Here is a 230,686-nt window from a genome sequence, read left to right as displayed (position 1 = left end):
GTTCGATGCCGTGTCCGCGACCGAAGAATGCGCCAGGCTCATGTTCCGTCTCCCTGATTTGCCGGAGCTATTGACCTTTGTCCGGTGCTGACCTTACTCTACTTTCCAGTTGATATATCAGTTCAAAGTCAACTGACCTTCCAGAAAGGCGAACCATGACCGTGGACACCGCACACCTCACCGAGGTGGCAGCAGCGAACCCGACGCTGACTCATTCGCTCGCCGATCTCGACCCCGCCGTGCACCGGGCGATCGCGGCCGAGCTCGAGCGACAGCAGGGCACCCTGGAAATGATTGCCAGCGAGAACTTCGCCCCGCTCGCGGTGATGCAGGCGCAGGGGTCGGTGCTGACGAACAAGTACGCCGAGGGCTACCCCGGACGCCGCTACTACGGCGGGTGCGAGCACGTCGACGTCATCGAGCAGCTCGCCATCGACCGCCTCACCGACCTGTTCGGCGCGAAGTTCGCCAACGTGCAACCGCACTCCGGGGCGCAGGCCAACGCCGCCGCGATGTCGGCACTGCTGAAGCCCGGCGACGGCATCCTCGGCCTGGACCTCGCGCACGGCGGTCACCTCACCCACGGGATGAAGCTGAACTTCTCCGGCAAGCTCTACGACGTCGCCGCGTACCACGTCCGCGAGGACGATCATCTCGTGGACATGGACGAGGTGGAGCGTCTCGCGCGTGAGCACCGCCCGAAGCTGATCCTGGCCGGCTGGTCCGCCTATCCCCGCCAGCTCGATTTCGCCGCGTTCCGGCGCATCGCCGACGAGGTCGGCGCGTACCTCATGGTCGACATGGCGCACTTCGCCGGACTCGTCGCCGCCGGACTGCACCCCTCCCCCGTCCCGCACGCCCACGTGGTCACGTCGACGACGCACAAGACGCTCGGCGGTCCGCGCGGCGGCGTCATCCTCACCAACGACGAGGCACTGGCCAAGAAGTTCAACTCCTCGGTGTTCCCCGGACAGCAGGGCGGCCCGCTCGAGCACGTCATCGCCGGCAAGGCCGTCTCGTTCAAGCTCGCCGCCGAGCCCGAGTTCCGGGAGCGCCAGGAACGCACGCTCGCCGGCGCGAAGATTCTCGCCGACCGGCTGCTGCAGCCCGACTCCCGCGCGGCGGGGATCAGCGTCGTGTCCGGCGGCACCGACGTGCACCTGGTGCTGGTGGATCTGCGCGAATCCGAGCTCGACGGCAAGCAGGCCGAGGACCGGTTGCACCGCGTGGGTATCACGGTGAACCGCAACGCCGTACCGTTCGACCCGCGCCCGCCGATGGTCAGCTCCGGGGTGCGGATCGGCACCCCCGCGCTCGCCACCCGCGGTTTCGACCTGGACGCGTTCACCGAGGTCGCCGACATCATCAGCTACGCGCTGCGACCGGCCACCGACGAGGCCGGACTCGACGAGCTCCGCGGCCGCGTCGACGCCCTCGCGCTGCGCTTCCCGCTGTACCCCGACCTCACGGAGGCAAACTGATGAGTGCCACCCAGCCACCCGGCGCCCACCTGCCCGACCACCCCGACTTCCTGTGGCGCAACCCGGAACCGAAGAAGTCGTACGACGTCGTGATCGTCGGCGGCGGCGGGCACGGCCTCGCCACCGCGCACTATCTCGCCAAGAACCACGGCATCACCAACGTCGCGGTTCTGGAGAAGGGCTGGCTCGCGGGCGGCAACATGGCCCGCAACACCACGCTGATCCGGTCGAACTACCTGTGGGACGAGAGCGCCAAGATCTACGAGCACGCCCTGAAGCTGTGGGAGGGTCTCGAGGACGACCTCGACTACCCGATCCTGTTCAGCCAGCGCGGCGTCCTGAACCTCGCGCACAGCCTGCAGGACGTCCGCGACAGCGTCCGCCGCGTCGAGGCCAACAAGCTCAACGGCATCGACGCCGAGTGGGTCGGACCCGACGAGGTCAAGAAGCTGTGCCCGCTGGTGAACATCTCGAGCGACATCCGCTACCCGGTGATGGGCGCGACGTATCAGCCGCGCGCCGGCATCGCCAAGCACGACTACGTGGCCTGGGGATTCGCGCGCCGCGCCGACGAGGCGGGCATCGACATCATCCAGAACTGTGAGGTCACCGGGTTCGTCACCGACGGCAACAAGGTCACCGGGGTGCGCACCACCCGCGGCGACATCGCGACCGGTCAGGTCGCGCTGTGCGCGGCCGGGCACACCTCGACGCTCACCGACATGCTCGGCATCCGCACCCCCGTGCAGAGCCACCCGCTGCAGGCGCTGGTCTCGGAACTGCTCGAGCCCGTGCACCCGACCATCGTGATGTCCAACGCCATCCACGTGTACGTCTCGCAGGCGCACAAGGGTGAACTGGTGATGGGCGCGGGTGTCGACTCCTACAACGGGTACGGCCAGCGCGGCGCGTTCCACATCATCGAGCGCCAGATGGCGGCCGCGGTGGAGTTGTTCCCCGTCTTCGCCCGCGCGCATCTGCTGCGCACCTGGGGCGGCATCGTCGACGTGTGCCCCGACGCCTCCCCGATCGTCGGACGCACCCCGTACGACAACGTGTACCTCAACTGTGGTTGGGGCACCGGCGGATTCAAGGCCACCCCCGGGTTGGGCTGGTGTATGGCGGACACCATCGCGAACGACGAACCGCACGAGTTCATCGCGCCGTTCAGCCTCGACCGGTTCGTCACCGGCGCCCTCGTCGACGAGCACGGCGCCGCCGCCGTCGCGCACTGAAGGTCAGGAGCCACAATGCAACTCATCGAATGCCCGTGGTGCGGGTCCCGTGAGGAAACCGAGTTCCACTACGGCGGCGAAGCCCACGTCGTCTATCCGGAAGACCCCGAATCGCTGACCGACGAGCAGTGGGCGCACTTCGTGTTCTTCCGCGCGAACCCGAAAGGTCTCTTCGCGGAACGGTGGAACCACAGCGCCGGCTGCCGGCGCTGGTTCAACGCCGTACGCGACACCGCCACCTACCGATTCCACAGCGTCTACCGCTTGGACGAGCAGAAGCCGACGATATCGTGAACGCACCCTTCCGCACCCGCCAGGGCGGTCGCCTCGACCGCGACACCTCCTACACCTTCACGTTCGACGGCCGGGAACTGACCGGTCACCCCGGTGACACGCTGGGCTCGGCCCTGCTCGCGAACGGCGTCCACCAGATCACCACCAGCATCAAACTCGGCCGGGCCCGCGGCATCACCGCGGCGTGGGCGGAGGACACCGGCGGTCTCGTGCAGATCGAGGAGCCGTTCCCCGAGCCGATGCTGCTCGCCACCACCATCGAGTTGTTCGACGGCCTCGTCGCCCGCGGCATCCCCGGTCAGGGACGGCTCGCCGAGATCCCCGATTCGGCGAAGTACGACGCCAAGCACGTCCACACCGACCTCCTCGTCGCCGGCGCCGGACCGGCCGGTCTCGCCGCCGCGCTCACGGCGGCCCGGGCGGGTGCGCGGGTGGTGCTCGTCGACGAGCAGAGCGAAGCCGGCGGCGACCTCCTCGGCAGCACCGACCTCATCGACGGCGCACCCGCCCTCGAGTGGGTCGCGGCCGCGGTCGCCGAACTGGACACGTACCCGGATGTGCTGCATCTGCAGCGCACCACCGCATTCGGCAACTACGACGACGGCTTCGTCCTCGCCCTGCAGCGCCGCACCGACCATCTCGGTGTCGAGGCCCCCGCGGCGCTGAGCCGCCAGCGCGTCTGGCGTATCCGCGCCCGGCACATCCTCGTCGCCGCCGGAGCGCACGAGCGGCCCGTCGTCTTCACCGACAACGACCGACCAGGCATCATGCTCGCGCACGGCGCCCGCACCTTCCTGCACCGCTACGGCGTCAAGGTGGGTGAGCAGGCCGTCGTGTTCACCACCAACGACAGTGCCTACGAAGCCGCGATCGACCTGCACGACGCCGGCGTCCGCATCAACGCGATCGTCGAGGCCCGCGACGAGGCACCCGCCCGCTGGCAGCGTGAATGCGACACGCGCGGCATCACCATCCGTACCGGCTCGGTGGTATCCGGCACCCGCGGCAACGGCCGGATCAGCCACGCCGTCGTGTCGCACCGCACGGACACCGATCACCGGTTCCGCGTCCCCCTCGCCTGCGACGTCCTGCTCGTCAGCGGCGGCTGGAATCCGGCCGTGCACCTGTTCTCCCAGGCCCGCGGCAAGCTCCGCTACGACGAGAACCTCGGTGCCTTCGTGCCCGGCGAGGACCTCGACGGAGTCTCCGTCGCCGGGTCCGCGAACGGTGTGTTCGACCTGGACGGGTGCCTGCGCGACGGCCAGACCGCCGGTCAGTCGATCATGCGCGACCTCGGCTTCACCGTTCCCGAGCGCACGATCGACCCCGAACCTGCACCCGCGATCGAACAGTCCACTCCGCTGGTCCTCTGGCGGGTGCGGGACGTCGCCGGCGAGGACACCCAGTTCGTCGACGTGCAGCGCGACGCGACGGTCGCCGACCTCGCCCGCGCCGTCGGTGCCGGGATGACGTCGATGGAGCACATCAAGCGTTACACCACCATCGGCACCGCACACGACCAGGGCAAGACGTCCGGGGTGATCTCCTCCGGCATCACGGCCGAACTGCTGGGCAGGCCGATCGAGACGCTGGGCACCACCACGTTCCGGCCGCCCTACACCCCGGTCGCGTTCGCCGCCCTCGCCGGCCGCAGCCGCGGCGCCCTCTTCGACCCCGAACGGGTGACGGCGCTGCACGATTGGCACGTCGGCCGCGGCGCGGTGTTCGAGGACGTCGGCCAGTGGAAGCGTCCCCGCTACTACCCCCTGCCCGGGGAGGACATGGACGCCGCGGTGCTGCGCGAATGCGCTGCCGTGCGCCGCAGCATCGGCATCCTCGACGGCTCCACCCTCGGCAAGATCGACGTCCAGGGTCCCGACGCCGGTGTGCTGCTCGACATGATCTACACGAACATGATGAGCACCCTGAAGGTCGGCATGGTCCGCTACGGCGTCATGTGCGGCGTCGACGGCATGGTCATCGACGACGGCACCGTGATGCGCCTGGCCGACGACCGCTTCCAGGTCTTCACGACCACCGGTGGCGCCGCGAAGATCCTCGACTGGATGGAGGAGTGGCTGCAGACCGAATGGCCGCACCTGTCGGTACGGCTCACCTCGGTCACCGAACAGTGGGCCACGTTCCCCGTCGTCGGACCGCGCTCGCGCGACGTCATCGGTGAGGTCTTCCCCGACCTCGACGTCACCAACGACGCGTTCCCGTTCATGGCGTGGCGCGATACCACCCTCGGCGGCGTCCACGTCCGGGTCGCCCGGATCAGCTTCTCCGGCGAACTCGCGTTCGAGGTCAACGTCGACGGCTGGCACGCACCCGCGGTCTGGGCGCGCCTGATCGCCGCGGGCGAGAAGTACGACATCACCCCGTACGGCACCGAGACCATGCACGTCCTGCGCGCCGAGAAGGGTTACCCGATCATCGGTCAGGACACCGACGGCACGGTCACCCCGCAGGACCTCGGGATGAGCTGGGCCGTGTCGAAGAAGAAGCGCGACTTCATCGGGAAACGCTCCTTCACCCGGGAGGAGAACCAGAACCCGCTGCGCAAGCAGTTCGTCGGACTGCTCCCGCTCGACAAGCAGACCGTGCTGCCCGAGGGCGCGCAGATCATCGAAGAGATCGCCGACGGGATCCTGCCGCCTCCGCCGGTGCCGATGCTCGGGCACGTCACCTCGAGCTACCTCAGCGCCGAACTGGGCCGCCCGTTCGGGCTCGCCCTCGTCAAGGGCGGCCGCGCCCGGCTCGGCGACACCCTGCACGTCCCGGTGGACGGAAACCTGGTCGCCGTCGAGGTCACCAGTTCCGTCCTCGTCGATCCCGAAGGAGCACGTCGCGATGGCTGACACCCTCGTCCCCCTCAGCCCCCTGCACGGCTGGGACCAGAAATTCTCTGCACTCCCCGAGTCGGTGAGCGTCGCCGAGGAACCGTTCGTCGCGATGGTCGACCTGTGGGTCGACCCGGCCGGACCGGGAGTCGGCGCCGCCGCGACGGTCCTCGGGTTCGACCTCCCCACCGCGGCGTCGACGTCGGCGGGCACCGACGCGATGACCGCCGTCTGGCTCGGTCCCGAGGAGTGGCTGATCACCACCAGGGCACAGTCGGCGCCCGCTCTCGAGTCGGACCTGCGGGCGGCGGTGACACCCCACGGCGGAGCCGCGATCGACGTCTCCGGACAGCGAACCACCCTGCGGCTGCGCGGCACTCACGCCCGCGACGTCCTCGAGAAGGGTTGCTCACTGGATCTGCATCCGAGGGTGTTCGTCCGCGGCACTGCGGTGCAGACCATGCTCGGCCTCGCGGGCGTGATCCTGATCGCGCTCGACGACGAGGGAGCCGATTACCGGATCCTCGTGCGGTCGTCGTTCGCCCGGTATCTCGCGGAGTGGCTGATCGACGCCGCCGAGGAGTTCGGCGTCGACCCCGTGTAAAGCGACAGCGTCGGTCCGGGTGGACGGCATGGTGCCGTCCTCCGGACCGATTCCCCTTCCGAAAGGAGGTGCGCCGGATGGTTCCGTTCCCGACGCTCATCGCGACCGGCCACGGCCGACTGCTCGACGCTCTGTCACGCGACGTTCCCCTAATCTGCGGAATCGTCAACGTGACCCCGGATTCGTTCTCCGACGGTGGTCGATACCTCGACACCGCCGCCGCGGTCGAGCACGCCCTGTCCCTGGTCGCGGAGGGCGCCGACCTCCTCGATGTCGGAGGCGAATCGACCCGTCCCGGATCCCGACCGCCGTCCGTCGCGGACGAGATCGCGCGCGTGATTCCCGTCGTCCAGGAACTCGCCGAGCTCACCTCGGTCCCGATCTCGGTCGACACCTCGAGACCGGACGTCATGCGCGCGGCGGTCGCCGCCGGCGCGTCGATGATCAACGACGTTCGTGCCCTCCGGCTTCCGGGTGCGCTGCGCGCCGCCGCCGACCTGAACGTGCCCGTGTGCCTGATGCACATGCGCGGCGAGCCCGAGACGATGCAGAAATCGCCGGAGTACGGCGACGTCGTGTCCGAGGTGCGCGGGTTCCTCGTCGACCGTGTCGGTGCCTGCCGGGGCGCGGGAATTCCCCTCGAGCACATCATGGTCGACCCGGGCTTCGGATTCGGCAAGACCCTCGCCCACAACCTCACCCTGTTGTCCGAGCTCCGGCAGATCACGGATCTCGGTGTTCCCGTGATGGCCGGACTGTCCCGGAAGGGCATGCTCGGCACGATCACCGGCCGCGGCGTCGACCACCGTCAGGCCGCCTCGGTGGCCGCAGCCCTGATTGCCGCGCAGAACGGGGCCGCCCTCCTCCGGGTGCACGACGTGTCCGCGACCGTGGACGCGGTGTCCGTGCTCCGTTCACTCGTATATCGTGGTGCCGCCAGCCCCAGCCACGCGTCGAATCGAGCCTCCGCCCCGTGAACGCCTCCGTGTCCGCCGCCGGTGTCGCGACGATCGATGCCGCTGGGGTCCAGCCGATCGATACAGGTGAGGCGCAGCTGCTCGGTACGGGTGCTCAGCTGATGGAGACGATGTATCACGATCCGCGGACCGGTCTGCGGCACGCGGAGCGTCATCTCCGACGCCTGGCCCGTTCCGCAGCCGTGCTCGGGTACGAGTTCCGGGAACGGGACCTCCGGCGCCACCTCGCGCAGCGGCTGGCGGGTATCGGCGAGGCCCGGGTCCGCGTGCGCCTGCACCGTGCCGGCGGTGTGGACGTCGATGTCTTCGGGCCGCCGGTCGCGCCGGCCTCGGTGTCTCTCGTGCTCGACGACGAGCCCGTCGACTCCCGGGACGTCCTCCTCGGACACAAGACGACGTTGCGCGAGCGATACGACCGCAGGCGACACCGCCATCCCGGGGCCGACGACGTCGTGCTGGTCAACGAACTCGGGCACGTCACCGAGACCACGATCGCGAATCTCGCCGCCCGGTTCGACGGCGTCTGGTGGACACCACCGTTGTCGTCGGGGTGCCTGCCGGGTGTCGAGCGGTCCTGGCAGCTCGACCGTGGGCTGATGCGCGAACGCATTCTCACGCCGGGCGATCTCCTGGCCGCCGAGGCGCTCGCCGTGACGAGCTCACTCAAAGGTGTGCTGCCCGCGACCCTCCGGCCGTAGCCCCCTAGTTTCCGGACGATTCCAGACCACCTCTTGACCCACCCCCGCACCTGACCTACTGTTATGACTCATACTGATATATCACTGTCAGACCTGTTGGATCACACGCGCGACTCCGCGACCACAACGCCCGACTGTCAAAGGACAAGGCATGAGAGCTGGAAAGATTCCCTCGGATCGACGGTTCACGGCCACACACAGCTGGCTGGCCCTCGCACCGGGACAGAGCTTCTCCGACTACCCGCTCCGGGCCGGGGTCACGGACACGGCACTCGACGAAATCGAGGTGGTCGGGCTGGAACTTCCGGCAGTGCGCAGCACGATCGAGGCCGGCGCCCCCTGCGCGCTCGTGTGGACTTCCGCGCGGACCGTCGTCACCGTGTACGCGCCGATCAGCGGACTCGTCACGATGACGAATACCGACGCCCTCGAGGATCCGCGACTCGTCGCCGACGACCCGTTCCACCGCGGCTGGCTGTTCGCCGTCCTCCCGTCGCCGACGTCGTCCGCCTACGGACTCCTCACCCCCGCGCAATACGCCAACGAACTCAGTGAGGCGGTGTAATCCCATGACCATCAGCGTGTTCGACCTGTTCTCCGTCGGCGTCGGCCCCTCGAGTTCGCACACCGTCGGACCGATGCGCGCCGCCGCGCGGTTCGTCTCCGACCTCCGCGCCCTCGACGCCCTGCCCGAGGTAGCGGACATCCGTGTCGACCTGTACGGCTCGCTCGCCGCCACGGGAGCGGGCCACGGAACGATGTCCGCGGTGCTGCTCGGACTCGAGGGGTACTTTCCCGAGAAGATCGAGACCGAGGAGATGGAACGACGCCTCGAGGAGATGCGCAGTACCCGGCACATCAGGGTCGGCGGATCGCACGAGGTCGCGCTCGCCGAGGACGAGATCGTCCTCCATCCGCTGACCATCCTGCCGCTGCACCCGAACGGGATGAGGATCACCGCATCCACAGCCGCCGGCGTCGAGATCCACAGCGAAACCTACTTTTCGATCGGCGGCGGCTTCGTCGTCACCGAAGCGGAGAGTGCACAGCCGCCGCGCACCGCCACCGGCGGACTGTCGTTCGGGTCCGCCAAGGAACTCCTCGACGTCGCGGCCCGCCACGGCTACGCCATCAGTGACGTGATGCTCCAATTCGAACGCGAAACGCGGTCGACCGTGGAAATCTACGAACGGCTCCTCCATATCCGCGACGTCATGGTGGAATGCGAGAGGCGCGGGATCGCGCGCGACGGGATCCTTCCCGGCGCTCTGCGCGTGCGCCGCCGCGCACGGGACTGGTACCTCCGCCTGGATCAGGAAGACCCGCACCGTGATCCCGCATTCGCCGAGGACTGGGTCAACCTCGTCGCGCTGGCCGTCAACGAGGAGAACGCATCCGGCGGCCGGATCGTCACCGCCCCGACCAACGGGGCCGCGGGCATCATCCCCGCGGTGCTGCACTACGCCGTTCACTACACCCCGGCCGGGAAGTCGGATCCCGACGACACCGCGATCCGCTTCCTCCTCGCCGCCGGCGCCGTCGGCTCGCTGTACAAGGAACGCGCGTCGATCTCCGGAGCCGAGGTCGGCTGCCAAGGTGAGGTGGGTTCCGCGGCGTCCATGGCCGCTGCCGGGCTCGCCGAGATCCTCGGCGGCACAACGGAACAGGTGGAGAATGCCGCGGAGATCGCGATGGAGCACAGCCTCGGCCTCACGTGCGATCCCATCGAAGGGCTGGTGCAGATTCCGTGCATCGAACGGAACGCGATCTCGGCGGGCAAGGCCATCAACGCTGCTCGCATGGCCCTACGCGGCGACGGCACCCACCGCGTCAGCCTCGACCAGGTGATCGAGACGATGCGCTCGACCGGCGCCGACATGCTGTCGAAGTACAAGGAAACGTCGACCGGCGGTCTGGCCGTCAACGTCCCGGTCAACTACGTCGAGTGCTGACATGATCACCGACGAACTCCGCCTTCTCCCCGCCCGCGCCGCGCACTTCATCCGCCGGCACCCGGTTCCGGAGCGCGACGACTACGCGCCCGAGACCCGGCTGTCGGTGCTCGACGTGCTCGTGCACTGTGCACCCGTCCGCGGCGACGCGTTCGTGGCCTTCCAGTTGCTGAGCCGACGCGAGCTGCCGGGCTCGTACCTTCTCCACGCCGACGTCGTGGACGACGCGCTGTCCGTCCTCGACACGTTCGCCGTCACCGAGCACGAATGCGAGCAGAGCTTCGGCCCGAACTGGCAGGACGTGGTGCGACACGCCGTGGAAGCGGCGGCCCTCCTGCACGGGCACTTCGGAGCACTGACGCGGACGACAAGCGTCGTCGACAGCCGCCGGCGGCTCGGCGCCTGGGCCTGCGCACGCGACGCGGCCTGGGAAGCGGGCCGGATCAAATCCTGGTACCGCGCCCAGGACGCCGCGTGGGAACGGCACTTCATGGACGAGGCGACAGTGCGCGAGGACGAGCAACTGTGCGCGGACATCGCGACCGCGGTGCGCGACGCGGCGGCAGCGCACGCCGTGTCGGATCTCGTCGGGCGGCACGATTTCACCAGCGCGCACTTCGAGACCCTGCTCGCCCCGTGGCGGACGGCCGCCGCACACCTGCTCCCGCGAGGCGATTACTGCGCGGCATCGAGCACGGTGTCGACGAACGTCCGCGGCAGGTCGGGGTGACCGTTCTCCCGCAGCACCGACAGCGCCGCAACGACGTTCGAGCCGCCGTCGGGTAGGAACCGGATCAGCCCGTGCCGGGCGCACTCCACCGCCGCCGGCAGCAGCATCGCCTGCGCCTCGTCGCGACGTCCGGCAGCCCACAGGCACGACACGAGCAACCGGCCCGCCTGCAGGCGGGCCCGGTGCCGCCCGGTCCCGTCGAGTTGCCGAACCCAGTCGTTCGCCCATTCGCACGCGAGATCCGCGGCCGCCGGATCGCCCTGCGCCGCGAGCAACGTGATGGCCGCCTCTTCCTCGAGTTGCGCCGTCGCCTGGTCGAGCCCGTTCGCCGGGGTGCGCCGGGTCTCGCGTGTGACGGCCACGAACCCGGGTGCCGGGGGCAGCCCGATCCGCACCCGCTCGTTGTCGACGGCGGCCCGCAGCCGGGGCAGGGAGAACGTCTCGGCGGTCCGCACCCCCTCGTCGAGTTGTCGTGCCGCAGCGTCGCGATCGCCGCGCACCGCCATGATCCGCGCCCTGAGGCAGTAGTGCCGGATCATGAAATCCGGTGCGCCACCGAGCGCAGCGGCGTCGAACGTCTCGTTGAGCAGCTCGTCCGCTTCGTCGACCCGGCCCTGCTCGTAGTGGACCTCGGCGAGAAGCGTACGAGTGAGCCGCGCATGCTGCGACTGCGTGTTCTCCGCCTCCCGGACCAGCTGGAACGCCTTGCGGTACAGCTCCATCGCACCGCCGACGTCGAGCTGCTCGAACTTCGCGAGTCCGGCGAAACAGTACCCGTACGCGACGGAGTACGGTCCGGTGTTCAGCCGGTGATACGGGGCCGCCCAGCTCTGCCTGCGGTAGGCGTCCTCGAACCGGAATTCGCACGTGTCCACGAACGTTTCGATGAGAGCGGCCATCGACACCACGAAGGGGTGGTACTCCGTGGGATGGTCGAGGCATTCGGTGACGAGCTCCCGCACACCCTCGATGCGGTCGGCGGTCGCCTCGATGTCGCCCTGCAGGACATCCGCTTCCACCCGGAGCTGGGCGGCGCGACGCTCGGGCATCTCGCCGCTGTCGATCTGCTCGAGCGCGCGGGTTCGGGCGGCTTGCGCGAGTTCGAGTCGCTGGAGTTCGCAGTTCGCCCATCCGATGGTGAGCTGCAGCCGTGGGCTGGCGGCCACCAGGTCGGCGGGCAGTTTCCCGATCAGGCAGAGCAGCGTCGACATCTGCGACCGATCGAGGAGGTAGAGGTCGTCCTCCTCGAGCAGTTCCACCGCTTTCTGCGGTTCACCGGCAGCGAGGATGTGGTCGACGGCCTCGCCCAGCAGGTGCCGCTCCCGGAACCAGTCGTACGCCCGGCGGTGCAGGTCGGTGATGCGCCCGGGGTGGTCCCGTTCGAGACGCTGATGGAGGATCTGCGCGAACAGGTGGTGATAGCGATACCACTGTCGGTCGTCCCCCGTCCTCCCGAGGAACAGGTCGCGGGCGGCGACCTGTTCGAGTTTCGCTTGCCCGTCCTGCACGCCGCCCAGCGCCGACGCCAGGTCGCCGCACACCTTGTCGGGGACCGACGTGGCGAGCATGAAGTCGAGCATGTCGGGTTCGAGGGCGTCGAGCACGTTCTCGGCGAGGTACTCGCCGATCGCGTCGGTCCCCGTCCGGAGCTGTTCGATCAGGTTCTCCGGACTTCCCGCTTCGCGCAACGACAACGAGGCCAGCTGCAGTGCAGCGATCCACCCGTCGGTCGATTCCCGGAGTTGTTCGATCTCGGTGTCCTTCAACGGAACCTGCACCCGGTCCGACAGGAAGTTCTGCGATTCGCCGAAATCGAAACACAGGTCTTCGGACGCTATTTCGTTGAGTTCGTCGAGCACCCGCATCCGGCTCAGCGGCAACCCGGACCGGCTCCTGCTCGCCACGACGATCTTCAGGTGGTGGCAGCCGTTGTCGAGCAGGAACTTCATGGCGTCGATCGGCCCGGAGCCGGTGATGCGATGCCAGTCGTCGATCACGACGACGAGGGCGTCCTCGCTGTCGTGAAGCCGGTTGATCAGCGACGTCAGGACGAACCGTTCGACCGCGTCCCCGTGCTCCTCCAGGGACTGCCCCAGATCGGTGACGACCTCCGGGCGTACCCGCCTGATCGCCTCGACGAGGTGGGCGAGGAACCACACCACGTTGTTGTCGTCGCGGTCCACGGTCAGCCACGCGACCGCAGTCCCGGCGTCGACCAGGTCGTCGCGCCACTGGGCGACCAGACTGCTCTTGCCGAACCCGGCCGGCGCGTGGACGAGCGTCAGCCTGCGGTCCCGGCCCGCGCGCAGTACGGCGAGGAGCCGGCGTCGCGGCACGAGCTGCCGGGTGGTGGTGGGTGGGCGGAACTTCGTCACCGGCGCGGGCGGGGTCGGCGGCGTCCGCACGTTGTACGGGAGCCCGGGGCCGCGGGACCGGGGGGACTCGCCGGCATGATCGTGCGGCTGCTCGGGTGCCCGCTGAATCGGGATGTACATGTCGTCGACGGCCACACCGTTGCGTCGCTCGACCGCCCGGAGCTCGTTGCCGAAGTCGGCGGCGCCGCCCGGCCTGTCCTCGACCGCGCGGGCCATGGCATGTTCGACGGCACTGCACACGTCGTCGGGGATTCCGGCGTCCCGCAGGTCGGGGACCGCCTGTGTGGAGATCCGCAGGAACTGACCGACCACCTGTTCACCGCTCCGGCGCTCGTACGCGGCATGACCGGTCAACGCGCAGAACAGGGTGGACCCGAGACTGTAGACGTCCGACTCGACCGTCGGTGGCCGGCCTTCGAGCACCTCGGGCGCGGTGAACGCCGGGGAGCCGGTGATCGAGCCTGCCGTCGTCTCGAATCCGCCGGAGACGCGGGCGATGCCGAAGTCGGTCAATTGCGGTTCGTCGTATTCGGTGAGCAGGATGTTCGCGGGTTTGACGTCGCGGTGGAGCATCCCACCGCGATGCGCGGTCTCGAGGGCGCCGGAGATCTTGATCCCGAGCCGCAACACCTCCTGCCAGCCGAGAGGACCCGACCGACGGATCTGCGCATCGAGGGAACCGAACGAGTGGTAGGGCATGACGAGGAACGGCCGCCTGCTCCGGGTGACACCGACCTGGTAGACGGCCACGATGTTCGGGTGCCCGGACGTCCGGCCCATCGCCCGTTGCTCCCGCACGAACCTCGTTACGTTGTCGGGATCGAGGTTCGACGTCAGGACTTTGACGGCCACCGTGCGGTCGAGGTCTTCCTGCAGGCAGCGGTACACGACCCCGAACCCGCCGCGGCCGATCTCCACGGCATCGTCGAACCCCGCCGCGGCCAGCTCGGTCGTGATCTCCGGCTGGCGCTGGGTTGCCCACGGATCGTCGTTCGCCATCGGCCTGCACCACCTCTGACACGCTCAACCCAGAATAGTCCGCGGGGTCCACCCGACGAGCGGATGCGCTGCGGTCAGTCGCGGGTCGCGGCGGGTGCCCCCAGCCGTGCCGACACCCGCCTGCCGGATTCGGCGACCGTCCGCCCGAGCGACTCGAGCATGGACTCCGGGACCCGGAACCGTGGCGCGGACAGCATCACGGCCGCGACGAGGACGCCGCGGTGGTCGCGGACCGGCGCCGAGATGCCGACCTCCTCGATCGACGTCCGGCCGTCGTTGACGGCGTATCCGCGGTCGTGGGTGTCGCTCAACTCGTCGAAGTACTCACCCCGCGAGTCCTGCTCCTCGGGTCCGACGAGCAGGCGGCGGTCGAAGAGCCGCTCGATCTCCGCCCGCGGCATCTCGGACAGGAACACCTGGACGGACGAACTCGCATACGTGTCGTAGCGGGTGCCCACAGCGGCGGTGTGCTTGACCTGTTTGGGACTGGGAATCTGTTCGACGACGACGGATTCGTGTCCGTTCCACACCATGAGCGCGCTGGTCTCGCCGGTGCGGCGGGTGAGTTCCTCCAGTTCCGGCTGCGCGACGCGGCGCACGTCGAGGTTGGCCAGCAGCGGCCCGGCGAGCGCGATGAGACCGAGACCGAGCCGGTAGCGTCCGGTGCCCTCGTCACGCTCGACGTAGCCGGCCTTCTCGAGGGTGGCGAGCATCCGGGAAACGCTGCTCTTGTGCAGGTCGACCTTGCGCGCGATCTCGGTGACACCGAGCACCGGTTCGGCGATCGAGAAGGATTCGAGCACCCGCAGTCCGTTGAGGAGGACCGACGGGGACGGCTTCGCGTCACCGTCGTGCTCGCCCGGTCCGTTGTCCGCGAGTCGATCGACGTCGTCCACACTCATGATCGTTGCGCTCCTTCGGTTTCTGCCTACACCACCGCCGACCCTGCCACACCCGAGGCAGGGTCGGCATACCGGTCAGACGCCGAGGATGTTGTGCTCGGGTCCGAACGGGAACCGGGTGATGTTCTCCGCGCTGTCGTCGCCGACGACCAGGATGTCGTGTTCGCGGTAGCCACCGGCGCCCGGCATTCCCACCGGAACCATGATCATCGGCTCCATCGACACCACCATGCCGGGTTCGAGGACCGTGTCGATGTCTTCGCGCAGTTCGAGTCCCGCCTCGCGTCCGTAGTAGTGCGAGAGCACGCCGAAGGAATGTCCGTACCCGAATGTGCGGTTCGGCAGCAGCCCCTCGGCCTCGTAGATCTCGTTCAGCTCGGCCGCGATGTCCTTGCAGACCGCGCCCGGCTTGATCAGCTCGAGCCCGCGGCGATGCACCGCGACGTTGATCTCCCACAGCCGCAGGTGCTCGGCCGACGGCTCGCCGTAGAACAGGGTGCGTTCGAGGGCCGTGTAGTAGCCGGCGATCATCGGGAAACAGTTCAGCGACAGGATGTCTCCGCGTTCGACGCGGCGGCTGGTGGCCCAGTTGTGGGCACCGTCGGTATTGATGCCCGATTGGAACCACACCCACGTGTCGCGCAGTTCGGCGTGCGGGAAGGTGGCCGCGATCTCCCGGATCATCGCGTTCGAACCGGCGATCGCCACCTCGAATTCGGGGACGCCCTCGGTGATCGCCGCACGGATGGCCTCGCCGCCGAGGTCACCGATCCGCGCGCCGTGCTTGATCAGTTCGATCTCCTCGGGAGACTTGATCATGCGCTGGCGCATCGTGGCCTTCGCGACGTCGGTGAACGTCATCCCGGGCAGGACCGCGGCGATCCGGGCCCGTACGTCGGGGGTCAGGTGGTCGTCCTCGACACCGAGGGTGCCGCGTGAGATGCCCTGCTTCGCCAGGACCTGCTGCACGGCGAACTCGAAGTTGTCGCGGCGCCAGTCCGTGTAGACGACGTTCTCGCCGAACGACCGCCGCCAGGGCATCCCGGCATCGATGTTGGCGGACACGGTGGTCGAGCCGTCCTGGGTGACGACCAGTGCGTACGGCCGCCCGAACGCCGTGTACAGGAAGTCGGAGTAGTAGTTGATGTTGTGGTAGCTGGTGAAGAGCACGGCATCGAACCCGTTGTCCGCCATGTGCTTACGCAGGGCGACGAGCCTGCGGTCCATTTCCACCGGGGAGAACGTGGGAACGACCTTCTCGCCGTTCGGGATGCTCTTGATGCGCTCCAAGTTCATGATGTTCCTTTCGAGTTGCCGGCGGCATCGTGTGATGCCGCATTTCTGTGGGAGGTACGGGTGGTCAGGTGTCGGCCAGGGGGCGACGGGAGGTTTCCCGGGCCATGAGCATCGCGCCCATTGCGACGAGGGCCGCGGCGACGAGATACCAGGCGGGCGCGAGCTTGCTGCCGGTGAGCTCGATCAAGAGCGTGGCGACGAACGGTGCGGTGCCGCCGAACAGTGCATTGGCGGTGTTGAAGCTGAACGCGAAGCCGCTGTAGCGGACCTGGGTCGGGAAGATCTCGGCCAGGAAGGTCGGGAGCGTGCCGTCGTTCATGGTGAGGAACGCGCACAGCACGATCTGGATGAGGACGATACCGACGATTCCGACGGCGCCGAGCACGCTGAACAGCGGGACGGTGAACACCGCGAAGCAGATGGACGCGGCGATGAGAACTCGTTTGCGGCCGAAGCGGTCCGAGAGCGCACCCATCCCGAAGATGAACACGATGTAGCAGGCGAGAGCGATCGACGCGGCGATGAACGAGGCCGTGTGGCCGACGTTCAACACCTCCGACAGGTACGTCGGCATGTAGCTGAGGATCAGGTAGAAGCCGACCGCGTTGAGGCAGGTGACCCCGAACGCGATGACGATCGCACGCCGATGGTGGGTGAACAGGATGGACAGCGGCGCGTTGGACTCCACCTTCCGTTCCATTTCCTGGAACTTCGGGGTGTCCTCGAGCTTCAGCCGAATGTAGCGGCCGATCAAACCCATCGGCGCCGCGAGCAGGAACGGCAACCGCCATCCCCAGCCCTCGAGCTGGTCCGTCGACAGCACCGCGGTCAGCAGTGCCGCGATCAACGATCCGAACAGCAGTCCGGCGGCCGTGGATGCGGGCACGACGCTCGTGAACAGTCCGCGCCTGCGGTCCGGGGCGTACTCGGCGAGGAACGCCGAGGCGCCCGCGTACTCGCCGGCGGCGGAGAATCCCTGCACCATGCGGACGAGCAGCAGCAGGACCGGTGCGAGGTATCCGATCTGATCGAAGCCGGGGATCAGTCCGATGCAGAACGTCGACGCCGACATGATGAGGATCGATAGTGACAACGCCGTGCGACGTCCGATCTTGTCGCCGAAGTGCCCCCAGACGAGTCCGCCGATCGGGCGGATGACGAACGAGATGGCGAAGACGGCGAACGTGGCCAGCAGGCCCGTCGTCGGCTCGGTCTCGGGGAAGAAGACCACCGCGATAACCGTTGCGAGATAACCGTATACGGCGTAGTCGAACCATTCGACGAAGTTGCCGACGAAGCTCGCCGTGATGACCCGCCGGAGAACTCGGGGCGAGGGGTTCACCGCGCCGTCCTCGTCCGATTGCGGCGGGGCTGAGGGGGAATTGAGGTTTTGGGCCATGCCCACTCCTTCTCGGGGCGTCGACTCTTGCCGACTGCGACGAATAGCGTGCGTTGCGTTCATTGCAACTGCGATTCGTTCAACGACCATATTGTGCCCGGCGTCACATGTCAACGGTCGTCGGGGTCTTGCGCGTGAACCGCGGTTGCAACGAATGAACCAGAACTGAGACCGCAGTAAACACGGACAGCCGCAGGTCGCGCTACCCCGATCTACCATTCCCGACGATGTTCACTGGAATGCAACACCGTTGCAACAGTCGAGGCCCGAAGTGGATTGCGTTATCACCCGCGCACGTCAGAGCGCGGTCGTGTCGACCACACCGCCGAGGTAGAGGCGGGTCGCGAGGTGCACGGCAGCGAGCCGCGGCGAACCCGTCGGATCCTCGCCGAGCAGGGCGAAGATCTGATCGAGCCGCTGATACAGCGTCTGGCGCTGCACGTGCAGTCGGGCCGCCGCCTCGGTCTTGCTGCACCCGCACTGCAGGTAGACGTCCAGCGTGTCGATCAGACGGCGAGCACGTTCCGGACCGACCGCGAGAAGCGGTCCGAGAAGTTCCAGGACGAACGACGTCAGCAGGGCCGGATCGCCGATCCGCCGGCCGAGACGCTCGAGAGCCAGTTCCGCCGCGTCCACCACGGTGCCGGCGATGCCCAGATCGGCCGCGAGATCGAGCGCGAACCGCGCCTCCGCCAGCGTGCCGGGGAGTCCGAGCAGACCGATGACAACCGGCCCCACCGCCACCCGGGCCAACTCCGCCCGAGCGGTCGCGCGCAGCGACTCGACCAGGGCCGCGCAGGAACCGACCCGGTCGTCGGACCGGAGCACGACGATCGCGTGCAACTCGTCGCCGGCGACAGACGACACCGTTCCGGCCGCGTACCGGTGCAGCGCCGCATCGATGGCGGCGAGAGAAACGGGACCGTCGACCGCACGCCCGACGACCCCGACGTACGACGCCCCGTCGACCATCCCCGCCGCACGCGCAGCCGCCACGAGACGCTCCGGGGCAGGATTCGGCTGGCAGACGATCCGCAGCAAGGCCTGCGCCGCCCGGACCGCGGCCGAGGGAGGAAAGGATCGCAGAAGCGAGATCGCGAGCGCTGTCGGCGCCCGCTCGACGATCGCCTCCGCGGTGACGTGATCCGCCGGGTCGTCCGGAGACACCAGGAGCGTCGCCACACCGACACCCTGGACGAACACCGGCACGGCGAACACGCCCGAACCGGCGGCAGGGGCGGTCATCTCGTCCCCGAGGGCCGCGATCACGTCGCCGGTCGCGTCGAGCAGGGTCACGTCGCCGGGCAGGAGTCGCGCGAGCACCTCGAGCAACTCGTCGGGACCGCCACCGCGGGCCAACTCCTCGGACAACGCGTGAGCGACCGCGTCACCACGACGCAGTCGCTGCACCGATTCGTTGACCAGCAGGCCGTTGATCGCCTCGGCGACCTCGACGAACGGAACGACCCCACGCAGTTCGACGACCGGCAGACCTACCTCCGTCGCCTCCTCGACCAGTTCCGCCGGAATCTGCGGCAATTGCGGACCGGTCTCGACGGCCACTCCGGCGACACGGCGGGCCGACAATTCCCGCACGTACCGTCGCAGTCCGGCCGGGTCGGCAGACGCGAGCGCGAAACCTCCGGTCAGCAGCAACTCGCCGCCGCGAAGGAGATGCGCGATGTCGATGACCTCACTCGAATGCACCCAGCGCACCGGCTGGGTCAGCAGGTCGGCTCCGGCTCGAACGACCGGGCGTCCGGCGGCGAAGCTCGGGTGGGCGAGAACGTCGGCTAACGACAGCGACATGACATTCCGTTCGTTGACGGCCCGAATTTATTGGCAAAGTGTAAATGGTGTGATGCGGGTCACGCACCGCATGATGGGAACTCCACCTGACATGGCCTCACAAAGGAGTCCGATGGTCACCGACACTCCCGCCGACAGTCCCCACGTCCACGACTTCGAAGAAGTACTGCAACCCATCCCCGAGGAAGCACGCACGACGCGCGTGTCCGGCCAGTTCTGGATCTGGGCGGGCGCCAATATCGCTCCCATCAACTGGGTTCTCGGCGCCCTCGGCATCGGCCTCGGGCTCGGCCTCCGCGACACCCTCATCGTTCTGGTCGCCGGAAACGTCGTCGGCATGGCACTTTTCGGCGTATTCGTTCTCATCGGCCAGCGCACCGGGGTCACCGGCATGGTGTTGTCGCGGGCCGCGTTCGGCCGGCGCGGCGCCTACCTCCCGGCCGCGATCCAGGCCTGCCTCGCGGTCGGGTGGTGCGCGGTGAACACCTGGATCGTCCTGGACCTGGTCATGGCGCTGCTCGGCAAACTCGACCTCGTCGACCCGCACGAACGGAACCTGGCAGCGAAGATTCTCGTCGGAGCAGTCATCATGACGATCCAGGTCACCATTGCATGGTTCGGCTACCGCGTCATCGCCGCGTTCGAGCGCTGGACGGTTCCGCCGACGCTGGCGGTGCTCGTGCTGATGTCCGTCGTCGCCTGGTTCCACCTCGACATCGACTGGTCCTACGCCGGGCCCCCCGGTGAAGTCCTGCACGGCGGCGCCCGGATCGCGGCGATGTCCACGGTGATGACCGTGATCGGAATCGGCTGGGGAATCACGTGGTTCACCTACGCCTGCGACTACTCACGGTTCGTGAGCACGACCGTGTCCCGGCGCAAACTGTACCTGACCAGCACTCTCGGTCAGTTCGTCCCGGTGGTGTGGCTCGGCGTGCTCGGCGCCAGCCTCGCCACGACCAACGGTGCCGTGGACCCTGGCGAGTTGATCGTGTCGAACTTCGGCGCACTGGCCATGCCGGTGCTCTTCCTAGTGATTCACGGGCCGATCGCCACCAACATCCTCAACATCTACACGTTCTCGGTCGCCGCACAGGCCCTCGACATCAGGGTGCACCGTCGGAGGCTCAACCTGCTGGTCGGCATGTTCGCCCTGGTCGTGGTCATCTTCTTCATCTTCCAATCGAGTCTGGCCACCGTGCTCGAGACCTGGCTGGCGGCAATCGTGGCCTGGATCGCGAGCTGGGCAGGCATCATGCTCGTCCACTACTTCCGGGTCGAGAAACGACACATCGACGCTCGACGACTGTTCGAGCCGATCGGATCTCGCCGACTGCCCGACGTCAACTGGACCACGATGGGATGCTTCGTCGCCGGAATCGCGGCGACGTGGCTGTTCATGTACGGCGCCACCAGCCTCACTCAGGGTTTCGCGGCACGAGCGCTCGGCGGGCTCGACCTGTCCTGGCTGGCCGGCGGCGGAGTTGCCGCCGCCCTCTACGCAGTCCTCGGACCCCGCGCGCACCGCCCGTACCGGATCACCGGCCAACCGCCGACACCATCTGCCGCGACCACCGACTCCCCCGACGTCCTCACCGGCAACTGATCCCTCCCGACACCCCCAGGAGCACACCGTGAACAACGACTTCACCTGGCCGCAGGGCCGCACCGCAGCCGCCGCCTTCACCTTCGATGTCGACGCCGAATCCTGCGTCCTCGCCCACGATCCCACGTCGGTGAACCGTATGTCGCTGATGAGTCACCAGTCGTACGGGCCCCGGGTCGGCGTCCCCCGCATTCTGCGACTACTCGAACGCCAGGGCGTCCGCGCGACATTCTTCGTGCCCGGATTCACTGCCGAGTGCTACCCCGACACCGTCCGCGCCATCATCGACGGCGGCCACGAGGTGGGGCACCACGGCTATCTGCACGAACCCATGAAAGGCCTCGACGCAGCGACCGAGGCCCGCTACCTCGACCGGGGGCTCGACGCGCTCGAGGAGGTCGCGGGCATCCGCCCCGTCGGATATCGCGCACCCTGGTGGGAAATGAACTGGCACACACCCGAGCTGCTCGCCGAACGCGGGTTCGTCTACGACTCGAGCCTGCTCGACGGCGACAAGCCCTACCTGATGGCGACGAGCCCGGAGGCGGAACGCACGCTGATCGAGATTCCCGTCGACTGGGCACTCGACGACTGGGAGCAATACGCGTTCTACCCCGGCGTCACCGGCAGCGGCGTCATCGAAAGCCCCGCCAAGGTGCTGGAGATGTGGACCCTCGAAGCGGAGGCCCACCACGCCGAAGGCGGGTGCTTCGTCCTCACCAACCACCCATTCCTCTCCGGAAGACCCTCCAAGGCAGCCGCATTGGAACGACTCATCGAAAACGTCAAAGCAATGGACGGGATGTGGGTGACCACCCTCGGCGACATCGCGGCACACGCCCAGCGCGTCTGCACCGAGCCCTTCGTGCACACCCGATTCGAGATTCCCACCTTCCTCGACGTGCAGATCCGGCGGAGTGCGCCCGCCCCTGCCACGGTCGGTTCCGAACGGTGAGGGATCCTCAGTCGTCGACCGTCACCCCGTACTCGGTGGCGAGCGTCGCGAGATCGTATTCGTACCCCTGACCCACCGCCCGGAGACGCCACCGCCCGGCGCGTCGATAGATCTCGGCGAAATGCATCGTCCGTTCCGTCGTGCCGGCGTCCAGTACGAACGATGCGATTGTGTGGTCCGGAGCGTCCACGGTCACCGAGATCGGACCGAGTTCACCGAAGGTCCGATCGCCGCCGATCGCCGCCGATACGGACACGCACTGGTAGTCGGAGTGCAGGGCAGCCAATTCGATCCGCACGCCTTGCTCGCTGCTGCCGTCGCAGGATAGTTCCACGGTGCCGTCCGAACTCGTCGGCGAGTTGTAGAAGAGAAAGTCGTCGTCGCAGCCGACCCGGCCGTCTTCGCCGAGAAGAAGAGCAACCACATCCACGTCGAACGCATCGTCCTCGGTGTGGGCGCGCCAAGACGCGTTGACCGTGAGCGATGCCGTCTGTGGTGGCAGGTCGATCACCTCTCCGCGAGCGAGCAACGGCGCAACCCATTGGGACGGCGGCCGGATCGGCTCGAGGGGCGCCACCCGCTCGGGTGGTACCGCCGGTTCGAGTGCGGAGTTCACATCGGCGGCGGTGAGCAGCGGCAGCTGTCGGGCCGACACTCGGTCCATGCGGGGATCGAGTTCGCCACCGTCGAGAACGAGGACATCGGTGACTCCCGCGGAGAGGTTGACCGACGGCTTGGCGCCCAGTTGCACGATGCGGGAGCGCATCAGAACGGAGTCCGAATGCGAGCCACCGACGATCAGCACTCTTCTGCCGTGCCAAGGCTTGGTGGGAGCGATCGTTGTCGCAGGTCGAGGCTGCTGAACTTCGGAGGGTGCCGCGGCCGCCTTCGGCTCACCCGGTGTCACGTGCAGCAACATCTCGCCGAGCTGCCGCTCGGTCAGGACAGGAATCCCGTCAGCCACCGCGCGGCGCACCTTCGCACTCGACGAGTGCGGGTCGTTGCAGACGACGACACTCGTCTGACGGCTGACCGAATTCATGACGTCCAGGCCGGCGTCGGTCAGACGTGCGGCGAGTGCAAGACGGGGAACATCCATGCTGCCGCTGATGACCAGTTTCATGCCCTGGACCAGTCCTACCCCCGGATCCAGCCGACCCGGATTCCGCCACGGAGACTCCACGCGCGGAACCCGATCGGGGTACACCGCTCGCCGATCGGCGCAGCCGACGACCGGCAGAGGAAGTCTGAGTGACTCGGCCAGCGAGGCGCTGTGCGCGAAGACCTCCGTCAGCACGAGGGCGTCGTCGTAGGCGTCGTGAGCCCGGTTCTGACGAACCTTCCAGTGAGCGGCCAGAGTGGACAACTTGTGGTTGGGGACGTCGATCTCGAGGCGGCGGGACAGGGCAAGGGTGCAGAGCCTCTGCCGTGTCGGCATCGTCATCCCTGCCCGTCGCACCTCGGCGTCGAGGAAGCCGTAATCGAATGACGCGTTGTGCGCGACCAGGGTCCGACCGTCGAGAAGCTCGAGCAGATCTTTCGCGACCTCTTCGAAACGAGGAGCCCCCGCCAGACGCTGCGCCGTGAGATTGTGGATATGGACCGGTCCCGGGTCGCAGCCCGGGTTGAGTAGCGTCACCAATTCGCGCTCCACCGAACCGTCTTCACGCAACGCCAACGCCGCGACGCTGAGCACTCTGTGCGTGGACGAACGCAGACCGGAGGTCTCGACGTCCACGACTACCCAGCGGTGTCCCGTCGGCAATCGCACCGGCCGGGTCATGGTCGAGGAGGCAGATGACAGCACAGAGCGACTATAGAGCCCGGTTCTCGTCGTTCTGATCGACGACACGGAAATCTTCGGCACATATCGTGCCCGATCTGAATTCCTCGGTAGTTTTTTGTTCAAGTACAGGTCGAGGGTTGTGTCATTCGAGTGAATGACACAGAGGATCATTGCGCCTCAACAGCTTTCGAATTGGCTACTATTCTCGTCACACCGAATGGATCGCCCGTCGTGGCATTTCCCGACCATTCCGTGGAAGCCCTACCCCACCCCTGAACGAGGTAAGCATGAAAGCTCGACGGTTAATTCTCGGCGTCCTCGGATGTGCCGCCATTTCTATGGCGGCCGCGCCCTCCGCGCAGGCGGCGACGATCTTCGATTTCCTTCCCCCGGAGATTGCGTCCCTGATTCCCAGCGGTTCGGCCGACGCCGTGAACCCCCTCCTGCCGCCCGCGCCCGCCGCCCCGGCAGCACCGGCACCCGCACCGCAGGTCGCCCCGGCGCCCCAGGCAGCCCCCACACCGCAGGCGGCTCCGGCACCCCCGGCACCCGCACCGCGGACGGGATACAAGAACTGCACCGAGGCCCGCAATGCCGGCGTGACGCCGATCTACCGCGGCCAGGACGGTTACGCTCCGCACCTCGACCGCGACAACGACGGCATCGCCTGCGAGTAATCGGTCACCGGCGCTCCGCGCCCGCACACGCACCTCTTGTGTGTGGACGCACCCCGTTTCGGGCCCGAGAACGGGTGCGCCTGCCGAGAAGGGGTGCGAAGGTATTTCTGCCCGCGCCCGCCGCGCCCGCCGCTCCGGCAGCACCGCCGCGCCGTGCCCGCACACGCACCCCTTCTGTGCCCACGCACCCCGTTTCGGGCCCGAGAACGGGTGCGTCTGCAGAGAAGGGGTGCGTGTGCGTCCCGCGACGCCTCATCCGACGTGCAGGTGTCGCCATTCCCCGTGCGGCGCAGGGCGCTCGGCACTAAGTTCGGCGATGACGGTTGAGGTTCTACGCGAGGGGGCAGTCCCGCATGAGCAGGACACATTTCAGGGCTCTGACACTGGGCGCGGTCGCGCTGGCCGGGGGTGCCGCACTCACCGCGGGCGCCGCAACGGCCGCGGCGGACGTCCTCACCGAGATCAACGGCTGCAGAATTGTGGCGAATCCGAATCCCGACGATCGCACGACGTGCCCCGGCGCCGATCTGAGTGCCGCGAATCTGGCCGGCCTGAACCTGAGCTTCGCCGACCTGTCGGGGGCGAACATGAAACGGGCGAATCTCACCGGCACCAACTTCGCTGCCGCGAATCTGTCGTACGCCGATCTGAGCGACGCGAACATCACCGGCACGAACTTCACGGATTCGCAGCGCAACGCGGTGATCTTGTACAGCACGGACATCGACATCTTCGGCACGATCGTCGGGGACATGAACATCACGACCGAGCCCGAATGGTCCACCGAGGCCCACGAGCGCGCACTCGCGTCGGTCGTCCCGGTGACACCGACACCGGCACCGCCCGCTCCGGCGCCGTAGCCCACTCCTGACCCATTCACCCGGGCCGCGCACTGCGCGGCCCGGGTTTTTCATGCCCACACCCCTTGACATTAGATACCACCACTATCCATTATTAGATAGTATCGGTATCCAACATTGGGAGGCATCCGATGACGACGATCGAACCCGCCCGTTCGACGCACCACTACGACGGAGAACTGGTGGTCTTCCTGATCGGGATGACCATCAACCGACCCTGGCGACCGGACCTCTGGCTGCCCACCTTCCTCGCCATGCCGAGGATGCTGCGCGAACTGTCCGAGGACCCGGATTCAGGCCTGATGGGCTACCGCCTGACGTTCGAGGGGCGCGGCCCGACAGTGATCCAGTACTGGAACTCCGTCGACAAGCTGTACGCCTACGCCAGTGACAGCCGAGCGACGCATCGTCCGGCCTGGGCCGCATTCAACCGGCGGGCCCGCAAGGCACCCGGTGCGGTCGGCGTCTGGCACGAGACCTATCCGGTGGACCGCGCCGAGTCGATCTACGTCGGCACGCCGGCGATGGGCCTCGCTCGTGCCACCGCACGTGTGTCCGTCGCGCAGAAGTTCAGCCGCGCCCGAGACCGGCTGTCCCGCAGCACCACCACCCACGAACAGTGATCGATTCAGGAGAAGGACCATGGAACCCTTGATCGCCCTCGTTGCCGTCACTCTGGCACTCCTCGTCGCGGGCGCGGCTGGTGTGCGCCGGCTGCGGCCGTGGCCCGTCGCCCTGCGGGGCGGCCTCGCGGCCATGTTCACCCTGACCGGCATGGCCCACTTCGTCGGGATGCGTGCGGAACTCGTTGCCATGGTCCCGCCGTCGCTGCCGAATCCCGGGCTGCTGGTGACCGTGACCGGTCTACTCGAACTGGCCGGCGCCGCGGGGCTGCTGATACGACGCATTGCGCCGTGGGCGGCGGGCTGCCTCACCGCCCTGCTCATCGTGATGTTCCCGGCGAACGTGTACGCCGCCGTGGAGGGACTCTCGACGGGACCGTTCGAAGCCCTGATCCCCCGGACACTCCTGCAGGTCGTCTTCGTGTCGGCAACGCTGGCGGTCGTGATCGCTTACCGGCGGAGCCGGGCTACGGAATCGCCCTCCGGAGCCCACTCGCCCGCAGCACCCGGCGTTGCACTCCCGCCCGCACTGCATCCTCGGAACCGATGATCCGCACGTGCTGCCGTGCCCGGGTGATCGCGGTGTACAGCAATTCGCGAGTCAGCAGCGACGACGCCTCGCCGGGAAGTACCACGGACACCGTGTCGTACTGGCTGCCCTGACTGCGGTGAATCGTCATCGCGTACACCGTCTGCACGGCGGACAGATGCGTCGGGTGCAACAGGAACGGTTCGCTGCCGCGCACGAAGGCGGCGACGAGTTCGTCGTCGTCGCGGCGCACGATCACCCCGGTGTCGCCGTTGTAGATCTTCGTTTCGTGATCATTGGCAGTCACCATCAGCGGCTGGCCCGGATACCAACGATCCGGGTTCAGCCGCTGCCCCGTCGCCTCCCCTATCCACTCCATCGCCTGCCGCGCCCACCGCTGCACGCCGTACGGACCTTCCCGGTGCGCGCACAACAGCCGGTGCTCCTCCGAATACCGAAGGGCAGCAAAGGCATCGCCGGATTCCGCGGACCCGGTGACCGCGGCAGCCGTCCCCACCACGTCCGCCCGCAGTGCGTCCAGGTCTTCCGGACCGTGGAACGACACCTCGGGGGCACCGCTCGACAGGATCTTCATGACCTCGTCCGGTTCGCCGTTCCGCACCGCGACAGCCAGTTGAGCGATGCCGCCGCCGAACCGACGCCCGCGGCTGAGCCGGACCACACCGCCTCGCACTCTGTCCCGTTCTCCCGCACTCAAGGCGGCCTCGAGCGGGTCGTCGGCGGCCTCGAGGTCGTCGCCGACGATCCTGGTGAGCACCGGATTCTCGGTTCCCGTCACCGGCCGGGCCACGAGATCGGCCAGGACCGCGCCCGCGTCGACGGACGTCAGCTGATCGGGGTCGCCGACGAGCACCAGCCGAGTGTCCGGGCGGACCGCTTCGAGGAGCCGGCACATCATCGTCAGCGACACCATCGACGTCTCGTCGACCACGATCGCGTCGTAGGGCAGGTGATTGTTCGCGTTGTAGCGGAACCGGCTGCCGCGTCCGCGCTGCCAGCCCAGCAGCCGATGCAGCGTCATCGCAGTCAGGTCGGACGGCAACCCGAGTGCGTCGGACTGCTCGCGGACCGACTCCTGCAATCGCGCCGCTGCCTTCCCGGTGGGTGCGGCGAGCGCGATACGCAGCCCCGGCCCGGGCTGTCTGATCAGCAGCGCCAGCACCCGGGCGACAGTGTGCGTCTTACCTGTTCCGGGTCCGCCGACCACCACCGACGTCCACTGTGTGGCGGCGACCGCGGCGGCGATCCGCTGCCGATCCGGCGACGGAGACGGCGCCCCGTGGTCGTGCTGGTCGCGGAACAACACGTCCAGCCCCTCCCGCAGCGACTGCTCGTCGACGAGGGGATACCCGACGGCGCGCTGGTCGAGTACCCGCCGGATGGTCGCTTCCTGCCGGAAGTACCGGTCGAGGTAGAGCAGCCCGCCCTCGGCGGTGTCGACGAGCCGCAGCGGTCGCAGCGGTCCGGCCGAACCGCCCGTGACCAGCGGACTCCGCCGCAGTGCCTCGACGACGGTGCCGTCGTCCGGCCAGGGCAGCGCGTCGAGATCGACTTCGGACTCCTCGTCGACGGTCACTTCGCGGATCCGCGTGAGGTCGAGGCACACCGAACCGGACCGCACCGCGCGCACCGCCAGCGCGGTCGCCAGGACGACGTCTTCCGAGGATTCGCCGCCGAGCGCCGACAACCGCAACGCGACGTGCACGTCCGCGGCGGCCAGCACACCGGCCTCGTTGAAGACCCGCAGCATCCCCTTGCCGCGCTGCGCCACCTGCACCTCGGTCATCGGGTCCCCCCGTGCTCGGAGGCCGACCCGGACAGCAGATCGGACAGCTCGGCGATCAGTGCGGCGGGCGGCGCCCAGTCGAAGACTCCACAGCCCGGTGGGGTGTCGGGGCCGACCATTCCGCGAACGAACAGATACTGGACACCACCGAGGTGCACCGCGGGATCGTAGTCCGGCTGCCGCCAGCGCAGGTAGCGGTGCAACGCAACGGAATACAGCAACGCCTGCAGCGGATAGTGCGCCCGCAGCATTTCGGCGGCCATCCTCTCGCTGGTGTAGTGCGCGGTGGTCAGGTCGCCCTGCGCGAGGCGATTGGTCTTGTAGTCGACCACGACGTACCGCGGTCCGGGCAGTCGCAGCACGGCGTCGATGCTGCCGGTGAGGTATCCGCGCAGCGGGGTCGGTTCGAGTGTCTGCACGGCATCGGCGTACGACCGCAACGAATCGTCGACGGGAAGGTGACTGCGCAGCAGCCTGCCGATTCCGTCGAGCATCACGGTGAGCGACGGTGTGTCGCCGCCGGCGAGCGGCAGTTCGAAGTCGAGTTCCGCCAGCAGGTCTGCGGGGGCGATGTCGGCGAGTGTCGGCTCGGGCCCCGCGCCGAGCGGAGTGCGCAGCACGGGCACGAGCGCCGTCGCCAGCTGGGCGGGGTCGATGTCCGACAGGGTCGACGCGATCACGTCGCGGCAGCACCGCAGGACTTCTGCATCCAGGTCGGGTGCCGCGGTGTCGACGATCTCGAAGACGGCGTGCACGAGCGTGCCGAACGCCGCGCCGCCGGGCAGTTCGTTCATCGTCGACGGCACCCCCGCAGTGAGGTCGGCCGGCGCGTGCAATGGAGGTTCGGCCGGTTCGTCCGTCTTCTCCTCGACCTCGGCCTCGCTGCCCACCGCGGGCGCGTCGTGCGCGGACGCGGTCAACGCCGAATACGACGTGCGACGCCAGCGCGTGTCGAGCAGCCGCCGGAAGCGAGCGGCTTCGAGGTCTCCGCTGGGCTCACGCTGCGGTGTCCATCCGACCCGAACGATCGGGTCGGAACCCACCGCCTCGACGGTCACCGTCTCGGGTGCCGCCGTACCCCACGCGGACAACCGTTCCGCGACAACCGGATCCTCGGGAACGGTGACCTTCTGCGGGACCTCCCGCTGCCCGGGCTGCCGCCCCAGGATCATCCGGTGCAGCGGTGCGCCCGCCGTCGTGAACGCCGGCGCCCACCACACCACGAGCCCGCACATCGCCCGGGTCAGCGCGACGTACAGCAGCCGCAACTCCTCCCCCGCCTCTTCGGCGTCGTGCCGGTTCCGGCGGTCCGCGTAGCCGGGGCTGCCGGGACCACCGACGTCGAGGATGCGTCGCCCGTCGTCGTCGTGCAGCAGCAGTTTGCTCGGTTTCGAGATCTTGGCGGCGTCCCAGGCGTACGGCAGGTAGACGAGCGGGAATTCGAGGCCCTTGCTGGCGTGAACGGTCGCGATCTGCACCGCCGCGGCGTCACTGTCGAGGCGTCGACTGCGATCCACCCCGCCCGAGGACGGATCCTTCATGCGCTCGGTGAGCCAGCGGGTGACGGCCGTCAGACCGAGCGACTGCTCGACGGCGGCACTGTTGAGCAACTGCGCCACGTGCCGGAGATCGGTCAGCGCCCGCTCGCCCGCCGCCACCCGAAGCAGTCGCGCCTCCAGCGCGCCGACCGCGGACAGTCGTTCGAACAGCGCCGCGAAACCGGACAGCGCGAACACCGCGCCGAGTTCCCGGAGTTGCCCGCCCACCTCGGCAACGATGTCGTCACCTCGGGCGTCGAGTTCCTCGGCCGTATGTCCGAGCAGCGGGGTGAGCGCGGCCAGCCGCACCCGGTCGGAACGGTGCGGTTGCTCGATGGCCTGCAGGATCCACAGCCAGTGCTGCGCCGCCGGAGTCGTGAAGACGCTGGCGCCGCCGGCGAGCACGGACGGCACACCCGCCCGGTCGAGGGCGTCGTGGACCAGCGTGATCTGCGCGTTGGTGCGGACCAGGACGGCGATGTCGCCGGGTTCGACGAGTCGGATGCTCCCCCCGACGTCGAGTGTCGCGCCGCCGTCGAGGAGGGCGACGATGTCGGCGGCGAGATCTGCCGCGATCCGCTTCCGGAGCGGCCCCACCGCGGGGTATCCCGACTTGTTGATCGGCCCGGCGCCGGTCCTCGGCAGATACCGCAGCCGCAGCGGCACGGCCCCCGTCAGACGCGACTTCGGTCTCGCACCGTCGACGCGGTGCACCACGATCTCGGGATGCCCGAGCGCCGCGCCGCCGTGCAGATATTCGAGGCCGTCGAGGAGTTCCTGATCGCTGCGCCAGTTGGTGGTCAACTCCTGGTGACGGTCGGCGGACCGCACCGCGTCCAGATAGCTGAGCACCTCCGCACCGCGGAACGCGTAGATGGCCTGCTTCGGATCGCCGACGAGCACCAGCGTTCCGCTGCCGTGGAATGTTCGGCGCAGAATGTCCCATTGCAGCGGGTCGGTGTCCTGGAACTCGTCGACGAGCACGACGCCGTAGCGGTCGCGGACCCGCCGGCAGGCCGCCGCACCGTGCTCGGGATCGCTGAGGACACGATGGAGGAGCATCGGGAGATCGTCGAAGTCACGCAGACCCACCGCGCGTTTGCGCCGCTCGACTTCGGCGCGCACCGCCTCGGCGAACGCCACCCGATCCCCGGCAGGGGTGCCCCGCGCATCTTCCGGGGCGAGCACGGCCTGCGGGTCGAAGATGGCGGCCCGGGCGGCCGCGGTGGCCTCCGCCGGAGTGAACGGCGCGACCTCGACGCGACTGTAGGCCCGCAGGTACAGGTCGGCGATCACCTCCGTCGTGAGGTCGTCGGCGGCCTCGACCAGCACCGCGTCGGGGTCGCGCTCGCCCGCGATGCCGAGCCCGTCGAGCATGCGCTGACAGAAGCTGTGGGTGGTCACGATGGTGGCGGCGTCGAAGTCCGACAGGGCTTGCAGCAGGCGCCTGCGCCGCAACGTCACCTCCTCGGGGTCGGCCTCCGCGAGATGCCGGATCACGTGATCCGCGCTCAGTCGCGCCGCCGCGGGATCGGCCAATGCGGCTGCGGCGGAACCGAATCGCTCACGGGTGCGCTCACGCAGCTCCTGCGTCGCCGCCCGGCTGAACGTCACCAGCAACAGCTGCGACAGGTCCACGCCCCCCTCGGCGACGAATCGGGCGGCCAGGCCGACGATCGCGTACGTCTTGCCGGTACCGGCGCTCGCCTCGAGCACAGTCGTACCCTCCGGCAGCGGACCGAGGAGGTCGAAGCCGCGCGCGCCGGTCACGGCTGCGCCAACGTCTCGGCGGCGAGCAGCGGCGCCCACAGTTGCCGGGCGTAATTCTCGATGGTCACCGTGTCGCCGAGTACGTCGATGCCCGGTGAGGACCCGTACACGTACGTGATGTGCCGGTCGCGTGAGTCACCGAAATCACTGCTCCATTCCTTCCGGGCCGCCGCGATCGCGTCCTCCATGCTGCTGCCGCCGTGGCGTCGTTCGGCATACGCCGCCGACGCGCCCGTGGCGATCGGCAACGGCGCGTGCAACCCCAGATCGCGCAGTTCGACGAGCCGCACCAACTCCTCCGCTGCGTTCTCGGGTGCGGTGAGGGTCGAGCGCCACGCCGGACGGCTGTACGCGCCGCGGCCGGTCGTGACGGCAGTCCACTCGGTCTCGTTGTCGGACGCCGCGACGGCCAGCAACTGCACCCAGGCGGTGAGGCGCTGTTTCGGCCCCAACTTCGAATACGTGGTGCTCGCGATCACCGATCCGTGCACACCGCCGACGGTCCCGGTGAGGCGCCGTCCGGAGCCGAGATCGACATCGACGTCCACGGTCTCCGCCCGGCCGACGTGCACGGACCCGCTGACGGCGACGAGCGACTCGACCGCGTGCTCGATTCCACCGAGCACCGACTCCCCCAACTTGAACGGCGGCAACGTCCCTCGGCGCCACTCCGCGGCGCGGAAGTCGGCCAGTTCGACTCCCGCCAGCCTCGCGACGAGCATCCTCTGGCCGAGATCCCACCGGGCCAGCGGATCGGGCGACACCTCCAGTGCGTCGGCGAGGTCCTCGTCCACGTCGGGGACCCGCAACCCGAGCCGTTGCCGCAGAAACGCCTGCGTCGGGTGCACCAGGAACGCGATGAGGTCGGCGAGATCGACGTCCTCGCGCTGCGGCGGCACCAACGGCGCCGGCAGGAATGCGGGCTCGGGTTCGGGCGGGTGCTGCGCCGCGCGGGCACCGGCCAGCGCCGCACGGTCGAAACTGAACGGGTGCTCGGGCCGGAAGTTGCGTGCATCGAACGGCTGCAACGGATGCCGGGTCACGATGCCGGGGAGGGCATCGCTCCCGACGGTGGCCGCCACCGCGTCGAGCAGCTCGGACAGCGGGATCGCCGGCGGTCGCGCCATACCGGTGACGGGGTCGGCGCCCGTGTAGAACAGCAGGAGTTTCTCACTCGCCGACATCACGGCGTCGAGCAGCAACTGCCGATCCTCGCTGCGCGGATCACGTTCACCGAGAAGGGGATTACGGGCCAGAACATCGTCGCCGTCCACGCTCACCCCGCGTGGGAACACCTCGTCGTCGAGACCGAGGAGAACGACAACGCGGTGCGGCACCGACCGCATCGGCACCATGGTGCACACCGTCAGCTCGCCCGTGCGGAAGTTCGCGCGGGTGGGACGGCCCGCGAGCCGGGTGGCCAGCATGGCGCGCACGTCCGACAGTCGCAGGAGCGCGTCGCCGCCGTGTTCCATCGCCGCCCCGAGTTCTCTTCGCGCCTGCGCGAGTTGCCACGTGTCGGCGGCGCTGACGTCGACGAGGAGGTCGAGCGCCCGGGTCAGCGCGCTCGACCACTCTGCGACCGACTGCGGCCCGCCGAGCCCGCGCAGCGCGACGTCGAGCCGGTCGACGAATTCGGCCAGCCGCCCGGTGAGGTCGATGTCGTTGCTGTCGACGTCGTCGAGCGGAAGCGCCAAGGCGAGCCATTCGCCCTCCGACTCGTCGGCCGCGGCGCCGAGCAGGATGCGGTCGAGCGCGGTGGTGAACGTGTTCTGCGGGAAGTCGCCGAGACCGAACGACGCGCGCTGCCGCGGCCCGATTCCCCAGCGGGCGCCCGTCGCGGTCGCCCACTCCCGGACCCGTTCGAGGTCGTCGTCGCCGAACCGGAACCGCCTGCGCACCGGCGCGGCCGCCGACAGGTCCAGGACCTGACTCGCCGTCACCCTCGCGTCGGCGAGTTCGAGGAGAGTCGACACCACGGCGAGAACCGGATTGGTCTGGTGCAGGGCACGATCGGCGAGCCGGACCCGCAGACGATGGCCGGGATGCCCGAGCACGTCCTGCCCGAACGCGGCCCGGATCAGCGGGGCGTACGACTCGACGTCGGGGCACATGACGAGCACGTCGCGCGGCTCGAGAGTCGGATCGTCCTCGAAGAGATGCAGGAGGCATTCGCGCAGCACCTCCACCTGGCGGGCCGGTCCGTGGCACGCGTGGACCTGGACGGACGCGTCGGCAGTGCACTCGGCGAGCGCGGGCGCCCGGTCGTCCCGGACATCCGCCTGCAGGCACCCCAGCAGCGAGTCGCGGGGTGCGGGTCCCTCGTGGTGGATGTCGTCGACGTCGAGACGGGTCAGCCTCGACTCGAGTTCGCGAACGTCCCGCGCCAGGCTCGACAGCAGCGGGTGCGCGACGGACAGTGCGGTGTGGTCGTCCGCCCGTGCGAGGACGCCCTCCGTCGTCGACAGCGACGACCACATGGCGGGACTCGGATGCGGAAGCCACAGGTGCACATCACGATTGACGGCGAGGGCGGCGAGGACGGCGATCTGATCGGTCGCGAGGCGCGTCGGGCCGAACAGCGACAGTCGGGCGGGGAGTTCGACGAGATCCGGTTCCGCGCGCAGCCGGGCGCAGGCGGAGTCGAGGCGCTCGGCGGGAGCGGGACTGCCGACCCGCTCCCGCAGCCGTCGCCACAGTTCGGCCTGCCAGAGAAGGTCGTCGTCGAGGGGACCGCCCGCACCGTCGGTGTCGCGACCGCCGGCCCAGTCGACCAGCATCGCCGGCCGCTGTGCGGCGTAACTCCGGAACAGATCGGTGAGGTGTGACGCGGTGGCGTAGCGCCGGCCCGGCCGGTGATCGTCCGGGTCGCGGTCCGGGAGGCCGTGCCCGAGATGCTTCGCGAGGACGGCACACCAGGGCTCACCGAGGCAGTCGTCGACGACGCCGAGCAACGCCCACAGCACCCGGGACGGATTCCACGGGTCGTCGTCGGCGGACACTCCGGTGGCGGCGGCGAGGCACTCGTCGACGAGCCGGGCCGGTGACGGGAAGTCGATGTTCGCGGCGACGCCGTCGCCGACGCCGGGCCGGGAACCGAGCGCGGTCGAGAGTCGCTGGGTGAGCCAGCGCTCCACCCCCTTCGCCGGGACAGCCACGACCTCCCGGCCGAACGGATCGGACAGCGGGGTCGCGAGCACGTCGCCGAGAGCCGACGCGAGAGTGGTGGAACGCTCGGCGCGATGCAGTACGAGCACGTGGCCTCCCTTCGCTCCCCAACTCCGGTCGGCTCAGACTTACCACAACCCACCGACTCGGGACGCCCACTCCGCAGGTGAGTGGCAAAGTGTGCCGGGGCACGCTTTGCCACTCACGTCAGCGGCCGGGGCGCGCCTGGGTGAGATGCGGGACCCAGCCGTGGGTGGGCCACTTCTTCAGACCGACCTTGGCGGGGACGATCCGCTTGTTCACGAACTGGCTCTCCAGTTCGGTGTCGGGCTCGCCCGTGAACCGCCACAGCGCCGCGTCGCCCGGTCGTGCGACCGACGACCAGGACTTGGCACGGTAGGCGGCACGAACGATGTTGTCCGCGAACACGATCACCGGGATGTCGTCGGTATTGCGGACGGCCGCGCCTGCCGCCCACGCGCCACGGGAGAGTTCGTACACCTCATCCGGCGTCACGCCGCGCCGGGACGTGGCGGGCACCTCGAGGACGACGCAGGGGGTCGGCAGGTTCGGGACGGGTTCTGCTGCGTACTGCAACACGAGGTCGTCGACGGGCACCGCACGATGCTCGCCCGCGCCGCCGGCGAGATTGCTGAGCACCGCACCCTCGTTCAGCCCCAGTGCTCCCACGACTCCATCGCGCACCGCGTCGGCGACGCCGCCGCTGTCGGCGATCCGATGCGCGACGACGTAGTGCTCGACCTCGTGGCCGGAGTCGTAGATCTCGCGGATGCGGGCAATCGTCGCGGCCTTCACCTCGGCGCTGTCGGACTCCGGATCCTCGAGCGTCTTCCGGTGCTCGTTTTCCGCCAACGCCTCCCACACGTAGCCGTACACCCGGGTGCCGCGTCCGGCACCGACGTAGAACACCGACCGGTTGCGGGGGTCGAGAAGGGCATAGACGTAGGTGCCGAGTTCTTCGCCCACCCGCTTCGGGAACGGCTGCGGCGCGTGGCGGGTCTGATACACCTCTTTCAGAATCAGGCGCAGCGCCGCCAATTTCAGCGCGACGGGGACACCGCCGTCGATGCCGTCGAAGAGTGCGGTGGCCGCGCCCTGCACCGATGAGAAGGTATGCCCGATGTGCCGTTCCAGCGACTTCGTGACGTCCGCGAACTGCGCGAACCGCACCCGGGGGTCGGGTGCGGCGTTGTCCAGGTCGTTGGACGCGAGGAAAGTCTGGACCTCGGAATTGTCGAGCCAGCGAGAAGTGATGTCGATCGGGATCGTCCAGACGGTAGCCATGCCCCTACCGTAAGGGAAAACCTCGGTGAAGAACTCGCACGACGAAGGCTCGAGGAGATTCGAACCCTTTCGACGTCCTACCGAGTGCGGGAGGATGGAGTGGTACCCATTCCGACGCAGGTTGGGAGAACATTCATGACAGCGCCCAGCTACTCCACCCGCACGGCCGTCGACATCGCTGTCGGCATCCTCATCGCCTACCGCGGATGCTCCGAGAACGACGCGTTCACCGAACTCGCGGAGACGTCCCGGCGACACAAGGTCGCCCTCGCGCGCACCGCCCGCGCACTGATCGCGTTCATCCAGACCCATCACCACGACCTTCCCGCGTCCGACGTCACCGCTGCCGCACTGGAGTGGAGCCATGCCACTCCGTACCGTGGCGCGTTCGGTACGGCGGCCTGAATTCGGTCGAAGTCTGAGAATTCTCTGGCTTCGACGGCGCGACGCTGCCCAAACCTTCAGACTCGATGTGAGACCGAACGACCAGCGCACCGAGATACGAAGAGGTAACTGAGTTGACGATCCGCAAAATCACGGTTGCTGCGGTAGCGATCGCCGCAGCCCTCACGATGTCCGCTTGTGGTTCCGACGAGCCGTCCGGGCCGAGCGCGACCACCACGTCCACGACCACCGCGGCGGCCGAGACCACCGCCGAACTCGAATTGCCGACCGCGGCCGACCTCAACGCCCTGCTGGCGAAGGGCCTCGACCCGGCCACTCCTCTCGAGGAGAAGATCGCCATGGTGGAGGGTTCGGAGCAGGATCCGAACCTGTTCAATCAGGTCGCTGCCGCCGCCCAGCAGGCGGGTGCGCAGGTTCAGGTGCTGGACCCGGTGATCGACAACGGCGACGGCAGCGCCAGCGCGCAGCTGCAGCTGACGATCAACGGCCAGGTGCAGCAGAACACCCTGCCCGCCATCTTCGTGCCCGGCGAGAACGGGACTTGGAAATTGTCGAAGGCCACGGCGTGTTCCATCGTGGCGATCGCGCAGCTGACGTCACCGGCCTGCCCGCCCGCCTGATCCGGGCTTCCGCGTCACGCGCCTTCCAGGGCCTCCCCGATCTCCTGGACGGCGCGGTTGTGCTGATCGGTGATGAGGATGTGTCCTGCCGCAATGGTCAGGGCGACCGGCCATTCGATGATCTCGACGGCGGCGAGCAAGCCGATCGCCGCGAAGAATGCCAGTTGCTCGGGACGCGGCAGCGGCACCCTGCCGAGGACAGGTAGCTGCACCGCGAAGCTGCGGGCCTCCCGCACCCGCTGGACGGCGTCGCTCTGCGACTCCGCCTCCGACGTTCGTTGGGCCATCGTTCGTCTCCCTTGTCCGTGCCGTTTCCCGGTCAGCCACCTTGACCGGGGACCGTGTCAGGCGTGCTGAGTTCCGTCGCCCAGACCGCTGCCGGTGTCTTCTCCGCCGCCGGGGACCCGGTGACCGGGGTGGTCACCCGCGTACTCACCCCACCGCTGCGGGAGGTGTACGCGGTGCTGCTGAGGGCGGGCGTCATCGAGATCGTCGACTGATCGCCCGCAATCTTTTCGAGCAGCCCCGGTGCGAATGCCGCCGCCGCGGTCGCCGCACCCGCGCATCCCAGCGCCTGGGCCCACCCGACCGGTCCGAGCGGGGTGCAGCCGAGGAGCTGACTGACACCGGGAGTACTGACCATCACGGTGAGTGCGGCCAGTGAACCGCCCGCGGTGAGCACCACGAGTGGGCTCCGCGAATCGATCAGTGTCTGACCCAGCTGGGTGCCGACCAGGGCCACCAGCCCCACCGTCGACGCCCGGCGTTGCCGGCCCGTCACGCTGGCCAGCGCCCACGCCGTCGTCGCGCCTGCCGCGGTGGCGGCGCCGCGGATCGCGACGGTCCGCCACAACGCAGCACTGTCCGGGCCGCGGCCCTCTCCCCGGGCCTGTTCGTTGGGCGGACTCACCGCGAGCGCGGCCGCGGGCAGGGCGTCGGTGAGCACGTTCACCAGCAGCAGCTGACGCGCCGTGAGCGGCGACCGTCCGGCGATCGCGCTGCCGATCAGGGCGAACGCCACCTCCCCGGCGTTCCCGCCCAGCAGCACCGACACTCCCGCCTGTACCCGCCGCCACAACTGACGGCCCTCGTCGAGGGCGTCGAGCAGCGCGTCGACGCGGCCGTCGAGGAGCACCACGTCCGCGGCGCTGCGGGCCGGGTCGCTGCCACGCGAGCTGACACCGATCCCCACGCTGGCCACCCGGATCGCGGCGGCATCGTTGGCGCCGTCGCCGACCATCGCGCAGACGTGCCCGACCCGTTCGAGGGTCTGCACGATCTGCACCTTGTTCTCGGGCGACATCCGGGCAAAGACGACGCACTTCTCGACGGCGTTCTCCTGCCCCCGGTGCGACAGGGTGTCCCAGTCGGTCCCGCTGATCACCTGCTCGGACGACACGGCCAGTCCCAGCTCGCGCGTGATGGCGGTGGCCGTGACGGGATGGTCGCCGGTGATCAGCCGGACCCCGACCTGTCGCCGTTCCAGCTCCGGCAGCAGTCCGGCCGCTTCGGGGCGCGGGGTGTCGGCCAGCCCGAGCAGTCCGACGAGGTGCAGCCCGCTGCCGCAGAGATCGTCGAGTACCGCGGCGTCGTCGGCTGCGCGCCGCGCCTGGAATGACGTGACGGTCCGGCGGGCTACGGCGATGACGCGCAACCCGTCGGCAGCCATACCGAGAACGGTGTCGTGCACGGCGTCCGCGTCGATTCCGGTGCACGCCGAAACCACGACTTCCGGTGCACCCTTCAACGACAGGTGCGTCCCCGACAGCGCGGCCGAGTAGGGCCGGCCGGAGCGGAACGGAAGAAAGCTGCTCCGGTCGTCCTCCTGCGGAAGCAGGTCCACTGCCGCGTCGGCGATCGCGACGTCGGTGGCGTGCGCGGCCGGGCTGCCGTCGGGGGTCACGGCACTCCGGCCGGCGCACGCGAGGACGTCCTCTCGTGCGAACCCCGGTTCGGGGACGGTGGTGACGACCCGCAGGCGGTTCTCGCTCAGGGTGCCCGTCTTGTCGAAGCACACCACGTCGACGCGGCCGAGCGCCTCGACGGAGCGGGGCGCTCGCACCAGCGCATCGGACCTCGTCAGTCTGCGTGCGGCGGCCTGCTGCGCGAGTGTCGCGACGAGCGGCAGACCCTCGGGAACCGCCGCCACCGCGACCGCGACACCGCTCGTGACCGCCTGCCGCAGCCCGGTGCCGCGCAGGAACCCCACGGCAGTGACCAGGGCGCCACCGCCGACGCTGACGGGCAGCACCCGGTCGGTGAGGCTTCTGAGCTGCGCCTGCAGACCCACGTGCGACGCAGTCGCGGGAGTGAGCGCGCCCGCGCGTCCCGCTTCCGTTGCGTCGCCCACCGCGGTGACGATCGCCGCGGCCGTGCCGGTGAGGATCGTGGTGCCCGCGAACACCATGCAGGCGCGTTCGCCGAGCGGTGCGCCCGGCGTCGGCGACGTCTGCTTGCTCACCGGCAGCGATTCCCCGGTGAGCGAGGACTCGTCGACCTCGACGCCCGATGCGTCGACCAGCCGGCCGTCGGCGGGCACCACCTCGCCGGGGCCGATCTCGATCACGTCGCCCGGCCGCAACCGCGACGCCTCCACCCGTTCGGTCACCCGGCGCTCCGGGGGCCCGGCGACGCGGTGCGCGGGCGGGTCGCCCGCCGCCAGCAACCGGTTCAGCAGACGCTCCGCGTGCAGGCGCTGCACGGCCGACAGCGCGGCGTTGCCCGCCAGCACCGACCCCACGAGCACCGCGTCGATCGGCGACCCCAGCAGGGCGCTCGCCGCCGATCCGGTGGCGAGGACGGGGGTCAGCGGATCCGACAGTTCCGTGCGCATCGCCCGGCCGAAATCCCAGGCCAGCCCGACCGGCCACGCCGTGAGCCGCCCGATCGCCTCGACCGGGGTCAGCACCAGATTCACCGCGCGACGACGGGACACCGCGGCATCCTCGTCGTCGCGCGCGGGCAGCAGACGGCGCACGTCGGTCACCGGCATCTCGTGCCAGGCGTGAACCGGGGCGGCGGGTGGAACCTCCGCCCGCAGCACACCGCGGGCGAGGGAATGCCCCGTCCACAATCCTGCCGCCGCGCCGACCGTGACGGGTCCGGGTCCGCGGCCACGCACTCCCGGCAGCATGACGAGCGCACCCAGCATCGACGCCGCCGTCGCGATCTCGACGCCGCGCCGGCTCGCCGTCCGCGCGTCCGGTAAGGACCGCAGCACCCGCCAGACTCCGACGAGGTCGTCGACCAGCAGGTCCGCACACCACGGCGGCGGGGCGTCGCCGACGAGGACACCGATACCGACGTCGGCGGACGACAGGGCGTGCGGCGCGCGGCCGGCGATCACCGCGACCGTCGCGCCGTTCGCCTGCAATTGCGCGACGGCGTCGCGAAGGTCCGCATCCAGCGATCCGCTCGAGGGGAGCAGATCGTCGAAAGCCGAGCGGAGTCCGCCGAGCGTGTCCACGTTCACCGACACCACCGGGACGCCCGACGTGCGCGCCTGCGCGAGCACGGCCACCGCGCTCGGATGGTGGGCAGGCGTCACGAGGACGGCGGAATCTTCGTCCACGGTCGCCGCGGCGACATCGCCGGGAAGGTCGGCGAGCGCGTGCCAGCCCACCCCGAGAGCGCCGGCCTCCACGGCAGATCGAGCGGCCTCCCACACTCTCGTCCGGTCGGTGTCCCGCACCGCACGGATACCGCTCACCCGGAGCTCGGTCGTGTGCAGCACCGACGGGTCCACGACTACCGCGTCGACCCGGTCCAGGTAGCGGAGGGCGCCGGGACGCAGGGCCAGCACGGCGTGCCGATCGGCCAGTCCACGGCCGAGCGTCGCGGCGAAGGCCTCGCGTGCGGTGCGCGCCGCCTTCGGCGCGGCGACCAGGGCCGCGTCCGCGGCGCCTGCCACGCTCCGGGTCGCCGCCCCCACCGCGGTCGCCCCCACCCACTGCGCGATCGCCGCCCGGTCGACGTCCCGCTCCACCGGTCCCGATGCGCCGCGCTCGCGGGCGGGGCGGCCGGTGTCGTCCGCGGGGTCCCGGGCCAGTTCGGGTTCGCGGCGGTGCCACACCCGCCGACCCGACCACGCCTCCGCCGTGATCGCCGACCGCAGTGCCACGTCCACGGCGAGTGACGCAGGCGCCCGCCGCAGCACGTCACCGACGGCCTGAGCGGTGGCGAGCAGCAGTTCCGCGGCGTCCGGCCCGAGCCGCTCCTCGACCATGCTGCGCAGTCGCGGTTGATAGTTGACGAAGGTGACTGCCGCGGCAGGCACCGCCGCCGGCAGGGTGGGCATCGGAAGCAGGCGAACGCCGGCGGCCGCGACCAGGCCCGTCGTGACGGCGGCCAGTGCGAGGGCACGTTCGGCGAGTGCGACGTCGTCGCCGGGAAGTTCTGCGGGCCGGTCACGGACGGCACCGCGAGGAACCGGTCGCGCGACATCCTCCGCGCCCGCGACCACCGTGCACAGCTCGGCCACCGACGGTCCGTGCTCGCCGACCGTCACGACCAGCCGGGACAGCGCGCGGTTGAGTTCCGCTCCCTCCACACCGGTGGTCTCCCGGACCGCGCGGAGAACGGTCGCGGCCACGTCGTCCCCGCGAGGTCCGGCGAGTCCGCGGACCTCGATCCAGGCACGGCCGTGTCCGGAACTGGCACGGCGGGCCGGGGTTCCCCCGAGCACCTCGGTGACGATCTGTGTCGCGGTCCGTGCGGTGGTCGCCATCAGATCGGCGGCGACCGTGCCCCCGTAGGAGGCCACCCCGAGTCCGACACCGGCGCCGCGCACCGGCAGGGACGCAGCGGCGAAGAGGTATCGACCGAGCCCCACAGCAGCTACTGCCTGGAACCCGCGCCGAACTGCCGCAGCACGAGTGCCGCCCCGCCCACGGTGACCAGCACCGGCCACTCGACCAGTCCCGCTGCCCCGACAGCCGCCAATGTCAGCGCGGCGGCCGGTGTCGAATGACTTCCGCTCGCCATGCCTGACCGGACCCCGCCCGCCGCCCCGCGCACTCCGCCGACCACACCGCCGATCGCGGCGCCGCCGACCGCACCGGCCGCACTGGTCGTCGCGTTCGCAGCACCTGACACGGCGTGCACTGCGCCGTCGACGATTCGCATGATGAGCTCCCATCGGCCGTGGCCACTACCGCCATGCACGGCGGATCATGTCTGCGGTACCCACCTCAGGGTATTCTCAACCGTCGCGCGCCGGAACAGTTTCAGGGAACTCTCAGCGATTAGCGGATACTGTTCTGCCCCATGGGAATTCGATCACCCTGTTCGGTTCGCCAGAATTCCCAGCCGTCGTGGGTTTCGATGTCTCCGCTGATATGACTGGCCACGGCGGTCGCCGCTGTCGTGGGGTCGGGAAACCGGCGGCCCTGCATCGGACCGCGCATGATCTCCAGCGTCTGCGTGTCGGGGTCGAACCGTCCGACCAGCCGATAACCCTCGAAGTCGGCCACGACCTCGAGGCGGGTATCGATCAGTTCCTCCAACGCCGCGGCCGCTTTGGCCGGCTTCTTCCGGGCGGATGCGCGGGCTGCGGCGTCTGCACGCAACGTTGCCGCCGTCGTCGCGCGTTGCGCATCGCTGTAACGGCTGGGGTCCTTCTCCCCCGCCAGCCCGAGCAGGTCCCAGCGGCCGCGACCGTGCGCGACCCGGCTCAGCGGAATCGCGTGATGTCCGGTCCGCGTGCGGCCGGGGGTGTCCATCATCCACAGATCCACCTCGGCGCGGATGTCGTCGGCGACCTCGGACGAGGGCACGACGAAGAACTCCTCCGGGGAACTCGCGAGATCCACGAACACCCAGAACTGCGAGCCGGTGTCGTCGTCGTCGAGCGATTCGTCCTGTTTGCGGGCCTGCCAGTCACCGCTGAGCTTGGAGCGCACCCGCACGATGCAGCTCGTGCCGTCGTCGCCCCAGACCTGGACGGGGTTGCGTCGCGAGTGGGTGAGCCGGACCGCCTTGCCACCCCGTTCCACGACATCGGCGATGAAAGCCTGGATTCCCCGGCTGGCGGTGTCTTCCACTGTCTACGTGTCCGTCCCTGATTCTGCGTCCCGTACGCAGGTGGAGAGAGGTGTGGCGACGGGTTTGCGCAGCACGACTCGGCGTTCTTCCCCTCACCTTACGTGCCGAGCACGGCGCACGGTGACTACCCGACCCCGCGGGCCGCTTCCGCTGCCTCGGCGAAGAACCACGACAGCACCAGGGCACCGGGGTCCACGACACCGCGCGCCGCCTCACCGATATAGCTCGCCCGGCCGCGCCGCGCGGTGATGTCCGCGGTCGCCTCGGCACCGCGGGCGGCGGCGTCCGCGGCGTCGGCCAGACCGTCGGCCGGACCCTTCCCGGCCGAGGCGGCCGATTCGAGGGCGGCGACGGCGGGGGCGACGGCGTCGATCATCGTCTTGTCGCCGGGTTGCGCGCCGCCGAGTTCCTGGATCGTGTCGAGGCCGGCCCGCGCCGCGGCGGTGATCGCCTTCAGGTCCAGACCGTGCGGTGCGTCGGCGGCCACGCGGTAGAACTGGCGGAACCAGACGCCGAACAGCGCGCCCGACGTGCCACCCGCATGACCGAGGTAGGCGTCGGACAGTGACTCGAACACCGTCGCCGGGGAGTAGCCGTCCCGGATCCGGGGAACATCGACGTGGTCGAGTGCGGCTACCATGTTGGTGCCGAAGTCCCCGTCGCCTGAACGGCGGTCGAGGTCGGTGAGGTTCGGCTCCTCGGCGAGCACCTTCTCGACGAACGCGCCGATCCACGCGCCCACAGCCGCCCGGCCCAGCGCGTCGGCGGTGCCGGGTACCTCCGGTTCGTCCTCGCGGGAGGCGACGTTCGACCGGAACCCCACCTCGGATTCGTCTGCGATGCCGCGGAATTCCCCGGCCGGGGCATTGGGCCATCCCGGTGCGGCAGTCGGTGCGTCCCACAGGTCGAGGAGCTGGTCGTCGCAGCGCACCAGTGTGATGGACGCACCGTCCATGTCGAGGGCGGTGACGAAGCTGCCGACCAGCGAGCGCCGGATCACCACACCCCGCTCCACGAGGTGGTCGGCGAGCTCACCGAACAGCAGCTGCAGCTCCAGCGGATGAGCCGCGCCGAGCCCGTTGACGATGGCGATCACCGGATCCCCCCGCTCCACGCCGAGCGAGGCGAGCACGGGGTCGGTGAGCCGGCGGACCAGTTCGGCCGCCGCCATCGCGTCGACCCGTTCGGTTCCGCGTTCGCCGTGGATGCCGATCCCGAGTTCGATCTGACCCTCCGGGAGGTCGAACGAGGGCGAGTCCGCCCCCGGAACGGTGCACGCTCTCAACGCGACCGCCATGCTGCGGGAATTCCGGGCCGTGCGTCGCCCGAACTCCGCGACGGTGGCGAGGTCGTCGCCGCGTTCGGCCGAAGCGCCGCAGATCTTCTCGACCGCGATCGTGGCCGCGGTGCCGCGACGTCCGGGCCCGTCCTCCCGTTCGGAGGCGACGTCGTCGTCGACGAGCACGTGCTCGACCGCGATGCCGTCCTCTGCCGCCAGTTCGCCGGCGATGCGGAAGTTGAGGACGTCGCCGGTGTAGTTCTTCACGATGTGCACGACGCCGCCGCCCGCGTCCACGGCCTCGGTAGCGGCCCGCACCTGCAGCGCGTTGGGTGAGGTGAAGATGAGGCCGGGGCAGGCTCCGGTGAGCATGCCCCGGCCGACGAACCCGGCGTGCAGCGGTTCGTGCCCGGATCCGCCGCCCGACAGCAACGCGACCTGCCCGGCCGGCAACGGTTCCCGCCGTGTGAGATATCCCGGTTCCGGATGCCATTCGAGGTCGTCGGTGGTGGCGACGGCCCCGCGGAGCGCGTCGACGACGAAGGACTTGGGCGAGTTCAGGAACTGTGGGTGCGCCATGCTCCCAGGCTAAGCGTCCACATGTGAGTGCCGCGGAGTGCCGGAGCACACTTTGCCACTCACGTGGGCGGCGGCGGCCAGCGCTTCCTCGAACTCCCGCAGGCCCGACCGCGATCCGAGCAGCAGCGCGAGCCGGGTCAGGAATCCCTCGCGGTCCGACTCGTCCGCCTGGTCGAGCGCCTCCGACAGTCCCATCCACACGTTCTCGCGCAGCAGTTCGTCCGGCGTCGCCGTCGTCTCCGTGTGCGCGGGGACGACGCCCAGTGAGGGGGCGGTGGCCGTTTTCAGGTGGTCGTGAACGTCGCCGAGCAGCGACAGGTCGCGGACCCGGCACAGGACGAGTCCGTCCGGGCGGATCACGAAGCACTCACCCGCGGACGCGCCGAGAGCCGTCGGCAGCACACCGTCGGGGTCGTCGAGGACCGTCAGGTCGGCCGCCGCGTCCACCACCGCACCCGGCGCCGGGACGACGACCGCCCGCACCGATTCGGGCGACAGCGCCATCGCGAGCGCCGACGCGTGCGCGGCGATCATCCGAGCACCGGCCGCGTCGACTCCGACACCGAGCACCGCGAAACCCGTTCCCCGGACACGGTTCAGCGAAGACTCCACCGATCCGTCGGCAGTGACGACGCGAACGCGCCTGTCCTCCATCGGATCCCCGGGCAGCAGCCCGGTCGTCCCCTCGGCCACCGGCCATGTGAGCGGCGACAGGTGCGCGTGCGTCGCACTCGACTGCCGCGGATTGACGAGGTGACCGAACTCCGGACGGGTCGTGGCCAGCGCGAGGACGGCGTCGCGGGTGGTGCGGTAGCCGTGGCTGCCGGGCGACATGATGAGCGTCGACTTGCCCGCGTTGTCGACGTTCTGTTGCCAGGCGGCGCGCCGTTCGGCCGAATATGCCTGCAGGAGGCTCTCGTCCGCGGTCCCGTGGACGACGGCCGCCAGTGTCCAGGCGAGGGTCTCGGCGTCCTCCATGCCGGAGTTCAGCCCGCGGACACCGAAGATCGGCACCAGGTGGGCGGCGTCCCCGGCGAACAGGATGCGATCGTGCGTGAAGTCGTCCAGCGCGAGCGCGTGCGCGCGGTAGAAGCCGTGCCATTCGAGGGTCCACGGCACGTCGTTCTCGAGCCAGTCGAGGTGCCGGGTGATCCGGTCGCGGATGCGGTCTTCCTGCGTCTCGAGTTCGGCGTCGTCGGAACGGTCGAGTTGGTAGTCGATGCGCCAGATGTCGCGGGGCTGCTGATGCATGATGATCGTCGAGCCGGGGTTGCTCGGCGGGTCGAACCACACCATCCGCTCGGCGGGCAGCGTCGATTCCCAGTGGATGTCGGCGATGACGTAATTGCCCTGATAGCTGTTTCCCTGCAACCGGATTCCCGCGAGTTCACGCATCCGGCTGCGGCCGCCGTCGGCGGCCACCACCCAGCGTGCGCGGAGCCGGCGCGCACCGAACGCGGTGTCGACGTCGAGTGTCACGTCCTCGTCCGACCGCAGGATCCCGGCGACGCTCGACGACCAGTGGAACGTGATCAGTGGGTGCGCGAGCAGCGTGTCCGTCATGATCTGCTCGATCTCGGACTGCGACACGTTGACCATCGGCCCGCGGACGTCGTGTTCGCCGTGTGCCATCTCGAAGTGCAGCACCTGCTCGTCGCGGTAGAAGCTGCGCCCACCCACCCAGGGGAGCACGATCTTCTCGAGTTCCGGGCCGAAACCGAGCCGGGCCGCCACCTCCAGGCTGTGCCGGGAGATACAAATGGCGCGGCTGCCGAACGACACCTGGTCGGCGGCCTCGAGCACGGTGACGGGGATACCGCGCTGCGCGAGGCCGAGCGCGACGCCCATGCCGACCGGGCCCGCGCCCACGACGACGACGGGCAGGGCCTCGCCGGTTGCACCGGTCGACGCGAACTCCGCCGCCGGGTACTTCTGTGGCTGAAAGTAAGTGGACATGTCAGACGGCCTCCGCTTCCCGGCGCGTGGTGTTGGTTTCCGGCAACAGCAGGATGGAGACGAGACTGACCACGGCGATCACCACGAAATAGGCGGTGATTGCCGTCGAACTGCCGAAGGCCCCGAACAGCCACGTCGCCATGAACGGTGCGAGTCCGCCGCCGAGGATGGCGCCGATCTGGTAGCCGAGAGACGCGCCGCTGTACCGGATGTGGGCGGGGAAGAGTTCCGCGAACAGTGCGGACTGCGGCCCCGCGGTGGTGCCGAGCACCGCCGCCATCACGATCATTGCGAGCAGCATGACGGGGATCGACGCCGTGTCGATGAGGGGGAAGAACACCGCGGCCACGATCACGAGCGCGATCGAACTCCACGTGTAGACGCGGCGCCTGCCGAGCACGTCCGACTTCCAGGCCGACACGGCCATGCCCGCCATCCAGACCGGGCACGCGACGATCAGCAGTGTGAGCATGGTGGCGCGGCTGTAGCCGAGTTCCTTGGTGCCGTACGTCAGGACGTACACCATGAACACGTAGGCGATGCCGTTGGTGGCGATGAACGTGCCGGCCGCGAGCAGCACGGTCCGCCAGTTGCGGGTCAGCACCTCGACGATCGGCATTCTCACGATCGTGTCGCTCTCCTTGGCCTCCGCGAAGGCCGGGGACTCGAAGACGCCGAGGCGAATCCACATCGCGACGCCGACGAGCACGGCGCTCATCAGGAACGGCACACGCCAGCCCCACGTCTGGAACGCGTCGTCCGACAGCAGTTGGGTGACGGCGAGGAACACGACGTTCGCCATGATCACTCCGGCCGGGACGCCCATCTGCGGCGCCGCGCCGTACAGTCCGCGCTTGCCTTCCGGGGCGTGTTCGGTCGCCATGAGGACCGCGCCGCCCCATTCGCCGCCGACGCCGATGCCCTGGACGAACCGCAACGCCACCAGCAGGATGGGTGCGGCCACCCCGATGGCCTCGAAGTTCGGGAGCAGGCCGATGCCGACGGTCGCGGCGCCCATCATGGTCAGCGACAGCACCAGCATCGACTTGCGCCCGATGCGGTCACCGAAGTGGCCCATGACGACACCGCCGATCGGGCGGGCGATGAAGCCGACCGCGAACGTGGCGAATGCGGCCAGGGTTCCGGCGAACGTCGACGCGCCGGGGAAGAACTGCGGTCCGATCACCAGGGCTGCGGCGGTGCCGTAGATGAAGAAGTCGTACCACTCGATCGCGGTACCGACGAAGCTCGACAGGACTGCCCTGCGCGCTTCCTTGTGAGACACCGGCGGTGTCGCCTCGGTGATTGCCGTCATCGTCTGCCTTCCCGGTTCTGCTGCGCGCACACTCATCGCGCTACCGGAAAACAATGACCCGACTCACACACATCTGAAAAGCGGGACTATCCCCACATGAATTGCGGAAAAACCGTGGAAGGCACGAATACGCAGTTCAGGCCGTGACGAACCGGATGAATGCTCGCGCGACCCGGCTCAGCGTCGCCTCCTGATGCCACGCGACGACCACGGCCACCGACGCCGGTTTCGGGTCGGCGATCGGTTTCACGACGACCGGAAGACCCTCGTACGTGACGTCCACCCGGGGTCGTTGCAGCAGCAGCGTCCACCCCAGACCGCGCCCGACGAAGGCCCGCGCCGTCTCGAAGTTCGCGGTCCGATACGCCACCCGGGGCGCGAAACCGGCCTCCCGGCAGACGTCCATCGCATGGTTGGTGCTGGGCGGCGCGTCCAGCAGCACCATCGGGTGCTCGGCCAGATCCGCGAGGCGCACCGGCCCGTCGACGCCCGCCAGCGGATGCTCCGCCCCGAGGACGATCATCGGCTCGCGGGTCATCAGCGGGACGGTCTGCCAGTCCGGGGGAAGGTCGAGGTCGTAGACGATGGCGACGTCCAGTTCGCCGCCCTCGAGCTGCGTCCGCAACCGGTTCTGGGTGTCCTCCCGGAACTCCACGGACGCCCGCGGGTACTCGGCGGTGAACGCGTACAACATCGACGGCAGGATCGTCGGGCCGAGCGCCGGGTAGCAGCCGACGGCGATCGGCCCCGCGACGACACCGCCCTCCCCGGACGCGTCGGACTGCAACTCCCCCGCCTGCTGCAACAGGGCCCGCGCCCGCGACAGCACCGCCTCCCCGGTCGGGGTCAGCTGCACACCGCGGGCGCGCCGGCGCACACACAGCTGCGCCTTCAGTGCCTTCTCCAGATCCGTCACCGCCGCGGACAACGCCGACTGCGACACGTGCATCCGCTCGGCCGCACCGCTGATCGTCCCGGTCTCCGCCACCGCCACGAACGCCGCCAGCTGGCGCATCGTGTACACGGGGACGTTGTCGGGGCGGGGCATGCAAGAACGGTAGCGCGGACAAATCAGCGTCCGGTGGCCGCCGGAACCTGCGCGAGCACCTCCCGGGTGGCGGCGACCAGCCGCGCGAGCCACGCGTCCGTACCGACGGCACGCCGGAGCGGCTCGTTGGGGAGTTCGATGCTCACCGGAAGACCCGCCGGCAACGTGGACCAGATGTCGGCGAGCGGGATGCCGCCCGACCCCGGAACGAGGCGCTCCTCGCGGGCCTGCCGGATCAGTTCGGCGTCGTCCGCAGGTGCAGGCACCGAGCCGTCGCACATCTGGGCGTAGTGCAGCCAGTCCCGCGGGATCGCCGCCAGGTCGTCGAGCGTGGTGCTCGACCGTCCGACGTGCAGCCCGTCGACCAGCACGCTGCGGGCAGGCCCGTCGGCCTGCGACACGATCTCGACCGCGGTGGCCGCGTCGGGCACGGCCGTCCACGGCATGAACTCGAGGCCGGCGACGATGCCGTACTGCGCGCACAGTTCCGCGAGACGGGCATAGGAGTCGGTGAGCCGGGAGCGGTCGCGGTCGTCGCCGCCGACGAGCACGGCCTTCGCGCCGAGCCGTGCGCCCGCCTCGAGCAGCGAAACGTACGATTTCGGATCGAAATCGGCTCCCAACCGGATGATTTCGAGGTCGAACACCTCGATCGGCGAATCGTCGAGACGACGGATCAGCGCGTCGAGGGCGCCCTCGTCCTCGTGCAGCGGGTAGGCGGTGGTGCCGGGCGCGGCGGGCAGCAACCGGATCCCGATGGTGTCGAAGCCGTGCTTCTCGGCGAGGTCCACCTGCTGCAGCGGCGCGGTGTCGAGCACGGTGAGTGCGGCGAGGCCGAGGGGGGCGGTCATCGCAGATCTCCTGTCGTCGAGGCGAGGCGGCGACCGGTGAGGTAGCCGAAGGTCATGGCCGGGCCGAGGTTGATGCCGCCGGACGGGTAGTGGCCGCCCATGACGCTGGACTGGTCGACCCCGACGGCGAACAGCCCGTCGATCGGCCGGTCGTCGTCGTTCAGCACCCGCGATGCCGAGTCGGTGACCAGACCGGCGAACGTGCCGAAGCTGCCGGGCACGACCTTGACCGCGTAGAACGGGCCCTCTTCGAGCGGTGCGAGGGAGGCATTGGGCCACGGGTTGTCGGCGTCCCCCGACCCGATGGTGAACGGTGTGGTGCCACGACCGAATTCGGGGTCGACGCCGTCGCGGGCGCCCTCGTTGAACGCTGCGACCGTCTTCTCCAGGCCGTCCGGGTCGACGCCGATCTTCTCGGCCAGCTCGCGCACCGTGCGGCCGCGGGTGAGGTACCCCGACGTCAGGTACGGCCACGTGGGGATCGGCAGCGGCTTGGCCATGCCCAGCGGGAAATACCGCAGGTACCGCTGGTCGGCGATCAGCCAGGAGCAGACCTCTTCGCCGTCGGGGACCTGGTCGACCATCGCGAGGGTGTAGTCGTGGTAGCCGAGGGCCTCGTTGACGAAGCGGCGGCCGTCGGCGAGTACGCCGATGGCGCCGGGCTTTCCGCGGTCGAGGATGTGCGGGAACACGCCCTCCTTGCCGTTGCGGTACCGGATGATCGACACCGGGCAGTACGCCACCGGCGACGCGACCGAGCGGTCGAGGCGCCCGCCGACCGATTCGCCGAGGGTGATGCCGTCGCCGGTGGTCGTGGACGGGGTGAGGGTCCAGTGTTCACGGCCCGTGGGTGTGCGGGGAAAGAGTTCGCGGCGCCGGTCGACGTCGCGACTGAAGCCGCCCGTGGCGAGGACGACTCCGCGGCGGGCGGACACGGAGTAGGCCCCGTCCGGGCCCTCGAGCCGGACACCGGTGACGGCGCCCGCGGAGTCGGTGGTCAGCGCGGTGGCCGCCGTGCTCACGCGGATCTCGACGCCGGCGTCGAGTGCCGACCGCAGCAGCCGGCCGACGAGCGCGGTGCCGTTGACGAGTTGCTGGCCGCGCCGCTTGGTGGCGAGGTCGAGCAGGTGCGTGGACACTCTGCGTGCGCAGTGCACGAACGCCTTCGCCGAACGCGTCGAGTGCAGGAAGGCCTGCAGGTCCGGGCCGGCCATGATGCCCATGCCGAGGAACGACGTCTCGTAGAGCTGCCGCCGGAGCAGCGCCGCGACGTCGGGGCCGAGCTTGCGGAGGCTCACCGGCTTCGGCCCGACGGAGCGGTGCCCCGTGCCCGCACCCGGTGTGTCGCCGTGGATGTCGGCGATCTTCGCGCCCGGAACGAACTGCAGGGCCGTCTTCTTTTCGAAGAACTCGACCATCTCGGGTGCGCCGTCGAGCAGGGCGTCGACCTTGGCGGCGTCGAAGTTCTCCCCGAGTCGGTGCTCGAGGTAGGTGCGCGGCAGCGAGCGGTCCTCGTTCACGCCGTCCGCCTGCGCGAACAGGTTCCGCGGCGCCCACATCCAGCCGCCGGACCATGCCGTCGCGCCGCCGCAGGTGTCCGCCTTCTCGACGACGAGGACGGAGGCGCCCCCGTCGGCTGCGGCGACGGCGGCGGACAGGCCGCCCGCTCCGGAGCCGATGACGACGACGTCATAGGTGGCGGTGGTGCGTTCGGGGGTCATGGCGTCTCCTGAGCGGATGTTGTTGCGAAAGTCGGTGCGGGTGTGAGGTCGACGACCCGGCCGGTGCGCGAGGACTCGTAGATCGCCGCGACGATCGCCAGCGAGGCGCGCGCGTCGCGTCCGGTGACGGCGGGGTCGCGACCGGTCAGGACGGCGTCCGCGAAGTCCTGTACCTGGAGTGTGTGGAAGTCGGCGAGTCCGGCGTTGACTTCGGTGACGTCGAGATTGGCGCGGACGTCGAGTGTGTACGGGGCGCGGAACTCGACTTCGCCGGGGACCGTCCAGATCTCGTTGAACCCCTTCCTGCCCTCCGGGAATTCGAGGACGCTCGCGATCGCACCGGTCTGCCCGATGACGGTGACCCGGTTGCCGAGGTTGTGGTTGGCGCCGGTGGTCGCGGTGACGGTAGCCGTGCCGCCCGACGCGAACGAGACGACGGCCGACGCACTGTCCTCGGTCTCGATGTGCTCGCCGTGCGTGTGGGTGCGGATGAAGCCGCTCACCGAGACGGCCTCACCCATGAACCACTGGAGCATGTCGATCTGGTGCACGGCCTGTGTCATGAGGACACCGCCGCCGTCGGTGTCCCACCGTCCACGCCACTCGTCGGCGGAGTAGTAGGACGACGGGCGGTGCAGAAGGACCGACGCCTCACCGAGCACCGGAACGCCGATCCGGCCGTCGTCGATGGCCGCCCTGATGCGCTGCGCTGCCGGCCAGAATCGACGCTGGAACAGCACACCGAACGTGATGCCGGCGCGGTCGGCGGCCGCGATCATCCGGTCGGCTGCGGCGACGTCGACGGCGATCGGCTTCTCGCACAGCACGTGGATCCCGGCCTCCGCCGCCGCGACGACCACCTGCTCGTGCACCGGATGCGGGGTGCAGACGGTGCACGCATCGAGGCCGAGGGCGATCAACTCCTCCACCGAACCGACGGCGCGGGCGATGCCGTGTGCGGATGCGAACTCGCGGGCGCGGTCGACGTCGGGGTCGCAGCAGCCGACCACCTCGACGCCGGGCACCTGCTGCAGGGCCCGGGCGTGGTTGCCGGCGATCTTTCCGCAACCGACGATGCCGATACGTAGTGCCATCAGTAGTGCTCCTCCGTTTCGACGTCCCGGGCCGCGGACTCGCCGCGGTCGAGACGGTTCAGGGCGTCGACGTCCGCGGCGGTGAGACGCACGTCGAGGGCGGCCAGGTTCTCGGCCTGGCGGGCGGGATTCGCGGATCTCGCGACCGGCACGACACTGTGCGCGAAGTGCCAGGCCAGGACCACCTGTGCGGGGGTGTGGTCGAGGCGCCGGGCGATGTCGGTGACCACGGAGGCACCGAGCACGTCGCCGCGGCCCAGCGGGCTCCACGACTGCGTGAGCACGCCGAGTTCGTCGTTCGCGCGCCGGACGGGTAGCCGGGCGAGCGACGGGTCCATCTGGATCTGGTTGACCGCGGGCGCTTCTCCGGTTTCGGTGACGACGCGACGCAGGTGCGTCTCCAGGAAATTGGAGACGCCGACGTAGCGGACGAGGCCGGCGTCGCGGCAGGCGAGCATCGCCTCGAACGCCGCCACGTACCGGTCGTGGCGTGGCAGCGGCCAGTGGATGAGGAACAGGTCGAGCCGATCGAGTCCCAGATTCTTCAGGCTGCGCTCGACCGCGCCGCGGATGTCACCCGACACGTGATCGCTCCCACGCAGTTTCGTGGTGACGAACAGCTCCTCGCGGGGCAGTCCGCACTCCGCGAGCGCCACGCCCACGGCGTCCTCGTTGTCGTAGATCGTGGCGGTGTCGACGAGCCGGTAGCCGGCTTCGATGCCGGACAGCACGGCCCGGGTGGCGTCCGGGCCGGTCAGTGGCCAGGTCCCGAGACCGAGGGGCGGGATGTCCATCATGCGCTGACCTCCTCGAGAGCATCGGCGGCCGCGGTGATCGTCACGGCGACGTCGGCTGCGGTGACGAGAGCGGCGTGGATGGAGCCGCCGTCACCGCTCGCGTCACCGACCGTGTGGACGCCGAGTCGCGGTGCCGGCGACCGCAGTGCGGCGAGCAGGTCGGTGCGCGGTTCGACGCCGTGCGAGATCAGCAGTTCGCCGGGGGCGTCGACGATCCGTTCTGCACCTCCCGTGGAGATCACTACCCGGTCTTCCTCGACCCGTGTCACGATCGACGACAGGTGGGTGGTGAGGTTCGCGCTCGCCGCGAGCCGCGGCAGCAGCACGATCTTGCCGCGCCGGCCGACGTCGTGGGCAATCGTCTCCTGCGGGCCGATCATGACCACCTTCGTGCCGTGCTGGAGCAGGTCGTCGGCGACCGCGGCCGCTTCCCGGTCGGCGCCGAAGATCGTGATCGCCTCGGGTGCCGGGTCCCCGGATTCCAGGAACTCGCGAACGTCGCGGACCCTCCGGGTGTCGGCCCCGGGGAGGTCGACCGCGGGTCCGCGGCCGCCCGTCGCGAGCACGACGGCGTCGAAGTCGAGCTCGGCCAGTGCGGCGGCGTCGACCCGGGTGCCGGTGTGGCAGGTGATGTCGAGGTCGGCGATCTCGGCGAGGTACCAGTCGACGATCCTCGCGTACTCGGGATATTCGTGCAGCCGGGAGGCCAGTGCGAAATCACCACCGAGGCTGTCGCGTTCGTCGTACAGGTCGACGCGGTGCCCGGCGAGCGCGAGGTCGCGGGCGGCCGCCATGCCCGACGGCCCGCCGCCGACGACAGCGACGCGCACCGCCACGTCCGCCGTCTTCGACGGCTGCTCGAGTTCGCGGCCCACCCACGGATTGACCGAGCACGGAACGGGTCCGGCGGCGAGGCTGTCGATGCAGTAGTTGCAGGCGATGCACGGCCGGTACCGGCCGCCGTCCAGCGCGCGGTTCGGGAAGTCCGGGTCGGCGTGCAGGGTGCGGGCCATGCTCACGAAGTCGGCCTGCCCGGATTCGATGATCTGCGCCGCGACCTCGGGTGAGCTGATCCGGCCTGCGACTCCGACGGGGAGGTCGAAGTCCCTCGTGTACTGCTCGGAGAACGGGGCGAGGAGTCCGCGCGGCCACTCGCCGGGCTGGATGATCCACTGCCCGGATTCGTAGTTGCCGGCGGAGACGTCGAGGAAGTCGAGCCGGTCGGTGTCGATCGCGTCGATGCGGGCGCGGGTCGTCTCGGCGTCGAGACCGCCGTCGACGGCTTCGAACGCCGAGAACCGCAGTCCGAGAGCGATACCCGGTGCCATTGTGCGAACGGCGTCGATCACCGAGTTGACGAACAGCGCCGGATCGGCCCACTCGTCGTCGCGGTGGTTGTACGCCGGCGAGAGGAACTGGTGGATGAGGTAGCCGTGACCGCCGTGCAGCGAGATCACGTCGACCCCGGCCTGCTGACAGCGCGCGGCGGCCTCGCCGAAGCATTCGATGATGTGCTCGATGTCGTCGCCGTCGAGTTGCTCGGGCATTTCGCCGCCGACCACCGCGCACGGGATCGGTGACGGTGCGACGGGGACGAATCCGCTGACGGAACCCTGCGCGGTGCGGCCGCCGTGATTGAGTTCGACGCCGACGAGCGCACCGTGCGCGTGGATCGCCTCGGCCATCTTCGCGATGCCCGGAATGCGTTCGTCGACGTCCACACCCATCTGCCGGATACGGCCCTTGCCGTCGGCCCGCACGTAGCTGGCCTCGGTGAAGACGAGTGCTGCGCCGCCCGCCGCACGGCGCTCGAGGTACGCGATGTACTCGTCGGTCATCGTGCCGTCGACCTCGCAGTAGTTGCGCTCCATCGGCGCCGACACGAAGCGGTTGCGCAGTCGCACGTTACCCAGGTCGAGTGGTGCGGCGAACGGACGCGCGGTCATCGGGACTCCTCGAGTACGGTCGGGGCGCACTGATCGGCGAGCAGTTCGCCGAGGTGACGTCGCATGCGGTCGGGGTCGGGCGTGACCCCGGTGAGGAGGGCGAACGTGTCGGCCGCCTGAGCGACGAGCATCTGACCGCCGTCGAGCACGTCGCAGCCGAGAGCGGTTGCTGCCGCGACGAGTTCTGTCCGCAGGGGGCGGTAGACGATGTCGGCGACCCACAGGCCGGGATGGAGCGCGTCGGTGTCGAACGGCGTTCCAGGATGTCCGACCATGCCGATCGGAGAGGCGTTGACGACGCCGTCGCAGTGCTCCAGGTTCGCTTCGATCGTGTCGAGGGGGATGGCCGTGACCCGCGTCTGCGGGAAGGCCGCCGCGAGGCGCGTGCAGACGTCCGCTGCTCGGGCCGGGTCGAGGTCGGCGACCCGCAGGTCCGTCACTCCGGCGGCGGCGAGCGCGTAGGCGACGGCCGAACCGGCACCGCCCGCACCGGCGAGGACGACGCAGCCGAGCGCGGCGTCGGGCAGTCCCCGGCGCAGCGCCGCGAGGAATCCGCTGTGGTCGGTGTTGTGACCGATCAGCCGCCCGTCACGGACGACGACGGTGTTGACGGCGCCGAGAAGTCGTGCGTTGTCGGATAATTCGTCGAGGGAGTCGACGACCACCTGCTTGCACGGGTGGGTGACGTTGAGTCCGGTGCAGCCCGCTGCGACGGCCTGCCGCAGCGTGTCGCCGGAACTGTCGACGGGGATGCCCTCCGCCGCGACGTCGATCAGGTCGTAGCGGTAGTCGGTCAGGCCGAGGGCGGCGGCCTCGTGTTCGTGCAGCGCCGGCGACAGGGACGTGGCGATCCCTGCCCCGACGAGGCGGATCCGGTGCCGGGTGGATACGGGGTGCATGAAAATCTCCTGCAGTGGTGAAGGTCCGGTCCGGTCAGGCGTCGTTGCGGACGAGCGCCTGGTGCCGGGTGCCGACCGTCGTCGCGCCGGGTTCGCCGAGCTGTTCGGTGGGGGTGCGGTACGTCTCGGGACCGGTGAGCGCGGCGACCGACGACAGCAGCGCGAAGCCCAGGCACATCCAGGCGACCGGGGTCCAGTTCGCGGTGTCGCCCGCCGACAGCCACTGCGCGATGGCCGGGGTGAAACCGGCCACCAACAGTCCCAGCATGAGACTCACGGCCATTCCGGTGTACCGGACCTTGGCGGGGAACTGCTCGGGGAAGTACGCCGGGTACACGCCGTTGGGCATCGCGTAGAACAGGCCGATCAGGACGATGCCGGCCGCGAACACCATCGGCGCACTGCCCGTTCCGATGGCGTGGAAGAACACGAACACCATGCCCGCGGAACCGACGGCGCCCGTCACGAACACCGGTTTGCGGCCGATCCGGTCGGCGAGCATTCCGAACAGCGGCTGGGTGAGAACGGCGACGAAGTTGGCGGTGGCGATCGCCCACAGCATCGTGGAGCGTTCGAGCCCGGCGACCTGCACGGCGTACGCCAACGCGAAGACGTTGACGATCGTGTTGATCATCGCGAATGTCGCGCTGAGGCTGATGCGGATCACGGTGCGCCAGTGTGAGCGGAACATCTCCACGACGGGGATGCCCGCCGTGTCGTCGTGTTCCTTCAGCTCTTCGAAGACCTCCGGCTCGTCGAGCTTGCGACGCAGCCAGACCGCAACACCCGTCACGACGATGCTGAGCAGGAAGGGCACACGCCAGCCCCACGAGTAGAGCGCGTCGTCCGGCAGCGCGGCCACGGGAATGAACACCAGGCTCGAGATGACGATGCCGAACATGATGCCGCTCATGGTGAACGAGGTGTAGAACGAGCGACGGTTGTCCGGTGCGTGTTCGAGCGTCAGCGCGGACGATCCTGGTGATTCGCCGCCGGCGGACAGGCCCTGCAGCAATCGCAGGAGCACCAGGATGATGGGCGCGGCGATACCGATCTGGTCGTACGTGGGCAGGCAGCCGACGACCACGGTCGCGATACCCATGAGCAGGAGACACGCCAGCAGCGAATTCTTGCGCCCGTACCGATCCCCGAGATGTCCCCACAGCACTGCGCCGAGTGGACGCGCGATGTACGCCACGCCGAGCGTGCCGATCGACAGCAGGGTCGCCGTGGCTCCTCCGCCGGGGAAGAAGATCCGCGGGAAGACCAGCGCTGCCGCGGACCCGTAGATGAAGAAGTCGTAGTACTCGAGCGTGCTGCCGAGGAATCCCGAGACGGCGGCCCGGCGGGCGTTCTCGTTCGGTTGTCCCCCGGTGTCGCGAGTAGACGTGCTTGCCATGGTGTTCCTTTCGTCCCAGGGATCCGGTGCGCCGCGAGGCTTCTTCGGAGGTGATCCACCTCACACGAAGTTCCGGACCGTGACGAGCGTGTCATGGCGGACTATGCGCAGTCCAGCGCAAAAAAAGTCTTAGATATAGATCGAAAACATCCTAATCTGGAGTCGGGAGAATGTCCTCCGACACCGCGAGGGCCACCCGGAGCGCGTCGGAGACCCGGCGCGGCGACCAGGCGAGCCCGTGGTTCATGTAGATCGGCTCGCCGGTGAGCGGCACGAACACCGTGCCCGGGGGCGTGAGCGCGGCAATGCCCGACGTCATGAGCGCCACGCCGACACCCGTCGCCACCAGCATCAGGATCATGTACGGGTCGGTGATCTCCTGCACCACGCGGGGACGAAAGCCCGCATCGACGCATGCCCGCATCGCGACCTCCTGCAATGCCGAGCCGGCCGACAGCGGTGTCGTGACGAACCCGTCCTCGGCCAGGTCGCGCAGGTCGATCTCCGGCTCCGACGCGAGCGGGTGGTCCGCCGGGAGCACGGCCCCGAACGGCTCGCGGCGGATCAACCGGGTGGACACCGAGGCCGTCTCGACGGGAAGTCCGACAAACGCGAGATCGAGTGCGCCACTGTCCAGTTGAGTGATGGCGTCACGGGTCATGATGCGTCCGACGAGGGTGAGTTCGATGTCGGGGTAGCGCTGCCGGAGCGCGCGGGTGAGCGGGGGCAGGGACAGGTGATTGAGCACGCCCGTGAAGCCGATCTTGATGCGGCCGTACACGCCCCCGGCGGACGCGCGGGTGGCCTGCCGCGCGATGTCGACGCTCTCGAGAATCCGGTAGGCGTGCGGCAGGAACGTGTGGCCGGCCGACGTCAGGGCGACACTGCGGGTGCTCCGCTCGAACAGCGGCACGCCGATGTCCTTCTCGAGTTTGCGCACCGTCTGGCTCAGCGGCGACTGGGCCATCTGAAGTCGCGCGGCGGCCCTGCCGAAATGCAGTTCTTCGGCGACGGCGACGAACGCTTGCAGCCAGCGAATCTCCATCGGATTCCCTTCGGCGAGTTTGACGAGTGTGGCTCAGCCCATATATTCCAATTCGTACACAGTGCGAAACCAATCATTCTGATTTCGCACATAGACCAAGACTAATACGCACACAGTCGCGAGGAGAAACCACCATGGCTACGTATCCCGAGGGCGCCACCGCGCTCGTCACCGGCGGAGCGAGCGGAATCGGTGCGGCGTGCGCGAAGCGCCTCGCCGACGCCGGGGTCCGCGTCGTCACCGCCGACGTCGCCACCGGGGCCGACGAGCACCTCGACGTCACCGACGCCGACGCCGTCGAGAACCTCGCCGCCAGGCTCGGCCGCGTCGACATCCTCGTCAACAGCGCCGGCGTCGTGGGACCGTCCGCTCCTCTGGTCGACGTCGACCTCGAAGACTGGCGCCGCACGTTCCGGATCAACGTCGACGGGACGTTCCTCCTCTGCCGCGCGTTCGTGCCGGCCATGGCCGACGCCGGCTGGGGGCGGGTGGTGAATCTGGCGAGCATCGCGGCGAAGGACGGGAATCCCAACCAGAGCGCGTACTCGGCGTCGAAGGCGGCCGTCATCGCGCTGACGAAATCGCTCGGCAAAGAGGTCGCGAAGACCGGTGTCCTGGCCAACGTGGTGGCACCCGCCGCCGTGGAGAGCCCGATGAATGCCGGCACCGACCCGGCGATCCTCGCGCGGTCGCAGAGCCTGACCCCGATGGCCCGGATGGGACGGCCCGAAGAAATCGCGGAACTCGTCGCATGGCTGTGCTCGGAGGCGCTCAGCTTCTCGACCGGCGCCGTCTACGACGCGAGCGGTGGCCGGGCGTCGTACTAGCGGGGCACTCGCTCGGCTCCAGGCCTGGTTGTCGGCGGCCCGTACTCTCGCCCAGCGCCCGCACGCCCAGAGACCTCAGCGCAAATCGGCCAGCTGTCCGTCGGAGGCTTCAGGACAACGAGGTCAGCTGCTGCCACGCGTGAGTACGAAGTCATATTGTGACGACCATGCTGTGCCGGAGCCGTCACTGTTTCTGTCGTAGGTGGCGATCAGCACTTCTTTCACCCCGAAGACAGCGTCGGACTCGAGGTAGCTATCGCCCTCCACGAAAGTGTGGGTCACCAGACGTTCGTAGCCGTCGGCGGTGACGAGGAAGTGCATGTGTGCGGGTCGGTACGGATGCCGCCCGATTCGGTCGAGCATTTGCCCCACAGGACCGTCGTCCGGGATCGGGTAAGCCGTGGGCTTGATGCCGCGGAACAGGTACCGGCCGTCGGCGCCTGTGATGAAGCGACCCCGATTGTTCCATCGGGGTTGGATGTCTGGCTGCTGAACGTCGTAGTAGCCATCCGCATTGTCCGACCAGACGTCGACGCATGCGCCCTCGATCGGGTGGCCGTCGAGGTCACGGACCTGCCCCGCGAAGAGGCAGGACTCGCCTTTGCCGTCGAGGGAGATGCCATCCCCCATCCGCCGGATCGGCGCCCCCTCGACGTGGAACGGACCGACGACAGTGTTTTCGGTGGCCCCGGTGGGCCTGCGATGGTTGATGGCGTCGACCAGCATCGATACCCCGAGGGTGTCCGACAGCAGGATGAATTCCTGCCGCTCGGGCCCACAGATCTGTCCGGTTCGCGTCAGGAAGTCGATCGCAAGGTCCCACTCGGCCTGGGTAATTCCGACATCCTTGACGAACGAGTGCAGATGGCGGACGAGGCTTTCCATCACGACGGCGGCCCGGTCGTCGGCGTCGATGCCCATCCGACCGTTGACAGTGTCGACGGACTCATCCTCGGTGAAGTACTTGGTCATGCCGATCCTCCGTGCGGGGCTGATTCTGGGCGGGTGCCGTCGTAGGCGTGCTGCAGCAGTCGACGGATGGAATCGCGCTCCAACGGGCGCGGAGACCAGTAGGGCGCGTCGAGCGCCAAGTCCGCGACACGGTCCAACTGCTCGGGCGTGACCCCCAATTCGGAGAGACGAAGAGGAGCCCCGAGTTCCACTGCGAAATCGTGGAGGCCCCCGCCTGCACTGCCTCCGAACAGGTCCGCGACGGGTGCGAGGACCGTGGGTTCGGTTTCCTCCACGAAGCCGATCGTGTGTGGAAGCAGGATTGCGTGGGTCTGTGCATGAGGTAAGTCGAGCGCGCCGCCGACGGTGTGGCACAGCTTGTGGTGGACGGACATTCCGACACCGCCGAGGACGGTCCCGCACAACCACGCGCCGTAGAGGGCGCGATCTCGCGCATCGTGGTCGGCGGGGTCGCTCGTCAGCTCACGCAGGGCGTCACGCAGAGCGGCGAGGCCCTCCAGGGCCATGAGGGTGAAGATCGGGCTCCCATCGCGCGCATATACCCCCTCGGCGGCATGTGCCATCGCGTTCAATCCGCTGGCGACGCTGAGGGAAATCGGCAACGAGTCGGTGAGGGCCGGATCGTAAACAACTGTCTCGGGCAAGATCTCGGGGCCCCGCCGCGTGGTCTTCATCCCGTTGTCGGTCTCGCCGAGGATCGGGGTCACCTCCGAGCCCGCGTATGTAGTGGGGACAGCGACCTGGGGAAGACCGGTTCGAGCCGCGATCGCCTTGCCGAGACCCGTGGTCGAACCGCCTCCCAGGGCGACGACGCAGTCCGCGCCGAGTTGCTCGATCTCGACCAGTGCCTCGGCGGTGACCTCCACGGGGGTGTGCATGGTGGCGCGGTCGATGACGCCGACACCGAGCGCACCCATGTCGTCGGCGAGAAGCTCCGCGCTCTCCCTCTGTTGGGGCGTCGACAGCACCACAGCCCGTCGTGCGCCCAGGCGCTCGACTTCCTCCTTCACGCCGTCGCGGGCCCCGCGCCCGAAGACGATGCGCGCTGGTGATCCGCTGTGGACGAAGGGCCGCACCGCCGACTCCTGCCGGTTCACCGGTCGAGTTTGAACAACGTGGCGGCGTTGGTCCGACCGATCTTGAGCCGGTCGGCCTCGGAGATGCTGGCAGCGTCGAACCATTCGGCGGCGTGGTTGATGTTCTCGAAGGGCCAGTCAGTCGAGAACATCACGCGCTCCGAGCCGAGCTCGAGCAACAGGTCGATCAGCGTCTGGGTGCGGAAGTTACCGGAGGTCGTGACGAAAAAATTCTCGGTGAAGTAGTCGACCATGCGACGTTTCGCCGGGTACGCGGGCGGCACGTCGACCCAGGCGTTGCGGTGGTCGATGCGCCAGAGCATCGCGGGGATGCCCTCACCCATGTGACCGAGGACGATCCGCAGGCCGGGGTGCTCGTCGAAGAGGCCAGAGGCCATCAAGCGCAACGCATGGACAGCAGTCTCCTGCGCGAATGCCCACGTCGGACCGAGCAGCCACGGGTGGCCCTCGTAGATTCGGGCGTCCTGGTTCAGCGGGTTGCGCGGGTGGAGGTAGAAGGGCACATCGAGACGCTCGACCTCTGCCCAGAAGGGTCGGTACTGGGGGAGGTCGTAGTAGAGGGGGGTGTTGCCGCCGTCCACCGTCGCACTCTGGGAGAACCCGTTGACCAGCGCGCCGACGAAGCCCAGTTCGGTGACGCAGCGTCGCAGTTCCTCGGCGGCGGCGTCGGGGTCCTGGAGCGGCAGGGCAGCGAAGCCACGGAACCGGTCCGGCCGCTTCGCGCATTCCTCGGCGAGTACATCGTTGGCACGACGCGCAATGTCGATGGCGCGCTTCCGTTCGGGGATGGCCTGCACGGCAGGTGCATTGAGCGAGAGGATCATCGTTTCGATGTTGTGCTCGTCCATCAGCTTCAGGCGGACATCCTGGATGTCGAGAAGCCGCGCCTGCAACTCGTCCCAATAGGTTCCGGGTACGAAGCCCGCGGAGTCGTTCAGCGTCTCCGGGATGGCGAAGTGCTCTTCCAGTGCGATCTTTCCCTGCATCAGTTTTCTCCTCGAGTGTTTGTCGGTGGTGGGATGTCAGGCCGTGGGCGCCAGCGGCCGGGGCGGCACGGGAGCGACCGGGGTGATGGCGGCGACGAGCTCCTTGGCGAGGGTCCCCAGCTCTGCGGCGTCGCGTGCGATTCCGAAGACGTAGCCGTCGGGCCGCACGATCGCGGCGACGCACTCATGGGCGGCGAACCATCTGGTGTACACGCCGGCGGTGTCGGAGACGGGCGCTCCGTCAAACATCGACGTGAGGCCGAAAATCACTTCCCGGCCGCCGATCTCGATGAATGCGGTGCGGTCGCCTTCGGCGATGTCGGACAACACCTGCGGCCCGTCGGCGACGACGAGCCACCCGGTGCCCGCGATTTCGTCGAAGAGTGCGGTGGTGCTCGACGTCGACACCAGGCCCTGCGGGAAGATGTCGCCGTGGTTGGCGATCAGGCCTCCTGACAACGCGGGGTACTGCAACTTGTCCGGCTTCTGGTTGGCTTTGCGCGCAGCGATCATCTGAGCGTCGCGCTCGGCGGCGAGCGCGGTGTCCCGCATCGTCTGGACCCGACCCAGTTCGATTGCCTTCTCGGTGATGTAGCGGACGTGCGGTTCGCGCTCGGCTTGGTAGGTGTCGAGCAGCGAGTCGGGGTGGCCTGCGAGCACCATGTCGAGCTTCCAGGCCAGGTTCCGTGCGTCGCGGATTCCCGACACCATTCCCTGCGCCAGGAAAGGCGGCATCTGGTGCGCCGCGTCGCCGGCGAGAAGAATCCGACCGTGACGCCACTGCGTGGCGATGCAGGACCTAAACGTGTAGTTCGCGACGCGGACGAGCTCCGCATCCTCCGGGGTGAGATACGTCGCTACGCGCGGCCACACCTTGTCCGGGTGAACAACCTCCTCGCGATTCGCTCCGCTTTCGAGCCGGAACGAGAATCGGTGGAAGCGGGGTCCGATGTTGACGATGGCGATCGGTTCGGCGGGGTCGCAGACCTGGCGGAAGGTGGGGAGGTCCGGCACGTCGCGGTCGAGCTGGAAGTCGCAGACGAGCCAGTTCTCGAAGAACCCGTAGTCGTCGAGTTCGCCGCCGGCGAACTGGCGGACGATGCCGTTCCCCCCGTCGCAGCCGACGACATAGTGGGCACGAACCAGGTGCTCGCCGCCCTCGACGTCGGTGGCGCGGACGACGACGTCGTCACCGTCCTGCTGGTCGACGGACTCGACCGTCATCCCGCGGCGGATCTCGACCGTCGGCAGGGACGTAATGAGCTCGTCGAGAACGGATTCGAGGTGGGGCTGGTACATCATGTACTGCGCCGGCCATCCGCAGCGGCCCGGGTTGTCGAACTCGATGTCCAGCAACACTTCGTCGTCGCCGTTCACCCATACGTAGCCGCGCTGAACATTTGTTCCGGGCAGCATCTTCTCCGCGACACCGAGTTTCTGGAATGTACGCATGGTCTCGTCGTCGAACGCGGCGGCGCGCGGCAGGTTGTAGAGACCCGTATACCTCTCGAGGACAACGACGCTCCGGCCCTGGCGCCCCAGGAGCGCCGCCAGTGCCATCCCGGTAGGGCCGCTGCCGACGATCGCGACGTCGACTGCTTTTCTTTCCGCGCCCGGCGGCTGTGCGAAGGCAGACATGCCGTTGTTCCTTTCGACTTTCGTGACTTCGCGTCACGTGTGATTGCAACCACACCGTACGAGTTTATTATTAGTGAAGTCAATGCACAGTAGTGAATCAGTTCTCGATCACCCCCAACCGTTCGTCGAGCCATAAGGTGGTTTCCCGTGACGACCTCCGCGGATTCCGATTCCACTGCAGATGCCGAACGCGCCGGCCCCCGTCAAGGCATTCAGTCGGTGGAGCTCGCCATGACCGTCATCGAGGCCCTCGAAAGCGGACTCGGCCCCATGAGCCTCACGCAGATCGCGAACGCCTCCGGGATGGCCGCGAGCAAGGTTCACCGCTACTTGGTCAGCCTGGGTCGCGCAGGGCTCGTCGTGCAATCTCACCGATCCGGTCTCTATGACTTCGGACCGGCGATGCGTCGACTGGGCATCGAATCACTGCGCCGCATGGACGAGGTCGGCGTGGCGTCGGAACATCTCCCCGACTTGCGTGATCGCACCGGGCACGCCGTCAATCTCGCGGTATGGGGCGACCATGGTCCCGTCCTCGTGCGCTGGGACTACGGCGCGCACGCACTCCCGATCACGATCCGGGTGGGAGCGACAATGCCGCTGCTCACCTCCGCGATCGGACGCGTCTACCTGGCCCATCTGCCGGCCACGATGATTACATCGATCGTGGAGACCGAACTCGAGACACTCGGCACGAACGCGCCAAGCAAGAGCGACGTGGCTCGGCTACGGGCCACCGTGCTCGAGCAGGGCGTAGCAACCATCTCGGGCGAGGTGATCCCGGGCGTCATGTCAGTCGCAGCACCAGTCTTCCCGGCCGGTCAATCAATTCCCCTGGCAGTGGCGGTGGCACTTCCGTCGTCGCTCGGTGACGCAGCCACGGTCGCCGAGGTGACGCTGGAACTGCTGCGCACGACGAAGGCGATCTCGGAGGACTACGGCAGCGTCGGCGGAGCGGCCGGTGGCCCAGTCGCCTGAGCGATTCCATCGCTCCTCACGGGACCAGGCACGCTCGGACAGGGATTCACTATTGCGGAATTCATTTCGCTATGTTCAAATGTGACTCGCGTCATAACGTGGTTGTGCCAGATCTGTGACGAGTGCGGCACCGAGGTTGGACCGTTGCGAACGGTCCATCGGATGGCTGCCAATCGTGAACGCACGCACCCCGCTGCGGTGCCATCGCCCTCTTCTCGACAGGAGCGTCCCCATGAGTCGCGCACCCTCTTCCTCCGGTTCGGATCGCCTCCCTGGCGCCACCCGCACACTGTTGTGCGTCACCTGGCTCGTGGCGACGCTCGAGGGCTTCGACCTCGCGATCTACGGGGCCACCCTCCCGGTGCTCCTCCAGACGCCGTCGCTCGGCATGGACCGGAGCGAGGCCGGGACTATCGGCTCGCTCGTCGGCGTCGGCATGTTGATCGGGGCCGCGCTGGCCGGAGCAATCATCCATCGCGTCGGCCCCCGGCGGCTCCTGATCGGATCGATCGCCGTCTTCACCGTCGGCATGCTTGTATCAACCTTCGCGTACAGCGCCGAAGCGTTCGGCTTCGGACGTCTCGTCGTCGGACTCGGTCTGGGCGTCGTTCTTCCGACCCTCAACTCGTATGTAGCCGACCTCAGCGCACCGCAGCGCCGCAGCCGACACATCGGACTGATGATGAGCGGGTATGCCATCGGGGCGCTCGCCGCACCCCTGCTCGGCGCCGCATTGCTTCCGGAGGTCTCGTTCCGCTGGCTCTACCTGATCGGTGTCGTCATCCCACTCGTCGCACTCCCGTTGGTCTTCCGCCTTCCGGAGAGCCCATTCCACCTGCGCCTCATCCGACGCGGCGCGGAGGCCGCCGAGATCGAGACCCGCTACGACCTTCCCTCGAGCCACGTCGCCAACAAGCAGGCCGGCCGTCTCTTCGGCCTCGGCCCGCTGCTCACGCGCCGACTCGCCCCCACCACGCTGCTGTTCTGGGCCATGTCCTTCTGCGGCCTTCTGCTCGTATTCGGCATCAGCGCATGGCTGCCCTCGATCATGCAGGCCGCCGGCTACTCTCTCGGGTCTGCCCTGCTCCAGACCGCAGCCATGTGGCTCGGTGTGTTCGTCGGCGTCATCGCAGCCGGCCCCGTCGCGGACCGTTTCGGACCGCGCATCGTCGTCGTGACCGCGTTCCTCACCGGCACTGTCAGCCTGGTCCTCATGAGTCTTCAGCCGCCGACGTTCCTGCTCTTCCTGCTCATGTTCGTCAGCGGATTCGGGTTCATCGGCTCCCAGATCCTCGCCAACGCCTACATCCTGTCCGTCTACGACCCCGAGAACCGCAGCAGTGGTCTCGCCTGGGCCCTGTCGGTCGGTCGCCTCGGAGCCATCGCGGGCCCGACCCTCGGCGCATTCGTGCTCGACCATGCGAACGGCGTCGATGGGAACTTCTACAGCTTCGCCATCGTGGGTCTGCTCGGCGCGCTGACCGCAGTACTCGTTCCGCGGCGCGAGTCGCGCATTGATCCGGTCCAGGGCGACGCGATGCCGGCCACCAGATTGGCGGATGCTCAGAATCACTCCCGGCGCTGAACGATTTTCTCCACAAAGGGTCACAGAACAGGAACGCGCAATGCCCAACATCGATCTACCCGGAGCAAGACTGCACTACCGCACCGTCGGAAGCGGCAAACCCTTGGTTCTCGTCCACGGCTCGGCCACAGACATGACCACGTGGGACGGCGTCATCGACAACCTGGCCTCCGACCATCGCGTCACCGTCTACGATCGCCGCGGATACGGACAGTCCGAGCACAGGCCCGTCCGTGATCACCGTATCCATGCTCGTGATCTCTGCGCCGTCCTCGAACAAGCCGTGGGAGAGCCGGCGAAGGTGCTCGGATGGAGTTCCGGCGGAAACATTGCGCTGGCATCCGCCACCGCTCGCCCGGATCTGTTCTCCGAGCTGGTCGTCGTCGAAGCCCCATTTCACGGACTGCGGCATGCCGACCGGGCGGTGCTCGCGACCGCAGTTCGCCTGAAACTGCTTCAATTGCGCGGTCACCCGCAGGAGGCGACGGAGGTGTTCTTCCGGTTCGCCACCGCCCTACAGTCCGGTGGCAACAGCTACGACCTCGCCGACGACAGCCTCCGGAACGACATTCTCCGCAACGCCACACCGGTTCTGGCCGAATGGGACCCGCACCCTTTCGGAGTCATGGCCGAGCACATCTCGGTTCGCGCCGTGGTGAACCTGCCGATGCCGATCACGTGGGTCCTCGGCTCCGAAAGTTCGCCGTGGATGACCGGACTGCACACGCGAATACAGCGCCGGCGACCGGACATCGATACCGTTGTCATCAACGGCGCCGGACACCTGATCCACCTCGACTGCCCTGCCGAGTTCGTGGCCGCCGTCCGTGGAGAACCGACTCGAACCGACCACACTGCCCCCACCTGCGACGGTTCATGACTTGACCGCTCAGCAGCCTATCGATGGATCAAAGCCAACGCGGCGGTTCCCCGACTCCGCCGTCGATGCTCATGCCGACGGTGCCGCGGCCGGCGGCCCACCGCACGACCGCGGCGAGGGGCCCGGACACCTTGCCGGCCGGTGGTGAATCCGGCTGCACCGCAACCGGTTCACCCCCGTCGACGGTGAGGATCAGGCCGGCGCCGAGGTCCTTGCGCCGCCACATTCCGACGATGTCGGTGAGCAACGACTCCAGGACGATGTCGGGGAAGTCGCCGAACCGGCCGCCGTTGCCGAGGTCGACCGCATGAATCCAGACCTCCCGGGTGCGCATCCACGCCGTCTCCGACACCGGCACCGTCCGGCCCTGCGCGGTCCGCACCTGCGCATCCCACGCCGAGGCGGGCAGGGTGCGCCACTTCTCGTCGAGCCGGGCGACGGTGTGATCGAACAGGTTCCGCAGCGCCGCCGCCGACAGGGTGGCGCCCTCGGCGATCTCCCGGCCCCGCTGCTCCGCCGACGCATACATCGGGGTCTGCACCCCCGACGCCGCCCAGTCCAGCAACCGGCACAACGCGGCCGCGTTGTACCCGACGTGCGCCACCAGATGTCGCCGCGACCACCCCGACAATCCGGTCGGCTCGGACAGTTGCTCGTCGGACAGTTCGGCGAGGCGTTGGGCGAAGTAGGCGGTGCCGCGGCGGGCGATCAGCAACCGCTCGGACACATCGAGATCGTGAAAGCCCACCGGGTGCATCCTTACTTGACGATCGTCGTGTTGCGGACGGTGCCCAGGCCCTCGATGGTGACCTCCACGGTCTGCCCGTCCTGAATGTAGAGACCGGGCTTGCGGGCGTGCCCGACCCCGCCGGGGGTGCCGGTGATCACCACGTCCCCGGGCTGCAACGTCACGATGTGCGAGATGTACTCCACCAGCCTGGCCGGGGTGAACACCAGATCGTCGGTGGTGGTGGACTGCACCACCTGCCCCTCCAGTGTCGTCTCCAGTGTCCCGCCGAACGTGTAGGAGTCGGTGGTCGTCAGGAACGGCCCGAAGCCGCTGGTCTTCTCGAACGTCTTGCCCTGATCCCACTGCAGCGTCCGGTACTGGTAGTCGCGCATCGTGTAATCGTTCATCACCGAATACCCGGCAATGTAGGACTCGGCGTCGGCCTCGGGCACCTGGTACGCCTGCCGGCCGACGACGAACGCCAACTCCCCCTCCCAGTCCAGCTGGGCGGCGGCATAGGACGGGACGATCACGTCGTCGTACGGGCCGGTCAACGCTTCCTTGAACTTCGCGAACAGCGTCGGATACTGCGGCAGATCCCGGCCCATCTCCTGGATGTGGTTCGCGTAGTTCAACCCGACGCAGATGATCTTCCCCGGGTGCGGGACCACCGGGGCGTAGTCGGCGCCGTCGAGGTCGACGGTGGCACCGGACGCGTTGTCCGCGAGCGACCTCCAGTCCGGGTCGGTCAGCAGGGCGGACAGGTCCGCGAACCCGTCGATGATCGTGCCGGTGGTGTCGGAATCGACGCGGACGGCGACGGTCGCACCGCCGCGGCGCAGGGTGGCAAGCTTCATGGGATTGTCAGGCTCCTTCGGAGATGAATGTGCGGTCAAAGTGCAGGCGCTCGACGATCGGGGCGTCGGAGAACGCGAACAGGTCGAACTCGGTGTCGGCCTCGATCGACCACTCCGTCCAGGACGGGACGACGATCATGTCCCCCGTGGACACGGTGCGGGCCTCGCCGCCGAGGACGAACCGCCCGGAACCGTCGAACACCTGGTAGACGGTGGACCCGACGTCGCGGCGGGGCCGGGTGCGGGCGCCGGCGCGGAGGCGGTGGAACTCGGCGCGGATGGTGGGCATCACGTCGCCGCCGGTGGTCGGGTTGGTGTAGCGGACCGCGGCGTGGCCGGGTTCGGTGGTCGCCGCAAACCCCTCGTCCTCGAGTGCCAGTTGCTCGCGCAGTGCGGCGTCGGTGTGCTCCCACCGGTACGCCGCGATCGGCGAGGACGTTTTCGCGTCCAACCCGACCAGCGGTCGCAGCCCCGGATGCGCCCACAACCGTTCCGACCGGGACACGTCCGGGGTGGAGTCGTCGGTGACGTTCTCGGATCCGAATTCGAAGAACCCGGTGTCGGTGTAGTGCACGAACGGGATGTCGAGGCCGTCGATCCAGGCCATCGGCTGATCGGTTTCGTTGTGGTGGCCGTGGAAATGCCAGCCCGGGGTCAGCAGGAAGTCGCCGCGCCGCATCGCGACCGGGTCCCCGTTGACCACCGTCCACACCCCTTCCCCCTCGACGACGAACCGGAACGCGTTCTGCGCGTGCCGGTGCTCGGGCGCCACCTCCTTCGGGCCGAGGTACTGAATCGCCGCCCATAACGTCGGCGTCACATAGGGGACGCCATCCAACCCGGGGTTCGCCAGGGCGATCGCCCGGCGTTCCCCGCCCCGGCCGACCGGCACCAGATCCCCGGCCCGCTGCGCCAACGGATACAACGTCGACCACTTCCACACGAACGGCACCGCCCGCGACGTCGGCGTCATCGGCATCAGATCACCGAGCTGGGTCCACAACGGATTCAGGTGCTCGGCCTCGAAATCGGTATAGAGCTGTTTCAGCTCCGGAGCGTCGTCGACGTGCGGTTCGGTAGCGGTCATGGCGTCGACGCTAGGAGGGTCGGCGTCCCGGCGGATAGCGAATTCTTCTGTGCAGAAACTCGGTCAGGGTTCGAGGTCGGCGATGTCCACCTCGAGTTCGCGGATCGCGTTCTTGATCTGCGACACCAACGGCCCCTGCGAGTGCTGGCGGAAACGGGTGATCGGCACGGCCACCGTCAGCGCCCCGACCGCCGTGCGAGCCCGGTTCCGGATCGCGACGCCGAACGCCGCGACCCCTTCCTCGGTCTGCTGCACGTTGAGGGCGAATCCGACGGCGCGGGCGGCGGACAGTTCTCGCCGGAACCGCTCGAAGTCGTCGGGCGACAGGCGGCGGTCACCCCACTCACGGTCGTCGTCGGCCAGATCCGCGGGCCGCAGGTACAGCTGCTCGAGGGTCTCCCTCGGCAACTCCGCCAGCAGAATGCGCCCTCCCGCAGTCAATTCCGCGTCGAGCACCTGCCCCTGACGGTCGCCGACGCGCAACATTCCCGTCGACTCGGCGGACGACAGGAAGCGCGCCTGAGTGCCGACGCGGATCACGAGGTTGACGGTCTCGCCGCACAGGATCGCGAGGGCTTCCATGTGAGGCCGGCACAGGTCGTTGAACTCGCGCGTCCACCCGCGCTGGGCCGGGCCGGCGCCCATCGCCGACCCGGGGTGGTACACGCGTTTCTCGTCCTGAACGGCGAACCCTCGGTACACCAGCATCGCCAGCAACCGGTGCGCGGTGGACGGCGCGATGCCGAGTTCCTCCGCAGCGTCCTTGAGTCGCAGTCCGCCGACGTCGCGCAGCATCTGCAGCAGGCGCAACGCGTTGTCGACGGACTCCAGCATGTACGTCGGCTTTTCGATCGTTCGCTTCTTCTGCACAGCAGAACTTTATTGCACGGGAGCTGTGCGCCGCATCACCCTCGATTCATGCCGCTCACTGCCACCTCCGCGGCGCCACCGGCGAACCGCGTCGGATTGGACCGCAACGCCGCGATCGCCGTCGTCGTCTGCTGGCTCTTCGTGGTCTTCGACGGCTACGACCTCATCGTCTACGGCAACGTCATCCCGAGCCTGCAGAAGGAGTGGGGCATCAGCGCCGCGACCGCGGGCACGCTCGGCAGCCTCGCATTTCTCGGGATGATGATCGGCGCGGTGCTCGCGGGACGCCTCTCCGACGTGGTGGGACGCAAGCGCGCGGTGATCGGATGCGCGATCATCCTGTCCGTGTTCACCGCACTGTGTGCGCTGGCGACCGGACCCGTCATGTTCGGCGCATTGCGTCTGATCGCCGGACTCGGCCTGGGCGGCCTCGTTCCCACCTCCAATGCACTTGCCGCAGAACTGATTCCTGCGAAGTGGCGCGCCGCGGTAGCCACGATGATGATGTCCGGTGTTCCCATCGGCGGTTCGATCGCGGCACTGATCGGCATCCCCGTCATCCCGAACTGGGGTTGGCAGCCGATGTTCGCCTTCGCCCTCGTCCCGCTGATCCTGCTGGTGCCGATCGCGTGGAAGACGCTGCCCGACCACACTGCCGCGGTGACCTCGACGGAGGTGCGGCCGGCAACCGGCTTCAGCGCACTGCTCGGTACCCGGTTCCGGTCCGTCAGCATCATGTTCGCGCTCGCCACGGTGGTCACCCTGCTCGCCTGGTACGGCCTTGGCACGTGGCTGCCCAAACTCATGCAGGGCGAGGGCACCGATCTCGGCAGCGCGCTCACGTTCGCCCTCGCACTCAACCTCGGCGCCGTGGCGGGCTCGTTCGTCACCGCGTGGGGCGGTGTCCGGTTCGGCACGATCCCCACGAGCATCGTCGCCGCTCTCCTCGCGGGTATCGCGTTGCTGACGTTGCTCACCGCCCCACCGGTCGCGTTGGTTTACGTCATTTTCGTGCTCGCCGGCGTCGGGACACACGGAACTCAGTGCCTCATCATCGCGGCGGTCGCGTCCTACTACCCCGACTACCTCCGGGGCACGGCCCTCGGCTGGGCGCTCGGCGTCGGCCGCGTCGGAGCCGTCGCCGCACCGCAGATCGGTGGCTGGCTCCTGGCCGCCGGACTCGGCGCGGATTCCAACTTCATCCTCTTCGGCGTCAGCGCCCTCGTCGCCGCGCTGCTGCTCACCGTGATCTGGCGACGCTTCCCCTCCCCCACGTGAGTGCCACCGTGTGCCCCGGCACGCATTGCCACTCACCTGCCCCGAACGCTCGAAACGAAGGAACTGTCATGTCGAACCTGCAGGACGCGCACATCATCATCGCCGGGGGCGGGATCGGCGGCGCGGCCAACGCCCTCGCCCTCGCCCGGAAGGGCGCGAACGTCACGTTGTTCGAACGGGCCACCGAATTCGGTGAGGTCGGCGCCGGACTGCAGGTCGGACCGCACGGCGCCCGCATCCTCGACTCCTGGGGCGTACTCGACGACGTTCTCTCCCGGGCCTTCCTGCCGAAGAACATCGTGTTCCGCGACGCGATCACCGCCGAGGTACTCACCAAGATCGACCTCGGCGCCGAATTCCGCGCCCGCTACGGCGGACCGTATTTCGTGACCCATCGCAGCGACCTGCACGCGACACTCGTCGACGCCGCGCGGGCTGCGGGCGCCGAACTGCACACGGGCGTCACCGTCACCGACGTGATCACCGACGGCGACAAGGTGATCGTCAGCACCGACGACGGCCGCACCCACGAGGCGGACATCGCGCTCGGCATGGACGGCCTCAAATCCCGGTTGCGGGCGAAGATCTCGGACGACGAGCCCGTGTCCTCCGGCTACGCCGCCTACCGGGGCACCACCCCGTACCAGGACGTGGAACTCGACGAGGACATCGAGGACGTGGTCGGCTACATCGGACCGCAGTGCCATTTCATCCAGTACCCGTTGCGCGGCGGTGAGATGCTCAACCAGGTCGCGGTGTTCGAATCGCCCGGTTACAAGGATGGAATCGAGAACTGGGGTGGCCCCGAGGAACTCGAACAGGCCTACGCGCACTGCCACGAGAACGTCCGCCGCGGCATCGACTACCTGTGGAAGGACCGCTGGTGGCCGATGTACGACCGCGAGCCGATCGAGAACTGGGTGGACGGGCGGATGATCCTGCTCGGCGACGCCGCGCACCCGCCGCTGCAGTACCTGGCCTCGGGAGCCGTGATGGCGATCGAGGACGCGAAGTGCCTCGCCGACTATGCCGCCGAAGACTTCTCCGCAGGCGGGAATTCCGCGTGGCCGCAGATCCTGAAGGAGGTCAACACCGAACGCGCACCGCGCTGCAACCGCATCCTCACCACCGGACGCATGTGGGGCGAGCTGTGGCACCTCGACGGCACTGCCCGCATCGCCCGCAACGAATTGTTCCGCACCCGCGATACGTCGAGCTACCAGTACACCGACTGGCTGTGGGGCTATTCGTCCGAGCGCGCGTCATAACCGCTTCCCTGCCGGGCTGGTTCGGCAGACTGGACGCGTGACCCTCAACCTGGTGCAGACCCGTGTGTGGCGCGGTGGCGAGTGCGTGGGCAAGGATTTCCCGCTTGCCGACGTGTCCGAACAAGTGAAGGACGAGAATGCGCTCGTCTGGGTCGATCTGTGCGATCCCGACCACGAGTGCCTGACCGAGCTTGCGGCCGAGTGGTCGCTCGATCCGAATGCCATCGAGGATGCCGTCGCCCGAGGTGAGCGGCCGAAGGCGACACGCTATGCGGGCCATGCGTTCGTGACCGCGTATGCCACCTGGTTCGATACCGGCGACGTCAGCACACTCGGCGTCCTCGATTCTCGGCTTCGGCTCAGCCGTATCTCCGCGTTCGTGGTGTCGAACGGGATCATCACGGTGCGGCGGGACGATCGATTCGACATGTCGCAGGTGGTGGAGCGCTGGGAGGAGGACCCCGCACTGCTCACACCGGGTTCCGGCGCACTCGCGCTCCTGCACGGCCTGCTCGACGCGATCGTGGACGGGCAGTTCGAGACGATCGAGACGATCGACGACGCGATCGAAGCGCTCGAGGAGGGTTTGTTCGACGAGTCCGCGCGGACCCGGGAGATTCAGCAGCGTACGTACCGGCTGCGGAAGGAACTGGTGCAACTGCGTCGCGTCGTCCTGCCGATGCGGGAGGTGGTGGGCGCCGTCATGCGCGGGCGGGCCGAATCCGACCGCGACAAGTCGCCGGTTCTCGACGGCTTGTACACCGACCTCTACGACCACGTGACGCGCGCCGCGGAGTGGACGGAGTCGTTGCGCGACATGGTGGTGACCGTCTTCGAGACGAATCTGTCGCTCCAGGATGCCCGGCTCAACACCGTCATGAAGAAGCTCACCGGTTGGGCGGCCATCATCGCGGTTCCCACCGCGGTGACCGGGTGGTTCGGTCAGAACGTCTTGTTCCCCGGAGTCGGGCAGCTGTCGGGAATGATCGCCAGCACCATCGTGATCGTGACGTCGGCCAGCCTGCTCTACATCCTGTTCCGCCGACGCGACTGGCTCTGACGGATCTAGAGTTCACTCGGCTGCGATACCGCAAGCAGCACCCGCAGATTGTCGGTGACCACCCGAGCAGAGATGGTGGGGTCGATGGCGCGCTGAATACCCAGTCCGACACCGAGACTGAGGATGCTGCCGGCCGCGTCCTCCGCGGGCACCGGCAGGACGACCCCGAGTGAGTCGGTGAACGACTTCAGCAGCGTCACCGTGATCTCCCGCGCGACCCCGAGAGTGGCGGTCAGTGCGTCGCGGAGTTCGGGATCGTGGCGGGACAACACGATCAGCTCGAACTCCAGCATGGTCCACCCGACGTCGCCGAGCGTCTTCTCGGCCCAGGCCTGGAACGCCTCGAGCCGCTCCTCCATCGTGCCGCCGCCGCCGAGCGCTTCCGCGATCTCCTGCCCCTTGGTGGTGTGGATGAGCCCGAGCACCTCGAGGCACAGCTCCTTCTTGTTCTTGAAGTTGGAGTACACCGCGCCCTTCGAATAGCCGGCCTCGTCGGCCACTTTTTCGAGCGACGTTGCCGCGTACCCGTCGGCCAGGAAGAGGTCGCGTGCGGTCGCGACGAGATGCGCCCGCGTGCGCGCCTGACTCTCCGACCTGGTCAATCGCGCCATGCTCACCCTTTCTTCGAAGCCCCTGCGAGAATATTCCATTTTTCATATACCGCCGGTATCTGGTTTCTGATAGCTTCTAGATATGACTTCGAGTGACATACAACTCAGCCGCGGACTGGTGATCGGTTGCGGCGGCACGCTCGGCGCAGCCTGGACCGTGGCGGCGCTGGTCGCCGTGAGCGACGCGCTGGGCTGGGACCCGCGCGACGCCGACGTACTCGTGGGAACGTCCGCGGGCGCCGAACTCGTCACCATGCTGGGCGGCGGGGCCGGCGTCGACGAACTGCTCGCCATGCAACTCGGTGGGCCCACCCACCCGGCGCTCGACGGGCACCTCGCCGCCGCACCGGGACGGTTCCCGCCGCTCCCCAGGCCGGGCCTCGGTTCGCCCGGCTTGTTGCGCCGCGGACTCCCACCCGTGACCGCCGCGAGCGGACTCCTCCCCCGCGGCCGCGGCGATGCCGCCTGGCTCGACCGGCTCGCACAGCGGTTCGCCTGCGACTCCGGCTGGGTGCGCCACCCGGCGACGTGGCTGGTGAGCATGGACTACGACACGGGAGAGCGCGTCGCGTTCGGCTCACCCGGCGCACCGACCGCCACCCTGCCCGAAGCCCTGCGGGCGTCGTGGGCGATTCCCGGCTGGTATCCCCCGGTCCCCATCGGCGGCCGCCGGCTCGTCGACGGCGGCGCGGTGTCCACGGCATCCGCCGACCTGGTGCTACCCCTCGCACTCGACGAGGTGGTCGTGCTGGCACCGATGGCGTCGACGGGCCGCATCACCGGCCGTGGGGCGGCGCGCATCGAACGCCTGATGTTGCGGAACTGGATGAGTTCCGGACTGGACGCCGAGATCGCGAAGCTGGAGGCGGCAGGCACCCGGGTGATACGGCTCGACGCGACCGCCGAGGACCTCGCCGTCATGGGCCCGAACTTCATGGACGGCCGGCGCCGACTCGCCACACTCGAACATTCCCTCGTCACCACCCGCGCTCAGCTTGCGAACGGAGTACGCGCATGAAGCATTACGACATCCTCATCGTCGGTGCCGGGATCTCCGGCATCGGAGCCGCAATTCGTCTGAAACAGAGCGGAATCGACAACTTCGCCGTCCTCGAGAAGGGGGACGCGCTGGGCGGGACCTGGCGTGACAACACCTACCCGGGCTGCGCGTGCGACGTCCCCTCGGCTCTGTACTCCTACTCGTTCGCACCCAACCGGGAGTGGTCGCGGTTGTTCGCCGGACAGGAGGAGATCCGCCAATACATCGAGCGCACCGCCGCCGAACACGGGGTGCCCGCACACGTGAAGTTCGGCACCGAGATGCAGCGCGCCCAGTGGAGCGAGCAGAGCAGGCGGTGGACGGTGGACACGTCCGCGGGCACGTTCACCGCGAACGCCGTCATCGCCGCGGCCGGACCGTGGAACGAACCGCTCGTTCCCGCCATCCCCGGACTGGACACCTTCACCGGCGAGGTGTTCCATTCCTCCCGCTGGAATCACACCTACGACCTCACCGGCAAACGCGTCGCCGTCGTCGGAACCGGTGCATCCGCTGTGCAATTCGTCCCCGCGATTCAGCCGACGGTCGAGTCGCTGCATCTCTACCAGCGCACCGCGCAGTGGGTGCTACCGAAACCCGATCACACTCTGCCCGGTGTCGAACGCGCGATCCTGCGCCGTGTGCCGGGTGCCATCCGTGCGCTGCGACGCGTCGAGTACGCGATCATGGAATCGCTCGGACTCGGTTTCCGGCATCCGTGGATCCTCCGGATGATCCAGCAGGTCGGCAAGGCGCAACTCCGGGCACAGGTACGGGATCCGAAGCTCCGCAAGGCTTTGACCCCCGACTACACGCTCGGCTGCAAGCGACTGCTGCTGTCCAACACCTACTACCCCGCGCTCACCCGCTCCAACGTCGAGGTGCTCGCCAACGCCGTGCAGTCGGTGCGCGGAAACGTCGTCGTCGGCAGCGACGGCGCCGAACGGGAAGTGGACGCCATCATCTTCGGCACCGGCTTCCACATCCTCGACATGCCGATCGGTTCCAGGGTGTTCGACGGCGAGGGCCGCAGCCTCGACGATCACTGGAAGGGCAGCCCGCAGGCCTATCTCGGCACCACCGTCGCGGGATTCCCCAACGCGTTCGTCCTCCTCGGACCGGCGCTGGGCACCGGCCACACGTCGGCGTTCATGATCCTCGAGGCGCAGCTCGAATACCTGATTCAGGCCGTCACCCAGGCCCGGAACAACGGGTGGACCAGGATGGAACCGCGCCGGGAAGTGCAGGACGCGTTCAACGCTCGAGTCCAGGAGGCCCTGGCCACCACCGTCTACAACGCCGGTGGCTGCCAGAGTTACTTCCTCGACGTCAACGGCCGCAACAGCTTCAACTGGCCGTGGTCGACCGACCGCATGCGGCAGCGACTCGGCCGGTTCGACGAATCGGCGTACGACGTGTCGCGTGAGCCCGCGTCGGCTACAGCGACTTCGCGATGATTCCCTTCATCACCTCGTTGGCGCCCGCGTAGATCTTCTGGACGCGGGCGTCCTCGTACATCCGGGCGATCAGGTACTCGCGCATGTACCCGTACCCGCCGTGCAACTGCACGCACCGGTCGATCACCGCGCACTGCTGCTCGGTGAGCCAGTACTTGACCATCGCCGCCTCGGACGGGTCCAGTTCCCCGCGCAGGTGCGCCTCGATGCAATGGTCCAGGAACACCGCACACGTGCGGGCGATGGTCTGACACTCGGCGAGCTCGAACGCCGTGTTCTGGAACTCGAACAGACTGTGCCCGAACGCCTGCCGCGACTTCGTGTACGCGACGGTGTCCTCCACCGCACGAGTCATCGCCCCGGACGCCTGCGCCCCGATGATCAACCGCTCCTGCACCAATTGCGCCATCAACTGCCCGAAACCCTGCCCCTCCTCGCCGAGCAGATTCGCCACCGGCACTCGCACGTCGGTGAACGACAACTCCGACGTGTCGGCGCCGTGCTGACCGACCTTGTCCAGCACGCGCCCGACGGCGAACCCGGGACAGTCCCGCAGATCGACGATCAGCAGCGCCACCCCCTTTGCGCCGGCCTTCGGGTCGGTCTTGACCGCCAGCACGATCAGGTCGGCGGACGCGCCGTTGGTGATGAACGTCTTCGACCCGTTGACGATGTAGTCGTCGCCGTCGCGGATGGCGGTGGTCTTGATCGCCTTGAGGTCCGAGCCGGCGCCGGGCTCGGTCATGCCGATGGCACCGAGGATCTCCCCGGTCGCCATCCCCGGCAGCCAGGTCTTCTTCTGTTCCTCGGTGCCGTACTCGTTGAGGTAGTGCGCGACGATGCCGGAATGCACGGAGATGCCGAGCGCGAGGTCACCGGCGTAGCCCTGGGCCTCGAAGACGGCGAGGTCGTGGGCGAACGTGCCCCCGCCGCCGCCGTACTCCTCCGGGATCGAGCAGCACAGCAACCCGAGCTTGCCTGCCTCGAGCCACACCTGACGGTCGATGCGGTGCTGGGCGTCCCACTTCTCGTTGTGCGCGACCACCTCGCGTTCGAAGAACCCGACCGCGAGCTCGGACAGGGCCTTCACCTCGTCGTCGTGCCAGGACGGTGTGTGCTTCTTCATCGTCTGCCCTGTTTCTAGATGCGCCGGAAGAGCGCGGCGAGGGCCTGTCCGCCGCCGATGCACATGGTGACGATGCCGAGTTCGAGGTCGCGGCGCACCAGGTCCTTCGCCACGCGCAGGCTCAGGATCGCGCCGGTCGCCCCGACCGGGTGACCCAGAGCGATCGCACCGCCGTACGGGTTGGTCTTCTCCGGGTTCAGCTTCGCGTCCCGGATCACCGCGACCGCCTGCGATGCGAACGCCTCGTTCAGCTCGATCACGTCGATGTCGCCGGGGGTGGTGCCGGTCTGCTCGAACAGGTTCGCCAGCGCCAGCACGGGGGCGTACCCCATCAGGGCCGGGTCCATCGCCGCGGTCGCGACGGCCTCGAGCGTCACCAGCCCGGTCAGACCCTTCTCCTGCGCCGCGGACGCCGTGGCCAGCACCAGCGCCGCGGCGCCGTCGTTGATACCGGACGCGTTGCCCGCGGTCACCGAGCCGCCCTCCTCGAACGCCGGCCGCAGCTTCGCGAGGGTCTCGAGGGTGGTGTCGGGCTTGGGGTGCTCGTCGACCTCGATCGTCTTCGGGCGGCGGCCCCCGATCTGCACCGGGGTGATCTCCTCGGCGAACGCGGCCCGCGCCGCCTCCGAGGCGGCGCGGCGCTGGGATTCGACGGCGAACTCGTCCTGCTGCTGCCGGCTCACGTCGTACTTGCGGGCGACGGCCTCGGCGGTGCGGCCCATGTGCACGCCACCGAACGGGTCGGTCAGGATCGCGACCGTGCCGTCCACGAGTGTGCGGTCACCGAGCTTGTAGCCCGAGCGGGCGGAGAAGTCGTAGAACGGCATCCGCGACATGCTCTCGTCGCCGCCGGCGAGGGCGAAGTCCACCCCACCCCAGCGCATCTGCTGCGCCGCCGACCAGACCGCCTGCAGCCCGGACCCGCACAGCCGGTTGACGGTGTACGCCGGCGTCTTCTCCGGAAGTCCCGCGGCCAGGGCGACGCGGCGGGCGTTGTAGGCGTCCGGCCCGACCTGACCGATGCAGCCCATCACCACCTCGTCGATGTCCTCACCCGGCACCCCGGCACGGTCGAGCGCGGCCTTCGCGGCGGTGGCACCCAGTTCGTGGGCGGGCACGTCCTTGAACGCACCACCGAAGCTGCCGATCGGGGTCCTCGCGCCGTCGACTACCACGATCGGTTCAGGAGAATTCATGACGTGCCCTTCCGTCTCTCTACCAGTATTGGGGAGATAGTAGGACTTCAAAGTACCCAGCGGTTCACGCAGGGCCTAGATGCGGACCGTCACATCCGCGGTGCGGCCGGCCACAGGTCGCAGATGCGGGGACCCGAGCGATCGACGCTCACCGCGGCGGAGTCGCTGGGTGTGCTTTCGGCGGTCCGCTTCCGTCATGCCACCCCAGACTCCGTAGGGTTCACCCGCGCCGAGCGCGTGATCGCGACATTGCACGAGCACGGGGCAGGATTGGCAAATCTGCCGGGCCTGCGCTTCGCGCCGGTCACGGGCGTGGCCGCGCTCATTGTCAGGCGAGAAGAACACCGCCAGGTCGGTACCCCGGCACGCGGCACGCGCCTGCCAGCCAGTGGAATCACCGTCGGCATGTAGCTGTATTCCCGCTGACTCCGAAGGGCCTCGTCCGGATACTGCAGTGGTGTCGGTCGGCACGAGAGTCCCTTTCACTACGTCGGCGGCAGACGAAATAGTCAGCACGCGGACGGTGTTCCGCGCTTTACCGCCGACGCCGCCCGGTCGTCACTTCAGCCTTCTCGACGAGCTGGTCAGAGAACACAGACATTCGCCTAGTCACACCTAGACACGAGCTAGCCGTTCGTGGCGAAATGATTCGTGACGCGACCCGTTGGACCGATCACCCCGTGCGTACCGTCCTCGAACCACGCGGCCTCACGAGGGGCCTGCAATTTCAGGTCCCGCGGATCAGATCGGCGCACTTCTCGGCCATCGTCATGACCGTGATGTTGGGATTGACGTAGGGCAGTTTCGGCATGGCGGACGCATCCACCACCCGCAGATTGCGGACGCCCTTCACCCGCAGTTCCGGATCGAGGACGGCCATCGGGTCGGTGGCCGCACCCATCCTGGCGGTCCCGGCGGGGTGGTACACCGTGTTGTGCGTCCGGTGCGCGTAGTCGACCAGTTCGTCGTCGGTGACCGCCTCCGGCCCAGGGGCCAGTTCCCTCGTGATCCAGCCGCGGAGAGGCTCCTGCTCGGCGATGCGGCGCGCCAGCCGGATCCCGGCGACCATCACGGCCTCGTCGTGACCGTCCGGGTCGGTGAAATACCGGGGATCCACTCTGGGACGATCCCGGAAGTCGCGGGAGCGGAGTCGCACCGTTCCGCGGGAGAGTCCCTGCGTGACGTTCGGGGTGAGGCAGAAACCGTTGTCCGTGGTGGGGTATCCCCACCGGAGGGTGTTCATGTCGAACGGCACGCTGCCGTAGTGCATCATCAGGTCCGGGTGGTTCAGCCCCTCCTCGGTGGTGGCGAACAGTCCGATCTCCCACCACTGCGTGGACGTCTCGACCATCGGCCGGGACGCATCCCAGAACACCAGCCCCTCGACGTGATCGTCGAGGTTCTGCCCGACGCCGGGAGCGTCGACCCGAACCTGCACACCCATCTCGCGCAGGTGCACCGTCGGCCCGATACCCGAGAGCATCAACAGCTTCGGCGTGTCGATGGCCCCGGCCGTGACGATCACCTCGCGGCGCGCGGAGACGGTGTCGTACCCGGTGAGATCGGGGCGCTGGTACCGCACGCCGGTGGCCGTCAGCGCATCGTCGATGACGATCTCGCTGACCCAGCAGTCGGTGCGCACGTCGAGATTGGGGCGGGACCCGAGAATCGGATGCAGATAGGCGTGCGACGTCGACATGCGCGTGCCGTCCTCGGACGCGTTGATCTGGAACCACCCCGCCCCGTCGAGCACTGTCGTGCCCCGGTTGAACTGCACGGTGGGCAACCCGACCTTCGCCGCGGCCTCGAGCAGGGCGACGCCGCAGGGGTCGTGCGGCGGGACGTCGCGCAACCGCACCGGACCGCTGCGGCCGTGCTGCTCGCCGGGGGCGTCGTTGTTCTCGACCCGCGCCACGAGCGGCAAGACGTCCTTCGCGGCCCAGCCGGTGGCGCCGGCCGCCGCCCAGTCGTCGAGTGTCTCGACAGGTGGCCAGAACGCGATGCACGAGTTGTGGGAGGAGCATCCGCCGAGCACCTTGGCGCGGGCGTGACGCATGAAGCTGTTGCCCTTCTCCTGCGGCTCCACCGGGTAGTCCCAGTCGTATCCGGAGTCCAGCAAGTGCATCCACTGCGACAGCTCGAGGACGTTGCGGTCATCGACGTCGGACGGCCCGGCTTCCACGAGGCAGACGGTCACCGAAGGGTCCTCGCTGAGCCGCGCGGCGAGCACACATCCGGCCGTTCCGCCGCCGGCGATCACATAGTCGAACACGGTGTCCGTCACGGCAGTTCACTCTCCGCCTCGTCCTTCGACGACGCCGCATGCGAGGCGAGGCATCCGATGTGGTTGCGGCCCTTCACCGCATACCAGAGGAGGCCGAGCCCGAGAATGATGCCGATGTAGACGAACGCACCCCACGTGTTGTACCAGGGAGTGCCGTACACCTCGGGGCGCGGCCACGCCAGATTGAGCGCCATCCCCACTCCCCACAGCACGGCGAAGATGTTCACCGGAAGCCCCCACCGGCCCATCGTGAAATAGCCGCTCTCCGCGAGTTCCTTCGGCGGCCAGTGCCCCTGCAGTCGCTTCTTCAGCAGCGGACCGGTGACCATGAGGTACGCCAGGTAGATCATGATGATCGCGATCGACGTCAGCACCGTGAAGATCTGGGGCTGGCCGATGTTGATCACGAGGATGAACGCCGCGAGCACACCGATCACGATGGCGGGGACCACGGGCGTCTGATGCTTCGGGTTGACGTGGGCCAGACGCTCCCCGAAGGGCAGCGCGTTGTCGCGGGCCATCGCGAACGTGAGCCGGATGGCCGCGGCGTGCACGGCGAGGGAGCACACCGTGACCGCGACGACGATGCAGACCAGGAAGACCTTCCCGAGCGGTCCCCACATCACCTGCTCGACGATGTACTGCAGGCCGCCCTCACTGCTGCCGATCAGCGGATCCTCGAGGTCGGGGGCCGACATGACGGCGAACACCAGGATCGCCCCGCCGATCACGAACGAGGCGAGGATCGCCCGCAGGATCGCCTTGGGCGCCGTCCGTCGTGGGTCGACGGTCTCCTCGCCGAGCGAACTCGCGGTGTCGAATCCGTACATCACGTACCCGGACGCGAGTGACGCCACGAGGAAGACGGTCAGGTAGCCGCCGCTCTCCCCGGCGCCGTAACCGTGGGTGGAGAAGAACACGTCCGGACCGCGAGTGATGTTGGCAGCGAGGATGATGGCGATGAGGACGGCCGCGATCAGTTCGACGAACACACCCGAACTGTTGATGAGAGCCATCAGTTTGACGCCGAACGCGTTGACCGCAGTGGTGAACGCGATCATGACGGTGCCGAGAATGACGGCATTCGTGGCGAAGTCGTACTCACCGCTGCCGTCACCGACGATCTGGAACCCGCTCCACAGCCTCGGCAGGTTGAGTTGCAGCGCGAGCACGACGGCGGAGAGGGTCACGATCGACGCGGTGAGCATCAGCCAGCCCGACGACCAACCCACGATCCTGCTGCCGAGCAGCTTGGCCCAGTTGTAGACCGAGCCGGCCACGGGGTACTTGGCGGCGAGTTCCATGAAACACAGGGCGACCGCCATCTGCCCGACGAACACCATCGGCCAGGACCACAGATACGCCGGCCCCGCGGTGCCGAACCCGAAGTAGAACAACTGGAACGTGCCGGTGAGAATCGAGATGTAGCTGACTCCCGCCGCGAAACTGGCGAATTTGCCGAGGCTGCGGTCCAATTCCTGTTTGTACCCCAGTTCGCCGAGTCCACTGTCCCCCGGCGCACCTCCGTCACCCACTGCTCCGTGCCGAGTAGCCATGGTTCTCTCGCCTCTCCGTGCGCCGACCTAGCCGTTGTCGAACCACCCCGCCGCCGTGGGCGAGGTGTTGTGCCAGATATGTTTGGTCTCCTGGTATTCCGCCAGACCGGTGGGGCCGAGTTCGCGCCCGTTCCCCGACATCTTGAAGCCGCCCCACTCGGCGGCCGCGGTGTAGTAGCCGAAGTCGTTGAGCCACACCGTGCCGTGACGCAGACCCCGCACCATCCGCTCACCCCGCGCGCTGTCGGCGGTCCGGACGCCCGCGGCGAGGCCGTACTCGGTGTCGTTGCCCAGTCGCAGCGCCTCCTCCTCCGTGGTGAAACGCTCGACGGTGAGGATCGGTCCGAACGTCTCCTCCTGCACGAGCCGCATGGTGCGGTCGCAGTGGTCGAAGATGGTGGGCAGGTAGTAGCTCCCGTCCGCCAACGCGGGATCGGAGGGGCGGGCTCCCCCGGTCACCAACCGGGCACCCTCGGAGAGGCCGAGCGCCACGTACCTTTCGACCTTCTCCCGGTGGGCCTCCGATACCAGCGGGCCGGTTCGGCTCGCCGGATCGAGACCGTTGCCCATCCGGATCTTTTCCGCCCGTGCGGCGAGCGCGGCGACGAACCGGTCGGCGATGGACTCCTCGATGATCAGGCGGGTTCCCGCCGAACACACCTGACCGGAATGCAGGAACACTCCCGTGAGCACCTGGTCCACCGAGTCGTCTCCGTCCGCGTCCGCGAAGACGATGTGCGGATTCTTGCCACCGAGTTCCACTGCCACCTTGGTGACGTTCTTCGCCGCGGTCTCGAGGATGACGCGCCCGGTGGCCAGCCCGCCGGTGAACGAGATGAAGTCGACGTCGGGGGTGCCCGTGAGTGCGGCACCCAGGACCGCGCCGCTGCCCTGCACGAGGTTCACCACCCCCGCGGGGACACCTGCCTCGGCGATCAGCGCGGTGAACGCGATGGTGCTGAGCGGGGTCACCTCGCTCGGTTTGAGAACCATGGTGCATCCGGCGGCCAGCGCGGGCGCCACCTTCCACGAGATCTGCAGCAGCGGGTAGTTCCACGGCGCGATGAGCACGCACACGCCGATCGGCTCGCGCACCACCCGGCTGATCACCTCGGGCCGACCGACATCGACAAGATTGTCGGCTTCGACCGCGGCGAGTTGCGCGTAGTACCGGAACACCGACACCACGTCGTCGATGTCGATCCTGCTCTCCTCCAGAGTCTTTCCGGTGTCGAGCGTCTCGATGCGTGCGAGGGTCTCCTTGTCGCGCTCGAGGAGATCGGCGATCCTCGCGACCAACGCCGTGCGCTCGGCGACGGGTGTGCGGGGCCAGGTTCCCTCGTCGAAGGCCGTGCGGGCCGCGGCGACTGCGCGGGTCGCGTCCTCCGGGGAGGCCTCGTCGACGGTGGCGACCACCGAACCGTCGGCCGGATTGATGCAGTCCCGGGTCTCCCCGGAGCTGGAGCGGATCCACTGCCCGTCGACGAACAGGCCCGTGTTCAAGAGGTCATCGATCGACTGGTCCTGCATCACTCAACTCCGTGTCTCGCCGGAACGAACGCACCCCCTTTACGGTATGCCGTCGGAGTCGCGGTGGGCGGGGATCGCGCACACATGTCCGATTCGCGGCGGTATCCGTCGCCGAGGAGACTGTGTCCGGTAGCCGGACGCGCGTGCGCCTAGCGGCTGCGATAGCGTCGTCAGGCGAACTCTTCGCACATTCCCGGACAGGACACACCTAGAAACGGAGCACCCGTGGTCGCGATCGGCAACTCGGATCTGGACATCTTTCCCCTGGCCCTCGGTGGTAACACCTTCGGCTGGACCAGTGACGAACCGACGTCGTTCGAGATCCTCGACGCCTTCGCCGCAGGCGGCGGCAACTTCGTCGACACGGCGGACTCGTACTCCGCGTTCGCCGAGGGCAACTCCGGCGGCGAGTCCGAGACCGTCCTCGGCAACTGGATGGCGTCCCGCGGCAACCGCGACCACATGGTGATCGCCACCAAGGTCAGCCAGCACCCGGAGTTCAAGGGCCTGGCGCCCGCCAACGTCCGCGCGGCGGCGGAGGCATCCCTGAAGCGGCTGCAGACCGACCACATCGACGTCTACTACGCCCACTTCGACGACGCCGACACACCCCTCGTCGACACCCTCGGCGCGTTCGACGAACTGGTCCGCGACGGGCTCGTCCGCCACGTCGCCATCTCCAACTACTCACCCGAGCGCATCCGCGAGTGGCTGTCCCTGACGGCCGAGAACGGCTTCGCGGCCCCGATCGCGCTGCAGCCCCACTACAACCTGGTGCACCGCCACGACTACGAGCCCGAGGTGGCCGCGATCGCCACCGAGAACGGCCTGGGCGTCTTCCCTTACTACTCGCTCGCCGCCGGCTTCCTGGCGGGCAAGTACCGCACCCAGGCCGACCTGGACGGTCAGCCCCGCCAGCGGATGGCGACCCGCTACTTCTCCGAGACCGGCCTCGCCGTCGTCGACGCCCTGGCCGAGATCGCCGAGACACACTCGGCGGAGATCTCCACCATCGCGCTGGCGTGGCTCCTCACCCGGCCCGGCATCACCGCGCCGATCGCGAGCGCGAGCCGCCTCGAACAACTTCCCGCCCTGCTCGACGCCCCCACCGTGACCCTGACCGCATCCGAGATCAGCCGGCTCACGACTCTCTCGGACGCGATCGGCGCCTGACCTCAGCTCAGCAGCTTGCCCCGGAGCCGGTCGACGGTCGCCGCGCTCAGACCGAGCCCCTCGGTGAGATAGCGGTCGACCGTGCCGTACTGCTCGGTGAGCCGGCCGAGCCCGGCCTCGAGGTAGCTCCGGTCGACGCCGAGCAGCGGCTGGTAGATCTGCGCGACCGCCTCGCCGCGGCTGGCGGCGATCTGGTCGTACGTGACCTTCATCGACGCGGCGGTGTACTCGTTGGTGAGCAGATAGTCGTCGAAGATGGTGTCCTGCGGGACGCCCGCGATGGAGAGCAGCAGCGCGGACGCCCAGCCGGTGCGGTCCTTGCCCGCCGTGCAGTGGAAGACCTGCGGTCCGTCGGTGTCGGCCAATGACGTCAGGAGCTGCGCGAACCCGGCCCGGGTCGCCGCGTCGTCGACGAAGCTGCGGTTCATCTGCTGCATGAACGCGACTGCGTCGGCGGGCGACTTCAATTGCGCGACTGCGGCACCCAGGTCTCCCGACAGGATGGGGATGCCGAGGTACCGCGGCCCCGCCGGGAGCCGGTCGGGCTTCGCCGCCACCTCTTCGACGGTCCGCACGTCGTATACCGCGGTCAGTCCGAGCCCGGTCAGGACGGCGAGATCCTGATCGTTCGGAACCAGCGCGTTCGAACGGTAGAACAGCCCCCTCGTGACGTGTCCGCCGCGGGCCGTGGCGTACCCCCGGCCCGATCCCCCGACGTCGCGGAAGTTGTCGACCGACGCCAGTCGCGGTGTCTCGACGACCGGGCCCGCGCTCCCGAAGTCGGACGAACCGAATCCCGGAAGACTGATTCCGGGCAGCGACAGTGGGTCCGCCGAAGCGAGCGCAGGCGTGCCGAAACCCGCGAACAGGACGCTGCCGGTGATCAGCACCGCGGCGGTGGAGGTGACGCGTCGAGACATAGGGGAAGCCTTTCGATGGGCTGTCGGGGAGATCCGCTCGTCCGGCATGTCCGGAACGTCAGCGGGTAACCCACATCACAGTGGTCGGACGTTTCCCGTGGCTACGAGTTGTTCCGATCACCGGGAGAACCCGTTTCCCGCCGGCGGCGCCCACAGCAGACTCGGGCCGTCGGCAGCCGACGTGCCCGACGAACGTGACTCTTTGACGACGAGGATGTGAGCTGAGATGACCGAGACCGCACAGCAACTGGCGGGAAAGGTTGTGATCGTGACCGGGGCGGCGCGGGGGCTCGGCGCAGCCTTCGCCCAGCGCATCGTCGAAGAGGGCGGCAGCGTCGTGGTCGGCGACGTTCTCGACGACGACGGCCGCGCGACCGTCGACAAGCTCGGCGACCGGGCGCGGTACAGCCACCTCGACGTCACCGACCCGCAGCAGTGGCAGGCCGCGGTCGACATGGCGACGAGCGAATTCGGACGCGTCGACGGCCTCGTCAACAACGCCGGCATCTCCACCGGCCAATACATCGAGCACGAACCGCTCGAGCACTTCCGGACGGTCCTCGACATCAACCTGACCGGCGTCTTCAACGGCCTGCAGGCCGTGATCGGCCCGATGCGCGCCGCCGGCGGCGGATCGATCGTCAACATCTCCTCGGCCGCCGGGCTGATGGGACTCGCGCTCACCGCCGGCTACGGCGCGTCCAAGTGGGGCGTACGCGGGCTCACGAAGATCGCCGCCGTGGAACTGGGCACCGACCGGATCCGCGTCAATTCCGTCCACCCCGGGATGACGTACACCCCGATGACCGCGGGCCTCGGGATCCAGCAGGGCGAGGGCAACTACCCGAACACCCCCATGGCCCGGGTCGGGGTGCCCGAGGAGATCGCCGGTGCCGTCGGGTTCCTGCTGTCGGATGCGTCCACGTACGTCACCGGAGCGGAACTGGCCGTCGACGGCGGATGGACCGCCGGGCCGACCGTCAAATACGTCATGGGCCAATGAGATCGAATTCGGAAACACACGAGGAGCACACGATGAATCGATTCGACAACCGGCGGATCCTGGTGACCGGAGCCGCGTCGGGTATCGGACAGGCCACCGCCCTCCGACTGCTGGAGGAAGGCGGCACCGTCGTGGCCGCCGACGTGTCCGAGGACGGCCTCGCGCGGACGGCGGAACTGGCCGAAGAGGCAGGCACGGCGGGACGCCTCAGCGTCGCCGCAATCGACATCGGCGACGAGAAGTCCGTCATCGACGGTGTGAGCCGCAGCGTCGAGAAACTCGGCGGACTGGACGTACTCGTGAACGCCGCGGGCATCCTCCGCGCCTCACACACCCACGAGACGCCGCTGGACCTCTGGAATCAGGTGATCGGAATCAACCTCACCGGCACGTTCCTCATGATCCGCGAATGCCTACCCGCGCTGCTACGCAACGAACGCAGCGTGGTTGTGAACTTCAGTTCCACGTCCGCCGCATTCGCCCACCCCTACATGGCCGCGTACGCCGCGAGTAAGGGCGGCATCCAGTCGTTCACCCACGCGCTGGCTCTCGAATACGGCAAGCAGGGTCTGCGCGCCGTCGGTGTCGCCCCCGGCAGCATCAAGACCGGCATCACCGACGCCACATCCGGATACGTTCCGTCCGATGCCGATTGGAGCCTGTTCGCCAAACTCTCACCCATCCTGCCCACCACCCTGGAATCCGGTGGCGCGGCCATGGGCGGACCCGAGCAGGTCGCCGGAGTCGTCGCCATGCTCGCCTCCGACGACGGCGCGTTCGTCACCGGAACCGAGATCCGCATCGACGGCGGAACACACGCCTGACCGGTGAACCCTTGCGCCTGCGACGGCGGCACGTAGGTTGGACACATGAGTCTGCCCACCCCTGCCGCCGATCGCACCGCGCTCGTCACCGGAGCGTCGTCCGGGATCGGCGCGGCCCTCAGCCGTGAACTCAGCCGCCGCGGTCACCAGGTGGTGCTCGTCGCCCGCCGGGCCGAGAAGTTGGAGGAACTGGCCACCGAGCTACGGGCCGCAGGTGGTCGGGCGCATGTGCTGGGTGCCGATCTCTCCGACCGCTCGGCCCGCGCGACACTGCTCGACCGGGTGGGCGACCTCGGACTCACCCTCGACATCCTCGTCAACAACGCCGGCCTGTCCACGCTCGGCCCCGTGGCCGCGTCCGATCCGGACGCCGAGATGAACATGATCGAGGTCGACGTCATGGCCGTCGCCGACCTCTGCAGCCGCGCCCTGCCCGGCATGGTGCAACGGCGCCGGGGAGCCGTCCTCAACGTCGCGTCCACGGCCGCGTTCCAGCCGCTGCCCGGACAAGCCGCCTACGCCGCAGGCAAGGCCTTCGTCCTCTCCTACACCGAGAGCCTCACCGGCGAGCTGAAAGGCACCGGCGTCACGGCGACCGCCCTCTGCCCCGGACCCGTCGACACCGGATTCGGCGAGACAGCCGGCTTCGCGAAGGAAGACGCCGAAGCCGCACTGCCCAGCTTCATGTGGGAAAGCCCCGAATCCGTGGCCAGGACCGGAATCGACGGCCTCGACAAGGGGCACATGATCGCCATCCCCGGCCTCGCGAATCGCGCCGCCTCCGTGTTCGCCCACCTCGCGCCGAACAAACTCCTCGTCCCCGTCCTGGCCAGCCGCCATCCCGGTTTGCGGACGTAAGTAACGGCCACCGGTTTACTGTGGCCTGGTGGAGATGACTACCGCTACTCGCCGATTCGCACAGATCACCGCGACCGTGGCCGTCGCCGCCGCCCCCCTTCTCGGGAGCGCCGGTGTGGCCGCCGCCGACGAATGGCCGCCGGTACCCACCGAGCCCAGCCCGGTCGCGCCGTTCGACAACCAGAACTTCCTCACCCCCACCGATCTCGACTATTGGAATCCGTTCGTCAGCGCAAATCGGCTCACCTCGCCGTTCGGAACCGCCAACCGCATCGTCTGCACCGGATTCCACGGCGTGCTGCTCGACTGCTGGCAAGCAGATCAGAACGGGCAACCACACAAACTCGTCAAGTTGTCCATGGACTTCCCCGGATCCCTCGGCGCCACCCTCCCCGGCGGAGGCCCCGGACACTTCGTCTACCCAGGCTTCATTCCGGGTATCTGAACCGGACTACAAAGGTTCGCCCTCGACCCGTCCTGCGGGCAGCGTGCGGCCGCAGATCATCAGTGCGAGATCCTCGCCCGTTCCCCGTAATTCGGCGCCCGACCCGTACGACCACTCGAGGTCCGTGGCCCGCAGGCCGCGTCCCTCGATGTCGATGCCGAAATTCGAGTGCCCACCGCCCGCCGTGAGATCGTTGAGAACGACGCGCATCGTCTCCTCCGGCACTCGTCCCGACACGCCGAGCGGCACGGTGGCGTCGAGACCGTGGATCACCACATGGTTGAGCGCGCCGTGATAGCCGCCGCCCGGCGGAGTCCACCGGCGCATGATGTCCGAGCGCAGGTTGGCGACGAGTTCCGCCGGCGCCAATTCGGCGTCGCTACGGGCGATCTCGTTGGAGAGCCGGGTGAAATCGAACTCGCACTCACGCAGGCGCGCCATGAATTGCTCTTCGGAGTATCGCGCCGCCATGGTGAGATGCGCGACCACTTCTCGAATCCGCCAGCCCTCGCACAGCGACGGCGTGTCCCATTCCGCATCCGAGATTCCGTCGAGCAGATCGGCCAGTGCCGAGAACTCGTTAGCAACCGCCCGCTGCAGATCGCCGTCACCGGTCATCGCACCCAGCCCCCACATCTTTCTCGACGAGAGTTCCCACGCCCACCGTAGACCGAATCCCCCGAGTATTGCCTTGGTCGAACATGATTGATATGGTCGAACATGCATTCGAATAACCTTGGGGGAGGTTGGTTGTGGGGGAAGTGATGGCGGTGGATCTGGACGAGTTGCGTGCATTCACGGCGCGGCTGCGATGCGTCGAGGCGGGTGGGGACGCGGGGTTGGGGATCGAGTGGCTCGATGCGATCGAGTCGTTGAAGTCGGTCGGGTGTGCGGTACAGGCGGTGATCACCGACGGTGTCGCCACGTGCATTCGTGCGGACCGCAGGGCTCGAGGGTTGCCGCGGGCGGACTGGGACCGCGGGATTGCGTCGCAGATTGCATTGGCGCGCAGGGAATCCCCGAACCGCGGCGGTCGGCATCTCGATTTCGCGCAGGCCCTGGTGCACGATATGCCCCACACCCTGGCCCTGTTGCGGTCGGGCCGGTTGAACGAATGGCGCGCCACCCTGTTGGTGCGGGAAACGGCGTGCCTGTCGGCGCAGGATCGGGGAAACGTGGACCGCCGGTTGTGTTCGGACCCGGCCACTCTCGACGGCGTCGGCGACCGCGGTCTGATCGCGCAGGCGAAAGCGTTGGCGGTCGAACTCGACGCCGCGGCCGTGATGCGCCGGCATCGGAAGGCGGTGTCCGAGCGTCGGGTCACGACCCGTCCGGCGCAGGATTCGATGGCGTATCTCAGCGTGCTGATGCCGGTCGAGCAGGCGGTGTGCCTGCAGGCCACGCTCGGCCGGGATGCGGACAGCCTGATCGCCACCGGGAACAGTGGAGGTCGCACCCGCAGTCAGCTGATGGTGGACCTGTTGTTCGAGCGCGGCACCGGAGCGTCAGTGGCGTCGGGTGTGCCGGTGGCGGTGAACCTCGTGCTCTCGGACGAGACCTTGCTTGCCGGTGGGCACGAGGCCGCGCAGTTGCAGGGGTTCGGGCCGGTGCCGGCAGGAATCGCCCGGCGACTGTTGGCGGACGCCGTCGATAGTGATATCGAGACGTCGGTGCGGCGGGTGTATTCGTGCCCGCAGTCGGGGGCGTTGACGGCGATGGAATCGCAGTCGCGCACCTTCCCGAAGAGCCTGAGGACGCTGATCGACCTGCGGGACCGGACGTGCCGCACCCCGTGGTGTGATGCGCCGATCCGGCATCACGACCACATTCGCTCACGCCGAGAATCCGGTCCCACGACGGCAGACAACGGGTCCGGGCTGTGCGAGGCCTGCAACTACGCGAAGGAAGGCGACGGATGGACCGCCCGCCCGGTACACAACCCCGGCGGCACCCACCTCATCGACGTGGGCACCCCGACCGGGCACCACTACCGCTCGGCCGCGCCGCCGCTCCCGGACCCGGCGCATCTGCGCGCGTCATGAGGTGGTGGGGGTTACCCTCTCGGTCACCGGGGTGATCCGCAACAGCACACGTGGCTTCTGCCGACGCGCGAGGACGCGTTCGACGAACATGACGATCCGGTATTCCAGTCCGTACGCGTCCCGGATCGTGTCGGCCATCCTTCGGCTGATGGACTCGTCGGTGACGATCTCGGCCACTGCGGCAACCGGGTCGACCCCAGCGTCCACCCTTCCTCGCCGAGAGCACGGGCGAAGTTCGACGCTCCCGTTGTTGCGTAGCCGCTTCACCTTTCCACTTTCCTCCGGAGTGGTGACGATGAGAGCGTCGCCGTCACGCGCGATCCAGACCGGCGTCGACACGGGCTCCCCGGACCGGCGGAACGTGGTGAGGGAGACGAACGATTCGTCTCCCAGCGCGGTGAATGTCACTTGTTCCCACCCGACCAGGATGTGAGTTCGGCGATGTCTCCGTACAGCGCCGACTGGTAGGTGAGCATCAGCTCCTCCACCCCGCCGAACTGATCGCCGACGTGATGGGTGTTCTCCGCCGACAGCTCACGGTCGCCGGAACGTGAGATGAGTTCGTCGATGCGGCTGTCGAGGCTCATCGCCCGGTTGACCGCCAGCACGGACCGCAGTTGCACCTCGGCTCGGGACAGCAGGTCGCCGATTCGTGCGAGTGCGGCGACGCGGTCGACCAGTTGATCCCACACCGGTTTCAGCGCGTTCTGCCGGGCCTCGATCTGTTGACGGGCCGTGTCGGAATGGGTGGCGTGCAGCGCTTCGTCGAGTTCGGTCCGGATTCCGCGCAGCGCCACGGTGTCGACGGCGATCTGTGTCAGTTCTTCGGCGAGGTCGAGTTGGTATCGCTGGATCGCGAAGTGCTCCGAATGCCAGACTGCGGAACCGTCGATCCTGTCGAAGAGCATCCCCGACAGGTAGAGCAGGGTGTCGTACGAGTCGGCGAATCTGTCGTTGTCGAGATCGACGCCCCTGCCGATGGCGTCGGCGACGCGTCGGCCCACCGCGGCCATCGGGGTGTTTTCGGCCGCCTGCCCGAGGCGTTCCGCCGCGGTGCCGCGGGCATAGTTGCCTGCACGTTCGAGCGCGGTGCCGGCGATCGGCGCCGGTGTGCGTTGCAGCGCCCGGAACAGCGCCTCACGCTGGTCGAGGTCGAGATGGACACCCTCACGCCGATCCCGGCGCATCGCCCGGACACCGTTGCCGTAGTGCGCCGGCGACATCACGACCGCAGACCGAGACGACTGCAGCTTGCGGCCCAGTTCGGTGGCACGGTATTTGAACAGTAGTTGCGCCGGTCCGGAACGGAGGCTGTCGGCGCGGCGCACCACCTGGTGGTACTCGTCCGTCAGCAGACGCAGTGCCCCGAAGCCGCCGATCGACGGGATGGTGCGGCCGGCGCGACGCCGGTGGGTGAGTACCTGCCGGGTGGGCGAATCGAGGTGTCCGGCGGCGATCAGCACGGCAGCGGCGTCCGACAACGGGGCGTGCGTGCCCGTGATCGCGGATCGTTCACACCATTGGCGGACCTGCAGGGAGATGCGTGCACGCCGCTCCTCGTACTGGGTGCTTTCCGACATCGGACCTCCTGGCCGTTCACTGGTCACCACTGTCCCAGAATTTCGTCCGACGCGCCGCGACCGCTCGAGGCGGGGTGCGGTTCTAGGCTCACCCTCATGACCTTCACGGTGCGTGCGGTGCTTCTGTTCGCGACGGCGTTGGTGGTGGCTGGTTGCGGTCGCTCGGTCGACGGATCCCCCGAGACCGGTGCCGTCGCGGGGCCCGCGACCACCCCGGCGGTGACGACCGCACCGAAGACGACCACCACAACGACGCGCACTACAACCACCACGACCACGAGCCCCACCACCACGACGACCACGACCACCCCGGCCCAGGCAAACCCGCAGACGTTTGCGGGCACCGCGGCGGGGAGCTACTACTTCACGACGCCGAGCACCAAGTTCCATTGCGCGATCCTCACCGGCGGCGACGTCCCGACCGCCGGCTGTCACGGGCCGATGCCGGCGTCGGCGCCGAAGGTGCCGGGCGCGGGCGCGTCCGGCACCCCGGTGACGCCCAACGCGATCGAGGTCGCCGGTAGCCGCCCCGGTCAGTTCGCCAGCGCCGGCGACCCCCGGTACTACCCGCTCGATCGATCTGCCGCCCCCGCACTGTCGTACGGCACCGCGTTGGAGGTGAACGACTTGACGTGCCTCGTCGACGAGACGTCCGGGGTCACGTGCCGCAGCGATGCGGGCCACGGATTCACGCTCTCGGACAGCGCGTTTCGGGTGTGGTGAGCCGGCTCAGCCCAGTTCGTCCGAGCGCCGCTCCATCAGCGTGCGCAGCTGGGCATTCTCCTTGGCGGTGAAGCCGATCGTCTCGATCTCCTCGATGCCACGGCGGATGCCCTTGCGGACGCCGTCGAGCATTCTGGTGACCGCGCGTTCGGGGACACCGAGCCGGCCACCGGATTCGACGAAGTGCCTGCGGTTCAGCTTGTTCGCCTTGCCGTAGAAGTCGAGCGCCATCGGGTCGCGCCACCCGAGGTATGGCTGGGTGCACAGCAGGTCGTAGGCGGGTGTGACACTCCACAACCCCGATTCGGCGAGCTGCACCGAGAAGTTCTTGCCGTGCAGGTCACCGTTGCCGATCGCGTACGAGTAGGCCACCAGCCGAAGTAGTTCCAGGGTGGCCACCCGCGCCGAGCCGCCGCCGCGCTCACACACGCCGGCGAGTGCGGTGATCACGTTCTCGGTCTTCAGCCGGTACTTGGCGGCGGGGAACATCCCCATCACCTGGCACGCATCCTCCTGGGGTGTGCGGATGACGCGGCCGGACGAATCGACTCGCCGGTCGAAACGGGCGACGAGCAGACCGGCATTGCCTTTCCCGTCGCGCACCAGCTGGTGGTCGGCGACGGGCAGCCCGCACTGCGCGGCGAGTCCCATGAAGAAATGCTCGTTCTCGACCAGCTGCGGATACCCCTGCGGTGGCGAGAGTTTGAGGATGGCGGGACCCTTCTCGGTCGCGATCGGCGTCGAGTACATCTGAGCCGACACCTTTGCCTGCACCCCGGGCAGCGAGGTGGGGTCCAGCTTCACCGCCTCGTGCCCCGACATGTGCTCGAACAGCGCGCGCAGGTCCTGGCGTTCGACCGCGTCGGGGTCGAACACCGGTGCGGTCTCGGGCGGCGGTACCCCCGCGGGCAGCACGCGCACGTCGCCGATCGTGTCGGCCCCGACCGCCATCAGGATCGTGAGGTGATCGTCCTCGGACGTCTTGGTGGCTGCCACCGCGCCCCGCAGCCGGATTCCTTCGGGAAGGAGACCCGCGAAGAACGGCGGGACGCTGCCCCCGCTCGCGCGCACGTCGGTCGACGATGTGGGAATCGTCCACGCGACTTGCGGGGCGCCGGGGTCCTGCAGGTACGCGGCGTCGTAGCGGAAAACGACGTCACCGCCCTCCCGCACGAGACTGCCCGCGAGGCGCTCACCCTTGTAGACGTCGGCCCGGTCGACGTTGCTGAGGTTCTCGACCATCAGGACGCCACCTCGACACCCGAGCGGGTGACGAGCGCCAGACGGCACCCCATTGCGTCCGCGACGGCGTCGACGAGATCCAGTTGAACGGTCCCCCGACCCGATTCGATCGACTGCACGCTCGACCTCGACACCCCGGCCAGGTCGGCCAGCTCTGCCTGCGTCAGCCCGAGCTGGTGTCGCCGCGCCACGAAACCGTCGGCGATCCCGCCGGTCTCCGTTCGCTCGCGGCGGCGTGGGGTAGCCATGGAAGCCTCCTTGATCGGTGACAATGCTTGTCGACGGATGCTTAACGCCAGTGTGCGCCGATTCTGTCCCGAAGTCCATGCCTATGACTGCCAGTGCAAGCTTAACGTGCGAGAAAGGCAGAAAGGGGATCGTCTCCAGCTTTAAGCCTGCGATGACAAGCACAAGCTGCGTCGACGCACCCACCCCCTACCCTGAGTACATGCGCATAGGAGCACACGTCCGCCAGGACGAAGATCCGATCGGATACGGCGAACGGCTCGGCGCCGACGTCATTCAGATGTTCCTCACGGACCCGCAGAAGTGGGAGAAACCGCCGACGCATCCGCGGACCGACGAGATCCGGAACAGCCCGATCGACGTCGTCGTGCACTCGTCGTACGTGATCAATGTGGCCAGCCTCAACAACAGGCTCCGGATGCCCTCCCGTAACGCCGTCGCGCAGCAGGCCCAGGCCGCCGCCGACATCGGCGCGGTCGGGCTGGTGGTCCACGGCGGGCACGTGCGCGACGGCGAGGACGTGAACGCGGGGATCGTCAACTGGCGCAAACTCTTCGAACGCCAGGCCGACAAGGGTGGATTCCCGGTCCCCATCCTCATCGAGAACACGGCAGGCGGCGACTTCGCGATGGCACGGCACTTCGACGCCATCGACCGGCTGTGGCAGGAGGTCGGCGATTTCGGTGCCGGATTCTGCCTCGACACCTGTCACGCATGGGCGGGCGGTGAGGAGCTGGTGGGTGTCGTCGAACGCATCAAGGCCATCACCGGACGCATCGACCTGGTGCACCTCAACAACTCCCGTGACGAGTTCAACTCGGCCCGCGACCGGCACGCCAACCTCGCCGACGGAACCATCGACCCAGAACTGCTCGCCGAGGTCGTGCGTACCGCCGATGCGCCGGTCGTCCTCGAGACGCCGGCGGAGGGACTCGCCGAGGACCTCGCGTACCTGCGGGAAACCGCAGGTTAGTCGCCCAGGCGGCCGGTCAGCCTGCGGTACCGCTCCTCGCTGACCGGATTCAGGCCCTCCACCGTGACGTCGGTGCCGCGACTCGCGTACTTGGTGGTGATGCCGTCGAGCGCGGCCACGGTGGACGCGTCCCAGATGGTGGCGCCCGACAGATCGATCACGACGCGGCCGGGGTCGTCGGCGTAGTCGAACGAGAACACGAGGTCGTTGGACGAGGCGAAGAAGAGCTGACCGCTCACCCGGTACGTCTTGACGTCGCCGTCGAGTTCGCCGCGCACGTCCACCATGTGGGCCACCCGGCGCGCGAACAGAACCATCGCCACCAGCACGCCGACTCCCACACCGATCGCGAGATTGTCGGTGGCCAGGGTGCCCGCCACAGTGCTGAGCATCACCATCGTCTCGCTCAGCGGCATCCGCCGGAGCGTGCGGACGCTGTGCCAGTCGAAGGTCGTGGCGGCCACCAGCACCATCACGGCGACGAGCGCGGCCATCGGAATGGTCCCCACCACGTCGCCGAGCCCGACCACGAGAATCAGCAGAAACGCACCGGACAGGAACGTCGACAAGCGGGTTCGCGCCCCACCGGTCTTGACGTTGATGATGGTCTGCCCGATCAGTGCGCACCCGCCCATGCCGCCGAAGAGTCCGGTCACGATGTTCGCGACGCCCTGGCCCCACGACTCCCGAGTCTTGTCCGAATGTGTGTCGGTGACGGAGTCCACGAGTTTGGCGCTCATCAAGGATTCGAGCAGTCCGACGACGGCCATCGCCAGCGCGAACGGGGCGATGATCTTCAGGGTGTCGACCGTGAGCGGAACGTCCGGCAGCCCGATCAGAGTCGGCAGTCCGTCGGGCAGTTCACCCTGGTCCCCGACGGTGGGCACCGCGACACCAGCGAGGACGGTGAACGCGGTGAGACCGACGATCACCAGCAGCGGGGCGGGCACCGCCGTGGTCAGCTTCGGGATCCACACGAGCAGCGCCAGACCGGCGGCGAGGAGCGCGTACACCGCCCATGGAACGTTCGTCAGATACGGGAACTGGTGAACGAAGATGAGGATTCCCAACGCGTTGCAGAACCCGACCATCACGCTGCGAGGCAGGAACCGCATGAGCCGCGCCACCCCGAGGACGGCGAGGAGGATCTGCATCGCACCGCCGAGGAAGACGGCAGCAATGAGGTACTGCAATCCGTGTGATGCCATGAGCGGGGCCAGCACCAGCGACACCGAACCGGTGGCCGCGGAGATCATCGCGGGACGGCCACCGGTGAACGCGATGGTCATCGCCATGATCGCGGCGGTGAACAGCCCCACCCGCGGATCGACACCCACGATGATGGAGAACGACAACGCCTCCGGGATGAGCGCCATCGCCACGACGAGCGCGGACAACGACTCGATACGAAACACCGTCGGATGCAGCCACACCGGCCGTCGGAGAGCGAGAGAGGGCACGACGCGACAATCCTTCTTCCTGAGGGGACCCGGAAGATCCTATCCGGGTAGCGTTCGACCAGTACGGTTAGCTGATCCGCCGACAGAGGAGGAACCCCGTGCGACGCACACTTCCGGCCGTCCTGATCACCGTCCTGACCGCGCTGTCGCTGGCGGGGTGTGGGAACTCCGACTCGGGGCCGGTCATCGACCAGGTTCGCGAGGCCGGGGTCCTGAAGGTCGGCACCGAGGGCACGTACACACCGTTCAGCTACCAGGGTCCCGACGGTCAGCTCACCGGGTACGACGTGGATGTCATCCGCGCGGTCGGTGACAAGCTCGGTGTCTCCGTCGAGTTCACGCAGACACCGTGGGACTCGATCTTCGCGGGCCTCGAAGCGAAACGCTACGACCTCGTCGCCAACCAGGTGACCGTCAACGACGAACGCACCCAGAAGTACGACCTGTCGACGCCGTACACCTACTCCGAGGGTGTGATCGTCACCCGCGCCGACGACAACTCGATCACCTCGCTCGCCGACCTGAACGGCAAGACGACGGCGCAGTCGGCGACCAGTAACTGGGCGCAGGTCGCCAGGGACGCGGGTGCGAACGTCGAATCCGTCGAGGGCTTCGTGCAGGCCATCACGCTGCTCAAGGACGGCCGCGTCGATGCCACCGTCAACGACAATCTGGCCGTCGCCGAATACCAGAAGCAGACGAGCGACACCGGTGTGAAGGTAGCCGCCGAGACCGGTGACACGAGCGAGCAGGCGTTCGCCGCCCGCAAGGACAGCGGTCTGATGCCCGACATCGACAAGGCCCTGGACGAACTGCGCGCCGACGGAACCCTCGCCCAGATCTCGCAGAAGTACTTCGGCACCGACGTCTCGGCACCGACCAACTGAGAGCCTGCCTGTGGACGACGCAACAGTCCAGCTGATTCTGGACAACCTGTGGCCGATGCTGAAGGCCACGGTCACCATGACGATTCCGTTGACGATCATCAGCTTCAGCATCGGGCTCGTCATCGCGTTGCTGGTGGCGCTCGCCCGGATCTCGTCGATCAGACCGCTGTCGGTGATCGCCCGGTTCTACGTCTCCATCATCCGCGGCACGCCGCTCCTGGTGCAGTTGTTCATCGTGTTCTACGCGCTGCCCCAGTTCGGCGTGGTTCTCGACCCCTTCCCGGCGGCCGTGATCGCGTTCAGCCTCAATGTCGGCGGGTACGCCGCCGAGGTGATCCGGTCGGCGATCCTGTCGATCCCCAAGGGGCAGTGGGAAGCAGCGCAGACCATCGGGATGGGGTACACCACCACATTGCAGCGGATCGTCCTGCCGCAGGCCGCACGGGTCGCGGTGCCGCCGCTGTCGAACACACTGATCTCGCTGGTGAAGGACACCTCGCTGGCATCGACGATCCTGGTGACCGAACTGCTGCGCGTCGCCCAGCTCGCCGCCGCACCGACGTTCGACTTCTTCGCGCTCTACAGCGTCGCCGCGCTGTACTACTGGGTGATCTGCATCTTCCTGTCGGCCGTCCAGGGCCGGCTCGAAGCCCGACTCGACAGGTATGTGGCCAAATGACCGACACCCCTCCCCTGCTTCAGGTATCCGGCGTCGAGAAGTCGTTCGGCGACCATCACGTCCTGCGCGACATCAGCTTCGACGTCGGGGCAGGTACGGTGACCGTCATCATCGGGCCGTCGGGCTCCGGCAAGACGACGGTGTTGCGCACCCTCAACGCCCTCGACGTGGCGGACCGCGGGACGATCTCCATCGGTGACGTGTCCGTGGACTTCGGCGCCAAGGTGGACCGGTCGACGCTGGCCACGTTCCGCGGGCAGAGCGGCATGGTGTTTCAGGCCCACAACCTGTTTCCGCACAAGACGGTGATCCAGAACGTCACCGAGGGCCCGATCGTGGTGCAGAAACGCCCCAAGGCAGAGGCGCACGCGGACGCGATGCGGTTGCTCACCCAGGTCGGCCTGGCGGAGAAGGCCGACCAGTACCCGTACCAACTGTCGGGCGGTCAGCAGCAGAGGGTCGGTATCGCCCGGGCGCTCGCCCTGAAGCCGAAACTGATGTTGTTCGACGAGCCCACGTCCGCACTCGACCCCGAACTGGTCGGCGAGGTGTTGCGGGTGATCCGGGATCTCGCGACCGAGGGCTGGACGATGGTGATCGTCACCCATGAGATCCGGTTCGCGCAGCAGGTGGCGGACCAGGTGCTGTTCGTCGACAACGGTGTCGTTCTCGAGCGCGGCACACCGAAAGACGTGCTCGCCAATCCGACCGGGCCGAGGCTGCGCCAGTTCCTGCACCGCATCCTCGACCCGCTGTGAACGGTCAGTGCAGGGATTTCTCCATGAGCACGACGCTCGGCCATTCCACCTCGAAGTCCCTGCGACCCACCAGGAAGAAACCCTGCTCCTCGTAGTAGTCACGGAGCCGGGCGTTGGTTTCGACGCACTCGAGCCGGACGACGGACGCGTCCTCGGAGCGGGCGTGCTCGTCGACCCACCGGAGCAATTGGGCGCCGAGTCCCGCGCTGGCGTGCCGGCGATCGGTCATGACCCGGGCCACGTAGGCGGCCGGGATGTCGTCCTCGATCCACACGTCCGGATCGGATCGCAGCACCCGCAGCGCCCCCACCACGATCCCCGCGAACAACGCGACACGCCATTCCCCGAACTCGATCTGTTCACGAACGTCGGCGAGCGACACCTCACCCCGGGCGGGTGCGTCGAGTTCCCTGGCCAGGATCCAATCCTCAGCGTCCCAGTGCATCTGAACGATGTCTTCAGCCTGCTCGAGTACTGCCCGCTCCACGGTGACCGCCATGCACACACAGTAACCACCCCGCGGCGAAAACAAACCACCGCTGTACCCGTGTCGATCTGCGATGATGTGACTGGAGTTACAGTTACATTCTGGGACAGTTACCTCAGGCGGTGGTAGCGATGAAGCTGTTTCGTGCAGTGGTCCTGATGACACTCTCCACCTGCGCAGCCGCGTTGGTCTGCGCCCACCCTCCACGTGCCTCCGCCCAGCCCCTGGGGACCGAATCCATTCTCCCGTCCCCCATTCTGGACGACGACTTCTTCGCGTGGCCACCGAACGTCGCGGAGTTCGGTGCCGGCGAGATCATCCGCTCACGGCAGGTGACGCTCCGTGCATTCCCGAATACGCTGGTGCCGCACCGGGCCCACCAGATCATGGTGCGTTCCAACGACTCCAAGGACCGTCCCGTGCCGGTGACCGCGACGGTCCTGGTGCCGACCGCGGCGTGGACGGCACCGGGACCGCGACCGGTGGTCGACTACAACATGCCCATCGACTCCCTCGGCGCCCGGTGCACCCCGTCCTACAAGATGGTGCACGACTGGCAGACCCTCGACCTGGACATCCCACCGGTGCTGTCGCTGTTCCTCGCGAAGAACTACGCGGTGCTCGTGCCCGACCACCAGGGACCGCGGATGGCGTACAGCGCGGGACGAATGGCCGGACATGCCGTGCTCGACAGCATCCGCGGCATGAAGCGTCTACCCGGTCTCGGGCTCTCGGACAGTCCGGTCGTCGCGACGGGATACAGCGGTGGTGCGATCGCCACCGGCTGGGCAGCGCAACTGCAACCGTCGTACGCGCCGGACGTCGAGCTCGCCGGCGCCGCTGCAGGCGGGATACCCGCCGATTTCGGTTTGCTGCGCAGGACGATGAACGGCCAGCTCGGTTCGGGTCTGTACCTGTCCGCCGTCCTCGGGCTCGCCCGCGAGTACCCGGAAATGCTGACACTGGCGAATCCGCTCGGTGTGCTGCTGGCGACGTCCCCGTTGAAGGACCAGTGCATCCTGGCGCTCGCACCGGCGGGGATCGCCTCGCTGCCCGCCGAACTGTTCGCGGCCGTGCCCGATCCGTTCGGCAGTCCCACGGCCCGAACGGTGGTCGCAGAGAACAGGATGGGCGCGCTCACCCCGGCCACACCGGTGCTGCTGTATCACGGGTCGTCGCGAGTGTTCCTCGGCGACGAGTGGATTCCGGAGGACGGGGTGATCGCGCTGCAGCAGGAGTGGTGCCGCGGCGGCGGCGACGTCACCTACGCCCCACAGTTCGGCGAGCACCTCACCGCGGCCGTGTTCGCGCTACCCGAGGTGGTGCGCTGGATCGACGAGCGACTTGCCGGGGTGCCTGCGGCCGCGGGGTGCCGCTGACGGTTATCCGTGCACGTGCGGCAGCAGCAGATCGGCCTGACCGACCTCGACGACCCGCGCCTCGTCGAGCCACTTCGCGGTCTGCTCCCGAGCCCGCGTGATCAGCTCGTCGGCGTCGCCGAAGTCGGCGGGACTCGTGTCCAGCGGGCACAGCGGGGGCACCACCCGGATGTCGGCGGCGCTCTCGTACCGCTCGATGTCGAGGGCGAGCCGCTGATTGATCGCGAGGGTCACACCGAGCAACCCCATGCCCAGGGCACTTCCGGGGACCTTCGACAGGGTGCAGGCATATCCGGTGGGGAGCACCCACACGGTTGTGGCCCCCAGCTCGATCGCATGGGAGATGGGGGTGTTGTTGACGACCCCACCGTCCATCAGCGCCCGGCCGTCGATCACCACGGGTGGGAGGATGCCGGGCAGCGCCGCGCTGGCGGTGACGGCGTCGACGGCCGGCCCCGTCGACAGCCGGACGTCCTTGCCGGTCAGGACGTCGGCGGCGATGACGTGCAGCGGGATGGGCGCGTCCTCCATCCGTTCGAACCGGAGATTCTGCTCCAGCAGCCTCCGGATGGCGCGGTTGGACACCAGATGGTTCCGGAGGCCGACGAAACCGGTGAATCCGGTGAGCAATCCGGTGGGGAACACCGCACTGCGGGTGAGACCGCGCCACAGATCTGCGAGTTCACGCAGGTCCGAGTCGGAGGAGCCGCCGGCGAGCCAGGCGCCGTTGAGCGCGCCGACGGACGTGCCGACGATGAGGTCCGGCCGAATTCCCCTGCCGATCAGGGTCTGCAACATGCCGACCTCGATGGCACCGAGGCTCGCCCCACCCGACAGAACGAAAGCTGTTGTCATGCCGCCACCGTAACGGGTCAGCCCCGCCGGTACAGGCTCGCGATGTCGTCGGCGAAGCGCTCGGTCACCACGGGACGCTTGATCTTCAGCGTGGCGGTCAGCTCCCCGTCGGCCTCCGTGAGGTCGCGGCCGAGGACGACGAACCGTTTGATCGACTCCGTGTGCGAGACGGTGGTGTTCGCGTCGTCCACCGCGTCCTGCAGATCCCCGCGCAGCTCCTCGTCGTCGCGCAGGTCCGCCACGGTGGCGTCGGACGGCTTGCCGTGCGCGGACTTCCACTTGTCGAACTCCTGAGGATCGACGGTCAGCAGGGCACCGATGAACGGGCGGCCGTCCCCCACCACCACGGCCTGCGAGACGAGGGTGTGCGAGCGCAGCCGGTCCTCGAGGGGGCCCGGCGACACATTCTTGCCGCCTGCGGTGACCAGCAGATCCTTCTTGCGGCCGGTGATGGTCAGGTAACCCTCGTCGTCCAGGTCGCCGAGATCGCCGGTGCGGAACCAGCCGTCGTCGAGCACTTCCCGGGTGGCGTGTTCGTTGCGCCAGTAACCGCCGAATACGACGCCGCCGCGCAGTTCGATCTCACCGTCTTCGGCGATGCGCACACTGTTACCACCCAGGGGCCGACCGACCGTCCCGATCTTCTGCGCACCGGGGACGTTGACACAGTGCGCGGCAGTCGATTCGGTGAGGCCGTAGCCCTCGTAGACCGGAACTCCCATGCCCCGGAAGAAGTGACCGAGGCTCGGCATCAGGGCTCCGCCACCCGAGATCGCCCACCAGCAGTCGCCACCCAGGGCGGCACGGAGTTTCGCGTAGACGAGCTTGTCGGCGAGGGCACGCTCGAGCCGGAGCCGCAGCGACGGGCCACCCGTGTCCTGGGCCTCGCTGTACGCCACCGCCGTGGCCTCGGCGAAGTCGAAGATCCGCTTCTGCAGCCCGCCCGCCGACGCCGCCTTGCGCGCCGCACCGTCCCGCACCTTCTCGAACACGCGGGGAACGCCGAGAATGGTGTTGGGCCGGAAACGTTCGAATTCCCCGGTGACCGTGCCGAAGTCGGACCAGTGCGCCTGGGTCGCGCCGGCCTCGAACATCGCCAGCGACACCGCACGCGCCAGCACGTGTGCCAGCGGAAGGAACGTCAGGACGCGGTTGCCCGGCCGGGCGACGTCGCCGATCGGTGCCGCGAGCAACGCCCGCACCTCCGACAGGAAGTTCCGGTGGGTGAGGATGCAGCCCTTGGGGCGACCGGTGGTCCCGGACGTGTACACGAGCGAGGCGAGATCGTTGGCGGTCAGCGCCACCACCCGTTTGAACACCTCGGAATCGTCGATCGACAACCCGTCCTTGATGAGCGTGCCCACCGCGTCCTCGTCGATGGTGAGGATGCGCTTCAGCGTGTAGGGGATGCCGTCGCCCTCGAAACTCGACGCGTGGGCGGGAGTCTCCACGAGCGCCGCGACGGCCCCCGAATCCTCGATGATCCACCGGATCTGGTCGTGCGAGGACGAGTCGTAGATCGGAACGGACGCGGCGCCCGCCGCCCAGATCGCGTAGTCGAGCAGCGACCACTCGAATCTCGTCGACGACAGCAGTGCCACGCGGTCGCCGGGCCGGACACCGTTGGCGATCAACCCCTTCGCGACCCCGATGACGAGCGCGCCGAAGTCCTTGGCCGTCACGTCGACCCACCCGCCGGCCTCCGGACGCGTGTACATCACCCGATCCGGGTGGCTCTCGGCGTGCGCGAATACCCTCAGCACGGCGTTCTCGTGGTCGGAGACGGTGAACGTCGGGCCGCTGGTGTACTCACGCACGGGTGTCGTCTCCGATGCTGTCGTGGTCGGTGTCGCCGCCCTGGCGGAACTTCCGGAGGTGCCGGGCGAACGCGGCGATTTCGCTGTCCGACCACGAGGCCACCCGGTCGCGGACTTCCTCCACCCGGCGTGCGTCGGCGCCGGCCAGCACCGCGACGCCGCCGTCGGTGAGGCTCAACGGGTGTCCGCTGCGGAGCGGTCCCGGCTCGGCGTGCACCCAACCCTCGTCGATGCAGCCCCGGAGTTGACGCGACACCGTGGAGCGGTGCACACCGAATGCGTCCGAGATCTGGGTGGCCCGGCATCCCGGATTGCGGGCGACGAAGGAGAGCAGCGAATGTTGAGCGAACGTCGGGGATCCGACGGGAGGGCGGTCTCCGGCGACCAGTTGACGGACGAGGCGGACGAGTTCGTCATGGACGGCCACCACGCCCGATGCGGGCGTTTCCTCCGGCTCGACCTCGTTGTGTTGCACACCGCAACTGTATCCGACCACTCTGGCCTCGACCACCCGCACCCCGATTCCCGTTGTCCTTTGCTCGACTCACGTTCTGCCCATATTGCTATTGATGCCTCGGAAATTCAGTCGGCGGGAAATGTCACACGGTCACAATTGGAGAACGCTTTCAGCGCACCGCTACCGGCCGGACAACGGGCGCCGTCAGAAATCCGTTGCGACCGCGTGCCCGTCGATGCACTCTGTGCGCATGCTGATCAGACGCGAGAATCCGGGCGACATCGATGCGGTGGCGGAAGTGCACCGGCAGGCCTTCGACGGCGACGCTCCCCTCGAGGTCGGCCTCGTGGCCCGGTTGCGGTCGAGCGACGCGTGGATTCCACGACTGTCCCTCGTCGCCGAACTGGCGGGGTCGGTCGCCGGCCACGTGTGCCTGACCCGCGCGACCGTCGACTCCACGGACGTACTCGCGCTCGGTCCGATCGGTGTACTCCCCGGCCTCCAGCGAGACGGGGTGGGTTCGGCACTGATGCACGCCGCGCTCGGCGGTGCCGACGCCAGGGACGAACCCCTGGTGGCACTGCTCGGTCACCTCGACTACTACCCGCGGTTCGGCTTCGTCTCGGGAACGTCGGTCGGGATCGAACCGGACCAGCCCTCGTGGTCGTCCCACTTCCAGGTCCGCCGGCTCGCACGCTGGGATCCGAGCATCACCGGCACGTTCAGGTACGCCGCGCCCTTCTACGACCTGTGACGTCGTATCCGCTGGTAGTTTGAGGTGGCACGTGTCACGGGGGTGAGCAGAACCGAGGTAGGAAACGATGGAGCACGCGGCCGAGGGCGCCGGAACAGCCGGGCCCGTGGATGCGTCCGTCACGACGACCATCGTCCGCCGGGTCCTCCCCGGCTGCGACGAGGAGTTCGCGGACTGGATCCAGACTGGACTCGGGCTCGCCCGGCTGTTCCCCGGATTCCTCGGCGGAGGATGGCTCAAGGAGAGCAGCACCTCCGATGTCTGCGTGATCGTGCTGAAGTTCGAAACCCAAGCCGCGCTGGACAACTGGTTGACGTCTTCGCTGCGCAACGGATGGCTGAGGACCGGCGGGAACATCGCGGTCGAGGAGCCGGACGAGCCGGCGTCGGACGTGGAGAGCCTGTTCGAACGCCCTCGCCGCCGGACCGCCGCCGGCCACGGTCAGGCGGACTCCCCGGGGATCTGCGCACCGGACGGCATCCCCTCCCCCAAATAGGTCTGATAGAACGGGCGCCAATCCGCCGACGCATCTCCACGGTGACCGGGCGCGTCGGAGCCGTCGAGGTGCCGGTCGAGGTCGGCGAGGCAGACACTCCACCCGGCGGCGTTCCTGGCCGCCGTGTTGCGGACCTCGAGGACGTTCACGAGCGTCAGGGCGCACCCTTCCGCGGTCGGTTCGACCTCGAAGTGGATCTCGTCCCCGCCCCACGTGAACGCGAGCGTGTACGGGGCGCCGTAGACGAGGACCGTCCCCGTCTCGGGGTCGCTGTGCGGTTCGGGGAAGAACTCGATGTCACCACCGGCGTAGGTGTCGATGCGGACCCGCGACGGAAACCAGTGCGCGAGCTCGGCCGGCTCGGACACCGCCTCCCACAGCCTCTGGACGGAGAACGGGTACGTGCACCGGAACCGCACGGCGGGACGACCCTTGAACTCGAAATACCTTCCGTGGATCACCGGCCCACTCCCTCGCTGTCGTACCTGACGACAGCTTGACACGGGAGGCCGACGTCCACACCGAAGTTGGCCGACAATTCCGCGCACCCTCCTCCCTTCCTGTCGGACAACTCCCCTACGGTGGCGGAGTGACGTCGCCTTGGTCGGAGGGACAGGTCGCATCGGTCGCCCCCGATGCCGGCTCGCTCGCTGCCGCCGGAAAGCTGTCGGCCGCGTGGTCGGAGACGGGCAGCAACGGCAACGCACTGTGGGGACTGTGCCAGGGCAGCGGTAAGAGCCCCTATCGATCGGTCGTCGACCTCTCCGGCCCTGCGTACAACTGCTCGTGTCCGAGCCGGAAGTTTCCCTGCAAACACACGCTCGGCCTGCTGCTGATCTGGTCGCAGGGCCGGGTCCCGGAGCCGTCCGAACCGCCCCCGTTCGCGGCGGACTGGCTGAGCCGCAGGGCCGGGCGGGCAGCCGTGCCTGCGGCTGCGGCCACCAAAACGGCCGGTGTGAAGGCCACCGAACGCCGGGCCGAGCGGGTGACGGCGGGCCTCGACGAACTCGACCTGTGGCTCACCGACCAGATCCGCGGCGGGCTCGGCGCAGCCGACATCTCGGCAGCCGCGTTCGACGCCATCGCGGCCCGCATGGTCGACGCGCAGGCGCCCGGCGTCGCGTCCGCCCTGCGTCGCCTGCCGATCGTCGTGGCCACCCGGGCCGACTGGCCGGACCGGCTACTCCGCGAGTACGCCAGACTGCACCTTCTCGTCGTCGCCCACCGCCGTCTGAGCGAACTACCGGAACCCCTGCAGGCGTCGGTGCGCTCGCACGTGGGATACCCGGTGGCCACCGACAGCGTGCGCAGCGAGCCGGGAGTCCGCGACCGGTGGATGGTCCTGGGGATGCAGACCACCGAAGAGAAACGCCTCTTCACCCGCAAGGTGTGGCTGATCGGCCGCGACCACGGTCGCCGCGCGATCCTCCTGGACTTCGCGCACGGCTCCGCGAACTTCTCGACAGAGGTCCCGCCGCTCGGATCGCTCGTCGACGCCACCCTGCACTTCTACCCCGGCGCCGCGCCGCTGCGCGCCCGGTTCGGCGACGCCCACGACACCGCCGAACCGTTCACCACCGTCGCTCCGAGCGACATCGACACCGCTCTCGACCACTTCGCCGCCGCGGTCGGAGCGGACCCGTGGGTCCGGTCGTGGCCGGCGCTGCTCACCGGCGTCACCCCGGCAATCGACGACGGGCACTGGTTTCTCGTCGACGCGCAGGGGCGCGCATTGCCGCTGTCCGGCGACGACCCGGTCCTGTGGCGGCTCCTCGGAATGTCCGGCGGCCGTCCCGTCACCGTGTTCGGGGAGTGGACCAGCGAGTCACTTGTTCCCGTGTCGGTGTTCGATCGCGGCGACGTGTACCCGCTCGGGGCAGGCACGCCCTCGGCCGTGGCGGCGGGGAGCCGGCGATGAGCGAACTCCTCTCCGCCGCCCTTCTCGGCACGGCACGGTCCGCCCCGACGTTCCAGGATCTGGCCACCGGCGAACTGGCACAGTCGGTCATCGGTGATCCGGCCGAGACTCTGCTGGGCGCCGCCGCGCTCGAGAACGCGTACCGCGACGGCGGAGTCGCCGCCTCCGCGCACGTGCTGCCCGCACCCGCCGAGGACGATCCGAGGCTGCAGTTGCCGCCCGCGTCCGCGTCGCATCTGATGAAATTGCTCGCCGCGAAGTCGTGGACGCTCACCGAGTGGTTCGCGGTCGTGGCCGAGCGGAACTACCGCGCACCGGATCATCTCGTCGCCGACCTGATGGCCGTGGCCCGCAGCAACGACACCCACCGCGAAAGCATCCTCCGGCTGGTGGGCCCCCGCGGCCAGTGGCTCGCCGCAAAGAACCCGGACTGGTCGACGCTGGTCCGCCGGCCCGACCGCACCGACGTGTGGACGCACGGCGCACACCAGGAACGACTGCAATGGCTCACGACGATGCGGGCAGTGGACCCGGCGATCGCGATGGCCGAACTGAGCCGCACCTGGGATTCCGAACGGGGCGAGCACCGGGCGGCGTTCATCGCCGTCCTCGGCACGGGGCTCGGCGACGCCGACTCCGCATTGCTCGAGCACGCGCTCGACGACCGGCGGAAAGAGGTGCGCCAGCAAGCGGTCCAGTTGCTGCGGCAGCTGCCGAACTCCGCATACGCCGAGCGGATGGCCGCTCGCGCCCGGGCATGGGTGCGGGTGGAGAAGAAGCCGCTGCGCACCCGTCTCGTGGTGAACATGCCCGGTTCCCTGGACGATTCGGCCCGGCGCGACGGCATCGAGGACGTCCACTTCAAGAACAAGGGAATCCGCAGCTGGTGGTTGCGGATGGTGGTGACCGCCGCCCCCTTGTCGGTGTGGGAAGGCATGATCGGCTCCGCCTCCACCGCGTTGGAGATCCGGATCGAAGACCAGTGGCGGGAGGTGATGATGGAGGCGTGGACCACGGCCACCGTGCTGCAGCGCAATCCGCGCTGGGCGTCGGCTCTGCTACACCGCGAAGGTCGGAAAACCGAACGTCGCGTCGTACCGATCGTTCCCGCCCGCGAACGCCTCGCATACATCCTGTCGGGTCGCGCCGACTCCTACCTGCTGGGCGTCGACGGCGCCGCCCTGTTCGACGGTCTGCCCCACCCCTGGCCGCTCGACCTGGCCGAGCGGGTGATCGCTCGCCTCGAGGACGTCGCCGGGCGGCACGCCGAGACCGGCAAGGACCTCGGGCAGTTCTCCCGGCACAGCCACTACTCGACCCTCCGCAGCGCCGAGACGCACTTCCCGTTCGCGGCGGCGCCGCTGCTCCGAGCGGCCGCCGAACGCACCCGTGACCCCGGCTGGCACCAGGCGTTCGCCGCTGTCGCCACCAACATCGACCATCGCAGAACAGTCCTGAAGGAGCTCGAGTGACCGAGATCGCGGCCGCCCAGGCCCACCTGCTACGACCCCACGCCGAGCAGGCCTACGCCGACGAACTCGCCGCCCTCGCCGCGCACGACACCCGGCCCCGGCCACCGTCGTGGAAATTGTCTCCGTGGGCGGTCGTCACGTACCTGCTCGGCGGCGAACTCGACGACGGCACCGTCATCTCCCCCAAGTACGTCGGTCCGCGCCGGCTCATCGAAGTGGCAGTCGCGACGCTCGCGACCGATCGCGCGTTGCTTCTGCTCGGCGTCCCCGGGACCGCCAAGACGTGGGTGTCCGAACACCTGTCGGCGGCGGTCTCCGGCGAGTCGACCCTGCTCGTCCAGGGAACGTCGGGGACACCGGAGGAGGCCATCCGGTACGGCTGGAACTATGCGAGGCTTCTCGCCGAAGGCCCGACAGCGGGCGCACTCGTTCCGTCCCCCGTCATGACGGCAATGCAGGGCGGGCGGATCGCACGGGTCGAGGAACTCACCCGCATTCCCGCCGATGTGCAGGACGCACTCATCACCGTGCTGTCGGAGAAGACGCTCCCCATCCCCGAACTGGGCACCGAGGTGCAGGCCGCCAAGGGTTTCAACCTGATCGCCACCGCGAACGACCGCGACCGCGGCGTCAACGAACTGTCCTCCGCGCTGCGCAGGCGCTTCAACACGGTGGTCCTGCCCCTGCCCGCCAACGAGGAGGACGAAGTCGCCATCGTCGCGCGGCGCGTCGAGCAACTGGGGTCCTCGCTGGAACTGCCGGAGGTCCCGGCGACCGTCGACGAGATCCGGCGCGTGGTCACCGTCTTCCGCGAACTCCGATCGGGCGTCACCAGCGACGGTCGCACCACACTGAAGTCGCCGTCCGGAACGCTGTCGACGGCGGAGGCGATCTCCGTCGTCACCAACGGACTCGCCCTCGCCGCGCACTTCGGTGACGGGGTGCTCCGTCCGTCCGACGTCGCCGCCGGCATCCTCGGGTCCGTGCTGAAGGACCCGGTGGCCGACAAAGTGGTGTGGACGGAATACCTCGAGGCCGTGGTCCGCGAACGGGAGGACTGGGCCGACTTCTACCGGGCGTGCCGCGAGGTCACGGGGTGAACTCCGACGTCCGTGTCTTCGGCATCCGCCACCACGGGCCCGGTTCGGCACGATCGGTGCGTCGCGCGCTCGACGAGTTCGTCCCCGACGCCGTCCTGATCGAAGGGCCCGCGGACGCCGATCCGCTGGTCGCGCTGACCGCCTCCGACACGATGGAGCCTCCGGTGGCCCTGCTCGCGTATGCCACCGGCGAACCCAGGACCGCGGCGTTCTGGCCGTTCGCCGTGTTCTCCCCGGAGTGGCAGGCGCTGTCGTGGGCGGCTGGGCGCGGTGTCGACGTCCGCTTCTGCGACCTTCCTGCCGCCAACACCCTCGCCGCCGACGACTCCGAGCCCCGTTCCGGGGATCCGCTGACCCAGTTGGCCGCCGCGGCGGGCTACGACGACACCGAACGCTGGTGGGACGCCGTCGTCGAATCGGGTTCGGGGCCCGACTCGTTCGACGCGATCACCGACGCCATGACCGCGCTGCGGGACACCGTCGAACTCGACGAACCCACCAGCAGGCGCGAGGCGTACATGCGCCAGACGCTGCGGAAGGTGATCAAGGGCGGCGCGCAGCGGATCGCGGTGGTGTGCGGCGCGTGGCACGCCCCGGCACTCACCGGACCTCTCGGACCGGCCACCGCCGACGCGCGAATCCTCAAGGGAATCCCCAAGATCAAGACCTCGCTCACGTGGGTGCCGTGGACCCACTCGCGGCTGTCCGCGGCATCGGGATACGGCGCCGGGATCACCTCTCCCGGCTGGTATCACCACCTGTTCACCGCCCCGGACCGGACGATCACCCGATGGCTCACGAAGGTCGCGCGCGTGCTGCGGGACGAGGACCTTCCGGTGTCGAGTGCACACGTCATCGAATCCGTCCGTCTCGCAGAGACGTTGGCTGCGATGCGCGCGCGGCCGCTGGCCGGTCTCTCCGAGGTCACCGAGGCCACCCGCGCCGTGATGTGCGACGGCGACGACGTCCTGCTCGACCTGATCACGCGGCGACTCGTCGTCGGTGAGGCACTCGGCGCCGTCCCGGCCGACACCCCGACGGTCCCCCTCGACGCCGACCTGCGGGCGCGGGCGAAGACTCTGCGGCTCAAGCAGCAGGCCACCGAGAAGACCATCGACCTCGACCTGCGCAGAGACAACGACGTCGCACGATCCCGGCTCCTGCACCGGTTGCAGATCCTCGGTGTCGGCTGGGGCACGCCTGCCGACAGCGACGTCCGTGGCACCGGCACGTTCCGTGAGACGTGGTCCCTCACCTGGAAACCCGAACTGGCGGTGTCGATCATCGAGGCGTCGCTGTGGGGCACCACCGTCGAGGCCGCGGCGACAGCGAAGGTGCGCGAGGAGGCGTCGTCCCGTGACGTCTCCCTCGCCCGGCTCACCGGGCTGCTCGAGCAGGCACTGCTGTCGGATCTCGGGGATGCGCTGGCCGAGTTGTTGCGTGCGCTGGAGACGGCGGCCACGCTCGACCACGATGTGATGCACCTGATGGAGGCCCTGCCCGCGCTCACCCGCACACTGCGTTACGGCGACGTCCGCGGCACCGACGTCACGTCCCTCACCCGCGTCACCGACAGCCTGCTCGTCCGCGTCTGCGCGGGACTGCCCTCGGCGCTGTCGGGTCTGGACGACGACAGCGCACTCGACCTGCGCCGCGCCGTCGACGACGTCCACGCGGCGGTGATGCTGCGCGACGACGATCGCGCGTCGGCGCGGTGGCTCGGCACACTCGCCGGCCTCGTCGACCGCAGCGACGTGAACGGCCTCGTGATCGGACGCATGGTCCGATTGCTCCGCGACGCAGGTGCCGTCAGCGAAACCGAGTCCACCACCCGACTGTCGCGGGCGCTGTCCGTCGGCGCCGATCCGTCCGCCAAGGCGGGGTGGGTCGACGGCTTCCTCGGCGGCGGGGGGCTGCTGCTGGTCCACGACCGGCAACTGCTGCGACTCCTCGACGGATGGGTGTCGGGACTGCGCGAGCAGGACTTCGTCGACGTGCTGCCACTGCTGCGGCGCACGTTCGGCGGGTTCGAAACCGGGGAACGCCGGGCGATCGGGCAGTCCGTGGAGGGCGGGTCCACGGCAGATGCCCGCGCCGAGGTCGACGCTCGGCGGGGCACGATCGCGATCCGGACCGTCGCGGACATTCTGGGGGTGACGTCGTGACCGACGACGCGGAGAGGCTACGGCGGTGGCGACTGCTGCTCGGCAACGCCGCCGAGGAATCCACCGGCGGTCTCGCGTCCAAGACGGACGCGGCGATGGACGGCGCTCTGGCAGCCCTGTACGACACCAGCAGCGAAGGGTCGAAGAGCCGCCGTCGCGGCGCGGGTCTCGGCGGATCGGCGCCGAAGGTCGCGCGCTGGCTCGGCGACATCCGCACCTATTTCCCGAGCAGCGTCGTGCAGGTGATGCAGAAGGACGCCATCGACCGGCTCGGCCTCACCCAGCTGCTCCTCGAACCCGAGCTGCTCGACGCCGTCGAACCGGACGTCCACCTCGTCGGCACGCTGCTGAGCCTGAACCGGGTGATGCCCGAGACCAGCAAGGCCACCGCCCGGATGGTCGTCGAGAAAGTCGTCCGGGAGGTGGAGGAACGGATCGCGCAGAAGACCAGGACCGCCGTCACCGGTGCCCTGAACCGGTCGGCCCGCATCACCAACCCCAAGTACCGCGACATCGACTGGAATCGCACCATCCGCGCCAACCTCGCGCACTACCTCCCCGAGTACAAGACGGTGGTACCGCAGCGACTGCTCGGGTACGGCCGCCGATCGCAGGCCGTGCACCGCGACGTCGTCCTCGCCATCGACCAGTCCGGGTCGATGGCGTCGAGCGTCGTGTATGCGTCCGTGTTCGGCGCGGTGCTCGCCTCGATGCGCGCACTGAAGACGTCGCTGGTCGTGTTCGACACGGCAGTCGTCGACCTCACCGACAAGCTGTCCGATCCCGTCGACGTGCTGTTCGGCACGCAACTCGGAGGCGGCACCGACATCAACCGGGCCATCGCCTACAGCCAGTCACTGATCGACAGGCCGACCGAATCGCTGTTCGTGCTGATCTCGGACCTGTACGAGGGCGGGATCCGCGCGGAGATGCTGCGGCGGATGGCGGCGATGAAGAACGCGGGCGTCCAGGTGGTGGTTCTGCTGGCGCTGTCCGACGACGGCGCCCCGTCGTTCGACCACGACAACGCGGCTGCCCTGGGTGGGCTCGGCATTCCGGCGTTCGCCTGCACCCCGGACAGGTTCCCGGAACTGCTGGCGCTCGCACTGGAACGCGGCGACATCGGCAGGTGGGCGGACAGTCTCCAGACGGAGTGACCGGTGGTCAGCCGGCAGCCATCCGGCGGTCGCTGTGCAGTTCGGGGTGCGCGTCGGCGCGGATCCTGAGCAGGACCAGGCCGGAGACCGACGCGACGATCAGCGATGCGACCGTCCACGGGACGTGCAGTTCGGAGATCCCGACTCCCGCACCGACGAGTCCCACGAAAAGCAGGCTCCACATGATCGCTTTGACTGGACCGGACCCCATGGCAATGCTCCTTCACCGAGATTACGTACATCCCCCGTGAGTTCTGGTGTGCGCGCAGAACGTTAGCCGCGTCACACTGGGGTCCCTGTGCGACACGTCGAAAACGCGCGTTCCGATACCAATCCGAGACCTGGACCCGTGAGTACTTCTCAACCGCGGGCGGTTGAGAAGTACTCACGGGCGCGGCTAGATGATGCTGATGGTGCCCTGGGTTGTCGCCGACGCGAGCACCCGCAGGTGGTCGTCGGACCCGCCGAGGGTGTGCTCGATGGCGGTCAGCCGGCTCAAATTGTGCCCGACCGGATACTCGGCCGTCATGCCGATGCCGCCGTGCATCTGGATCGCTTCCTGCCCGATCGTGCGGGCGGAGCGGCCGATCTGCAGCTTGGCACGGGACGCGACCACCGGATCGACGGTTCCGTCGGCCAGCGACATCGTCGCGTAGAGACTCATGCTGCGAGCCAGTTCCAGCAGCACATACATGTCGGCCGCACGGTGCGTGAGCGTCTGGAACTTCGCGATCGGAACACCGAACTGCTTGCGGGTCTTCAGGTACTCGGTGGTCAGTCGCAGAGCTTCCTCCATCGCGCCGACGGCCTCCGCACACAGTGCCGCCTGCGCCCGGATCTGCGCGCCCTCGATCGCCGACGACGCGTCACCGCCCTCACCGAGAGGCTCAGCCGGGGTGTCCGACAATTCGACCTGCGCGGCCCGCAGACCGTCGTGGGTCGCGTAGGCGGTGCGGGTCAGGCCGCTGGCGTCGGCGTCGACGAGGAACAGTCCGACCCCACCGTCCGGGAGTGCCGCCGTCACGACCAGGGCGTTCGCGCTGCCGCCGTGCGGAACGGGGTTCTTGGTACCGGTGAGGGTCCACGCGTCGCCGTCCTTCTTCGCGGTCGTCGACACCTGGGTGGACGGCCAGCGCACACCCGGTTCCCGATCGGCGAAGGCCAGCAGGACGTTGCCCCCCGACACGTCCGGCAGAATCCGGCGCCGCTGCTCCGCACTGCCGGCCGCGGCGATCAGGCCGCCGGGAACGAGCACGGCGTCGAGGACGGGTTCGGGCGCGAGGCGGCGGCCGATCTCCGTCATCACCGACGCGACCTCGACAGGTCCGGCGCCCATTCCGCCGTCTTCCTCGTCGAAGCTCAGACCCAGCAGTCCGACCTCGGCGAGTTGCTTCCACACCTGCGGGCTCCACCCCTGCTCGGTGTCGGTGACGGCGTTGCGTTTCTCCGCGTCGTAGCTGCGGCCGAGCAGTTCGCGGGTGGTGTCGCGCAGCAGTTTCTGTTCGTCGGTCAGTTCGAAGTCCATGTCACGCCCTCACAATCCGAGGATCGAGGAGGCGATGATGCTGCGCTGCACTTCGCTCGATCCGCTGTAGATGGAAACCTTGCGGTAGTTCAGGTAGGTCGGAGCCGTCCGCTGCGCCCAGAGCGGCGAGGAGATGCCGTCACCGGCGGCGAAGGGCAGGGAGTCGGGTCCCGCGACGTCGGTCAGCAGTTCGAGTGTGGCCTGCTGCAGTTCGGACCCGCGGAGCTTCAGCAGCGACGACGCCGGGTTGGGCTTGCCGTCTGCCGAGCTCGCGACCACCCGCAATTGGGTGAGTTCGAGCGCGATGATCTCGTTCTCCAGTTCCGCGATCCGGGCGGCGAACAGCGGGTCGTCGAGCAGCGTCCCCTCGCCGACCGAGATGTCGGCGGCGCGTTCCTTCGCCTGCGCGAGGCGGACTTTGGAGAATCCCAGCCGGGTCACGCCGGTGCGCTCGTTGCCGAGCAGGAACTTGGCGTAGCTCCAGCCCTGGTTCTCCTCGCCCACGAGGTTCTCGGCCGGCACGCGCACGTCCTCGAAGAAGATCTCGTTGACCTCGTAGCCTCCGTCGATCAGCTTGATCGGACGCACCGTGACGCCCGGCGTCTTCATGTCGACGAGGATGAACGAGATGCCGGCCTGCTTCTTGGGGGCGTCCGGGTTGGTGCGGGCGAGGACGAAGATCCAGTCGGCGTGCTGCGCGAGGGTGGTCCACGTCTTCTGGCCGTTGATCACGTAGTCGTCGCCGTCACGGACGGCGCGGGTCTTCAGCGACGCGAGGTCGGAGCCGGCCTCGGGTTCGGAGAATCCCTGGCACCACCAGATGTCGAGGTTGGCGGTCGCGGGAAGGAACTTCTCCTTCTGCTCCTGCGAACCGAATGCCGCGATGACGGGGCCGACCATGCTGGTGTTGAACGCGAGCGGCTCGGGCACGGACGCGAGCTGCAACTCGTCGAGCCAGATGTGCTTCTGCACCGGCGTCCAGTCTCGGCCGCCCCACTCGACCGGCCAGTGCGGCGTCGCGAGCCCGTTGGCGTTCAGAATCCGCTGGGACTCGATGAACCCTTCCTTCCCCACTTCTTCACCACGCGCATACCGCTCGCGGATCTCCGCCGGAATCTGCGTGGTGAAGAACGTTCGCATCTCGTCGCGGAACGCCAGCTCCTCGTCGGTCAAGGCCAGATTCATCGGAATTCCTTCGCACTCGAGGTCGGATTCATGTTCTGGTCCCGACGGTACTCCACAGTGCGGCTCCGCCGCCCGTGAGTACTTGTTAACCGCCCGCGGTTAACAAGTACTCACGGGTCAGGCGGTGCGAAGGACGAGCAGATAGGCACCACCGGCGGCGTCGATCTGCGTCTCGACGTTCAGTTCCGGTGCGAGGCGGGACAACCTGTCGAGCAACCACTCCGCCGCGTCCTCGGCGTCCGATTTGCCCGGGCACCGTGCCACCGCCACCCGTCCGCCCTTGCGGCCGAGTTGTTCGACCACACCGATGATCGGGGCGGGGTCGACGACGAACAATCGGTCGGGCCACGGCACGACCGGCTTGACGGCACCCTTCTTGGTGTTGCACGCGCGGTGAGCGAGGCGTTCGACGCCGCCCTTCGCCTTGGCCTTCTTCGCGGTGACGACGCTGTCGATACTGGGGCCGCGCGGATCGTTGACCGACATGTCGGGGTCCACCGGTTCGTCACACAGCCAGCAACGCCACGACTCGCGGTCGCCGACCTCTCGAAGAGTACTCATGGGCGACAACGCTACCCGCGCGCCTGCACCGGATCGAAGCCGGAAATCAGCCAGTTGTCGCCGGACTTGGTGAGCTCGACGGTGATGCTCGTCGCCGTCACCGCCGGTTCCGGTTTCGCGGCGCTGGTGGTGGTCTGGTTGACGAACAGCAGCACCGTCGCCGTGTCGGCCGCGACCTCGACCGGACCGGACGCGGCCACCGTCGCCTGGGTGGCCACCTGGCTCTCCTTGGCCGCCGGGACGACGACGTCCGTCGTGAACTGTGTGTAGTAGTCGAGGAACTCACCCGTCAGGCGTTCCTTCGCGGCGCCGACGTCGCTCTCGACCGTGTCCGGCGTGTACGACAGCAGGGCGATCGCGCCCTGCGAGGCGGTGTCGGTCACGGTGGCGCGGACGGTGTCGTCGACGCGCTGGTCGGGCCGGTAGAGCGTGACGTACAGAACCCCCGCCAGCACGGCCGCGACCACGGTGAGCGCGCCCAGGATGAGGAGGAGTCTGCGCGATTTCGGCGATGCGTCGGTACTCACTGCACGAACCCTGCCTTCACGATCTTGTACGTGCCGTCCTCGAGTTGCATCGTCACCCGCATCCGCTGCCCGCGCGGTTCCTCGGCGGCGCCGCCCGCGTTGGACACCTTCTGCGCGACCGCGACGAGCACGTCCGCGGAATCGCCGTTCTGCGCCTCGATCGCGGCCTGGCGCACCTCCCCCTGGGACTTGACCTTGGCCTCCTGCATGACCGCGATGAGGTCGTGGGACCGGGCTTCGAATTCGTCGCGGAAGTCTCCGGCCGAGCCGTCGAGCACCTTCTGCACGTCTTCGTCGGCCCGCTCGAAGTCCATCGTCGTCAGATTCACGACGCCCTGGCGCGCCGCATCGAGGATCTCGGATCTTTCCTGCGCCTCCTGCTCCGCCTGCCGGTGCGTGTAGCCGAAATAGCCGGCGACCGCGAGGAACGCGAGCGCGAGGACGGCGAGAACCACCACACCCGCGGTGACGGCCGGCGTCCGGGCCTGGGGAACGGCATCCTCACCGGTGGGCTCTTCCGCCATGGGGTTCCTTCCGTCGTGCCGTACCTGTGTTACCTGCATCACGTCAGATGCTACCGGGCAGTCATATCAAATATTTTTCGGTGCCTCCCGTCGCCAGATCCGCGGGCGGAAAGGCGCGTGGGAGACCCCGCGTACGGTCGGTGATCATTACTGTTGGAGAGAAGGCAGGCGACTCGAAGGGGATCCACGATGACCAGCGATTCAGGCGCACGCAGCCGCGTGCAGTTCGGTGCCGGGGCGACGCCCGAACTCGTCAGTTCCGAGGGACGGACCATCATCGCGGACGCCGTGGTCGCCAAGATCGCCGGTATCGCCACCCGTGAGATCAACGGCGTCTACGACGTGGGCGGCGGCACCGCACGCGCTGTCGGCGCTCTCCGCGATCGCATCCCCGGCGCCCGCGTCAACCACGCCCAGGGCGTCGCCGTCGAAGTCGGCGAGAAGCAGGCCGCCATCGACATCGGCATCGTCGCGGAATACGGCGTCGCACTGCACGAACTCGCGGTCGGTATCCGGCGCAACGTCATCGCGGCCGTCGAGCGCATGACCGGGCTCGAAGTGACCGAAGTGAACATCACGGTCTTCGACGTCATGTTGTTCGACGAATCCGAGGCAGCGTCCGAGCTCGACGGCAAACCGAGGGTGCAGTGACCGGACCACTTCCACCGGACACCCACGCCGAGGACATCTCCGAACGCATCGTCGCCGCCGTCCTCGCGACCCCCGGAGTGGCAGCGATGCACGGCGGCGCGTTCGGTGAAGTCGCGACCTACCTGCCCGGACGCCGGGTGACCGGGGTGACCGTCGGCCCCACGTCCTGTGCCGTCCACCTCGCGGCTCGCTACCCCGCCAATGTCGTCGACACCGCCGAAAGAGTGCGGGCCGCAGTGGAATCGCTGGTGGACGTCCCCGTCGACGTGACCATCGAAGATCTCCTGACAGAGACAGGACAAGCTCAATGAACAGCACAATCACAGGCCTGATCGTCGGGTTACTTCTCGCCATCGCCGGCATCCTCGGTGGTTTCAGCGGGTTCGTCTTCGCCGTCCTCCTCGGAGCGCTGGGCATGGCCGTCGGCGCGCACCGCGACGGCCACCTCGATCTCGGCGCCATCCTCCGAAGCCGCGGCCGTGGCTGAACCCTTCACCGCACCCCCCGCCGGTCCTCACGACGACGCGGCGCTCGACGACACCGCCCTGCGCGGCGAGCTGGTCATCAAGGAGCGCGCTGTCGTCAAGATCGCCGTCGCCGCAGCGCTCCAGGTACCCGGCGTCGTCAAGCAGTCCGGCGGGCTGTCCCGCCTGACGGGCCGGGAACTCCCCCGCGCCGACGTCTCCACGGGAGCGGGCGCCGTCGCGATCAACCTGTACATCGCGGTGCAGTGGCCGTGCCACCTCGACCTCGTCAACCGCCGGCTCCGCGCGCAGGTGCACCGTCAGGTCGAGCAGATGACGGGCATGCCCGTCATCGAACTCAACATCGTGGTCGTCGGAACGGAATCGGCAGCACCCGAAGACAGTTCGACCGAGAGCCGCTATTCCGAACAAGGCGACCCGGCCGCACCGCCCGCCCCGGTGGCGCCCATCCGGCCACGCACGCCGCGCGCGACCCCGGCCGCTGTGCCCGCCGCAATCATCGTCGCAGTCGGAGCCCTCGGTCTCGCGGTCGTCGCGGCGCGTGAGCTGCTCATCATGCGCGGCACCTTCGCAAACGCACCCTGGATCCGCAACACCGTGCAATGGCTGGGCCGGCTGCACTGGTCCGAGTGGATCGTCCCCGTCGCGGCAGGCGCGATCGTCCTGGGGGTCGTGTTCATCGTCGCGGCTCTCAAACCGCGGCCGCGCACCCACCTGCCGCTCGCGGTGGGTGACACGCCGATCGTCTGGTTACGCCCCACCGACCTCGCCCGCAACTCCAGCAGCCACGCCAAGACCGTCCCCGGGGTGCTGTCGGCGCACACGACGGTCGACCGCAAACACGTCACCGTCCGCGTGGTGCGCACCGAGTCGACACCCGCCGGGGACGTGGCCATCTCCGTCCGCGAGGCAGTGGAACCGACGCTGTCGCTGCTCGGCACGTCACCCGAACTCCGAGTACAGGTGAAGCCGTGAGACATCGGACCGCCGCCGTCAACCGGGTGATCGTCCTGCTCGTCGGGCTCGCGCTTCTCGGATTCGGCGCCTATGCCATGGCCTGGGACCTGCAGGTCCCGATCGTCCGCGAATGGGTGTCGCGGTACGACCGCGCGCGCGTCACCGCACTCCCCGACCAAGACTGGTGGGGCTGGGCACTCGCCGCGACGGTCGTCGTCGGTCTGGTCTTCGGGATCGTGCTCCTCGCGCTGGACCTCACCCGGCGCCGGACGTCCCCCGTCGCCGTACCGGATCGTGAATCGGGCACCTACGTCACCGTCGACCTCGGCTCCCTCGCCAACGGGGTCGCCAGCGAACTCGCCCAGTACCCCGGGGTCCGGCAGACACGCGCTCGCGCCGTCATCGAACGTGGGCTCCCCACCCTGTCGATCGTCGTGACCGCCGACCCCACCCTCGACATCTACGACTTCACCCGCAAATCCGAGGACGTCGCATCCTGGGTCGCATCGACCCTCGGCGGTGAAGAGGTCGCCACCCAGGTCCTGCTCCACCTCGACCGCGCCGACCACCCGGTGCACGTCGAAAACTGACACGGGGCGCTCCGGGTCTCGGTAGGTTCGTGGCCATGGAGTACGTGGTGTTCTACGCGACCGACCCGACCACCGCCGCCCGGATTCCGGAGATCTATCCACGGCATCGGGAGTACCTGGACGCGTTCGCCGCGGAAGGTGGGCTCCTCGGTATCGGACCGTTCGACGACCCGGCGAGCAACGGTTCCATGGCGGTCTTCAGCAGCCGCGAGCGGGCGGAGCAATTCATCGCCCGCGACCCGTTCGTCCTCGAAGGCATCGCGCATCCCAGCGACATCCGAGAATGGGATGCGTTGAACTACCGCTGAGTTACACCCCGAAAACGCCAATGGCGCCCACCCCGGAGGGTGAGCGCCATTGACGTTGGTGGAGCTAGATCACTTGTTGATCTTCGTGACCTTGCCGGCGCCGACGGTACGGCCGCCTTCGCGGATCGCGAAGCGCAGGCCCTCGTCCATGGCGACGGGCTGGATCAGCTTGACGGACATCTCGGTGTTGTCACCGGGCATGACCATCTCGGTGCCCTCGGGCAGCGTCACAACGCCCGTCACGTCCGTGGTACGGAAGTAGAACTGCGGACGGTAGTTGTTGAAGAACGGCGTGTGGCGGCCGCCCTCGTCCTTGGACAGGATGTACGCCTGGCCCTCGAACTCGGTGTGCGGGGTGGTGGTGCCGGGCTTGACGACAACCTGTCCACGCTCGACATCTTCGCGCTTGATACCACGAACCAGCAGACCGACGTTGTCACCGGCCTGGCCCGAGTCGAGGAGCTTGCGGAACATCTCGATACCCGTGACCGTGGTCTTGGTCTTGGTTTCCTTGATGCCGACGATCTCGACGTCCTCGTTGACGTTGATCACGCCACGCTCGATACGACCGGTGACGACGGTGCCACGACCGGTGATCGTGAAGACGTCCTCGACGGGCATGAGGAAGGGCTTCTCGGTCTCGCGGACCGGGTCCGGGATGGACTCGTCGACCGCAGCCATGAGCTCGAGGATGTTCTTGGTCCACTCCGGGTCGCCCTCGAGCGCCTTGAGTGCGGAGACCTTGACAACCGGAGCGTCCTCGTCGAACTCCTGCGCAGCGAGGAGCTCACGGACCTCCATCTCGACGAGCTCGATGATCTCGTCGTCGTCCACCATGTCGGCCTTGTTCAGGGCGACGAGGATGTACGGCACGCCGACCTGGCGGGCGAGCAGCACGTGCTCACGCGTCTGGGGCATCGGGCCGTCGGTGGCCGCGACCACGAGGATGGCGCCGTCCATCTGCGCCGCACCGGTGATCATGTTCTTGATGTAGTCGGCGTGACCGGGAGCATCGACGTGCGCGTAGTGGCGCTTCTCGGTCTGGTACTCAACATGCGAGATGTTGATCGTGATACCGCGAGCCTTCTCCTCAGGAGCCTTGTCGATCTCGTCGAAGGCCGAGGCCTCGTTGAGATCCGGGTACGCGTCGTGCAGAACCTTGGTGATGGCCGCGGTCAGCGTGGTCTTGCCGTGGTCGACGTGACCGATGGTGCCGATGTTCACGTGCGGCTTCGTCCGCTCGAACTTCGCCTTCGCCACTGTGTGTCCTCCTGGACTGATTGATGCTTGCGGTATGCAGCAGTGCGGTTGTTATTACTGGGTCGTGCTTCGGCCGGCTGGAACCGAGGTTACTCGCCGGTCGCCTTGGCGATGATTTCCTTCGAGACGTTCGCGGGAACCTCTGCGTAGGAATCGAACACCATGGAGAAGTTCGCCCGGCCCTGGGTCTTCGACCGCAGATCACCGATGTAACCAAACATCTCCGAGAGCGGAACCAGCGCCTTCACGACACGGGCACCACTGCGTTCCTCCATGGCCTGGATCTGGCCACGGCGGGAGTTCAGGTCGCCGATCACATCACCCATGTACTCCTCGGGTGTGGTGACCTCGACAGCCATGAGCGGCTCGAGAATGACCGGGCCGGCCTTGCGGGCGGCTTCCTTCAGCGCCTGCGAACCGGCAACCTTGAAGGCCATTTCCGACGAGTCGACGTCGTGGTATGCACCGTCGAGCAGCGACAGCTTCAGGTTCACCAGCGGGTAGCCGGCGAGAACGCCGTACTGCATCGCGTCCTGCGCGCCTGCATCCACGGACGGGATGTACTCGCGCGGGATGCGACCGCCGGAGACCTTGTTCTCGAACTCGTAGGTGGCACCGTCTTCGCCGACGAACGGCTCCAGCGCGATGATCACCTTGGCGAACTGGCCCGATCCACCCGTCTGCTTCTTGTGGGTGTAGTCGTGCTTCTCGACCTTCTTGGTGATGGTCTCGCGGTAGGCAACCTGCGGCTTGCCGACGTTGGCCTCGACCTTGAACTCGCGACGCATACGGTCGACGAGGATGTCGAGGTGGAGCTCGCCCATGCCGCCGATGACGGTCTGGCCGGTCTCCTCGTCGAGCTCGACGGAGAACGTCGGGTCCTCTTCGGCGAGCTTCTGGATCGCGGTGCCCAGCTTCTCCTGGTCGGACTTGGTCTTGGGCTCGATCGAGACCTGGATGACCGGGTCCGGGAAGCTCATGGACTCGAGCACGATCGGCGCGTCCTGTGCACACAGGGTGTCACCGGTCGTGGTGTCCTTCAGACCGATCATCGCGTAGATGTGGCCGGCCACGGCCTCGTCGACCGGGTTCTCCTTGTTGGCGTGCATCTGGAAGAGCTTTCCGATGCGCTCCTTCTTGCCCTTGGTCGCGTTCATGACCTGGGCGCCCGGATCGATCCGGCCGGAGTACACGCGGACGAACGTCAGCTTGCCGAAGAACGGGTGCGAAGCGATCTTGAAGGCCAGAGCCGAGAACGGCTCTTCCTTGCTCGGCTTACGCGTGAGGATCTCTTCTTCGTTGCCCAGGGCGTGACCCTGGACCTCGCCGATGTCCAGCGGGTTCGGCAGGTAGTCGATGACCGCGTCGAGCATGGGCTGAACGCCCTTGTTCTTGAACGCGGAACCACACAGCACCGGGTACAGCTCGGAGTTGACCGTCATCTTGCGGATGGCGCCCTTGATCTCCTCGACGGAGAGCTCCTCGCCGGCGAAGTACTTCTCCATGAGCTTCTCGTCGGACTCGGCGACCGTCTCGAGCAGCTTCTCGCGGTACTCGGCAGCCTTGTCGGCGAGGTCGGCCGGGATCTCCTCGATGGTGGGCTCGGCGCCGATGGCGACCGTGCCACGCCAGGTGACAGCCTTCATCTCGACCAGGTCGACGACGCCGTCGAAGTCGTCCTCGGCGCCGATCGGCAGCTGGAGAACGAGCGGCTTCGCGCCGAGGCGGTCGATGATGGTCTGGACCGTGAAGTAGAAGTCCGCGCCCATCTTGTCCATCTTGTTGACGAAACAGATGCGCGGAACGTCGTACTTGGCGGCCTGACGCCACACCTGCTCCGACTGGGGCTCGACGCCCTCTTTGCCGTCGAACACTGCGACGGCGCCGTCGAGCACGCGGAGCGAACGCTCCACCTCGACGGTGAAGTCGACGTGGCCCGGCGTGTCGATGATGTTGATCTGGTTGTTGTTCCAGAAGCAGGTCACCGCGGCAGAGGTGATCGTGATGCCGCGTTCCTTCTCCTGTTCCATCCAGTCCGTGGTCGAGGCACCGTCGTGCGTCTCACCGATCTTGTAGTTGACACCGGTGTAGAACAGGATGCGCTCGGTGGTCGTGGTCTTGCCGGCATCGATGTGCGCCATGATGCCGATGTTGCGGACCTTGTTCAGGTCGGTCAGCACTTCCTGTGCCACAGGATTCTTCCCCGCTCGTAGCTCGTGTATCGGGTGTCGGCCTCCCCGGTGTTCCACCAGCGGGGCCATTGTCTCGAGTTGTAGATCAGCCGGTCCCCGGTAGGGGCCCGACGTGCGACGACGCCGGAGCAGTCACGGTGGGTGACTGCTCCGACGTGACGTCACCAGCGGTAGTGGGCGAATGCCTTGTTGGCTTCGGCCATCTTGTGAGTGTCCTCACGGCGCTTCACAGCGGCACCCAAGCCGTTGCTGGCATCGAGGAGCTCGTTGGCGAGACGCTCGACCATGGTCTTCTCGCGGCGCTGCCGGGAGAAGGTCACGAGCCAGCGGAGCGCGAGGGTGGTGGAGCGGCCCGGACGGACCTCGACCGGCACCTGGTAGGTGGCGCCACCGACACGGCGGCTGCGGACCTCGAGGGCAGGCTTGACGTTGTCCAGTGCGCGCTTGAGGGTGACGACCGGATCGGTGCCGGTCTTCTCGCGCGCCTGCTCGAGTGCTTCGTAGACGATGCGCTCGGCGGTGGACTTCTTGCCGTCCAGGAGAATCTTGTTGACGAGCTGCGTCACCAGGGGCGAACCGTAGACCGGGTCGTTGATGAGCGGACGCTTCGGAGCGGGGCCCTTACGTGGCATTAGCTCTTCTCCTTCTTGGCGCCGTAGCGGCTGCGGGCCTGCTTGCGGCCCTTGACACCCTGGGTGTCGAGCGAGCCGCGGATGATCTTGTAGCGCACACCGGGGAGGTCCTTCACACGACCACCGCGGACGAGCACCATCGAGTGCTCCTGCAGGTTGTGACCCTCGCCCGGGATGTAAGCGGTGACCTCGACGGAGCTGGTCAAGCGCACACGCGCGACCTTACGGAGCGCCGAGTTCGGCTTCTTCGGGGTGGTGGTGTACACGCGGGTGCACACGCCACGACGCTGCGGGCTGCCCTTGAGGGCTGCCGTCTTGACCTTCGCGGTCTTGTCGCGGCGGCCCTTGCGGACCAGCTGGTTGATGGTTGGCATTTACCGGCTTTCTTCGTGTTGAACAGACTGCTCTGGACAAGCAACCTTGGCTGTTCTGAAATTAGGGATCTAGCAGTTGGGGCAAGAGAGCTGCTGCCCCTCACCCGCACCTCGAGCTGCACCCGAGGTCGGGTGTGTCGCATACCCCCACACAGGCAGCCGGATGCTCGTTCCATGCAGAAATCTGCACGAACGCGCGCACGGCAATACCTCGCTAGGCACACAGATCGGCCCGGGCATGCCGGACACGACCCACAACGATACCCGGCGGCGCGCCGGAAGGTCAAAGTGGGCTGGCAATGGTAAGGGCTGACCTGCGATGTGGGGTACTGCTCGGACCTGTCGGTACGGGCACGGGCACATCAACTACTCAGATTGAGCGTCAGATCCGCAAGCGTCGATGCCGCCTCGCACGGGTCTGCCGCCCCCGTCTGGAACTGTACCCACCAGCCGACGACGCCCGCCGAGGGCGATCCGACCGTCACTCCGCACGCCCCCGGATCACCGGGGGGACGCATCACGACGGCCTTGCGACCCTGGATCGTGGAGGACTCCACGGTGTAGCCGAGTTTCTCGCCGGTCGACCTCTCCGTGTCGAGCGAACCCGTCTCGAACCAGTTGAACGTCACCTTCACGGGACCGTTGGCGCCGACCGCGTCCCAGCGGCAGATCGCGCCGAAGAAGCCCCGTTCGATGGCGTCGGCGCCGACGGTCTGGGCGATCTGTTCGTCGGCGACGGCGTTGCACTCCTCGAGCAGGGCCGTGAACTGTTCGGTGTCACCGGACGAGGACGCCCCTTCGGCCCTGGGCGAGCCCTCGATCGTCGACCCGCACCCCGCGATCAGGCCGACCGCGGTGGCCGCGGCCAGCACCCGCACTGCACGCCACGTCCCGCCGCTCATCACTCCCCCGCTCACTTGGCCCTCGACACGCTGAGTTCGGCGAGATCACGCGCCACCTTGCACGGGTCCGCCGCGGGTTGCGCGTCCGCGTACATCACCGACCAGTGGACGAAGTCGCCGCCGAACTCCACACCGAGTTCGCACAGAATTCCTTCGGACGATGCAATGAATCCGGGATGCCCCTGGATGTCGATGTCGGTGGCCGGCCTGCCGATCAGCTCGGAACCCGCCCGCTCGCGGCCGATGGGACTGCCGCGGTACCAGGAGAACGTCACGCTGGGACCGCCTATTCCCGCGGTTTCCCATTCGCAGCCGACGGAATTACGCGTCACCCCGGTGAAGGGTGGCATCCCGAACGCCTTCGCCACCTCGTCGTCGGTGACCGAACCGCACTGACCGAAGAACGGGCCCGGATCCGTCACCTGCGGGAGTTGCTGCGCGGCGGGTTCGGTACCGGAATCGTCTCCGTCTCCCCCACAGCCGGCCAGACCGGCCGCGACGGTGATCAGGACGAGCGCTCCCCATTTCCGGCCCATGGTCGGTGACTCTACCGATCCCTGCGCTCTTTGCCCGGTCAGTCGAGAACGGCCACGTCGAGGCTCCGCGGCTCCGCCGACTCACCGTTCCGCGGTAGTGCCGCATCCAGCTGCGCCGCCCACTGCCGCACGATCTCCGCCCGTCGTTTGGAGTCGTCCGTGAGCACGTCGGCCAGGCCTAGTCCGCGGGCGAGATCGAGGGTGGCCTGGACGAGCCGGTGCGCCACCGGATCGGCGTCGTCGAACCCGAAGTGTTCGACGGCGGTGCGATGCGCGATCCGCCCGAACCGTTCCTCGAGCGGCACGATCCGGGCCCGGAGTTCGGGGTCGGCGGCGGCGGCCGTCCACACCTGCAGCGCCGCCTTGAACAGGGTGCCCGTGTAGTAGTCGACGAGCCGCGACACCACGGCCTCGGTGCGTCCCTCCCCGGTCGGCAGGTCGGTGGCCTCGCGGCGGGCCTGCTCCATCCGGGCGTCGAACATGACCTCGAGCGCCGCGGTGATGAGGTCCTCGCGGGTGGGGAAATGGTGCTGGGTCGCGCCGCGGGACACGCCGGCGCGCTGGGCGACGAGGCTCACCGTGGTGGCACCCCAGCCCAGCTCGGCGAGGCAGTCGATGGTGACCTCGAGGAGGTGCCCGCGCGTGACCCGGCTACGGTCCTGCTTCGGTTCGCGGGTCATGTGTCACTTCCTCTCGTCGCGCTGCGCACCCGTGAGCGGGTGACGAGTCCTGGGACTCGTCAACCACGCACGGGGCCGGAGGCCCATCTCGGCGGCCGCTTCTGCAGAAACGCCATCATGCCTTCCCGCGCCTCCTCGGATTCGAACAGCCTCGCCGACTGGGCGGTCAGCTCGTCGGTGTAGCGGTCGAAGTCGGCGAGCACGCTCCGGGTCGTGAGGGTCTTCGACTCGGCCAGACCCTGCGGCGACGCCTGCCGCAACTGGTCGAGCAATTCCTCGACGGTGTCCTCGGGATCCTCGGCGGACTCACTGATCAGCCCGATGGCCTCCGCCTCGTGGGCGCCGAACTTCTCGCCCGTGAGGAGGTAGCGGCTCGCGGCGCGCGAATCGATCCGGGGCAGCACCGTCAACGAGATGATCGACGCGGCGAGTCCGAGCCGGACCTCGGTGAGCGCGAACGTGCTGCGCGGGCCGGCGACGGCGATGTCGCAGGCGCCGACCAATCCCATGCCCCCGGCCCTGACGTGACCGTCGATCCGGGCGATCACCGGCTTGGGCAGTTCGACGATGGCCCGCAGCAGTGCGGCCATCTGCCGGGTACGCGACCCCACGTCGCCGGACGTCTCACTCAGATCCGCCCCGGCGCAGAACGTGCTGCCGGTGTGGGTGAGGACGACGCCGCGGACGTCGTTGTCCGCGGCGGCGTCCCGCAATCCCTGCAGCAGTTCGTCCACGAGCCTGCCGGAGATCGCGTTCCTGTTGTGAGGCGAATCGAGGGTGAGGGTGGCGAACCCCCGATTCGCGTCGTACCGGACGTACCGGTCGGCTTCCACGTCGGTCATGTGCTGTCCGTTCGACATCAGTACGATTTCGGCAGCCCGAGCGAGTGCTGGGAGACGAAGTTGAGGATCATTTCGCGGCTCACCGGCGCCACGCGGGCGATGCGTGCCGCACCGAGCATCGCCGCGAGACCGTATTCCTTGGTCAGGCCTGCGCCGCCGTGCGTCTGGACGGCCTGATCGAGAGCCTTGATGCTGGCCTCGGCGGCGGCGTACTTGGCCATGTTGGCGGCCTCGGCGGCGCCGAAGTCGTCGCCGCTGTCGTAGAGGACGGCCGCCTTCTGCATCATCAGCTTGGCGAGTTCGAGTTCGATCTTGATCTGCGCCAGCGGATGCGAGATGCCCTGGTGCGCGCCGATCGGTTCCTTCCACACCGTGCGTTCCTTCGCGAACCGCACCGCGGCGTCCAGCGCGTAGCGGCCCATGCCGATCGCCATGGCGGCGCCGAGGATGCGTTCGGGGTTGAGACCCGCGAACAGCTGCATCAACGCCGCGTCGGCCTCGCCGACGAGCGCGTCGGCGGGCAACCGGACGTCGTCGAGGAACAGCATGAACTGGTGGTCGGGCTCGACGATGTCCATCTCCATCGGCGTCTTCACGAAGTTCTCGGCGTCGGTGGGGACGATGAACAGCGCAGGCTTCAGCTTGCCGGTCTTCGAGTCCTCGGTCCGCGCGACGATGAGGACGGCATCGGCCTGGTCCACCCCGGAGATGTAGATCTTGTTCCCCGTCAGCAGCCACTCCTCGCCGTCTCGACGAGCAGTGGTCGTGATCTGGTGCGAGTTCGAACCCGCGTCGGCCTCGGTGATGCCGAACGCCATGATCTTCGAACCGTCGGCGAGGCCGGGGAGCCAGGTCTGCTTCTGCTCCTCGGTGCCGTACTTGCCGATGATCGTGCCGCAGATGGCCGGTGACACGACCACCAGCAGGAGGCCGGCGCCGTGGGCCGCGAGTTCTTCCTGCACGAGGGCAAGTTCGTAGATGCCTGCGCCGCCGCCCCCGTATTCCTCGGGGAGATTGACTCCGAGGAAGCCGAGTTTGCCCGCCTCGTTCCACAATTCGGTCAGCGGTTCGCTGCGCCGAGCCCGGGGCAGCACGTAGTCGACGTAGTTGAACCGCTCGCCGAGCCTCGACACGGAGGCACGGAGTTCCTTCTGTTCTTCGGTCTCGATGAAGCTCATGATTCTCCTTCGGGCTGCGCTGCTTCGACTACTGCCAGGACCGTTCCCACGTCGACCTGCTGACCGGCGGTCACGGACAGTTCGGTGAGGACACCGGAGGCCGGTGCCTTGATCGTGTGTTCCATCTTCATCGCCTCGAGCCACACGATCGGCTGACCGGCGGTCACGGTGTCGCCGACCTCGGCGCCGAGGCGGATGACGGCACCCGGCATCGGCGCGAGCAGCGACCCCTCGGCGACGACGGCGCTCGGATCGGTGAATCGCGGTGCGGCGTGCAGGCCCACCGGGCCCAGGGCAGAGTCGACGAACACGTCGTCCCCGTACCGGGACACCTCGAACGAGCGACGCAGCCCCGCGACGTCGAGTACGACGTGGCGCGCCGTGGCCGACACGAGCGCGACGTCGTCGAAGCCGTCGGCCTTCAGCCCGTACCGGGTGAGCAGGTACCGGATCTCGATGTCACCGCCTCCGCCCGTGAACGTCTTGCTCTGCGGCGCGGACGCCAGGTTCCGCCATCCGCTGGGGAGCGTCGAGTCGACCGTCGCGACGTCACGGTTGTGCGCGGCGTCCGCGAGTGCGGCGGCCAGCGCCGACAGTCGCTCGGTGTCGGCCGAGGCCAGCGGCCGCGCCAGCACGTCCAGCCCGTGGGTGTCGAAGAAGGCGGTGTCCGTGTCGCCGGCGAGGAATGCCGGGTGGCGGAGCACGTTGACCAGGAGGTCGCGGTTGGTGCGCAGTCCGTGGATCTGCGCGCGGCTCAGGGCCGCGGCCAGCCGGGTGGCCGCCTGCGTGCGGGTGGGCGCGAACGAGATGACCTTCGCGAGCATCGGGTCGTAGTGCACGCCGACGGTGGATCCGTCGACCACGCCGGAGTCGAGGCGAATCCCCGGGGAGCGCAGGACGTCGAATTCGACCGCGTTCCCGGGCAGGTCCAGACGGTGGACCGGTCCGCTCTGCGGCTGCCAGTTCTGCGCCGGATCCTCCGCGTACAGCCGGACCTCGATGGAATGACCGGACACGGCGGGCGATTCGGCATCGAGCGCCTGCCCGGACGCCACCTGCAGTTGCAGGTCCACGAGGTCGAGGCCGGTGGTGCATTCGGTGACCGGGTGTTCCACCTGCAGCCGGGTGTTCATCTCGAGGAAGAAGAAGTTCCCGTCGTCCAGGTCGTCTCCCCCTCGCTCCGCTCGACCGGAAGCCAGGAACTCGACCGTCCCCGCGCCCTCGTAGTCGATGGCCTTCGCCGCGAGCCGGGCGGCCTCGAACAGTCGCTCGCGCATCCCGGGGACGGCCTCGACCAACGGTGACGGCGCCTCTTCCACCACCTTCTGGTGCCGCCGCTGGATGGAGCATTCACGCTCCCCCACCGCCCAGACGGTTCCGTGCCGGTCGGCCATCACCTGGACCTCGATGTGCCTGCCCGTTTCCAGGTAGCGCTCGCAGAACACGGTCGGGTCGCCGAAGGCCGATTGCGCTTCGCGGCGGGCGCCTTCCAGCTGTTCCGGGAGGTCCGCGAGCTCACGCACGACGCGCATGCCGCGTCCGCCGCCGCCTGCGGACGCCTTGACGAGCACCGGCAGGTCCGCTTCGGTGACGGCGCCCGGGTCGAGTTCGGCCAGCACCGGAACTCCGGCGGCGGCCATCATCTTCTTGGACTCCACCTTCGAACCCATCATCTCGATGGCGGGCGCGGGCGGCCCGATCCACGTGAGCCCCGCGTCGTGGACGGCGCGCGCGAAGTCCGCGCTCTCGGAGAGGAACCCGTAGCCGGGGTGGATGGCATCGGCGCCGGCGAGCAGTGCCGCCTCGATGACGAGGTCACCGCGCAGGTAGGTGTCGGCGGGACTGTTGCCCGGCAACCGGACCGCGGTGTCGGCCTCGGTGACGTGCGGGCTGAGAGCGTCGGCGTCCGAGTACACGGCGACGGTCCCGATGCCTGCGCGGCGGCAGGTGGCGAAGACGCGGCGGGCGATCTCACCGCGATTGGCAACCAGTACGGACTGGATCATGTCGGGCCTCACATCCGGAAGACGCCGAAGTTCTCGGCGCCTTCGATCGGGGCGTTGGCAATGGCCGACAGGCACATTCCCACCACGGTTCGGGTGTCGCGCGGGTCGATCACGCCGTCGTCGTAGAGGCGACCGGACAGGAACATCGGCACGGATTCCGCCTCGATCTGGTTCTCGATCATGGCGCGCATGCCCGCGTCGGCCTCTTCGTCGAACGCCTGCCCGCGGGCCTCGGCGGAGGTGCGGCTGACGATGGAGATGACACCGGCCAGCTGCGCTCCGCCCATGACGGCGGATTTGGAGCTGGGCCAGGCGAACAGGAAACGCGGGTCGAACGCGCGTCCGCACATGCCGTAGTGGCCGGCGCCGTAGGACGCGCCGAGCAGGATCGAGATGTGCGGGACGGTGGAGTTGGAGACGGCGTTGATCATCATCGACCCGTGCTTGATCATCCCGCCCTCCTCGTACTCCTTGCCCACCATGTAGCCGGTCGTGTTGTGCAGGAACAACAGTGGCGTGTTCGAGCGGTTCGCCAGCTGGATGAACTGGGTGGCCTTCTGCGATTCCTCGCTGAACAGCACACCGCGCGCATTGGCGAGGATGCCCACCGGATATCCGTGCAGCTCGGCCCAGCCCGTGACGAGTGACGACCCGTACATCGGCTTGAACTCGTCGAAATCGGAGCCGTCGACGATGCGGGCGATCACCTCGCGAGGATCGAACGGGATCTTGAGGTCGGCGGGGACGATGCCGAGCAGTTCCTCGGGGTCCTCGAGCGGTTCGATGACCTCGGCCCGCGGCGCGGGACCCTGCTTCTTCCAGTTCAGGCGCTTGACGATGCTGCGGCCGATCCGGATGGCGTCCTGCTCGTCGACCGCGAAGTAGTCGGCGAGACCGGACTTCCGGGCATGCATCTCGGCGCCGCCCAGGGTTTCGTCGTCGGATTCCTCACCGGTGGCCATCTTGACGAGCGGCGGTCCGGCGAGGAACACCTTGGACCGTTCCTTGATCATGACGACGTGATCGGACATGCCGGGGATGTACGCGCCGCCCGCCGTCGAGTTGCCGAAGACGAGGGCGATGGTCGGGATACCCGCCGCGGAGAGCTGGGTGAGGTCGCGGAACATGCGGCCACCGGGAATGAACACTTCCTTCTGCGTGGGAAGGTCCGCGCCGCCGGATTCCACGAGGGAGATGACGGGCAGCCGGTTCTGCCGGGCGATGTCGTTGGCGCGGAATCCCTTCCGCAACGTCCACGGATTGCTGGTGCCGCCGCGGACCGTCGGGTCGTTGGCGACGATCAGGCACTCGACGCCTTCCACCACACCGATGCCCACGACGGTGCTGGCACCGACCGGGAAGTCGCTGCCCCACGCCGCGAGCGGGCACAGTTCGAGGAACGGCGAGTCGGGGTCGAGGAGCAGTTCGATGCGCTCCCGGGCGAGGAGCTTGCCGCGCTTCTTGTGCCGCTCGGTGTACTTCTCGCCGCCGCCCGCGAGCGCTTTGGTGTGCTCGGTGTCGATCTCGGCGAGCTTCTCCGTCATGGCCTTCGCCGCCGCGGCGTACTCTTCGGAACCCGTGTCCAGGGTGGACTTCAACGTGGTCATGACTGATACCCCAACCGCTTGGCCGCGAGCCCCGTCAGGATCTCGGTGGTACCGCCACCGATTCCGAGGATGCGCATGTCGCGGTACTGCCGTTCCACTTCGCTCTCCCGCATGTAGCCCAGGCCACCGAACAGCTGGACGGCCTGGTTGGCCACCCACTCGCCCGACTCGACGGCGGTGTTCTTCGCGAAGCAGACCTCCGCGATGAAGTCCTCGTTCGACACGAGCGAACGCTCCACCAGCGCTCTGGTGTAGACGCGGGCCACGTCGGTCTTGCGCGCCATCTCGGTGACCGTGTTCTGCACCGACTGCCTGCTGATCAGCGGACGGCCGAACGTCTCGCGGTCCCGCACCCACTGCAGCGTGAGGTCGAGGCACCGTTGCGCGCTCGAATAGGCCTGCGCGGCGAGGGCGATGCGCTCGGTGAGGAACGCCTGAGCGATCTGCGCGAACCCGCTGTTCTCCTCGCCGACCAGGTTGGCGGCGGGCACCCGTGCGTCCACGAACGACAACTCGGCCGTGTCCGAAGCACGCCAGCCCATCTTGTCGAGTTTGCGTGCCACCTCGAAACCCGGTGTGCCCTTCTCGATCACGAGCAGTGAGACCCCGGATGCGCCGGGACCGCCGGTGCGGACGGCGGTGACCACGAAGTCGGCCCGGACGGCGGACGTGATGAACGTCTTGGACCCGTTGACGACGAAGTGGTCGCCGTCGCGGACCGCGGTGGTCCGCAGATGCCCGACGTCGGAACCGCCGCCGGGTTCGGTGATGGCGAGCGAGCCGACGAGCTCGCCGCGCAGGGTGGGGCGGACCCACTTCTCGATCTGCTCCGGGTCACCGGCCGCGGCGAGGTGCGGTAGCGCGATTCCCGACGTGAACAGGGAAGCGAACGCGCCACCCGATGCCCCCGCCTGGTGGAACTCCTCGCAGATCAGCACGGCGTCGACGAGGTCTCCGCCCTCGCCCCCGACGGATTCGGGGAAACCGGCGCCGAGCAGTCCCAGCTCGGCGGCCTCCCGGTGCAGCGCGCGGGGCAGTTCGCCGTCGCGCTCCCACTCGTCCAGGTGCGGCAGTATCTGTCGTTCGACGAAGCTGCGCACCGTCTTGCGCAGTTCCTGCCGCTCGGGTGTATCCCACACGCTCACAACGTTGTCCCTTCGGGGAGGAGTGCTTCCGGTATGTCGAGGTGCCGGGATCTCAGCCATTCGCCGAGACCCTTGGCCTGCGGGTCGAACCGGGCCTGGGACGCGACGCCCTGTCCGAGGATTCCCTCGATCACGAAGTTGACGGCGCGCAGTTTCGGCAGCACATACCTCGTGACGGTGAGGTCGGCGGCCTCCGGGAGAAGGCGCTTCACTTCGTCGACGGTCAGCGCGTGGGCCAGCCACCGCCACTGCTCGTCGGTGCGCACCCACACACCGACGTTCGCGTTGCCGCCCTTGTCTCCGCTGCGCGCTCCGGCGATGGTGCCGAGCGCGACCCGCACCGTGGGTTCGCCGCCCCGAGGCTGCGGGAGCGCGGGTTCGGCGACGTCCTCGAGTTCCCGGACGTCGGTGGCGGGTTCGATGTCGATGCGCGTTCCGTCCGGCAGCACCGCGACGTGCGGCACCTCCTTGGCGTACACGTATCCCGGGGTGAACACGCCGTAGGGCTGCCCCTGCCCGGGCGGCGCCGTCAGCGTGAAGCCGGGGTAGCTCGCGAGTGCCATTTCGACTGCGACGGAGGAGAATCCACGTCCGACGGCATTGGCGTCGGAATCCCGGACCACGCAGCGCAACAGCGCGCTCGCGGCCTCCTCGGTGTCGGCGTCCGGATGATCGGTGCGGGCGAGCGACCAGTCGAGTTCGGCCGGCCGGGTGGGAAGCCACCCTTCGAGCTGCCGCTTCACCAGGGCCGCCTTGGCCTCGATGTCGAGGCCGGTGAGGACGAATACAGCCTCGTTGCGGAATCCCGCGAGCGTGTTCAGCGACACCTTGAGCTGCGGCGGCGGCGGCTCCCCGGTGACGCCACTGATGCGCACGCGGTCGGGGCCGTCCTGCGACAGTGCGGCGGAGTCGATTCGCGCGGTCACGTCGGGACCGGCGTAGCGGCCACCCGTGATCTCGTACAGCAACTGCGCGGTGACGGTGCCGACGTTCACGGCGCCGCCCGTCCCGGGGTGCTTGGTGATGACGGACGATCCGTCCGAGTCGATCTCGGCGATCGGGAATCCGGGACGATCGAGGTCGTCGATCTCGGTGAAGAACGCGTAGTTGCCACCCGTCGCCTGGGTGCCGCACTCGATGACGTGCCCCGCCACCACGGCACCGGCGAGCTGGTCGAAAGCGTCTCGCTGCCAGCCGAAGTGCGCGGCGGCCGGGCCCACGATCACCGACGCGTCGGTGACCCGTCCGGTCACGACCACGTCGGCGCCGGCGTTCAGGCAGTCGACGATGCCCCACGCGCCGAGGTAGGCGTTGGCGGTCAGCGGGCTGCCCAGCCCCAGTTCGGCGGCCCGGCCGATCAGGTCGTCGCCTTCGACGTGGGCGATCGTCGCCTGCAGCCCCAGCTTGTCGTTGACCTCCCGCAACGCGTCCGCGAGACCGGCCGGGTTGAGCCCGCCGGCGTTGGCGACGATGCGGACCCCCTTGTCCAGGGCCAGCCCGAGGCAGTCTTCCGCCTGACGGAGGAACGTCTTCGCGTAGCCGCGGTTCGGGTCCTTCATGCGGTCGCGGCCGAGGATCAGCATGGTGAGTTCGGCGAGGTAGTCGCCGGTCAGATAGTCGAGCTCGCCGCCTTCGAGCATCTCGCGCATCGCCGACAGGCGGTCGCCGTAGAAGCCGGAGCAGTTGCCGATCCGCACGGTCATCGGGTTCCCGCCTCACGGCCGCCGCCCGCGGGGCCCGCGAAGGCCTGAGCGATGTTCAGCCACGCGTCCGCGTCGGCGCCGGTGGCCTCGAGGGCGAGATCCGCCCGGTTCGCGCGCTGGGTGACGAGCAGGCAGAAGTCCTCGGCGGGGCCGGTGACCTTCTGCGCGGCGTCCTCGGGGCCCCACGTCCAGACGGACACTCCGTCGGGGGCGGTGAGCTCGACGCGGAACTCTTCGGCGGGTGGGGCGAGTTCGTTGACGGCGTAGGCGAAGTCGCGGGTGCGGACACCGAGGTGGGCGATGCTCTTCAACCGCTCGGTGGGTGTGCGCGCCGCCGAGAGCGCGTCGGCGACATCCTGGCCGTGCGCCCACGTCTCCATCAACCGGGCGGTGGCCATCGACGCCGCCTTCATCGGCGGGCCGTACCAGAGGATCTTCTGTCCCGGCGGCACCGCCAGGAGAGCCTCCGCGAGCCGAGCCCGGGCCGAGCGCCAAGCGGCGAGCAGTTCCGCGGGTTCCCGCCGGGCGTGCTCGGCGGCGCCGGCATCGACGAAGCCGCCCGGGTTCGAGGCGGCCACCGCCAGTTGCTCGGTGAAGCCGTCGGGGTCGGTGATCGCCAGGAGGGCGGCCTCGTCGGTCCACAGCAGATGTCCGATCTGGTGGGCGATGGTCCAGCCCTCGGCCGGTGTCGGATCGGCCCAGCGGGAGTCGGGGAGGTCGGCGACCAGGGCGTCCAGTGAATCGCTCTCGGCGCACAAGTCGTCGATGAACCTCTGCAGTTCAGCCATGCGACCAGCATCACACCGACCCAATAAAAAAGCAAGCACGATTGATTGTTATTTGGCTGCGGATCGTCCGGAGAGCTGCCACGCTGGTCACGTGATACGACAGTTGCTCACCCATGCCGCGCTCAACCCCCTTCCCTCCCCGCGCGCACTGGCCGCCCGAGTCGCACCGGGAACCGGCCACCGCATCGCCGGGAAGCGGATCCTCGTCACCGGCGGTTCCTCGGGGGTCGGAGAAGCGGCCGCCCGCCGGCTCGCCGCCCTCGGCGCGGAGGTCGTCCTCGTGGCCCGCGGCTCCGACGCCCTCGAGTCCGTGCGCGACGACATCCTGCGGTCCGGCTGCGACGCACACGCCGTCCCCTGCGACCTCACGGACCCGGATTCCGTCGACGCCCTCGTCGCTCACGTGCTCGGGGAGATCGGCCCCGTCGACGTACTCGTCAACAACGCCGGGCGGTCGATCCGGCGGACGGTCGAGGACTCGTTGGATCGCTTCCACGACTTCGAACGCACCATGGCCGTCAACTACTTCGGCTCGACGCGGCTCACCCTCGCGTTGCTCCCCTCCATGATCGAGCGCCGCAAGGGCCACATCATCAACGTCGCGACGTGGGGCGTGCCTGCCGGCGTGATGCCCAAGTTCTCCGCCTACCACGCGTCCAAGGCGGCCGTCGGCGCGTTCGGCCGGAGCCTCGGCGCCGAATTGCGCGACCGCGGAATCTCCGTGACCACCCTCGACTTTCCCTTGGTCCGGACGCCGATGATCGCGCCCACCACGGACTACGACGCGATGGCCGCCCTGACTCCCGAGCAGGCGGCGGAATGGTTCGTCACCGCCGTGCGCACCCGGCCGATCGAACTTCTCCCCAGTTACGCCGAACTGTTCCGGCTGCTCGGCACGTTCGCACCGTCCGCCACCGACGCACTGGTACGGCGCACCGGCATCTGAGCGCAATGACAGACTGGGACGGTCTCGAATCCGCGCTCACACCCGAGGGAGTCGTCCATGACCGACGCCGTGCTCACCACCCGCGATGGCGACATCGTCACCTGGACGCTCAACCGCCCGGAGGCGCGCAACCCGATCTCCGAGCCGGACGTGATCGAGGCGCTCGAGGATGCGGTGGCCGACGTCAACGGTGATCCCAGCGTGCGCGTCGCGATCGTCACGGGTGCGGGTTCGGCCTTCTCCTCCGGCGGCAACGTCAAGCACATGCGCGACCGCGCCGGAATGTTCGGCGGCTCCCCCGCCGACCTGCGGCAGGGCTACCGGCACGGCATCCAGCGCATCCCGCTGGCCCTCTACCACTGCGAGGTGCCGACCATCGCGGCCGTCAACGGACCCGCCATCGGTGCCGGATGCGACCTGTCGCTGATGTGCGACATGCGGATCGCCTCCACGGCCGCCGTGTTCGCGGAGAGCTTCGTCAAGGTCGGGCTCGTCCCCGGCGACGGCGGCGCCTGGTTCCTTCCGCAGGCCGTCGGGATGGCGCGGGCCAGCGAGATGGCGTTCACCGGCGACGCGATCGACGCCGCGAAGGCCCTGGAGTGGGGGCTCGTCTCGCAGGTCACCGAACCCGGGGAACTCCTCGGCGCGGCGCGTGCGCTCGCCGACCGCGTGGCGGTCAACCCGCCGCAGGTGCTGCGGATGACCAAGAAACTGCTGCGCGAGGGCCGTCACCAGAGCCTCGAGAGCCTCCTCGAACTGTCGGCGGCCATGCAGTCGCTCGCCCATCACACCGCGGACCATCACGAGGCGGTCGGCGCGATGCTCGATCGCCGCAGCCCGAACTTCACCGGCCGGTGAACCCGGGCATCGCACGCCGGTGACAGCCGAGCCGCGCAGTCAGCTTCTTCCCGTCGTCTCGGTCCTCGGATCGGTGCTGTCCGTCCAGTTCGGCGCCGCCTTCGCGAGCACCCTGTTCGAGGCGGTGGGCGCCAGTGGCGCGGTGTCGCTGCGGCTGACGATAGCGGCGATCATCCTCGGGGTGATCGTGCGGCCGCGCTGGCGACGGTGGACGCGAACGCAACGGGAGGGCATCCTCGCCCTCGGAGTGGCGCTGGCCGTGATGAATTCGGCGTTCTACGAGGCCCTCGCGCGGCTCCCGCTCGGCACCGCCGTCACCATCGAGTTCCTGGGCCCGCTCACCCTCGCCGCCGTGCTGTCGCGAAGACTGCGGGACGGTGTGTGGGTGCTGGCGGCACTGACCGGGGTGGTCATGCTCGGCCTGCGCGAGAACTCGGGCGCCGAGTCCCTCGACCTGGTGGGGGTGTGTTTCGCGCTCACCGCCGGGGCGGCGTGGGCCGGTTACATCGTCGCCGGCTCGAACCTCGCGGCGACGGTTCCCAGCGCGGACGGCCTCGCCGGCGCGAGCATCGTCGCGGCGGCCCTGACGCTTCCGCTCGGCGCGGTGTCCGGCGGCACCGCACTGTTCGACCCCCGGATCCTGGCCGTGGGCGCGGCGGTGGCCCTGCTGTCGTCGGTGATTCCGTATTCGCTCGAGCTACGGGCGCTGCAGGTGATGAGCAAGAAGGTGTTCGCCGTGCTCATTGCGCTCGAGCCTGCCGCCGCGACCCTCGCCGGGGTGATCGTGCTCGGGCAGGTACTCGGACTGCAGTCGCTGGCCGCGATCGCGCTCGTCGTCGCGGCCGGCGTCGGCTCCGTCCTGAGCAACCGGTAGCGCCGCGGCCTGCGGGCGGGGCTGGCAGGATCGACGCGTGAGCACAGCGAACCTGACCCGAGCCGAAACCGCCGAACGTTCCCGCGCGATCGACGTTCTCGGCTATCGGGTGGAACTGGACGTACTCGGCGCCGTCGACCGGGAGGTCGGGACGTTCGCGACCACCACGACCGTCGAGTTCACCGCCCGCACGTCCACGACCTGGCTCGACTTCCTCGGCGCCGGAGTGGAGTCGGTGACGGTCAACGGCGCCGACGTCCCCGTCGACTACGACGGCGCCCGTATCGCGTTGACCGGGCTGCGGGAATCCAACGTCGTGACCGTCGCCGCCCGGGGCGAATACAGCCGTTCCGGTGAGGGTCTGCACCGGTTCCTCGACCCGGCCGACGGGCAGACGTACCTCTACACGCAGTACGAGCCGGCGGACGCGCGGCGGGTATTCGCGTGTTTCGAACAGCCGGACCTGAAGGCGCCGTTCACGTTCGTCGTCAGTGCGCCGCGGGAGTGGGAGGTGGTCTCCAACCAACAGGTCGTCGAGCGGGAAGACACCACCGGCGGGCAGGTCGTCACGTTCGCGCCGACACTGTCGATCTCCACCTACATCACCGCGGTCGTGGCCGGGCCCTACCACCGGGTCGACTCGGAATGGAGTGGCGGCGACGTCACGATCCCGCTGGGCGTCCTCTGCCGCGCCTCACTTGCGCAGTACCTCGACGCCGACACGATCTTCGAGATCACCCGGCAGGGGCTGGGGTTCTTCACGGAGAATTTCGACTACCCCTATCCGTTCGGCAAGTACGACCAGGTGTTCGTCCCCGAGTACAACCTCGGCGCCATGGAGAACCCCGGCTGTGTGACGTTCACCGAGGCGTACGTGTTCCGCGGCGCCGCCACCGACTCCCAGTACGAGGGCCGGGCGAACACGATCCTGCACGAGATGGCCCACATGTGGTTCGGCGACCTCGTCACGATGGTGTGGTGGGACGACCTGTGGCTCAAGGAATCGTTCGCCGACTACATGGGCGCACTGGCCAACGCAGAGGCCACCCGGTGGACCGACGCGTGGGTGGCCTTCGCCAACCGCCGCAAGGCGTGGGCGTACCTGCAGGACCAGTTGCCGACGACGCATCCGATCGTCGCGGACATCGTCGACCTCGAAGCCGCGAAACTGAACTTCGACGGGATCACGTACGCGAAGGGCGCCAGCGTCCTCAAGCAACTCGTCGCGTACGCCGGGCGTGACGCGTTCTTCGAGGGGGCGCGCCGCTACTTCCGCGCCCACGCCTTCGGGAACACCACCCTCACGGATCTGCTGACCGAACTGTCGGCCACGTCGGGCCGGGATCTGACGAGCTGGGCGCGCGCCTGGTTGCAGACAACCGGAGTGTCCGCTCTGAGCCTGCAGCGCGGCGCCGACGAACGCGCCTCGATCGTGCAGACCGATCCGCGTCCACACCGCCTCGGTGTCGGGCGCTACGACTTCGACGACACCGGCGACCTCGTGTGCGTGCAGCGGATCGAGGTCGACCTCGCCGACGCCCACACCCCGATCGATCTCGCCGACGCGCCGCTCGTGTTGCTCAACGACGCCGACCTGACGTACGCGAAGGTGCGGCTGGACGACCGATCGCTGACCACCGTCGAAACCTCCCTCGACCGGGTGCGCGACCCGCTGGCGCGCGGCCTGATCTGGTCGTCGCTGTGGAACGCGACCCGCGACAGCGAACTGGGCGCCACGCGGTATCTGTCGATGGCCCAGAGGTTCTCACCGGCGGAGTCGCACCTGACGCTCCTCACCTCTGTGCTGGCCAACGCCCCGTACGCGATCGAGCACTTCCTCCCCGAGCCCTCGCGCGACGCCGCCCGTCTCGACTGGCTCGCGCTCACCTGGCGCGCGTTGTGGGACGCCCCGCCGGCTTCGGGAAGCCAACTCGCCTGGGCACGGGCGGTGGCGTCCGCTGCGGCGATGGACGGCAGTCGCGCGGCCGACATCCGGTCGATTCTCGAGGCCGGCGGGCCGGCGCCGACCGGGCTGGCCCTCGACCCGGATCTGCGCTGGGGGTTCTGGGGCGCGCTCGCCGCAACCGGGCACGCCGACGACGCGGACCTCGACGTCGAACTGCGCCGCGACGACACCGGTTCCGGCCGCACCGCGTACCTGCGGGCGAAGTTCTCGCGGCCGGACCCGGACGTGAAAGCGAAGGCCTGGGAATCGATCCTCCACGACCGCACACTGTCCAACGAACATCTCGGCGCGATCATCGCCGGGTTCCGCGCAGGCGCCCGGCACGATCTCGTCGAGGGATACGGCGCCGGCTACTTCGCCTCGATCGGCTCGGTGTGGGAGGAGCGCAGTATCGAAATCGCGCGGCGGATCGTGGTCGGGTTGTTCCCGTCCGAGACGACACTCGACGCGGCGGACGGATGGCTCGCCACCCATGCCGATGCGCCCGCCGCGCTACGGCGGCTGGTGCTCGAGCAACGGGATCATCTCGCCCGGGACCTGCGAGCGCAGGCGTTCAACAGCCTGCCGGACGTCACCGGCTGACCGGCCGGGCACCGTTCGACGTGCGGGCCGTCCACCGTTCCAGTGCGTCCCGCCACCGGCCGGACGCACTGTCGCCCGCCCAGGCGATGTAGCCGTCGGGACGCACGAGCAGTCCGGGGCCGTCGTCGGTCCGGGCCACCGCGTGGACATCGCCCGGAACAGGAGTCCCGGGCTCGGTGACCAGGACGAAACCGCCCGAACGCATCACCTCGTACAGCCGTCCGGCGTCGGTGGGCAGATCCTCGGCACGTCGGCCGACCACGGTGCTCTCGCCGGCGTGGTGGCCGTACCCGATTCCGATACCCGAGAACATCCTGGCGATCGCATCGCCGATCGGCGGGAAGCCGAGAAGCGCCGCCACTACCCCGTTCCGGATTTTCCGCAGGATCCACGGCCGGACGATCATCATGCGCATGGTGGCACCGCTCGACCGCAGAACCAGCCGGCCCACCGGGTGCCGCTCGGAGTGGTACGTGTCGAGCACCGCGTCGTCCGCGCCGTCCAGGACGGCCGCGAGTTTCCAGCCGAGATTGACGGCGTCCTGAATACCCGTGTTCATGCCCTGCCCACCTGCAGGCGAATGCACATGGGCTGCGTCGCCGGCGAGAAACACCCGGCCCGTCCGGTACTGCGGGACCTGCCGTTCGTCGCTGTGGAAACGCGACTGCCAGCGCACGTCGCCGAGTCCGTAGTCGGTGCCCATCGCGACCTCGATGGTGCTGCGCAGTTCCTCCCGGTCCACCGGGGCGGTGTCGTCCACCTGATGCCGGCGGTTCCAGGCGATCACCCGAAACAGGTTGTCGCCGTATGGCGCGATGAACGCGAATCCGTCGCGGACGGCGTTGACGGTCACGAGATTGTCCGGTGGATTCTCGAGTTCGACGTCGGCGAGCATGATCGACCGCAGCACAGCCTTGCCGGGGAACGGTTGCCCGATCATCGTCCGCACCGCGCTGTGCGCGCCGTCCGCACCGACCGCATATGTCGCGTGGAAGGTGCTGCCGCGTCCCGAACTGTCGTGGCCGTGAACGCGGACGCCGTCCCCGTCCTGCTCAACTCCGGTCACGGTGAAACCACGGATGATGTCGGCGCCGCGGTCCCGGGCGTGCTCCTCCAGCAGGGCGTCGACGTTCCGTTGCGGGGTGACGAGGACGAACGGGAACCGGGTCTGCAGGCGTCCGAGGTTCAGCGCTGCACCGCGCCACAGCTTCAGACCGGGTGCGGCGGCGCCGGTAGCCACGAGCCGGTCGGCGAGTCCGCGGGCATCGAGCAGTTCGAGGGTGCGGGCATGGACGCCGAATGCCCGGCTGAGGGTGGACGGCGCGGCGCGCTTGTCCAGCACCGTCACCGATCGGCCCGCCGTCGCCAACTCGCCCGCGAGCATGCATCCGGTGGGTCCCGCGCCGATCACCACCACGTCGATGTGCTTCATGACGTTGCCTCCGGTCGAAAGGTGTCCCACTAAGTCAACAACTGTTGACTTCGACGGTAGGCGCATCGCGGCGTCAGGTCAACAGCTGTTGACTTAGACTGTGGAAATGTCCGAACGCCGCGCCCGCTCCGCCGTCACCACCCGCGCCGCGATACTCGACGCCGCCCGCGCCCGGTTCGGCACCGACGGTTACGAACGCACGACGATGCGCGCCGTCGCGTCGGATGTGGGCGTCGACGCCGCACTGGTCGTCCGGTACTTCACCAACAAGGAATCCCTGTTCGCCGAGGCAGCCGAATTCGATCTGCACCTGCCCGACCTCCACGACGTTCCCGCGACGGAACTCGCGAGCGTGCTGATGCCGCGCTTCTTCGCGGTGTGGGAGAACGACGGCGCGTTCCTCCCCCTCCTCCGCGCGGCGGCGAGCAGCCCCTGGGCCGCCGAGGCGATGCTGCAGGTCTTCGCTCGCCAGGTGGCGCCCGCCCTCGCCGTGGTCACCGCGGATCGCGCGGACGAACGCGCTGCCCTCGTCGGGTCGCAAATCCTCGGACTCGCCTTTTCCCGCTACGTACTCCGGGTGCCGCCCGTAGCCGACATGACGCACGAACAGTTGATGCGCTGGGTCGGGCCCGTGCTCGAGTACTACCTCACCACCGAACCGCGGTAGCCCTACCGGTGGTGCCTGCCGCCGTTCAGCATCCAGCGGGCATCGAGTTCGCTCGTGCTGCGGCGGTGCCGCCTGATGGTGAACGACGTGATCGGCAACCGCTCGACGACGCTCGCCTCGGCACGCGGATCTCCCGCGATCCCCTGTTCCAGAACCGAATACGCGGTGTGGTTGACCGAATGCACGGCCAGCCGGAGCGCGTCGAGCGCCGTCGGTCGCGGCCCGAACGCGGCGAGCGTGTGACCACCGTCCACCGCGGTTTCGACCACCGCGTAGAAATGCCAGTCTGCGCCCGAATCGCCAGTCATGATGCGCCTCACTCGATGTGCTTCTGTGAGCTGTGCCATGACCGTATCGCGAGGGTACGACACGTTTTCGGAGCCGCGCCGGTCAGGCGACCGACCGGCGGCCGATCCCGAAGAGGTCCTGAGGGGCGTCGATTCCCTTGAGCCGGTGACTGCCCGCCGGCTCGCCCCAGAACGCGTCCGTGTCGAGTTCGTCGTAGAACTCGCCGGTCACGACCACCTCGTGAGACGGCGCGACCGCGACGACGCGACTGGCCATGTTGACGGGCCTGCCGAACCAGTCTCCCGCGCTCGGCACCGCCGTGCCCCAGGCGATCCCGGCCCGCAACGGCGGAAGCCCCTCGGCGCGCGCGGCCTGCACGAGGTCGAGCGCGGTGTAGGCCAGCGCGTTGGGATCGGGCGAGACGATCATGACGGCGTCCCCGATCGTCTTCACCAGACGCACCGGCGGCAGCGCCAGATCGGTGGCCAGCCCGTCGAGGCGCTCGGCCACCCGCCCCAGATCGGCGGGCGCCACCTGCTCACCGAGCAGCGTGAATCCGACGAGGTCGGCGAAACAGACGCCGATCTCCTGCGCCCCCCGAACCTGGAGGTTCGAGTCCCTGGCGATACCCACCGCATCGGAGCGCAGTTGGTGGCGCAGGGTGGTGGCGATGAGGTGAGCCAGGATCTGCGCCTCGAAATCCGCGATGCGCCGCACCTCCACCGCGTACCGCAGGGCCACCTCGGGGTGATCGCGTGTCGCCTCGAGTCGCTCCTGCAGCAGCGCGTCCGCGGCGTCGGCGACCGTCCAGAGGTTGCGGCCGAGGACCCGGGCGGCCGCGAAGATTCCGCTCTCGTCGAGCCCCAGGTCCCGGTATTGTTTGAGTCCGCGCGCGAGGTCGAGGTCGCCGTCGTCGTAGAACGTCCCGTCCTCCGACGCACCCCGGCCGATTGCCCGGAACCACCGCCGGGCGTCCTCCACGGTGACACCGGTCTTCCGAGAGATCTCGTCGATGCCGTACCGGCCCTTCGGCGACAGCGCGTGCTCGAGCAGCAGGTGCGCGAGTCGATTGTCACGGGAGGCGACGCGGAGCTCGTCGATCGACACCCCGTCCTCGATCAGGGTGTTCAGGACTCCCATGCGCGCGGAGCGATCCGCCCCGCTGAGTCCGTCGAGGAGGCCTGCGGCCTCGAACTCGTGGAGTTGCGTGGGTGGCGGACCGGGGCGTCGGAGCGGGCGAGGCGGCGGGGACACCAGACGTCCCGTTCGGGGCGTGATCCGTCGGGGCTGTCGCGGGATGCGCACGTCCTCATCGTCCCAGGAACGACGTCGCCCTTCGCCGTAATCCTGCGAACTCGCCTTCCCCCGCGACTGTGACCGAACTATATTCGGTGTGTGCCGATTCAAAGTCTGTTGCTGGACGCTGCGGAGGACCATTTCGCCCGCCGCGGCGTCCTCGCGACCCGGCTCGCCGACATCCGGCAGGAGGCCGGCGTCAGCGTCGGAGCCGTCTACCACCACTTCCCCAACAAGGAAGAGCTGTACCTCCAGGTCTGGCTGCGGGCGCTCGCCGACTACCAGGACGGATTCCGGGCCGCACTCGCGGAATGCGCCGACGCGCGGTCCGGGGTGGAAGGCGCCGTCGTCCGCCACCTGCAGTGGGTGTCCGGCAACCCGCAGCGGGCCACCATCCTCGCCGCGCCGCGGCCCCCGGGCGTCGACGAGCGGGCCGATTCCACCAATGCGGTGTTCTTCCGCGACGTCACCCAGTGGTGGCGGGTCCACGAACACTACGGAACGGTCCGCCGGTTCGACTTCGACGTGCTCTATGCGTTGTGGCTCGGTCCGGCTCAGGAGTACTCCCGCCAATGGCTGGCGGGCGCCATGACCACCGACCCCACCGCGGTGGCGCCCGAACTGGCGCGCGCCGCGTGGAACTCGCTACGGAACCAGGAGTAGAGGATGACGGTCGACGTCGCACTCACCGCCGACACCGCGCAGGCCGTGCTGGAGGCCCAGCCGTTCAGCGTGCTCGTCGGCGCACGCATGACGCAGTTCGGGGAGGGCGGCGCGACCCTCGAAATCCCCGTCCGCGACGAACTGCGGCAACAGAACGGCTTCGTGCACGGCGGTGTCCTGTCATACGCCGCCGACAACGCCCTGACATTCGCCGCGGGAACCGTGCTCGGCGCGAACATCATGACCGCGGGCTTCACGATCACCTACCTCCGCCCCGCCCAGGGCGTGCTGCTCCGGGCGGACGCCCGCGCCGACGCGTCGACGCGGCGGCAGGCGTTGTGCCGGTGCGACATCTACGCGGTGCAGGACGACGGCTCGGAGGTGCTGTGCGCCGCAGCCCAGGGTACGGCGACGGTCAAGGAGCCGCGGTAGTCGCGGCTGCACGGGATGGAACGATGGGACCATGGCTCACTCCGTCGATCACGCATCCGTGGACAGGGCGCGTGAGCGCATCACCGGCCTGATCCGCAGGACACCCACGTTCCGTGCCACCGTCCCCACCGTGCGCGGTGCCGTGCCGGTGATCTTCAAACTCGAGTTCCTGCAGTACGGCGGCTCGTTCAAGGTGCGGGGCAGCCTCAACGCATTGCTCCACGCCGAGGAGGAGGGGCGGCTCGACGACGCGGGCGTCGTCATCGCGTCCGGTGGGAACGCCGCCATCGGGGCGGCCTGGGCATCGCGGCTCAGGGGTGTGAAGTGCACGGTGGTCGTCCCCGTCACGGCACCCGACGTCAAGGTCGACACGCTGATCGCGCTCGGCGCGGACGTGCGCAAGGTGGGTGCTCGATACGCCGAGGCGGCCGAGTATGCCCAGGAACTCGCGGCGTCCTCGAACGCCCTCGCCCTGCACGCCTACGATCTCCCCGACATCGTCGCCGGGGCGGGGACCATCGCTCTCGAGGTCCAGGACGACGTCGCCGAGCCGTTGTCCTACGTGATCGCCGTGGGCGGCGGCGGATTGCTCTCCGGCGTCGTCGTCGGCAGCCGCGACGACGACAGCATCTACGGCGTGGAACCGAGCGGAGCGGCGACGCTGCACTCCGCGGTCGCCGCCCGGCAACCCGTGGACATCGACATCGACAGCATCGCCGGCGATTCCCTCGGCGCCACCAAGATCGGTTCCATCGCCTGGGACACCATCCGGTCGCGGCCCGTGTCCAGCCTGATCGTCGACGACGACGCCCTCATCGACGCGCGGACGCTGCTGTGGGAGGAGTTCCGGATCGTCGTCGAGCACGGCACCGCCGCGGCGCTCGCCGCGATCGTCACCGGACAGCTCGCACCCGACGACGACAAGCCGCTCTGCGTGGTGCTCTGCGGCGCGAACACGTCGCTCACCAGCTACTGATCCGCGGTCTCAGCCGCGGGGTTTCAGCCTGCTGTTCGGCAGTTCGGGTGCGGGCAGTGGATCGCCGTCGTAGCCCTCGACCGTGCCGAATCGGGGGTCGGCGGGCGCCGCGCCCCGGAGCTCGGACTGCCACTCACGGCGGTACCCGACGATGTCCTCGTGGCTGCGGCCGAGGAAGTTCCACCACATGATCACCTGCTCACCGAGCGGTGCGCCGCCGAGCAGCAGCAGCCGGGCCCGGGTTCCGCCCGTGTTGCGCAGCGCCACCAGCGACTCCCCGGGCGGCTGATAGCCGAGTTCCGCCCACCGCAGTGTGGTTCCGCGCAGGTGCACCTCGCCCTCGTCGACGAGCACCCCGACCTCGAAGCCGCGTTCGATGTCGAGGGTGACGTCCGCACCCGGCTCCAGGAGGATCTCGGCGCCGAGTAACGGCGTGAACGTGCGGACCGGCGAGGTGGAGCCCACCGTGTTCCCGAGGAACACCCGCACGGTCGCGCCGTCCAGTTCGACCGGGTCGGGTGCGTACGTCTCGAACGCCGGCTCCGCGTCCTGCGCCGACGCCGGCAACGCCACCCACAGCTGCGCCCCGTGCAGGATGCGTGTCTGCGGTGTCGAGACCTCCGAGTGCGCGATCCCCCGCCCGGCGGTCATCAGGTTGAGCTCACCGGGACGCACCATCGCGTGCGAACCGATGCTGTCGCGGTGCTCGATCTCGCCGGTGAACAGCCAGCTCACCGTCTGCAGTCCCGTGTGCGGATGCGGCGGCACGTTCATCCCGCCCGTCTTCCCGACATCGTCCGGACCGTAGTGGTCGGCGAAGCACCAGGCGCCGATCAGCGACCGGTCCCGCTGCGGGAGGGTGCGCCGGACCGGCATCGCGCGGGGACCGCCGAGCGGGACCTCGCGCGCGCCGAGCACCTGGATGCCCCCGCCGTCGGGGTGCGACTCGCACCGCTCTTCCACCGAATTCGTCTCCAGATTGCTCACTGCTCCATCGTGCCTTCCGTCAGTCCTGTGCGCCGCGCAGTTTCGCGCAGAGTTCGGTGAGCGTGTCGAGTTCGTCGTCGGACAGTGCCGGGCCGACGTGCCGCCGGATGCTCGCCGCGTGCCTGCGTCCGACCGACGTCTGCACACGAGCACCCTCGTCCGTCAGGGCGACGACGGTCCCCCGGCGGTCGCCGGGATCGCATTCCCGCGTGACGAATCCGGAGCCGGACAGCCGCTCGACCAGCCGGCTCAGCGACGGTTGGCTGAGCAGGATCTCCCGGTTGAGATCATGCAGGCGCAGTCTGTGTCCGGGTGCCCGGGCGAGAGTGAACAGCACGTCGTATTCGCGCATGCTCAGCTCGTCCCACACGTCGTCGGCGGCGAGGTTGCGCATCACCGCGACCTGGGCGCGGAAGAGAGCCTCCCACGCCTCGGCCGCTCGTTCGGTCCTACTGACGGGCGGCATCGACCGGCTCGCGATCGGCCTTCATCGACGCGTGCGTCGGCGGATTGTCCGGCACGCCCGCAGGTCGCCGGGCGGCGAGCTCCTTGCGCAGCACGGGCACGACCTCGCCGCCGAGCAGATCCAGCTGCTCGAGCACCGTCTTCAGGGGAAGCCCCGCATGGTCGACGAGGAACAACTGCCGCTGGTAGTCGCCGAAGAAGTCGGCGAACGTCAAGGTCTTCTCGATCACCTGCTCCGGTGTGCCGACGGTCAGCGGGGTCTGATCGGTGAAGTCCTCGAGACTCGGCCCGTGGCCGTAGACCGGGGCGTTGTCGAAATACGGCCGGAACTCGTCGACGGCGTCCTTGGCGTTCCTGCGCATGAACACCTGCCCGCCCAGTCCGACGATCGCCTGGTCCGCGCGGCCGTGACCGTAGTGCTCGTACCGCTCGCGGTAGAGGTTGATCAGGGCGATGTAGTGCTCCTTCGGCCAGAAGATGTTGTTGGCGAAGAAGCCGTCACCGTGGAACGCGGCGATCTCGGCGATCTCCGGGCTGCGGATCGATCCGTGCCACACGAACGGCGGGATGCCGTCGAGCGGACGCGGCGTCGAGGTGAACCCCTGCAGCGGGGTGCGGAACTGGCCCTGCCAGTCCACGACGTCCTCGTCCCACAGGCGGCGCAGCAGCCGGTAGTGCTCCAGCGCCAGCGGAATCCCCTGGCGGATGTCCTGACCGAACCACGGGTAGACGGGGGCCGTGTTCCCGCGACCCATCATGAGATCCACCCGGCCGTCCGCGAGATGCTGCAGCATCGCGTAGTCCTCGGCGATCTTCACCGGGTCGTTGGTGGTGATCAGCGTGGTGGACGTCGACAGGACGATCTTCTCGGTCTGCGCTGCGAGGTAGCCGAGCATGGTGGTCGGGGACGACGGCACGAACGGCGGGTTGTGGTGCTCGCCGGTGGCGAACACGTCGAGTCCGACGTCCTCCGCATGCTTGGCGATGGTCGTCATCGCCTTGATGCGCTCGTGCTCGGTGGGAGTGCGGCCGGTGGTGGGATCGGGGGTCACGTCGCCGACGGTGAAGATTCCGAACTGCATAGCTGTTCCTCTCGCGCCAGAACTCCATGCGTTTGCATGAACCTATTGCAACATTCAACCACTTCGACCTATTCCGGAAACAGCCGAGGGCGGCAAGCGCAGTGCGCTTGCCGCCCTCGGCGACGTTCGAACGAACCCGATCAGTGCATCATGACCGTCGGGGCATCTTCGGCCTCGAGACGCGGGTTGACCGACTTCTTCCGCGGCAGCATGAACGCCGGGATGAGCGTCAAAGCGATCAGCACGGTGGCGACCAGGAACGTGTTGCCGAACGCATCGGCGGCCTGGCTCAGGACCTGGTCCACCATCCCGGGAGGCTCCTGCGCGGCGACCTCGGGCACGTGCTGCATCGCGACGGTCTGGCTGTCGAGACCGCGATCGAGCAGCTGGTTGGTGAGGACCACCGACATGACGGCGGTACCGATCGAACCGGCGGTCTGCTGGACGATGTTCATCAGCGTGGAACCGCGCGCAACCTGCTCGTTGGACAGCGTGACGATCGCTGCGGTCATCAGCGGCATCATCGTGCAGCCCATGCCCATGCCCATCACGAACAGCGCACCCATCAGCAGCCAGGTCGGCGAGTCCGACGCCACCTGTGTGAAGACACCGAGACCGATCAGGATCAGCGGCAAACCCGTCAGCACGATCTTGCCGGGGCCGATCTTGTCGACGAGACGTCCGGCCACCGGCATGGTCAGCATCGCGCCGATACCCTGCGGAGCCATCAGCAGACCGGCCGCGAGCGTGGTGTGCCCGCCGACCTGGATGAAGTAGCTGGGGAACAGCAGACCGGCACCCATGAACGCGACGATGAACAGCGAGGTCGTGATGACCGCGACCGACAGCTGCCGGTTCTTGAACAGGTGCAGATCGATCAGCGGGTGATCCTTGCGGAGTGCGTGGAACACGAACGCGACGATCAGCGCCAGGCCGATCGCACCGGACACGAGCACACGAGCCGAAGCGACCGTGCCCACCTCCGGGATGGAGGACACACCGAACAGGAACAGTGCCAGACCCGGCGAGAGCAGCAGCATGCCGAGGAAGTCGAACGACTCCGAGGGCGACGCGTTGTCGGACGGCAGGATGATGAACGCAGCAGCCAGAGCGATGATGCCGATGGGCAGGTTGATCAGGAAGATCCAGTGCCAGCTCGCCGCCTCGATCAGCCAGCCGCCGAGGATCGGACCACCGATCGGGCCGAGCAGCATGGGGATTCCGAGAACCGCCATGACCCGGCCGACGCGGTCGGGGCCGGCCGCCTTCGTCATGATCGTCATACCCAGCGGCATCAACATGCCGCCGCCGAGGCCCTGCAGGACGCGGAAGCCGATGAGCGACGTGATGTCCCACGCGAAGCTACAGAGCACCGAGCCGAGGACGAACAGCACGAGCGCCGTCATGTAGAGACGCTTGGTGCCGAATCGGTCGGCCGCCCACCCGGTGACGGGGATGACGGTGGCCAGGGCGAGCGTGTACGCGGTCATCGTCCATGCGACGGTGGCGTACGTGGTGTCGAATTCCGTGGCGAACGTCGGCAACGCGACGCTGACGACGGTCACGTCGAGGATCGACATGATGGCACCGAGCACCACCACGGACGCGATCTTGAGGACCGTGCCGTCGAGCTTGTCGGGCGCCGCGTTCGCGGCGGTCGGCGATGTCATCCGAGTATCTCCTGGTTGAGTTCTCGCAGGGACTCCCCCGCGAGGATCGGTTGTAGTGCCTCGATCAGCCGAGTCCGCTCGATCTCCGGAACCCGCCATGCGAACCGTCGCAACTGATCACGCTTGCATTCGATGTGCTGGGTAGCGACCTTATGTCCGGCCTCCGACAAGGAGACCCGCTTGACCCGCCGATCGCGTTCGTCCTCCCGGCGAACGACCAGACCCAGTTTCACGAGTTGATCGACATTCCGGCCCGCCGCGGCCACCGAGAGCCGCAACCGTTCGGCCACCTCGTTGATCGGAAGTGGCTCACCGTGCTGAACCAGCGCGAAGAGCATCCGCACCTGCGAAAACGTGAGGTCCAGCTCGATGAGGTTGTCCATCGACTCCGACTCCCCCGCACTCAACACCTGGGTGAAGAAATCGTTGAGTAGTTCGAAGAGAAGATCAGGAGATTTGTCGGGCACCCTCGAATGCTAGCGCTCATGCAACTATTGCCCAAGGGCAACTATGGCGCAACCGAATAAATGGTGTCAGGTATCACATTCCCCGGCGGCACGCTCGACCTGCGGGTTCAGTCCTGGACGAGCACTGCTTTGCCCAGCACGAGGCCGGCCTCGAGATCGCGCAGCGCATCCGCAGCCTGCTCGAGCGGATACCGGGACGTGACCACGGGACGCAATCCGCGCTCCACGTGCCGGACCAACGCGGCATGCACCTCTTCCAGCGCATTCGGTTCGTTCCGGATGAACTCACCCCACGCCGCACCCACGATGCTGATGTTGCGGAACAGCACCCGGTTCACCTTGACCTCGGGGATCGCCCCTCCCGCGAAACCGATCACGACGAGCCGGCCTTCCGGGGCCAGTACCCGGACGGCCTCGTCGAATGCGTCGCCGCCGACCGGGTCGACCACGATCTGCGCGCCCCGGCCGCCGGTCAGTTCACGGACCCGGGCGCCCCAGCCGTCTTCGAGGCGGACGACCTCGTCGGCCCCCAGTTCGCGCAGGAAGTCGTCGGCCCCGTCCCGGCGCACCACCGCGATCACGCGGGCGCCGTGGGCCTTCGCCAGCTGGATGGTGGACGTCCCCACCCCACCCGCCGCGCCGAGGACGACGACGGTTTCGCCTGCCCGCAGCCGAGCCCGGCGCTCCAGCGCGAATTCCATCGTCTGGTAATTGACGATCAGCGACGCCGCTTCGTCGAAATCCAGGATCGACGGAATGGGCAGCACCTGCGCCGGCAGCACTGCGACCCGTTCGGCGTAACCGCCGACCTGCGACGCCGCGAGCACCCGGTGACCGGGCTCGAATCCGCTGTCGGCCGGTGCCGACACCACCACACCCGCGACTTCGGCGCCGGGAACGAAAGGCAGCTCGGGGCCGAGCTGATATTTGCCGTAGCTGATCAGCAGGTCGGGGAAGCACACGCCGCTGGCCTTGACGTCGATCAGGACCAGCCCCTCGGCCGCCGGTTCGGGTATGTCCTGCAGCGTCATGCCGCCCGGCCCCGACAGCTCCGTCACCACCACTGCGCGCATGCTCGAAACACTAGACGCGCAGGGGTGGCGGGAGGCGTCAACGAGCGAAGAGCCGCTTCCGCCTACGGGCGACGGACACCAGCTCGACCTTGTCGGTCATCTTCACGCGGGGCCGGCCGGACCCCTCGGCGCGGCCGGTCTCCGCCTTGTCGATCGCCCGCCACCCGGGGAAGCCGATCTGTTCCGGCTGGCGCCGCTCGATCAGCTTCTTCACGTCCTTGCGGGTGCCGACCGTGCCGAGGAGTTCTCCTGCCTCGAAATCCGCGAGCAGCGACGACACCGTCTCCTTGGCGCACGCCTTGTTGGTGCCGATGACACCGCTGGGACCGCGCTTGATCCATCCGGTCACGTACACCCGGTCGGTGACCCGGCCGTGCTCGTTGGGGATCACGCCGCGCTTCTCGTCGAACGCGACACCGCCGACGGGGTTGCCGCGGTATCCGATGGATCGCAGGACGAGCGAGGTGTCCAGCGAGCCTTCCTCGCCCCGGGCCCGGGCGGACAACGTGCCGGACTCGTCGACCACCAGTTCGTTGCGTCCGTAGCGCAGGGCCTCGGCCTTGCCGGATCCGGTGACCTCGAGCGGCGACGTCAGGTAGCGGAACACGATGCGCTTGTGACCGGGCCGTGGGGCACGCTGCGCGAACTCCCGCGCCAGCCGGACCTTCATCGCGGTGGCGGGTTCGTCGAGCAGCGCCTCGCTGGCCGGGTCGAGGTCGAGGTCGGCGTCGTCGATGACGACGTCCACGTTCTCGAGGTCGCCGAGCGCCAGGAACTCGGGGTTGCTGTAGGCGGCCTGCGCGGGCCCGCGGCGGCCGAGGAGCACGACCTCCTCGATGTTGCTGCGCCGCAGCGCGGCGAGGGCATGATCGGCGATGTCCGTCCGTTCCAGCTCCTCGACGTTCATCGTGAGGATGCGGGCCACGTCGAGCGCGACGTTGCCGTTGCCGACGATCACCGCGCGCTTCGCGGACAGGTCGAACGTGCGCTCCGCGTAGTCCGGGTGGCCGTTGTACCAGGCCACGAACTCGGTGGCGGCGTGTACGCCGGGAAGATCCTCGCCCGCGATTCCCAGACGCCGGTCGCTCGACGCCCCGACGGCGTAGATCACGGCGTGGTGGTTCTCCAGCAGCTCGTCGTGGGTGACGTGTTTGCCGACCTCGACGTTGAGGTGGAACTCGAAGTTCGGCCGGTCGAGGCTCCACTCGAACATCCGGGTCACCTCCTTGGTGCCCGGGTGGTCGGGCGCGACACCGGCGCGGACGAGTCCCCACGGCGTCGGGAGCTTCTCGAACATCTCGACCTCGACGTCCGAACGTTCGAGCAGTTCACCGGCGGCGTAGCAGGCCGCGGGCCCGGCGCCGACGACGGCGACCCGGAGCTTCCCGAGGTCGCGGCGCGGCGGAGTCGCGGGCGTGAGAGGGATCCACCCGGTCGGCATGGGGTTGGTCGTGTAGTACTCGGCGTTGATGTCCTTGTAGCGGGCGAGCGAGCCGACGAGCTTGTCTTCCGGGAAGATCGCGTCGACCGGACAGGCATCGACGCAGGCCCCGCAGTCGATGCAGGTTGCCGGGTCGATGTGCAGCATCTCGGTCTGCGCGAATTCCCGCTCCTCCGGTGTCGGATGGATGCAGTTCACGGGGCATGCGGAGACGCAGCTCGCGTCGTTGCAGCACGCCTGGGTGATGACATATGCCATTGCGGTTTCCTCACACCTGTCCGGACCATCGAACTCGTTTGTGTTACACGTAGTAACAGTTATATGAACTGTACTGAGAATCGCGTCCGCAAACAAGCACCGGTGCCGGATGGAAGAATCAGGGCTCCGTCCACAAGCGAAGGAACCGCATCTTGGCACTCGACCGACCCCTCGCCGCTCGACCCTCACGTGGCCGCGTCTTCGAGACGTCCTGGCCGGTCCGCACCGGCGACATCGATGCGGCCAAGCGTCTGCGCCTCGACGGGATCGCGCGTTATCTGCAGGACGCGGGTCTGGACAACCTCGACGCGGTCGACGCCGCCGACAGCCACCCGCTGTGGATCGTCCGGCGCACCGTCATCGACGTCGTCCGGCCCGCGGTGTGGCCCGAGCGGGTGCACCTCCGGCGCTGGTGCTCGGCGCTGTCGACCCGCTGGACGAACATGCGGGTCCAGATCGAGGGTGAGGCGGGCGCCCTCATCGAGACCGAAGGTTTCTGGATCCACATCAGCGGCGAAACGGGAATGCCCACCCGCATCGACGACGGGTTCATCGAACGCCTCGGGGAGTCGGCGGAGGAACACCGGCTCAAGTGGAAGCGGTGGCTCGTCGAGAATGCTCCGGCCGCCGACGAGGACGGCATCGTGGATACCGAGTTCGTCCTGCGCCGCACCGACATCGACCCATTCGACCACGTCAACAACGCCGTCTACTGGCAAGCCGTCGAAGAACTGATCGCCGACCACGAGCATCCGGGCGGCGGCCGCCTCGTCGACAACCCCCATCGCGCCGTGCTCGAGTACCTCTCGCCCATCGTGTCGACCGACGAGATCGTCCTGCGTTCGCGGCGGGACGAGACGTCGCTGACCGTATGGTTCCTGGTCGACGACGCCCTGCGCGCCGTGGCCCGGGTCGGGCCCCTCGCCACCTGATCAGACCATTTGCTGGGTGCCGATCACCCGCAACAGGTCGAGCCTGGCCCGCGCGTCGGAGCCCGGCTGCGGCATGTACACGAGCAGATGCTGGTAGGCGCTCGGGGTCAGCAGCGTCTCGCAGACGAGGTCGATGCGTCCGACCTCGGCGTGGAGGACGGTCTTGGTGTCGGACCGCCGGACGGCCACATCGTGTCGGTCCCAGAGCGCCGCGAACTCCGCGCTGCTCTCGTAGAGGCGGTCCACCAGTTCCGTCACGTCGGCGTCACCGGCCCGCCGGGCGGCCGTCGCCCGCAGATCCGCGACGTGGTTTCCGGCGAGCCGCTCGTGATCGTCCTCGGGAAACATCCCGCGCTCGCCGGTGTGCGCGAACCACCGCCACGGCACGTACCGGTCGAGACCTGAATACCGGGACGCGTCGCCGAACAGGATCACGTGCATGCGGTTCTGGACCAGAACTTCCCCGAGATCCGAGATGACGCAGCCCGGGGTGTCGTCGAGCTTGTCGAGCAGGTGCAGCAGTCCCGGTCCGACGTGCTTGTTTCCCGCGGCCCGCATCGGCGGCACCTGTCCCGACAGCAGGTAGAGGTGGTCGCGCTGATCGTCGGTCAGCCGCAGCGCCCGCGCGATCGACGCCAGGACCTGCGTCGACGGATGCGGGCCGCGTGCCTGCTCGAGTCGCGTGTAGTAATCCGTCGACATACCCGCGAGCATCGCCACCTCGTCGCGCCGGAGCCCCGGCGTCCGCCGACGCAGTCCCGGTGGCAATCCGACGTCGGCCGGAACGAGCTGTTCCCTGCGACGGCGGAGGAAATCGGCCAACTCGGAGCGGTTCATGCATCAACTGTGCCGGACCCACCGGGGCGCTGCCAGGGATCGCCGGTCCCCCGATGAACGGTCTCTGGTTGCCGCTCCCGGCGACGGCGACGCTGGTGTCAGTCCGGAACAGACACCGACCATCGGAGCAGAACATGATCAGCACCACCGCACTCGGAACCACCGGTCCCACCGTCAGCCGGCTCGGCCTCGGCGCCATGGGGATGTCCGGGATGTACGGCAGGACGGACGACGTGGAGTCCGTCGCCACCATCCACGCGGCGCTCGACGCCGGGATCGACCTCGTCGACACCGGGGACTTCTACGGATCGGGCCACAACGAGTCCCTGATCGGCAAGGCCCTCGCCGGCCGCCGACGCGAGGACGTGACCCTCAGCGTCAAGTTCGGCGGTCTGCGCGGGCCCGGCGGCACGTGGGCCGGAGTCGACACGCGACCCGAGTCGATCCGCAACTTCCTCGCATACTCGCTGCAGCGTCTCGGCGTCGACTACATCGACGTCTACCGCCCCGCCCGTCTCGACCCCGCCGTGCCGATCGAGGACACCGTGGGAACGATCGGTGAACTCGTCGAGGCCGGCTACGTGCGCCACATCGGCCTGTCCGAGGTGGGTCCCGAGACCCTTCGCCGAGCGGCGGCGGTGCACCCGATCGTGGATCTGCAGATCGAGTACTCGCTCATCTCCCGGGGGATCGAAACCGAGATCCTGCCGCTCTGCCGGGAACTCGGGATCGGCGTGACCGCCTACGGCGTGCTCTCCCGAGGCCTGCTCAGCGACTCGCTGCGCACCGACCAGACTCTCGCGGCCGACGACTTCCGCGCGCACAGCCCCCGGTTCCAGGGCGAGAACCTCCGGCAGAACCTCACCCTCGTCGACTCGCTCGCCGCCGTGGCCGCGCAGCACGGGGTGAGCGTCGCGCAGCTGGCGATCGCGTGGGTTCTCGCCCAGGGCGACGACATCGTGCCCGTCGTCGGAGCGCGTACCGTCGCCCGGCTCGCGGAGACGCTCGGCGCACTCGACGTCCACCTCGGTGCCGGTGACCTCGCGGCCATCGCCGCAGCGGTTCCCGACACCGCAGTCGCCGGGGAACGCTACGCGCCCGCGCAGATGGCCCAGCTCGACAGTGAACGTGCCGGCGTGGGGAGCTAGCGTCTAGCCATGGCCTCGCACAGCTCGTCGCGGAATCGCACCCTGATCCTGATGCGCCACGGCAAGTCGGCGTACCCGGAGGGGGTCGCGGATCACGAGCGGCCGTTGGCGCCGCGCGGACGCAAGCAGGCAGGACTGGCCGGTGAGTGGCTGCGGTCGACTCAGCCGCCGATCGACGCCGTGCTGTGTTCGACCGCTCGCCGCACCCGGGAAACGCTGGAGGCGACCCGGGTCGGCGCTCCCGCCCGGTTCGCCGAGGAGTTGTACGGCGCGTACCCGTCCGAGGTGCTCATGGAGATCGTGCGGGTCGAACCGTCGGTACGCACGCTGCTCGTGGTCGGGCATGTTCCCGGCATGCCGTCGACGGCACTGGATCTGGCGGGCAACCCCGATACCGGGGATGCCAACCTGATGCGGGAGAAGTTCCCGACGTCTGCGCTCGCCGTCCTCACGGTGCCGTGCGAATGGGACGAACTGACGTCGAGCGCGGCGTCACTCGCCGCGTTTCACGTTCCGCGGTAGCGGCGTCAGAACAGCTTCCGGCCGACGACGGCGACGACACCCAGAATCAGGACCAGCACGAGGGCCGACCAGAATCCGAACAGCCACCACACCACCCCGAAGACGACCAGCGCCGGTGCCACGGTGATGAGTGCGATCGTGGGGCTTTCCCGCAGCACTTCGAGTGCCGACTCGGTCTTGACGCGGTCGATCTTCTTCTCGGACATCTCGTCTCCGTTCAGCGAACCACGCATATCGGACAAGTGTGGTCGAGGATAGTCTTCACGGGACGAGAACCGGCTCGAGCGAGGGCACGCGAGCGGCGAGGAGATGGGGAAAGCGCAGTGACCACCCGACAGGAGAAGGCCGCTCAGACACGCCAGGACCTGCTCGACGCAGCCAGAGTGGTCTTCGAACGCAAGGGTTACCTGAACGCCACCATCACCGACATCACCACCGAGGCCGGCAAGGCCGCGGGTTCGTTCTACAACCATTTCGACGGCAAGGAAGCGTTGCTCCTCGCGCTCGCGGACGACATCGGCGACGACGCGGACGCACTCATCACCACGTCCCCCGGCGATCTGCGGGACCTCGGCCCTCATCTCGCCGTGTTCTGGCAACTTCAGGCGCGGCATCGCACCGTGATGGCCGCGCTCCGCGACGCAGCCCTCGTCGATCCCGACTTCGCGCAGCGGATGCACGACTTCGGGATCGAGCAGATGAAGCCGTGGGCCGAACTCCTCAGGGCCCTCGCCGCGGACGGGGCGCACCTCCCCGGCGGCCCCGAGGTCAGTGCCCGGCTGATCGCCGCGGTGGCGACGGCCTTCGTGGGCCTGTGGGACGGCGGCGACGACGAGGGCATCGCCGCGCTCACCCGGTTCGTCGAGCGCGGGCTCCTCGGCTAGCTGCCCGGGAACGTCACGACGTCGAGGTACAGCGGCATCTCGTCGCTGCGCGATCCGGTCTGCGTCCCCGCCTCGTCGACCACCGGGGCGCCGGCGGTCGCGGCGGCCTCGAGGCTCTCCCCCGTCACCCGTCCGTCGAGGTCGAAGTTCTCGAATTCGAACGGAATGCCGTTCGCCGCCAGAAAGTCCGGCCCGTCCATCAGATGGAAGTGCAGATGCGGCGCGTCGGTGTTTCCGCTGTTGCCCAGCAGCCCGATCTGGTCTCCCGCCCGCAGGTCCTGGCCGACACTGATGTCGTCGACGCTGCCGGGCTGCAGGTGCGCGTAGAACGCGTACCGCCCGTTCCCGATGTCCTGGACGACGTGGTTTCCGCCGTACTGGTCGAGGGGCAGTCCCTGCGGAGTGGCACCCGGAACCTGTTCGGACAGATCGCCAACGACGGCGATCACCTTGCCGTCCGACACCGCGCGGACCGGTGCGCCGTAGTACTCGTAGCTGGACAGCTGGGTCTGGTCACCGACGTAGATGCGTCCCTGTTCGTCGAGCTGGACGAAATCGATCGCGAAGCGCTCGGCGGCGAGCATCCGGCCGTTGATCGGCAGGACGGCCGCGCGGTGGGACGTGACCGTGCAGCAGCCGGTGCCGTCGAGCCAGCGTGGACCGTCGAGGGGCGCGCGGATACGGACGGCGTCGCGGGTGTCGACTTCGGTGTCCGCCACGTTCTCGGCGAGCTGCGACGGCACGAGTGACGTCGCCTGCGGGAAGTCGACGTTCACGACGTGGCCGAGACTGCCGGGCACGTCGTCGGGACTGTTCAGCGTCGCGTCGATCCACACCAGCCCCTGCTGTCCGGGGGCGAGGACGGTGCCGGTCTTCGGGCCTCCGCCGAGGGCCTGGAACCACGGCGTCAGCGCGTCGCCGCTCAGGTCCACCAGCGTGCGGCCGTCACCCTTCACCTGCAGCGACGTAATCGTCGCCGGCTGCGACCCGGTGTTCGTCAGCCGCAGTTCGTAGGCCAGGTGCACGCGACCGTCGCTGCCCGTCACCGGGATCGGTGGGGCCACCACATCCGCGACCACCGGAGTGAGCACCGCGGGACCGGCGGACGCGGCAGGCGCCGACGACGACGTCGCCTCGCCCTGCTGGTCGTCCGACGCCGTGCAGGAGGTCGCGGCCCCCACGACGACGGCGATCAGGAGTGCGATGGCGAACCTCGACCGGGCCATCATCCGACGCTAGCAACGGTGAACATCCGGCGACAAGGCATGGCGGGCGACAAGGCATGGAAACAGATGAAGGCCCCACCCCCGAAGAGAGAGGGGTGGGGCCTTCGTCCTTGGTGAGTGCTCGGCGAGTCCGAGGACTCGTCAACCGCTCACGGGCGCGGAGCGCCTACCGGTAATCGTTGCTGAAACCGTAATCGTCCAGCGGCACCGCGGCACCGGTGTTCTGGCCGAAGCCGTCCGGGCTGTAGTACTGGTCGTCGTAGGACGGAACCGCGTACGCAGCAGCGCGGGCCTCTTCGGTCGGCTGCACCTGAATGTTGCGGTAACGGTTGATACCGGTACCGGCAGGGATCAGCTTTCCGATGATCACGTTTTCCTTCAGACCGATCAGCTTGTCCGAGCGGCAGTTGATCGCCGCATCGGTCAAGACGCGAGTGGTCTCCTGGAACGACGCCGCGGACAGCCACGAGTCGGTCGCCAGCGATGCCTTGGTGATACCCATCAGCACCGGACGTCCGGCTGCCGGCTCGCCACCCTCGGCGACGACACGGCGGTTGGCCGCTTCGAAGTCCGCACGCTCGGTCAGCGAACCGGGCAGGAACTCCGTGGCGCCCGAATCGATGATCGTCACGCGACGCAGCATCTGGCGCACGATGACCTCGATGTGCTTGTCGTGGATCGACACACCCTGGCTCCGGTACACCTCCTGGACCTCGTTGACGAGGTGGATCTGCACCTGACGGGGGCCCATGACACGCAGCACCTCGTGCGGATCGGCAGCACCTTCCATGAGCTGCTGACCGACCTCGACGTGGTCACCGTCGGCCAGAAGGCGTTCGGTGCCGTCGTCGTGCTTGAAGACACGCAGACGCTGACGCTTCGAGAGCTTGTCGTAGACAACCTCTTCGCCACCGTCGTCCGGGACGATGGTGATCTTGTAGAAGCGGTCGCCGTCCTCGAGCTGCACGCGGCCACTGACGTCGGCGATCGGGGCCTTGCCCTTGGGGACGCGGGCCTCGAACAGCTCCTGAACACGCGGCAGACCACCGGTGATGTCGTCTCCGGCGACACCACCCTGGTGGAACGTACGCATGGTCAGCTGGGTACCGGGCTCACCGATGGACTGCGCGGCGACGATACCGACGGCCTCACCGATGTCGACGAGCTTGCCGGTGGCCATGGAGCGGCCGTAGCAGGTGGCGCAGACGCCGGTGCCGGTGGTGCAGGTGAGCACCGAACGGACCTTGACCTGCGTGATGCCTGCCTCGAGCAGCGCGTCGATAGCCGGGTCACCCAGGTCGTGTCCACGCTCGACGATGACGTTGCCGTTCTCGTCGACCGCGTCGGCGGCCAGGGTGCGGGCGTACGTGCTCGTCTCCACGTGAGCGTCGCGGATCAGCGTGCCGTCGGCCTGCTTCTCGGCGATCGTGGTAACGATGCCGCGCTCGGTTCCACAGTCGACCTCGCGGACGATGACGTCCTGCGAGACGTCCACCAGACGACGGGTCAGGTAACCCGAGTCGGCGGTGCGGAGCGCGGTATCGGCCAGACCCTTACGGGCACCGTGCGTGTTGATGAAGTACTCGAGAACGGTCAGGCCTTCCTTGAAGGAAGACTTGATCGGACGCGGGATGAACTCACCCTTCGGGTTGGTCACCAGACCCTTCATACCGGCGAGCGAACGAACCTGAGTCATGTTGCCGGCGGCGCCGGACTTCACGATCATCGGGATCGGGTTGTCGTCGGGGAAGTGGGCCTCCATGGCCTTACCGACCTCGTCGGTGGCCTCGGACCAGATCTTGACCAGGGCGCTGTTGCGCTCGGTCTTGTTCAGGGCACCACGCTGGTACTTCTTCTCGATCTGATCGGCCTGAGCCTCGAAGGACTCCATGATCTGAGCCTTCTCCGGCGGCACGAGGACGTCGGAGATCGAGACCGTGACACCCGAACGCGTGGCCCAGTAGAAACCGGCGTCCTTCAGCTTGTCGACGGTCTGCGCGACCACGATCATGGGGTAACGCTCCGCGAGATCGTTGATGATCGTCGCCTGACGCTTCTTCGGCATCTGCTCGTTGACGAACGGGTAGTCCGCGGGCAGCAGCTCGTTGAAGAGCACGCGACCCAGCGTCGTCTCCGCGGTCCAGCCGTCACCGTAGTTCCAGCCCTCGGGGAACAGCTCCGACTCGATGTCGCGAGGCGGGCGCTGCTGCGTGAGCCGCACCTTGATCTTCGCCTGCACGACGAGCGCGCCACGATCGACGGCCATCTGAGCCTCGGCAGGCGAGGAATACACGCCCTGCTCCGCCTCGTCACTGGTCGACGCTGCGAGCTCGCCGATCGCACCCTCGTCCAACCGGGTCAGGTGGTACAGACCGGTGACCATGTCCAGACGGGGCATGGCGAGCGGTCGACCCGACGCGGGCGACAGGATGTTGTTCGACGACAGCATCAGGATGCGAGCCTCGGCCTGCGCCTCCGCGGACAGCGGAAGGTGCACGGCCATCTGGTCACCGTCGAAGTCGGCGTTGAAGGCCTCACACACCAGCGGGTGGAGCTGAATGGCCTTACCCTCGACCAGCTGCGGCTCGAATGCCTGGATGCCCAGGCGGTGCAGCGTCGGTGCACGGTTCAGCAGCACGGGGTGCTCGGCGATGACCTCTTCGAGGACGTCCCACACCTGTGCGCGCTGACGTTCCACCATCCGCTTGGCGGACTTGATGTTCTGCGCGTGGTTCAGGTCGACCAGGCGCTTCATCACGAACGGCTTGAACAGCTCGAGAGCCATCAGCTTCGGCAGACCGCACTGGTGCAGCTTGAGCTGCGGGCCGACGACGATGACGGAACGACCCGAGTAGTCGACGCGCTTACCGAGCAGGTTCTGACGGAAACGACCCTGCTTGCCCTTGAGCAGGTCGCTCAGGGACTTCAGCGGACGGTTACCGGGACCCGTGACGGGACGGCCACGACGGCCGTTGTCGAACAGCGCGTCCACGGACTCCTGCAGCATCCGCTTCTCGTTGTTGACGATGATCTCGGGGGCACCGAGGTCGATCAGTCGCTTGAGGCGGTTGTTGCGGTTGATCACGCGGCGGTACAGGTCGTTCAGGTCGGAGGTGGCGAAGCGGCCACCGTCGAGCTGAACCATCGGACGCAGCTCCGGTGGGATCACCGGGACGGCGTTCAGAACCATGCCCATGGGCGAGTTCTGGTTGACCTGGAAGGCTGCGACGACCTTGAGACGCTTCAGTGCGCGGAGCTTCTTCTGCCCCTTGCCGCTGCGGATGGTCTCGCGGAGGTTCTCGGCCTCGGCGTCGATGTCGAAGCTCTCCATGAGCTTCTGGATCGACTCGGCACCCATGGCGCCCGTGAAGTACTCGCCGTAGCGGTCGACGAGTTCGCGGTACAGCAGTTCGTCGACGATGAGCTGCTTGACGCTGAGCTTGGTGAACGTGGTCCAGATCTCGTCGAGACGGTCCAGCTCACGCTGCGCGCGGTCGCGGAGCTGACGCATCTCGCGCTCGCCGCCGTCCTTGACCTTGCGGCGGACGTCGGACTTGGCGCCCTCCGCCTCCAGCTCGGCGATGTCGGCTTCGAGCTTCTGAGCGCGTGCCTCGAGGTCGGCGTCGCGCTGATCCGCGACGGACTTCTTCTCGACCTGCATCTCGGCTTCGAGAGTGGACAGCTCGTTGTGACGCAGTTCCTCGTCGACACCGACGATGACGTACGCGGCGAAGTAGATGATCTTTTCGAGATCCTTCGGCGCCAGGTCGAGCAGGTAGCCGAGACGGCTGGGCACGCCCTTGAAGTACCAGATGTGCGTGACCGGGGCAGCCAGTTCGATGTGTCCCATGCGCTCACGCCGAACCTTGGCGCGGGTCACCTCGACACCGCAGCGCTCACAGATGATGCCCTTGAAGCGGACACGCTTGTACTTGCCGCAGTAGCACTCCCAGTCCCGGGTGGGGCCGAAGATCTTCTCGCAGAAGAGGCCGTCCTTCTCGGGCTTGAGCGTGCGGTAGTTGATGGTCTCCGGCTTCTTGACCTCGCCGTAGGACCAATTGCGGATGTCCTCTGCACTGGCGAGGCCAATGCGGAGTTCATCGAAGAAGTTGACGTCGAGCACGTAACTTCCTTTCCCCAGAGGGATTGTGGATCAGCGGTGGCCGCCGATACCTGACTGCCAATTCAAATGTGAACTACGCCCCCGGACCCTGATTTCTCAGGACCCGGGGACCGAAACCTAGTTCGCGAGGTCGTCGACCGTCGCCGCTTCGTTCCGGGACAAGTTGATGCCCAGGTTCGCTGCGGCCCGCTCCAGGTCCTCGTCGTCACCGTCGGCCATCGCGATGGCCGCGCCGTCCGAGGACAGCACCTCCACGTTGAGGCAGAGCGACTGGAGCTCCTTCAGGAGCACCTTGAACGACTCGGGGATGCCCGGCTCGGGGATGTTCTCGCCCTTGACGATGGCCTCGTACACCTTGACTCGACCCACCACGTCGTCCGACTTGATGGTGAGCAGCTCCTGCAGCGTGTATGCCGCGCCGTAGGCCTGCATCGCCCAGCACTCCATCTCACCGAAGCGCTGGCCACCGAACTGGGCCTTACCGCCGAGCGGCTGCTGGGTGATCATCGAGTACGGACCGGTCGAACGAGCGTGGATCTTGTCGTCGACCAGGTGGTGCAGCTTGATGATGTACATGTAGCCGACCGACACCGGGTACGGGAACGGCTCGCCGGAACGGCCGTCGAACAACGTGGCCTTTCCGTCGGACGCGACCATGACCTCGCCGTCGCGGTTCGGCAGCGTCGAACCGAGGAGACCGGTGAGCTCGTCTTCCTTGGCGCCGTCGAACACCGGGGTGGCGATGTTGGAGTCGGCAGGTGCGGACAGCATCTCCTCCGGCAGCTGCTCCGCCCAATCGGGACGGGAGCCGTCGCCGGCGATCTGAACGTTCCAGCCGGTCTTGCCGATCCACCCGAGGTGGGTCTCCAAGATCTGACCGATGTTCATACGACGCGGAACACCGTGGGTGTTCAGAATGATGTCGACCGGAGTGCCGTCGGGCAGGAACGGCATGTCCTCCTGAGGGAGGATCTTGCCGATGACGCCCTTGTTGCCGTGGCGGCCGGCGAGCTTGTCGCCGTCCTGGATCTTGCGCTTCTGTGCCACGTAGACGCGGACCAGCTCGTTGACACCGGGGGGCAGATCGTCGTCGTCGTCGCGCGAGAACACGCGGATGCCGATGACCTTGCCGGTCTCACCGTGGGGGACCTTCAGCGACGTGTCGCGAACCTCGCGAGCCTTCTCACCGAAGATGGCGCGCAGCAGGCGCTCCTCGGGGGTCAGCTCGGTCTCGCCCTTCGGCGTGACCTTTCCGACCAGCACGTCGCCGTCACGAACCTCGGCACCGATACGGATGATGCCGCGCTCGTCGAGGTCGGCGAGGACCTCGTCGGAGACGTTCGGGATGTCGCGAGTGATCTCCTCGGCACCGAGCTTGGTGTCGCGGGCATCGATCTCGTGCTCCTCGATGTGAATCGAGGTCAGGACGTCCTCTTCCACGAGGCGCTGCGACAGGATGATCGCGTCCTCGTAGTTGTGGCCTTCCCACGGCATGATCGCGACGAGCAGGTTCTTGCCGAGCGCCATCTCACCGTTCTCGGTGCAGGGGCCGTCGGCGAGGACCTGTCCGGTCTCGACACGCTGTCCCTCGTCCACGATGGGACGCTGGTTGGCGCAGGTGCCCTGGTTCGAACGCGCGAACTTGCGCATCCGGTACGTCTTGCGGCTTCCGTCGTCGGCCATGACCGTGACGTAGTCGGCGGAGACCTCTTCGACGACACCGGTCTTCTCGGTGACGATGACGTCGCCCGCGTCGACGGCGGCACGCAGTTCCATGCCGGTACCGACCAGCGGAGCCTCGCTGCGAACGAGGGGCACCGCCTGACGCTGCATGTTCGCGCCCATCAGGGCACGGTTGGCGTCGTCGTGCTCGAGGAACGGAATCATCGCGGTCGCGACGGACACCATCTGTCGCGGCGAGACGTCCATGTAGTCGATCTCGGCGGACGAGACGAACTCGACCTCGCCACCCTTACGACGGACCAGAATGCGATCGTCCGTGAAGTGACCGTTGGCGTCGAGGGCCGAGTTGGCCTGTGCGACGACGTGGCGGTCCTCTTCGTCCGCGGTCAGGTAGTCGACCTGGTCGGTGACCTGGCCGTTCTCGACCTTGCGGTACGGCGTCTCGATGAAGCCGAACGGGTTGACCCGTGCGTACACCGACAGCGAACCGATCAGACCGATGTTCGGACCCTCAGGGGTCTCGATCGGGCACATGCGGCCGTAGTGCGACGGGTGAACGTCTCGCACCTCCAGGCCGGCGCGCTCACGGGACAGACCACCCGGGCCGAGGGCGGACAGACGACGCTTGTGCGTCAGCCCCGAGAGCGGGTTGTTCTGGTCCATGAACTGCGACAGCTGGGAGGTTCCGAAGAACTCCTTGATCGCAGCCACGACGGGCCGGATGTTGATCAGCGTCTGCGGCGTGATCGCCTCGACGTCCTGGGTCGTCATGCGCTCACGAACCACGCGCTCCATGCGGGACAGGCCCACGCGGATCTGGTTCTGGATGAGCTCACCGACCGTGCGCAGACGACGGTTACCGAAGTGGTCGATGTCGTCGACCTCGACGGGCACCGCACTGCCGCCGGGGGCGGTCATCTCGGTGTCACCGGCGTGCAGGCGCACCAGGTACTCGATGGTGGCGACGATGTCTTCCTCGGTGAGGGTCGACGCGACGATCGGCTGTCCGAGGTTCAGGCCCAGCTTCTTGTTGATCTTGTAGCGACCCACGCGAGCCAGGTCGTAGCGCTTGTCCTTGAAGAACAGGTTCTCCAGGAGCGTCTGCGCACTCTCCTTGGTCGGCGGCTCGCCCGGACGCAGCTTGCGGTAGATGTCGAGCAGCGCCTCGTCGGTGCCTGCGGTGTTGTCCTTCTCGAGCGTCGCCATGAGGATCTCCGAGAAGCCGAAGCGCTCGGTGATCTGCTCGGTGGTCCAGCCGAGGGCCTTCAGCAGCACGGTGACGGGCTGGCGGCGCTTGCGGTCGATGCGGACGCCGACCGTGTCGCGCTTGTCCACGTCGAACTCGAGCCATGCACCACGGCCCGGGATGACCTTGACGCTGTGCAGGTCCTTCTCGGTGCCCTTGTCGACGGAGTGGTCGAAGTAGACGCCGGGGGAACGCACCAGCTGCGAGACCACGACACGCTCGGTGCCGTTGATGATGAACGTGCCCTTGTCGGTCATCATCGGGAAGTCGCCCATGAAGACCGTCTGGCTCTTGATCTCACCGGTGTTGTTGTTGATGAACTCCGCGGTGACGAACAACGGCGCCGCGTAGGTCATGTCTTTGTCTTTGCACTCGTCCGTCGAGGCCTTCACCTCGTCGAAGCGCGGGTCCGAGAAGGACAGAGACATCGAGCCCGAGAAATCCTCGATCGGGGAAAGCTCCGCGAGAATGTCCTCGAGACCGCCGGAGATTGCGCTGTCGCCACGAGCGGCGGCGCGTTCGCGCCAGCTCTGCGCACCGATCAACCACTCGAACGAATCGGTTTGTACATCAAGAAGCCCGGGAACTTCGAGGGGTTCGCGAATCTTTGCGAACGAAACCCTCTTCGGGGCTCCGGGGATTCCGGAAACTGCCTTGGTCTGGCTAGAGACTGCCAAGATGCGTCCTTCCAGCACCTCACGCGGGCCGCTCTTGCTGTTGCGACCGCCGCTGTATCTGCTTCGAATTTCGCTGGTCACAACCCGAACGAAACTCGTCACAGTTGCTGAAGAGTGAATCACTTCGCAGCGGTGCGGACGAGGGGTGGACAGGAGGCAGCCAGCGCAACGTCCAAAAGTACACCCAAACTCAGTAGATGTCGAGTCGGGCACCCGAAACAGCACCCAGCCGGGCGCTTGGCCACGCGTCACTGCGCATGTTCACGCATCAGAGTGACGCGTGATCATCGCGGCGTCAAGAGTTAGGGGGCGTGTCGCGTCGTTTCGCGAGGCCCGGGGCTGTTCCCGCCGCCCCTTCCCAGCCGCCGACGGGCGGTGAACAATATGCGCACGCGATCGGAAGTCGATTTCTCGAGGGAAGCAGAGCCGTGACGCGCTGGAGTTCGTTCGTCGTCGCCCGTCCGAAGCTGGTTCTCGCCGCCACGGTGCTGCTGGTGCTGCTCGGCGGGGCGTGGGGATCGGGCGTGTTCGACCGGCTGAGCCTCGGCGGGTACACCGATCCGGGCAGCGAGTCCGCGGGTGTCGAGCGCCTGATCGAGGGGACGTTCGGACGGCAGACCCCCGACCTGGCGGTCACCTACCACGCACGTCCGGGTGCGACCATCGACGATCTCGGTCCCGAGGTGACCGCCCACCTCGCGCAGATCGACCCCGGAATGCTCGCCAACACCCCCCTGTCGTACTGGTCGGCGCCGCCGCAGGCGAAGGAGTTCCTGCGGTCCACCGACGGCACCGAGGGACTGGTGGTGCTGTCGCTGAGCGGCGACGAGAACACTCGCATCGCGGCGTACCACGATCTCGAACCCCTGCTGGTCATCGACGGCACGGACGCGGAGTTCAGCGGTTTCAGCGCGGCAGCCAACGCCTTCAACGAGGCGTCCGAGAGTGATCTGCTGCGAGCGGAGGCGGTGTCGTTCCCGCTTCTGCTGCTCCTTCTGCTCGTCATCTTCGGCGGTCTCGTCGGCGCGGCCGTCCCGCTGTGCGTCGGCGGTCTCGCGATCCTCGGCGCCCTCGGCGCCCTGCGCGTGATCTCGTACTTCACCGAGGTCAGCGCATTCTCGGTGAACATCGCGAGCCTCGTCGGGCTCGGCATGTCCATCGACTACGGATTGTTCGTCGTGACCCGGTTCCGTGAGGAGCTGCGGTCCGGCTCCCGCACCGACGACGCCGTCCGCCGTACGCTCGCCACGGCCGGCCGCACCGTGGGGTTCTCCGCCCTCCTCCTCGTGTGCGGCTTCGTGGGCATGCTCGTGTTTCCCCAGGCCATCGTCCGGTCGTTCGCCTACGGCGGGATGGCAGCCATCGGGATCGCCGCCGTGCTGTCGCTGTCGGCGCTGCCCGCGGCACTCGCGCTGCTCGGGCCGCGCATCAACTCGCTGACGTGGCGACCGGGTGTGGTCGAACGCGGCGAAGACCGGGCGCACCGGTTCTGGGGCGGCGTCGCCGCCCGCGTCATGCGGCGGCCCGTCCCGATCGCGATGGCCATCGTCGCGGGGTTGCTCGTGCTCGCCGCACCCCTCACCGGCGCGTCACTGGGTGACCTGGACCACACTGGGCTGCCTGCGGCTCACCCGCTCCGGCTCGCCGTCGAGGATCTCGCCACCGACTTTCCGCTCGCCAACAACGGGGCGACGCTGGTCCTGCAGGGCAGCGACGGCAGGGCACCGCCGCCGGCCGCCACTGCGGAGCTCTTCCGGTCGACGGCCGCGGTCGACGGCGTCCAGCGGGTGGTCCCGATCGGCGCCACCGACACGTTCGTCGCCATCCGGGCCGTCTTCGACGACGCCGACCGCACCACGGGGGCCATGGCGACGGCCGCCGCACTGCGCGACCTCCCGCCCCCGGAAGGCACCGAGAAGATGCTGGGCGGGTTGAACGCCCTGACCGCCGACGGACTCGACGCGATGGCCGCGGGACTGCCTTGGATGATCGGGATCATGGTGGGCGTCACCTTCGTGCTGATGTTGCTGGCGTTCCGGTCCGTGGTGCTACCCCTGAAGGCGATCGCGATGGCCACCCTGAGCCTCGCCGCCTCGTTCGGCGTGCTCACGTGGATCTTCGAGGACGGTCACGGTGCTGATCTCCTCGGTGTGACGCCGGGGCCGCTGCCCGCGACGATGGTCGTCCTCATCATCGCGGTGGTGTTCGGGCTCTCCACCGACTACGAGATCTTCCTGATGTCACGAATGGTCGAGGCCCACGACAAGGGCGCGTCGACCGAGGAGGCCGTCCGGATCGGTACGGCACATACGGGGCGCATCGTGACGGCGGCCGCGGCGCTGCTGATCGTGGTCACCGGCGCGTTCACGCTGTCGGAACTGACGATGATGCGTTTCATCGGGCTCGGCATGATCGTCGCGCTGCTCATCGACGCCACCGTCATCCGCATGATGCTGGTGCCCGCCCTGGTGAAGCTGATGGGTGAGGCCAATTGGTGGGCGCCGGGATTCCTGGCGCGGAAGTCACCGGCTCCCGGTTCCCCCGAGGATCCGAAACCGACACCGCAGCAACAGATTCCCATCCAATCGTGACGAAGACCGGATGGGAATCGGTTCACGTTGCCGGGGAGGGTAATTCAGCGCTCACCCGTCCAGGTATCACGGATCCCGTTCCTGCCCAATTCTTTCCGGGCAGGAGGATCAGCCCTCACTGTCGGAGATGTCGGTCAGCACCCACTTGCCGTCGATCTTCTCCATCTTGATCGACAACGGCGTCGCGGCACTGCCCTGAGCGACGGCATCACCGGTGGCGCTGACGTTCATGTGCGCGAGCAGTTCGGCGCGGTCGCCGTCGAGCATCGTGACCCCGATGTCGGTCACGGAGGCCTGGGTGGCCGTCTTGGTCTGGATGGCGGCCTGCTTGGTGGTGTCGGCGGTCGAGTCGAATTCGTCACGCTTGGCGTCGTCGAGGTAGCCGCGCGCCTTGTCGAAGTCCTGATCGATGGTTTCGTAGCTGTAGGTGTACAGCGTCTCGATCGCCTCGGTTCCCGCCTTGGTCACCTCCGCGGTGGCACCTTCGTCGACCCAGGCGGTGTTCGTGATGTCTGCGCCAGGCTTGAATGCCGCGACGACCGCGAACACCCCGAGTACCACCGCCACGGCTCCGAGGATCCCGACGAGCTTCCAGGTGATCCTGCCGGACCCGGTGTCGGCCGCCGCAGTCTCGGCGGCGGCGGGGGCCTGCTGCGTGCTGATGCGCGGTTGAAGGTTGGGGACCTTCGTCTTTCCCGCGGACGCGGCCTTCGCCGTCGACACCGGCTTGGCCAACGACACAGTCGTGTCCGTGTCGGAGGTCTTCGCTGTCTCGGCGGACGTGGTCGAGGAGGCGACTGCTGCTGCGGTCGTCGCGGCCTCGGGCTTCGCCACCGGTTCCGGCTTCTTCGCCGGTTCCGGCTTCGCCACCGGTTCCGTCTGGGTGACCGGGGTTTCCGATCGGGGCGGCTTCGGCGTCGCCTGACGGGTCCCCGCCACGCGCGGACGCCTGCCCTTTGCAGCGCTGTCCGGCACGTTGTTTCGGCGCTTGGGGGGCATAGTTCACCACTTTCTCATTGCACGACGAGCTGTCGTCGACGTGGACACCGCAGCGACACGCCGCCGCGGCACATCAGGACTACTGACCGCCGCTGTCGCCTTCAGGCGCCTGTTCGGCCGGCGCCTGCTCGGCGGGAGCCGGTTCGGTGGGGGCAGGGGCCGGAGCCGCGCCGTCGGCGGGCACCGGACCGCTCTCGAGCGGAATACGACCGCCCACCGGTTCGACCGACGAGGCCTTCCAGACCCCGTCCACGTCCTGGACGTCCATCCGCATCGTCACCTTGGCCTTGTCGAAGCGGTCGGGCCACGTGGTGGTGACTGCCACGACGACCAGCGCTTTCGCAGTGCCGTCGTCGGTGTTCAGTTCCGTGAGTGTGCCCTGGATCAGCTCGGCCTTGCTCGCCGCACCTGATTGACGCATCTGGTCGGTGAACCCGTCCATCGTCGCCTGGAGGTCCTGGTTCATCTTGTCGCCCGTGATCGACGACTTCATGTTCTCGAAGGATCCGTCGAGGTCCTGTGAATCGACCGAGTTGAGGTTGATCGCGGCCTGCTGGGCGCCTGTCAACGCGGAATCGCGTGCGTCGGCGATCGGCTTGTCCACGAAGAGAGCGCGCGCCCACCCGAAGCCAAACCATCCGGCTGCGACAACCGCGATCACCACCAGTGCGGTCACCGCAGCAAACGAGGCCTTCAGAGTTCTGTCCTTCCCCGGAGCCGGTTGTCCCGACTCCGGGGGCGTGGTAATTCGCGTCACACCAATACCCTACTGATTGTTTTCTTCTACTCGCCCTCGGCCGGGACCGAATGCTACTTGGGAGTAACCCCGAGGAGCGGCGCGAGCTGCGTTGCGATGGGATTCAAGTTGAGAGTGTCAGGCATGACCTTCGGCTTGAAATCCCACGGCTGGATCGTGTCCGGATCGGCGAACACGATGCGGTCTGCACTTCGCACACCCGTCACGCTTCCCTGAGGAGCGTCGCAGTTGGCCTTCGTGTTGTACGGGAAGTCCTGCTGGGTGTCGTCGAAGTTCGGGTCCTGCCGCTTCATCTCGGCCAGGATCTCCTGCGTCCCTTCGTAACCGAGTGTGCACGACGGCGGATTGTTGGTCTCCAGGACGATGCCCTGGTGCACCGTGCCGTCGCCGGGGGCCACGGTCGACGCGGACGCCGCGATGGCAGGCAGGAACATCAGGATCGGCCGCAGCGCGATCGCCTGCGGAGCCAGCTTGTCGCCGACCGCGGCGAGGTTCGTCAGGTCGGTGGTGAGACTCGGACCAATCTGGTTCACCAGCAGACCGATCTCGTCGCTCGCCGGAATTCCCTTGTCGATGATCGCGCGGAGATCGGGGTCGCTGGTCCGCAGTTGCGCCGCAACTTCGTCGAGATCCGAACTGAACTGGACGATCGCGGAGGATTGATCGGACTGCGTCGCCAGCACCGTCTGGCTGTCCCGGATGAGGGCCAGCGTCTGCGGGAGGACGTCGAGTCCGTCCTTCGTCAGCGTCGACAGAGAATCCGCGAGTGTCTGCAGATCCTCGCCCTTGCCGTTGAATGCCGTTCCCAGCTGGGTGACGACCGTGCGCAACGAGTCGACCGGAACCGACCGGACCAGACCGTCGGTGGCCATCAGCACCTGCTCGACCGGAACGGGTGTCGACGTGTCGGCCTCGGTGATCACCGAGCCCTGTTCGAGGAACGGCCCCTGGTCGCTGTCGGGCTGAAGGTCCACGTACTGCTCACCGATCGCCGATCGGTTGGCGACGACCGCCTTGGCCGACGCAGGGATGTCGGGCCCACCCGAGGAGATCTTCAACTCGACGTTGATTCCGTCCGCGGTCAGTGACAGGTCGCCGACGCGGCCGACGGGGACACCGCGGTACGTGACCTCGGCGTTGGTGAAGATGCCGCCGGAGTCCTTGAACTGCGCGTTCACGTCGTACTCACCGAACCCGAGCAGGTTGTCGAGGCGGACGTACTTGGCGCCGACGTAGACCAGCCCGAGCATCGCCACGATGGCGAACGCGACGAGCTGGATCCTGACCAGTCGTGACCTCACTGTCCACCCCCGATTCCGAACTGCTCCAGCAGTCCCCCGAGTGGGTTCTGTGGCGACGGCGCTGCGCCGTCCGTCGTGCCGTTCTCTGCGCCACCGTTGCCGGCCGCTGGCGCGGTTCCGGGGAGCCCCGGGATCCGCAGACCCGTCGGGGCGGGGATGATCGGCGGAATCGGCAGCAGCGACACCGTCGGCCACCCCGGCTTCGGTCCGTTGCCGTTGTAGTACGGGTTCGAGGGATCGACGATCGGCTTGGGCTCACCGAACTTCGGCGGCACGTACACCGGGTCGCCCTGACCGACGCCGAGTGCGCTGAGCGCATCGCCGATCTGCAGGTCGACCGTGAGGAACAGGTTGACCGATCCGCCGAGCGCGATCTTCTCGACGCCGTCCGGGAACGGAACGGTCGGGATGAACGCGAGCGAATTGGGCAGGTCGTCGCCCGACTCGGCGAGCGCCTTCAGGGTCGGCCGCAGCGCGAGGAGATCCGCGATCAGATCGTTCTTCGACCTGTTGATCACGTCCGTGCCGACGGTACCGAGCCGGTCCAGTTGCGTGAGCATCTGGGTGAGCTGCGGACGCTGCTCGTTGAGCACTTCGGCGGCGATCGGGAGCTGGTCGAGGATCAGCCCGATCTTCTCGTTCTGTTCGTTCACTCGCGTGGTCAAGGCGTCGAGACCGTCCAGGGCGCGGGTGATGTCGTCGCGCTGCTGATTGAGACCGTCGATGAGCGTGTTCGCCTGCTCGAGAAGTCCCCGGACCCGATCCTCACGCCCGTCGAGTGCGGTGGTCAATTCGTGGACGATCGGCTGCAACTGGCCGACGCCGCCACCGTTGAGCAGCAGCGACAAGGCGCCGAGAACCTGCTCGATCTCCGTGGCGTGCCGGGTGCGATCGAGAGAGATCGTGTCGCCGTCCTCGAGCCGCGCGGGATCCTTGTCCTCCGGCGGTTCGGACAGCTGGACGAACTTCTCGCCGAGCAGGTTGGTCTGCTCGATCGCGGCGACCGCGTTGGCCGCGAGATCGACGGACGAGTCGAGGACGACCTCCACATCCGCCGTCCAGCCGTCCGGCGCCACCTTGATCGATTCGACCCGGCCCACCGGAACACCGTCGACCTTGACCGCGGACTGCGGGACGAGATCGAGGACGTCGTCGAACTGGATCGTCAGGTGCATCGGGTGGTCACCGACATCCGGACCGCCCGGCAGCGGAACTCCGTAAATCCCCTCCGACGAGCAGGATGTCACTGCGATGGCGACGGCGCACGCACCGGCGCCGAGGATTACCGACCGCTTCATTCGCCCTCACCACCCGTTGCACCTTCGAATCGCGGCGACACGACACCCGGCACCGTGCCGGGCGTGACCGTCCGCTGAATGTTGTCGGCACTCATGATCCCGAAGGGAAGCACGAGCGACGGCGTCTTCGCCGATTGCGTGATCTGCGACGTGATGTTGGCGCAGTTGTCGATCAGCGGCTGCATCTGACGTCCGAGTTGCTCGAAGCGCGGATCGCCGGGAACCAGCTTGCCGAGGTCGATCAACTTGCACGCGACACCGGCCGGATCCTGCAGATCCGGGAACGCCAGGCGCGAGGCCAGGTTGCCGGACTCCGCATCGTAGGAGTTGGCCAGGTTGCTGATCGCCAGCGGAAGCAGGGTCAGCGAGTTGACCAGCGACTCGCGGTTGTCCGCGAGGGTCTGCGTCACCGGAACCAGATCGTCCACGTTCTCGGCGAGGATCTCCCGGTTGTCGGCCACGAACTTCGAGACGTCGCCGAGGGCGATCGCCAGCTGGTTCAGGGCGGCACCGAGGTTCTCCCGCTCCCCCGCAAGGAATCCGGACAGGTCGGAGAGCTGCGAGTTGAAGTCGCGGACCTGCTGATCGTTGGCCGCCAGCGCACCCACGAACACCTGGAGGTTCTTCACGGTGTCGAACAGGTCGCCGCGACTCTCGTTGAGTGTGCGGGCGGCGTCGGACAGCTGATTGATGCTCTGCCCCAGCGCCTCTCCGTTTCCGTCGAGGTTGGCCGCGCCGGTCTCGACGAACTGTGACAGCGCGCCTTCCTTGTTCGCCCCGTCCGGGCCGAGAGCGGTGGAGAGCTTCTCGATGCTCGCGTACAGCTCATCCACCTCGACGGGGGTGGCCGTGCGGTCACGCGAAATCACGGCGCCACTCTGCATCTTGTCGCCGCCCGTGTAGGCAGGCGCGAGCTGGATGTAGCGGTCGGACACCACGGACGGCGTGACCTGGGCGGCCTTCGCGTCGGCGGGAATGTCGACGCCACGATCGACGCGCATGTCGACCTTCACCTGGTCGCCCTGCGGTTCGACACCGTCCACGGATCCGACCTTCACACCGAGGATCCGCACGTCGGAACCCTCGTAGATGCCCACCGACTTGTCGAAGTACGCGGTGATCTGCGTGGTGCCTGCGCGGGTGAACACCCACCACAGGGCGCCGGCGATCACCAGCGCGACGATGACGATGCCCGCGATGAGGGCGACCCCGCCGCGACCGCCGCGCTCGGCTCCGTTCTCGACGTCTGCCATCAGTTACCCCCCAACGTGCGGACGGGATCGCGCGGACCGGGAATGTCGGGCAGACCCGGCGGCAGGAGGTTCACCACGACCTGGTCGAACCAGCGACCGTTACCGACCACGTTCGTGTACAGGCGGACGAACGGCTCGTACAGTTTCATCGCCTTGTCCAGGTTCTCGTTGTTGGCCTTGAGGATCTCGACGACACCGTCGAGTTGTTCGAGCGCGGGACCGATGGCGGCCTCGTTGTCGCGCACGAGTCCGGTCAACTGCTGCGACAGCCGCTGAGTTCCGGTGAGCAGCTGGGAAATCGACTGCTGACGGCTGTTGAGCTCACCGAGCAGCAGACCGGCGTCGCTGATCAACCGGTTGAATTCGGCGTTGCGGTCGGCGAGGACCTTGGTGGTCTTGCCGGTCGCGTCGAACAATTTCTGCAGTTCCTGATCGCGGCTGGCGATGGTCTGCGACAGCCTGCTGACACCGTCCAGAGAGGCGCGGATTTCCGTGGGAGTTCCCTCGAACGCCTGCGACAGCGTCACCATGCTCTGCGCGAGCTGATCGGAGTCGATGTCACCCACCGTCTGTGCGGCGGCCGAGAACGCCTCGATCACGTCGTACGGAGACGTGGTGCGATCCAACGGGATCACGTCGCTCGGATTCAACGTGTCCGAGCCACGGGGGTCGAGGGCGAGATACTTCTGGCCCAGGATCGTCTTGATCTGGATGGACGCCGACGTCTCGTTGCCGACCCACGCATCCGACACCTTGAAGGCGACGTCCACGTGGTCGCCGTCGAGTTCGACGGACGTGACCTTGCCGACCTTGACGCCTGCGATCCGGACCTCGTTGGAGGGCTTGAGCCCCGCCGCCTCGGTGAATTCGGCGTGATAGGTCGATCCGGCGCCGATGAACGGAAGCGAATCGAGGAAGAAAGCCGACAGGGTGGCCAACAGCACCACGAGAATGCCGAGGGCACCCGCCACTGCCGGGCTGCGACGTCTGCTCATCGTGTCTGCAACTCCTGTAGGCCGTCCTGCGTGCACCGTTTCGCCGAGTTCGTATAGAGCGGCTGGTTGACGGTGGGCAGGCCCGTGGGCAGGTTCAGTTGGGGCGCGGTACCTGGTCCTGCGACGATGTCGACTCCACAGAGGTAGAACTGGAACCAGGATCCGTAACTGGCTGCCCGGCCGAGCTTCTCGAGCTTCACCGGAAGCGTCTGGAGAACGCTGTTGACCGTGTCGGAGTTACGGTTCAACGTCGTCGCCAGTGTGTTCAGCGACGTGATGGATTCCTGGATGGACGGTCGGGTGGGTTCGAGCAGGTCGGCCGTCGCGTCGGTGAGTCCCGCGAGGGACGTCACCGCCGAACCGACGGTTCCCCGCTCGTTCGCCAGGCCCGTGACGAGCTGCTGGGTGTTGACGATCAGCGAATCGAGTTGATCGTCACGCTGATTCACCGTGGCCAGCACGTCGTTGAGGTTGTTGATCACCGCACCGATCACCCGATCCTTGTCGGCAACGGTGTTGGTGAGGCTTGCCGTGTTCTTGACGAGCTCGGTGATGGTTCCCGATTCACCCTGGAACACCTGGATGATCTGGTACGACAGCTTGTTCACGTCATCGGCGCTGAGGGTCTGGAACAGCGGACGGAACCCGTCGAACAGCGTGGTGAGGTTGACGGCAGGCTTGGTCCGCTCCATCGGAATGGTGTCGCCGCCGCTCATCTTCATTCCCTGCTGGCCCTCGCCCTGTTCGAGCGCGATGTAGCGCTGCCCCACGAGGTTCCGGAAGCGGATGGTCGCGGTGGTGCCGGCGGGCAGCCAGTCCCGTTCCGCCACAGTGAACTGGACCTCTGCTTCGCGGTCGTCGTGGATCGCGATCTTCTCGACCTGACCCACGCGCACACCGGCGATGCGGACCTCGTCGCCCTCGTTGAGCGAGGTGACGTCCGAGAAGATCGCGTTGAACTTGGTGCCACCACCACCACCGAGGTTGGCGATGGTGGCGGCCAGCAGACCGGTCGCCAGGATGGTGACCACGGCGAACACGATCAGCTTGACCAATGGTGCGGTCAGGCCCCTCACTTGAAGCTCACCTCAGTCCCCCTCATGGTCGGCGCGCCGACGAGTGTCGTCCAGCTCGGCACGTCCTCCGGTGCCATGCCCCCGGCCTCGCCGTAGACGACGTCCAACGTGTCCTGCTCCATCTTCGAACCCGCGTAACTTGCGGGCGTGACCTCGGCTCCGTACCCCGGGACCTGATCGGGGACCCCGGCGGGCGCCGGGAGGAAGTCGATGGTCGACGGGCCGGGATTCCGCGAGGGCACCTGGTAGGCACCGTCGTTGTAGGACGACCCGCCCGGGTACTGCGGGAACTTTCCACCCGGAGCGGTGACGTTGTCGTAGCAAGCCGGTCCACGGTTGTCGAGCAGCCGCGGCTCGTCCTGGTTGGGCACGTAGCGACCCTTCGGATTGACGAACTGCACGCTGGCACGCACACCCGGGTACGGATCGTCCGGTGCCAGCAGTTCTCGGGCGACGGGAGCGGATTTCGCGAAGCCCGCGAACGTGCAGCCGAAGCTCGGCGAGTAACGGCCGAGGATCTGCAGCGCCTCACGCGAATCTGCGGCGATACTGACGATCGATTCGGCGTTGGTCTGCAGGAGGTCCGCGGTGCTCGACGCGGTTCCGGTCAGCGACGCGAGCAACGTGGAGATCTCGCCCTGCTTCTCCACCACGGTATTTCCGGTGGTGCGCAGGTTGTCGAGGGCGTTGACCAGGTCGGGTGCCGCCTCGGAATACGTCTGCGAGAAGTCGGCCAGGCCGCGCAGATCCTCCTGGATGGCAGGAAGTTCGGTGTTCAGCCCGCCGAAGATTTCCTCGAGACGGTCGAGTGTCAGGCCGAGTTCGGCGCCGCGGCCGCTCAGTCCCTGGGACAACGCGCCGAGCGTGTTCGCCAGGTCCTGCGGCGGAATCGCCTGCAGCAGCGGCAGCAGACCGTCCAGAACCTCGCCGACCTCGACGGCGTTGCCGCTCTTGTCCTGACGCAGCGTGTCGCCGGCCTGGATCGGCGGAGCGGTGTCGCCCTCGGGAACGATCAGCGACACATAGCGCTCACCGAACAGCGTCTTGGGCAGCAGCCGCGCCGTCGCGTTGGACGGAATCAGCTCCGCCTTGTCCGGCTGGATCGCGAGGGCGAGAGTGACCTCGCCCTCCTGGGAGGATGCCGAGCGCACCTCGCCGACGATGAGGCCTCGGACCTTCACGTCGGCATTGGGCGGCAGCGCATTTCCGGCGGTATCGGTGAGGAGGTCGATCTTGACGACCTTGGTGAAGGTCTTGTTGAACATGCCGATGGTGAAGGCCAGGAACAACGCGAGGACGAGGAAGAACACCAGCCCCAGCACCCGTCGGCCCACAACAGATGTCGTGTTGCTCATCCGGCCACCCTCACTGTGGTCGTCGTGCCCCAGATGGCGAGGCTCAGGAAGAAGTCGAGAACGGCGATGGTGACGATCGCGGTACGGACCGCCCGGCCCACCGCCACACCCACACCGGCGGGGCCACCCGACGCGTGATAGCCGTAGTAGCAATGGATCAGGATCAGCACGAACGCGAAGATCAGCACTTTCGCGAAGGAATACAGGACGTCCTGCGGTGGCAGGAACAAGTTGAAGTAATGGTCGTACGACCCGGTCGACTGGCCGTTGAATACGGTGCTGATGATGCGGGAGGCGAGATAGGCCGCGAGCAGACCGACGATGTACAGCGGGATGACGGCGACGAATCCCGCGATCATGCGAGTGGTGACCAGGAACGGCACACTCGGCACCGCCATGACCTCCAGCGCGTCGATCTCCTCCGAGATCCGCATGGCGCCGAGCTGCGCGGTGAAACCACAACCGACGGTGGCCGAGAGCGCGAGCGCCGCAACGATCGGCGCGATCTCACGCGTGTTGACGTAGGCCGACAGGAAGCCGGTGAGGACCGAGCTGCCCAGCTGTTCGAGCGCGGCGAAACCCTGCAGTCCGACGACGACGCCGGTGAAGCCGGACATCATCGCGATGACGCCGATGGTGCCGCCGATGACGGCGAGCGCGCCGCTGCCGAACGTGACCTCGGCGAGTAGCCGGAGCACTTCCTTGCGGTAGTGCACGAGAGTGTGGGGCGACCAGGCGATTGCCCTGGCGTAGAACGACATCTGCTCACCGGCCCGGTCGAGCACGTTGAGCGGCGCACGACCGACTCGGCGTGCCGCCATCAGCGTCCGGTCACCGCGTCCCTTGGCGATTGTCATCGGGTCACGATCCCTTCGCCGGAACGATCTGGAGGTACACCATGGTCAGGATCAGGTTCGCGAAGAACAACAACAGGAACGTGATCACCACCGACTGGTTCACGGCGTCACCGACGCCCTTGGGTCCGCCCTTCGGATGGAGGCCCTTGTACGCGGCGATGACACCGGCGATGACACCGAAAACGGCCGCCTTGAGCTCGCCGACCCAGATGTCGGGAAGCTGCGCGAAGGCCGAGAACGATGCCAGGTACGCACCGGGATTACCCCCTTGGAGGATGACGTTGAAGAAGTACCCGCCTGCGATACCGACCACGGACACGAGGCCGTTGAGCAGGATCGCGACGAGAACCATGGCAAGCACCCGAGGCACGACGAGTCGCTGAATCGGGTTGATACCGAGGACTTCCATGGCGTCGATCTCTTCGCGGATCGTTCGCGCACCGAGATCCGCCGTGACGGCCGAGCCCGCAGCCCCGGCCACCAGTAGTGCCGTCACCAGCGGGGAACCCTGCTGGATGACGGCGAGCACGCTGGCCGCTCCCGTGAACGACTCTGCACCGAGCTGCTTGATGAGCGATCCGGTCTGCAGTGACACCACTGCGCCGAACGGAATCGCGACCATTGCCGTCGGCAGGATCGTGACGCTGGCGATGAACCAGGCCTGTTCGATGAACTCGCGGAACTGGAACGGCCGCTTGAACGTGTTTCGTGCGACGTCGACGAAGAGCTCGACGATGTTTCCGGCCTGCGTCAGCGCACCGTTGACCGGCCGCAAGACCGAGCTGCGGGTAACCCCCATCCGATATGCCTACCCTTGCCCGTGAGTGGTGTTTTCGTATCCTTCACCCCGGTATGCGGGGATGACCTGTGTGTCTTCCTGGCTGTATGCGTAGTCGTAGCCCCCGCCGCCGTTTCCGCCGGACGTCTCGTCGAGGCTGTCCTGGATGGCGATCTGGGCGTTCTCCGGCAACGTGTGCATGATGTGCCGGACGCGTTCCTGACGGCGGGCGACGGCCTGCCGGAACGGCATCCCCGGCGTCGCCTTCATCTGCGGGACGATGCCCTCGACGTCGTCGACACCACCGGCGTGGTGACCGGCATCGACCATCGCCTGCTCCTGCGCCATGGTGGCCTCGTCCTTCTCCTCGGACATGCCGATCGGACCGATCATCGTGCCGTTCAGGAACTGCTTGACCACCGGCTCCTCACTGGTGAGCAGCACCTCCCGCGGACCGAACATCACCAGATGCCGGCGGAACAGCATGCCGATGTTGTCCGGCACCGTCCGTGCCAGGTTGATGTTGTGCGAGACGATCAGGATCGTCGCGTCGATCTCGGCGTTGATGTCGATCAACGTCTGCGAGATGTACGTGGTGCGCACCGGGTCCAGACCGGAGTCCGGCTCGTCGACGAGAATGATCTGCGGGTCCAGCACCAGGGCGCGGGCCAGGCCGGCGCGCTTGCGCATACCGCCGGAGATCTCGCCGGGCAGCTTGTCCTCGGCCCCGAGCAGGCCGACGAGTTCCATCTTCTCCATGACGATCTTGCGGATCTCGGACTCGGACTTCTTGGTGTGCTCACGCAGCGGGAACGCCACGTTGTCGAACAGGTTCATCGAGCCGAACAACGCACCGTCCTGAAACAGCACGCCGAACAGCTTGCGGATCTCGTAGAGCTCCTTGCTGGAGCACTCGAGAATGTTGGTGCCGTCGATCACGATCGAACCCTGCTCCGGGCGGAGCAGACCGATCAGTGACTTCAGAAACACCGACTTACCCGTACCCGACGGCCCGAGCAACGCACTGACCTCACCGGCAGGGAGGGTCAATGTGACGTCCTGCCAGATCCTCTGCGAGCCGAACGACTTGGTCAGTCCCTCGACGGATACCTCGACTCCCACCATTACCTCCGCGACCGTTCGATGCACTCACCCCGTGTGGGTTGGGTCACTCTATCGCATCGACGTGTTACCTGTGACAAGGGATGCTACTCATGAGTAAGGAAGCATGCCAACAGCGGGTCCCACTATGCAAAACAACGCGTCTGAACTGGGATAACGGTAGCGAAAATTCTGGTCGCGCGTCCAGCTTTCGGCCAGGAATCTCGACACTCCGAAGCCGTCTGCGGACGCAAAAAGAGGGCCACTCCCCACGGATGGGGAGTGGCCCTCTTCGTCTGCTCGGTGAGCAGCGCGAGAGACCGTCTTACTTGACGGTGATCTTCGCGCCGGCAGCCTCGAGCTTCTCCTTGGCGGCGTCGGCCGCGTCCTTGGCAACCTTCTCCAGGATGGCCTTCGGAGCACCCTCGACGAGGTCCTTGGCTTCCTTCAGGCCGAGGCCGGAAACGACCTCACGGACGACCTTGATGACCTGGATCTTCTTGTCGCCGGCCGACTCGAGGACGACGTCGAACTCGTCCTGCTCCTCAGCAGCCTCGGCGGCAGCCGGTGCTCCGCCTGCAGCGGCAACGGCGACCGGGGCAGCGGCGGTGACCTCGAAGGTCTCCTCGAATGCCTTCACGAACTCCGAGAGCTCGAGGAGGGTGAGCTCCTTGAACTGGTCCAACAACTCTTCGGTGCTGAGCTTCGCCATTGTGGCGGTCCTTCCTGTAAGTCCCATGTCGCTGATCCGCGACCGGGCGGGGTTATAGCAGTGATGCGCGGGTGCGGATCAGCTTTCGGCTGCAGCCTCGGCGGGAGCTTCGGCAGCTCCGCCTTCTGCGGCCTTCTTTTCCTGCAGTGCAGCAGCCAGTCGGGCCACCTGCGAAGCAGGAGCGTTGAACAGGCCTGCGGCCTTTGCCAAGTTGCCCTTCATCGCGCCGGCAAGCTTGGCCAACAGGATCTCGCGGGACTCGAGGTCCGCGATCTTGTTGACCTCGTCCACGGACAGCGCAGCGCCGTCCATGTAGCCGCCCTTGATGATGAGCGCCTTGTTGTCCTTAGCGAAGTTCTTCAGAGCCTTCGCAGCATCGACGGGCTCGCCCTTGATGAATGCAATGGCGGTCGGACCGACGAAAAGGTCATCAAGGCCCTCGACGCCCGCCTCAGCAGCGGCACGCTTGACCAGGGTGTTCTTGGCGACGGAGTAGGTGGCACCTTCTCCGAGAGCGCGTCGCAGTGTCGTGATGTTGCCCACCGTCAGACCACGGTATTCCGTGATCACAGCAGCGGTCGAACCCTTGAACTGCTCGGTGATCTCCGCAACCGCGGAAACCTTCTCAGGCTTTGCCATACTTCGCCTCCTCTCATGACAGTCGTTATCCCACTTCGGAACCGCTGCGCACCGCCGGAATCCCGGAGCACACAATCCACGACATGCAAAACGCCCCGGTGCAGGGCACACGGGGCGTGAAAGGAAACGATACGGTCAGGGCGCGAACCCACAACCGATACGCATCCCCCTACCTCGTCCTCCTGCGTGGGCCGCCGGACATTCCCGGACTTTCAATCGCACCCTTGCGGGAGCGATCACCAACGGTCTTGGGTAGAACATGATTTGGGGTGAAGTTCAAATACTGCATTGAACTCCGCAGGACAGATTACGGCATGGCCTGCACAACCGCCAAATCGCGGCCGGACCGAGGCTCGCCGAAGTGATCGCCGTCACTGGGAGTGCGGTGGTGTGGCTCAACAGACTGAAGCCGCATCCAATTACCTGTTACGCGACGTTACATATATGGGCTAGCTTTTTCTCATGACAATCCTCGAAGCCCGGGCCGTCGTGACCGGGTCCCGGACACGCCGCTTCCTCGCGCTCGCCGTGATCTGCCTGGCCGAACTGCTGGTCGTGCTCGACAACACCATCGTCAACGTCGCTCTCCCGTCGATCGGTGTCGAACTCCGCACCAGTGTCAGCGGCCTGCAGTGGGTCGTCGACGCCTACACGCTGACGTTCGCCGGCCTGCTCCTGGCGTTCGGCAACCTCGGCGACCGCTACGGTCGCCGCCGCGTCATGGTCATCGGTCTGGTCGGCGTCGCGGTCATGTCGATCGCCGGCGCCAACGCCGAGAGTCTGGGGCAGGTTATCGCGGCCCGCGCGGCGATGGGTGTCTTCGCGGCTGCAGTCTTCCCCGCGACCCTCGCCCTCGTCATCAACATCTTCACCGACGTGCGCGAACGTGCCCTGGCCATCGCCGCCTGGACTGCGATGGCCGGATTCGCGATCGCCATCGGGCCGATGGCAGGCGGGTGGCTGCTCGAGCATTTCAGCTGGCACTCCGTCTTCTGGATCAATGTGCCGATCGCCGTGGTCGCGGCAGCAGCGACGCTGCTCCTGGTGCCGGAATCGCGCGCCTCCGTCATCGGCCGGATGGACCTCGTCGGAATCGCCGCCTCGATCACCGGAATCACCGTCCTCGTGTGGGCGATCATCGAAGCCCCTCACCACGGGTGGACGTCGTCCGTCACCGTCGGCGCCGTCGCCCTCTCGATCGCGGTCCTGATCGGATTCGTCTTCTGGGAGCTGCGCACCGAGCACCCGATCCTCGACCTGCGGCTGTTCCGCAACCGCAGGTTCTCCCTGCCCGCGCTCGCGATCGCCATCGGGTACTTCTCGATGTTCGGCTTCCTGTTCCTCATCACGCAGTACTTTCAGGGCGTCCGCGAGTACACGCCGTTCGAGTTCGGTGTCGCGTCGCTGCCGTTCGCGGTATCCGTGGCGGTCGGTGCCCCCGTCGCAACACTCCTGGCGCAGCGAATCGGGACGACCCCGGTCATCGTGTTCGGCCTCCTCCTCACCGGTGTCGGCCTGTACCTCGGCGGTCAGGTGGCCGTCGACAGCAGCTACTTGACGGACGTCCTCCCGTCGATGGTGTCGATGGCACTCGGCTTGGCCATCGTGCAGGGGCCTTCGACCGAGTCGATCATGGCGTCTCTGCCCCTCGACGAGGCCGGAGCAGGCTCCGCCGTGAACGACACGACCAGGGAAATCGGAGGAACGCTCGGTGTCGCCGTGCTCGGATCGATCGTCGCGTCGTACTACGCGACGACGATGAGTCCGCTGCTCGACCGGATTCCGGCCGCATTGATGAACGACGACGAGAAGGGCTTCGCGCGCGCGACGGTCCTGAGTGTGCTCGAGATCCGCAAGCGGGAGATCCCGCCATTCCTCGAACAGCAGCGTGAGAATCTCATCCTCACCATGAAGACGACGGTCCTGCAGGGGTCGCACACTGCGTCGCTCGTCGCGGCGGGCGCCGTGGTGGTCTGCGCGCTCGTCGTTGCGATCTTCATGCCCTGGGCGCCGGCTCGCACGGACTCCGTGATGCTGGCGTGGCGGAAGAACTCCGAATCGGGAACCGTCGACGAAGACTGATCCCGGAGAAAGCAGTTCGGCCGGTACGGAAGAATTCCGTACCGGCCGAACTGTGTGAAGCGTGACTTACGCGTCGGCATCCTCGAGAAGGTTGCGGGTGCGGTTCGGGTCCACCGGGATGCCCGGGCCGGTGGTGGTCGAAACGGTGACCTTCTTGACGTAGCGGCCCTTCGCGGAGGACGGCTTCGCACGCAGGATCTCGTCCAGCGCGGCGCCGTAGTTCTCCACCAGCTTGGCGTCGTCGAACGATGCCTTGCCGATCACGAAGTGCAGGTTGGCCTGCTTGTCGACGCGGAAGTTGATCTTTCCGCCCTTGATGTCCGCGACAGCCTTCGTGACGTCAGCCGTCACGGTGCCGGTCTTCGGGTTCGGCATCAGGCCACGCGGTCCGAGGACGCGGGCGATGCGGCCGACCTTGGCCATCTGATCGGGAGTCGCGATGGCGGCGTCGAAATCGAGCCATCCACCCTGGATCCGCTCGATGAGGTCCTCGGCGCCGACGGCGTCGGCTCCAGCTGCCTCGGCCTCGGCGGCCTTCTCTCCGACTGCGAACACGATGACGCGGGCGGTCTTACCGGTGCCGTGCGGCAGGTTGACCGTGCCGCGGACCATCTGGTCCGCCTTGCGGGGGTCGACGCCCAGACGGACTGCAACCTCGACGGTCGCGTCCATCTTGCTCGACGACGTCTCCTTCGCCAGCTTCGCAGCCTGCAGTGGGCTGTACAGCTTGTCGAAGTCGATCTTCTCAGCGGCGGCGAGATACGCCTTGCTGCGCTTTGCCATTTCTTCTGTCCTAACTTCTCACCGCAGTGTGTGTCTTGTCTGCGATGGTGAATGGTTCAGTAGTGGTCTGGGCCTGGCCGGCCCCCCCACGCTTTCTTCGACGGCGGTGCCGTCGATCGATCAGGGCTGACTCAGCCGTCGACCGTGATACCCATCGAGCGTGCGGTGCCGGCGATGATCTTCGCGGCCTGCTCGATGTCGTTCGCGTTGAGGTCTTCCTGCTTGGTCTTCGCGATTTCGCGCACCTGATCCATGGTCACGGAAGCAACCTTGGTCTTGTGCGGCTCGCCGGAGCCCTTCTGCACGCCTGCAGCCTTGAGCAGCAGCTTGGCAGCCGGAGGGGTCTTCAGCTTGAAATCGAAGGTCCGGTCTTCGTAGACCGAGATCTCGACCGGCACCACGTTGCCGCGCTGGGACTCAGTCGCCGCGTTGTAGGCCTTGCAGAACTCCATGATGTTCACGCCGTGCTGACCAAGCGCGGGACCCACGGGCGGTGCAGGGTTAGCCTGACCGGCCTGGATCTGAAGCTTGATGAGCCCTGCGAGCTTCTTCTTCTTGGGGGGCATCTCGATTTCCTAATTCTTGCTGGGTGTGTTTCTTGCTACTGCAGTGCAAGTATGTGGCGCTAGATCTTCGCGACCTGCGTGAAGGACAACTCGACCGGGGTCTCACGACCGAAGATCGAGACCAGGACCTTGAGCTTCTGCTGCTCGGCGTTGACCTCGCTGATGCTGGCGGGCAGCGTGGCGAACGGGCCGTCCATGACGGTGACCGACTCGCCGACCTCGAAGTCGACCTCGATGAGCGGCTTCGCGAAGCTCTCTCCGCCGGTCTCCCCCGCCGAGACGGTCGCCGCGGCAGCCTGCTTCTTCTGCTCCTGCTGCGGAAGCAGGAACTTGATGACCTCGTTGAGGGTCAGCGGGGACGGACGCGACGTCGCACCGACGAATCCGGTGACGCCGGGCGTGTTGCGCACCGCTCCCCAGGACTCGTCGTTCAGATCCATGCGGACCAGGATGTAGCCGGGCAGAACCTTGCGGTTGACCTGCTTGCGCTGTCCGTTCTTGATCTCGGTGACCTCTTCGGTGGGAACTTCCACCTGGAAGATGTAGTCGCCGACGTCGAGGTTCTGAACACGGGTCTCGAGGTTGGCCTTGACCTTGTTCTCGTAGCCCGCGTAGGAGTGAATGACGTACCAGTCACCGGGTGCGCGACGCAGAGCGGCCTTGAGTTCCGCAACGGGATCCTCGGGCTCTTCGGCAGCTACAGCCTCGTCGGCAGTCACAGCCTCGTCGGCGGGCGCCTCGTCCGCGACGATCTCGTCGGCCGGGGCGTCCTCGGCAACGTCGTCACCGACGATTTCCGCGGCTTCGGTGCCCTCGTCGGCAGCCTCGACATCCACTTCGGCTGCCGCCTCGGCAGAAACACGCTCTTCGGCCAAAGCCTCATTCGTGTCGTTCTCGGGGGTGCTCACTGGGGCACTCGCTTCCTCTCGTCACTCACATACTTCGGATCCACCGGGGCGGATTCCGTCAACCGAACAACCAGGTGACGCCCTTGATGACCACCAGATCCAACACGCCGATGAACGTCACCATGAACACCACGAAGACCAGGACGACGCTGGTGTAGGTGATCATCTGCTTGCGATTGGGCCAGATGACCTTGCGCAGCTCGGCGATGACCTCGCGGAGGAACCGGCGCAGGCGCTTGAAGATGTTTTCCTTGCGCGGCTTGTCGGCGCGATCCTTCTTCGCCGGCTTGACCTTGGTGGTCGTGTCCGACTTCGACAGTTCCGGTGACTTCACGGAACTCGCGGCGACCTCGGTACCTGCCGGAGAACGACGGCCCTGGCGCTTACCGCTGGGCTTTCCCGAGGGAGTGGCGGAACGCGTGGTGGTGGCGTCGGCCGCGGTGTCGTCGGCACCGTCCGGGCGCGTCGACCCTGAAGTGTCGCCGTCGCGCTTGGCGCGCTCCTCGCTCACGTCGTTCCTCTCAGTCGCTGGCATCCGGGGGCAGGGGCGACAGGACTTGAACCTGCAACCTGCGGTTTTGGAGACCGCTGCTCTGCCAGTTGAGCTACGCCCCTTTGGTCGGGAGACCTGATCCGAAACTAGCCTCGGACCAATTCTTGACCGACCTCTCTGTGATTACATGACACGCGCGCCACCCTTGCCGGCCATACAGCACCGTAGGGCAGCGCGCAGCGCTGAGTAATCCCAGAAATCTCAGTGTACTTCAAAGCCCCGGAACAAACCCAATCCACCCGGCTGTCAGGCCAGACGGACCGTTGCGGTGGCGCGACCGAAGATCTTCTTTCCCTCGGAGCGCGCCACGATCGCGACTACTGCTGTCTTGCTTTCCTCGTCGAGCGACTTCACCTTACCGGTGTACTCGACCTGCGCGGCCTCGTCCTCACGGACGTAGACCGAGCTCGTGAAACGAACGTTGTATTCCTTGACGGCACCCGGATCGCCGAGCCACGACGTGACGAAACCGCCGCCGAGACCCATGGTGAGCATTCCGTGCGCGATCACGTTGTCCAGACCGGCGAGCTTGACGACCTCGTCGCTCCAGTGGATCGGGTTGGGATCGCCGGACACGCCCGCGTAGTTGACCAGGTCGCCACGCGTGAGCTTCACGATGCGCTCGGGGAGTTCTTCACCCACCGAGACGTCCTCGAACTTACGAAGCGCCATGCATGATCACGTCCTTGACTGCGTGAGCGATGTTCTCGTCGACCTCGCCACCGGTGCGCGCGACGAGCGTCGTCCACGTGGTCTGGACCAGTTCGTCGTACTGATCGGTGACGATGTTCTTGGTGACGATGATGTCGCTGCCGCCCATCTGACGGAACGACTCCAGGTACACGTCACAGACCAGACGGTCGCCGACCTTGATCGGCTTGTGGAACTCGAGCCGCTGGTCGGTCTGGAGAATCTGGCTCGGGTCGTAACCCGTGACGATCTCCTTGAAGAGACGCCCCTGGGCGATGATGCCGACGAGCGAGATGAACGTCAGAGGAGCAAGGAGACCGTCGTAGCCGAGGCCCTTCGCGGCTTCCTCGTCGTGGTGAGCGGGGTGCCAGTCCTGCACGGCACGCGCGTACTCGCGCACCTTCTCGCGTCCGACCTCGTAGAAGTCGTCGACGCGGTAGTGGTGCCCGACCATTGCCAGTGCGTGCGCGGCAGGATCAGCAGGAACAGCCTCGGGCACGTATGCCTCTGTCTCTGTCACAGTGTCAGTCACGCGAAAGAACCTCTTCTACCCTTGACGTCAGCGCGTGAGGGCAGCCTAGAGGACTCCCTTCGCGAACGCAGTCCTAGTTCCGGACCGTGTTACTTGGACTCGCGATGCGACTGGTGAGTTCCGCAGTTCGGGCAGAACTTCTTGATCTCCAGGCGATCGGGGTCGTTGCGCCGATTCTTCTTGGTGATGTAGTTGCGGTGCTTGCATACCTCGCAGGCCAAAGTGATCTTGGGCCGAACGTCAGTCGAGGAGGCCACGGGATGCCTTCTTTCGGGTGAATCTGATTACGAACAATCAGGGTGGATCATGCATATTGTGTAGCGGTGACCGGACTTGAACCGGCGACGCAACGATTATGAGTCGTTTGCTCTACCAACTGAGCTACACCGCCTCGGTGTCGAGTGTCGCGCACTGGGCGCTCCACTTCAATCCAGCGAGCCCCCTAACGGAATCGAACCGTTGACCTTTTCCTTACCATGGAAACGCTCTGCCGACTGAGCTAAGGGGGCGTGCTTCGCTCGCACATCGCTGCGCGCTGAAGCCTTGACGAGATTACACAGAGTTCGCGTCCAGAACCAAATTGCCTGGTCAGCGGCTTTCGTATGTCGCTGCGCCCGACAGTTCGGGTGCGCAAGCCAGGCTCGAGACCTGCGATCGACCTCGGGGAGCCCGCCGACATCCACCCAGCCTGTCGCGACGAAGGCCATCCAGGACATCCGGACGCGAAATTCGATGGACTCGACGATCCCCGCGGCCGTACCTTCGGCCGGTCCAAGCGTTCGCGTCCGAAGAGGTGCATTTGATCCGCGAGAGCAGCCATCGCGTCTGCAATCCGTTCACCAGCGAGAAACTGGCCATCCTCGGCCAGGCCATCAGCCCGTCGCCGGGCACACGCGTGCTCGACCTCGCCTGCGGCAAGGGCGAGTTAATGTGCACCTGGGCGCGCGACCACGGTGTCACCGGCACCGGGGTCGACATCAGCGCCGCCTTCATCGGCGCCGCCCGCGCGCGGGCCGTCGAGCTGGGCGTGGCCGACCGGGCCTGATTCGTGCACGGGGACGCGTCAGGCCACGTCGCCGACGATCGCAAGGACGACCTTCTCCCGCTGCCGGAACTGCTCGAGCAGTTCCGCGACCTGCGCTGCGACGTCGTGGACATGGTTCTGGCCGACCAGGACAGCTGGGATCGGTACGTCGCTGCGCAGTGGCTCGACATCCGCCGTTGGCTCGACGCCAACCCCGACGACGAGCCGGCCGACGACATGCGCGCGGAACTTGACGCGGCTCCCGCCCAGCACGCCAGGTACCAGCGCGAATACCTCGGGTGGGGAGTGTTCGTCCTGATGAACCGCTGACACACCATTCCAAGCGGGCAGACCGGGATGCCGGCCGGGCACCCGGTCTCGTCCACGAACGACAGAACCCCGGTGAGCTGTCGCTCACCGGGGTTCTGTGTGTGGCAGATGTAGGATTCGAACCTACGTAGGCATAAGCCGACGGATTTACAGTCCGCTCCCATTGGCCGCTCGGGCAATCTGCCGGGGTTGCACGAGGAGCGCGAAATCTGTGCGAAATCGCTCTCCGCTGCGGAAAGAAGAATACAACGAACGGCCCCCCGTTTTGCAAACCGGGTGGATACGGGCGGTTGCGAACCGATAGCGTCGAATCTGCTCGCCGGCATTCGGCGAGCCCCCGGCCGGGTCGCGGCGGGGAGAACTAGACGAAACCGGGAGTGTGAAGTGGCTGATTCGTCCTTCGATGTGGTGAGCAAGGTGGAGCGTCAAGAGGTGGACAACGCCCTGCATCAGGCCGGCAAGGAGCTGTCGACCCGGTTCGACTTCCGGAACACGGGAGCCTCGATCGAATGGTCCGGCGAGGAAACCATCACCCTGACCGCCGACACCGAGGAGCGACTGCTCGCCGCCCTGGACGTCTTCAAGGAGAAACTGATCCGGCGTGACATCTCCCTGAAGGCGTTCGACGCGGGTGAGCCGGCGCAGTCCGGGAAGATCTACAAGCTGTCGGGCAGCCTTGTTCAGGGCATCACCACGGAGAACGCCAAGAAGATCACCAAGAAGATCCGCGACGAGGGCCCCAAGGGCGTCAAGGCGCAGATCCAGGGTGACGAACTGCGGGTGAGCAGCAAGAAGCGCGACGACCTGCAGGCCGTCATCTCGCTGCTGAAGGGCGAGGACTTCGGGATCGCGCTGCAGTTCGTGAACTACCGGTAGGCGCTCCGCGCCCGTGCGCGGTTCACGAGTCCCTGCACTCGTCAACCGCGCACGGGCGGCGAAGCCGCCTACATGCCCGCCATCCGCTCGAGCCGCTCGATCCGGTCGGCCATCGGCGGGTGGGTGGAGAACATCCGGCTCATCTTCTCGCCGGTGCGGAACGGGTTGGCGATCATCAGGTGCGACTGCGCGGCCAGCTGAGGCTCCGGCGGCAGCGGCGCGGCCTGAGTGCCCTGCTCCAGCTTCCGCAGCGCGGACGCCAGCGCCAGGGGGTCGCCTGTGAGCTCTGCGCCCGACTGGTCGGCCTGGTACTCCCGGGACCGCGACACCGCGAGTTTGACGACGGTCGCGGCGATCGGCCCGAGCAGCGACACCAGGAGCAGCGCGATCGGGTTGGCGCCCTGTCCCCCGCCGCGTCCGCCGAACATGTTGGCGAACATGGCGAAGTTCGCGAGTCCCGACACGACGGCGGCCATGGCGCCGGCGACGGAGGAAATCAGGATGTCGCGGTTGTAGACGTGCGACAGCTCGTGTCCGAGCACGGCCCGCAACTCTCGTTCGTTGAGAATCTGCAGAATGCCGCTCGTGACGCACACGGCGGCGTGCCGCGGACTGCGCCCGGTGGCGAACGCGTTGGGCGCGGCGGTGGGGCTGATGTAGAGCCGCGGCATCGGCTGGTGCGCGGTGGTGGCCAGTTCCCGGACGATGCGGTAGATGACCGGTGCCTGCACCTCGGTGATCGGCTGGGCGTGCATGGCCTTGAGGGCCATCTTGTCGCTGTTGAAATACACGTACGCGTTCATTCCGACCGCGAACACGATCGCCAGCAGCAGGATGGTGGGGTTGCGGAACAACGCACCGATGAACACGATCAGCGCCGACATGCCGACCAACAGAACCAGAGTCTTCGCCCCGTTTGCGTAGCGCACGTCACGCCTTCCTTGTCGTTGTCACCCGATCACGTCGCCCGAATTTCGGGATCTTGATCATTCAACGAAACACGGCGGCGGGACGGTTCCCGCTCGGACGACGAGAATCGGGTGAAGACGAGTTCAGATACTGACGATACGGCTCAGCCGACGCGCTCGATCGTGTAATCGACGAGCTTCACGAGGGCGTCGTTGGCGGGGCCCTGCGGCAGTTCGGCGAGCTGCGCGCGTGCCTGGACCGCGAACTCCTCCAGCTTCGCCTTGGCGGCGGCCATGCCGGGTGACCGTTCGAGGAGCGCGAGCGCCTCCGCGACGTCGTCGTCGTTGGTGACGGGACCGTCGAGGAGAACCCGGAGACGATCGGCGTCGGGTCCCTCGTCGCGCAGCGCGTACAGGACGGGCAGCGTGTGGACGCCTTCACGCAGGTCGGTTCCGGGTGTCTTGCCGGACTGGGCGGACACCGAGGAGATGTCGATGATGTCGTCGGAGATCTGGAATGCGGTGCCCACGGCGTCGCCGAGGCGTTCGAGCCGCTTCACGTGGTCGGCGTCCGCACCGGAGAAGGTGCCGCCGAAGCGTCCGCACGCCGCGATGAGCGAGCCCGTCTTCTCCCACACGACCTTGAGGTAGTGCTCGACCGGATCCTGCTCGCCGCGAAGCCCGATCGTCTCGCGCATCTGGCCCGTGACGAGTTCGGCGAACGTCTCGGCGATGATGCGCACCGCCTCGGGTCCCAGCGTCGAGACGAGACGGGACGCGTGCGCGAACAGATAGTCGCCGGCGAGGATCGCAACACTGTTGCCCCACCGCGAGTTCGCGCTGGGTGCACCGCGGCGCATCGACGCCTCGTCCATCACGTCGTCGTGGTAGAGCGTGGCGAGGTGGACCAGCTCGACGACGGTGGCCGCGGTGACCACCGACGGGTCGGAGGCCTTCGGTCCGAGCTGGGCGGTGAGCACCGTGAACAGCGGGCGGAAACGCTTGCCTCCCGCCTTCGCGAGATGCAACGCCGCCTCCGTGAGGAAGTCCTCCCCGTCGGAGAGCTCACTGACCAGCAGTTCCTCGACTTGCTTCAGTCCTTCACGGACCGTGGCAGCGAGCTGCGGGTCGCCGAGATCGATCCCGGCGACCGTAGTGCCCACTACAGCGTCGGCAGCGGTGTGTGCTGCGCCCTCGGTGCTCACGTTCTCAGTACCCATTCCTGTCGTCAGTGACGGCGCGGTTCCCGCGCCGTCGGTGGCGGCTCGGCTACCACGGTAGTGAACCTAGCGGTTCCGCTGCCCGTCGGCCTCGCCGCGGTCGCATAGCGAAGCCTGACAGGATGTAGGTGTGGTCGCAGCAGAACAGTCGCCCGCGGGATCCCCGCTTCCCACCGCCACCGATGTCCTGGTCATCGGTGCTGGTCCGGCCGGTTCCTCGGCTGCCGCGTGGGCGGCACGCGCGGGACGTGATGTCGTCCTCGCCGACGCGGCGGTGTTTCCCCGCGACAAGACGTGTGGCGACGGACTCACCCCGCGTGCCGTCGCCGAGCTCGACCATCTCGGTCTCGGCGACTGGGTGCGGTCGAAGGGGACCAACCGCGGGCTGAGGCTCAGTGGGTTCGGTCACGAGCTCGAGCTCGAGTGGCCGGGCAGGTCGTTCCCGGCCGTCGGCAGCGCGGTGGCCCGCACCGAGCTGGACGACAGGATCCGTGCCACCGCCGTCGACGCGGGGGCCGTCATGGTGCAGGGCGCCAAGGCGATCTGCGCGGAACGGGACGGCGATCGGGTGACGGCGGTGACGCTGAAGACGTCCGACGGGACCCACACCATCGGCTGCCGGACGCTGATCGTCGCCGACGGCGTCCGGTCCACGCTGGGCAAGCAACTGGGTCGGGAATGGCACCGGGACACTGCCTACGGTGTGGCCGCCCGCGCCTACATCGCCACCGACCGCAGCGCCGACCCGTGGATCACCTCGCACCTCGAACTGCGGGACGAAGCGGGGACGCTGCAGTCGGGCTACGGCTGGGTGTTCCCCCTCGGCACCGGAGAGGTGAACATCGGCGTCGGCACCCTCGCCACCGCCAAACGTCCGGCCCCGGGTGCGCTGCGACCGCTGCTCGACCTGTACACGGCGCAACGCCGCGACGAATGGAACTGGGACGGCGAGCTGCGCGCGGTCGCGTCGGCGCTGCTGCCGATGGGCGGTGCGGTGTCGCACATCGCGGGCCGGAACTGGGCGATCATCGGCGACGCGGCGGCATGCGTGAATCCGCTGAACGGCGAGGGCATCGATTACGGGCTCGAAGGCGGGCGCCTGGTTGCGGAGATCCTCGACGCCGACGACCTGACGGAGCTGTGGCCCTCGATTCTCCGGGAGCGGTACGGCCGGGCGTTCTCCGTGGCGCGGCGACTCGCCGGGCTGCTGACCGTCCCCCGGGTTCTGCCCGCGTCCGGTCCGGTGGCGATGCGGTCCCGGGCACTGATGACCGTCGCGGTCCGGGTCATGGGCAACCTCGTCACCGAGGAGGACAGCGACCTCACCGCCCGCGCGTGGCGGGCGTCCGGTCTGCTGTCGCAGAAGGTCGACTCGCGACCGCTGTTCGGCTGACGTTCAGCGGGTGGCGCGGTGCAGGGCAACCACGCCGCCGGTGAGGTTGCGCCACTGCACGTTCCGCCACCCGGCCGCCTCGATGCGCAGCGCGAGTTCCTGCTGAGTCGGCCAGGCGCGGATGGACTCCGCGAGGTACACGTAGGCGTCGGGGTTGCTGCTGACGGCGCGCGCGACCCGCGGCAGCGCCTTCATCAGGTACTCCATGTAGACGGTGCGGAACGGCCCGAACACCGGGGTCGAGAACTCGCTCACGACGAGACGCCCGCCGGGCTTGGTGACGCGGGCGATCTCGCGGAGACCGGCGTCGAAGTCGGAGACGTTGCGCAGCCCGAAGGAGATCGTCGCGGCGTCGAACACGGCGTCGGCGTACGGCAGGTGCATCGCGTCGCCCGCGACCATCGGGACGTCGCGTCCGCTGCCGGCCTGCAGCATCCCCTTGGAGAAATCGGTGGCCACACACCACGCACCCGACCGTCCGAGCTCGACGGTCGACACTCCGGTCCCCGCCGCGAGGTCGAGAACGCGCTCGCCCGGCTTCAGGGCCAGGGCCGAGCGCGTCGCCTTGCGCCAACTGCGATCCTGACCGAACGACAGGATCGTGTTGGTGAGGTCGTAGCGCTTCGCGACGCCGTCGAACATCGACGCGACCTCGTGCGGATCCTTTTCGAGCGACGCCCGCGAACCGTGTGTAGTTGCCACGCCCGAAACGCTACCAACCGCGCCCGGCGCCGATGTCGGCGCCGGGCGTGGTGGCGAGGCGGTCACTTCTTGGAGACCCGCACCAGCTTCTTGTTGACGAATTCGTCCATCCCCCACGGACCGAGTTCGCGGCCGACGCCGGAGCGCTTGACGCCGCCGAACGGCAACCCGGGGAGCGTCGTGCCGTGTTCGTTGACGAAGGCCATGCCGACGTCGAGCCGGTCGGCGACCTCACGTGCCCCGTCGAGGTCGGTGCTCCACACCGAACCGCTGAGACCGTAGGAGGAGGAGTTGGCGAGTTCCACGGCTTCGTCGGCGGTGGCGACCTTGTAGACGACGCCGACCGGCCCGAACAGTTCCTCGCTGTACGCCCGCATCTCGGGGGTCACGTCGACGAGGAGCGTCGGTTCGACGTATGAGCCGGGACCGTCGATCTTCTTCCCGCCAGCGAGGAGCGTCGCGCCCTTGGCGATGGCGTCCTCGATCTGCTCGATCAGCGAATCCGCGGCACTCTGCGAGGACAGCGGCCCGAGGACGGTCTTCGCGTCGAGCGGATCGCCGGTCGGTGTGGCCTTGAACGACTCGGCGAGCTTCGAGACGAACTCATCGTAGTTCGGCTCGGTCACGATGAAACGTTTGGGCGAGTTGCAGGCCTGGCCCGCGTTGGACAGGCGGGCACGGGTCGCGGTCTTGACCGTGGCGTCCATGTCGTTGGTGTCGAGGACGACGAACACGTCGGACCCGCCGAGTTCGAGCACCACCTTCTTGAGGTTGCGGCCCGCCGTCTCGGCGACACTGGTCCCGGCCCGCTCACTGCCGGTGAGAGAGACACCCTGAACACGCGGATCCGCGATCATGTCGGCGATCTGCTCGTTGGTGGCGAACACGTTGATGTACGCGTCCTCGGGGAGACCGGCCTGCCGGAAGATCTCCTCCATCAGCAGCGCCGACTGCGGACAGTTCGGGGCGTGCTTGAGCAGCACGGTGTTGCCGAGCATGAGGTTCGGCGCCGCGAAACGGGCCACCTGGTAGTACGGGTAGTTCCACGGCATCACGCCGACGAGCGCACCGATCGGCCTGCGGTAGACCACGGATTCGTCCGCGCCCGGCACGTCGAGCCGTTCCGCCTCGAGCAGCGCGGGACCGTTGTCCGCGTAGTAGCGGTAGATCGCCGAGGAGAGCTTGACTTCGCCTTTGGCCTCCCGGACGGGTTTGCCCATCTCGAGGGCGATCATCCGCGCCAGTTCGTCCTCGCGCTCCGCGTAGAGATCGGCGGTCCGGCCCAGAATCCGGGCACGTTCCTCGGCGGGGGTCGTCCGCCAGTCGAGATATCCGCTGTGGGCGCGGGAGAGCGCCGCCTCCACTCCTGCATCGTCCAAGGTCGTGAATTCCCGGACGGTTTCACCGGTCGCGGGATTGACAGTCTTGTACTTGGCCATACCTGGGCAACGACGAGACGCCCCCTGCAAGTTCCCGCGGCTACCGATCCGGTGGTCAGGCCGCTCGCGATTCGCGGGCGCCGTGCCCGCCGGTGACCGCCGCGTAGTGGCCCAGCAGTTCGTCGCAGATCGCGGGCCACGTGCGGTGCAGTACCGACTGCCGGGCGGCCTCCCCGAAGCGGGCCCGCATGCGGCGGTCGCTCAGTGCCTCGACTGCGCTCGGCAACAGTTCGCCGAACCGGTCGACGGGAAGCAGGTAGCCGTTGCGGCAGTGCGCGACCAGATCGCGCGGTCCACCGGCATCCGGTCCGATCACCGGCACCCCACTGGACAGCGCCTCCTGCACCGCCTGGCAGAACGTCTCGTGCTCGCCCGGGTGGACGAAGACGTCCAGGCTCGCGTAGGCCTCGGCGAGCTCCATACCGCCGAGCTGGCCGGTGAACACCGCATCGGGCATCAGGCGGCGCAGACGGGCTCGCTCCGGGCCGTCGCCGACGATCACCAGCTGGACCCGCTGGTCGCCGGAGAGTGCGGCCAGCCGCTCCACGTGCTTCTCGGGCGCGAGCCTGCCCACGAATCCGACGACCAGCCGGTCCGAGCCGTCCAGCCAGGAGTCCCGCAGACCGGTGCTGCGCCGGGACGGCGCGAATCGAGCGGTCTCCACGCCGCGCGACCAGCGGTGGACCCGCGGAATCCTCTGCTCGGCGAGTGCCTCGACCGCCGACGTGGACGGCGCGAGGGTGCGGGTGCAGCCCCGGTGGATGCGACGCGTCCAGGCCCACGCCGCGCGGCTGGTGATGCCGAGGCCGTAGCTCTCGGCGAAACCCGCCACATCGGTCTGGTACACGGCCACCGTGGGGACGTCGAGCCGGTGCGCCGCGCCGAGCCCGCCGGCCCCGAGCAGGAAGGGCGACGCCAGGTGCACGACGTCGGGGTCGAACGCCCGCAGCGCGGCGGTGAGTCCGGGCTGCGGCAGACCCACCGGGAGCGAACTGACCTTCGGAACCATCACCGCGGGGACCCGGTGGACGGGCACACCGCCGTGTTCGGTCGGCGCGGACGTCTGCGATCCGACCGTGTCCGGGGCGACGACCATCGCCTGGTGTCCGGTGCGCTGGAGGTGGTCGAGGACCCGCAGCACCGAGTTGGTCACACCGTTCATGTTGGGAAGGAACGATTCCGCGACGATGGCTACTCTCACGCGTTCAGCGTGGCAGTGCTCGTGGTCACAGCAGCGAGATCGACGTGACCGTCGCGCGAAGTTCCGGGAAACTCAGGATGACACGGCCGGCTGGGCCTCCGCCGGGCTCTCCCGCCGCCGCAGGTACCAGATCACCGGTCCCGCGATCAGCCACGTCACGACGATCAGCGAACCGGCGGGGACGACGGCCACGCTGGCGTCGCGTCCGGACACCCGCACGAGGTCGGGTTCGCTGCGCGCGTACTCGACGTCGATGCGCTGCCCCACCGTGAGCTTCGTCGGGTACAGCACGCCGAGTTCGGGGTTGTGCGTCACCCCGTCGGGCGTGACGAAGCTGATGGCCGACCGCAGCGAGCCCGCCGACAGCACCTCCGCCGTGGCCACGCCCCGGTCGGATTGGATGGTGTGGTCGTTGCGCCAGGCGGCCAGCACGAGGAGCACGGCCAGGACCGAGATGCCGATCGCCGCCACCAGCACCCCGCGCCGGACGCGCCGCGTCACTCGCGCATTCACAGTTGTGCCCGCACCGCGGCGTGCAGTTCGCGCAGCCCGGAACGTTCGGTGGTCACCTCGAGCACCCGGATGCCGCGGTCGCCGGGCGCCTCGGGGGCGCTCAGCCGCGTCGACAGCTCACCCAGACCCACCAGGTGATGCTCCACCCGGTACGCGGCGCAGAGTGCGGCGAGATCCATCCCGTGCGGAGTACCGAAGACCCGTTCGAACACCCCGGCGTACTGCGGATCGCCCTGCTCGAGCAATTCGAAGATGCCGCCACCGTCGTCGTTCGCGACCACGATCGTCAGGTCCCGGGGACGCGGTTCGCCCGAGCCGATGAGCAGCCCGGACGCGTCGTGCAGGAACGTGAGGTCGCCGAGCAGGGCCACCGTGCGCCCCTCCTCGTAGGCCAGCGCCGCCCCGACGGCCGCGGACACGGTGCCGTCGATGCCGGCGACACCCCGGTTGGAGAGCACCCGGATCTTCGGCGCCGGATAGCTGACGAGCGCGGCGTCGCGCACGGGGTTGGACGCCCCGAGCAGCAACTGGTCGCCGTCGGTCAGGGCGTCCATGACGGCCGCCGCCACGTGCAGTCCCGTCGCCTTCGGGTGGGCGGCGAGTTGCGCGCGCACCGCCTTGTCGGTGTGTTCGGACAGCGTGCGGCACCGGTTGATCCAGGCCCGGTCGGGTTCACCGGACACGACCGCGCGGGTTCCGGTGGCCAGCACGTTGCCGGACACGTCGGGCCAGCGGGGGCCGGTGGTGAGCGCATAGACGGCCACCGCCGGATCGGCCAGAACCTTCGACACGGACCGGTGGAGTGTGGGGCGTCCAGTGATGACGGCCTGCCGCGGCTTGAGCTGCGGCAGCGCCATCGGATGCACCGGGATGCCGTGCAGAGGCGCGGTCGGCTCGGCGACCGTCGGAAGTCCGGCAAGTTCCGGCCGCAGCGCGGACCCGTGCCCGGAGACCACGATGGTGTCGGGGGTGAGGTCGAGGTCCATCGGCACGTCGAGCGTCGCGTGCTGGGTGGTGGTCCACGCCGCGCCACCCGGTCGTCCCTGCGGGACCGGGCCTTGCGCGTGGACGTCGGGAACAAGCGGTTCCCGGAGCGGGATGTCGAAGTGCACGGGACCGGCGTTGCCGGACCTCGTGCCGCGCGCGGCGGCGAGGACCCGGCACACGGCCGAACGCCACTGGCTGTTCTGCCCGGCGTCGTCCTCGGCCAGGCCCAGGCTGATGGTCGCGCGCACCTGGCTGCCGAACAGTCCGAGTTGCTCGATGGTCTGGTTGGCGCCCGTGCCGAGCATCTCGTACGGGCGGTTGGCGCTGAGCACCACGAGCGGCACCCGGGCGTAGTTCGCCTCGAGGACCGCGGGTCCGAGATTGGCGACCGCGGTGCCGGACGTCATGACGATCGGGACGGGGCGCTTGCCGGCCACGGCCAGGCCGAGCGCGAGGAATCCGGCGGTGCGTTCGTCGATGCGCATGTGCAGACGCAGCCGGCCCTCGAGATCGGCGGCCTGCAGGGCGAACGCCAGCGGCGCGTTGCGCGAACCCGGGCAGAGCACGACCTCGCGTACTCCCCCGCGGACCAGTTCGTCGACGACCGCGGTGGCTTGTGCAGTGGACGGGTTCACGACATCAAGAGTGTCAGATACTCCGGCAAGTCCGTCCGGCGACCTCGCCGGGTGAGTTCACGGCCACATCGCGGGCGCTGACACCATGGACGCATGCGCACTGTCTTCGATCCCGCCGAGCTTCCCCCGCACCGCATGTACCAGGTGCTGACCGCTTCGATCGTGCCCCGGCCGATCGCATGGGTGTCCACGGTCTCGGCGGACGGGGTGGCCAACCTGGCCCCGTACAGCTTCTTCTCGGTGTCCAGCACCCGCCCGCCGGTGGTGCAGTTCACCTCGGTCACCCGCAAGGACAGCCTCCGCAACATCGAGGCGACGGGAGAGTTCGTGATCAACCTGGCGACGGAGCCGCTGATGTCGACGGTCAACGCCAGTTCCGCCACGTACGACAGCAATGTCGACGAGTTCGCCGCGCTGGGCATCGACACCGAGCCCAGCGAGCGGGTTCGTCCCGTCCGGGTCGCGGGTTCGCCGGTCGCCATCGAATGCACCCTGCACCAGGTGATACCTGTCGGTGATTCGTTCGTGGTGATGGGCGACGTCGTCACGGTCGCGGTGCGGTCCGAGGCGCTCGCCGACGACGGACTCCCGGACTTCGCGGATCTCGCCCCGCTCAGCCGCCTCGGCCGAAACGAGTGGGGTCTGCCGCCGAAGGTCGTGATGCTCGACCGCCCGCATCGCCCCGAATAACCGATCAATTGGTTAGGCTTACCTGACATATCGCACCGCTATTCCTCGGGGGAGCACCCAACGCCATGGCTCAACGCAGCAAGTTCGTCAAACCTCAGAGTCGCCGGATCGCGTCCGCGCGAGTCGTCGCCGGCAAGCAGATCAGCCCGAACTTCGTCCGCGTCACCATCGCGGGCGAGGAACTCGACTCCGTCGCCCCGATGGGGTTCGACCAGTGGTTCCGGATGTTCATCCCCCAACGGGGACAGAGCACGCTGCGGCTTCCGACCAGTGCGAGCAACCTCTGGTACGCCCAGTACAAGCTGATGTCCAAGGACACCCGGCCGGTCGTGCGCAACTACACGATCCGCGAGATCCGCGTGGCGGGGTCGGGAACGTTCGGCGACACCACCGAGATCGACATCGACTTCGCGTCGCACGGTGACCTCGGTCCCGCGTCGGCGTGGGCCAACTCGGCCGCGGCCGGTGACGAGGTGGCGATCCTCGACGAGGGCCTGATCTACAACCCGACGCCGGACGCCGAGTGGCAATTGCTGGTCGGTGACGAGAGCGCGCTTCCCGCAATCGTGGGGATCCTGCGTTCGGCACCGCGGGACCTGCGGGCCGAGGTGTTCGTCGAGATTCCCGATGCCGAAGACGCTCAGGAGGTTTCGGTGGGCGACGGCGTGAACGTGCACTGGCTGGTGCGCGAGGACGCCGATGCCCGTCCGGGAGTACTCGCGCTGAACACGGTGAAGCAGGCGGAACTGCCTGACGGGCCGTCCTACACGTTTGTCGCAGGCGAGAGCGAACTGACGACGGCGTTGCGACGCCACCTCGTCAACGAGCGCCGCATCCCGAAGGCCGACATCTCGTTCACGGGGTACTGGCGCCACGGTCACGCTGCCAACTGACCGCAGGTGAGTGGCAAAGCGTGCCGGGGCACACTTTGCCACTCACCTGGGTTCTCAGTTGGCGTGCTTCTGAACGAGGGCGCCCAGACGCGGAAGTGCCTCGATCACATTCTTCTTCGCCGACGGACGCAGCGACGAGTACACCTTCTTGACAGCACCGCGGTCGCTGCCCTCGATGCGCTCGTCGGTCACCCCGAGGAGCGAGTCCGCGACCTCGTCGCCACGCGCGACCAGGTACTCGGAGAATCCGGCCTCACCACTGGCGGTGAAGGCCTGCCAGTACGGCTCGAGCTTGGTGACGAATGCCGGCAGCAGGCCCTCGATGGCGTCCGGCACGATCGACGGTCCCACCTTCTTGACGGCGCCGTATCCACCCTTGAGTGCCAGTCCCGAGGCCCCCGACTTGTCCGAAACCTCCGCGTCGATGAGAGCCTGGACGTCTGCGATGACCGCAGGAACGCGCGACTCGTCGAGCAGGGTTTCGTTCAGAGCTGCAACCACTTTCAATGCCTCCGTATTGACTGAGCGATCAGGTCCGGCCAGACACTATACGAAAACCCGGACTCCGCGTTGTTCGAGCAGGCCATGGCACCGACGCGCCCGCTCGACCCACCAGCGTGAACGCTCCGCGGACGCGGCGAGCGCCGTGACGCGTTCGACGTCGGGTACCACCGCTTCGACGGTGAGCTCGCCGTCCACGGGTTCGCGGGGACGGGCCACGTCCGCCTCGAAGAGGCCCCCGGTGCCCAGACCGCACGCGAACTGCAATTCGGGGAGGGCGGCGGCAGCGGCGACACCGGCGGCAATGCCGACAGCGGTGTCCAAGGCGCTCGACACGACCACCGGCACACCGTACGAAGACAACTCGTCCGCGAGCGACAGCAGTCGTCGCATTCCCCCGAGCGGGGCGACCTTCACGACGGCCACGTCGGCACCGCCGGCGCGCACGACCTTCAGCGGATCCTCGGCGCGCCGGATGCTCTCGTCGGCGGCCACCCGCACGTCGGGCATCCGCCTGCGGACCTCCACCAACTCGGGCACACTCGCGCACGGCTGCTCTACGTATTCGAGCGGACCGTCGACGGTCAGTGCCCGCAGCGCGGTCTCGGCCTCGTCGACCGACCATCCCCCGTTCGCGTCGACGCGCACGTTCGGAACGAGTGCGCGGACCGCCCGCACCCGCGCGACGTCGTCGTCGAGGGTCTGTCCACGTTCGGCCACTTTCACTTTCGCGGTCCGCGCGCCGGGGTAGCGCTCGAGAACCGCGGGCACCCGGGCGGCGTCGACGGCGGGGACGGTGGCGTTGATCGGCACCCGCTCCCGAACCGCGGGTGGCGGCCCGAGCCAGGCGTCCTCGATCGCCGACTGCAACCAGTGCGCCGCCTCGTCGTCCGCGTACTCGGGGAACGGCGCGAACTCGCCCCACCCGGCGGGACCGCGCAGCAGCAACGCTTCTCGCGTCGTGATGCCGCGGAACCGCACGCGCATGGGCAGACTCACCACGACGGCGTCGGCCAGGACCTCCTCCACGGAGGGCAGGGACGTCACGGGGTCAGGGCTGCCCGGGCAGCAACTGGAGCATGAGGGCCTCGCAGTCGGCGAGCAACGTGTCGTCCTGCATCAACCGTGCGGTGATGAACGTCTTGCGCCCCTCCACCCGGTCGACGCTGCCCTCGACGGTCAGATGCGTGTCGAGCGGTGTGATCGCGCGGTAGTTCACATGCAGGTAGGCGGTACGGCTGATGGGCCGCCCGTATGCGTGGACGATCATGCCCATCAAGTCGTCGAACAGCAGGGGCAGTGTGCCGCCGTGCGCGGCGCCGTTGCCACCGAGGTGGTAGCGCCGGAACATGCCCGCGCTGCGCACCCCCTCGGGCCCGAACTTCTCGATGTTCCACGGCGGCATGAGGAGACTCCCCCGGCCCGGCAATTCGATGGTGCGGCCCGCCGGCGACCGCCCCTCGGGAACGACGTGTGGTCCGAGCAGTTCGGCCAGCTTCTCCACCTGGTCCGCGGCCTGCGTGAGCACGTCGTCCGGGGCGTTGACCGACACCGCGAGGTCCTGCAACGTGCGCATTCCCTCGACGAACCGCGCCCAGTCCGGACCGGGTGTCACCGGCTCGTATTTGGGGAACCCGCCGTGGTGCTCGTACTCGTCGTCGCCCTTGCCGTCGAGACGGGTGACGTCGGCAGCCTGTTCGCTCATACCTGCACGGTAAACCCGGGCAAAGTCCTGCGCGCGCGGACACCCGCCAACGGCACCCGATAACCTCGGAGCCGTGACTTTCAACCCGCAGCACTGGCGACCGGTTCCCGGTTTCGAGAACCTGACCGACATCACCTACCACCGGCATGTCACCCAGGGAATCGTCCGGGTGGCGTTCGACCGTCCCGAAGTGCGCAACGCCTTCCGCCCGCACACCGTCGACGAGTTGTACCAGGCGCTCGACCACGCCCGGATGACGTCCGACGTGGGCGCCGTGCTGCTCACCGGCAACGGTCCGAGCCCCAAGGACGAGGGCTGGGCGTTCTGCTCCGGCGGCGACCAGCGCATCCGCGGCCGCAGCGGATACCAGTACGCGGAAGGCGAAACCGCGGACACCGTCGACAAGGCACGCGCCGGACGCCTCCACATCCTCGAGGTCCAGCGGCTGATCCGGTTCATGCCGAAGGTCGTCATCTGCCTCGTCAACGGCTGGGCCGCGGGCGGCGGTCACAGCCTGCACGTGGTCTGCGACCTGACGCTCGCCAGCCGTGAACACGCCCGCTTCAAGCAGACCGACGCCGACGTCGGCAGTTTCGACGGCGGGTACGGCAGTGCCTACCTCGCCAAGATGGTCGGCCAGAAGTTCGCCCGCGAGATCTTCTTCCTCGGTGAGACGTACACCGCGGAGGAGATGCACCGGATGGGCGCCGTCAACAAGGTCGTCGACCACGCCGAACTCGAGGACGTCGCAATCGACTGGGCCACCAAGATCAACGGCAAGTCCCCGCAGGCCCAGCGCATGCTCAAGTACGCGTTCAACTTGCAGGACGACGGTCTCGTCGGGCAGCAGCTGTTCGCCGGCGAGGCCACCCGCATGGCGTACATGACGGACGAAGCCGTGGAGGGCCGCGATTCCTTCCTCGAGAAGCGCGAACCTGATTGGAAGCCGTACCCCTGGTATTTCTGAGCCTTCCCTACGTGTACTCGACCGCCATGCGGTCGATGGTGCCGTTGAACGGGAACGGCGCCCGGTCGTAGTAGTCCAGCGACACCGGGGAACCGAGGCAGGTGCCGACGTCGAGACAGTCGTTGGCTGTGAACAGCAACGGCACGCTCACCGGCACCTGCCCCTCCCCGACGACGGTGCCGTCGGCACAGAGCTTCACGTTCAGCGGTCCTCCGGGCCGCGCCTCGACGAACTCCGTCACGACCTGCACGGTGCGGGTGCCCGGCGGGATCGGCACGGTCGAACGAATCTTGGTGCGCATCAGGATGAACAGGTTGTACTCGTAACAGAGGTAGCCGTCGTCGACGAAGCACGTGAGTCCGCCGGCATTGCTTCCCAGTGCGTAGAGCACGCCGTTCGGATTCTCCGGCGCGGAGAGGTCGAGGGTGACCCGGTTGTTCTTGTTGCCCAGCGCGGGAGCACAGAACTCGGGCATGCGGATCGTGTCGCCGGAGAACTCCCAGCTCGTGTACGGCGTCGTGATCCGCTGCTCGGGATGCAATGCGATGACCCACAGCCCGCCGCCGATGGGAAGCGCATTGTTCTTCGCGGCCTCGATCACGAACAGTTCCCGCAGTTGCGCCAGCTTCTGCGGATGCTGCTCGGCGAGATCCCGGTTCTGGGTCCAGTCCTCGTCCAGGTTGTAGAGCTCCCACACGTCGTCGTCCGGGCTCCAGTCGCGGATGCCACCGGGCACACCGGCCGCCCAGGGTGCGCGCGGCCCGAACGCGGACGCCATCCAGCCGTCGTGGTAGATCGCCCGGCTGCCCATGATCTCGAAGTACTGGGTGAGCTTTCCCCCGGCCGCGCCGCGTTCGACGAGCGTCTGCGCGAAGCTGGCGCCGTCCACCGGGTCCTGCGGAACACCGTTCACCGTCCGCGGCGGGGTGATCCCGACGATGTCGTACAGCGTCGGCACCACGTCGTTGCAGTGCAGGAAATGCGTGCGGGGTGCCGGGTCCGGTGCCACCTTCGCCGGCCACCGGACGACCATCGGGTTGCGGGTGCCACCGAGATGGGAGGCCAGCAGCTTCATCCCCTTGTACGGTGCGCTGCCCGCCCACGCCCAGCCCGCGTGATACATGTTGTCGGTCTTCGGCGACCCCAGGACGTCGAGGCCACCGAGTTGTTCGAGTGCCGCGATGTGCTGCGCCGGTGTCGTCGGAATGCCGTTCTGCGCCAACAGTTCACTGATCGTGCCGTTCTGGCCCTCACCCGACGAGCCGTTGTCGCCCCAGATGTACAGGATCAGGGTGTCGTCCCGGTACCCGAGACGGTCCAGCTCGTCGAACAGCCTGCCCACCTGGACGTCACAGTGCTCCGCGTACCCGGCCGCCACCTCCATCAGCCGGCGCTGGAACGGTTTCTCGTCCTCGGGAATGTCGTCCCACGCCGCCATCGTCGGGTCGCGGTCGGTCAACTCGGCTTCGGGCGGGATCCAGCCCTTCTCCTTCGCCCTCGCGAAGACCCGCTCCCGGTAGGCATCCCATCCGTCGTCGAACTTCCCGGCGTACTTGTCGGCCCACGGCTTCATGATGTGGTGCGGTCCGTGCAGACAGCCGCTTGCCCAGTACATGAAGAACGGCTTGTCGGCATCGAACGCCTTGTGCCTGCGCAGCCAGCCGATGGCGTCGTCCGCGAGGTCCTCACTGAGGTGGTAACCCTGCTCCGGTGTCTTCGGGGGCAGCACCACCGTCGTGTTCCGCACCAGGTTCGGCTCGTACTGCGACGCCTCGCCGGCGAGGAAGCCGTAGAAGTACTCGAACCCGAGACCTGTCGGCCAGTTGTCGAACGGACCGGCGGCGGTGGTCTCCTCGGCCGGTGTGTTGTGCCATTTCCCGAATGCGGCAGTGCTGTACCCGTACTGGCGCAGCACCTCCGGCCCCGTCGCACTCGACCGGGGGATGTGGCCGGAGTAGCCGTCCCAGTCGTTGGCCAGCTCGGCGATCTGCCCGTTCCCGACGCGATGGTGGTTGCGGCCGGTCAACAGCGACGCCCGGGTCGGCGAACACATTGCGGTCGTATGGAATCGGTTGTAGCCGACACCGTCCTGCAACATCGCATCGAGCGTCGGGGTGTTCACCTCACCGCCGAGACCGCTCGGCAGGCCCGGCCCGGCGTCGTCGATGAGAACGATCAGAATGTTCGGGGCGTCGTCGTGGAGCCGCCGCTCCTTCGGATGGGGGCTGTACACCGACTCCTGCATGGTCCGGCCGGCGATGCTTCCCGACGGCGTCGGCGGGAACGGTAACGATTCGCCACCCGGAATCGGCACGCCTGTCACGCTCGAACTCATGGCCCAGTCCCCTCGTCGTCCGACGCTGCCTGTCCAGTCCAGCACCGGCCGGTCGCGCGCGAGTAGACCCTCGGGGGGTGAAATCCGCGGGCGGATTCGTCGCCTCGGCAGGAGAGGGCGCGCGGCGACCCCGATTCGGGCACACTGACCCACATGAGCATCGACCGCGAGCTCCCCGCACCGGAACATCGTCGTCCGCCCGGAGTCAGTGACGACACCGTGGCCGCGCTCGGGAAGTTGTCCGAGGCCCTCGAAACGGTCGAGCGTGCCCGCGGGCACCTCTACTCGTTCCATCAGCTGATCGGACACGCCGATCTTCAGCTCGGTGAAGCCGTCGACGCGCTGCGGGACGCGGGACACGCGGCCGTCGCGGACCGGGTGCAGTCCGAGCTGGTGGGGCGCAACGTCGTCGAGGGCCGGTGGACGTTCCAGCTCGTCGAGGAGTTCGACGACCACTACTGGTCGCCGCTGCGCGAGCACGAACGTGGTGCTCGTCACGAACTCGCCGACGGACGGCGGCACCTGTTCGAGGCGGAGATGAAGGAAGATCGACGCACACACGGCCGGACGGGACACGAAGCCCGGCCCGGCGAAGGAGGGTGACGGGTGGAGATCCTCAGCAGCAGGACGATTCTACGGCCGCGCGACTACACGACGACGCTGAGCTTCTACCGCGACATCCTCGGCCTCGCCACCGCCCGCGAATACCCCGGGGGCACGGTGTTCTTCGCCGGTCAGGGCCTGATCGAGGTTGCCGCGCACGGTGGAACCGGTGAGTCGTCCTCCTTCGACGGCGCCCTGTGGCTGCAGGTTCGCGATCTCACCGCGGTCCAGACCGAGCTGGTTCTCGCCGGGGTGAAGATCGACCGCGAGGCCCGGCAGGAACCGTGGGGACTGTACGAGATGTGGATCGCGGACCCCGACGGAATCCCGATCGTTCTGGTGCAGATCCCGGAGGATCACCCCATCCGCCGCGACTCCCGTCCGAAGGGTGAGAACTGACCGGAGGCCATACGCAGGAGTGATCCTGTGCACCGGACGTCAGCTGTACTTTTTCGGTTGAAATCCGCACAATCTGGGTGTGACCGCAGAGCTCGTAGTTCTCCTGGTGGTGGTCGTCACCGCCCTCGCTTTCGATTTCACGAACGGCTTTCACGACACCGGCAATGCAATGGCCACCTCGATCGCGACGGGAGCTCTGCGCCCCAAGGCCGCTGTCGCGCTCTCCGCATCGTTGAATCTGGTCGGCGCGTTCCTGTCCGTGGAGGTGGCGGCGACAGTCGCCAAGGGCGTGGTGAACCTGGGCGAAGTGGGCGGCGAGGATCTGCTGCTCATCGTGTTCGCGGGCCTGGTCGGCGGCATCATCTGGAATCTGGCGACGTGGCTGCTCGGCCTGCCGTCGAGCTCTTCCCACGCACTGTTCGGCGGACTGATCGGTGCGGCCATCGCGTCCATCGGCATGAGCGGTGTGGAGTGGGGCGGCGTGCTCAGCAAGGTCGTCGTTCCCGCCGTCCTCGCCCCTGTGGTCGCAGCACTGGTCGCCACTGCGGGCACCAAGCTGGTCTACCGGATCACCTCGGGCGTGCCGGAGGACACCAAGGAGCACGGGTTCCGCATCGGTCAGATCGGTTCCGCGTCCCTGGTGTCGCTGGCCCACGGAACCAACGACGCCCAGAAGACGATGGGCGTGATCTTCCTCGCACTGGTCGCGCACGGATCCCTGTCCGCCGACGACGAGATGCCGTTCTGGGTGAAGCTCAGTTGTGCGATCGCCATCGCGCTCGGCACCTACCTCGGCGGCTGGCGCATCATCCGCACCCTCGGCAAGGGACTCGTCGAGATCGCCGCTCCCCAGGGCATGGCCGCGGAGTCTTCGTCGGCCGCCATCATCCTGACGTCCAGCCACCTGGGACTGCCGCTGTCCACCACACACGTCGCGACCGGCTCCATCCTCGGCACCGGGCTCGGACGCAAGGGCGCCGAGGTCCGCTGGGGCATCGCCGGACGCATGGCCGTCGCGTGGCTGGTCACGCTGCCGTCCGCGGCGATCGTGGGAGCTGTCTGCTGGGTCATCGCCCACATGATCGGTGGTCTGCCCGGTGTTCTCGTCGTGTTCGCCGCCCTGATCGTGCTCGCCGGGTTCATGTACCTGCGCTCCCGCCTGCAGCCGGTGACGTCCGGCAACGTCAACGCCGAGTGGGAGTCGGACGACGCCCACGTTCCCGCCGAACCCGCAGAGCCGGGCGTGGCCGAGACCGCGGACTCCGCCGGTTCCGCCACGAACCGCTGAGGGGCGCACCATGACATTGCTGACCACCACCATCCACTCGCTCTGGCAGGTCATCCTCGTCGGTCTGCTGTTCGGTGCCGGCCTCCCCGCCATCTTCGCGCTCGGACTCCGTTCTCTCGGCGGCGCGGACACCGGTGACGGAGTCTCGCAGCCGACCGTCGCAGGCCGGATCGGCGCCTGGGCCTGCTTCGCCGTGGTGCTGATCGCGATCATCACTGGGATACTGCTATTGATGCAGGGCTTCCTGGCCAGCAGCTTCGGTATCCACATCTTCTGAGCGGCGACCACGAGTCCCGTTCCATCGACGAAAGAAGCCGAACGCGTGCCCAAGAATTCACTTCGCTCCGTGCTCGACTGGCTACGCGCCGGGTACCCCGAGGGAATCCCGGCGAAGGACCATTTCGCGTTGCTGGCCGTGCTGCGTCGCCGTCTCACCGACGAGGAAATCGAACAGGTCGTCGCGCTGTCCATCGAGACGGCCCACGAAACACCTGAACGCCACGTCGACTACGACAACATCCGCCGCCTCATCAGCGAGATCACCCACGAAGAACCGTCCGAGGAGGACGTCGCCCGGGTGACGGAGAACCTCGAGGCCGGAGGGTGGCCGGTCGGACCCGACGCCGAATGCGGCGACGATTCCGGCGACACGGAAGAAACCCGCGACGCAGGCTAACCATGAGCCTTCCACCGTTTCTCTCCTCCATCATCGGCTGGCTGCGGGCCGGCTACCCGAACGGCGTGCCCGAGCAGGACTACATTCCGCTGTTCGCGCTGCTCACCCGCCGTCTGTCGGAAGACGAGGTGGACGCCGTCGCCGACGCCCTCGTCGAGGAGGGCGACATTCCCATCGAGAAGACCGACATCCAGGTACTCATCACCAAGGTCACCGACGAGTTGCCGTTGGAATCGGACGTCGACCGGGTGCGCAGCAACCTCGCCGCGGGCGGTTGGCCGCTCGCCGGGCCTGCACAGTGAGCGAACTGCAGGTCCTGCCCGTCCCGTCGGGTGCCGGGGTTCTCGGCATTCTGCCGCAACTGTCGGCGATCCTCGACGGCACCGCCCCGGCCGCGCTCCCCGTCCCCGCCGCGGACGAGCGGGAGACCCGGCGACTGACGGATGCGCTGCGTCCCGGGGATCGGATCGACGACGGTGTCGCCCTCGTGGTCGCGACGTCCGGCACGACGGGAGTGCCGAAGGGGGCCATGCTGTCCGCGGCCGCTCTCCGCGCCAGCGGTGAGGCGACACACGCGCGGCTCGGCGGTCCGGGCTCCTGGCTGCTGACTCTTCCCGCCCACCACATCGCGGGCATGCAGGTGCTGCTGCGCAGTGTCCTCGCCGGCACCGAGCCGGTGGTGATCGACGTGACCGACGGCTTCGACCCCGATGCGCTGCCTGCCGCAGTCGCGTCGATGAGCGGACCCCGCCGCTACACCTCGCTCGTTCCGACCCAGCTGGTCAAGGCCCTCGACCACCCCGACGCCGTGGCGTCGCTGGCCGCACTCGACGCCGTCCTCCTCGGCGGAGCCGCGACCCCCGCCCCGGTCCTGCGGCGCGCCGTCGACGCCGGCATCACCGTCGTCCGTACGTATGGAATGAGCGAGACGTGCGGTGGATGCGTGTACGACGGGGTGCCCCTCGACGGCGCCCGGATGCGGATCGACGGTGACGGCCGCGTCCTCCTCGGCGGGCCCATGCTCGCGTCCGGTTACCGCGGACTCCCCGACCACCCGGCGTTCGCCGAACCCGGCTGGTTCCGCACCGACGACGCCGGCGCCGTCACCGACGGCGTCCTCAGCATCTCCGGCAGGCTCGACGAGGCCATCACCACCGGCGGTCTCACCGTCGTCCCGCAGGTGGTCGAGGCGGCCCTCGTCGCGCACCCCGCGGTCCGGGAATGCGCGGTGATCGGCCTCCCCGACGAGCGACTGGGGCGCCGCGTCACCGCCGTCGTCGTCGCCGAGCCCGGCACCGAACCGACACTCGCCGAACTCCGCTCCTTCGTCGAACGCACCCTCGACCCCACCGCCGCCCCACGCGAACTGCACCTCGTCGACGCCCTCCCTCTCAGAGGTCCGGGGAAGGTCGACCGGCGCTCGCTGGAATCGCGGTTCGGCTAGCGGGTTCGCCGATCTGCGTAGACATTGGCCAGATGCGCCCGCAATTTCCGCGCGTCTGGCCAGAATCCACGCGGATGCTGTTATCCACAAGCCGACCTCTATCCACAGGCTCCGCGAAAGCCCAGGTGAGCGAACCGATCACCACCGCGGGGGTGGGGCACGATGTCGCCATGAGCGACGACGTGATCTTTCGACGCAGAGCCTTGGCCGACGGTTTCACCGACTCCGAGATCCGGCATGCACGCGATTCCGGACGTCTCGTGCGAATCGCGGCGGGTGCGTACGTTTCCGACGAGCACTTCGCCGCACTCGATGCGCCTGCGCTACACCGGGCCCGCATTGCGGCGGCCCTGCAGTCGCGACCACCCGGCGTCGTGGTGAGCCACACCTCTGCGGCACTGCTGCACGGCATGGACCTCGGCGACCTGCCATTGGAACGGGTGCATCTGACGAGGAGCCAGGCCTCCGGCGGTGGCCGAACCACGGGAGTCCACGTCCACGCCACGCCGTTGGACGCGTCCGACGTCGTCACCCTGGGCGGGCTGGCGGTCACCTCCCCCGCCCGGACAGTGGTCGACACCGCACGCATCTCGACGTTCGACCAAGCCGTCGTCGTCGGCGATTCGGCGCTGCACCGTCGACTCGTCACGCTCGACGAGATTCTGGACGAGGTCGGCAGGGCAGGGCCTCGCAAAGGTATCGCGACAGCGCGGCGGGCAGCGAGCTTCCTTGACGGTCGCAGCGAGAGCCCTGGGGAGTCGCTGAGCCGCATCCAGATCCGTCGGCACAACCTGCCGTCTCCCGAACTCCAGCACGTGCTCCACGACGGCACCGGTGACTTCCTTGGCCGAGTCGATTTCTTCTGGAAAGAATTCGGCGTGGTCGGGGAGTTCGATGGCCTGGGGAAATACGGCGTCGACGGTGGCCAGGCGGCAGTAGCGGTCCACCGCGAGAAGCTCCGAGAGGACGCGATCCGCGACGCCGGGTACGAGGTCGTCCGGTGGACGTGGCGGGACCTGTTCGACTTCGCTGCCGTCAAGGCGCGCTTCGGCAGGGCGTGCGCGCGTGCCGAGCACCGGCGCTGACGGGCGTTTGCCGTGACATTCGCCGGATTCCGGCGCAATTGCCCCTGATTCCGACCAATGTCTGTGAATCCGCAGGACAGCAGCGTCCGCAAGCCCGTGCAAGAGGCGTGCAAGCCCGCTGCAAGGGGTGGGCTGCATCGTCTACGGCATGAACCTCACTGCAACTCCCCCAGCCATCGAGGCCGACGGGCTCGTGAAGCTCTTCGGCCGTCAGCGTGCCGTCGACGGCGTGAGCCTGTCCGTTCCGACCGGGTCGGTGTACGGAGTGCTCGGCCCGAACGGCGCCGGCAAGACCACGACGGTGCGGATGCTTGCGACGCTGTTGCGTCCGGACGGCGGCGAGGCCCGCATCTTCGGCCACGACGTGGTGCGCGAACCGAACGCGGTGCGCTCGCTGGTCGGTGTCACGGGTCAGTACGCGTCCGTCGACGAGGACCTGTCTGCGGTCGAGAATCTGGTGATCTTCGCCCGACTGCTCGGCCTGAGCCGGGGTGACGCCCGCCGCAAGTGCACGGAACTGCTCGAGGAGTTCGACCTCACCGAGGCGGCGACGAAGCCGCTGAAGAATTTCTCGGGCGGCATGCGACGACGTCTGGACCTGGCGGCCAGCCTGATCGCCCATCCCCCGCTGCTGTTCCTCGACGAGCCGACGACGGGTCTGGACCCTCGGACGCGCGCCCAGATGTGGGACACGATCCGCAGGCTGGTCGCGGACGGGTCGACGGTGCTGCTCACCACGCAGTATCTCGACGAGGCGGATCAGCTGGCCGATCGGATCGCCGTCATCGACCGCGGAAAGGTGATCGCGGACGGCACCGCCGACGAGCTGAAGGCGTCCGTGGGCGTCTCCTCCCTGCAGTTGACCCTGGTCGATCGCGGGCAGACCGACGACGCGCGTTCGGTGATCGCCCACACTCTCGGCGTGGAGGTGGCGATCACCCCGGAGATCGGCCGCCTCACCGCGCCGATGACCGATCCGTTGCTCACCGTGGAACTGCTGATCCGACTGCGCGACCACGGGATCGCCGTCAACGAGATCACCGTCCAGAAGCCGAGTCTCGACGAGGTCTTCCTCACCATCACCGGCCACGGCGCAGACGCCACCGAGGCCGACACCGAACGGAGCGTCGCATGACCACCACCCTCGAATCCCGCACTCACGCGGGCCCCCAACCGATTCCGGAGGCCCGGAACCGGATCAGCCTCGAGCAGTCCGTCGCGAACACGCTGACCATGGCGTACCGGGGACTGCTCAAGATCAAGCACAACCCGGAGCAACTGTTCGACGTCGTCGTCCAGCCGATCATCTTCACGTTGATGTTCACGTACATCTTCGGTGGCGCCATCTCCGGCGACGTGGCGTCGTATCTGCCGATCATCATCCCGGGCATCCTGGTCCAGACGGTGATCACCACCTCGATCGTGACGGGCACCCAGTTGCGGGAAGACATGGACAAGGGCGTCTTCGACCGCTTCAAGTCCCTGCCGATCGCCCGGATCGCGCCGCTGTCCGGTGCACTCCTCGCCGACGTCGTGCGGTACGGCATCGCCACGACCATCACGTTCGCCGTCGGTATCGCGATGGGTTACCGGCCCGGCGGCGGTGTCGTCGGGGTGGTGTCGGCCGGCGCGCTCGTCATCGTCTGCGCGTTCTCGATCAGCTGGATCTTCGCCCTGATGGGCGTCCTCATGAGCAAAGCGTCCTCGGTGCAGGGCATTTCGATGCTCATCCTGTTCCCGCTGACGTTCATGTCCAACGCGTTCGTGCCCGCCGACACGATGCCGGGCTGGATGCAGGCGTTCGTGAACGTCAACCCCGTGTCGCACGTCGTGACCGCGGTGCGGGAACTGGTCAACGACGGCCACTTCGGTGTCCATGTCGTGTGGTCGCTGCTCGGCGCCGCCGTGATCGTCGCGATCATGGCTCCGCTGACGGTGCGGACGTACATGCGTAAGGCCTGACACCCGAAGAACGAAGCGAGCCGGTGGACGCGGGGTCCACCGGCTCGCTTCGCCTATTTCTCCAGTTCGGGGGCGTCCGCCTGCAATTCCCCCACCTCGGTCTTGAGGATCCGCATGGAGCGGCCCAGGCCGCGGGCGGCGTCCGGGAGTTTCTTCGACCCGAACAGCACCACGAGCACCACCGCGATGATCGCCCAGTGGCTCGGGCTCAGCGCCCCCACTACTGGGGCTCCTCACCGTCGGGGTACACGGCGTCCACCTCGACCTCGACGAGCCAGCCCGCGGCGGGCAGGCTTGCGACCTCGAGCGCGAACCGGCTGGGACGCGCGGAGTTCCGTTCCATCGGGGCGGCCGGTTCCGCGGTGCCGAGGGGGACCAGTTCGGTGTCGCCGATGTCGAGGTTGGTGTTCGCGAAGAACTGCCGGTAGGCGCGGTTCCAGCCGGCGTAGTCGGCGCGGTCGGTGCCGGGGGCGTTGTCGAGGAACACCCGCATGGTCACGACGTCCTCGAGTGTCAGGCCCTGTGCCTCGAGATTGTCGCGAATCCGCTTCAGCGCGTTGATGCCCTGCGCTTCGGTGATCGTGACTCCGGCCGGGAGTGCGCCGCCCGCGAACACGTCGGTGTCGATGTACGACTCGGGGGTGCCTTCGGGTGCGGCCTTGTTGGACGCGCCCGGGCCGATGCCACTCGACTTGTAGACGGCGGTGCCGCCACCGATCGCGACACCCTGCGCGATCATCGGATTCGCTTCCCCGGCTTCGAGAACGGACTTCGAGACGAAGGTGCTGCCGGGCGCCTCCGCTGCCGCCTCGTCGGAGGAGCACGACGTCGCCCCGGCGATCAGAGCGGATGCGGCGAGCGCGGCGGTCATGGCCTTGGTACGAAAAGACTTCACTGTTCGGGCTCCTTGTTCTTCGGGTGTGTCAGGCTTCCTGGGCCACGCGCTCGTGGATGTGGGTAACGACGTCGCGGGCGGACGTCAGGGCGCCGTGCTGCCAGGCGATGGCGTTGGACAGGTGGTCGCCGGCGAAGTAGATCTTGTCGACGGGTTCGAGGAGCTTCTCGTACTCGGGAGTGGCAGCCCCACCGTGCGAGCCGCCGCTGCCCGCCCAGTTCGCCCAGGCACTCTCGGAGTATTTGGTGCGACGCCAGCTACCCGAGAACGACGACGAGATGTCGCGGGTGTACTTCTCGCCGTGGATCTCCGAGCCCTCCGCGATCGCCTTGGCGAGCCGCTGGCGGTGGGTGAGGGACTCGAACGCCTCCTGCCGCTTGCCGCTGCTGTAGTAGGCGACGACCACGCCCCGATCGGAGTTGTAGTGGTCGTACGGGAACATGATCTGCGAGATGTCCTTGTCGGTGTTGGATGCGCCGCCGTAGATGCGGTCCTCCGTCTCCCACCACCGGCGCGAGTACTCGATGCCGAGCTTGCCGGACGACGACGGCTTGGCCCCCTTCAGCGCGGTGAGCACGTCGGCGGGCAGATTGTGCTGCAGTCGCCCGACGAGGTGCGGCGGGATCGTGCAGATCGCGTAGTCGGCGGTGATCGACGTCTTCGAGCCGCCTGCGGTGTACTCGACGGTGACGCCCTCGGACACGTTCTTCATCGACGTGACCTCGGCGCCGAAGACGATGTTGTCGGTGCCGATCCTGTCCTGGAACGCGTAGTAGATCCGGTCCATGCCGCCGACCGGGGTGAACATCATCATCGCCTGGTCGTAACCGAAGTCGAAGCTGAAGTTTCGGCCGATGCCGCTGCGGATCACTTCCTGCATCGCGAACGGCTTCTTCTCGGTGCCGAAGTTCAGGCCGGCTCCGGGCTCGGAATCGTAACCTCGACGCGAGGAACCCAGGTAGCGGCCGTCGTCGGACAGGTCACCGAAGTCGCTGAGGAACTCCGACAGCGCGTCCTTGTCCTCCCGGGTCAGCACCTGGTCCAGGGCGCCCTGATCGGTGGCCTTCTTCAGCAGCTCCGACATGTAGCCGAACGTGTCGGCCTTCGCGGCCCGGTAGGTGACGGACTGGCCGGACAGCGACGTGTCGCTCGCGTAGTTCACGAACGTGTTCGCGTTCTGGTTCCCGAAGCCCTGGATCTCGACGCCGAGTTCGCGGCAGTAGTCGAGCGTGATGTGGCTCTGCGGGATGCGGGTGGCGCCGACGTTGTAGAAGTGGCCCTCCGAGAACGTGCACTTCTGCGTCTCACCGTTCAGGTCCGTCTCCTCGGTGCCGGCCCGGGCGGTCCAGACCCGGCCACCGGGCCGGGTGCGGGCCTCGAGGACCGTCACCTTGTACCCGGCCTTCTGCAGTTCGAACGCCGAACACAGACCGGCTGGGCCGCCGCCGAGCACGACCACGGAGTGGCTGCCCTTCACCTTGCCGATCAGGTCGCCGGCCGCGAGTGGCTGGAAGGCGCGGGCGGGCGCGGCGGTCGACGGTGCGAGCCCGAGCGTCGACATCGCACCGTACGCGAGTCCTGCGCCTCCGGTGGCCCCGAGGCCCTTCATGAAAGATCTACGTGTGAATGCCAATTCGCGCTCCCATTCTTGCGCCCGGCGACCCGGGTAACTTGTCCGGATTCATCCTGGGAGGGACGCGAGTCGGGAAGTTGTCGGCGGCGAAACAGTCTGAGGCCGGCGAGCGAGAACGGGCGCGTGCCGTTCTCACTCCCGAGTCGGAGTTCGACCCGAAACCGAAACTTTTCGGCAACACGACCCAGCTAGTTTCACGCGCATGTCAGCCCTTTCCGACGCCATCGCGCGTTCGTTCGCCACCGGCGAGCCCGAACGTCAGGCCCTGTCGCCGTTGCGCGCGCTGGGCCGGCGGCAGTTGTCGGGCTTCGAGGTTCTCGCCCAGTCGGTGGCCACGACGGCTCCGGCGGTGTCGATGGTGGTCCTGCCCGTCACCATGTTCACCCACCAGATGCTGCTGAGCGGTCTGATCACGATCGTCGTCGCGACGGTGGTGGTCTCCCTGATCGCGGTGTGCGTCTCGCAGTTCACGCGACGTATGGCGGCCGCGGGCGGGCTCTACAGTTTCGTGTTCCAGGGCCTCGGCACGCGTGCCGCGCTGACCGCCGGGGTCGCCATGCTGACCAAGTACGTGGGCAGTGCGGTGATGACGCTGTACCACGGTGGCCAGGCCGTGATCGCGACGCTCGGCTTCTTCGGGCTGGAATTGCGCGAACCCGCCGAACGTCTCCTCGTGTACGCCGGGATCGCGATCGTGATCCTCGGCTGCCTGGTCCGCGGAGTGCGGTTCGCGGCCCTCGCCATCCTCGCCGTCGAATCGTGCTCGTTGCTGTTCATCGTCGGTCTGATGATCGTGACCGGCGCCGGCGGCCAGCACGCCGCGGTGCCACCGTCCGATTCCGCGTACGGGCCGCTGCTCATGACGCTGGCCGCGGTGTTCGCCCTTGCCGGCTTCGAGAGCGCCACGTTCTTCGGGCCGGAGGCCAAGCGCCCGCTCGCCACCGTCACCCGCACCGTGATGCTCACGCCGATGATCTGCGGCGCTCTGTTCATATTCTCGGCGTGGGCCGCCTGGTCCGGTCGCACGGACACCCTGGTCAACGCGTACCTGCACGGCACCTCCACCGGGGTCGACCCGGCCGTGGTGATCGCCCTGAACCTCGGGTTGGGCACGTCGTGGCTGGCGTCGGCGATGGCGTCGTCGAATGCCGCGTCGCGCCTGCTGTATTCGATGGGGATCGAACGAGTCGTGCCGCGTCTGTTCGCCCGGGTGCACCGCAGCTACCGCACCCCGTACGCGGCGCTGGCGGTTATCGTGTGCGCCGTGTGCGCCGGTGCCGCGACGTTCGGCATCGTCGGCAAGTCGACCGGATTCGGTCACGTGCAGTTGATCGCCAGGACCGCGGTGGTCGCGGCGTACGTGCTGGTGGCCGTGGCGTCGGTGCGGTTCCTCAGCCGGATCGGGGAGCACACCCCGCTCGTACGGGTGGCGGGAGTCGCGGGCAGCGCCGCCGGCGGAATCGTCCTGGCCTACATGCTGTTCGTGAACATGGCCCACGGCTTCGCGATGGTCCCCACCGTGGTGCTGACCCTGTTGCTGTCGGGTTCGGCGTGGCAGCTGTACCTGCGATGGCGCCACCCGGCGAGCCTGCGGTCGATGGGTGTGTTCGACACCGCGGAAACGGACGACGTGCTGCCGGGAGCCGGGGTGTTCGCCACGGACGCCGCCGGAAACCTCGCGTTGACGGCGGCTGGACGTACATCCGGGTCCCGGTGATGGGCGCCCGAGCCGGGGAGATCGCGGGCCACGAACCACGCGCCGTGCAGAAGGCACTCGCTTTACTCGAGGCCGTGGCTCAACTCGGGTCCGGGGCGACCGCGCGAGACATCGCCGCGCACGCGGGGATCCCCCAGGCCACGGCGTACCGGCTGCTCAATCTCCTGACCGCCGACGGCTATCTGGTGCGGATCGCCGATCTGTCCGGGTTCGCGCTGGGCCGCAGGACAAGGCAGCTCGCGGGGGCGGATGCGGCGCCGGACCCGGTCGACCAACACGCAGTGCTCGAGGAACTGCGCGAGCAGGTCCGGTTCGGGATCCATCTGGCGTCGTTCGCGGGCGGCCGGGTGCGACTGATCGACCGGGACCCCGACCACGAACTCAGCGGCGAGAACACCATCGCCGCGCAGCTGCACGCGTCCGCCATCGGCAAGATCCTCCTCGCGTCCCGTCCGGACCTCGTGCCGCCGAGTCTGCGCCAGGTCACGTCGCGGACCATCACCGACATCGCCGCGCTGCAGGGCGAACTCGACACCGTCCGTCACGTGGGCTCGGCCCGAGAGGTCGACGAGGTGCGGGTGGGCCGCAGCGCCGTCGCCGTCCCGGTGCACGATGCGCAGAACGCGGTGGTCGGTTGTCTTGCGGCGATCGGCAAGACCGGACGCCTGGCCGTCGACGATCCGGAACTCACCGACCTTCTGCGCTCGTGCGCGGCCCGGGTGAGCGGCCGGGTCCCCGCCTGAGGCCGGCGCTCACCTCGAACTGGCGAGCAGGTCCAGGATTTCGGCGCGCACCGCGCGGCGCGACCAGTTGCCGAATCGTTTCTGCGCCGACTCCCAGTGGTCCTCGCCCACCCGGTCGAGCGCGAACGCGACGTGCCCGGGGTGTCGCAGCGACGCGATGTCCTGCCGGGCGCGCGCTTTCACCGACAACGCCAGCAGGGCGAGGCCCCGCTCCTGATCGCCGTGCGCGAGCTCGAAGCACCCCACACCGGCCGCGACGGCCCCGGTGACCGGCAGATCCTGATAGGCACCCTGCCCCAGCCTCGACAGCGCTGCCTCCGCGAGCTTCGGCACGAACTCCACCATCATCTCGGACCGGCCGTGCAGCACGTGAGCGCACACCACCGACGCCGCCAGCATCATTCCGAACGGATCGGCGTACGGCTCGGACAGCATCCGGGGATACACCATGTCCAGCGCCTCACGGTAGCGGGCGAGCCCGCGTTCGACGTCGCCGTCCGCGAGATCGATTTCCGCGAGGCTGCCGGTGGCGGCGGCACGCCATTCGTCCGGCTGGTGGTCGTCCGTCCCGGTGCCCGCACCGCGATGCTCGAGTACCGTCTCGGCCAGCACTTTCCGGCCGGCATCCACGTCACCGTCGGCGATCAGCGCGGAGGCCTGGAAGCCCCACAGCTGATCCGCCTCCTCCTGCGCACCCAGCTTCCGCATGCCCTCGACGGCGTCCTGATAGTGCCGCACCGCGTCCCGGTACTCGCCGGACTGGCTCTGTAGTGAGCCGAGGAACTGCGACGCCATCGCTGTGCCCCACACGTCACCGATCGCCCCGCACAGTTCGGACACGGTCGCGGCATCCTTCATCGCGCCGCGGAAGTCGCCGAGGTTCTCCCGCATGCTGGCCCGCGCGGACAGCGCGGCCGCGCGGGTCTCCGGATCCTCCGAGCGCACGCCTTCCGCGACGATCCTGGCCAGGCGCCGTCCCGAACCCAGCGACAGGATGAGCCGGACCGCGAACCCGGTGACCGACGGAAGGTCGGGGCGTTCCCGGAGCAGGTGACGCAGCCGGATCCGGGCACGGGCGAGCGTGCGTGTCTGGCCACCGAAGACCAGGTGCATCGCCGCGAGCAGGAACGTGTACGCCACCAGTTCCGAACCGACGTCCGTCAGGTCCGCGTCCGCCGTCGACCCGAGAATCCGCGGGGTCCAGTTCATCACCTCCGAGTGCGCGCCCCGAATGGCCCACAGGCCGCCCAGCACCGGGAACACGGTCGCCACCGTCTCGGCGTCGTCGCGCTCGACCGCCCACCGGAGGACCGCGAGCAGGTTGTCGTGGTCGGCGTCGATGTCGTCCGCGAGCGCGACCTGGTCGGCGCGGCACCGGCGGAGCGCCTCGGACGCGAACCGACTGGCCCAGACCCCTTGGCGAGCAAACACTTCCGATCCCTCGCCGGCCGCCGCGAGCTGTTCCTCGCCGTATTCGCGCACCGTCTCGAGCATGTAGTAGCGCAGCGTGTCCGAAGTCTCCGACACGGACAGCAGGGATTGGTTGACGAGACCCTCGACAGCGTCCACGACGTCGTCGACGCCGTCCCACTCCGCGATCGTCCGGGCGGCGTCGAGGGTGAACCCCGCAGGGAACCGGCAGAGTCTGCGCAGCGCGATCTGCTGTTGCTCGCCCAGAAGCTGCCAGCTCCAGTCGATGACGGCGTGCAGCGTGCGGTGCCGCTCGGGCGAAGTCGGGTCGTGCGACCGCAGCAGCGCGAACCGGTGCTCGAGCCGTCGGCCGATGTCCTCGACGCTCATGCTGCGTACCCGGGCGGCGGCCAGTTCGATCGCGAGCGGGAGACCGTCGAGGGTGCGGCAAACGCTGCGTACCGTCTCCGGGTCGAGGCGCGCGGTGGGCCGCACGGCGCGGGCCCGCGCCGTGAACAGTCGGACGGCGGGCGCGTCGTCGTCGTCGATCGCGAGCGGCGGCAGCGGGTACACGGCCTCGGACGCGAGCATGAGAGGTGACCGGCTGGTGGCGAGGACGGTCAGCTGGTCGCCTGCGGCCACCAGGTCGGCCACGACCTCGGAGCAGGCGCCGATGACGTGCTCACAGTTGTCGAGGATCAGGAGCATCGGCCCTGCCGACAACGCTTCCCGGAGCCGTTCCCGCGCCGAATGGACGCGGCTGACGGTGAGCCGGCCCGGCGCGATGTCGACCTCGCTGAGCCCGAGCGTGCTGCTGATCGCCGCCACGACGTCCTCACTGCTGCGCAGCGACGCGAGTTCCACCAGAGCCACGGATGTCCCTGCGGCGGCGCGCGCACCCAGTTCGTGTGCGATTCGCGTCTTGCCGGCACCGCCGGGCCCGAGGACGGTTACCACCCGCGAGGACGTGAGCAACCTCTCGATCTCCGTGATGTCCGAGTCGCGTCCCAGGAGGGCGTTGGGTGCCGCGCGGAGCCCGATCGCCGCCCGATCCGGCGACGCGAGGTGCCGAGCCGCTACCCCGTCGGAACGTCCGCCCCGCAGGATCTCGGTGTGCAGGGCGACGAGCGCCTGCGACGGATCGGCCCCCAGCCGGGACACCATCCGCTTGCGGAAGGTCGCGAACACGTCCAGCGCCTCGTTGTCCCGCCCGAGCCCGGCGAGAGCCCGCATCAGGTGCGCGTGCGCTTGCTCGTCCAGAGGTTCGGCGGCGACGTGGGCCAGCGCCTTCGGGAGGGCGGCGTCCCAGTCTTCGACCGCAACCAGCGCCGCCAGTTCCGCGGCCTCGAGCTTCCCCCGGATCACTGCGGCATCGGCGGCGAGTTCCGTTGCGGCGGCACCGCCGGGAAGGTCGGCACCGGGGTCGCCGCGCCACAGCGCGAGGGCGTCGCGGATCTCGTCCGGCCCGACGCTGCGACCGTTCCCCCGGCCCCTCAGCCGGCGTGCCACGTCCTCCGCGCGCGTCAGATCGACGGCATCCCTGGGTACCGTCAGCCGGTAACCGGCCGGGCCGATCTCCAGCGCCCCGTCCGGCAACGCCGCGCGCAGACGGGAGACCTGCGTGTGCAGCGCGTTCATCGGGGACCGCGGGGGATCCTCGCCCCACACCTCGTCGATGAGGGCCTGCGCCGACCGGCTCCGGCCGGGATCGCGGGCGAGAGCAACCAGCAGGCTGCGCGCGCGGGTGCCGGGCAGCGGCGCGAGCACGCCCGACCGCCACGTCGATACCTCACCCAGCAAGGCGACCTGGATCGGTGTGCTTGCGGGTGCCACCGTCTCGTCCACGCTCATGTGCTGGTCCACCGCGTTCGATGGTATTGCACGGCGTGGGTGCGGGCGTCTTCTCGCTCGGTGCAAAGATCGGTACATGGCAACGGCTGCTCAATGGATCGAAGGCGCTCGTCCGCGCACCCTCCCGAACGCGATCGCCCCGGTGCTCGTGGGCACCGGCGCCGCGGCGTCGCTCGGCGGCGCGGTGTGGTGGAAGGCAGTGTTGGCACTGGTGGTCTCTCTCGCGTTGATCGTGGGCGTCAATTTCGCCAACGACTACTCGGACGGGATCCGGGGCACCGACGACGAGCGGGTGGGGCCGCTGCGGCTCGTCGGGTCGAAGCTGGTGAAACCGTCGGCGGTGAAGGCTGCGGCCATCGCCTGCTTCGGCGTCGCCGCGGTGGCCGGTCTGGTCCTCGCCGTCACCACCGCCTGGTGGCTCGTGCTGATCGGCGCCCTGTGCATCGTGGGGGCCTGGTTCTACACGGGCGGCAAGAAGCCGTACGGGTACAGCGGCTTCGGCGAGGTCGCCGTCTTCGTGTTCTTCGGTCTCGTCGCCGTGCTGGGCACCCAGTACGTGCAGGCCGAGACGGTGGATTGGGCCGGCCTCGTGTCCGCGATCGCCGTCGGTTCGTTCTCGAGCGCGGTTCTCGTCGCCAACAATCTGAGGGACATTCCGACCGACACCGAATCCGGCAAGCGGACGCTCGCCGTCCGGCTCGGTGACTCGCGTACCCGCATCCTGCATCTCGTCACGCTGACGGTCCCGTTCGTGGTGACTCTCGTCCTGGTGCTGCGCACTCCCTGGTCGCTCGTCGGGCTGCTCGCCCTGCCTCTCGCGGTTCGGGCGAACGCGCCGGTCCGCTCCGGCGGCCTGGGCCTCGCACTGATTCCCGCGCTTCGGGATTCGGGGCTGGCGATGCTGGTCTGGGGCGCCGCCACCGCCGTGGCCCTGTCGGCCGCCTGAGCGCCCCGCCGGGTCAGTCGCCGTCCGGGAGGAGGATGCCGAGGACGAAGTTGACGATCGAGATGATCAGGCCTCCCCACAGGGCCGTCCAGAAGCCGTCGACGGTCAGTCCGTAATCGGTCTGGGAGCTCAACCATGCGGTGAGCAGCAACATCAGGGCGTTGATCACCAGGGTGAACAGGCCGAGCGTCAGGATCAACAAGGGCAGCGACAGCAACTTCACGAGTGGTTTGACGAAGATGTTGACGACGGTGAACACCAGCGCGATGCCGAGCAGCACCACGATGTCCCATCCGGTTCCGTTGCCCGAACTGGAGATGTCGATGCCCGACACCCAGGCTGCCGCCAGCCAGATCGCGAACGCGTTGATGACGAGGCGTACCAAGAAGGTCATGGGTGCATGCTGGCACATCGTTCGGACAAACGGGAACCGGATAACGCGGGACCGGGATGGTCAGGCCGCGCGGTCGTCGAGTGCCGCGTGCACGCGACGGCGGAGTTCGCCGACACCGACCTGAACCTCGAGGATCTCCCGCGTCGTGCCGTCGGCCACTCGCAGCACTCCGAGGAAGATGTGCTCGGCGCCGATATGATCGTCCTTGCGCGCCAGCGCCTCCCGAAGTGACAGTTCGATCGCCTTCTTCGCGTCGCGGGTGAACCCGATGTGCCCCGACTTCCGGCCGAACCAGCCGCGCTTCTCCGACGGCTCTTCGGGGTCGAGGACGCCCTTGCCAAAATTCTGCTCGAGGCTCTGCCGCACCGCGTCGAGGTCGATCCCGATCGATTCGAGCGCTTCGGCGTCGGCGTCGCTCAAGGCCGTGCCGCGCGTCGCGACGGTCGATCGCGACTTCTCCTCCTCGATGCCGGCGTCGGCGAGGATGCCGTGGACGGGTTCGGTTTCCACGGACAGCAGCGCGAGTACGAGGTGTTCGGGCCCGATCTGCGGCGACTTCAGTGCGCGCGCTTCCTGTTGCGCGCCGATCACCACGGCCCGGGCGTCCGTCGAGAATCGTTCGAACATGCGCCGTTACCTCCCTCTCCGATTGTGCTTCTGATGGACGGCCTGCCTGCTCACCTCGAGGGAGTCGGCGATCGCCTGCCAGGACCAGCCCTGGGCGCGGGCGTTGGCGACCTGGATGGCCTCGAGCCGTTCGAGGAGACGCCGCAGCGCACGCACGGCCCGCAACCCCTCGGCGGGGTCGGGGCTGCCCGCCGCTGCGGCGAGCGTGGTTGCTTCGGTCATGCATGTCAATTTAGGTTGACACCCATCAGGTGTCAACCCTTCTTGACAGATTTCCGGGGCGGCCGTCAGTACGCCGCGACCGCCCCGTCGACGGCGATCTGCAGGTCCTTCTGCACGACGTGGGCGATGTCCATCGGTTTCGCCGGGAGGTCGAACAGTGGCTCTCCGACGAAGACGCTGGCCGACTTCACGTTCTCCGTATCGGGCCCGTGGGCGTCCGGCCCGTAGCTGATGCCGATGGACAGCAGCACGGGTGAGACTCCGCGATCCGCCGCACGTTTCGCGATGTGACCGATGCCGCTGTTGATGTGCTGCAGGCGGGTCGGGTCGTCCTCGTTGCACGTGCCCTCGGGGAAGATCGCCAGGTTGTCACCGCGGCACACCCGTTCGGCGGAGATGTCCATCATGAGCCGGCCCGCGTCGGCGACCGCCCGGAGACCGTAGTTCTTGCTGCGGAACACCGGGATACCGCCCATCATGTCGACCTTCTTGTGCAGGTCGGGATCGACGAACAGTTCGTCCTTCGCGAGCACCCGGGTGCGTCCGATCGCGCGGCGCAGCGGCGTCTTCCAGGCCGTGGCCGCGAGCGTGTACTGATCACTGTGGGTGATGTGATTGGCGGCGACGATCAGCACCCTGCCGGACTTCACCAGCCCGGCCAGCTGCGCCTTCGCATCGTCCGCGTACGTGATCCGCGGCCGGTACTTCGCATACAGCGACGCGTACGCCAGCATGGCGAGCATCCGATTCTGCTGATGGTCGCGGTAGTACGCGTACACCGCTTCGTAGTTCTCGAGAGTTACCTCGGGCTTGTCCATGCTCGTCCCCGCTCCGTCGTCCTATCGCCAGGCTACCAACCTACGGTTGCGTAGCCTACGGTGGAGTAAGTTTACGGAAAGTGCAGGGAAACTGTGCGAACAGCACGATTTCGGGTACAAAAGACCTGTGATCCGCCCGGCCATTTCCACCGACCTGCCCGTTCTGCAAGACATCGAAATCGCGGCGGGTGCGCCGTTTCGTGACATCGGAATGGACGCCGTCGCCGACGATCCCCCGTTCACACTCGACGAGCTGACCGAATACCTCCAGCTGGAATGCATTTGGGTCGCGGTCGACGCAGACGACGCCCCGGTCGCATACGCACTCGTCGCCGTGGTCGACGGGGCCGCCCACATCGAGCAGGTGTCGGTCCACCCCGGCCACGCCCGCCAGGGGCTCGGCGCCCTGCTCCTCGACGAGATCTCGTCGTGGGCGGCCGTCCGCGGACTGCCCGCCCTCACCCTCACCACGTTCGTCGACGTCCCGTGGAACGCCCCCTATTACGAGCGGCTGGGTTTCCGCCCGCTGCCGGAGGACGCCCTGACCCCGGGCCTGTCACGCATCCGCGCCGACGAGGCCCGGCACGGCCTCGCCGCGTGGCCGCGGGTCACGATGTCCCGCCCGGTGACGGCGCCGGCGCGGACCGCCGCGACCGCGCCTCAGCCGGGCTGACCGGGCCACTCCCCGGTCGCCGCGAAGCGGTCGAGCACCGCGGCCGGACCGGTGAGGTCGATGCCCTCCCCGGCCACCCAGTCGTCGTCGAAGTAGGTGTCCGCGTAGCGTTCGCCGCCGTCGCACAGGATCGTGACCACACTGCCGGACCGTCCGGCCGCGAGCATCTCGGCGACGACGGTGAACGCACCCCACAGGTTCGTGCCCGTGGAACCGCCGACCCGGCGGCCCAGCACCGCACTGGCGTGCCGAGCCGTCGCGATGGACGCGGCGTCGGGCACCCGCATCATCCGGTCGATG

217 protein-coding genes and 4 tRNA genes (2 of these 221 only partly in view) are annotated in these 230,686 nt (G+C 68.0%); 88 read left to right on the top strand and 133 right to left on the bottom strand.

The features are described 5' to 3' along the window. Positions 1-42: the start of a GntR family transcriptional regulator gene (locus DTA22_RS30350; protein WP_037226748.1), read on the bottom strand. It extends 630 nt beyond the left edge of the window; 42 of the gene's 672 nt are visible here — the first part of the coding sequence; the start codon lies at positions 40-42; the stop codon falls past the left edge of the window. Positions 43-155: 113 nt separating this feature from the next. On the opposite strand from DTA22_RS30350, the gene glyA reads away from it, so the two are divergent. The 10 genes from glyA to DTA22_RS30300 all read left to right on the top strand — a co-directional run bounded on the left by glyA (position 156) and on the right by DTA22_RS30300 (position 10,814). After that, on the top strand, positions 156-1,481 hold the full coding sequence (gene glyA / locus DTA22_RS30345) for a serine hydroxymethyltransferase (RefSeq protein WP_112301889.1): 1,326 nt from the start codon (positions 156-158) through the stop codon (positions 1,479-1,481). Then, positions 1,481-2,716 carry a sarcosine oxidase subunit beta family protein gene (locus DTA22_RS30340; protein WP_112301888.1) on the top strand — a complete coding sequence of 412 codons (1,236 nt, stop codon included), beginning with the start codon at positions 1,481-1,483 and terminating at the stop codon, positions 2,714-2,716. The genes glyA and DTA22_RS30340 overlap by 1 nt, the downstream gene beginning before the upstream one ends. Before the next feature lie 15 nt (positions 2,717-2,731). Further along, on the top strand, positions 2,732-3,010 hold the full coding sequence (locus DTA22_RS30335; protein WP_005252386.1) for a sarcosine oxidase subunit delta: 279 nt from the start codon (positions 2,732-2,734) through the stop codon (positions 3,008-3,010). Further along, complete coding sequence (locus DTA22_RS30330) at positions 3,007-5,871, top strand: 2Fe-2S iron-sulfur cluster-binding protein (RefSeq protein WP_112301887.1); 2,865 nt, start codon at positions 3,007-3,009, stop codon at positions 5,869-5,871. The genes DTA22_RS30335 and DTA22_RS30330 overlap by 4 nt, the downstream gene beginning before the upstream one ends. After that, positions 5,864-6,457 (top strand): sarcosine oxidase subunit gamma, encoded by a 594-nt coding sequence (locus DTA22_RS30325; RefSeq protein ID WP_112301886.1) that lies wholly within the window; start codon positions 5,864-5,866, stop codon positions 6,455-6,457. The genes DTA22_RS30330 and DTA22_RS30325 overlap by 8 nt, the downstream gene beginning before the upstream one ends. Before the next feature lie 77 nt (positions 6,458-6,534). Continuing rightward, complete coding sequence (gene folP / locus DTA22_RS30320; protein ID WP_112301885.1) at positions 6,535-7,434, top strand: dihydropteroate synthase; 900 nt, start codon at positions 6,535-6,537, stop codon at positions 7,432-7,434. Continuing rightward, positions 7,431-8,132: an aminotransferase class IV gene (locus DTA22_RS30315; protein ID WP_112301884.1), complete on the top strand. Its 702-nt coding sequence runs from the start codon at positions 7,431-7,433 to the stop codon at positions 8,130-8,132. Before folP ends, DTA22_RS30315 begins: the two co-directional genes overlap by 4 nt. A gap of 151 nt (positions 8,133-8,283) precedes the next feature. Next, entirely contained in the window at positions 8,284-8,697 is a 414-nt protein-coding gene (locus DTA22_RS30310; RefSeq protein WP_112301883.1) for a glycine cleavage system protein H, read from the top strand. Between the two features lie 4 nt (positions 8,698-8,701). Then, positions 8,702-10,084, top strand: a complete 1,383-nt coding sequence (locus DTA22_RS30305; protein WP_112301882.1) for an L-serine ammonia-lyase — start codon at positions 8,702-8,704, stop codon at positions 10,082-10,084. 1 nt (position 10,085) lies between these two features. After that, complete coding sequence (locus DTA22_RS30300) at positions 10,086-10,814, top strand: hypothetical protein (RefSeq protein WP_112301881.1); 729 nt, start codon at positions 10,086-10,088, stop codon at positions 10,812-10,814. Here the strand turns inward: DTA22_RS30300 and DTA22_RS30295 are convergent. From DTA22_RS30295 to DTA22_RS30275, 5 genes are all read right to left on the bottom strand, one after another. After that, positions 10,760-14,188 carry a serine/threonine-protein kinase gene (locus DTA22_RS30295; protein WP_112301880.1) on the bottom strand — a complete coding sequence of 1,143 codons (3,429 nt, stop codon included), beginning with the start codon at positions 14,186-14,188 and terminating at the stop codon, positions 10,760-10,762. The genes DTA22_RS30300 and DTA22_RS30295 overlap by 55 nt on opposite strands. A gap of 74 nt (positions 14,189-14,262) precedes the next feature. Continuing rightward, positions 14,263-15,090, bottom strand: a complete 828-nt coding sequence (locus DTA22_RS30290) for an IclR family transcriptional regulator (protein WP_037226733.1) — start codon at positions 15,088-15,090, stop codon at positions 14,263-14,265. A gap of 75 nt (positions 15,091-15,165) precedes the next feature. Next, positions 15,166-16,386: a M24 family metallopeptidase gene (locus DTA22_RS30285; RefSeq protein ID WP_112301879.1), complete on the bottom strand. Its 1,221-nt coding sequence runs from the start codon at positions 16,384-16,386 to the stop codon at positions 15,166-15,168. A 64-nt stretch (positions 16,387-16,450) separates the two neighbouring features. Then, a complete protein-coding gene (locus tag DTA22_RS30280; protein WP_037226730.1) occupies positions 16,451-17,785 on the bottom strand; it encodes an MFS transporter in 1,335 nt (444 codons plus the stop codon). Positions 17,786-18,082: 297 nt separating this feature from the next. After that, complete coding sequence (locus tag DTA22_RS30275; protein WP_112301878.1) at positions 18,083-19,594, bottom strand: PucR family transcriptional regulator; 1,512 nt, start codon at positions 19,592-19,594, stop codon at positions 18,083-18,085. A gap of 91 nt (positions 19,595-19,685) precedes the next feature. On the opposite strand from DTA22_RS30275, the gene DTA22_RS30270 reads away from it, so the two are divergent. Continuing rightward, the gene (locus DTA22_RS30270) at positions 19,686-21,200 is read left to right on the top strand and encodes a purine-cytosine permease family protein (protein WP_112301877.1); all 1,515 of its coding nucleotides are present in this window, start codon (positions 19,686-19,688) and stop codon (positions 21,198-21,200) included. A 28-nt stretch (positions 21,201-21,228) separates the two neighbouring features. Further along, positions 21,229-22,155 (top strand): polysaccharide deacetylase family protein, encoded by a 927-nt coding sequence (locus DTA22_RS30265; RefSeq protein ID WP_037226729.1) that lies wholly within the window; start codon positions 21,229-21,231, stop codon positions 22,153-22,155. Positions 22,156-22,162: 7 nt separating this feature from the next. Here DTA22_RS30265 and DTA22_RS30260 read toward each other — a convergent pair whose 3' ends face one another. Next, a complete protein-coding gene (locus tag DTA22_RS30260; protein ID WP_112301876.1) occupies positions 22,163-23,938 on the bottom strand; it encodes a TerD family protein in 1,776 nt (591 codons plus the stop codon). Positions 23,939-24,228: 290 nt separating this feature from the next. On the opposite strand from DTA22_RS30260, the gene DTA22_RS30255 reads away from it, so the two are divergent. The 4 genes from DTA22_RS30255 (at position 24,229) to DTA22_RS30240 (ending at position 26,651) form a co-directional block, all read left to right on the top strand. Next, the gene (locus tag DTA22_RS30255; RefSeq protein ID WP_112301875.1) at positions 24,229-24,618 is read left to right on the top strand and encodes an excalibur calcium-binding domain-containing protein; all 390 of its coding nucleotides are present in this window, start codon (positions 24,229-24,231) and stop codon (positions 24,616-24,618) included. Between the two features lie 353 nt (positions 24,619-24,971). Continuing rightward, entirely contained in the window at positions 24,972-25,478 is a 507-nt protein-coding gene (locus DTA22_RS30250) for a pentapeptide repeat-containing protein (protein ID WP_112301874.1), read from the top strand. A gap of 131 nt (positions 25,479-25,609) precedes the next feature. Next, positions 25,610-26,101, top strand: coding sequence for a DUF4188 domain-containing protein (locus DTA22_RS30245; protein WP_112301873.1), 492 nt, complete (start codon positions 25,610-25,612; stop codon positions 26,099-26,101). A gap of 19 nt (positions 26,102-26,120) precedes the next feature. Next, entirely contained in the window at positions 26,121-26,651 is a 531-nt protein-coding gene (locus DTA22_RS30240) for a DoxX family protein (protein WP_112301872.1), read from the top strand. Here the strand turns inward: DTA22_RS30240 and recD are convergent. The 4 genes from recD to DTA22_RS30220 form a co-directional block, all read right to left on the bottom strand. Next, positions 26,569-28,437, bottom strand: a complete 1,869-nt coding sequence (gene recD / locus DTA22_RS30235; RefSeq protein WP_112301871.1) for an exodeoxyribonuclease V subunit alpha — start codon at positions 28,435-28,437, stop codon at positions 26,569-26,571. The genes DTA22_RS30240 and recD overlap by 83 nt on opposite strands. Continuing rightward, positions 28,434-31,784, bottom strand: coding sequence for a UvrD-helicase domain-containing protein (locus tag DTA22_RS30230; protein WP_112301870.1), 3,351 nt, complete (start codon positions 31,782-31,784; stop codon positions 28,434-28,436). Before DTA22_RS30230 ends, recD begins: the two co-directional genes overlap by 4 nt. Further along, positions 31,742-35,002, bottom strand: a complete 3,261-nt coding sequence (recC, locus tag DTA22_RS30225) for an exodeoxyribonuclease V subunit gamma (RefSeq protein WP_112301869.1) — start codon at positions 35,000-35,002, stop codon at positions 31,742-31,744. The genes DTA22_RS30230 and recC overlap by 43 nt, the downstream gene beginning before the upstream one ends. 118 nt (positions 35,003-35,120) lie before the next feature. Beyond that, positions 35,121-36,218: a GIY-YIG nuclease family protein gene (locus DTA22_RS30220; protein ID WP_112301868.1), complete on the bottom strand. Its 1,098-nt coding sequence runs from the start codon at positions 36,216-36,218 to the stop codon at positions 35,121-35,123. Between the two features lie 135 nt (positions 36,219-36,353). Between DTA22_RS30220 and DTA22_RS30215 the strand changes: the two genes are divergently transcribed. Then, positions 36,354-36,623 carry an ANTAR domain-containing protein gene (locus tag DTA22_RS30215; RefSeq protein ID WP_037226714.1) on the top strand — a complete coding sequence of 90 codons (270 nt, stop codon included), beginning with the start codon at positions 36,354-36,356 and terminating at the stop codon, positions 36,621-36,623. A 113-nt stretch (positions 36,624-36,736) separates the two neighbouring features. Beyond that, a complete protein-coding gene (locus DTA22_RS30210) occupies positions 36,737-37,243 on the top strand; it encodes a hypothetical protein (RefSeq protein ID WP_112301867.1) in 507 nt (168 codons plus the stop codon). A gap of 14 nt (positions 37,244-37,257) precedes the next feature. Here DTA22_RS30210 and DTA22_RS30205 read toward each other — a convergent pair whose 3' ends face one another. The 16 genes from DTA22_RS30205 to DTA22_RS30130 all read right to left on the bottom strand — a co-directional run bounded on the left by DTA22_RS30205 (position 37,258) and on the right by DTA22_RS30130 (position 59,214). Beyond that, positions 37,258-37,530, bottom strand: coding sequence for a hypothetical protein (locus DTA22_RS30205; protein WP_037226710.1), 273 nt, complete (start codon positions 37,528-37,530; stop codon positions 37,258-37,260). A gap of 32 nt (positions 37,531-37,562) precedes the next feature. After that, complete coding sequence (locus tag DTA22_RS37255) at positions 37,563-42,074, bottom strand: cation-translocating P-type ATPase (protein ID WP_112301866.1); 4,512 nt, start codon at positions 42,072-42,074, stop codon at positions 37,563-37,565. Between the two features lie 5 nt (positions 42,075-42,079). Then, positions 42,080-42,367, bottom strand: coding sequence for a hypothetical protein (locus tag DTA22_RS30195; protein WP_037238719.1), 288 nt, complete (start codon positions 42,365-42,367; stop codon positions 42,080-42,082). Between the two features lie 119 nt (positions 42,368-42,486). Beyond that, positions 42,487-43,284 (bottom strand): hypothetical protein, encoded by a 798-nt coding sequence (locus DTA22_RS30190; protein ID WP_037238710.1) that lies wholly within the window; start codon positions 43,282-43,284, stop codon positions 42,487-42,489. Positions 43,285-43,409: 125 nt separating this feature from the next. Then, positions 43,410-45,143, bottom strand: a complete 1,734-nt coding sequence (locus tag DTA22_RS30185) for a dihydroxyacetone kinase family protein (RefSeq protein ID WP_112301865.1) — start codon at positions 45,141-45,143, stop codon at positions 43,410-43,412. A gap of 9 nt (positions 45,144-45,152) precedes the next feature. Next, complete coding sequence (locus DTA22_RS30180) at positions 45,153-47,099, bottom strand: FAD-dependent monooxygenase (protein WP_112301864.1); 1,947 nt, start codon at positions 47,097-47,099, stop codon at positions 45,153-45,155. A gap of 1 nt (position 47,100) precedes the next feature. Next, complete coding sequence (locus DTA22_RS30175) at positions 47,101-48,414, bottom strand: MFS transporter (protein WP_112301863.1); 1,314 nt, start codon at positions 48,412-48,414, stop codon at positions 47,101-47,103. A gap of 136 nt (positions 48,415-48,550) precedes the next feature. Continuing rightward, positions 48,551-49,462: a LysR substrate-binding domain-containing protein gene (locus tag DTA22_RS30170; protein WP_112301862.1), complete on the bottom strand. Its 912-nt coding sequence runs from the start codon at positions 49,460-49,462 to the stop codon at positions 48,551-48,553. 23 nt (positions 49,463-49,485) lie between these two features. After that, positions 49,486-50,313, bottom strand: coding sequence for a sugar phosphate isomerase/epimerase family protein (locus DTA22_RS30165; protein ID WP_112301861.1), 828 nt, complete (start codon positions 50,311-50,313; stop codon positions 49,486-49,488). Further along, a complete protein-coding gene (locus tag DTA22_RS30160) occupies positions 50,310-52,034 on the bottom strand; it encodes an FAD-dependent oxidoreductase (protein ID WP_112301860.1) in 1,725 nt (574 codons plus the stop codon). The genes DTA22_RS30165 and DTA22_RS30160 overlap by 4 nt, the downstream gene beginning before the upstream one ends. After that, complete coding sequence (locus DTA22_RS30155) at positions 52,031-53,128, bottom strand: Gfo/Idh/MocA family protein (RefSeq protein WP_112301859.1); 1,098 nt, start codon at positions 53,126-53,128, stop codon at positions 52,031-52,033. The genes DTA22_RS30160 and DTA22_RS30155 overlap by 4 nt, the downstream gene beginning before the upstream one ends. Next, entirely contained in the window at positions 53,128-53,925 is a 798-nt protein-coding gene (locus tag DTA22_RS30150) for an aldo/keto reductase (RefSeq protein WP_037238689.1), read from the bottom strand. Before DTA22_RS30150 ends, DTA22_RS30155 begins: the two co-directional genes overlap by 1 nt. Continuing rightward, a complete protein-coding gene (locus DTA22_RS30145; RefSeq protein WP_112301858.1) occupies positions 53,922-55,871 on the bottom strand; it encodes an oxidoreductase in 1,950 nt (649 codons plus the stop codon). The genes DTA22_RS30150 and DTA22_RS30145 overlap by 4 nt, the downstream gene beginning before the upstream one ends. Continuing rightward, positions 55,868-56,770, bottom strand: coding sequence for a shikimate dehydrogenase (locus DTA22_RS30140; protein WP_112301857.1), 903 nt, complete (start codon positions 56,768-56,770; stop codon positions 55,868-55,870). The genes DTA22_RS30145 and DTA22_RS30140 overlap by 4 nt, the downstream gene beginning before the upstream one ends. Positions 56,771-56,804: 34 nt before the next feature. Next, on the bottom strand, positions 56,805-58,169 hold the full coding sequence (locus DTA22_RS30135) for an MFS transporter (RefSeq protein WP_037238679.1): 1,365 nt from the start codon (positions 58,167-58,169) through the stop codon (positions 56,805-56,807). A 151-nt stretch (positions 58,170-58,320) separates the two neighbouring features. After that, positions 58,321-59,214, bottom strand: a complete 894-nt coding sequence (locus DTA22_RS30130; RefSeq protein ID WP_005252314.1) for a LysR family transcriptional regulator — start codon at positions 59,212-59,214, stop codon at positions 58,321-58,323. Positions 59,215-59,348: 134 nt separating this feature from the next. On the opposite strand from DTA22_RS30130, the gene DTA22_RS30125 reads away from it, so the two are divergent. Continuing rightward, positions 59,349-60,041, top strand: coding sequence for an SDR family NAD(P)-dependent oxidoreductase (locus DTA22_RS30125; RefSeq protein ID WP_112301856.1), 693 nt, complete (start codon positions 59,349-59,351; stop codon positions 60,039-60,041). 123 nt (positions 60,042-60,164) lie between these two features. On the opposite strand, the gene DTA22_RS30120 is transcribed toward DTA22_RS30125, so the two are convergent. Genes DTA22_RS30120 through mhpA form a run of 4 tightly spaced genes read right to left on the bottom strand, consistent with a single transcriptional unit; the run spans position 60,165 to position 64,734 of the window. Then, a complete protein-coding gene (locus DTA22_RS30120; protein ID WP_112301855.1) occupies positions 60,165-61,013 on the bottom strand; it encodes a dioxygenase family protein in 849 nt (282 codons plus the stop codon). Continuing rightward, entirely contained in the window at positions 61,010-62,110 is a 1,101-nt protein-coding gene (locus DTA22_RS30115; RefSeq protein WP_235214685.1) for a maleylacetate reductase, read from the bottom strand. The genes DTA22_RS30120 and DTA22_RS30115 overlap by 4 nt, the downstream gene beginning before the upstream one ends. After that, entirely contained in the window at positions 62,107-63,096 is a 990-nt protein-coding gene (gene tsdA / locus DTA22_RS30110; protein WP_037238671.1) for a gamma-resorcylate decarboxylase, read from the bottom strand. The genes DTA22_RS30115 and tsdA overlap by 4 nt, the downstream gene beginning before the upstream one ends. A gap of 36 nt (positions 63,097-63,132) precedes the next feature. After that, complete coding sequence (gene mhpA / locus DTA22_RS30105) at positions 63,133-64,734, bottom strand: bifunctional 3-(3-hydroxy-phenyl)propionate/3-hydroxycinnamic acid hydroxylase MhpA (protein WP_112301854.1); 1,602 nt, start codon at positions 64,732-64,734, stop codon at positions 63,133-63,135. Between the two features lie 147 nt (positions 64,735-64,881). Here mhpA and DTA22_RS30100 point away from each other — a divergent pair, with 147 nt between their 5' ends. From DTA22_RS30100 to DTA22_RS30090, 3 genes are all read left to right on the top strand, one after another. Continuing rightward, positions 64,882-65,712, top strand: a complete 831-nt coding sequence (locus tag DTA22_RS30100; RefSeq protein WP_037238665.1) for an IclR family transcriptional regulator — start codon at positions 64,882-64,884, stop codon at positions 65,710-65,712. Positions 65,713-65,944: 232 nt separating this feature from the next. Then, complete coding sequence (locus tag DTA22_RS30095) at positions 65,945-67,297, top strand: MFS transporter (RefSeq protein WP_112301853.1); 1,353 nt, start codon at positions 65,945-65,947, stop codon at positions 67,295-67,297. 40 nt (positions 67,298-67,337) lie between these two features. Continuing rightward, entirely contained in the window at positions 67,338-68,177 is an 840-nt protein-coding gene (locus DTA22_RS30090) for an alpha/beta fold hydrolase (RefSeq protein WP_037238660.1), read from the top strand. Between the two features lie 28 nt (positions 68,178-68,205). Here the strand turns inward: DTA22_RS30090 and DTA22_RS30085 are convergent, their stop codons facing one another. The 4 genes from DTA22_RS30085 to DTA22_RS30070 all read right to left on the bottom strand — a co-directional run bounded on the left by DTA22_RS30085 (position 68,206) and on the right by DTA22_RS30070 (position 71,721). Beyond that, positions 68,206-68,925 (bottom strand): maleylpyruvate isomerase family mycothiol-dependent enzyme, encoded by a 720-nt coding sequence (locus tag DTA22_RS30085; RefSeq protein ID WP_112301921.1) that lies wholly within the window; start codon positions 68,923-68,925, stop codon positions 68,206-68,208. A gap of 11 nt (positions 68,926-68,936) precedes the next feature. After that, a complete protein-coding gene (locus DTA22_RS30080) occupies positions 68,937-69,764 on the bottom strand; it encodes a fumarylacetoacetate hydrolase family protein (protein ID WP_112301852.1) in 828 nt (275 codons plus the stop codon). Positions 69,765-69,771: 7 nt separating this feature from the next. Beyond that, positions 69,772-70,851, bottom strand: a complete 1,080-nt coding sequence (locus DTA22_RS30075; RefSeq protein ID WP_112301851.1) for a cupin domain-containing protein — start codon at positions 70,849-70,851, stop codon at positions 69,772-69,774. Between the two features lie 63 nt (positions 70,852-70,914). After that, entirely contained in the window at positions 70,915-71,721 is an 807-nt protein-coding gene (locus tag DTA22_RS30070; protein WP_112301850.1) for an IclR family transcriptional regulator, read from the bottom strand. 48 nt (positions 71,722-71,769) lie between these two features. Between DTA22_RS30070 and DTA22_RS30065 the strand changes: the two genes are divergently transcribed. From DTA22_RS30065 to DTA22_RS30055, 3 genes are all read left to right on the top strand, one after another. After that, on the top strand, positions 71,770-72,999 hold the full coding sequence (locus tag DTA22_RS30065) for an MFS transporter (protein ID WP_112301849.1): 1,230 nt from the start codon (positions 71,770-71,772) through the stop codon (positions 72,997-72,999). A gap of 68 nt (positions 73,000-73,067) precedes the next feature. Next, the gene (locus tag DTA22_RS30060; protein WP_037238649.1) at positions 73,068-74,267 is read left to right on the top strand and encodes an FAD-dependent monooxygenase; all 1,200 of its coding nucleotides are present in this window, start codon (positions 73,068-73,070) and stop codon (positions 74,265-74,267) included. 37 nt (positions 74,268-74,304) lie between these two features. Further along, positions 74,305-75,327, top strand: a complete 1,023-nt coding sequence (locus tag DTA22_RS30055; protein ID WP_112301848.1) for a magnesium transporter CorA family protein — start codon at positions 74,305-74,307, stop codon at positions 75,325-75,327. Between the two features lie 5 nt (positions 75,328-75,332). Here DTA22_RS30055 and DTA22_RS30050 read toward each other — a convergent pair whose 3' ends face one another. Then, complete coding sequence (locus tag DTA22_RS30050; RefSeq protein ID WP_112301847.1) at positions 75,333-75,938, bottom strand: TetR/AcrR family transcriptional regulator; 606 nt, start codon at positions 75,936-75,938, stop codon at positions 75,333-75,335. 82 nt (positions 75,939-76,020) lie between these two features. Here DTA22_RS30050 and DTA22_RS30045 point away from each other — a divergent pair, with 82 nt between their 5' ends. Together DTA22_RS30045 and DTA22_RS30040 are read left to right on the top strand one after the other, a co-directional pair. Beyond that, positions 76,021-76,956 (top strand): patatin-like phospholipase family protein, encoded by a 936-nt coding sequence (locus DTA22_RS30045; RefSeq protein ID WP_112301846.1) that lies wholly within the window; start codon positions 76,021-76,023, stop codon positions 76,954-76,956. Then, a complete protein-coding gene (locus tag DTA22_RS30040; RefSeq protein WP_037238634.1) occupies positions 76,953-78,434 on the top strand; it encodes a flavin-containing monooxygenase in 1,482 nt (493 codons plus the stop codon). Before DTA22_RS30045 ends, DTA22_RS30040 begins: the two co-directional genes overlap by 4 nt. Here the strand turns inward: DTA22_RS30040 and DTA22_RS30035 are convergent. The 6 genes from DTA22_RS30035 to DTA22_RS30010 all read right to left on the bottom strand — a co-directional run bounded on the left by DTA22_RS30035 (position 78,415) and on the right by DTA22_RS30010 (position 86,126). Then, the gene (locus DTA22_RS30035; RefSeq protein ID WP_037238631.1) at positions 78,415-79,560 is read right to left on the bottom strand and encodes an acyl-CoA dehydrogenase family protein; all 1,146 of its coding nucleotides are present in this window, start codon (positions 79,558-79,560) and stop codon (positions 78,415-78,417) included. The two genes, DTA22_RS30040 and DTA22_RS30035, sit on opposite strands and share 20 nt — an antisense overlap. Before the next feature lie 14 nt (positions 79,561-79,574). Continuing rightward, positions 79,575-80,756, bottom strand: a complete 1,182-nt coding sequence (locus DTA22_RS30030; RefSeq protein ID WP_112301845.1) for a thiolase family protein — start codon at positions 80,754-80,756, stop codon at positions 79,575-79,577. Positions 80,757-80,831: 75 nt separating this feature from the next. After that, complete coding sequence (locus DTA22_RS30025) at positions 80,832-81,101, bottom strand: WhiB family transcriptional regulator (RefSeq protein ID WP_281272510.1); 270 nt, start codon at positions 81,099-81,101, stop codon at positions 80,832-80,834. 382 nt (positions 81,102-81,483) lie between these two features. Further along, positions 81,484-83,040 (bottom strand): GMC family oxidoreductase, encoded by a 1,557-nt coding sequence (locus DTA22_RS30020; RefSeq protein ID WP_037238623.1) that lies wholly within the window; start codon positions 83,038-83,040, stop codon positions 81,484-81,486. Further along, positions 83,037-84,596, bottom strand: a complete 1,560-nt coding sequence (locus DTA22_RS30015; protein ID WP_112301844.1) for an APC family permease — start codon at positions 84,594-84,596, stop codon at positions 83,037-83,039. Before DTA22_RS30015 ends, DTA22_RS30020 begins: the two co-directional genes overlap by 4 nt. Before the next feature lie 27 nt (positions 84,597-84,623). Then, the gene (locus tag DTA22_RS30010; RefSeq protein ID WP_112301843.1) at positions 84,624-86,126 is read right to left on the bottom strand and encodes an aldehyde dehydrogenase family protein; all 1,503 of its coding nucleotides are present in this window, start codon (positions 86,124-86,126) and stop codon (positions 84,624-84,626) included. A 225-nt stretch (positions 86,127-86,351) separates the two neighbouring features. On the opposite strand from DTA22_RS30010, the gene DTA22_RS30005 reads away from it, so the two are divergent. Further along, positions 86,352-87,299, top strand: coding sequence for an aldo/keto reductase (locus DTA22_RS30005; protein WP_112301842.1), 948 nt, complete (start codon positions 86,352-86,354; stop codon positions 87,297-87,299). A 2-nt stretch (positions 87,300-87,301) separates the two neighbouring features. Here DTA22_RS30005 and DTA22_RS30000 read toward each other — a convergent pair whose 3' ends face one another. After that, entirely contained in the window at positions 87,302-88,219 is a 918-nt protein-coding gene (locus DTA22_RS30000) for a tyrosine-protein phosphatase (protein WP_112301841.1), read from the bottom strand. A gap of 226 nt (positions 88,220-88,445) precedes the next feature. Between DTA22_RS30000 and DTA22_RS29995 the strand changes: the two genes are divergently transcribed. The 4 genes from DTA22_RS29995 to DTA22_RS29980 are packed head-to-tail and all read left to right on the top strand — an operon-like array spanning position 88,446 to position 91,349. Further along, a complete protein-coding gene (locus tag DTA22_RS29995; RefSeq protein WP_112301840.1) occupies positions 88,446-89,222 on the top strand; it encodes an SDR family oxidoreductase in 777 nt (258 codons plus the stop codon). A 32-nt stretch (positions 89,223-89,254) separates the two neighbouring features. Continuing rightward, positions 89,255-90,046 carry an SDR family NAD(P)-dependent oxidoreductase gene (locus DTA22_RS29990; RefSeq protein WP_112301919.1) on the top strand — a complete coding sequence of 264 codons (792 nt, stop codon included), beginning with the start codon at positions 89,255-89,257 and terminating at the stop codon, positions 90,044-90,046. A gap of 45 nt (positions 90,047-90,091) precedes the next feature. Then, complete coding sequence (locus DTA22_RS29985) at positions 90,092-90,904, top strand: SDR family NAD(P)-dependent oxidoreductase (RefSeq protein WP_112301839.1); 813 nt, start codon at positions 90,092-90,094, stop codon at positions 90,902-90,904. A gap of 34 nt (positions 90,905-90,938) precedes the next feature. Beyond that, entirely contained in the window at positions 90,939-91,349 is a 411-nt protein-coding gene (locus DTA22_RS29980) for a hypothetical protein (RefSeq protein ID WP_112301838.1), read from the top strand. Positions 91,350-91,355: 6 nt separating this feature from the next. On the opposite strand, the gene DTA22_RS29975 is transcribed toward DTA22_RS29980, so the two are convergent. After that, positions 91,356-91,967 (bottom strand): maleylpyruvate isomerase family mycothiol-dependent enzyme, encoded by a 612-nt coding sequence (locus tag DTA22_RS29975; RefSeq protein WP_112301918.1) that lies wholly within the window; start codon positions 91,965-91,967, stop codon positions 91,356-91,358. A 146-nt stretch (positions 91,968-92,113) separates the two neighbouring features. Here DTA22_RS29975 and DTA22_RS29970 point away from each other — a divergent pair, with 146 nt between their 5' ends. Further along, positions 92,114-93,391, top strand: a complete 1,278-nt coding sequence (locus DTA22_RS29970; protein WP_409372735.1) for an HNH endonuclease — start codon at positions 92,114-92,116, stop codon at positions 93,389-93,391. On the opposite strand, the gene DTA22_RS29965 is transcribed toward DTA22_RS29970, so the two are convergent. Beyond that, entirely contained in the window at positions 93,386-93,799 is a 414-nt protein-coding gene (locus DTA22_RS29965) for a PPOX class F420-dependent oxidoreductase (RefSeq protein ID WP_112301836.1), read from the bottom strand. The two genes, DTA22_RS29970 and DTA22_RS29965, sit on opposite strands and share 6 nt — an antisense overlap. Then, positions 93,796-94,971, bottom strand: a complete 1,176-nt coding sequence (locus DTA22_RS29960; RefSeq protein ID WP_112301917.1) for a hypothetical protein — start codon at positions 94,969-94,971, stop codon at positions 93,796-93,798. The genes DTA22_RS29965 and DTA22_RS29960 overlap by 4 nt, the downstream gene beginning before the upstream one ends. A 96-nt stretch (positions 94,972-95,067) precedes the next feature. Here DTA22_RS29960 and DTA22_RS36375 point away from each other — a divergent pair, with 96 nt between their 5' ends. Then, on the top strand, positions 95,068-95,694 hold the full coding sequence (locus DTA22_RS36375; protein ID WP_174233886.1) for a hypothetical protein: 627 nt from the start codon (positions 95,068-95,070) through the stop codon (positions 95,692-95,694). A 6-nt stretch (positions 95,695-95,700) separates the two neighbouring features. Here DTA22_RS36375 and DTA22_RS29945 read toward each other — a convergent pair whose 3' ends face one another. Next, entirely contained in the window at positions 95,701-96,936 is a 1,236-nt protein-coding gene (locus DTA22_RS29945; RefSeq protein WP_037238591.1) for a type II toxin-antitoxin system HipA family toxin, read from the bottom strand. After that, entirely contained in the window at positions 96,936-97,184 is a 249-nt protein-coding gene (locus DTA22_RS29940) for a helix-turn-helix transcriptional regulator (RefSeq protein ID WP_037238588.1), read from the bottom strand. The genes DTA22_RS29945 and DTA22_RS29940 overlap by 1 nt, the downstream gene beginning before the upstream one ends. Positions 97,185-97,384: 200 nt before the next feature. Between DTA22_RS29940 and DTA22_RS29935 the strand changes: the two genes are divergently transcribed. Continuing rightward, positions 97,385-98,155 carry a deoxyribonuclease IV gene (locus tag DTA22_RS29935; protein ID WP_037238585.1) on the top strand — a complete coding sequence of 257 codons (771 nt, stop codon included), beginning with the start codon at positions 97,385-97,387 and terminating at the stop codon, positions 98,153-98,155. Here the strand turns inward: DTA22_RS29935 and DTA22_RS29930 are convergent. Further along, positions 98,152-99,615: a SulP family inorganic anion transporter gene (locus DTA22_RS29930; RefSeq protein WP_005252262.1), complete on the bottom strand. Its 1,464-nt coding sequence runs from the start codon at positions 99,613-99,615 to the stop codon at positions 98,152-98,154. The two genes, DTA22_RS29935 and DTA22_RS29930, sit on opposite strands and share 4 nt — an antisense overlap. A gap of 98 nt (positions 99,616-99,713) precedes the next feature. Here DTA22_RS29930 and DTA22_RS29925 point away from each other — a divergent pair, with 98 nt between their 5' ends. From DTA22_RS29925 to DTA22_RS29915, 3 genes are read left to right on the top strand one after another with little or no spacing between them, the layout of a single operon-like run. After that, positions 99,714-100,502, top strand: a complete 789-nt coding sequence (locus DTA22_RS29925; RefSeq protein ID WP_011594807.1) for an amino acid ABC transporter substrate-binding protein — start codon at positions 99,714-99,716, stop codon at positions 100,500-100,502. 10 nt (positions 100,503-100,512) lie between these two features. After that, on the top strand, positions 100,513-101,181 hold the full coding sequence (locus tag DTA22_RS29920) for an amino acid ABC transporter permease (RefSeq protein ID WP_037238579.1): 669 nt from the start codon (positions 100,513-100,515) through the stop codon (positions 101,179-101,181). Next, complete coding sequence (locus tag DTA22_RS29915) at positions 101,178-101,939, top strand: amino acid ABC transporter ATP-binding protein (RefSeq protein WP_112301835.1); 762 nt, start codon at positions 101,178-101,180, stop codon at positions 101,937-101,939. The genes DTA22_RS29920 and DTA22_RS29915 overlap by 4 nt, the downstream gene beginning before the upstream one ends. A 4-nt stretch (positions 101,940-101,943) precedes the next feature. Here DTA22_RS29915 and DTA22_RS29910 read toward each other — a convergent pair whose 3' ends face one another. After that, the gene (locus DTA22_RS29910; RefSeq protein ID WP_037238573.1) at positions 101,944-102,438 is read right to left on the bottom strand and encodes a GNAT family N-acetyltransferase; all 495 of its coding nucleotides are present in this window, start codon (positions 102,436-102,438) and stop codon (positions 101,944-101,946) included. 119 nt (positions 102,439-102,557) lie between these two features. On the opposite strand from DTA22_RS29910, the gene DTA22_RS29905 reads away from it, so the two are divergent. Then, complete coding sequence (locus tag DTA22_RS29905) at positions 102,558-103,805, top strand: lipase family protein (protein WP_037238571.1); 1,248 nt, start codon at positions 102,558-102,560, stop codon at positions 103,803-103,805. A 3-nt stretch (positions 103,806-103,808) separates the two neighbouring features. On the opposite strand, the gene DTA22_RS29900 is transcribed toward DTA22_RS29905, so the two are convergent. From DTA22_RS29900 to DTA22_RS29890, 3 genes are read right to left on the bottom strand one after another with little or no spacing between them, the layout of a single operon-like run. Further along, positions 103,809-104,660, bottom strand: coding sequence for a patatin-like phospholipase family protein (locus DTA22_RS29900; protein ID WP_112301834.1), 852 nt, complete (start codon positions 104,658-104,660; stop codon positions 103,809-103,811). A 17-nt stretch (positions 104,661-104,677) separates the two neighbouring features. Beyond that, the gene (locus tag DTA22_RS29895) at positions 104,678-106,477 is read right to left on the bottom strand and encodes an AMP-dependent synthetase/ligase (protein ID WP_112301833.1); all 1,800 of its coding nucleotides are present in this window, start codon (positions 106,475-106,477) and stop codon (positions 104,678-104,680) included. After that, on the bottom strand, positions 106,470-106,994 hold the full coding sequence (locus tag DTA22_RS29890) for a MarR family winged helix-turn-helix transcriptional regulator (protein WP_112301832.1): 525 nt from the start codon (positions 106,992-106,994) through the stop codon (positions 106,470-106,472). The genes DTA22_RS29895 and DTA22_RS29890 overlap by 8 nt, the downstream gene beginning before the upstream one ends. Before the next feature lie 190 nt (positions 106,995-107,184). On the opposite strand from DTA22_RS29890, the gene DTA22_RS29885 reads away from it, so the two are divergent. After that, a complete protein-coding gene (locus DTA22_RS29885; RefSeq protein ID WP_112301831.1) occupies positions 107,185-107,688 on the top strand; it encodes a GNAT family N-acetyltransferase in 504 nt (167 codons plus the stop codon). 67 nt (positions 107,689-107,755) lie between these two features. Further along, a complete protein-coding gene (locus DTA22_RS29880; protein ID WP_005252244.1) occupies positions 107,756-108,184 on the top strand; it encodes an antibiotic biosynthesis monooxygenase in 429 nt (142 codons plus the stop codon). On the opposite strand, the gene DTA22_RS29875 is transcribed toward DTA22_RS29880, so the two are convergent. Next, a complete protein-coding gene (locus DTA22_RS29875; RefSeq protein ID WP_037238558.1) occupies positions 108,130-108,645 on the bottom strand; it encodes an SRPBCC family protein in 516 nt (171 codons plus the stop codon). The two genes, DTA22_RS29880 and DTA22_RS29875, sit on opposite strands and share 55 nt — an antisense overlap. Positions 108,646-108,773: 128 nt before the next feature. Here DTA22_RS29875 and DTA22_RS29870 point away from each other — a divergent pair, with 128 nt between their 5' ends. Genes DTA22_RS29870 through DTA22_RS29850 form a run of 5 tightly spaced genes read left to right on the top strand, consistent with a single transcriptional unit; the run spans position 108,774 to position 115,996 of the window. Then, entirely contained in the window at positions 108,774-110,102 is a 1,329-nt protein-coding gene (locus DTA22_RS29870; RefSeq protein WP_112301830.1) for an SWIM zinc finger family protein, read from the top strand. Continuing rightward, entirely contained in the window at positions 110,099-111,574 is a 1,476-nt protein-coding gene (locus DTA22_RS29865; protein ID WP_112301829.1) for a DUF5691 domain-containing protein, read from the top strand. The genes DTA22_RS29870 and DTA22_RS29865 overlap by 4 nt, the downstream gene beginning before the upstream one ends. Further along, positions 111,571-112,674: an ATP-binding protein gene (locus DTA22_RS29860; RefSeq protein ID WP_037238549.1), complete on the top strand. Its 1,104-nt coding sequence runs from the start codon at positions 111,571-111,573 to the stop codon at positions 112,672-112,674. Before DTA22_RS29865 ends, DTA22_RS29860 begins: the two co-directional genes overlap by 4 nt. Further along, complete coding sequence (locus DTA22_RS29855) at positions 112,671-114,839, top strand: DUF5682 family protein (RefSeq protein ID WP_174233885.1); 2,169 nt, start codon at positions 112,671-112,673, stop codon at positions 114,837-114,839. Before DTA22_RS29860 ends, DTA22_RS29855 begins: the two co-directional genes overlap by 4 nt. Beyond that, positions 114,836-115,996: a VWA domain-containing protein gene (locus tag DTA22_RS29850; protein WP_112301827.1), complete on the top strand. Its 1,161-nt coding sequence runs from the start codon at positions 114,836-114,838 to the stop codon at positions 115,994-115,996. The genes DTA22_RS29855 and DTA22_RS29850 overlap by 4 nt, the downstream gene beginning before the upstream one ends. Before the next feature lie 7 nt (positions 115,997-116,003). Here the strand turns inward: DTA22_RS29850 and DTA22_RS29845 are convergent, their stop codons facing one another. The 6 genes from DTA22_RS29845 to DTA22_RS29820 all read right to left on the bottom strand — a co-directional run bounded on the left by DTA22_RS29845 (position 116,004) and on the right by DTA22_RS29820 (position 120,318). Continuing rightward, positions 116,004-116,207, bottom strand: coding sequence for a hypothetical protein (locus tag DTA22_RS29845; RefSeq protein WP_005252231.1), 204 nt, complete (start codon positions 116,205-116,207; stop codon positions 116,004-116,006). A 186-nt stretch (positions 116,208-116,393) separates the two neighbouring features. Then, the gene (locus DTA22_RS29840; RefSeq protein ID WP_112301826.1) at positions 116,394-117,521 is read right to left on the bottom strand and encodes an acyl-CoA dehydrogenase family protein; all 1,128 of its coding nucleotides are present in this window, start codon (positions 117,519-117,521) and stop codon (positions 116,394-116,396) included. Positions 117,522-117,530: 9 nt separating this feature from the next. Further along, positions 117,531-118,706 (bottom strand): acyl-CoA dehydrogenase family protein, encoded by a 1,176-nt coding sequence (locus DTA22_RS29835; RefSeq protein ID WP_037233613.1) that lies wholly within the window; start codon positions 118,704-118,706, stop codon positions 117,531-117,533. Positions 118,707-118,823: 117 nt separating this feature from the next. After that, entirely contained in the window at positions 118,824-119,267 is a 444-nt protein-coding gene (locus DTA22_RS29830; protein WP_005252226.1) for a hypothetical protein, read from the bottom strand. An 11-nt stretch (positions 119,268-119,278) separates the two neighbouring features. Next, a complete protein-coding gene (locus DTA22_RS29825; protein WP_112301825.1) occupies positions 119,279-119,794 on the bottom strand; it encodes a twin-arginine translocation pathway signal in 516 nt (171 codons plus the stop codon). After that, positions 119,791-120,318: a hypothetical protein gene (locus DTA22_RS29820; RefSeq protein ID WP_112301824.1), complete on the bottom strand. Its 528-nt coding sequence runs from the start codon at positions 120,316-120,318 to the stop codon at positions 119,791-119,793. Before DTA22_RS29820 ends, DTA22_RS29825 begins: the two co-directional genes overlap by 4 nt. Positions 120,319-120,507: 189 nt before the next feature. Here DTA22_RS29820 and DTA22_RS29815 point away from each other — a divergent pair, with 189 nt between their 5' ends. The 6 genes from DTA22_RS29815 to DTA22_RS29790 are packed head-to-tail and all read left to right on the top strand — an operon-like array spanning position 120,508 to position 123,309. Then, the gene (locus DTA22_RS29815; RefSeq protein ID WP_005252221.1) at positions 120,508-120,969 is read left to right on the top strand and encodes an Asp23/Gls24 family envelope stress response protein; all 462 of its coding nucleotides are present in this window, start codon (positions 120,508-120,510) and stop codon (positions 120,967-120,969) included. Continuing rightward, complete coding sequence (locus tag DTA22_RS29810) at positions 120,966-121,280, top strand: Asp23/Gls24 family envelope stress response protein (RefSeq protein WP_005252220.1); 315 nt, start codon at positions 120,966-120,968, stop codon at positions 121,278-121,280. Before DTA22_RS29815 ends, DTA22_RS29810 begins: the two co-directional genes overlap by 4 nt. Further along, on the top strand, positions 121,277-121,456 hold the full coding sequence (locus tag DTA22_RS29805) for a hypothetical protein (protein ID WP_005252219.1): 180 nt from the start codon (positions 121,277-121,279) through the stop codon (positions 121,454-121,456). The genes DTA22_RS29810 and DTA22_RS29805 overlap by 4 nt, the downstream gene beginning before the upstream one ends. Beyond that, positions 121,449-122,429 (top strand): DUF6286 domain-containing Asp23/Gls24 family envelope stress response protein, encoded by a 981-nt coding sequence (locus tag DTA22_RS29800; protein ID WP_112301823.1) that lies wholly within the window; start codon positions 121,449-121,451, stop codon positions 122,427-122,429. The genes DTA22_RS29805 and DTA22_RS29800 overlap by 8 nt, the downstream gene beginning before the upstream one ends. Continuing rightward, on the top strand, positions 122,426-123,001 hold the full coding sequence (locus DTA22_RS29795) for an Asp23/Gls24 family envelope stress response protein (RefSeq protein WP_037233598.1): 576 nt from the start codon (positions 122,426-122,428) through the stop codon (positions 122,999-123,001). Before DTA22_RS29800 ends, DTA22_RS29795 begins: the two co-directional genes overlap by 4 nt. A gap of 35 nt (positions 123,002-123,036) precedes the next feature. Then, on the top strand, positions 123,037-123,309 hold the full coding sequence (locus tag DTA22_RS29790) for a YciI family protein (RefSeq protein ID WP_009474622.1): 273 nt from the start codon (positions 123,037-123,039) through the stop codon (positions 123,307-123,309). Between the two features lie 69 nt (positions 123,310-123,378). Here the strand turns inward: DTA22_RS29790 and tuf are convergent, their stop codons facing one another. The 14 genes from tuf to DTA22_RS29720 form a co-directional block, all read right to left on the bottom strand. Continuing rightward, complete coding sequence (tuf, locus tag DTA22_RS29785) at positions 123,379-124,569, bottom strand: elongation factor Tu (RefSeq protein ID WP_005252203.1); 1,191 nt, start codon at positions 124,567-124,569, stop codon at positions 123,379-123,381. Between the two features lie 89 nt (positions 124,570-124,658). After that, positions 124,659-126,761, bottom strand: a complete 2,103-nt coding sequence (gene fusA, locus DTA22_RS29780; protein ID WP_005258137.1) for an elongation factor G — start codon at positions 126,759-126,761, stop codon at positions 124,659-124,661. 161 nt (positions 126,762-126,922) lie between these two features. After that, positions 126,923-127,393 carry a 30S ribosomal protein S7 gene (gene rpsG, locus DTA22_RS29775; protein ID WP_005252199.1) on the bottom strand — a complete coding sequence of 157 codons (471 nt, stop codon included), beginning with the start codon at positions 127,391-127,393 and terminating at the stop codon, positions 126,923-126,925. After that, positions 127,393-127,767 (bottom strand): 30S ribosomal protein S12, encoded by a 375-nt coding sequence (gene rpsL / locus DTA22_RS29770; RefSeq protein ID WP_005252198.1) that lies wholly within the window; start codon positions 127,765-127,767, stop codon positions 127,393-127,395. The genes rpsG and rpsL overlap by 1 nt, the downstream gene beginning before the upstream one ends. A 362-nt stretch (positions 127,768-128,129) precedes the next feature. Continuing rightward, on the bottom strand, positions 128,130-128,669 hold the full coding sequence (locus DTA22_RS29765) for a DUF3558 domain-containing protein (RefSeq protein WP_112301822.1): 540 nt from the start codon (positions 128,667-128,669) through the stop codon (positions 128,130-128,132). 11 nt (positions 128,670-128,680) lie between these two features. Beyond that, positions 128,681-129,205, bottom strand: coding sequence for a DUF3558 domain-containing protein (locus DTA22_RS29760; protein ID WP_037233592.1), 525 nt, complete (start codon positions 129,203-129,205; stop codon positions 128,681-128,683). A gap of 38 nt (positions 129,206-129,243) precedes the next feature. After that, entirely contained in the window at positions 129,244-129,885 is a 642-nt protein-coding gene (locus tag DTA22_RS29755) for a TetR/AcrR family transcriptional regulator (RefSeq protein ID WP_037233590.1), read from the bottom strand. A 59-nt stretch (positions 129,886-129,944) separates the two neighbouring features. Continuing rightward, positions 129,945-130,745 carry an enoyl-CoA hydratase family protein gene (locus DTA22_RS29750; RefSeq protein WP_112301821.1) on the bottom strand — a complete coding sequence of 267 codons (801 nt, stop codon included), beginning with the start codon at positions 130,743-130,745 and terminating at the stop codon, positions 129,945-129,947. Further along, on the bottom strand, positions 130,745-131,905 hold the full coding sequence (locus tag DTA22_RS29745; RefSeq protein ID WP_037233587.1) for an acyl-CoA dehydrogenase family protein: 1,161 nt from the start codon (positions 131,903-131,905) through the stop codon (positions 130,745-130,747). The genes DTA22_RS29750 and DTA22_RS29745 overlap by 1 nt, the downstream gene beginning before the upstream one ends. Next, positions 131,902-133,911, bottom strand: coding sequence for an acetyl/propionyl/methylcrotonyl-CoA carboxylase subunit alpha (locus tag DTA22_RS29740; protein WP_112301916.1), 2,010 nt, complete (start codon positions 133,909-133,911; stop codon positions 131,902-131,904). Before DTA22_RS29740 ends, DTA22_RS29745 begins: the two co-directional genes overlap by 4 nt. 8 nt (positions 133,912-133,919) lie before the next feature. Next, the gene (locus tag DTA22_RS29735; protein ID WP_112301820.1) at positions 133,920-135,518 is read right to left on the bottom strand and encodes an acyl-CoA carboxylase subunit beta; all 1,599 of its coding nucleotides are present in this window, start codon (positions 135,516-135,518) and stop codon (positions 133,920-133,922) included. Continuing rightward, positions 135,515-136,663 carry an acyl-CoA dehydrogenase family protein gene (locus DTA22_RS29730; protein WP_112301819.1) on the bottom strand — a complete coding sequence of 383 codons (1,149 nt, stop codon included), beginning with the start codon at positions 136,661-136,663 and terminating at the stop codon, positions 135,515-135,517. Before DTA22_RS29730 ends, DTA22_RS29735 begins: the two co-directional genes overlap by 4 nt. Next, the gene (locus DTA22_RS29725; RefSeq protein ID WP_112301818.1) at positions 136,660-138,366 is read right to left on the bottom strand and encodes an acyclic terpene utilization AtuA family protein; all 1,707 of its coding nucleotides are present in this window, start codon (positions 138,364-138,366) and stop codon (positions 136,660-136,662) included. The genes DTA22_RS29730 and DTA22_RS29725 overlap by 4 nt, the downstream gene beginning before the upstream one ends. Beyond that, positions 138,363-139,154, bottom strand: coding sequence for a TIGR03084 family metal-binding protein (locus DTA22_RS29720; protein WP_112301817.1), 792 nt, complete (start codon positions 139,152-139,154; stop codon positions 138,363-138,365). Before DTA22_RS29720 ends, DTA22_RS29725 begins: the two co-directional genes overlap by 4 nt. Here DTA22_RS29720 and DTA22_RS29715 point away from each other — a divergent pair. The 4 genes from DTA22_RS29715 to pepN are packed head-to-tail and all read left to right on the top strand — an operon-like array spanning position 139,132 to position 144,380. Further along, positions 139,132-140,100, top strand: a complete 969-nt coding sequence (locus DTA22_RS29715) for an SDR family oxidoreductase (protein ID WP_255221522.1) — start codon at positions 139,132-139,134, stop codon at positions 140,098-140,100. The two genes, DTA22_RS29720 and DTA22_RS29715, sit on opposite strands and share 23 nt — an antisense overlap. Before the next feature lie 57 nt (positions 140,101-140,157). Beyond that, positions 140,158-140,958 carry a crotonase/enoyl-CoA hydratase family protein gene (locus DTA22_RS29710; protein ID WP_037233572.1) on the top strand — a complete coding sequence of 267 codons (801 nt, stop codon included), beginning with the start codon at positions 140,158-140,160 and terminating at the stop codon, positions 140,956-140,958. Between the two features lie 19 nt (positions 140,959-140,977). Further along, positions 140,978-141,832 carry an EamA family transporter gene (locus tag DTA22_RS29705; RefSeq protein ID WP_112301816.1) on the top strand — a complete coding sequence of 285 codons (855 nt, stop codon included), beginning with the start codon at positions 140,978-140,980 and terminating at the stop codon, positions 141,830-141,832. Between the two features lie 37 nt (positions 141,833-141,869). Further along, positions 141,870-144,380 carry an aminopeptidase N gene (pepN, locus tag DTA22_RS29700; protein ID WP_112301815.1) on the top strand — a complete coding sequence of 837 codons (2,511 nt, stop codon included), beginning with the start codon at positions 141,870-141,872 and terminating at the stop codon, positions 144,378-144,380. On the opposite strand, the gene DTA22_RS29695 is transcribed toward pepN, so the two are convergent. Further along, on the bottom strand, positions 144,370-145,812 hold the full coding sequence (locus DTA22_RS29695) for an FAD-dependent oxidoreductase (protein ID WP_112301814.1): 1,443 nt from the start codon (positions 145,810-145,812) through the stop codon (positions 144,370-144,372). The two genes, pepN and DTA22_RS29695, sit on opposite strands and share 11 nt — an antisense overlap. Positions 145,813-145,918: 106 nt before the next feature. On the opposite strand from DTA22_RS29695, the gene DTA22_RS29690 reads away from it, so the two are divergent. Continuing rightward, positions 145,919-146,479, top strand: a complete 561-nt coding sequence (locus DTA22_RS29690) for a TetR/AcrR family transcriptional regulator (protein WP_112301813.1) — start codon at positions 145,919-145,921, stop codon at positions 146,477-146,479. A 2-nt stretch (positions 146,480-146,481) separates the two neighbouring features. On the opposite strand, the gene DTA22_RS29685 is transcribed toward DTA22_RS29690, so the two are convergent. Both DTA22_RS29685 and DTA22_RS29680 read right to left on the bottom strand, forming a co-directional pair. After that, entirely contained in the window at positions 146,482-146,787 is a 306-nt protein-coding gene (locus DTA22_RS29685) for a hypothetical protein (RefSeq protein ID WP_005258203.1), read from the bottom strand. A gap of 82 nt (positions 146,788-146,869) precedes the next feature. Next, positions 146,870-148,072 (bottom strand): adenylate/guanylate cyclase domain-containing protein, encoded by a 1,203-nt coding sequence (locus DTA22_RS29680; protein ID WP_112301812.1) that lies wholly within the window; start codon positions 148,070-148,072, stop codon positions 146,870-146,872. Positions 148,073-148,162: 90 nt separating this feature from the next. Here DTA22_RS29680 and DTA22_RS29675 point away from each other — a divergent pair, with 90 nt between their 5' ends. Genes DTA22_RS29675 through DTA22_RS29665 form a run of 3 tightly spaced genes read left to right on the top strand, consistent with a single transcriptional unit; the run spans position 148,163 to position 150,134 of the window. Next, entirely contained in the window at positions 148,163-148,726 is a 564-nt protein-coding gene (locus DTA22_RS29675) for a TetR/AcrR family transcriptional regulator (RefSeq protein WP_037233560.1), read from the top strand. A 3-nt stretch (positions 148,727-148,729) separates the two neighbouring features. Next, entirely contained in the window at positions 148,730-149,158 is a 429-nt protein-coding gene (locus DTA22_RS29670; RefSeq protein ID WP_037233558.1) for a PaaI family thioesterase, read from the top strand. A 31-nt stretch (positions 149,159-149,189) separates the two neighbouring features. After that, complete coding sequence (locus tag DTA22_RS29665; protein ID WP_037233557.1) at positions 149,190-150,134, top strand: serine/threonine dehydratase; 945 nt, start codon at positions 149,190-149,192, stop codon at positions 150,132-150,134. Between the two features lie 9 nt (positions 150,135-150,143). Here the strand turns inward: DTA22_RS29665 and DTA22_RS29660 are convergent, their stop codons facing one another. The 7 genes from DTA22_RS29660 to DTA22_RS29630 all read right to left on the bottom strand — a co-directional run bounded on the left by DTA22_RS29660 (position 150,144) and on the right by DTA22_RS29630 (position 157,577). Further along, a complete protein-coding gene (locus DTA22_RS29660) occupies positions 150,144-151,121 on the bottom strand; it encodes a pirin family protein (protein WP_112301811.1) in 978 nt (325 codons plus the stop codon). 19 nt (positions 151,122-151,140) lie between these two features. Beyond that, a complete protein-coding gene (locus DTA22_RS29655) occupies positions 151,141-151,587 on the bottom strand; it encodes a MarR family winged helix-turn-helix transcriptional regulator (protein ID WP_112301810.1) in 447 nt (148 codons plus the stop codon). Beyond that, on the bottom strand, positions 151,571-152,668 hold the full coding sequence (locus DTA22_RS29650; protein ID WP_112301809.1) for an LLM class flavin-dependent oxidoreductase: 1,098 nt from the start codon (positions 152,666-152,668) through the stop codon (positions 151,571-151,573). The genes DTA22_RS29655 and DTA22_RS29650 overlap by 17 nt, the downstream gene beginning before the upstream one ends. Before the next feature lie 140 nt (positions 152,669-152,808). After that, positions 152,809-154,338 carry a DHA2 family efflux MFS transporter permease subunit gene (locus DTA22_RS29645; RefSeq protein ID WP_037233551.1) on the bottom strand — a complete coding sequence of 510 codons (1,530 nt, stop codon included), beginning with the start codon at positions 154,336-154,338 and terminating at the stop codon, positions 152,809-152,811. Then, a complete protein-coding gene (locus DTA22_RS29640) occupies positions 154,335-154,805 on the bottom strand; it encodes a MarR family winged helix-turn-helix transcriptional regulator (RefSeq protein ID WP_037233548.1) in 471 nt (156 codons plus the stop codon). The genes DTA22_RS29645 and DTA22_RS29640 overlap by 4 nt, the downstream gene beginning before the upstream one ends. Positions 154,806-154,912: 107 nt before the next feature. After that, positions 154,913-155,878, bottom strand: a complete 966-nt coding sequence (locus DTA22_RS29635; protein ID WP_112301808.1) for an NADPH:quinone oxidoreductase family protein — start codon at positions 155,876-155,878, stop codon at positions 154,913-154,915. Between the two features lie 37 nt (positions 155,879-155,915). Then, complete coding sequence (locus tag DTA22_RS29630; protein ID WP_112301807.1) at positions 155,916-157,577, bottom strand: FAD-dependent oxidoreductase; 1,662 nt, start codon at positions 157,575-157,577, stop codon at positions 155,916-155,918. A 152-nt stretch (positions 157,578-157,729) separates the two neighbouring features. Between DTA22_RS29630 and DTA22_RS29625 the strand changes: the two genes are divergently transcribed. Further along, the gene (locus tag DTA22_RS29625) at positions 157,730-158,509 is read left to right on the top strand and encodes an acyl-[acyl-carrier-protein] thioesterase (RefSeq protein ID WP_037233540.1); all 780 of its coding nucleotides are present in this window, start codon (positions 157,730-157,732) and stop codon (positions 158,507-158,509) included. Here DTA22_RS29625 and DTA22_RS29620 read toward each other — a convergent pair whose 3' ends face one another. Further along, the gene (locus DTA22_RS29620; RefSeq protein WP_112301806.1) at positions 158,510-159,346 is read right to left on the bottom strand and encodes a helix-turn-helix transcriptional regulator; all 837 of its coding nucleotides are present in this window, start codon (positions 159,344-159,346) and stop codon (positions 158,510-158,512) included. 134 nt (positions 159,347-159,480) lie between these two features. On the opposite strand from DTA22_RS29620, the gene DTA22_RS29615 reads away from it, so the two are divergent. Next, the gene (locus tag DTA22_RS29615) at positions 159,481-160,494 is read left to right on the top strand and encodes an aldo/keto reductase (RefSeq protein WP_037233638.1); all 1,014 of its coding nucleotides are present in this window, start codon (positions 159,481-159,483) and stop codon (positions 160,492-160,494) included. Between the two features lie 9 nt (positions 160,495-160,503). Beyond that, positions 160,504-161,016, top strand: a complete 513-nt coding sequence (locus tag DTA22_RS29610) for a SixA phosphatase family protein (RefSeq protein WP_112301805.1) — start codon at positions 160,504-160,506, stop codon at positions 161,014-161,016. Between the two features lie 5 nt (positions 161,017-161,021). Here DTA22_RS29610 and DTA22_RS29605 read toward each other — a convergent pair whose 3' ends face one another. Further along, positions 161,022-161,222 carry a hypothetical protein gene (locus DTA22_RS29605; protein WP_005258232.1) on the bottom strand — a complete coding sequence of 67 codons (201 nt, stop codon included), beginning with the start codon at positions 161,220-161,222 and terminating at the stop codon, positions 161,022-161,024. Positions 161,223-161,339: 117 nt separating this feature from the next. On the opposite strand from DTA22_RS29605, the gene DTA22_RS29600 reads away from it, so the two are divergent. Next, the gene (locus DTA22_RS29600; protein WP_112301804.1) at positions 161,340-161,900 is read left to right on the top strand and encodes a TetR/AcrR family transcriptional regulator; all 561 of its coding nucleotides are present in this window, start codon (positions 161,340-161,342) and stop codon (positions 161,898-161,900) included. On the opposite strand, the gene DTA22_RS29595 is transcribed toward DTA22_RS29600, so the two are convergent. The 3 genes from DTA22_RS29595 to rpoB form a co-directional block, all read right to left on the bottom strand. Next, positions 161,897-163,129 (bottom strand): M23 family metallopeptidase, encoded by a 1,233-nt coding sequence (locus tag DTA22_RS29595; protein ID WP_112301803.1) that lies wholly within the window; start codon positions 163,127-163,129, stop codon positions 161,897-161,899. The two genes, DTA22_RS29600 and DTA22_RS29595, sit on opposite strands and share 4 nt — an antisense overlap. Positions 163,130-163,292: 163 nt before the next feature. Continuing rightward, positions 163,293-167,249, bottom strand: a complete 3,957-nt coding sequence (locus DTA22_RS29590; RefSeq protein WP_005252128.1) for a DNA-directed RNA polymerase subunit beta' — start codon at positions 167,247-167,249, stop codon at positions 163,293-163,295. A 117-nt stretch (positions 167,250-167,366) separates the two neighbouring features. After that, positions 167,367-170,873 (bottom strand): DNA-directed RNA polymerase subunit beta, encoded by a 3,507-nt coding sequence (gene rpoB / locus DTA22_RS29585; protein WP_037233631.1) that lies wholly within the window; start codon positions 170,871-170,873, stop codon positions 167,367-167,369. Positions 170,874-171,283: 410 nt separating this feature from the next. Here rpoB and DTA22_RS29580 point away from each other — a divergent pair, with 410 nt between their 5' ends. Beyond that, entirely contained in the window at positions 171,284-173,446 is a 2,163-nt protein-coding gene (locus tag DTA22_RS29580; protein WP_112301802.1) for an MMPL family transporter, read from the top strand. 108 nt (positions 173,447-173,554) lie between these two features. Here the strand turns inward: DTA22_RS29580 and DTA22_RS29575 are convergent, their stop codons facing one another. Continuing rightward, positions 173,555-174,187, bottom strand: a complete 633-nt coding sequence (locus DTA22_RS29575) for a hypothetical protein (RefSeq protein ID WP_245973450.1) — start codon at positions 174,185-174,187, stop codon at positions 173,555-173,557. Between the two features lie 10 nt (positions 174,188-174,197). Between DTA22_RS29575 and DTA22_RS36900 the strand changes: the two genes are divergently transcribed. Further along, positions 174,198-174,371, top strand: a complete 174-nt coding sequence (locus DTA22_RS36900; RefSeq protein ID WP_245973449.1) for a hypothetical protein — start codon at positions 174,198-174,200, stop codon at positions 174,369-174,371. Positions 174,372-174,524: 153 nt separating this feature from the next. Here the strand turns inward: DTA22_RS36900 and DTA22_RS29570 are convergent, their stop codons facing one another. The 12 genes from DTA22_RS29570 to rplJ all read right to left on the bottom strand — a co-directional run bounded on the left by DTA22_RS29570 (position 174,525) and on the right by rplJ (position 186,567). Continuing rightward, positions 174,525-175,121: a hypothetical protein gene (locus DTA22_RS29570; protein WP_037233525.1), complete on the bottom strand. Its 597-nt coding sequence runs from the start codon at positions 175,119-175,121 to the stop codon at positions 174,525-174,527. Positions 175,122-175,255: 134 nt separating this feature from the next. Beyond that, positions 175,256-176,503, bottom strand: a complete 1,248-nt coding sequence (locus DTA22_RS29565; RefSeq protein WP_112301800.1) for an MCE family protein — start codon at positions 176,501-176,503, stop codon at positions 175,256-175,258. Then, the gene (locus tag DTA22_RS29560) at positions 176,500-177,801 is read right to left on the bottom strand and encodes an MCE family protein (protein ID WP_037233520.1); all 1,302 of its coding nucleotides are present in this window, start codon (positions 177,799-177,801) and stop codon (positions 176,500-176,502) included. Before DTA22_RS29560 ends, DTA22_RS29565 begins: the two co-directional genes overlap by 4 nt. After that, positions 177,798-179,054: an MCE family protein gene (locus DTA22_RS29555; protein WP_112301799.1), complete on the bottom strand. Its 1,257-nt coding sequence runs from the start codon at positions 179,052-179,054 to the stop codon at positions 177,798-177,800. Before DTA22_RS29555 ends, DTA22_RS29560 begins: the two co-directional genes overlap by 4 nt. Then, positions 179,054-180,049: an MCE family protein gene (locus DTA22_RS29550; protein ID WP_005564073.1), complete on the bottom strand. Its 996-nt coding sequence runs from the start codon at positions 180,047-180,049 to the stop codon at positions 179,054-179,056. Before DTA22_RS29550 ends, DTA22_RS29555 begins: the two co-directional genes overlap by 1 nt. After that, the gene (locus tag DTA22_RS29545) at positions 180,046-181,125 is read right to left on the bottom strand and encodes an MCE family protein (protein ID WP_037233517.1); all 1,080 of its coding nucleotides are present in this window, start codon (positions 181,123-181,125) and stop codon (positions 180,046-180,048) included. The genes DTA22_RS29550 and DTA22_RS29545 overlap by 4 nt, the downstream gene beginning before the upstream one ends. Beyond that, the gene (locus DTA22_RS29540; RefSeq protein ID WP_037233514.1) at positions 181,122-182,480 is read right to left on the bottom strand and encodes an MCE family protein; all 1,359 of its coding nucleotides are present in this window, start codon (positions 182,478-182,480) and stop codon (positions 181,122-181,124) included. The genes DTA22_RS29545 and DTA22_RS29540 overlap by 4 nt, the downstream gene beginning before the upstream one ends. Then, on the bottom strand, positions 182,477-183,337 hold the full coding sequence (locus DTA22_RS29535; RefSeq protein WP_025433123.1) for an MlaE family ABC transporter permease: 861 nt from the start codon (positions 183,335-183,337) through the stop codon (positions 182,477-182,479). The genes DTA22_RS29540 and DTA22_RS29535 overlap by 4 nt, the downstream gene beginning before the upstream one ends. Before the next feature lie 4 nt (positions 183,338-183,341). Further along, positions 183,342-184,136: an MlaE family ABC transporter permease gene (locus DTA22_RS29530; RefSeq protein ID WP_005252107.1), complete on the bottom strand. Its 795-nt coding sequence runs from the start codon at positions 184,134-184,136 to the stop codon at positions 183,342-183,344. A 9-nt stretch (positions 184,137-184,145) separates the two neighbouring features. Beyond that, complete coding sequence (locus DTA22_RS29525) at positions 184,146-185,240, bottom strand: ABC transporter ATP-binding protein (RefSeq protein WP_037233512.1); 1,095 nt, start codon at positions 185,238-185,240, stop codon at positions 184,146-184,148. A gap of 301 nt (positions 185,241-185,541) precedes the next feature. After that, complete coding sequence (rplL, locus tag DTA22_RS29520) at positions 185,542-185,928, bottom strand: 50S ribosomal protein L7/L12 (RefSeq protein ID WP_005252104.1); 387 nt, start codon at positions 185,926-185,928, stop codon at positions 185,542-185,544. A gap of 78 nt (positions 185,929-186,006) precedes the next feature. Further along, positions 186,007-186,567 carry a 50S ribosomal protein L10 gene (rplJ, locus tag DTA22_RS29515; RefSeq protein ID WP_005252102.1) on the bottom strand — a complete coding sequence of 187 codons (561 nt, stop codon included), beginning with the start codon at positions 186,565-186,567 and terminating at the stop codon, positions 186,007-186,009. 462 nt (positions 186,568-187,029) lie between these two features. Between rplJ and DTA22_RS29510 the strand changes: the two genes are divergently transcribed. Further along, a complete protein-coding gene (locus DTA22_RS29510) occupies positions 187,030-188,649 on the top strand; it encodes an MFS transporter (RefSeq protein WP_112301798.1) in 1,620 nt (539 codons plus the stop codon). Positions 188,650-188,715: 66 nt separating this feature from the next. On the opposite strand, the gene rplA is transcribed toward DTA22_RS29510, so the two are convergent. The 10 genes from rplA to DTA22_RS29460 all read right to left on the bottom strand — a co-directional run bounded on the left by rplA (position 188,716) and on the right by DTA22_RS29460 (position 193,190). Next, positions 188,716-189,432, bottom strand: a complete 717-nt coding sequence (gene rplA, locus DTA22_RS29505; RefSeq protein ID WP_005252097.1) for a 50S ribosomal protein L1 — start codon at positions 189,430-189,432, stop codon at positions 188,716-188,718. Between the two features lie 131 nt (positions 189,433-189,563). Then, entirely contained in the window at positions 189,564-189,998 is a 435-nt protein-coding gene (gene rplK, locus DTA22_RS29500; RefSeq protein ID WP_005252095.1) for a 50S ribosomal protein L11, read from the bottom strand. 59 nt (positions 189,999-190,057) lie between these two features. Beyond that, a complete protein-coding gene (nusG, locus tag DTA22_RS29495; protein WP_112301797.1) occupies positions 190,058-190,906 on the bottom strand; it encodes a transcription termination/antitermination protein NusG in 849 nt (282 codons plus the stop codon). A gap of 58 nt (positions 190,907-190,964) precedes the next feature. Next, positions 190,965-191,417 carry a preprotein translocase subunit SecE gene (secE, locus tag DTA22_RS29490; RefSeq protein WP_037233495.1) on the bottom strand — a complete coding sequence of 151 codons (453 nt, stop codon included), beginning with the start codon at positions 191,415-191,417 and terminating at the stop codon, positions 190,965-190,967. Positions 191,418-191,448: 31 nt separating this feature from the next. Then, positions 191,449-191,521, bottom strand: a tRNA-Trp gene (locus DTA22_RS29485). A 184-nt stretch (positions 191,522-191,705) separates the two neighbouring features. Beyond that, complete coding sequence (gene hadB, locus DTA22_RS29480) at positions 191,706-192,131, bottom strand: (3R)-hydroxyacyl-ACP dehydratase subunit HadB (RefSeq protein ID WP_005252091.1); 426 nt, start codon at positions 192,129-192,131, stop codon at positions 191,706-191,708. After that, on the bottom strand, positions 192,118-192,681 hold the full coding sequence (hadA, locus tag DTA22_RS29475; RefSeq protein WP_009474668.1) for a (3R)-hydroxyacyl-ACP dehydratase subunit HadA: 564 nt from the start codon (positions 192,679-192,681) through the stop codon (positions 192,118-192,120). The genes hadB and hadA overlap by 14 nt, the downstream gene beginning before the upstream one ends. 89 nt (positions 192,682-192,770) lie before the next feature. Beyond that, complete coding sequence (gene rpmG, locus DTA22_RS29470) at positions 192,771-192,938, bottom strand: 50S ribosomal protein L33 (protein ID WP_005252089.1); 168 nt, start codon at positions 192,936-192,938, stop codon at positions 192,771-192,773. Between the two features lie 61 nt (positions 192,939-192,999). Next, positions 193,000-193,072, bottom strand: a tRNA-Met gene (locus DTA22_RS29465). A 45-nt stretch (positions 193,073-193,117) separates the two neighbouring features. Further along, positions 193,118-193,190, bottom strand: a tRNA-Thr gene (locus tag DTA22_RS29460). A 290-nt stretch (positions 193,191-193,480) separates the two neighbouring features. Here DTA22_RS29460 and DTA22_RS36895 point away from each other — a divergent pair. Continuing rightward, positions 193,481-193,726, top strand: coding sequence for an SAM-dependent methyltransferase (locus DTA22_RS36895; protein ID WP_245973447.1), 246 nt, complete (start codon positions 193,481-193,483; stop codon positions 193,724-193,726). A 3-nt stretch (positions 193,727-193,729) separates the two neighbouring features. After that, complete coding sequence (locus DTA22_RS36890; RefSeq protein ID WP_245973446.1) at positions 193,730-194,035, top strand: hypothetical protein; 306 nt, start codon at positions 193,730-193,732, stop codon at positions 194,033-194,035. Between the two features lie 102 nt (positions 194,036-194,137). Here DTA22_RS36890 and DTA22_RS29450 read toward each other — a convergent pair. Further along, positions 194,138-194,220: transfer RNA gene (locus DTA22_RS29450), tRNA-Tyr, on the bottom strand. Between the two features lie 199 nt (positions 194,221-194,419). Here DTA22_RS29450 and DTA22_RS29445 point away from each other — a divergent pair. Beyond that, positions 194,420-194,911: a YajQ family cyclic di-GMP-binding protein gene (locus DTA22_RS29445; protein ID WP_007298080.1), complete on the top strand. Its 492-nt coding sequence runs from the start codon at positions 194,420-194,422 to the stop codon at positions 194,909-194,911. 68 nt (positions 194,912-194,979) lie between these two features. Here DTA22_RS29445 and htpX read toward each other — a convergent pair whose 3' ends face one another. Both htpX and DTA22_RS29435 read right to left on the bottom strand, forming a co-directional pair. After that, positions 194,980-195,840 carry a zinc metalloprotease HtpX gene (gene htpX / locus DTA22_RS29440; RefSeq protein ID WP_037233493.1) on the bottom strand — a complete coding sequence of 287 codons (861 nt, stop codon included), beginning with the start codon at positions 195,838-195,840 and terminating at the stop codon, positions 194,980-194,982. A 143-nt stretch (positions 195,841-195,983) separates the two neighbouring features. Beyond that, positions 195,984-197,039 (bottom strand): polyprenyl synthetase family protein, encoded by a 1,056-nt coding sequence (locus tag DTA22_RS29435; RefSeq protein WP_016882791.1) that lies wholly within the window; start codon positions 197,037-197,039, stop codon positions 195,984-195,986. A 130-nt stretch (positions 197,040-197,169) separates the two neighbouring features. Between DTA22_RS29435 and DTA22_RS29430 the strand changes: the two genes are divergently transcribed. Next, complete coding sequence (locus tag DTA22_RS29430; protein WP_112301796.1) at positions 197,170-198,432, top strand: geranylgeranyl reductase family protein; 1,263 nt, start codon at positions 197,170-197,172, stop codon at positions 198,430-198,432. Between the two features lie 3 nt (positions 198,433-198,435). Here DTA22_RS29430 and DTA22_RS29425 read toward each other — a convergent pair whose 3' ends face one another. The 5 genes from DTA22_RS29425 to menD all read right to left on the bottom strand — a co-directional run bounded on the left by DTA22_RS29425 (position 198,436) and on the right by menD (position 203,909). Continuing rightward, entirely contained in the window at positions 198,436-199,134 is a 699-nt protein-coding gene (locus tag DTA22_RS29425; protein WP_037233487.1) for a demethylmenaquinone methyltransferase, read from the bottom strand. A 62-nt stretch (positions 199,135-199,196) separates the two neighbouring features. Continuing rightward, positions 199,197-200,573 (bottom strand): NAD-dependent succinate-semialdehyde dehydrogenase, encoded by a 1,377-nt coding sequence (locus DTA22_RS29420; protein WP_037233484.1) that lies wholly within the window; start codon positions 200,571-200,573, stop codon positions 199,197-199,199. Positions 200,574-200,628: 55 nt separating this feature from the next. After that, on the bottom strand, positions 200,629-201,774 hold the full coding sequence (locus DTA22_RS29415) for a glycosyltransferase family 4 protein (RefSeq protein ID WP_218027725.1): 1,146 nt from the start codon (positions 201,772-201,774) through the stop codon (positions 200,629-200,631). 72 nt (positions 201,775-201,846) lie between these two features. Continuing rightward, positions 201,847-202,287 (bottom strand): DUF3592 domain-containing protein, encoded by a 441-nt coding sequence (locus DTA22_RS29410; protein WP_112301795.1) that lies wholly within the window; start codon positions 202,285-202,287, stop codon positions 201,847-201,849. Further along, positions 202,284-203,909, bottom strand: a complete 1,626-nt coding sequence (menD, locus tag DTA22_RS29405) for a 2-succinyl-5-enolpyruvyl-6-hydroxy-3-cyclohexene-1-carboxylic-acid synthase (protein ID WP_037233479.1) — start codon at positions 203,907-203,909, stop codon at positions 202,284-202,286. The genes DTA22_RS29410 and menD overlap by 4 nt, the downstream gene beginning before the upstream one ends. A 93-nt stretch (positions 203,910-204,002) precedes the next feature. Between menD and DTA22_RS29400 the strand changes: the two genes are divergently transcribed. Further along, positions 204,003-204,599, top strand: coding sequence for a flavin reductase family protein (locus DTA22_RS29400; RefSeq protein ID WP_037233476.1), 597 nt, complete (start codon positions 204,003-204,005; stop codon positions 204,597-204,599). Between the two features lie 65 nt (positions 204,600-204,664). Continuing rightward, entirely contained in the window at positions 204,665-205,492 is an 828-nt protein-coding gene (locus DTA22_RS29395; RefSeq protein WP_112301794.1) for a siderophore-interacting protein, read from the top strand. A gap of 54 nt (positions 205,493-205,546) precedes the next feature. Here DTA22_RS29395 and DTA22_RS29390 read toward each other — a convergent pair whose 3' ends face one another. From DTA22_RS29390 to DTA22_RS29380, 3 genes are read right to left on the bottom strand one after another with little or no spacing between them, the layout of a single operon-like run. Next, a complete protein-coding gene (locus DTA22_RS29390) occupies positions 205,547-205,993 on the bottom strand; it encodes a DUF6918 family protein (protein WP_005258295.1) in 447 nt (148 codons plus the stop codon). Positions 205,994-206,038: 45 nt separating this feature from the next. Beyond that, positions 206,039-207,040 carry an o-succinylbenzoate synthase gene (locus tag DTA22_RS29385; RefSeq protein WP_112301793.1) on the bottom strand — a complete coding sequence of 334 codons (1,002 nt, stop codon included), beginning with the start codon at positions 207,038-207,040 and terminating at the stop codon, positions 206,039-206,041. A gap of 4 nt (positions 207,041-207,044) precedes the next feature. After that, positions 207,045-207,698 (bottom strand): PaaI family thioesterase, encoded by a 654-nt coding sequence (locus DTA22_RS29380; protein ID WP_112301792.1) that lies wholly within the window; start codon positions 207,696-207,698, stop codon positions 207,045-207,047. Between the two features lie 73 nt (positions 207,699-207,771). On the opposite strand from DTA22_RS29380, the gene DTA22_RS29375 reads away from it, so the two are divergent. After that, entirely contained in the window at positions 207,772-208,665 is an 894-nt protein-coding gene (locus tag DTA22_RS29375; protein WP_037233464.1) for a 1,4-dihydroxy-2-naphthoyl-CoA synthase, read from the top strand. A gap of 7 nt (positions 208,666-208,672) precedes the next feature. On the opposite strand, the gene DTA22_RS29370 is transcribed toward DTA22_RS29375, so the two are convergent. Then, positions 208,673-211,000, bottom strand: coding sequence for an arylsulfatase (locus DTA22_RS29370; protein ID WP_112301791.1), 2,328 nt, complete (start codon positions 210,998-211,000; stop codon positions 208,673-208,675). 153 nt (positions 211,001-211,153) lie between these two features. Here DTA22_RS29370 and DTA22_RS29365 point away from each other — a divergent pair, with 153 nt between their 5' ends. From DTA22_RS29365 to DTA22_RS29320, 10 genes are all read left to right on the top strand, one after another. Beyond that, positions 211,154-211,603 carry a hypothetical protein gene (locus DTA22_RS29365; protein ID WP_037233459.1) on the top strand — a complete coding sequence of 150 codons (450 nt, stop codon included), beginning with the start codon at positions 211,154-211,156 and terminating at the stop codon, positions 211,601-211,603. Positions 211,604-211,606: 3 nt separating this feature from the next. After that, the gene (locus DTA22_RS29360; protein ID WP_037233456.1) at positions 211,607-212,002 is read left to right on the top strand and encodes a VOC family protein; all 396 of its coding nucleotides are present in this window, start codon (positions 211,607-211,609) and stop codon (positions 212,000-212,002) included. 79 nt (positions 212,003-212,081) lie between these two features. Next, on the top strand, positions 212,082-213,290 hold the full coding sequence (locus DTA22_RS29355) for an inorganic phosphate transporter (protein WP_112301790.1): 1,209 nt from the start codon (positions 212,082-212,084) through the stop codon (positions 213,288-213,290). Positions 213,291-213,300: 10 nt separating this feature from the next. Continuing rightward, the gene (locus tag DTA22_RS29350; protein ID WP_112301789.1) at positions 213,301-213,567 is read left to right on the top strand and encodes a hypothetical protein; all 267 of its coding nucleotides are present in this window, start codon (positions 213,301-213,303) and stop codon (positions 213,565-213,567) included. Between the two features lie 45 nt (positions 213,568-213,612). Further along, the gene (locus DTA22_RS29345) at positions 213,613-213,966 is read left to right on the top strand and encodes a DUF3349 domain-containing protein (protein ID WP_037233450.1); all 354 of its coding nucleotides are present in this window, start codon (positions 213,613-213,615) and stop codon (positions 213,964-213,966) included. A 2-nt stretch (positions 213,967-213,968) separates the two neighbouring features. Beyond that, positions 213,969-214,268: a DUF3349 domain-containing protein gene (locus tag DTA22_RS29340; RefSeq protein ID WP_009474690.1), complete on the top strand. Its 300-nt coding sequence runs from the start codon at positions 213,969-213,971 to the stop codon at positions 214,266-214,268. After that, complete coding sequence (gene menE / locus DTA22_RS29335) at positions 214,265-215,410, top strand: o-succinylbenzoate--CoA ligase (RefSeq protein WP_112301788.1); 1,146 nt, start codon at positions 214,265-214,267, stop codon at positions 215,408-215,410. The genes DTA22_RS29340 and menE overlap by 4 nt, the downstream gene beginning before the upstream one ends. Positions 215,411-215,580: 170 nt before the next feature. Continuing rightward, positions 215,581-216,495, top strand: coding sequence for a hypothetical protein (locus DTA22_RS29330; RefSeq protein WP_112301914.1), 915 nt, complete (start codon positions 215,581-215,583; stop codon positions 216,493-216,495). Positions 216,496-216,643: 148 nt separating this feature from the next. After that, positions 216,644-217,630 carry an ATP-binding cassette domain-containing protein gene (locus DTA22_RS29325; protein WP_112301913.1) on the top strand — a complete coding sequence of 329 codons (987 nt, stop codon included), beginning with the start codon at positions 216,644-216,646 and terminating at the stop codon, positions 217,628-217,630. Next, positions 217,627-218,457 (top strand): ABC transporter permease, encoded by an 831-nt coding sequence (locus DTA22_RS29320; RefSeq protein ID WP_009474694.1) that lies wholly within the window; start codon positions 217,627-217,629, stop codon positions 218,455-218,457. Before DTA22_RS29325 ends, DTA22_RS29320 begins: the two co-directional genes overlap by 4 nt. Positions 218,458-218,510: 53 nt before the next feature. Here the strand turns inward: DTA22_RS29320 and tatA are convergent, their stop codons facing one another. The 3 genes from tatA to DTA22_RS29305 are packed head-to-tail and all read right to left on the bottom strand — an operon-like array spanning position 218,511 to position 220,961. Beyond that, on the bottom strand, positions 218,511-218,678 hold the full coding sequence (gene tatA, locus DTA22_RS29315) for a Sec-independent protein translocase subunit TatA (protein WP_005252050.1): 168 nt from the start codon (positions 218,676-218,678) through the stop codon (positions 218,511-218,513). Then, positions 218,678-219,352, bottom strand: coding sequence for a Rid family hydrolase (locus DTA22_RS29310; protein WP_112301787.1), 675 nt, complete (start codon positions 219,350-219,352; stop codon positions 218,678-218,680). The genes tatA and DTA22_RS29310 overlap by 1 nt, the downstream gene beginning before the upstream one ends. A 28-nt stretch (positions 219,353-219,380) precedes the next feature. Next, a complete protein-coding gene (locus tag DTA22_RS29305; RefSeq protein WP_112301786.1) occupies positions 219,381-220,961 on the bottom strand; it encodes a flavin monoamine oxidase family protein in 1,581 nt (526 codons plus the stop codon). Positions 220,962-221,187: 226 nt separating this feature from the next. Here DTA22_RS29305 and DTA22_RS29300 point away from each other — a divergent pair, with 226 nt between their 5' ends. Beyond that, positions 221,188-222,702, top strand: coding sequence for an APC family permease (locus tag DTA22_RS29300; RefSeq protein WP_037233436.1), 1,515 nt, complete (start codon positions 221,188-221,190; stop codon positions 222,700-222,702). After that, the gene (locus tag DTA22_RS29295; protein ID WP_112301785.1) at positions 222,702-223,445 is read left to right on the top strand and encodes an IclR family transcriptional regulator; all 744 of its coding nucleotides are present in this window, start codon (positions 222,702-222,704) and stop codon (positions 223,443-223,445) included. The genes DTA22_RS29300 and DTA22_RS29295 overlap by 1 nt, the downstream gene beginning before the upstream one ends. A 9-nt stretch (positions 223,446-223,454) precedes the next feature. Here DTA22_RS29295 and DTA22_RS29290 read toward each other — a convergent pair whose 3' ends face one another. After that, the gene (locus DTA22_RS29290; protein WP_112301912.1) at positions 223,455-226,706 is read right to left on the bottom strand and encodes an AfsR/SARP family transcriptional regulator; all 3,252 of its coding nucleotides are present in this window, start codon (positions 226,704-226,706) and stop codon (positions 223,455-223,457) included. Positions 226,707-226,782: 76 nt separating this feature from the next. On the opposite strand from DTA22_RS29290, the gene DTA22_RS29285 reads away from it, so the two are divergent. After that, positions 226,783-227,652 carry a 1,4-dihydroxy-2-naphthoate polyprenyltransferase gene (locus DTA22_RS29285; protein WP_112301784.1) on the top strand — a complete coding sequence of 290 codons (870 nt, stop codon included), beginning with the start codon at positions 226,783-226,785 and terminating at the stop codon, positions 227,650-227,652. Between the two features lie 13 nt (positions 227,653-227,665). Here DTA22_RS29285 and DTA22_RS29280 read toward each other — a convergent pair whose 3' ends face one another. From DTA22_RS29280 to DTA22_RS29265, 4 genes are all read right to left on the bottom strand, one after another. Then, positions 227,666-228,046, bottom strand: coding sequence for a phage holin family protein (locus tag DTA22_RS29280; RefSeq protein ID WP_037233424.1), 381 nt, complete (start codon positions 228,044-228,046; stop codon positions 227,666-227,668). 60 nt (positions 228,047-228,106) lie between these two features. Further along, positions 228,107-228,673 (bottom strand): Clp protease N-terminal domain-containing protein, encoded by a 567-nt coding sequence (locus tag DTA22_RS29275; RefSeq protein ID WP_037233423.1) that lies wholly within the window; start codon positions 228,671-228,673, stop codon positions 228,107-228,109. Between the two features lie 6 nt (positions 228,674-228,679). Next, positions 228,680-228,895, bottom strand: coding sequence for a hypothetical protein (locus tag DTA22_RS29270; protein WP_005258323.1), 216 nt, complete (start codon positions 228,893-228,895; stop codon positions 228,680-228,682). A 65-nt stretch (positions 228,896-228,960) separates the two neighbouring features. Beyond that, positions 228,961-229,713, bottom strand: coding sequence for a lysophospholipid acyltransferase family protein (locus DTA22_RS29265; protein ID WP_037233420.1), 753 nt, complete (start codon positions 229,711-229,713; stop codon positions 228,961-228,963). A gap of 127 nt (positions 229,714-229,840) precedes the next feature. On the opposite strand from DTA22_RS29265, the gene DTA22_RS29260 reads away from it, so the two are divergent. Continuing rightward, on the top strand, positions 229,841-230,386 hold the full coding sequence (locus tag DTA22_RS29260) for a GNAT family N-acetyltransferase (RefSeq protein WP_112301783.1): 546 nt from the start codon (positions 229,841-229,843) through the stop codon (positions 230,384-230,386). Here the strand turns inward: DTA22_RS29260 and cds1 are convergent. After that, positions 230,374-230,686, bottom strand: partial view of an L-cysteine desulfhydrase Cds1 gene (gene cds1 / locus DTA22_RS29255; RefSeq protein WP_037233416.1) — the end only. The gene runs 797 nt beyond the window's last position; the window shows 313 of its 1,110 coding nt (coding positions 798-1,110); its start codon lies beyond the right edge, outside the window — the gene reads right to left on this strand; it ends in the stop codon at positions 230,374-230,376. The two genes, DTA22_RS29260 and cds1, sit on opposite strands and share 13 nt — an antisense overlap.

The sequence above is a fragment of the Rhodococcus wratislaviensis genome, from assembly GCF_900455735.1.
GTDB lineage: Bacteria > Actinomycetota > Actinomycetes > Mycobacteriales > Mycobacteriaceae > Rhodococcus_F > Rhodococcus_F wratislaviensis.
This window is presented reverse-complemented; position numbering and strand designations above follow the sequence as displayed.

Bases quoted from the DNA above. Each gene is read 5' to 3' on its own strand.
- glyA (WP_112301889.1), top strand. From the start codon at position 156: ATGACCGTGGACACCGCACACCTCACCGAGGTGGCAGCAGCGAACCCG.
- DTA22_RS30340 (WP_112301888.1), top strand. From the start codon at position 1,481: ATGAGTGCCACCCAGCCACCCGGCGCCCACCTGCCCGACCACCCCGAC.
- DTA22_RS30335 (WP_005252386.1), top strand. From the start codon at position 2,732: ATGCAACTCATCGAATGCCCGTGGTGCGGGTCCCGTGAGGAAACCGAG.
- DTA22_RS30325 (WP_112301886.1), top strand. From the start codon at position 5,864: ATGGCTGACACCCTCGTCCCCCTCAGCCCCCTGCACGGCTGGGACCAG.
- folP (WP_112301885.1), top strand. From the start codon at position 6,535: ATGGTTCCGTTCCCGACGCTCATCGCGACCGGCCACGGCCGACTGCTC.
- DTA22_RS30310 (WP_112301883.1), top strand. From the start codon at position 8,284: ATGAGAGCTGGAAAGATTCCCTCGGATCGACGGTTCACGGCCACACAC.
- DTA22_RS30305 (WP_112301882.1), top strand. From the start codon at position 8,702: ATGACCATCAGCGTGTTCGACCTGTTCTCCGTCGGCGTCGGCCCCTCG.
- DTA22_RS30300 (WP_112301881.1), top strand. From the start codon at position 10,086: ATGATCACCGACGAACTCCGCCTTCTCCCCGCCCGCGCCGCGCACTTC.
- DTA22_RS30295 (WP_112301880.1), bottom strand. From the start codon at position 14,188: ATGGCGAACGACGATCCGTGGGCAACCCAGCGCCAGCCGGAGATCACG.
- DTA22_RS30290 (WP_037226733.1), bottom strand. From the start codon at position 15,090: ATGAGTGTGGACGACGTCGATCGACTCGCGGACAACGGACCGGGCGAG.
- DTA22_RS30285 (WP_112301879.1), bottom strand. From the start codon at position 16,386: ATGAACTTGGAGCGCATCAAGAGCATCCCGAACGGCGAGAAGGTCGTT.
- DTA22_RS30280 (WP_037226730.1), bottom strand. From the start codon at position 17,785: ATGGCCCAAAACCTCAATTCCCCCTCAGCCCCGCCGCAATCGGACGAG.
- DTA22_RS30275 (WP_112301878.1), bottom strand. From the start codon at position 19,594: ATGTCGCTGTCGTTAGCCGACGTTCTCGCCCACCCGAGCTTCGCCGCC.
- DTA22_RS30270 (WP_112301877.1), top strand. From the start codon at position 19,686: ATGGCCTCACAAAGGAGTCCGATGGTCACCGACACTCCCGCCGACAGT.
- DTA22_RS30260 (WP_112301876.1), bottom strand. From the start codon at position 23,938: ATGACCCGGCCGGTGCGATTGCCGACGGGACACCGCTGGGTAGTCGTG.
- DTA22_RS30255 (WP_112301875.1), top strand. From the start codon at position 24,229: ATGAAAGCTCGACGGTTAATTCTCGGCGTCCTCGGATGTGCCGCCATT.
- DTA22_RS30250 (WP_112301874.1), top strand. From the start codon at position 24,972: ATGAGCAGGACACATTTCAGGGCTCTGACACTGGGCGCGGTCGCGCTG.
- DTA22_RS30245 (WP_112301873.1), top strand. From the start codon at position 25,610: ATGACGACGATCGAACCCGCCCGTTCGACGCACCACTACGACGGAGAA.
- DTA22_RS30240 (WP_112301872.1), top strand. From the start codon at position 26,121: ATGGAACCCTTGATCGCCCTCGTTGCCGTCACTCTGGCACTCCTCGTC.
- recD (WP_112301871.1), bottom strand. From the start codon at position 28,437: ATGACCGAGGTGCAGGTGGCGCAGCGCGGCAAGGGGATGCTGCGGGTC.
- DTA22_RS30220 (WP_112301868.1), bottom strand. From the start codon at position 36,218: ATGGCTACCGTCTGGACGATCCCGATCGACATCACTTCTCGCTGGCTC.
- DTA22_RS30215 (WP_037226714.1), top strand. From the start codon at position 36,354: ATGACAGCGCCCAGCTACTCCACCCGCACGGCCGTCGACATCGCTGTC.
- DTA22_RS30205 (WP_037226710.1), bottom strand. From the start codon at position 37,530: ATGGCCCAACGAACGTCGGAGGCGGAGTCGCAGAGCGACGCCGTCCAG.
- DTA22_RS30195 (WP_037238719.1), bottom strand. From the start codon at position 42,367: ATGCGAATCGTCGACGGCGCAGTGCACGCCGTGTCAGGTGCTGCGAAC.
- DTA22_RS30185 (WP_112301865.1), bottom strand. From the start codon at position 45,143: ATGGCGCACCCACAGTTCCTGAACTCGCCCAAGTCCTTCGTCGTCGAC.
- DTA22_RS30180 (WP_112301864.1), bottom strand. From the start codon at position 47,099: ATGTCCACTTACTTTCAGCCACAGAAGTACCCGGCGGCGGAGTTCGCG.
- DTA22_RS30175 (WP_112301863.1), bottom strand. From the start codon at position 48,414: ATGACGGCAATCACCGAGGCGACACCGCCGGTGTCTCACAAGGAAGCG.
- DTA22_RS30170 (WP_112301862.1), bottom strand. From the start codon at position 49,462: ATGCCCCGCCCCGACAACGTCCCCGTGTACACGATGCGCCAGCTGGCG.
- DTA22_RS30165 (WP_112301861.1), bottom strand. From the start codon at position 50,313: ATGACCGCCCCCCTCGGCCTCGCCGCACTCACCGTGCTCGACACCGCG.
- DTA22_RS30160 (WP_112301860.1), bottom strand. From the start codon at position 52,034: ATGACCCCCGAACGCACCACCGCCACCTATGACGTCGTCGTCATCGGC.
- DTA22_RS30155 (WP_112301859.1), bottom strand. From the start codon at position 53,128: ATGGCACTACGTATCGGCATCGTCGGTTGCGGAAAGATCGCCGGCAAC.
- DTA22_RS30150 (WP_037238689.1), bottom strand. From the start codon at position 53,925: ATGATGGACATCCCGCCCCTCGGTCTCGGGACCTGGCCACTGACCGGC.
- DTA22_RS30145 (WP_112301858.1), bottom strand. From the start codon at position 55,871: ATGACCGCGCGTCCGTTCGCCGCACCACTCGACCTGGGTAACGTGCGA.
- DTA22_RS30140 (WP_112301857.1), bottom strand. From the start codon at position 56,770: ATGCACCCCGTATCCACCCGGCACCGGATCCGCCTCGTCGGGGCAGGG.
- DTA22_RS30135 (WP_037238679.1), bottom strand. From the start codon at position 58,169: ATGGCAAGCACGTCTACTCGCGACACCGGGGGACAACCGAACGAGAAC.
- DTA22_RS30130 (WP_005252314.1), bottom strand. From the start codon at position 59,214: ATGGAGATTCGCTGGCTGCAAGCGTTCGTCGCCGTCGCCGAAGAACTG.
- DTA22_RS30125 (WP_112301856.1), top strand. From the start codon at position 59,349: ATGGCTACGTATCCCGAGGGCGCCACCGCGCTCGTCACCGGCGGAGCG.
- DTA22_RS30120 (WP_112301855.1), bottom strand. From the start codon at position 61,013: ATGACCAAGTACTTCACCGAGGATGAGTCCGTCGACACTGTCAACGGT.
- tsdA (WP_037238671.1), bottom strand. From the start codon at position 63,096: ATGCAGGGAAAGATCGCACTGGAAGAGCACTTCGCCATCCCGGAGACG.
- mhpA (WP_112301854.1), bottom strand. From the start codon at position 64,734: ATGTCTGCCTTCGCACAGCCGCCGGGCGCGGAAAGAAAAGCAGTCGAC.
- DTA22_RS30095 (WP_112301853.1), top strand. From the start codon at position 65,945: ATGAGTCGCGCACCCTCTTCCTCCGGTTCGGATCGCCTCCCTGGCGCC.
- DTA22_RS30090 (WP_037238660.1), top strand. From the start codon at position 67,338: ATGCCCAACATCGATCTACCCGGAGCAAGACTGCACTACCGCACCGTC.
- DTA22_RS30080 (WP_112301852.1), bottom strand. From the start codon at position 69,764: ATGAAGCTTGCCACCCTGCGCCGCGGCGGTGCGACCGTCGCCGTCCGC.
- DTA22_RS30075 (WP_112301851.1), bottom strand. From the start codon at position 70,851: ATGACCGCTACCGAACCGCACGTCGACGACGCTCCGGAGCTGAAACAG.
- DTA22_RS30065 (WP_112301849.1), top strand. From the start codon at position 71,770: ATGCCGCTCACTGCCACCTCCGCGGCGCCACCGGCGAACCGCGTCGGA.
- DTA22_RS30060 (WP_037238649.1), top strand. From the start codon at position 73,068: ATGTCGAACCTGCAGGACGCGCACATCATCATCGCCGGGGGCGGGATC.
- DTA22_RS30050 (WP_112301847.1), bottom strand. From the start codon at position 75,938: ATGGCGCGATTGACCAGGTCGGAGAGTCAGGCGCGCACGCGGGCGCAT.
- DTA22_RS30045 (WP_112301846.1), top strand. From the start codon at position 76,021: ATGACTTCGAGTGACATACAACTCAGCCGCGGACTGGTGATCGGTTGC.
- DTA22_RS30040 (WP_037238634.1), top strand. From the start codon at position 76,953: ATGAAGCATTACGACATCCTCATCGTCGGTGCCGGGATCTCCGGCATC.
- DTA22_RS30035 (WP_037238631.1), bottom strand. From the start codon at position 79,560: ATGAAGAAGCACACACCGTCCTGGCACGACGACGAGGTGAAGGCCCTG.
- DTA22_RS30030 (WP_112301845.1), bottom strand. From the start codon at position 80,756: ATGAATTCTCCTGAACCGATCGTGGTAGTCGACGGCGCGAGGACCCCG.
- DTA22_RS30015 (WP_112301844.1), bottom strand. From the start codon at position 84,596: ATGGCTACTCGGCACGGAGCAGTGGGTGACGGAGGTGCGCCGGGGGAC.
- DTA22_RS30010 (WP_112301843.1), bottom strand. From the start codon at position 86,126: ATGCAGGACCAGTCGATCGATGACCTCTTGAACACGGGCCTGTTCGTC.
- DTA22_RS30000 (WP_112301841.1), bottom strand. From the start codon at position 88,219: ATGTCTCGACGCGTCACCTCCACCGCCGCGGTGCTGATCACCGGCAGC.
- DTA22_RS29995 (WP_112301840.1), top strand. From the start codon at position 88,446: ATGACCGAGACCGCACAGCAACTGGCGGGAAAGGTTGTGATCGTGACC.
- DTA22_RS29990 (WP_112301919.1), top strand. From the start codon at position 89,255: ATGAATCGATTCGACAACCGGCGGATCCTGGTGACCGGAGCCGCGTCG.
- DTA22_RS29985 (WP_112301839.1), top strand. From the start codon at position 90,092: ATGAGTCTGCCCACCCCTGCCGCCGATCGCACCGCGCTCGTCACCGGA.
- DTA22_RS29980 (WP_112301838.1), top strand. From the start codon at position 90,939: ATGACTACCGCTACTCGCCGATTCGCACAGATCACCGCGACCGTGGCC.
- DTA22_RS29975 (WP_112301918.1), bottom strand. From the start codon at position 91,967: ATGACCGGTGACGGCGATCTGCAGCGGGCGGTTGCTAACGAGTTCTCG.
- DTA22_RS29970 (WP_409372735.1), top strand. From the start codon at position 92,114: ATGGCGGTGGATCTGGACGAGTTGCGTGCATTCACGGCGCGGCTGCGA.
- DTA22_RS29960 (WP_112301917.1), bottom strand. From the start codon at position 94,971: ATGTCGGAAAGCACCCAGTACGAGGAGCGGCGTGCACGCATCTCCCTG.
- DTA22_RS36375 (WP_174233886.1), top strand. From the start codon at position 95,068: ATGACCTTCACGGTGCGTGCGGTGCTTCTGTTCGCGACGGCGTTGGTG.
- DTA22_RS29945 (WP_037238591.1), bottom strand. From the start codon at position 96,936: ATGGTCGAGAACCTCAGCAACGTCGACCGGGCCGACGTCTACAAGGGT.
- DTA22_RS29940 (WP_037238588.1), bottom strand. From the start codon at position 97,184: ATGGCTACCCCACGCCGCCGCGAGCGAACGGAGACCGGCGGGATCGCC.
- DTA22_RS29935 (WP_037238585.1), top strand. From the start codon at position 97,385: ATGCGCATAGGAGCACACGTCCGCCAGGACGAAGATCCGATCGGATAC.
- DTA22_RS29915 (WP_112301835.1), top strand. From the start codon at position 101,178: ATGACCGACACCCCTCCCCTGCTTCAGGTATCCGGCGTCGAGAAGTCG.
- DTA22_RS29910 (WP_037238573.1), bottom strand. From the start codon at position 102,438: ATGGCGGTCACCGTGGAGCGGGCAGTACTCGAGCAGGCTGAAGACATC.
- DTA22_RS29905 (WP_037238571.1), top strand. From the start codon at position 102,558: ATGAAGCTGTTTCGTGCAGTGGTCCTGATGACACTCTCCACCTGCGCA.
- DTA22_RS29900 (WP_112301834.1), bottom strand. From the start codon at position 104,660: ATGACAACAGCTTTCGTTCTGTCGGGTGGGGCGAGCCTCGGTGCCATC.
- DTA22_RS29885 (WP_112301831.1), top strand. From the start codon at position 107,185: ATGCTGATCAGACGCGAGAATCCGGGCGACATCGATGCGGTGGCGGAA.
- DTA22_RS29880 (WP_005252244.1), top strand. From the start codon at position 107,756: ATGGAGCACGCGGCCGAGGGCGCCGGAACAGCCGGGCCCGTGGATGCG.
- DTA22_RS29865 (WP_112301829.1), top strand. From the start codon at position 110,099: ATGAGCGAACTCCTCTCCGCCGCCCTTCTCGGCACGGCACGGTCCGCC.
- DTA22_RS29845 (WP_005252231.1), bottom strand. From the start codon at position 116,207: ATGGGGTCCGGTCCAGTCAAAGCGATCATGTGGAGCCTGCTTTTCGTG.
- DTA22_RS29840 (WP_112301826.1), bottom strand. From the start codon at position 117,521: ATGGACTTCGAACTGACCGACGAACAGAAACTGCTGCGCGACACCACC.
- DTA22_RS29835 (WP_037233613.1), bottom strand. From the start codon at position 118,706: ATGAATCTGGCCTTGACCGACGAGGAGCTGGCGTTCCGCGACGAGATG.
- DTA22_RS29830 (WP_005252226.1), bottom strand. From the start codon at position 119,267: ATGAGTACTCTTCGAGAGGTCGGCGACCGCGAGTCGTGGCGTTGCTGG.
- DTA22_RS29820 (WP_112301824.1), bottom strand. From the start codon at position 120,318: ATGGCGGAAGAGCCCACCGGTGAGGATGCCGTTCCCCAGGCCCGGACG.
- DTA22_RS29815 (WP_005252221.1), top strand. From the start codon at position 120,508: ATGACCAGCGATTCAGGCGCACGCAGCCGCGTGCAGTTCGGTGCCGGG.
- DTA22_RS29805 (WP_005252219.1), top strand. From the start codon at position 121,277: ATGAACAGCACAATCACAGGCCTGATCGTCGGGTTACTTCTCGCCATC.
- DTA22_RS29790 (WP_009474622.1), top strand. From the start codon at position 123,037: ATGGAGTACGTGGTGTTCTACGCGACCGACCCGACCACCGCCGCCCGG.
- rpsG (WP_005252199.1), bottom strand. From the start codon at position 127,393: ATGCCACGTAAGGGCCCCGCTCCGAAGCGTCCGCTCATCAACGACCCG.
- rpsL (WP_005252198.1), bottom strand. From the start codon at position 127,767: ATGCCAACCATCAACCAGCTGGTCCGCAAGGGCCGCCGCGACAAGACC.
- DTA22_RS29765 (WP_112301822.1), bottom strand. From the start codon at position 128,669: ATGAGCGGCGGGACGTGGCGTGCAGTGCGGGTGCTGGCCGCGGCCACC.
- DTA22_RS29760 (WP_037233592.1), bottom strand. From the start codon at position 129,205: ATGGGCCGGAAATGGGGAGCGCTCGTCCTGATCACCGTCGCGGCCGGT.
- DTA22_RS29755 (WP_037233590.1), bottom strand. From the start codon at position 129,885: ATGACCCGCGAACCGAAGCAGGACCGTAGCCGGGTCACGCGCGGGCAC.
- DTA22_RS29750 (WP_112301821.1), bottom strand. From the start codon at position 130,745: ATGTCGAACGGACAGCACATGACCGACGTGGAAGCCGACCGGTACGTC.
- DTA22_RS29745 (WP_037233587.1), bottom strand. From the start codon at position 131,905: ATGAGCTTCATCGAGACCGAAGAACAGAAGGAACTCCGTGCCTCCGTG.
- DTA22_RS29740 (WP_112301916.1), bottom strand. From the start codon at position 133,911: ATGATCCAGTCCGTACTGGTTGCCAATCGCGGTGAGATCGCCCGCCGC.
- DTA22_RS29735 (WP_112301820.1), bottom strand. From the start codon at position 135,518: ATGACCACGTTGAAGTCCACCCTGGACACGGGTTCCGAAGAGTACGCC.
- DTA22_RS29725 (WP_112301818.1), bottom strand. From the start codon at position 138,366: ATGACCGTGCGGATCGGCAACTGCTCCGGCTTCTACGGCGACCGCCTG.
- DTA22_RS29715 (WP_255221522.1), top strand. From the start codon at position 139,132: ATGAACCTCTGCAGTTCAGCCATGCGACCAGCATCACACCGACCCAAT.
- DTA22_RS29720 (WP_112301817.1), bottom strand. From the start codon at position 139,154: ATGGCTGAACTGCAGAGGTTCATCGACGACTTGTGCGCCGAGAGCGAT.
- DTA22_RS29710 (WP_037233572.1), top strand. From the start codon at position 140,158: ATGACCGACGCCGTGCTCACCACCCGCGATGGCGACATCGTCACCTGG.
- DTA22_RS29695 (WP_112301814.1), bottom strand. From the start codon at position 145,812: ATGAAGCACATCGACGTGGTGGTGATCGGCGCGGGACCCACCGGATGC.
- DTA22_RS29690 (WP_112301813.1), top strand. From the start codon at position 145,919: ATGTCCGAACGCCGCGCCCGCTCCGCCGTCACCACCCGCGCCGCGATA.
- DTA22_RS29685 (WP_005258203.1), bottom strand. From the start codon at position 146,787: ATGACTGGCGATTCGGGCGCAGACTGGCATTTCTACGCGGTGGTCGAA.
- DTA22_RS29670 (WP_037233558.1), top strand. From the start codon at position 148,730: ATGACGGTCGACGTCGCACTCACCGCCGACACCGCGCAGGCCGTGCTG.
- DTA22_RS29665 (WP_037233557.1), top strand. From the start codon at position 149,190: ATGGCTCACTCCGTCGATCACGCATCCGTGGACAGGGCGCGTGAGCGC.
- DTA22_RS29655 (WP_112301810.1), bottom strand. From the start codon at position 151,587: ATGCCGCCCGTCAGTAGGACCGAACGAGCGGCCGAGGCGTGGGAGGCT.
- DTA22_RS29650 (WP_112301809.1), bottom strand. From the start codon at position 152,668: ATGCAGTTCGGAATCTTCACCGTCGGCGACGTGACCCCCGATCCCACC.
- DTA22_RS29645 (WP_037233551.1), bottom strand. From the start codon at position 154,338: ATGACATCGCCGACCGCCGCGAACGCGGCGCCCGACAAGCTCGACGGC.
- DTA22_RS29635 (WP_112301808.1), bottom strand. From the start codon at position 155,878: ATGCGCGCAGTGGTGGTGACGGAGCTGTCGGGGCCGGGCGGCATGACG.
- DTA22_RS29630 (WP_112301807.1), bottom strand. From the start codon at position 157,577: ATGGCATATGTCATCACCCAGGCGTGCTGCAACGACGCGAGCTGCGTC.
- DTA22_RS29620 (WP_112301806.1), bottom strand. From the start codon at position 159,346: ATGAACCGCTCCGAGTTGGCCGATTTCCTCCGCCGTCGCAGGGAACAG.
- DTA22_RS29615 (WP_037233638.1), top strand. From the start codon at position 159,481: ATGATCAGCACCACCGCACTCGGAACCACCGGTCCCACCGTCAGCCGG.
- DTA22_RS29610 (WP_112301805.1), top strand. From the start codon at position 160,504: ATGGCCTCGCACAGCTCGTCGCGGAATCGCACCCTGATCCTGATGCGC.
- DTA22_RS29605 (WP_005258232.1), bottom strand. From the start codon at position 161,222: ATGTCCGAGAAGAAGATCGACCGCGTCAAGACCGAGTCGGCACTCGAA.
- DTA22_RS29595 (WP_112301803.1), bottom strand. From the start codon at position 163,129: ATGATGGCCCGGTCGAGGTTCGCCATCGCACTCCTGATCGCCGTCGTC.
- DTA22_RS29560 (WP_037233520.1), bottom strand. From the start codon at position 177,801: ATGAAGCGGTCGGTAATCCTCGGCGCCGGTGCGTGCGCCGTCGCCATC.
- DTA22_RS29555 (WP_112301799.1), bottom strand. From the start codon at position 179,054: ATGGCAGACGTCGAGAACGGAGCCGAGCGCGGCGGTCGCGGCGGGGTC.
- DTA22_RS29550 (WP_005564073.1), bottom strand. From the start codon at position 180,049: ATGAGCAGACGTCGCAGCCCGGCAGTGGCGGGTGCCCTCGGCATTCTC.
- DTA22_RS29540 (WP_037233514.1), bottom strand. From the start codon at position 182,480: ATGAGCAACACGACATCTGTTGTGGGCCGACGGGTGCTGGGGCTGGTG.
- DTA22_RS29535 (WP_025433123.1), bottom strand. From the start codon at position 183,337: ATGACAATCGCCAAGGGACGCGGTGACCGGACGCTGATGGCGGCACGC.
- DTA22_RS29530 (WP_005252107.1), bottom strand. From the start codon at position 184,136: ATGGGGGTTACCCGCAGCTCGGTCTTGCGGCCGGTCAACGGTGCGCTG.
- DTA22_RS29525 (WP_037233512.1), bottom strand. From the start codon at position 185,240: ATGGTGGGAGTCGAGGTATCCGTCGAGGGACTGACCAAGTCGTTCGGC.
- rplL (WP_005252104.1), bottom strand. From the start codon at position 185,928: ATGGCGAAGCTCAGCACCGAAGAGTTGTTGGACCAGTTCAAGGAGCTC.
- rplJ (WP_005252102.1), bottom strand. From the start codon at position 186,567: ATGGCAAAGCCTGAGAAGGTTTCCGCGGTTGCGGAGATCACCGAGCAG.
- DTA22_RS29510 (WP_112301798.1), top strand. From the start codon at position 187,030: ATGACAATCCTCGAAGCCCGGGCCGTCGTGACCGGGTCCCGGACACGC.
- rplA (WP_005252097.1), bottom strand. From the start codon at position 189,432: ATGGCAAAGCGCAGCAAGGCGTATCTCGCCGCCGCTGAGAAGATCGAC.
- rplK (WP_005252095.1), bottom strand. From the start codon at position 189,998: ATGCCCCCCAAGAAGAAGAAGCTCGCAGGGCTCATCAAGCTTCAGATC.
- hadB (WP_005252091.1), bottom strand. From the start codon at position 192,131: ATGGCGCTTCGTAAGTTCGAGGACGTCTCGGTGGGTGAAGAACTCCCC.
- DTA22_RS29435 (WP_016882791.1), bottom strand. From the start codon at position 197,039: ATGGGTACTGAGAACGTGAGCACCGAGGGCGCAGCACACACCGCTGCC.
- DTA22_RS29420 (WP_037233484.1), bottom strand. From the start codon at position 200,573: ATGGCCAAGTACAAGACTGTCAATCCCGCGACCGGTGAAACCGTCCGG.
- DTA22_RS29400 (WP_037233476.1), top strand. From the start codon at position 204,003: ATGCGCACTGTCTTCGATCCCGCCGAGCTTCCCCCGCACCGCATGTAC.
- DTA22_RS29395 (WP_112301794.1), top strand. From the start codon at position 204,665: ATGGCTCAACGCAGCAAGTTCGTCAAACCTCAGAGTCGCCGGATCGCG.
- DTA22_RS29380 (WP_112301792.1), bottom strand. From the start codon at position 207,698: ATGAGCGAACAGGCTGCCGACGTCACCCGTCTCGACGGCAAGGGCGAC.
- DTA22_RS29370 (WP_112301791.1), bottom strand. From the start codon at position 211,000: ATGAGTTCGAGCGTGACAGGCGTGCCGATTCCGGGTGGCGAATCGTTA.
- DTA22_RS29365 (WP_037233459.1), top strand. From the start codon at position 211,154: ATGAGCATCGACCGCGAGCTCCCCGCACCGGAACATCGTCGTCCGCCC.
- DTA22_RS29350 (WP_112301789.1), top strand. From the start codon at position 213,301: ATGACATTGCTGACCACCACCATCCACTCGCTCTGGCAGGTCATCCTC.
- DTA22_RS29340 (WP_009474690.1), top strand. From the start codon at position 213,969: ATGAGCCTTCCACCGTTTCTCTCCTCCATCATCGGCTGGCTGCGGGCC.
- DTA22_RS29330 (WP_112301914.1), top strand. From the start codon at position 215,581: ATGAGCGACGACGTGATCTTTCGACGCAGAGCCTTGGCCGACGGTTTC.
- DTA22_RS29325 (WP_112301913.1), top strand. From the start codon at position 216,644: ATGAACCTCACTGCAACTCCCCCAGCCATCGAGGCCGACGGGCTCGTG.
- DTA22_RS29320 (WP_009474694.1), top strand. From the start codon at position 217,627: ATGACCACCACCCTCGAATCCCGCACTCACGCGGGCCCCCAACCGATT.
- DTA22_RS29305 (WP_112301786.1), bottom strand. From the start codon at position 220,961: ATGAAGGGCCTCGGGGCCACCGGAGGCGCAGGACTCGCGTACGGTGCG.
- DTA22_RS29300 (WP_037233436.1), top strand. From the start codon at position 221,188: ATGTCAGCCCTTTCCGACGCCATCGCGCGTTCGTTCGCCACCGGCGAG.
- DTA22_RS29295 (WP_112301785.1), top strand. From the start codon at position 222,702: ATGGGCGCCCGAGCCGGGGAGATCGCGGGCCACGAACCACGCGCCGTG.
- DTA22_RS29290 (WP_112301912.1), bottom strand. From the start codon at position 226,706: ATGAGCGTGGACGAGACGGTGGCACCCGCAAGCACACCGATCCAGGTC.
- DTA22_RS29285 (WP_112301784.1), top strand. From the start codon at position 226,783: ATGGCAACGGCTGCTCAATGGATCGAAGGCGCTCGTCCGCGCACCCTC.
- DTA22_RS29280 (WP_037233424.1), bottom strand. From the start codon at position 228,046: ATGACCTTCTTGGTACGCCTCGTCATCAACGCGTTCGCGATCTGGCTG.
- DTA22_RS29275 (WP_037233423.1), bottom strand. From the start codon at position 228,673: ATGTTCGAACGATTCTCGACGGACGCCCGGGCCGTGGTGATCGGCGCG.
- DTA22_RS29270 (WP_005258323.1), bottom strand. From the start codon at position 228,895: ATGACCGAAGCAACCACGCTCGCCGCAGCGGCGGGCAGCCCCGACCCC.
- DTA22_RS29265 (WP_037233420.1), bottom strand. From the start codon at position 229,713: ATGGACAAGCCCGAGGTAACTCTCGAGAACTACGAAGCGGTGTACGCG.